The organism is Chitinophaga niastensis (assembly GCF_003014755.1).
In the GTDB taxonomy this organism is placed as follows: domain Bacteria; phylum Bacteroidota; class Bacteroidia; order Chitinophagales; family Chitinophagaceae; genus Chitinophaga; species Chitinophaga niastensis.
On record NZ_PYAW01000002.1, the window covers coordinates 1 to 230,686 of the forward strand.

General features: G+C 43.2%; 177 protein-coding genes, 1 tRNA gene and 2 rRNA genes (1 of these 180 cut by a window edge). 97 read left to right on the forward strand and 83 right to left on the reverse strand.

Annotated elements, in window-relative coordinates; genetic code table 11:
• A 5S ribosomal RNA gene (gene rrf, locus CLV51_RS08550) occupies positions 1-85 on the forward strand; the annotation flags it as partial.
• A gap of 253 nt (positions 86-338) precedes the next feature.
• Positions 339-450: ribosomal RNA gene (gene rrf / locus CLV51_RS08555) — 5S ribosomal RNA — on the forward strand.
• Between the two features lie 167 nt (positions 451-617).
• On the opposite strand, the gene CLV51_RS08560 is transcribed toward rrf (CLV51_RS08555), so the two are convergent.
• The 3 genes from CLV51_RS08560 to CLV51_RS08570 all read right to left on the reverse strand — a co-directional run bounded on the left by CLV51_RS08560 (position 618) and on the right by CLV51_RS08570 (position 5,221).
• Complete coding sequence (locus CLV51_RS08560; protein ID WP_106527637.1) at positions 618-1,430, reverse strand: hypothetical protein; 813 nt, start codon at positions 1,428-1,430, stop codon at positions 618-620.
• 58 nt (positions 1,431-1,488) lie between these two features.
• Complete coding sequence (locus CLV51_RS08565; protein WP_106527638.1) at positions 1,489-2,514, reverse strand: LacI family DNA-binding transcriptional regulator; 1,026 nt, start codon at positions 2,512-2,514, stop codon at positions 1,489-1,491.
• Between the two features lie 145 nt (positions 2,515-2,659).
• On the reverse strand, positions 2,660-5,221 hold the full coding sequence (locus tag CLV51_RS08570; protein ID WP_106527639.1) for a zinc-dependent metalloprotease: 2,562 nt from the start codon (positions 5,219-5,221) through the stop codon (positions 2,660-2,662).
• 744 nt (positions 5,222-5,965) lie between these two features.
• Here CLV51_RS08570 and CLV51_RS08575 point away from each other — a divergent pair.
• The 8 genes from CLV51_RS08575 (at position 5,966) to CLV51_RS08610 (ending at position 17,153) form a co-directional block, all read left to right on the forward strand.
• On the forward strand, positions 5,966-6,817 hold the full coding sequence (locus CLV51_RS08575) for a MotA/TolQ/ExbB proton channel family protein (protein ID WP_106527640.1): 852 nt from the start codon (positions 5,966-5,968) through the stop codon (positions 6,815-6,817).
• A gap of 69 nt (positions 6,818-6,886) precedes the next feature.
• Positions 6,887-7,546, forward strand: coding sequence for an ExbD/TolR family protein (locus CLV51_RS08580; RefSeq protein WP_106527641.1), 660 nt, complete (start codon positions 6,887-6,889; stop codon positions 7,544-7,546).
• A gap of 64 nt (positions 7,547-7,610) precedes the next feature.
• Positions 7,611-8,201, forward strand: coding sequence for an ExbD/TolR family protein (locus CLV51_RS08585; protein ID WP_106527642.1), 591 nt, complete (start codon positions 7,611-7,613; stop codon positions 8,199-8,201).
• 47 nt (positions 8,202-8,248) lie between these two features.
• Positions 8,249-9,085 carry an energy transducer TonB gene (locus tag CLV51_RS08590; RefSeq protein WP_106527643.1) on the forward strand — a complete coding sequence of 279 codons (837 nt, stop codon included), beginning with the start codon at positions 8,249-8,251 and terminating at the stop codon, positions 9,083-9,085.
• Positions 9,086-9,227: 142 nt separating this feature from the next.
• The gene (gene mnmE, locus CLV51_RS08595; RefSeq protein WP_106527644.1) at positions 9,228-10,610 is read left to right on the forward strand and encodes a tRNA uridine-5-carboxymethylaminomethyl(34) synthesis GTPase MnmE; all 1,383 of its coding nucleotides are present in this window, start codon (positions 9,228-9,230) and stop codon (positions 10,608-10,610) included.
• Positions 10,611-11,471: 861 nt separating this feature from the next.
• Positions 11,472-11,729 (forward strand): hypothetical protein, encoded by a 258-nt coding sequence (locus tag CLV51_RS08600; protein ID WP_106527645.1) that lies wholly within the window; start codon positions 11,472-11,474, stop codon positions 11,727-11,729.
• A 100-nt stretch (positions 11,730-11,829) separates the two neighbouring features.
• A complete protein-coding gene (locus CLV51_RS08605) occupies positions 11,830-15,162 on the forward strand; it encodes a SusC/RagA family TonB-linked outer membrane protein (protein ID WP_106527646.1) in 3,333 nt (1,110 codons plus the stop codon).
• Between the two features lie 11 nt (positions 15,163-15,173).
• Complete coding sequence (locus CLV51_RS08610) at positions 15,174-17,153, forward strand: SusD/RagB family nutrient-binding outer membrane lipoprotein (RefSeq protein WP_106527647.1); 1,980 nt, start codon at positions 15,174-15,176, stop codon at positions 17,151-17,153.
• 344 nt (positions 17,154-17,497) lie between these two features.
• Here CLV51_RS08610 and CLV51_RS08615 read toward each other — a convergent pair whose 3' ends face one another.
• Positions 17,498-20,083 (reverse strand): bifunctional YncE family protein/alkaline phosphatase family protein, encoded by a 2,586-nt coding sequence (locus tag CLV51_RS08615; protein ID WP_106527648.1) that lies wholly within the window; start codon positions 20,081-20,083, stop codon positions 17,498-17,500.
• A 266-nt stretch (positions 20,084-20,349) separates the two neighbouring features.
• Here CLV51_RS08615 and CLV51_RS08620 point away from each other — a divergent pair, with 266 nt between their 5' ends.
• The 4 genes from CLV51_RS08620 to CLV51_RS08635 all read left to right on the forward strand — a co-directional run bounded on the left by CLV51_RS08620 (position 20,350) and on the right by CLV51_RS08635 (position 25,699).
• Positions 20,350-21,423 carry a helix-turn-helix domain-containing protein gene (locus tag CLV51_RS08620; protein ID WP_106527649.1) on the forward strand — a complete coding sequence of 358 codons (1,074 nt, stop codon included), beginning with the start codon at positions 20,350-20,352 and terminating at the stop codon, positions 21,421-21,423.
• Between the two features lie 143 nt (positions 21,424-21,566).
• A complete protein-coding gene (locus tag CLV51_RS08625; protein ID WP_106527650.1) occupies positions 21,567-23,957 on the forward strand; it encodes a TonB-dependent receptor in 2,391 nt (796 codons plus the stop codon).
• A gap of 112 nt (positions 23,958-24,069) precedes the next feature.
• Positions 24,070-24,924 carry a tetratricopeptide repeat protein gene (locus CLV51_RS29425; protein ID WP_211301971.1) on the forward strand — a complete coding sequence of 285 codons (855 nt, stop codon included), beginning with the start codon at positions 24,070-24,072 and terminating at the stop codon, positions 24,922-24,924.
• 37 nt (positions 24,925-24,961) lie between these two features.
• The gene (locus CLV51_RS08635) at positions 24,962-25,699 is read left to right on the forward strand and encodes a hypothetical protein (RefSeq protein ID WP_106527651.1); all 738 of its coding nucleotides are present in this window, start codon (positions 24,962-24,964) and stop codon (positions 25,697-25,699) included.
• A gap of 8 nt (positions 25,700-25,707) precedes the next feature.
• Here the strand turns inward: CLV51_RS08635 and CLV51_RS08640 are convergent, their stop codons facing one another.
• From CLV51_RS08640 to CLV51_RS08660, 5 genes are all read right to left on the reverse strand, one after another.
• Entirely contained in the window at positions 25,708-26,442 is a 735-nt protein-coding gene (locus CLV51_RS08640; RefSeq protein WP_106527652.1) for an SDR family oxidoreductase, read from the reverse strand.
• Between the two features lie 89 nt (positions 26,443-26,531).
• Positions 26,532-27,170: a DUF5710 domain-containing protein gene (locus CLV51_RS08645; protein WP_106527653.1), complete on the reverse strand. Its 639-nt coding sequence runs from the start codon at positions 27,168-27,170 to the stop codon at positions 26,532-26,534.
• A 62-nt stretch (positions 27,171-27,232) separates the two neighbouring features.
• Entirely contained in the window at positions 27,233-28,642 is a 1,410-nt protein-coding gene (locus CLV51_RS29900; RefSeq protein WP_425430492.1) for a CHAT domain-containing protein, read from the reverse strand.
• 1,302 nt (positions 28,643-29,944) lie between these two features.
• Positions 29,945-31,939, reverse strand: coding sequence for a PKD domain-containing protein (locus tag CLV51_RS08655; RefSeq protein WP_106527655.1), 1,995 nt, complete (start codon positions 31,937-31,939; stop codon positions 29,945-29,947).
• A gap of 111 nt (positions 31,940-32,050) precedes the next feature.
• Entirely contained in the window at positions 32,051-33,142 is a 1,092-nt protein-coding gene (locus CLV51_RS08660; protein ID WP_106527656.1) for a hypothetical protein, read from the reverse strand.
• A 153-nt stretch (positions 33,143-33,295) separates the two neighbouring features.
• Between CLV51_RS08660 and CLV51_RS08665 the strand changes: the two genes are divergently transcribed.
• Positions 33,296-33,853, forward strand: a complete 558-nt coding sequence (locus tag CLV51_RS08665; RefSeq protein WP_106527657.1) for an RNA polymerase sigma factor — start codon at positions 33,296-33,298, stop codon at positions 33,851-33,853.
• A 3-nt stretch (positions 33,854-33,856) separates the two neighbouring features.
• Positions 33,857-34,591: an anti-sigma factor family protein gene (locus CLV51_RS08670; protein ID WP_106527658.1), complete on the forward strand. Its 735-nt coding sequence runs from the start codon at positions 33,857-33,859 to the stop codon at positions 34,589-34,591.
• Positions 34,592-34,593: 2 nt separating this feature from the next.
• On the opposite strand, the gene CLV51_RS08675 is transcribed toward CLV51_RS08670, so the two are convergent.
• From CLV51_RS08675 to CLV51_RS08685, 3 genes are all read right to left on the reverse strand, one after another.
• On the reverse strand, positions 34,594-35,058 hold the full coding sequence (locus CLV51_RS08675) for a VOC family protein (RefSeq protein ID WP_106527659.1): 465 nt from the start codon (positions 35,056-35,058) through the stop codon (positions 34,594-34,596).
• Positions 35,059-35,350: 292 nt separating this feature from the next.
• Complete coding sequence (locus CLV51_RS08680) at positions 35,351-36,448, reverse strand: hypothetical protein (protein ID WP_146151252.1); 1,098 nt, start codon at positions 36,446-36,448, stop codon at positions 35,351-35,353.
• 197 nt (positions 36,449-36,645) lie between these two features.
• A complete protein-coding gene (locus CLV51_RS08685) occupies positions 36,646-37,170 on the reverse strand; it encodes a hypothetical protein (RefSeq protein WP_106527661.1) in 525 nt (174 codons plus the stop codon).
• A 74-nt stretch (positions 37,171-37,244) separates the two neighbouring features.
• Here CLV51_RS08685 and CLV51_RS08690 point away from each other — a divergent pair, with 74 nt between their 5' ends.
• Positions 37,245-38,876 (forward strand): TPM domain-containing protein, encoded by a 1,632-nt coding sequence (locus CLV51_RS08690; protein WP_106527662.1) that lies wholly within the window; start codon positions 37,245-37,247, stop codon positions 38,874-38,876.
• A 77-nt stretch (positions 38,877-38,953) separates the two neighbouring features.
• Here the strand turns inward: CLV51_RS08690 and CLV51_RS08695 are convergent, their stop codons facing one another.
• From CLV51_RS08695 to CLV51_RS29065, 4 genes are all read right to left on the reverse strand, one after another.
• Positions 38,954-39,934 carry a phosphatidylinositol-specific phospholipase C gene (locus tag CLV51_RS08695; protein ID WP_106527663.1) on the reverse strand — a complete coding sequence of 327 codons (981 nt, stop codon included), beginning with the start codon at positions 39,932-39,934 and terminating at the stop codon, positions 38,954-38,956.
• Positions 39,935-40,063: 129 nt separating this feature from the next.
• Positions 40,064-40,894: a DUF6515 family protein gene (locus tag CLV51_RS08700; protein WP_106527664.1), complete on the reverse strand. Its 831-nt coding sequence runs from the start codon at positions 40,892-40,894 to the stop codon at positions 40,064-40,066.
• A gap of 154 nt (positions 40,895-41,048) precedes the next feature.
• Complete coding sequence (locus CLV51_RS08705) at positions 41,049-42,002, reverse strand: ADP-ribosylglycohydrolase family protein (protein WP_106527665.1); 954 nt, start codon at positions 42,000-42,002, stop codon at positions 41,049-41,051.
• A gap of 1,772 nt (positions 42,003-43,774) precedes the next feature.
• A complete protein-coding gene (locus CLV51_RS29065; RefSeq protein WP_158266959.1) occupies positions 43,775-43,918 on the reverse strand; it encodes a hypothetical protein in 144 nt (47 codons plus the stop codon).
• On the opposite strand from CLV51_RS29065, the gene CLV51_RS08715 reads away from it, so the two are divergent.
• On the forward strand, positions 43,917-44,813 hold the full coding sequence (locus CLV51_RS08715; RefSeq protein ID WP_106527667.1) for an aldo/keto reductase: 897 nt from the start codon (positions 43,917-43,919) through the stop codon (positions 44,811-44,813). The two genes, CLV51_RS29065 and CLV51_RS08715, sit on opposite strands and share 2 nt — an antisense overlap.
• A 51-nt stretch (positions 44,814-44,864) precedes the next feature.
• The gene (locus tag CLV51_RS08720) at positions 44,865-45,569 is read left to right on the forward strand and encodes a DJ-1/PfpI family protein (protein WP_106527668.1); all 705 of its coding nucleotides are present in this window, start codon (positions 44,865-44,867) and stop codon (positions 45,567-45,569) included.
• On the opposite strand, the gene CLV51_RS08725 is transcribed toward CLV51_RS08720, so the two are convergent.
• Both CLV51_RS08725 and CLV51_RS08730 read right to left on the reverse strand, forming a co-directional pair.
• A complete protein-coding gene (locus CLV51_RS08725) occupies positions 45,520-46,545 on the reverse strand; it encodes a fatty acid desaturase family protein (protein ID WP_106527669.1) in 1,026 nt (341 codons plus the stop codon). The genes CLV51_RS08720 and CLV51_RS08725 overlap by 50 nt on opposite strands.
• Positions 46,546-46,579: 34 nt before the next feature.
• Entirely contained in the window at positions 46,580-47,461 is an 882-nt protein-coding gene (locus CLV51_RS08730) for a lysophospholipid acyltransferase family protein (protein ID WP_106527670.1), read from the reverse strand.
• Positions 47,462-47,617: 156 nt separating this feature from the next.
• Here CLV51_RS08730 and CLV51_RS08735 point away from each other — a divergent pair, with 156 nt between their 5' ends.
• From CLV51_RS08735 to CLV51_RS08750, 4 genes are all read left to right on the forward strand, one after another.
• The gene (locus CLV51_RS08735; RefSeq protein ID WP_106527671.1) at positions 47,618-48,451 is read left to right on the forward strand and encodes an N-acetylmuramoyl-L-alanine amidase; all 834 of its coding nucleotides are present in this window, start codon (positions 47,618-47,620) and stop codon (positions 48,449-48,451) included.
• 181 nt (positions 48,452-48,632) lie between these two features.
• A complete protein-coding gene (locus CLV51_RS08740) occupies positions 48,633-49,022 on the forward strand; it encodes a hypothetical protein (protein WP_106527672.1) in 390 nt (129 codons plus the stop codon).
• Positions 49,023-49,407: 385 nt separating this feature from the next.
• A complete protein-coding gene (locus CLV51_RS08745; protein WP_106527673.1) occupies positions 49,408-52,590 on the forward strand; it encodes a SusC/RagA family TonB-linked outer membrane protein in 3,183 nt (1,060 codons plus the stop codon).
• Positions 52,591-52,603: 13 nt separating this feature from the next.
• Positions 52,604-54,034 (forward strand): SusD/RagB family nutrient-binding outer membrane lipoprotein, encoded by a 1,431-nt coding sequence (locus CLV51_RS08750; RefSeq protein WP_106527674.1) that lies wholly within the window; start codon positions 52,604-52,606, stop codon positions 54,032-54,034.
• 209 nt (positions 54,035-54,243) lie between these two features.
• Here CLV51_RS08750 and CLV51_RS08755 read toward each other — a convergent pair whose 3' ends face one another.
• Entirely contained in the window at positions 54,244-55,485 is a 1,242-nt protein-coding gene (locus tag CLV51_RS08755) for a glycoside hydrolase family 88/105 protein (protein WP_106527675.1), read from the reverse strand.
• Between the two features lie 181 nt (positions 55,486-55,666).
• Between CLV51_RS08755 and CLV51_RS08760 the strand changes: the two genes are divergently transcribed.
• From CLV51_RS08760 to CLV51_RS08790, 7 genes are all read left to right on the forward strand, one after another.
• Positions 55,667-56,293, forward strand: coding sequence for a hypothetical protein (locus CLV51_RS08760; protein WP_146151253.1), 627 nt, complete (start codon positions 55,667-55,669; stop codon positions 56,291-56,293).
• 233 nt (positions 56,294-56,526) lie between these two features.
• A complete protein-coding gene (locus CLV51_RS08765; RefSeq protein WP_158266960.1) occupies positions 56,527-57,129 on the forward strand; it encodes an RNA polymerase sigma factor in 603 nt (200 codons plus the stop codon).
• Between the two features lie 70 nt (positions 57,130-57,199).
• Positions 57,200-58,252 (forward strand): FecR family protein, encoded by a 1,053-nt coding sequence (locus CLV51_RS08770; protein ID WP_106527678.1) that lies wholly within the window; start codon positions 57,200-57,202, stop codon positions 58,250-58,252.
• A 144-nt stretch (positions 58,253-58,396) separates the two neighbouring features.
• Positions 58,397-61,972, forward strand: coding sequence for a SusC/RagA family TonB-linked outer membrane protein (locus tag CLV51_RS08775; protein ID WP_106527679.1), 3,576 nt, complete (start codon positions 58,397-58,399; stop codon positions 61,970-61,972).
• Between the two features lie 18 nt (positions 61,973-61,990).
• Entirely contained in the window at positions 61,991-63,442 is a 1,452-nt protein-coding gene (locus tag CLV51_RS08780) for a RagB/SusD family nutrient uptake outer membrane protein (protein ID WP_106527680.1), read from the forward strand.
• A 31-nt stretch (positions 63,443-63,473) separates the two neighbouring features.
• Positions 63,474-64,631 (forward strand): TlpA disulfide reductase family protein, encoded by a 1,158-nt coding sequence (locus tag CLV51_RS08785; RefSeq protein ID WP_106527681.1) that lies wholly within the window; start codon positions 63,474-63,476, stop codon positions 64,629-64,631.
• Between the two features lie 3 nt (positions 64,632-64,634).
• Complete coding sequence (locus tag CLV51_RS08790) at positions 64,635-65,768, forward strand: TlpA disulfide reductase family protein (RefSeq protein ID WP_106527682.1); 1,134 nt, start codon at positions 64,635-64,637, stop codon at positions 65,766-65,768.
• Between the two features lie 69 nt (positions 65,769-65,837).
• Here CLV51_RS08790 and CLV51_RS08795 read toward each other — a convergent pair whose 3' ends face one another.
• Together CLV51_RS08795 and CLV51_RS08800 are read right to left on the reverse strand one after the other, a co-directional pair.
• Positions 65,838-66,623 carry an SDR family oxidoreductase gene (locus CLV51_RS08795; RefSeq protein ID WP_106527683.1) on the reverse strand — a complete coding sequence of 262 codons (786 nt, stop codon included), beginning with the start codon at positions 66,621-66,623 and terminating at the stop codon, positions 65,838-65,840.
• 217 nt (positions 66,624-66,840) lie between these two features.
• Positions 66,841-67,962, reverse strand: a complete 1,122-nt coding sequence (locus CLV51_RS08800; RefSeq protein ID WP_106527684.1) for an acyltransferase family protein — start codon at positions 67,960-67,962, stop codon at positions 66,841-66,843.
• A gap of 189 nt (positions 67,963-68,151) precedes the next feature.
• Between CLV51_RS08800 and CLV51_RS08805 the strand changes: the two genes are divergently transcribed.
• Positions 68,152-69,210: a glycoside hydrolase family 2 TIM barrel-domain containing protein gene (locus CLV51_RS08805; RefSeq protein ID WP_106527685.1), complete on the forward strand. Its 1,059-nt coding sequence runs from the start codon at positions 68,152-68,154 to the stop codon at positions 69,208-69,210.
• Positions 69,211-69,283: 73 nt separating this feature from the next.
• Here CLV51_RS08805 and CLV51_RS08810 read toward each other — a convergent pair whose 3' ends face one another.
• Together CLV51_RS08810 and CLV51_RS08815 are read right to left on the reverse strand one after the other, a co-directional pair.
• Positions 69,284-70,114 (reverse strand): YitT family protein, encoded by an 831-nt coding sequence (locus tag CLV51_RS08810; RefSeq protein ID WP_106527686.1) that lies wholly within the window; start codon positions 70,112-70,114, stop codon positions 69,284-69,286.
• Positions 70,115-70,443: 329 nt separating this feature from the next.
• Complete coding sequence (locus tag CLV51_RS08815) at positions 70,444-70,686, reverse strand: hypothetical protein (protein ID WP_146151254.1); 243 nt, start codon at positions 70,684-70,686, stop codon at positions 70,444-70,446.
• On the opposite strand from CLV51_RS08815, the gene CLV51_RS08820 reads away from it, so the two are divergent.
• The 11 genes from CLV51_RS08820 (at position 70,685) to CLV51_RS08870 (ending at position 87,974) form a co-directional block, all read left to right on the forward strand.
• Positions 70,685-71,614: a hypothetical protein gene (locus tag CLV51_RS08820; protein ID WP_106527688.1), complete on the forward strand. Its 930-nt coding sequence runs from the start codon at positions 70,685-70,687 to the stop codon at positions 71,612-71,614. The genes CLV51_RS08815 and CLV51_RS08820 overlap by 2 nt on opposite strands.
• Before the next feature lie 66 nt (positions 71,615-71,680).
• Positions 71,681-74,956, forward strand: coding sequence for a SusC/RagA family TonB-linked outer membrane protein (locus tag CLV51_RS08825; protein ID WP_106527689.1), 3,276 nt, complete (start codon positions 71,681-71,683; stop codon positions 74,954-74,956).
• A 19-nt stretch (positions 74,957-74,975) separates the two neighbouring features.
• Entirely contained in the window at positions 74,976-76,457 is a 1,482-nt protein-coding gene (locus CLV51_RS08830; protein WP_146151255.1) for a SusD/RagB family nutrient-binding outer membrane lipoprotein, read from the forward strand.
• A gap of 11 nt (positions 76,458-76,468) precedes the next feature.
• Positions 76,469-78,025, forward strand: a complete 1,557-nt coding sequence (locus CLV51_RS08835) for a sulfatase-like hydrolase/transferase (protein WP_106527691.1) — start codon at positions 76,469-76,471, stop codon at positions 78,023-78,025.
• A 163-nt stretch (positions 78,026-78,188) separates the two neighbouring features.
• Positions 78,189-79,079, forward strand: a complete 891-nt coding sequence (locus tag CLV51_RS08840) for a sterol desaturase family protein (protein WP_211301972.1) — start codon at positions 78,189-78,191, stop codon at positions 79,077-79,079.
• A gap of 247 nt (positions 79,080-79,326) precedes the next feature.
• Positions 79,327-80,163 carry an energy transducer TonB gene (locus CLV51_RS08845; protein WP_106527693.1) on the forward strand — a complete coding sequence of 279 codons (837 nt, stop codon included), beginning with the start codon at positions 79,327-79,329 and terminating at the stop codon, positions 80,161-80,163.
• A 239-nt stretch (positions 80,164-80,402) separates the two neighbouring features.
• A complete protein-coding gene (locus CLV51_RS08850) occupies positions 80,403-82,982 on the forward strand; it encodes a phosphoenolpyruvate carboxylase (protein ID WP_106527694.1) in 2,580 nt (859 codons plus the stop codon).
• Between the two features lie 290 nt (positions 82,983-83,272).
• Positions 83,273-84,691 carry an NADP-dependent phosphogluconate dehydrogenase gene (gndA, locus tag CLV51_RS08855; RefSeq protein WP_106527695.1) on the forward strand — a complete coding sequence of 473 codons (1,419 nt, stop codon included), beginning with the start codon at positions 83,273-83,275 and terminating at the stop codon, positions 84,689-84,691.
• Between the two features lie 24 nt (positions 84,692-84,715).
• The gene (gene zwf, locus CLV51_RS08860; protein ID WP_106527696.1) at positions 84,716-86,221 is read left to right on the forward strand and encodes a glucose-6-phosphate dehydrogenase; all 1,506 of its coding nucleotides are present in this window, start codon (positions 84,716-84,718) and stop codon (positions 86,219-86,221) included.
• 99 nt (positions 86,222-86,320) lie between these two features.
• A complete protein-coding gene (pgl, locus tag CLV51_RS08865) occupies positions 86,321-87,046 on the forward strand; it encodes a 6-phosphogluconolactonase (RefSeq protein WP_106527697.1) in 726 nt (241 codons plus the stop codon).
• A 154-nt stretch (positions 87,047-87,200) separates the two neighbouring features.
• Positions 87,201-87,974, forward strand: a complete 774-nt coding sequence (locus CLV51_RS08870; protein WP_106527698.1) for an amidohydrolase family protein — start codon at positions 87,201-87,203, stop codon at positions 87,972-87,974.
• A 315-nt stretch (positions 87,975-88,289) separates the two neighbouring features.
• Here CLV51_RS08870 and CLV51_RS08875 read toward each other — a convergent pair whose 3' ends face one another.
• Positions 88,290-89,873 (reverse strand): FMN-binding glutamate synthase family protein, encoded by a 1,584-nt coding sequence (locus CLV51_RS08875; RefSeq protein WP_106527699.1) that lies wholly within the window; start codon positions 89,871-89,873, stop codon positions 88,290-88,292.
• 433 nt (positions 89,874-90,306) lie between these two features.
• Here CLV51_RS08875 and CLV51_RS08880 point away from each other — a divergent pair, with 433 nt between their 5' ends.
• The 5 genes from CLV51_RS08880 to CLV51_RS08900 all read left to right on the forward strand — a co-directional run bounded on the left by CLV51_RS08880 (position 90,307) and on the right by CLV51_RS08900 (position 98,113).
• Positions 90,307-92,916, forward strand: a complete 2,610-nt coding sequence (locus CLV51_RS08880; RefSeq protein ID WP_106527700.1) for a family 20 glycosylhydrolase — start codon at positions 90,307-90,309, stop codon at positions 92,914-92,916.
• A 172-nt stretch (positions 92,917-93,088) separates the two neighbouring features.
• Complete coding sequence (locus tag CLV51_RS08885; RefSeq protein WP_245898671.1) at positions 93,089-95,266, forward strand: carbohydrate binding family 9 domain-containing protein; 2,178 nt, start codon at positions 93,089-93,091, stop codon at positions 95,264-95,266.
• Between the two features lie 190 nt (positions 95,267-95,456).
• Positions 95,457-96,419: a hypothetical protein gene (locus CLV51_RS08890; protein ID WP_146151256.1), complete on the forward strand. Its 963-nt coding sequence runs from the start codon at positions 95,457-95,459 to the stop codon at positions 96,417-96,419.
• Between the two features lie 262 nt (positions 96,420-96,681).
• Positions 96,682-96,960: an HTH domain-containing protein gene (locus CLV51_RS08895; RefSeq protein ID WP_106527703.1), complete on the forward strand. Its 279-nt coding sequence runs from the start codon at positions 96,682-96,684 to the stop codon at positions 96,958-96,960.
• A 451-nt stretch (positions 96,961-97,411) separates the two neighbouring features.
• Positions 97,412-98,113, forward strand: a complete 702-nt coding sequence (locus CLV51_RS08900; RefSeq protein ID WP_106527704.1) for a LytR/AlgR family response regulator transcription factor — start codon at positions 97,412-97,414, stop codon at positions 98,111-98,113.
• 2 nt (positions 98,114-98,115) lie between these two features.
• Here CLV51_RS08900 and CLV51_RS08905 read toward each other — a convergent pair whose 3' ends face one another.
• The 7 genes from CLV51_RS08905 to CLV51_RS08935 all read right to left on the reverse strand — a co-directional run bounded on the left by CLV51_RS08905 (position 98,116) and on the right by CLV51_RS08935 (position 107,143).
• A complete protein-coding gene (locus tag CLV51_RS08905) occupies positions 98,116-98,826 on the reverse strand; it encodes an AcvB/VirJ family lysyl-phosphatidylglycerol hydrolase (RefSeq protein WP_106527705.1) in 711 nt (236 codons plus the stop codon).
• 57 nt (positions 98,827-98,883) lie between these two features.
• Positions 98,884-101,463: a phosphatidylglycerol lysyltransferase domain-containing protein gene (locus tag CLV51_RS08910; RefSeq protein ID WP_106527706.1), complete on the reverse strand. Its 2,580-nt coding sequence runs from the start codon at positions 101,461-101,463 to the stop codon at positions 98,884-98,886.
• A 147-nt stretch (positions 101,464-101,610) separates the two neighbouring features.
• Positions 101,611-103,182 (reverse strand): T9SS type A sorting domain-containing protein, encoded by a 1,572-nt coding sequence (locus CLV51_RS08915; RefSeq protein ID WP_106527707.1) that lies wholly within the window; start codon positions 103,180-103,182, stop codon positions 101,611-101,613.
• Between the two features lie 71 nt (positions 103,183-103,253).
• On the reverse strand, positions 103,254-104,162 hold the full coding sequence (locus CLV51_RS08920) for a hypothetical protein (protein WP_158266961.1): 909 nt from the start codon (positions 104,160-104,162) through the stop codon (positions 103,254-103,256).
• 45 nt (positions 104,163-104,207) lie between these two features.
• Complete coding sequence (locus CLV51_RS08925) at positions 104,208-105,878, reverse strand: hypothetical protein (RefSeq protein WP_106527709.1); 1,671 nt, start codon at positions 105,876-105,878, stop codon at positions 104,208-104,210.
• A gap of 214 nt (positions 105,879-106,092) precedes the next feature.
• Positions 106,093-106,530, reverse strand: coding sequence for a universal stress protein (locus CLV51_RS08930; RefSeq protein ID WP_106527710.1), 438 nt, complete (start codon positions 106,528-106,530; stop codon positions 106,093-106,095).
• 40 nt (positions 106,531-106,570) lie between these two features.
• Positions 106,571-107,143 (reverse strand): TetR/AcrR family transcriptional regulator, encoded by a 573-nt coding sequence (locus CLV51_RS08935; RefSeq protein ID WP_106527711.1) that lies wholly within the window; start codon positions 107,141-107,143, stop codon positions 106,571-106,573.
• An 844-nt stretch (positions 107,144-107,987) separates the two neighbouring features.
• Between CLV51_RS08935 and CLV51_RS08940 the strand changes: the two genes are divergently transcribed.
• From CLV51_RS08940 to CLV51_RS08960, 5 genes are all read left to right on the forward strand, one after another.
• Positions 107,988-109,778, forward strand: coding sequence for an alpha-L-fucosidase (locus CLV51_RS08940; protein WP_106527712.1), 1,791 nt, complete (start codon positions 107,988-107,990; stop codon positions 109,776-109,778).
• Positions 109,779-109,801: 23 nt separating this feature from the next.
• Positions 109,802-111,961 carry an alpha-galactosidase gene (locus CLV51_RS08945; RefSeq protein ID WP_106528779.1) on the forward strand — a complete coding sequence of 720 codons (2,160 nt, stop codon included), beginning with the start codon at positions 109,802-109,804 and terminating at the stop codon, positions 111,959-111,961.
• Between the two features lie 36 nt (positions 111,962-111,997).
• The gene (locus CLV51_RS08950; RefSeq protein ID WP_106527713.1) at positions 111,998-113,341 is read left to right on the forward strand and encodes an alpha-L-fucosidase; all 1,344 of its coding nucleotides are present in this window, start codon (positions 111,998-112,000) and stop codon (positions 113,339-113,341) included.
• A gap of 136 nt (positions 113,342-113,477) precedes the next feature.
• On the forward strand, positions 113,478-114,938 hold the full coding sequence (locus CLV51_RS08955; RefSeq protein ID WP_106527714.1) for a sulfatase family protein: 1,461 nt from the start codon (positions 113,478-113,480) through the stop codon (positions 114,936-114,938).
• A gap of 339 nt (positions 114,939-115,277) precedes the next feature.
• Positions 115,278-115,880: a response regulator transcription factor gene (locus tag CLV51_RS08960; RefSeq protein ID WP_106527715.1), complete on the forward strand. Its 603-nt coding sequence runs from the start codon at positions 115,278-115,280 to the stop codon at positions 115,878-115,880.
• Positions 115,881-116,023: 143 nt separating this feature from the next.
• Here the strand turns inward: CLV51_RS08960 and CLV51_RS08965 are convergent, their stop codons facing one another.
• On the reverse strand, positions 116,024-116,233 hold the full coding sequence (locus CLV51_RS08965; protein ID WP_106527716.1) for a hypothetical protein: 210 nt from the start codon (positions 116,231-116,233) through the stop codon (positions 116,024-116,026).
• Positions 116,234-116,738: 505 nt separating this feature from the next.
• On the opposite strand from CLV51_RS08965, the gene CLV51_RS08970 reads away from it, so the two are divergent.
• From CLV51_RS08970 to CLV51_RS09005, 10 genes are all read left to right on the forward strand, one after another.
• Positions 116,739-119,804, forward strand: a complete 3,066-nt coding sequence (locus tag CLV51_RS08970) for a SusC/RagA family TonB-linked outer membrane protein (protein ID WP_158266962.1) — start codon at positions 116,739-116,741, stop codon at positions 119,802-119,804.
• A gap of 11 nt (positions 119,805-119,815) precedes the next feature.
• Positions 119,816-121,231 carry a RagB/SusD family nutrient uptake outer membrane protein gene (locus CLV51_RS08975; protein ID WP_106527718.1) on the forward strand — a complete coding sequence of 472 codons (1,416 nt, stop codon included), beginning with the start codon at positions 119,816-119,818 and terminating at the stop codon, positions 121,229-121,231.
• A 14-nt stretch (positions 121,232-121,245) separates the two neighbouring features.
• The gene (locus tag CLV51_RS08980; RefSeq protein ID WP_106527719.1) at positions 121,246-121,944 is read left to right on the forward strand and encodes a hypothetical protein; all 699 of its coding nucleotides are present in this window, start codon (positions 121,246-121,248) and stop codon (positions 121,942-121,944) included.
• Positions 121,945-122,186: 242 nt separating this feature from the next.
• Positions 122,187-122,387, forward strand: coding sequence for a hypothetical protein (locus CLV51_RS08985; protein WP_106527720.1), 201 nt, complete (start codon positions 122,187-122,189; stop codon positions 122,385-122,387).
• Positions 122,384-124,924 (forward strand): glycoside hydrolase family 95 protein, encoded by a 2,541-nt coding sequence (locus tag CLV51_RS08990; RefSeq protein WP_106527721.1) that lies wholly within the window; start codon positions 122,384-122,386, stop codon positions 124,922-124,924. The genes CLV51_RS08985 and CLV51_RS08990 overlap by 4 nt, the downstream gene beginning before the upstream one ends.
• The gene (locus tag CLV51_RS29070; RefSeq protein ID WP_158266963.1) at positions 124,921-125,067 is read left to right on the forward strand and encodes a hypothetical protein; all 147 of its coding nucleotides are present in this window, start codon (positions 124,921-124,923) and stop codon (positions 125,065-125,067) included. Before CLV51_RS08990 ends, CLV51_RS29070 begins: the two co-directional genes overlap by 4 nt.
• Positions 125,051-125,191, forward strand: a complete 141-nt coding sequence (locus CLV51_RS29075) for a hypothetical protein (RefSeq protein WP_158266964.1) — start codon at positions 125,051-125,053, stop codon at positions 125,189-125,191. Before CLV51_RS29070 ends, CLV51_RS29075 begins: the two co-directional genes overlap by 17 nt.
• An 8-nt stretch (positions 125,192-125,199) precedes the next feature.
• On the forward strand, positions 125,200-126,990 hold the full coding sequence (locus CLV51_RS08995) for a glycoside hydrolase family 36 protein (RefSeq protein ID WP_106527722.1): 1,791 nt from the start codon (positions 125,200-125,202) through the stop codon (positions 126,988-126,990).
• Between the two features lie 101 nt (positions 126,991-127,091).
• Positions 127,092-128,249: an alginate lyase family protein gene (locus tag CLV51_RS09000; protein ID WP_106527723.1), complete on the forward strand. Its 1,158-nt coding sequence runs from the start codon at positions 127,092-127,094 to the stop codon at positions 128,247-128,249.
• Positions 128,250-128,368: 119 nt separating this feature from the next.
• A complete protein-coding gene (locus CLV51_RS09005) occupies positions 128,369-128,605 on the forward strand; it encodes a hypothetical protein (RefSeq protein ID WP_106527724.1) in 237 nt (78 codons plus the stop codon).
• Here the strand turns inward: CLV51_RS09005 and CLV51_RS09010 are convergent, their stop codons facing one another.
• Positions 128,606-129,901, reverse strand: coding sequence for a tetratricopeptide repeat protein (locus tag CLV51_RS09010; RefSeq protein WP_170115331.1), 1,296 nt, complete (start codon positions 129,899-129,901; stop codon positions 128,606-128,608). It lies immediately after the preceding gene.
• Between the two features lie 156 nt (positions 129,902-130,057).
• Between CLV51_RS09010 and CLV51_RS09020 the strand changes: the two genes are divergently transcribed.
• On the forward strand, positions 130,058-131,059 hold the full coding sequence (locus tag CLV51_RS09020; protein WP_106527727.1) for a FecR family protein: 1,002 nt from the start codon (positions 130,058-130,060) through the stop codon (positions 131,057-131,059).
• Between the two features lie 357 nt (positions 131,060-131,416).
• Here the strand turns inward: CLV51_RS09020 and CLV51_RS09025 are convergent, their stop codons facing one another.
• The 4 genes from CLV51_RS09025 to CLV51_RS09040 form a co-directional block, all read right to left on the reverse strand.
• Positions 131,417-131,878: a MarR family winged helix-turn-helix transcriptional regulator gene (locus tag CLV51_RS09025; RefSeq protein ID WP_106527728.1), complete on the reverse strand. Its 462-nt coding sequence runs from the start codon at positions 131,876-131,878 to the stop codon at positions 131,417-131,419.
• Positions 131,879-132,188: 310 nt separating this feature from the next.
• On the reverse strand, positions 132,189-133,364 hold the full coding sequence (gene uxuA / locus CLV51_RS09030) for a mannonate dehydratase (protein WP_106527729.1): 1,176 nt from the start codon (positions 133,362-133,364) through the stop codon (positions 132,189-132,191).
• 84 nt (positions 133,365-133,448) lie between these two features.
• Positions 133,449-134,846: a glycerate kinase type-2 family protein gene (locus CLV51_RS09035; protein WP_342748469.1), complete on the reverse strand. Its 1,398-nt coding sequence runs from the start codon at positions 134,844-134,846 to the stop codon at positions 133,449-133,451.
• A gap of 42 nt (positions 134,847-134,888) precedes the next feature.
• Positions 134,889-135,329 carry a hypothetical protein gene (locus tag CLV51_RS09040; RefSeq protein WP_106527731.1) on the reverse strand — a complete coding sequence of 147 codons (441 nt, stop codon included), beginning with the start codon at positions 135,327-135,329 and terminating at the stop codon, positions 134,889-134,891.
• Between the two features lie 348 nt (positions 135,330-135,677).
• Between CLV51_RS09040 and CLV51_RS09045 the strand changes: the two genes are divergently transcribed.
• Complete coding sequence (locus CLV51_RS09045) at positions 135,678-138,725, forward strand: amidohydrolase family protein (protein WP_245898672.1); 3,048 nt, start codon at positions 135,678-135,680, stop codon at positions 138,723-138,725.
• A 10-nt stretch (positions 138,726-138,735) separates the two neighbouring features.
• On the forward strand, positions 138,736-140,031 hold the full coding sequence (locus CLV51_RS09050; protein WP_106527732.1) for an amidohydrolase family protein: 1,296 nt from the start codon (positions 138,736-138,738) through the stop codon (positions 140,029-140,031).
• A 342-nt stretch (positions 140,032-140,373) separates the two neighbouring features.
• Here the strand turns inward: CLV51_RS09050 and tyrS are convergent, their stop codons facing one another.
• Positions 140,374-141,657: a tyrosine--tRNA ligase gene (gene tyrS / locus CLV51_RS09055; protein WP_106527733.1), complete on the reverse strand. Its 1,284-nt coding sequence runs from the start codon at positions 141,655-141,657 to the stop codon at positions 140,374-140,376.
• Positions 141,658-141,839: 182 nt separating this feature from the next.
• Here tyrS and CLV51_RS09060 point away from each other — a divergent pair, with 182 nt between their 5' ends.
• Both CLV51_RS09060 and CLV51_RS09065 read left to right on the forward strand, forming a co-directional pair.
• Positions 141,840-142,538, forward strand: a complete 699-nt coding sequence (locus CLV51_RS09060) for a TapB family protein (RefSeq protein ID WP_106527734.1) — start codon at positions 141,840-141,842, stop codon at positions 142,536-142,538.
• A gap of 352 nt (positions 142,539-142,890) precedes the next feature.
• A complete protein-coding gene (locus CLV51_RS09065) occupies positions 142,891-143,952 on the forward strand; it encodes a hypothetical protein (protein WP_106527735.1) in 1,062 nt (353 codons plus the stop codon).
• Positions 143,953-144,021: 69 nt separating this feature from the next.
• On the opposite strand, the gene rfbD is transcribed toward CLV51_RS09065, so the two are convergent.
• The 6 genes from rfbD to CLV51_RS09095 form a co-directional block, all read right to left on the reverse strand.
• Positions 144,022-144,888: a dTDP-4-dehydrorhamnose reductase gene (gene rfbD / locus CLV51_RS09070; RefSeq protein ID WP_106527736.1), complete on the reverse strand. Its 867-nt coding sequence runs from the start codon at positions 144,886-144,888 to the stop codon at positions 144,022-144,024.
• Positions 144,889-144,897: 9 nt separating this feature from the next.
• Entirely contained in the window at positions 144,898-145,458 is a 561-nt protein-coding gene (gene rfbC, locus CLV51_RS09075; RefSeq protein WP_106527737.1) for a dTDP-4-dehydrorhamnose 3,5-epimerase, read from the reverse strand.
• A 73-nt stretch (positions 145,459-145,531) separates the two neighbouring features.
• Positions 145,532-146,587: a dTDP-glucose 4,6-dehydratase gene (rfbB, locus tag CLV51_RS09080; RefSeq protein WP_106527738.1), complete on the reverse strand. Its 1,056-nt coding sequence runs from the start codon at positions 146,585-146,587 to the stop codon at positions 145,532-145,534.
• 19 nt (positions 146,588-146,606) lie between these two features.
• Positions 146,607-147,551, reverse strand: a complete 945-nt coding sequence (locus CLV51_RS09085; RefSeq protein WP_106527739.1) for a UDP-glucuronic acid decarboxylase family protein — start codon at positions 147,549-147,551, stop codon at positions 146,607-146,609.
• Between the two features lie 14 nt (positions 147,552-147,565).
• A complete protein-coding gene (locus tag CLV51_RS09090) occupies positions 147,566-148,879 on the reverse strand; it encodes a UDP-glucose dehydrogenase family protein (protein WP_106527740.1) in 1,314 nt (437 codons plus the stop codon).
• Positions 148,876-150,015, reverse strand: coding sequence for a DegT/DnrJ/EryC1/StrS family aminotransferase (locus CLV51_RS09095; protein ID WP_106527741.1), 1,140 nt, complete (start codon positions 150,013-150,015; stop codon positions 148,876-148,878). Before CLV51_RS09095 ends, CLV51_RS09090 begins: the two co-directional genes overlap by 4 nt.
• Positions 150,016-150,125: 110 nt before the next feature.
• Here CLV51_RS09095 and CLV51_RS09100 point away from each other — a divergent pair, with 110 nt between their 5' ends.
• The gene (locus CLV51_RS09100; RefSeq protein WP_106527742.1) at positions 150,126-151,385 is read left to right on the forward strand and encodes a 3-deoxy-D-manno-octulosonic acid transferase; all 1,260 of its coding nucleotides are present in this window, start codon (positions 150,126-150,128) and stop codon (positions 151,383-151,385) included.
• Here CLV51_RS09100 and CLV51_RS09105 read toward each other — a convergent pair.
• Positions 151,355-152,287: a hypothetical protein gene (locus CLV51_RS09105; protein ID WP_106527743.1), complete on the reverse strand. Its 933-nt coding sequence runs from the start codon at positions 152,285-152,287 to the stop codon at positions 151,355-151,357. The two genes, CLV51_RS09100 and CLV51_RS09105, sit on opposite strands and share 31 nt — an antisense overlap.
• 89 nt (positions 152,288-152,376) lie before the next feature.
• On the opposite strand from CLV51_RS09105, the gene CLV51_RS09110 reads away from it, so the two are divergent.
• Positions 152,377-152,946 carry a thymidine kinase gene (locus CLV51_RS09110; RefSeq protein ID WP_106527744.1) on the forward strand — a complete coding sequence of 190 codons (570 nt, stop codon included), beginning with the start codon at positions 152,377-152,379 and terminating at the stop codon, positions 152,944-152,946.
• Positions 152,947-153,143: 197 nt separating this feature from the next.
• Here the strand turns inward: CLV51_RS09110 and CLV51_RS09115 are convergent, their stop codons facing one another.
• Both CLV51_RS09115 and accC read right to left on the reverse strand, forming a co-directional pair.
• Complete coding sequence (locus CLV51_RS09115) at positions 153,144-153,692, reverse strand: GtrA family protein (RefSeq protein WP_245898673.1); 549 nt, start codon at positions 153,690-153,692, stop codon at positions 153,144-153,146.
• Between the two features lie 11 nt (positions 153,693-153,703).
• Positions 153,704-155,194: an acetyl-CoA carboxylase biotin carboxylase subunit gene (accC, locus tag CLV51_RS09120; protein ID WP_106527745.1), complete on the reverse strand. Its 1,491-nt coding sequence runs from the start codon at positions 155,192-155,194 to the stop codon at positions 153,704-153,706.
• Between the two features lie 195 nt (positions 155,195-155,389).
• Here accC and CLV51_RS09125 point away from each other — a divergent pair, with 195 nt between their 5' ends.
• The 4 genes from CLV51_RS09125 (at position 155,390) to CLV51_RS09140 (ending at position 158,557) form a co-directional block, all read left to right on the forward strand.
• Positions 155,390-156,058: a heme exporter protein CcmB gene (locus CLV51_RS09125; protein ID WP_106527746.1), complete on the forward strand. Its 669-nt coding sequence runs from the start codon at positions 155,390-155,392 to the stop codon at positions 156,056-156,058.
• Positions 156,059-156,203: 145 nt separating this feature from the next.
• A complete protein-coding gene (gene ccsA / locus CLV51_RS09130; RefSeq protein ID WP_106527747.1) occupies positions 156,204-156,866 on the forward strand; it encodes a cytochrome c biogenesis protein CcsA in 663 nt (220 codons plus the stop codon).
• The gene (locus CLV51_RS09135; RefSeq protein WP_106527748.1) at positions 156,863-157,102 is read left to right on the forward strand and encodes a CcmD family protein; all 240 of its coding nucleotides are present in this window, start codon (positions 156,863-156,865) and stop codon (positions 157,100-157,102) included. The genes ccsA and CLV51_RS09135 overlap by 4 nt, the downstream gene beginning before the upstream one ends.
• Positions 157,103-157,138: 36 nt before the next feature.
• The gene (locus tag CLV51_RS09140) at positions 157,139-158,557 is read left to right on the forward strand and encodes a Glu/Leu/Phe/Val family dehydrogenase (protein ID WP_106527749.1); all 1,419 of its coding nucleotides are present in this window, start codon (positions 157,139-157,141) and stop codon (positions 158,555-158,557) included.
• 420 nt (positions 158,558-158,977) lie between these two features.
• On the opposite strand, the gene CLV51_RS09145 is transcribed toward CLV51_RS09140, so the two are convergent.
• Positions 158,978-159,421 (reverse strand): type I restriction enzyme HsdR N-terminal domain-containing protein, encoded by a 444-nt coding sequence (locus CLV51_RS09145; protein WP_106527750.1) that lies wholly within the window; start codon positions 159,419-159,421, stop codon positions 158,978-158,980.
• 95 nt (positions 159,422-159,516) lie between these two features.
• On the opposite strand from CLV51_RS09145, the gene CLV51_RS09150 reads away from it, so the two are divergent.
• The 4 genes from CLV51_RS09150 (at position 159,517) to CLV51_RS09165 (ending at position 164,119) form a co-directional block, all read left to right on the forward strand.
• Entirely contained in the window at positions 159,517-160,287 is a 771-nt protein-coding gene (locus CLV51_RS09150; protein WP_106527751.1) for an AMP nucleosidase, read from the forward strand.
• Positions 160,288-160,307: 20 nt separating this feature from the next.
• Positions 160,308-162,056 carry an ABC transporter ATP-binding protein gene (locus tag CLV51_RS09155; protein WP_106527752.1) on the forward strand — a complete coding sequence of 583 codons (1,749 nt, stop codon included), beginning with the start codon at positions 160,308-160,310 and terminating at the stop codon, positions 162,054-162,056.
• 99 nt (positions 162,057-162,155) lie between these two features.
• A complete protein-coding gene (queA, locus tag CLV51_RS09160; RefSeq protein ID WP_106527753.1) occupies positions 162,156-163,205 on the forward strand; it encodes a tRNA preQ1(34) S-adenosylmethionine ribosyltransferase-isomerase QueA in 1,050 nt (349 codons plus the stop codon).
• A gap of 230 nt (positions 163,206-163,435) precedes the next feature.
• Positions 163,436-164,119, forward strand: coding sequence for a 2-C-methyl-D-erythritol 4-phosphate cytidylyltransferase (locus CLV51_RS09165; protein WP_106527754.1), 684 nt, complete (start codon positions 163,436-163,438; stop codon positions 164,117-164,119).
• On the opposite strand, the gene CLV51_RS09170 is transcribed toward CLV51_RS09165, so the two are convergent.
• From CLV51_RS09170 to radC, 3 genes are all read right to left on the reverse strand, one after another.
• Positions 164,107-164,445: a hypothetical protein gene (locus CLV51_RS09170; protein WP_106527755.1), complete on the reverse strand. Its 339-nt coding sequence runs from the start codon at positions 164,443-164,445 to the stop codon at positions 164,107-164,109. The two genes, CLV51_RS09165 and CLV51_RS09170, sit on opposite strands and share 13 nt — an antisense overlap.
• A 53-nt stretch (positions 164,446-164,498) precedes the next feature.
• The gene (locus tag CLV51_RS09175; protein WP_106527756.1) at positions 164,499-165,485 is read right to left on the reverse strand and encodes a Gfo/Idh/MocA family protein; all 987 of its coding nucleotides are present in this window, start codon (positions 165,483-165,485) and stop codon (positions 164,499-164,501) included.
• A 137-nt stretch (positions 165,486-165,622) separates the two neighbouring features.
• The gene (gene radC, locus CLV51_RS09180) at positions 165,623-166,330 is read right to left on the reverse strand and encodes a RadC family protein (protein ID WP_106528782.1); all 708 of its coding nucleotides are present in this window, start codon (positions 166,328-166,330) and stop codon (positions 165,623-165,625) included.
• 280 nt (positions 166,331-166,610) lie between these two features.
• Here radC and CLV51_RS09185 point away from each other — a divergent pair, with 280 nt between their 5' ends.
• The 4 genes from CLV51_RS09185 (at position 166,611) to CLV51_RS09200 (ending at position 169,543) form a co-directional block, all read left to right on the forward strand.
• On the forward strand, positions 166,611-167,573 hold the full coding sequence (locus CLV51_RS09185) for a ribose-phosphate pyrophosphokinase (RefSeq protein ID WP_106527757.1): 963 nt from the start codon (positions 166,611-166,613) through the stop codon (positions 167,571-167,573).
• Positions 167,574-167,610: 37 nt separating this feature from the next.
• A complete protein-coding gene (locus tag CLV51_RS09190; RefSeq protein ID WP_106527758.1) occupies positions 167,611-168,201 on the forward strand; it encodes a 50S ribosomal protein L25 in 591 nt (196 codons plus the stop codon).
• 95 nt (positions 168,202-168,296) lie between these two features.
• On the forward strand, positions 168,297-168,878 hold the full coding sequence (gene pth, locus CLV51_RS09195) for an aminoacyl-tRNA hydrolase (protein ID WP_106527759.1): 582 nt from the start codon (positions 168,297-168,299) through the stop codon (positions 168,876-168,878).
• A gap of 53 nt (positions 168,879-168,931) precedes the next feature.
• A complete protein-coding gene (locus CLV51_RS09200) occupies positions 168,932-169,543 on the forward strand; it encodes a fumarylacetoacetate hydrolase family protein (protein WP_106527760.1) in 612 nt (203 codons plus the stop codon).
• Between the two features lie 109 nt (positions 169,544-169,652).
• On the opposite strand, the gene CLV51_RS09205 is transcribed toward CLV51_RS09200, so the two are convergent.
• On the reverse strand, positions 169,653-170,087 hold the full coding sequence (locus CLV51_RS09205; RefSeq protein ID WP_106527761.1) for a MarR family winged helix-turn-helix transcriptional regulator: 435 nt from the start codon (positions 170,085-170,087) through the stop codon (positions 169,653-169,655).
• Between the two features lie 30 nt (positions 170,088-170,117).
• On the opposite strand from CLV51_RS09205, the gene CLV51_RS09210 reads away from it, so the two are divergent.
• The 5 genes from CLV51_RS09210 to CLV51_RS09225 all read left to right on the forward strand — a co-directional run bounded on the left by CLV51_RS09210 (position 170,118) and on the right by CLV51_RS09225 (position 178,431).
• On the forward strand, positions 170,118-172,295 hold the full coding sequence (locus CLV51_RS09210; protein ID WP_106527762.1) for an alpha-ketoacid dehydrogenase subunit alpha/beta: 2,178 nt from the start codon (positions 170,118-170,120) through the stop codon (positions 172,293-172,295).
• 45 nt (positions 172,296-172,340) lie between these two features.
• Positions 172,341-172,496 (forward strand): hypothetical protein, encoded by a 156-nt coding sequence (locus CLV51_RS29080; RefSeq protein WP_158266965.1) that lies wholly within the window; start codon positions 172,341-172,343, stop codon positions 172,494-172,496.
• Positions 172,497-172,682: 186 nt separating this feature from the next.
• Positions 172,683-172,973, forward strand: coding sequence for a P-loop NTPase family protein (locus tag CLV51_RS28885; RefSeq protein WP_146151257.1), 291 nt, complete (start codon positions 172,683-172,685; stop codon positions 172,971-172,973).
• 703 nt (positions 172,974-173,676) lie between these two features.
• Complete coding sequence (locus tag CLV51_RS09220) at positions 173,677-176,832, forward strand: SusC/RagA family TonB-linked outer membrane protein (protein WP_106528783.1); 3,156 nt, start codon at positions 173,677-173,679, stop codon at positions 176,830-176,832.
• 27 nt (positions 176,833-176,859) lie between these two features.
• Positions 176,860-178,431 (forward strand): RagB/SusD family nutrient uptake outer membrane protein, encoded by a 1,572-nt coding sequence (locus tag CLV51_RS09225; RefSeq protein WP_106527764.1) that lies wholly within the window; start codon positions 176,860-176,862, stop codon positions 178,429-178,431.
• Between the two features lie 80 nt (positions 178,432-178,511).
• On the opposite strand, the gene CLV51_RS09230 is transcribed toward CLV51_RS09225, so the two are convergent.
• Entirely contained in the window at positions 178,512-179,087 is a 576-nt protein-coding gene (locus tag CLV51_RS09230; protein ID WP_106527765.1) for an RNA polymerase sigma-70 factor, read from the reverse strand.
• Between the two features lie 257 nt (positions 179,088-179,344).
• On the opposite strand from CLV51_RS09230, the gene CLV51_RS09235 reads away from it, so the two are divergent.
• From CLV51_RS09235 to CLV51_RS09255, 5 genes are all read left to right on the forward strand, one after another.
• The gene (locus CLV51_RS09235; protein WP_106527766.1) at positions 179,345-180,439 is read left to right on the forward strand and encodes a FecR family protein; all 1,095 of its coding nucleotides are present in this window, start codon (positions 179,345-179,347) and stop codon (positions 180,437-180,439) included.
• A 159-nt stretch (positions 180,440-180,598) separates the two neighbouring features.
• Complete coding sequence (locus tag CLV51_RS09240) at positions 180,599-184,033, forward strand: SusC/RagA family TonB-linked outer membrane protein (protein ID WP_211301973.1); 3,435 nt, start codon at positions 180,599-180,601, stop codon at positions 184,031-184,033.
• A gap of 20 nt (positions 184,034-184,053) precedes the next feature.
• On the forward strand, positions 184,054-185,859 hold the full coding sequence (locus CLV51_RS09245) for a RagB/SusD family nutrient uptake outer membrane protein (RefSeq protein ID WP_211301974.1): 1,806 nt from the start codon (positions 184,054-184,056) through the stop codon (positions 185,857-185,859).
• Between the two features lie 108 nt (positions 185,860-185,967).
• Positions 185,968-188,427 (forward strand): outer membrane protein assembly factor BamB family protein, encoded by a 2,460-nt coding sequence (locus CLV51_RS09250; protein WP_106527767.1) that lies wholly within the window; start codon positions 185,968-185,970, stop codon positions 188,425-188,427.
• Positions 188,428-188,516: 89 nt separating this feature from the next.
• On the forward strand, positions 188,517-189,038 hold the full coding sequence (locus tag CLV51_RS09255; RefSeq protein ID WP_158266966.1) for an SMI1/KNR4 family protein: 522 nt from the start codon (positions 188,517-188,519) through the stop codon (positions 189,036-189,038).
• On the opposite strand, the gene yiaA is transcribed toward CLV51_RS09255, so the two are convergent.
• From yiaA to CLV51_RS09290, 7 genes are all read right to left on the reverse strand, one after another.
• Positions 189,027-189,461, reverse strand: coding sequence for an inner membrane protein YiaA (gene yiaA / locus CLV51_RS09260; RefSeq protein WP_106527769.1), 435 nt, complete (start codon positions 189,459-189,461; stop codon positions 189,027-189,029). The genes CLV51_RS09255 and yiaA overlap by 12 nt on opposite strands.
• 69 nt (positions 189,462-189,530) lie before the next feature.
• Positions 189,531-190,001, reverse strand: coding sequence for a group II truncated hemoglobin (locus CLV51_RS09265; protein ID WP_106527770.1), 471 nt, complete (start codon positions 189,999-190,001; stop codon positions 189,531-189,533).
• Positions 190,002-190,110: 109 nt separating this feature from the next.
• A tRNA-Met gene (locus tag CLV51_RS09270) sits at positions 190,111-190,182 on the reverse strand.
• 320 nt (positions 190,183-190,502) lie between these two features.
• The gene (locus CLV51_RS09275; RefSeq protein ID WP_106527771.1) at positions 190,503-192,152 is read right to left on the reverse strand and encodes a family 2A encapsulin nanocompartment cargo protein cysteine desulfurase; all 1,650 of its coding nucleotides are present in this window, start codon (positions 192,150-192,152) and stop codon (positions 190,503-190,505) included.
• Complete coding sequence (locus CLV51_RS09280) at positions 192,139-193,062, reverse strand: family 2A encapsulin nanocompartment shell protein (RefSeq protein ID WP_106527772.1); 924 nt, start codon at positions 193,060-193,062, stop codon at positions 192,139-192,141. Before CLV51_RS09280 ends, CLV51_RS09275 begins: the two co-directional genes overlap by 14 nt.
• 331 nt (positions 193,063-193,393) lie before the next feature.
• Positions 193,394-194,698, reverse strand: a complete 1,305-nt coding sequence (locus CLV51_RS09285; RefSeq protein WP_106527773.1) for a serine hydrolase domain-containing protein — start codon at positions 194,696-194,698, stop codon at positions 193,394-193,396.
• Positions 194,699-194,832: 134 nt separating this feature from the next.
• The gene (locus CLV51_RS09290) at positions 194,833-195,627 is read right to left on the reverse strand and encodes an SDR family NAD(P)-dependent oxidoreductase (protein ID WP_106527774.1); all 795 of its coding nucleotides are present in this window, start codon (positions 195,625-195,627) and stop codon (positions 194,833-194,835) included.
• A 126-nt stretch (positions 195,628-195,753) separates the two neighbouring features.
• On the opposite strand from CLV51_RS09290, the gene CLV51_RS09295 reads away from it, so the two are divergent.
• From CLV51_RS09295 to CLV51_RS09305, 3 genes are all read left to right on the forward strand, one after another.
• A complete protein-coding gene (locus CLV51_RS09295; RefSeq protein ID WP_106527775.1) occupies positions 195,754-196,647 on the forward strand; it encodes a LysR family transcriptional regulator in 894 nt (297 codons plus the stop codon).
• Between the two features lie 533 nt (positions 196,648-197,180).
• A complete protein-coding gene (locus tag CLV51_RS09300; protein WP_106527776.1) occupies positions 197,181-198,296 on the forward strand; it encodes a suppressor of fused domain protein in 1,116 nt (371 codons plus the stop codon).
• Between the two features lie 348 nt (positions 198,297-198,644).
• A complete protein-coding gene (locus CLV51_RS09305) occupies positions 198,645-199,352 on the forward strand; it encodes an FkbM family methyltransferase (RefSeq protein WP_245898674.1) in 708 nt (235 codons plus the stop codon).
• Between the two features lie 15 nt (positions 199,353-199,367).
• Here the strand turns inward: CLV51_RS09305 and CLV51_RS09310 are convergent, their stop codons facing one another.
• Genes CLV51_RS09310 through CLV51_RS09370 form a run of 13 tightly spaced genes read right to left on the reverse strand, consistent with a single transcriptional unit; the run spans position 199,368 to position 214,125 of the window.
• On the reverse strand, positions 199,368-200,609 hold the full coding sequence (locus CLV51_RS09310; protein WP_106527778.1) for a WcaI family glycosyltransferase: 1,242 nt from the start codon (positions 200,607-200,609) through the stop codon (positions 199,368-199,370).
• Between the two features lie 18 nt (positions 200,610-200,627).
• The gene (locus tag CLV51_RS09315; RefSeq protein ID WP_106527779.1) at positions 200,628-202,028 is read right to left on the reverse strand and encodes an undecaprenyl-phosphate glucose phosphotransferase; all 1,401 of its coding nucleotides are present in this window, start codon (positions 202,026-202,028) and stop codon (positions 200,628-200,630) included.
• Positions 202,029-202,057: 29 nt separating this feature from the next.
• Positions 202,058-202,798: an FkbM family methyltransferase gene (locus CLV51_RS09320; RefSeq protein WP_106527780.1), complete on the reverse strand. Its 741-nt coding sequence runs from the start codon at positions 202,796-202,798 to the stop codon at positions 202,058-202,060.
• A complete protein-coding gene (locus CLV51_RS09325; protein ID WP_106527781.1) occupies positions 202,795-203,898 on the reverse strand; it encodes a glycosyltransferase family 4 protein in 1,104 nt (367 codons plus the stop codon). The genes CLV51_RS09320 and CLV51_RS09325 overlap by 4 nt, the downstream gene beginning before the upstream one ends.
• A 14-nt stretch (positions 203,899-203,912) precedes the next feature.
• Complete coding sequence (locus CLV51_RS09330) at positions 203,913-205,334, reverse strand: hypothetical protein (protein ID WP_106527782.1); 1,422 nt, start codon at positions 205,332-205,334, stop codon at positions 203,913-203,915.
• Positions 205,335-205,343: 9 nt separating this feature from the next.
• Positions 205,344-206,132 carry a class I SAM-dependent methyltransferase gene (locus tag CLV51_RS09335; RefSeq protein WP_106527783.1) on the reverse strand — a complete coding sequence of 263 codons (789 nt, stop codon included), beginning with the start codon at positions 206,130-206,132 and terminating at the stop codon, positions 205,344-205,346.
• Positions 206,133-206,143: 11 nt separating this feature from the next.
• The gene (locus tag CLV51_RS09340; RefSeq protein ID WP_211301975.1) at positions 206,144-207,052 is read right to left on the reverse strand and encodes a hypothetical protein; all 909 of its coding nucleotides are present in this window, start codon (positions 207,050-207,052) and stop codon (positions 206,144-206,146) included.
• Positions 207,052-207,705, reverse strand: coding sequence for a class I SAM-dependent methyltransferase (locus tag CLV51_RS09345; RefSeq protein WP_106527784.1), 654 nt, complete (start codon positions 207,703-207,705; stop codon positions 207,052-207,054). The genes CLV51_RS09340 and CLV51_RS09345 overlap by 1 nt, the downstream gene beginning before the upstream one ends.
• Positions 207,686-208,393, reverse strand: coding sequence for an FkbM family methyltransferase (locus CLV51_RS09350; RefSeq protein WP_106527785.1), 708 nt, complete (start codon positions 208,391-208,393; stop codon positions 207,686-207,688). Before CLV51_RS09350 ends, CLV51_RS09345 begins: the two co-directional genes overlap by 20 nt.
• The gene (locus tag CLV51_RS09355) at positions 208,390-209,739 is read right to left on the reverse strand and encodes a flippase (RefSeq protein ID WP_106527786.1); all 1,350 of its coding nucleotides are present in this window, start codon (positions 209,737-209,739) and stop codon (positions 208,390-208,392) included. Before CLV51_RS09355 ends, CLV51_RS09350 begins: the two co-directional genes overlap by 4 nt.
• Entirely contained in the window at positions 209,732-212,113 is a 2,382-nt protein-coding gene (locus tag CLV51_RS09360) for a GumC family protein (protein ID WP_106527787.1), read from the reverse strand. The genes CLV51_RS09355 and CLV51_RS09360 overlap by 8 nt, the downstream gene beginning before the upstream one ends.
• Complete coding sequence (locus CLV51_RS09365) at positions 212,110-212,871, reverse strand: polysaccharide biosynthesis/export family protein (protein ID WP_106527788.1); 762 nt, start codon at positions 212,869-212,871, stop codon at positions 212,110-212,112. The genes CLV51_RS09360 and CLV51_RS09365 overlap by 4 nt, the downstream gene beginning before the upstream one ends.
• 48 nt (positions 212,872-212,919) lie before the next feature.
• Positions 212,920-214,125 (reverse strand): acyltransferase family protein, encoded by a 1,206-nt coding sequence (locus tag CLV51_RS09370; protein ID WP_106527789.1) that lies wholly within the window; start codon positions 214,123-214,125, stop codon positions 212,920-212,922.
• A 266-nt stretch (positions 214,126-214,391) separates the two neighbouring features.
• On the opposite strand from CLV51_RS09370, the gene CLV51_RS09375 reads away from it, so the two are divergent.
• Positions 214,392-215,267: a TraB/GumN family protein gene (locus CLV51_RS09375; RefSeq protein WP_106527790.1), complete on the forward strand. Its 876-nt coding sequence runs from the start codon at positions 214,392-214,394 to the stop codon at positions 215,265-215,267.
• Between the two features lie 74 nt (positions 215,268-215,341).
• On the opposite strand, the gene CLV51_RS09380 is transcribed toward CLV51_RS09375, so the two are convergent.
• From CLV51_RS09380 to CLV51_RS09390, 3 genes are read right to left on the reverse strand one after another with little or no spacing between them, the layout of a single operon-like run.
• Positions 215,342-216,238, reverse strand: coding sequence for a glycerophosphodiester phosphodiesterase family protein (locus CLV51_RS09380; RefSeq protein WP_106527791.1), 897 nt, complete (start codon positions 216,236-216,238; stop codon positions 215,342-215,344).
• Between the two features lie 40 nt (positions 216,239-216,278).
• Positions 216,279-217,856, reverse strand: a complete 1,578-nt coding sequence (locus CLV51_RS09385; protein ID WP_106527792.1) for a SusD/RagB family nutrient-binding outer membrane lipoprotein — start codon at positions 217,854-217,856, stop codon at positions 216,279-216,281.
• 15 nt (positions 217,857-217,871) lie between these two features.
• Positions 217,872-221,252 (reverse strand): SusC/RagA family TonB-linked outer membrane protein, encoded by a 3,381-nt coding sequence (locus CLV51_RS09390; RefSeq protein WP_106528786.1) that lies wholly within the window; start codon positions 221,250-221,252, stop codon positions 217,872-217,874.
• A gap of 475 nt (positions 221,253-221,727) precedes the next feature.
• On the opposite strand from CLV51_RS09390, the gene CLV51_RS09395 reads away from it, so the two are divergent.
• On the forward strand, positions 221,728-224,088 hold the full coding sequence (locus CLV51_RS09395; protein ID WP_106527793.1) for a hypothetical protein: 2,361 nt from the start codon (positions 221,728-221,730) through the stop codon (positions 224,086-224,088).
• 83 nt (positions 224,089-224,171) lie between these two features.
• Here the strand turns inward: CLV51_RS09395 and CLV51_RS09400 are convergent, their stop codons facing one another.
• Positions 224,172-225,470 (reverse strand): erythromycin esterase family protein, encoded by a 1,299-nt coding sequence (locus CLV51_RS09400; protein ID WP_106527794.1) that lies wholly within the window; start codon positions 225,468-225,470, stop codon positions 224,172-224,174.
• 138 nt (positions 225,471-225,608) lie between these two features.
• Here CLV51_RS09400 and CLV51_RS29770 point away from each other — a divergent pair, with 138 nt between their 5' ends.
• Positions 225,609-225,737: a hypothetical protein gene (locus CLV51_RS29770; protein ID WP_281261524.1), complete on the forward strand. Its 129-nt coding sequence runs from the start codon at positions 225,609-225,611 to the stop codon at positions 225,735-225,737.
• A 151-nt stretch (positions 225,738-225,888) separates the two neighbouring features.
• Here the strand turns inward: CLV51_RS29770 and CLV51_RS09405 are convergent, their stop codons facing one another.
• The 6 genes from CLV51_RS09405 to CLV51_RS09430 all read right to left on the reverse strand — a co-directional run.
• A complete protein-coding gene (locus CLV51_RS09405; RefSeq protein WP_106527795.1) occupies positions 225,889-226,677 on the reverse strand; it encodes a DUF475 domain-containing protein in 789 nt (262 codons plus the stop codon).
• Positions 226,678-226,739: 62 nt separating this feature from the next.
• Positions 226,740-227,705: a hypothetical protein gene (locus CLV51_RS09410; RefSeq protein WP_106527796.1), complete on the reverse strand. Its 966-nt coding sequence runs from the start codon at positions 227,703-227,705 to the stop codon at positions 226,740-226,742.
• A gap of 13 nt (positions 227,706-227,718) precedes the next feature.
• On the reverse strand, positions 227,719-228,816 hold the full coding sequence (locus CLV51_RS09415; RefSeq protein ID WP_106527797.1) for a toxic anion resistance protein: 1,098 nt from the start codon (positions 228,814-228,816) through the stop codon (positions 227,719-227,721).
• A 48-nt stretch (positions 228,817-228,864) separates the two neighbouring features.
• A complete protein-coding gene (locus CLV51_RS09420) occupies positions 228,865-229,479 on the reverse strand; it encodes a TerD family protein (RefSeq protein ID WP_106527798.1) in 615 nt (204 codons plus the stop codon).
• Positions 229,480-229,508: 29 nt separating this feature from the next.
• Positions 229,509-230,063 carry a TerD family protein gene (locus CLV51_RS09425; RefSeq protein WP_106527799.1) on the reverse strand — a complete coding sequence of 185 codons (555 nt, stop codon included), beginning with the start codon at positions 230,061-230,063 and terminating at the stop codon, positions 229,509-229,511.
• Positions 230,053-230,686: the 3' portion of a phosphoribosyltransferase family protein gene (locus CLV51_RS09430; RefSeq protein WP_211301976.1), read on the reverse strand. The gene runs 212 nt beyond the window's last position; 634 of the gene's 846 nt are visible here — the last part of the coding sequence; the start codon falls outside the window, past its right edge; it ends in the stop codon at positions 230,053-230,055. The genes CLV51_RS09425 and CLV51_RS09430 overlap by 11 nt, the downstream gene beginning before the upstream one ends.

Below are 230,686 nucleotides of genomic sequence, written 5' to 3' on the forward strand. Positions count from 1 at the left end.
CTCTTCCCATTCCGAACAGAGAAGTTAAGCCCCTCATGGCCGATGGTACTGCAATATCATGCGGGAGAGTAGGTAGCTGCCATACTTATTAAGAAGCCTTAGTGTTTATTCACTAAGGCTTCTTTGTTTTTGTATTTTTCAGGACATTCCTGATCAATAATTCTTCAACCTGCTACTATTTTATAATAGCATGCGGATTGAAAACATCTAAGCAGAAAAGCTGTACAGGATGATTCACTTTAATCCAGTTTAACACGTAGCTGTTTAAAGTTATTTACGATATCAAAAGTTCGCTCGGAACTTTCCCAATATATTATCTTACTAATTAAGAAAGATCTTATGGTGGTTATGCCGAGGGTGTTCACCTCTTCCCATTCCGAACAGAGAAGTTAAGCCCCTCATGGCCGATGGTACTGCAATATCATGCGGGAGAGTAGGTAGCTGCCATACTTATTTAAGAAGCCTTAGTGTTTATACACTAAGGCTTCTTTGTTTTATATACTCTCCCGGAAAATCATCTCTCAAAAAATCTCCCCATAAAATCATCTGTATAAAATAAAAAAAGATCCGGGATGTACCCCGGATCTTCTATCTATCTAAAATATATTTCTTAACAGTTATTTTCTTTTCCTGAAATTATCATACCAGTGTGCAATATCAACAGAAGCCCCCATTCCAAATGCCACCGGCTGAAAATATTCATTGATATTATATCCGCTATAAGTGTTATCATTTAAGGGTACCGAAACCTGCAGCTGCATCTGGAATTTCACGTACTTATAACCTACACGGAAAGTGAATGCAGGTTCATAAAAGGCTATCGGCTTTGCATTGATGTGCATAAAATTGGTCTGACCAGTAGCATCATTTTCAAATGCTTTTATCCCAATGGTACTGTTGTAAAAATTAAGTAAGGAAAAACGACTCGTAAATGCTGCTTCAAAAACAGGATGCACGAAGCCAAACCCCGGTTGTATAAATACTTTGCTGAAATGATTTCTTAGCAGATAGTCGTTAACGTTAGCACTGGGATTATTATTATAATTTCCTGCCAGGGTTTTAAAGCTTCCGCCACCATAACCAGCGTATACATCAAATACCATTCTCTTCTTCACATCGAGCGGTTTGAAAAAGCCGATGGCTCCTTCAATAACGCCACCACGTGTTTGGTGGTCTATAAACAGATCGTTGTTATTTTTAGTATCGGTATAATTGAAACCATATACATACTGCCCGTTGGCCATTATGGCAATATTATCTGTAAGCGCAAATGCTGTTTGCAGATTAGTAGGCGAAATGCTGCCTTTGAATTCATATTTCTCTTTTAGTAACGGGGCATTGACCGTATTTGGTACATAGATATGCTTATTACAGGAAGATATGGCAGCTGTTGTTAATAGCAGCAGGCCTGTGTAAAAATGATGTTTCATAAAGTTGTAGGTTGTGATATTGCTACTGTATGTACGTGTAAATCCGGGTTTTAAGATTTTACAAGGCAGAAGATTCTCTTAGTATTAGTTCTACCGGGAAAATATAGTTTTTAGTCACTTTAACGGTGTCGTCGTGGTTAATGAGCTGAACGATCGTTTCCACTGCTTTTTGTCCCATATTGTAGCCAGATTGCTCAATAGTGGTTAATGAGGGAGAAATGATGCGGGAAGACAGGTCGTTGGAGTATCCTACCACCTTTATTTGTTTGGGAACAGCAATATTCCTGTTCCTTGCTTCTTTGATGAATGCCACAGCTGAACTATCATTGGCTGTAAACATACCATCGGGTATATTGCCTTTGTCAAATAGTTGTTGCGCAGCCAGTGCAGCGGCATCCATAGTAAGGTCATGGATGTATACCAACTCTTCATCAAAAGGAATATTGTATTTTGCCAATGCTTCTTTGTAGCCTGCCAATCTTTGTTGATAAAGATTACAGGTGAGCAAGCCGGAGAAGTGCGCAATACGTTTGCAGCCTTGTTTTATCAGGTGTTCTGTAGCCAGAAATCCACCTTTGAAATCATCCCCGGTGATGGTATAGCCCTGGAAGTCTGTAGGTACACGATCGTAGAATACCAGTGGAATATTATTTTTAATGAATGGACTGAAGTGATCGAAATTAGTAGTAAACATAGAGGCTACCGCCAGGAGGCCGTCTACACGCAAAGAGTAAAAAGTATGTACCAACTCTTTTTCCATGGCCACTGTTTCATCCGACTGGCCGATAACAATACTGAATCCATATTTATGTGCTTCATGCTGAATACCACTGATAGCCGTACTCTGAAAGTACATAGATGTGCGCGGTACAATCAGACCAAGAATATTTGATCGTTTCTTGCGCAGGCTGGAGGCTATCCAGTTAGGGACGTAGCCCAGTTCTGTAGCTGCCAGTTGCACTCTTTCCCGCGTTTCCAGATTGATGAGTGGATTGTTTTGTAATGCGCGTGAAACCGTGGATGCTGACAGGTTTAATTGCTGAGCAATATCGTAAATCGTTATTTTATTGGTCCGATCTTTCACTTTTTGAGGCTTCGTGTGTAAATAATGCAGCTATATTAAGCATTTTCCTCAAGAAAAGAAATAAGAGTTGGTTTCAGCCATAATGAATGATCCCTTCCCGGTATAACCAGGAAGGGATCATTCTATTTTCGTGTATGCGTATACGTTATTTAGGATCCAGGGCACGATTGATACGTGCAATGAGGTCCTGTATATGATTGCGGGTCATAGCATCACCACTTCCGGCAGCGGCGCGTAGTTCTGTTCTGAGTGCAACGAGCTGTGCACGACCAATGCCTGCAGCATCTGATCTGGAGGAATTGGAGGGTGCATAACCACCCATCATCGGATTAGCAGGTGCGGGAGGTGCTACCAGTTCTGTCAGGTTATCCACATAGGCGCGTTGCAGATTTCTGCGGTAAACATCTACCGGCTGATGCGCATATATTTCAGTGAAAATGCTCTTTTTTAACTCGTTCAGCATATCACTGGCCTGGTAAGCCTGGCTACCCAATGCTGCTTCACCATTGATCAGTTTATTGATGGTATTGGTACCCATAAGTCTGTCCAGTATTGGTTCCTGACGGGAGAGAATGAGAGATGGTCCATCACCGCCTATACGGCTCAGCAAATCCTGGTTCAGTAACCATTTAGGTGTAGTGAACAGCTGTTTATTCAGGAACTGTATGGCCTCTTTTTGTATTGCTTTTGGCACAAATTCATAGACAGCTCCATCCTGTTCTACTGTTTTAGGAGTTTCATAAATACCGCCTACGTTTTTAGCTACATGGCCCATATAACGACTAAACTGACCGGCTACTTCTTTGTACAGTTCACCCAGGTTGGAATAGCCTTCGTTTTCTACCTTCGTCCAGGTGAGGAGGTTAGGCATAATACGTTGCAGATTTTTGATACCGTATCCACTTGCTATCATAGCATTGTCTCCCAGATCTTCATTCTGTGATCTTGGATCATCAGGATTAGATTCGGTACCGAACCAATACTTTTTATCCTTCAGTTTTTCTACCGTCCATTTATTCAGGATAGGTTTTTCGGCTTCCGGACTCTTAGCGTCAGGAAGTAGTTTATAGCCCCATTCGATTGCCCATTTATCGTAGAAGTTGATACGTGGGTAGAGGTCAGCACCACTAATGCCATCACCTGGTTGTGCTACGTAGTTAAAGCGTGCGTAATCCATGATAGAGGCTGCATGACCATTCTTCTTTACCCATTCTTTATCGCGTAGTTTTTCAACGGGATAAGTTGAGCTGGAGCCGAAGTTGTGACGCAAACCTAGTGTATGTCCTACTTCATGAGAGGATACAAAGCGGATGAGTTCACCCATGAGTTCATCGCTGAATTGCATATTGCGTGCACGCGGATCATTTGGAGATGCCTGTACAAAGTACCAGTTGCGCAGTAAATGCATCACGTTATGATACCAGTTGATATGGCTTTCGATGATTTCACCGGAGCGGGGATCGTGTACGTGCGGACCGCTTGCATTAGGTACATCAGAAGGTTTGTATACGATAGCAGAAAATCTTGCATCTTCGATAGACCAGGTAGAATCTTCAGCTTTGGTAGGTGCCATTTTAGCGATGATTGCATTCTTGAAACCAGCTTGTTCAAAAGCGCTCTGCCAGTCGTTTACACCCATGATCAGGTATTTACGCCATTTTTCAGGAGTCGCCGGATCGATGTAGAATACGATTTGTTTTTTAGGTTCTACCAGTTCACCGCGCTTGTATTTTTCCATGTCTTCCGGTTTGGGTTCCAGGCGCCAGCGGGTGATCATTTGTAATCTTTTAACACCTTGTGGATCTGCATCAAAGTCTGTTACACCGGTAGTGAAGTAGCCAACACGCGGATCAAAGTAACGTGGCTGCATAGGTACTGCAGGCAGCAATACGATGGAGCTGTTTAGTTCTACAGTAGCGTTGCCGCCTGGAGCGGGCGGCATACCTGGCATTGGCATACCACCGCTTTTGCTGTATGTTTTTACTGTTTTTATTTCGGTGTTCATCGGATAAGATTTTACATCGGAGATGTAAGATTTATCCGGTTGTACGCCACCGAGTTTCAGCGCGTTTTTCACCTGACCGTCGAAGAATAGTATTTCGTTGTCGCCGCTGATGTATTCTGTGAGATCAACGACACTACCATTGTTATTTTTAGAGAATGCTTTGATATCAAAAGCGGCAACGATAGGCTGCAGGTTTGAGTTCATCACAGACGTAAACATGGGTTGTGTAGAGTCTTTTGAAACATCTGCGTAGGAGATATTTTTCAGGAAGATGCGATTGTTGGGTCCTTTTTCGAATCGGATTACATTCTCGCCGATGATATCACCACTGAAGCCCATCATCTGGGAACGTAGTCCTGCGGCGGATTTGGATATACGGTTTACAACCAGTATATCTCTTCCGAGTAAGGAATCCGGGATTTCAAAAAAGAAGTGGTCATCCAGTTTATAGATGTTAAATAAACCTGAATCAGCTTTTGCTTTATCGGTGATTACTTCGCCAAATGGTTTCACGCCTGGTTTAGGGCCAGGTTTGATCATGGGAGGTTTACCGGTAGAATCTTTAGTTGCAGCAGGAGTAGTTGACGCAGGTGTGGTGGAATGTTTTTTCCGCTGTGCATTTGCAGGGCTGTAAGCTGCCGAGCCCAGACAGATAGCGCCTGTGACGGCGATCAGGAGTTTGTTGTGAAGTGGGTTGCTCATTACTGTTTTTAATAATTGGTTTTTGGTTACTTACATGTTTTTTTCAAAACGCTTTGCAAGTACGTATATAAAGTATTAACTTATCAGGAAAATCCATAAGCGCATTAATGGCTATAGGAATGGAAAAAAAACGACAGGAAATGATAGTGTGTGCGGCTAAACAATAGTTGTCGCTGCAACTATTTTATGTAAGCATTTATTATTATAAGAAATAATAAGTTTATATGGGGCAGATGAGTTATGGGAAGATGATGTCCGCAACGGTATTGAATTTGAAGTTAAAGCGTGTGAAAATAATGGATGTTGCATGCTAAAAGCAATTAGCTTCCGCCGAAACTGTTGACTGGCGCGGAAATAAATAAGTTATCAGAATTGTAAGATTTCTGTTGGAACATTTGAATTTTTTCTTAAATTGTGCGTCCAACTTTGAAAAAAATCAAACGATTTCAATTCATAGGGACAGTAACAATCAGTTGAGAGGCTGCAACATTGGTTTTTTCGCTTAAGTAAGTGCTTGCTCTAAAAAAAACGAGAGATAAAAAGCCTTGTGATGGGGCTTTTGCGTGTGAAAGTTAATTTTTGTGGGTTTTTTTGGGCTGCACTTGTTTTTTTGGGTCAACCTTATAACTTTGCGAATCACTGATTAAAACAGTAAATTGGGTACTGAGGGGCATTTCAGTAAAGCGTAATTAGTAACTTCTAACAAACAATAGTTTAATTTTTAACACTAAAATTTCAATCAACATGGCTGAGACTAAAACAACTGTGACTGCAGCTACAGCTAAGGCTTCTCATCAACCTAAAAAGTCATCCAACCTGTTCGCGACGTTGGCTGTGCCTATCTGCTTAGTGATAGGTTTTCTGTTTTACTTTTTTGTATTAGGTAACCCAGCCAACTTCCAGGGTAACAATCCTGAAGGACATCCGGTTGATTCTGGTATCGGCAAATGGTTTGCTACTGTTTACAAAGGTGGTTTGATCGTACCAATCCTCATCTCCGTATTACTGGTTTGTCTGACTTTCGTGATTGAGCGTTTTCTTTACCTGTCAAAAGCAAAAGGTAAATTCAGCGGTTCTGAACTGGTACGTAAAGTACAGTATCACCTGGCTAACCGCAATATAGATGCAGCACTGGCTGAGTGTGACAAGCAACAAGGTTCTGTGGGTAATGTACTGAAAGCTGGTCTGAAAAAGTACAAAGAAATGGTTTCAAATACTGAACTGGATACAGACCAGAAGATTCTGACCATTAAAAACGAAATTGAAGAAACAACTGCATTGGAATTGCCAATGATGGAAAAGAACCTGGTGTTCCTGTCTACTATTGCATCCGTAGCTACCCTGTTAGGTCTGTTCGGTACAGTATTGGGTATGATCCGTGCGTTCGCAGCAATGTCTTCCGGTGGTGCACCAGACTCTGCACAGCTGGCAGGTGGTATCTCTGAAGCATTGATCAACACTGCACTGGGTATCGGTACTTCCGCTGTAGCGATTGTAATGTACAACTACTTTACTACCAATATCGATAGCATCACTTACGCTATTGACGAATCTGGCTTTACTTTGACACAAAGCTTTGCTGCTAATCATAAATAATCTGAGATTATTTTGTGGAAAGTAAGCGGTTTTGAATCTATTTAAAGTAAACCATAAAACAGAGTAAAGATGCCTAAAGTTAAAATGCCAAGGAAAAGCACCGCCATTGACATGACAGCAATGTGTGATGTGGCTTTCCTGCTATTAACCTTCTTTATGCTGGCAACGAAGTTCAAACCGGATGAGCCGGTAACGGTAGTTACTCCATCCTCTATTAACACAACCCTTTTGCCTGATTCTGATGTGTTGTTATTCACAGTAGACAAGGACGGCAGAGTGTTTTTCAGTATGGATGGCCAGCCTAAAAGAAGAAAGCTGATAGAAGATCTGAACACGCAGTACAAACTGGGTCTGGATGAAAAAGAAATCAAAAACTTTGTAACCGGAGCTAGTGTTGGCACCCCTATCAAAGATCTGAAAGCGTATCTTTCTCTGAGTGAGGAAAAGCGTAAAGGATCAGGACTTGATAAAGGTATCCCAACAGATTCTGCTAATAATGAATTAGGCGCCTGGATTGAGTATGGCAACGCAGCGCAAGGTGGTACTAACTTCAGCAGGCTGAAGTATTGCATCAAGGCTGATAACCAAACTCCTTATCCTAAGATCAAGGAAATTCTGGAAACGTTCAAACAGAAACATATCCAGAAGCTGAACCTAGTAACAAACCTGGAAGAAGCACCTAAAGGTACCGCTGCGTGGGAAGAGCAACAACGAGCTTCTAAAAAGTAAACGGCAGTAATTGCTTCCTGATATGGAAGACTGCTGATTTAAGAACTAAATAAAATTGGCTACTATGGCAGAAATGGATACCAGTAGTAGTGGTGGGAAAGGGAAGAAACACGGTGGAACGAAATCCAAAAAACAGTCTACCCGTGTAGATATGACGCCCATGGTGGATTTAGGTTTTCTGTTGATTACCTTCTTCATGCTTACCACTACCATGTCCAAGCCCAAAACAATGGACTTGATCATGCCAAAAGATACCAAGGATGAAAAGGACCAGAACAAAGTAAAAGAAAGTACGGCCCTGACCATCTTGCTTGGAAAAAACGATCGTGTTTATTATTACGAAGGTTTAGCACAAGACCCGAATGCATCTGCTAATCCTGAGTTCTTCAAGGCAACATCTTTTGCCAACAAAGGAGGAATCAGAGAAGAGATCATTAAAAAGCGGGACGAAGTTGCGAAACTGAGAAATGCAAAAGGTGAACCAGAAGATGTAGTTGTGATTATTAAGGCTGATGATGACGCCAATTATAAGAACTTCGTGGATATCCTTGACGAAATGGCGATCAACAGGATACAACGTTATGCTACTGTAGACATCAGCGACCAGGATAAAAACTGGATCAAGTCTACTGAAAAAGCAAATGGCGTTCAATAGTCTTATGGAATTAATAAATTTTTTGCATCCATCATAAAACATTAACAATGGATTCTGCTAAAGTCTTAAAGTCCGATTTTCTTGATATCCTGTTTGACGGCAGGAATAAAGAATATGGGGCGTACGATTTGCGGAGGCAGTATAACAAGCGTGTGCGGAATGCCATTTTGGGAACCGCGTCTTTGTTTTTTATATTCTTCGCAGCGTACCTGATAACACAGTGGGTTAAAGCGGCTGAGGGAAATAATCTCAAGAAGCCGGTGATCCAGGAAATCAAGATGGAGGATGTTAAGTTGCCGGATGATCCGAAAACTCCACCTCCACCTCCACCACCGCCAGCGCCGCCGCCACCAGTAAAACCGTCAGTACAGTTCACTCCTCCGGTGATTAAGAAAGATAATGAAGTACCACCGGATGAAGAACCTCCTAAACACGAGGACATTAAGGACAAAGCCATCAGTACTAAAACTGTGGAAGGTGATCCAAACGGAGTAGATCCGGGATTACTGGAAGATAGTAAAGGTACAGGTGTGGTAGGCCCGCCTCCTGCTCCTGCTAAAGAGGAAATTTTCACTTTCGTAGAGCAACCTCCAACCTTCCCGGGTGGAGAGGAAGCACTGGCTAAGTATCTGAGTAAAAATATTCGTTATCCACGCGTTGCGCAGGAAAACGGTATCTCCGGTACAGTGTTCGTTCAGTTCGTCGTAGATTCTGAAGGTAACATTAAAGATGTAAAAACAGTAGGTGCCGCAAAAGGCGGTGGCCTGGAAGAAGAAGCTGTTCGTGTGGTGAGAACCATGCCAAAATGGAAAGCTGGTAAGCAAAATGGCCGCCAGGTTTCTGTACAGTTCAATCTCCCTATCCGCTTTACGCTGCAAGAGTAGTACTGTATTAAAACATTATAATCAAAAGCCCCGTCTCAACTTTCGTTGAGACGGGGCTTTTGATTTTTGGGATAATTGGTGATCGGTATGATTGTGTGTAAATTTGTGCCCTTTGGGAATATTGATAAATTAATAAACAGGTATGCTGGGTAAACTAACAGGATTTGATGATACCATTGTGGCAGTAGCTACTGCGCCGGGTTTGGGTGCCATTGCGGTGATAAGGCTCAGCGGCAGTAATGCTTATAGTATCTGTAATGGATTATTTCCTGCCAGGGACCTTACCCTCGAGGCCAGTCACACCCTGCATTTTGGCAGCATAGTAGCCGCCGGCCGTGTAATTGATGAAGTAGTAGTGAGCCTGTATAAAGGTCCGCGTTCCTATACCGGAGAAGATGTTATAGAGATTTCCTGTCACGGTTCCCCCTACATACAGCAACAAATCATTGATGCCACTATACAAGCCGGGGCGCGCCTGGCTAAACCGGGTGAATTTACCCAACGTGCCTTCCTGAACGGTAAGCTGGATCTTACCCAGGCAGAATCAGTAGCCGATCTGATAGCCAGTAACTCCGCCGCCTCACACCAAACCGCGATGCAACAAATGCGTGGCGGCTTCTCAAAAGAACTGCATGCCTTACGCGAGCAATTAATTACCTTTTCTGCCCTTATAGAGCTTGAGCTGGACTTCAGCCAGGAAGATGTGGAATTTGCCGATCGTACGGGCTTATATGCCCTTATAACGAATGCTACCAGCGTGCTTCAACACCTGATAGATTCTTTCCGGATGGGTAATGTCATCAAGAATGGTGTTAATACCGCTATTGTAGGTAAACCCAATGCAGGAAAATCTACCCTGCTGAATACCCTCCTCAACGAAAACAGAGCAATCGTTAGCGAAATTGCAGGCACCACCCGCGATACTATTGAAGAGATATTAAATATTGAAGGGATATTGTTCCGTCTTATTGATACTGCCGGCATCCGCGAAAGCATGGATACTATTGAAAGTATCGGCGTGCAAAAGACAATGGAGAAGATCAAAGAAGCAGGCGTAGTAGTTTACCTGTTTGATGTGAATGAACTAACTGCTACGGATATACGTAATCAGGTAGCCGCATTTAAAACAGATAACATTAATCATCTGCTGGTAGGTAATAAAACAGATGTAACCGGCGAAGCAGCCGTTCGTACTAAATTTGCAGACATCCCTGATATTCTTTTTATCTCCGCAAAAAATCATGCACATATCCAGGATCTGAAAGATGCACTGGTACAAAAAGTAATGGGCGGCGATATTAATACAGAAGATACCATCATTACCAATGCTCGTCATTATGCTGCATTACAGGAAGTGCTGAGGTCATTGCAGGATGTGAAACAAGGAATGGATAATGGTTTGCCGGGAGATTTATTGTCGTTGGATATACGCCTTTGTTTGCATTACCTGGGAGAGATAACAGGAGAGGTGACGAATGAAGATAGGTTGGATTATATTTTTAGTAAGTTTTGTATCGGCAAATAGGAGCGTTCCTATACTTTTCCTATTCTTCCCAAACTCAATGCAGTAAACGATTTTAGCCGAATAAATTTTATATATTTCCCACTGTTCTTTTTAGGTTAAAGAAAAAGAAGTTAATCAGGAATTAACTATGAAGAAATTCGGGAATTCCAGATTTTTTTAAGAAAAACTGTTAAAAGCATTTGAGATTATTGTTATCCCAGACGTAAGCCGGTCTGTTGAGACCACCGATATGGATGACAGGTATTAAAATTTGAATGATAAGATGGTCTGAGATCCCATCTTCTCCGACGCTTCAAATATTCTCCTTATTTAAGTACAATCGGGCCCCCGAAACACTATTAAACGTTTCTTTATTTAGGCGGATAGGTTTACTAATGGTTCTAATAGGTTTACTAATGGTTCTATTTTAATAAAGAATAATTCTATCTTAACTTCTTTCTAAAAAAGTTGTTAAAAAATTGCGCGACTTGAAAAACTTTATATAGGTTTGAGAAAGAAGAAAAAGAGCATTAGGAGCAAAGGAAAAAGCGGATCAGTTCTTTTTTACTGATAGCTAAAACGTTTAACTAAAGACTGTTTAGCATATTTCGTCCAGCGCATATCAACCTACAACATTTTATTTCCTAGACTGTAAATTCAAATTTCACTAAATAGCCAGATTTTTTTTATCAATCATTTGTTATTTGTATATGCACGTTAAGATATTTATATCATCAGTAGCGCTGGTGAACGATAAGTGATGTCTTTTAAGCAGGACGCCTTTATTCCGTTTTAATAAGTCAAGTCAGCCAAACATTGGTTTTTGTGTTATGAAATAGCGCAATAGCTACTGCTTTTGCAAAAAAAGTATGAACTAAAAGAATGAGTACTGAACATACAAAATGGTACCCATATAGATCCAACCATTATCAGCAGGGATTGAAACTGCGTGGAAGAGTGGGTAACGGTCTTACAGGTTATAGCGCTGAAACCTTGAACAAAGCTGAGTATCCTTTGTCATTTGGAGGGAGTGGTGCATATAGTACCATATACAACGTGTGTAACATTGTATATGGTGACTTATTACTGTCTTACAACCAACCAATGCTGGCCTTGCCCAGGAATACTGGTTCCGCCTAACGCATCAAAAAAATACTATCTCTGCCAACTCTACATAGAAGATTCCCATTTATAATACTATACCAAAATCAGTTCTATTCAATTTTTAAAATTAAAAACGATGCAGTCAACCAAAAGATGTCTATTGCTTTTTATGCTCTTTTGCATAGGAAGCATGTTTGCCTATGGGCAGGGAAAAATGACGGTTTCAGGCACCATCAAGGACGCAACCGGCAATGTTCTTGAAGGAGCTACCGTGAGCGAAAAAGGCACATCCAATTGGGTGCCGACCGGCAAGGGAGGTAGCTTTACCATCAATGTAAAACCAGATGCCAAACTGGTTATTTCTTATGTTGGGTTTGTAACCCAGGAATTGCAGGCCACATCTTCTATGCAGATAACGCTGGTGGCCAGTATCCGGAGTACTGAAGAGGTAGTTGTTACTGCCTTGGGTATCAAAAAACAATCTAAAGCGTTAGGTTATGCGGTGTCTAAAATCGATAATGACAGGATTATGGCCAGCGGTACACCTACCAATGCTTTACAGGCACTCTACGGGGCTGCACCCGGTGTGCAGGTTGCAGCTACGGCAGCCGGTCCTTCTGCTGGAATGAAAATCAACATTCGTAATGCGGTATCTTTTGATCAAAATTCATCAACGCGTCCACTTATTGTTGTAGATGGTGTTCCCATTCACGACCAGAATACGCAAATGGGGTACGGGGCTACTGATCGTGATAATGGAACCGGTATTAACGACATCAACCCTGATGACATTGCTTCTATGGAAATTTTGAAAGGAGCTAAAGCATCCGTACTATACGGTAGTGAAGGTGCCAATGGTGTTGTGCTGATTACCACTAAAAGCGGCACCAAAGGGAAAGGCCTGGGAGTGGCGGCTTCTTATACAACTTCATGGGATCGCGCAGCGTTCCTTCCTAAATTACAAAATGAATATGGAACAGGCTCCAGTCCCAGTAACTCAAGGAATGACGCTCAGGGATATTATCTTGATGCGAATGGAAAAAGGGCGCTGGCAACTACATTTGGAGATGGTTTTGGAGCGGCTGCATTTGGACCAAAATTCGACCCAAGCGTGAAGCTTATATGGTGGGATGGTGTAGAAAGACCATGGCAGGCACAAACCAAAAATATCTATAATGATCTTTACCAAACCGGGCATCAAAACACAACAAATGTGGCTTTAAGTGGGGGGAACGATCAGGGACAGATCCGTTTTTCATACACTAATTTAAGTATGACGCCGATCAGGCCAGGTTCAGATTATAACAAAAATACTTTTAGTCTTAATACGTCATACAAGTTAAACGATAACATCACCCTTAAATATACTGGTAACTTTTATATTTCCAAAAACCTGAATGCTGCCAACCTGAGTACAATGAACGGGGAAGGTCAGCAGGCAGAGATTGGGGCATTTAGCGCTGATATCAATGTAGGCTTGTTAAAGTCGCATTTGCTGACGCCTGATGGATATAATTACTTTGCCAATCCAAGCCAGAGAAATTTAATCTCCAATGGCAGGAAGGGAGTAGTAGGTTATCTCTGGGATCAGCTCCAGAATCAATCTATTTTTACAAGACTGCACAATATCCAGTCGTTATCTGCTGATATAAAACTCACCAATATATTTAGTGCCACATTAATGGGAGGGATAGATTATAGCACGGAGAGGAATGAATATAAAGGTAAATTGTTAGATCCGCAGTTAATAGGGCCTAATAGTGGTTTCATGTACAGTGATGTAACGAATATCTACAAGAATACCTATGGCCAGGGTATGCTTAACTTCAATACCAAAATAAATAGTGATTTTGATTTGTCTGGTTTTGTGGGTGGAGTAATCAGAAAAAATTACACAGAAGGGAAAGGTGCATCTGTGAATGGTTACGGACAGCTTGTTATTCCTAACTATTTCTCATTTAATAATTTACCATTAGGTGTGCAGCCTCAGTACCAGTTTACCAACGGGCAGGATATGTTATATAGCTTATTGGCGTCAGCACAGTTGGCATGGAGAAACCAGGTGTATATAGAAGCCCAGGCGAGACAAGACTGGTCATCTATTTTGCCTCCAAATCAGAATAGTTATTTCTACCCTGGTATAAGTGCAGCATGGATCTTTAGCGAAAGCCTGAAATTGCCGGCAATGTTTGAATATGCCAAAGTAAGGGCATCATGGGCGGATGTAGGTCGTCCGGGTCCACGCTATTTCAGCAACGTGAACTATGCTACCTCTCAAACTGGTGGTGGCTATGTGTTGACTCCTCCATCCGATCTTCCTCCAATGGATGCCAACGGCAATCCAAATTTAAAACCTGAGCGTAAGCGTGAATTTGAAGTAGGTTTTGAAACTTACCTGTTCCAAAACAGAAGAATTGGTGTGGACTTCTCTTATTACAAATCAAATATCTACGACCAGATCATGGCGGTAGCTGCACCTCCGGGAATGGGTGTTAAAAATGTTCGTATGAATGCTGGTAACGTGATGAACAAAGGATGGGAGTTGGCTATTAAAACAAAACCAATTTTAACGAAAAATTTTGAGTGGGATGTGAACCTGATGTTTGCACACGGTAAAACTTATGTTGAAAAACTGGATGGCAAACTGCAGTCTCTCACATTGTGGAATTCATTCGGCGCAGTGAATACGGTGGCTAATGTAGGTCAGGAATATGGTCAGATTTACCTGACTAAGTCAACCTACACTTACAACAATCCCAATGATTCAAAAGATCCAAACAATGGAAAAAAAGTGGTAAATGCTGCTGGATCGGCCTATGACTATAAGAGCACAGCAAAATTGATCGGCAAAACAATTCCTGATGTAACAGGAGGACTTTTCAATTCTTTTGCCTACAAAAATATACGTCTTATTGCAAATATAGACTACCAGTTTGGCGCTACTTTCCTGTCAGGCTCAGAAACCTATATGATGGCAGCCGGTGCGTTAAACGAAACATTGAAATATAGAGATGCGGCACACGGTGGAGCTGCTTATTATTTAGATGCAAATTCTAAGAAAGTGGCAGGTACAAACCCTAATGGACCAACCTTTCACGACGGTGTGATATTGGATGGTGTTGGCACTGATGGCAAACAGAACACTAAAGTGGTTTCTGCTGATAATTATTATTACGATTCTTATTTTTCAAATGGCTTCTTCCCTGAAGACAGGATCTTTAAAAGCGATTACGTAGCACTGCGTAATGTAGCCATCGATTACACTTTGAGCTCAAAGATTTCTCACAAGATCCGCATGAGCAGCCTGATAGTATCAGTTTTTGCAAACAATGTAGCTTACCTCTACAAAGCTGCACCAAATTCAACACCTGAATCAACTAACGGCACAGGCTGGGGCGTGGGTTCCTATGGAACAACTGCATTACCATCACAGCGTTCAATAGGTATTTCTATCAAAACTAAATTCTAAAAACAACTAAGATGAAATACATACATTTGAAATCATTTTTCTTGCTTACGTTGTTACTATCTTCTGTGGCATGTAAGAAGAAACTGGATGACTTATATCAAAATCCTGATGGTTATTCGAAAGATATGGCTGATAAGTCCGGAGTAAGCGTTATTGCCGGCTTCTTCACTTCTCAACTAACCCAGGGATTCTTCCTGAGTGGTGATTATGGTTCTGTTTACCACCAGGTAAGAAGTGGAGAGAGGACTATGGCAAATGCCATCCAGGTTTATAACACCACTACTGAAGGGGCTCCTTACGCGCTCAAAGATGTTGAGCATGACTGGGGCACAGGCGGTTTTAACGAATCTGTTTTTAACTTTGTTAATACGCAATGGATTACGCCCATACTTTGGGCCCAACGTGAATACAACAACACGCCACAAGCTAAACGGACTAATTTAGATAGTCTGTATATCACCTTACTGCATGTTTTGAAAGGTTATGCCTACCAAAGGGCAACCGACATGTACGATAAGATCCCCTACATAGAAACAGGTTCAGCAGGCGGGCTTGATGGCATTAAGGCAAAATACCTGGGCCAATCGGACATCTATCCGAAAATAATCAGCGATTTTAAAAACGCAGAAGCAGTGCTGACAACGCTGACACTTTCTGCTACCGAGCAGGCATCATTTAACCAACAGGATATCATTTTTGGCGGAAATATTTTAAAATGGCGTAAGTATATTAATTCATTAAGGTTGCGCTGTGCCATGAATGTAAGCGAAGTTTTGCCTGCGCTCACAACACAGGTGCTTACCGACCTGCAAGGCAAGCCCTTGCTGAGCGACTATAACGATGTGGCTGGTGTGGCCGATATAGCCGTTATTGCATTGAATCGTATTTGTAACGAATTAGGTATTACACGTGCTTTCAGGGAAAGGGGGGGTGATTGCCATGCCGGGAAGAAATTCCTGCAGGACGTGATGTATTGTCAGCCAACCATGGGCAGTAAAGTGATAAACGGACAAACGTTATCCTATTTTAGCGGTGATAATTCCGCAACAGGTTTATCGAATGGTACTGTTGACCCACGTGTTGCTTATATCTTCGCTCCGGACTGGAGTGGCAGATACCTGGGGGTTGATACAAAATGGGATGGCAATAAGGATCCAAATAGTTATTTAAATCAAGTTTTGCGTGGCTACTACATCAACGATCCTATTTTGACCGATATTTCAAAAACAACCTTTAATTATGGCGTAAATAAGTCAATCCAATTGGATGCAGCGTCAAAAGCAGATCTGAGTAAACGAGAGTCATTCCTGTTAAATGCACTTCGCAGCGCCGTTGCCAATGGCGATGACAATGATGGGAACGTAGGTACAGCAAACAACCTGGTTGCCGAGTACAATGTTCGCCCGCAATTCAACTTTGCACTAAAATATCCAACCATCCATGCGGTTGAAACAGAGCTTTCACTGGCTGAAGCGGCAGTAAGAGGTTTCGGTCAGCTGAATGGTGCTGCCCGCGATCACTACAAGAATGCGATTATCTTATCCTGCAAATATTGGTATGAATTGAATAACTCAAATCAATATTCTAAGACAACTTTACCGGCCATGCCAACAACCATGGATGATTCGAGAATCAATGCCAAGCCTGCAATGGAATATAATGCAAGTGTTTATGCGGAGAATGCAGCGCAGAAATTTGATGCTATGTCAGCCAATCAAAAAGTTCAGGCAATTTTTAATCAGCTTCAACTGCATTACAATATGTTGAACTTTGAAGTGCCCTATACCGCTGCCCGCAGGTTAATTAAATACCTGGGTACCAATCCGGCTTCCATGTATGAAATATTCAAGTGGAAAGAAAGAATGACTTATCCAAGTAGCGTTCAGGCTTCCGATCCAGAAGGTTGGTCAATTATTAGTCCTTCTAATAATCCGGATCTCCCGGTATGGTTTACAGGCCGTACTACCAAATGGAAGAATGCATTGGAATAAGAATAAGTGGTCTTGAAAACACAAAAAAAGAGAACATCTCAAAAATAAAATGTGTAAAACAAGATCTCCCGGCAGGTGAAACAAACATAGCCGGTGGTTTAATAGCAATGTGAAAGACAACAATAAGGCCGCCATTGTGCGGCTTTATTGTTTTTGTAGTAAAAGCAACCGAAAAAAAAGGCGGGGCTGGAAGCGAAGAAAGCAGGTTGAATAAAAAGTAAACATCAAAAAATTTCAGCAATGTTGGTCTGACTTGAGGCTGGTAGGTTCTTCACTGTTGTTGATGGCGTAGGATCTATGCTGTTCTGAAATATTTTCAGAACAGCATAGATCCTACATTTTCTTTAATCATTATCTTCCCTGGATTTGGCGTCTGCTTTCAGGCCGAGTGCTTTTAAACCTTTTTGATGCGCACCAAAATACGCTTTTGGAAAGGGTTTATCGCCGTGTATGGTGGACCATACGTATTCACTGAATAATAAAGCATCTTTATCGATCAGATCCGGTTTAGAGAAATCCATTTTTTGCGTCATCGGTGCTAACCTGGCGGTGGTTTTACTTTTGATCATGTTCTTGGGGGGATTCAGCTCATTGATGGGGATGGATGGCGTCAGGCAATTATAGGCTGTATAGTCAGGATCTTGTGTAAAGCACGCTGTCATTAATGGAGCTGTTGCCACCAGTTGGTTCATAGGTTGTACCCCGAATATCTGGCAGATGGTATGCAATACGGATGACTGATTGTAAAAATGACTGATGATAGTATCACGTTTTACCTGAGGTCCTGCCACCAGGCAGTAGGAACGGTGTCCATCCACATGATCGGTACCACTTTGAGGATCGTCTTCATTGATGAATATAGCCATATCCTTCCAGAAGGAACTTTTCGACAGCGCTTCCACTACTCTGCCTGTTGCCCAGTCATTGTCTGTTACATAGGCGCGGGGGGTGGGCGTCTCCTCGCTATACCCACTGGTATGATCATTGGGTAAATAAATGATCATAAATTCAGGGAGACTGCCTGCGGCCTCGTATTCCTTCAGCGCTTTGATGAATACGTCTGCTCTGACCTGATCGGTAATATTCATGTTCCAGCCGGGATAACGCAAGTCGCTGTATTTCTCCAGGCTTTTCATCGCGTATGAGCATTGGTACCGGGCAGAATCGTTTTTATTTTTCCAGGCGTTATATACATCGGTCCAGGTCTTTCCTTTGGTTATTTCAGCAAGATCTGTTTCTCCAAAATTTCTGAACGAAATGCCTTTGCGCAGTAAGTGATTCCAAATGAAGCCACAACCTGCATAAGATAGCGGATCTGTTCCAAAATCGTAGGCGCAATGACCATTTGAAAAATCTTTTTCATGGTAGGGAGTAGTAATTCCCTGGATGGCCCATTGGTGCCCATCACTCGAATTGACACCATTACAATAGTAATTGTCCAGCAGCACAAATTGTTTGGCAAGTTCGTGCGTGTTGGGGGTTACCTCTTTTCCAAATTCCACCAGTTTGGGATCGCAGTTGCCTTTTCCAAAATCGCCTAATACCTGGTCAAATTTTTTATTCTCTTTAATAATATATACTACGTGTTTTATAGAAGATGGTTCCCCGAGATGATCAGGGACGGGTTTAGGCTTAGCGCTTAAATTGGTGCCGGCCTGTGCTCTTAGTAATTCTATAAAATGAAATCCTTTGCTGGCTTCAGTTGTATAGGTGTCTAACTCCGCTTGATTACCGGGAAGTGTCACTTTTTGGATCTGTCCTTTCAAGGCCGTCACATTGCCAATAAATAAATTATTTCCGGCAATGCCTATCGTTCCCGGAAAGCCTCCCGCTGCAATAAAGCCATAAGGAGCTTTCTGTGGGAATTTCGGATCTATGAGTGCAATTGAATTATTGCCGGCATTGGCTGCGAGTAACGTTTTCCCGTCGGCGCTGAATGCCAGTGCCGTTGTCAGGCTGCCATAGGGAAGAGAAGGATCTGGTTTGGTGCTGATGGTATGTACGACTTTTAAGGTCCTGATATCTATCACACTAATGCCGTCACCACTATCATCCGTCACATAAAGTAATTTGCCTTCAGGAGATAGTGTCATTGATTCCGGGTGGATGCGGGTGGCAATCTCAGTAATCTTTTTTCTTGACTGAATATCAATTACGGTAACGGAGCCTCGCAGTGCCACAGATCGTTCATCCACTGCGACGTCTGTTCCTGCCGATTTTTCTGTTCTATCTCCTTTCCCAGGATGTGGGCCCCCGAAATTGCTCACGAATGCGAGTTTTTTGTCTTTACTGATGATAACAGCATAAGGACAAACGCCTACCGGGATCGTGTTTAATACCTTGCCCAGGGCTAGGTCAACAACGGCAATTTCATTTGTAATAGCAAGGGCAACGAAGGCGATATTATTTTTGCATAATCCAATTCCCAATGGGTTGGTCTTTTTATTATTAGCGGATAGGTCGATTTTCTTTGTCAACGTAAATGTGCCCGATCTGCTAACATTGCCTACATATAAATTCTTTTGCAGCCCGGTAAAATAAATAGTAGAATCGTTGTCATCCACGGCAAGGCCATTCATAGATCCTGATTCCTTGTCGGGATAGCCAATGTTACTAAGTGTTTTAAAGTCTTTTGCATCAATAAAAGTCAACTGTCCGTTGGTTTTCGTGATGAGTATATGTTGTTGATGCGCGAATTCCAGGTTCAATACCCTGGTTCCTTTTGTTAAGTTAAGGCTTTGCCCTGCGGGATTCAGTATCTGACCATTTGCCAGCAGTTTATCGCCGGCCAAAGAATAGCTCCGGGTAGTATCTACAGGTTTTCTGATATCCTTGTGCGGTGCCGTTACCTGCGCCTGGATGTTCTGCGTGGCCAGTAAAAAGCAAGCAAAAATGATTTTTGGAAAAAAATGCTGTCCCGTCTTCATCATATTTTTGGTAATTATTGAAATGAAATGTTATTAAAGAACGCATCCTGGAATTTGGTTGCGGACTTAAAAATACAGTGGCGGGTTCAACTCTGGATGAACAAGATGGTACAAAGATAATTTTAGGAACGATAAGATATTGGTTAATTTGCAGTTATGCTTTCTGTATCGGGAAGTAGTCTTAAGGCACCTATTCAGGGGCCGGGAAGCTTTTTTTAACATCGCCCCATTCAGCTATAATGCGCCCGAATCATTATCTTTAACGACGTATGAATGAAGGTAAATATATCCTATTCTTTCTGGGCGGTTTGGGGGCCTTCAATGGTCTTGTAATCAGTATTTATTTGCTGTTCCTGTCACGGAAAAAAAATCTGTCCGCCTTTTTTTTGGGATGCTTGTTGCTGATGCTGAGTATCCGGATTGGCAAGTCCGTTTTCGTGTATTTCAATCCGGCATTACCGAAGATCTATTTGCAGATCGGGTTGTCGGCCTGTTTTCTGATTGGTCCTGCCCTGTATTATTTTGTACGATCCACCTTGGAACAGCGCACCAATTTTCCCCGGTCATGGAAATTACAGATCGCTGCACTGGTGGGGATTATCCTGCTGACCGGCATACTGTTTCCCTATGCTATATATCCCAGATACTGGAACCACTATATTGTTTACTTCATTTATGCGGAGTGGCTCCTGTATATGATTGCTACAGCTATCGCGCTCCGTCAGCAATGGGCGAAGCTCTTTGTCAGAACACCCGGAGCCTCCAACCCGGAAAAATGGTTACTGGCTATCTATGCCGGTAATGCGCTGATCTTTTTGTCGTTCCTGTTGTCCTTATTCCTGGCACCGCAATACAATATCTATTTCAGCAGTGCGCTGATTTTTTCCTTCCTGTTATATCTGGTTATTTTCGTGCTATTGTACCGGAAGAAAACAAATGATCTTTTTAATACGGCTCCTCCCCGTTACACCGTCAAAAAGATAAGCGATCATGATGCAGCCACTTTGCTCAATGCGCTTGATCAACTGATGGTGGAAAAAGAATTGTACAAAAATCCGAATCTGACCCTGGGAGAACTGGCAAAGGCTGTCAACCTGTCAAGCCATCAATTATCGCAGGTATTGAATGATAACCTGGGCAAGCCATTCTCCTCCTTCATCAATGAATACCGGATCAATGCCGCCTGCAAAATGATCACGGCCAATCATCCCTTTTCGCTGGAGGCCATCGGATATGAGGTGGGTTTCAATTCCAAATCCACTTTTTATGCCTCTTTTAAAAAGATCAAAGGTACCACGCCTCTGTTGTATAAAGAGAGGCTGGATAAAAGCAAAGCCTCCTAAGTTTCTCATTATTAATTATTTGATCCCGGCCCGGATTTACTACAGGGTACGGAATTATAAATCCGTACTACTACAATCATCAAACAGGACGTCGTCTGTCCGGCAACGGCATAGTTTCACCCTTTTTAAACAAATGTGGTGCTATGCTTCGTTCTTTATTCGTTCTTCATTGTTGCATCCTGGCTATGTTGTCTCTGCAGGCACAGGTAACTATTAAAGGTAAGGTGATAGATAGTGTCAGCAGTACTGGTATAGGCTATATCAGTATATCCCTGCTGGCAGTACCTGATTCCGTGCGGGTCAAAACAATGCTGTCCGATCCGGACGGGCTTATTGAATTGACGGCTGTTCAACCAGGAAAATATACGTTGTTCTTTTCCTCTCTGGGCTATACCTCCAGGTATAAGCCTGTTGAAGTATTGCCACATCATACGATGATTGATCTGGGTGAGATCCGGATGGTCAGCCAATCCAGGGCCTTGCAGTCTGTGACCATCAGCGGTGAAAGGAGCGCTGTTCAATACCGCGCTGACAGGGTAGTATTGCAGGTGGCGGGCAATAGTCTGTATAAAACAGCTACCAATGTATTTGATATAGTACGCAAAGCGCCTGGTATAGCGGAGAATCCAGACGGAACCCTGCTGATGTCAGGCAGGAATACACCCGTTATTTTCATTAATGGGAAACCGGTGCCTATGAGCGTTGAAGAGCAGCAAAACTATTTAAACAGCCTCTCTCCCGACCTGATTGAGTCTATTGACATTATCAGCAATCCGTCTTCCAGGTATGATGCACAATACAAGGGAATCATTGACATCAAACTTAAGCGCGATCAGTCGCTGGGCTGGCAGGGAAATATCAGCTCCAACTACCGGCAAAATGATTACGCTTCTTCCGAAAACAATGGGCAGCTGACCTTCAAAACCAAACAATGGATTTATTCACTCAGGATGGGATACGTGAATGGGACCAACCCCTATCAATACAAAGCTTTGCAACACCAGGCCAATACCAATTATATGGCCACGAATACTATGAACAGTACCCGACTTAATAATTTCAATGCCCAGCTAGGTATTGAATATGCTATTAATAAAACGCAAAGCATCGGGATCTCCGGCAAGAGCTATCAATCCAATCGCGACCTGCACTCTTTCAATACCCTGCATTTTACTGATTCTACACAAAAAAAGACCGTGGGCTATACACAAAGCATTAATCAGGCAGCACCTTCTCAGCAGAATAATGCTATCAACATCAACTACGATGGCAGGTTTGGCAGGCATCGTTTGAATGTATTCGGTTCTTTCACAAAAGTAGAGAACAGACAAAAAGAGGATATTCAAAACCGTGATCAACTGACCAGTAACCTGATAAGCTACTGGAAAACATCTTTACAAAATTATATCGATCTCCGGACCATACAGGCAGACTATTCGGGTCAATTGTCCAAGGGTTTGCTGGAAGCAGGAGCGAAATTTGCCTTCATTACCACACGTAACAATCTGCGCTATGATACATTGAATAATGAGAAATCTTTCGTGCCCGATGCCAGCCGCACCAACCAATTCTTGTATGACGAATACATCAGTGCAGCATATGTTTCCTATGAACACAAAGGTGATAATTATGCGGCGAAACTGAGTGTGCGTGCCGAGCATACTTATACAAAAGCGAACGCCATTACTATGGATGCCATTGAAAAAAGGAATTATCTTACCTGGCTGCCGGGCGCCAGTTTTTCCTATAATATCAATGCGAATCAGCAGATCAATCTTTCCTTTACCCGTCGCATCACTAGGCCCGGTTTTGATCAGCTCAATCCTTTCCGGTTCTATTTAAGTCCGTTAAATTACTGGGTGGGTAATCCTTATCTGCAGCCGGCTGTAACCAACCTGCTGAACCTTTCATATAACAACAGGAATTTTAGTATTTCACTTTCCCTTGGGAGAGAAGAGAATCCTATGTCGCGCTACCCGGAGTACAACAAGATCACGAATGAGTTGCTGTACCTTGGCAGGAATTTACCTTACAGGGATTTTGGCAGTATAGAATCAGGCTATGGTTTCACGATAACAAAATGGTGGAAGACAAATCATACAATGGGCATTTATTATAATAAGGAACAGACACCTTACTTCGGGGTTACCTATGCCATCGGTATATTAGATTATACCATCAATGGCAGCCAGGTCTTTTCATTACCTAAAGGATTCACAGCTGACCTCTCGTATTATTACAAATCGAAAAGTGGGAATGGGCTTTACATCAGTGCTCCTATTACATCGATCAATATGGGCCTTCAAAGAAACTGGCTGAACGGAAAACTAAATACCAAATTGAATTTTTATGATCTTTTCAATACTAACCTGGTAAGATTGACTTTCCGGGAAAAAACAATTATCGACAACCGTTTCTCTCACTGGAACGGTAACCAAAGGTTTGTGGCCACTGTAGCCTACAATTTTGGAAAAGCAAACTACAGGGCCAAACAAACCAGAACGACCGATGAAGAAAAAAGGGTTAGTAATTAATGAACTGTCTGACCCGAAGCGGCAAGTATTTGTAGACAAGAATTCTTCCTGCGCCCAACCAGGAATTGAGAAATGTTCTTTAACTTGAACGCTTTATTGTAATATATGACAGATGGAAATACAAGATAAGAAACTAGCCACCGCAATAGAAGCTATATGGGACGCCGCCGAAGTGCTGTTTGAAAAAAAAGATTTAGCGCGGTATGTGTTGAAGCTTGAAGAAGCATGGGATCTGTTGCCTTTACCAAAAGAATTATATGATGATAGCTATCATATTGCCAGCTTTATTGCAGAAACATATCTTGAATTAAAAGATTTTCCTTACGCGCTGAAATGGGCGAGAACCCTTCAGCATTGCGACCCGGAGCGTGCAGATGATGGTGGGAGAGAATTTATTTTAGGTAAAGTATTGTTTGATAGTAAGGAGATGAGTGAGGCAGAAGTACAACTATCTATTGCTATGCATAAATCTGCCGGCCGTGTATTTGAAGGGGCAGATGAAAAGTACCTGCATGCATTTAAAGGTATCGCATCTGTGGTGGAAGAAGAGTTGCCGGACAGTATTTATGAGCAAATAGAACAATTGTCTGAAGCGGGGAATGATCTGGCAGATGCTGATAATTATGATGGCGCTATCGCTAAGTTCACGGAAGCCTTGGAATTGATCCCTGCTCCTAAAAATAACTGGGAAGCCAGTACCTGGCTATATGCGAGCATAGGTGATATGCAGTTTTTAAAAGATGATTTCAAAGCGGCGGCAGATAACTTTTTTGATGCATTAAACGGTCCGGATGCACAAACCGTAGGATTCATTCATTTGCGTTTGGGCGAGTGCCTGCTGGAATTGAAACAGGAAGATAAATCCCTCGATCATTTATTGCGTGCTTACATGCTGGAAGGAGCGGAAATATTTGCAGCAGAAGATAGTAAGTACTTTGATTTTCTGCGGGAACGTGTTGAGCTGTGATATTATTATAAAAGAACAATCTTTCAAACTATACTGAATGAAATTTATTATACCTGTTTGCTGCTTATTTTTTTTATTTTCCTGTACTGGCCCATCCTCTCAAACAAATAACAGCGCCGTTACAGCTGTGCAAAAAGATAGTGCCGCTGCAATGCCGGATTCTGGTAAGCATGTAACTACTACTTATACAAGCAAACTGAGAAAGGGAGAAACATTGCTGAAAGGAAAAACATACCTGGATACCCTGCAATTTATTGACCTCAACACTTATGGAGATGATTACCTGTTAATAGCCGTAAAAGGAAAAGATACTTTTTCATTTGTTTATAATAATGTAGACAAACCAATTAAACTTGATTGTGGCGACCAGATTAGCATTCAATGGAATATGGATATTTATGAACCTGCAGGCGATCCTGAATATAAATATCCCCGGGAGTTTATAGCAAGTCATACTTTATTGAAGCCTGGTAAACTGGCACTGCTCAGGCAACAGCAAACATTAAAAACCAGCATTGTTTGCGAGGATAATGAAATGACTGATGAAAGCAAGGATCAGATTGACAGAGCCGCATTATATTACCTGGCCAATTCAACGGAAACGGCTATACGTGATATTGTTGGCAGTGGAAAGAAGAACATTATTTGCACGGTAGGTAAAAGGGAAAGTAATGAGCAGGAAGTATTCACTGTTACGTTGGCAACAGCAGATGATCAACAGATCTTTAAACGACTTTTCTTTAATTTTGAAAAGCCTTATACGCTTTACGAATAAGGATTTTCTCAGGCAATACCACCATTTACCCGGATAGTTTGCCCGTTTACCCAGCTGGCTTCCTGACTGGCGAGGAAAGAAACGACATTGGCAATTTCTGATACTTCTCCTAAACGTTCCAGTGGCGATAGTGTAGACATGTGTTGAATCTGTTCTGCTGTTTTTCCTTCAAAAAACATTTCAGATTTTATCAGTCCGGGTGCAATGGTATTGACAGTAATGTTTTTCCCGCGCAGTTCTTTGGCAAATACTTTGGTGAAGGCTTCTACGGCTGCTTTTGCGCCAATGTATACACCTAAATTGGGTGTGGCAGTAGCTACTGCCGTACTGGAAAAATTAATGATGCGCCCACCATTTCGCACATATTTGGCGGCACATTTAAAGGAATGTAATGTGCCGCGGACATTTACATTAAAGAGATAATCAAATAGTTCGTCATCGCTTTCTATCATAGTTTTTACTTTGGAAACGCCGGCATTATTTACCACAATATCGATGCCGCCAAATGTAGCTGCTGTTTCGGCAAACAGTCTTTCCATATCCGGAAAGCTGGCTACATTGGCTTTTATGGCAATAGCCTGACCATTGTTTCCCTTGATTTCCTGTACAACGGATAATGCGTCCTGCTCACTGCTCACATAGTTCACTACTACTGCATAACCTTCCTGACCGAGCTTTAAAGCAATGGCTTTACCAATGCCCCTGGAGGCGCCGGTTACAATGGCTGTTTTCTGAGTTTTCATCTGAATAGATATTTTAGCGAAGGTCTGCACTTTTTTAGTGTGCGGTATGGTGATGATTTAACTATTTGCAGGAAATATCAGGAGATGTGTTAATCTTCACCGCCCTGTGTGGCAAATTCGGTAATGAGTCGCAGATGATCGCCATAAGTGTAGCCGGCGTCTATCAATGGAGCGTATTTCAGCTGGAAGTTTTTTAATATAATACGGGCCGCGGCATCTTTTTCTGTAGGGTTAAATACGCTGCCAGCTTCATCAAACAGGAACCAGTCGCCCTGAATGCTTTTGCAGGATTCGCAGTGGTTGTACCAGTAATAACCATCTGCTGTTTGAGAATAACCTGATTTGTAATCGGGATAATAATCTTTCAGAAAAGCCTGAAGATTAGAGGAGATATCTGATATCTGTTGAAAGAGGGTGAAAAAATTCTGCTCCAGCCATACTGCTTCATCCCGTTCATTCATATCTTTCTCATAAAAATAATTGCTGGCAATGGCAATAACGCGGTTGCTGTGATCACATTTCCAACAAGGCCGGTCTGCATGCGCAATTGTTAATTCGCTGGACAGGATAATGGGCGTATTTTTTTCCGGAATCCACTTATCCACTTCCATCAGGAGATCGTAGCGGTCCTCCGGTAAATACCATGTTTGGGCTGCAGCATCCCACATGGCGCCCTTAGATTTGGCATCCTCTTTTTCCTCGAAGGGAACATTCAGTTGTAAAGACATAGATGCATTTAAGATGAACACTCTTCCCTGAATTTAAGGAAAATCGGGCAATACCGGTGCATTCATATGTTCATAATTCTTAATTTACGACTGCTAAATATGTATGCAAATAATGGTACCAGGAGCAAAACCAACCACCAGTACCAGCTATGCCGGGGCGGCGCTAATACCATGGCCTGTGTATTTCCCTGATAATTTAACGCAGCCCAGTAATAAGGAAGTTTATGCATGTCCGTTACCTGCCCGTCATTCAGCCAGTTGAGCTTGGCCTGTTGTAAAGCCACCGCAGCATTTTTTTGTGTGGATAATAGTTTATAAAACTGCTGCATCAGTTGTGGGGCAGTAGCATCATTTACATTCCAGGAAGCCGCTACCACAGCGGGAGTGCCGGCACCCATAAAAGCATGCGCCAGGCTTTGGATCCCTTCTCCTGTTACGAGCCTGCCGTCGCCGGTGCGGCAAGCGCTCAGCACTACCATGGCCGGGTGTTGTTGCAGCCCGTCCAGCTCAAATAAATAAAATGGTGCATCATACAACACGATATGTGGTGCTGCAATATTATCTTTTTTAATAAAAGCATGTGTGCTGATATGTACAATAGCAGATTGTGTTAATCCCTGCCTGAAACTGGCCGTAGTGGCCTGTTCATTTACATACCAGTTACCACCTGCAATAACCGGTGTCATTAATTCCTTTTCCTTTGTCACTCCCTGTAAATCTGCTAACCCTTGCTGTTGCGATATAAAGAAGCCGCTGAATCCTTTTTTATTAGCATCGGCTAACATTTGCGACTGCCACGTACGGAGGGAATAGGCATAGGAAATGGTGGCCTGTTTTATCAGGAAAGGCCATTTACTGATAGTAGCATGGTAAGTACTATCTGTTACCAGCGCCTCTGCGGGCAAGGTGCTCAGCACACCATCGGGCATCAGGATATAGGTGTTGTTTGTTCGTAAAGGATGCGTGGCAAAAATTTGCATATACAGCCGATATGCGGCGTTATAATATGCTTTAGGTGTATTCGTCATGGCTTGCGCCCCTTCTTCAAAATAATGCTGCTTAAAATCGCGGATAGCCTCAAAATTAATGGCTTGTTTATCTGTATAGCGGATACCCTTGTTGTCCAGTTCCACTGTATATAATGTATTGTTGCCGGCAAAGTAAGTGCGGATCAGCTGACCCGGTGCCAGTAATTTTGTGATACTATCGGTAGATACCTGGTCACCGGCGATGGCAGCAGCAGGACGTATCTTTTTGCGTAACGTGGCCAGATCCCAGGCTACACGTTGTTCCCGCAGTTTCAGTAAACTATCGCTACCACCTGTTTGTAGAGCTTCTTTACGATAATAACGCTGCGCCTGTTCCAGCAACCGGATACGTTTATGAATACTATCAGTTCCCTGGTAGTGTTCCTGTTGCTGCATTTCTTCCCATAGTAACTGGGATTTACTGTTTTCCATAAACTGCAGCATCACTTGCTGGTATTGTGTTGCGTGGGTTGTCTGCCAGCAATTATATGCAGTGGCAATAGCAGTTTCATAACGGAAACGACTATCTGAAATGGCAATTTCTTTGGAGGAAGATGACACGTACTGGTAACGCAATTCTTTTTCTGTGGCAAAGCATAAACGGTATAGGTCCAGTGCAGCAGCAGGTTGCCCTTGTAAATTATACACAGCGGCTCTGGCAAATAGCATATCCAGCAACGTGTATTCACCGTAGATGTCCGATGATTTTAAATAACGTATATCCTTTCCGGGTAGTAGCAGCCGCGCACAGCTATCCAGCCACGGCAGTGCTTTTTGTGGCTGCTTTAAATTGATGTACAGTTTAGCGAGGCGCTGGTACAGTTTAGCCTGTTCACGTTTACGTAATACCCTTTTGCCTTCAGGCATGGCAACTGCCTGCTGATAATATTTTATCGCTGCTAAGGGCGTGGATAAGTAGATGTCGCCAGCCTGTTGATAAGCCATGAATAGCCAGTGTGCAGCTTCCGGATTGCCTGGAGGTTGTTGTTGCAGTATATGAATGCTTTGCAGTATACTTTGTTTGGCAGCTGCAAATTGTTGTAACTGCTGACAGGCATCGGCCTGTTCAGATAACAACAAACCATAGATAGCACGCCGCTTATCGGCTAATTTGGCGCCTTCCCGGCAATATACCAATGATTGTTGCAGCTGCCCCATATTGGCTGCTGTATTGGCAAGGTTGCTGTAAGTGGCGGCCATTGCCTGTTTGTCTTCCAGCTCTCGGGCAAATTCCAGCGCTATTTGATGGATAAATAAAGCTTGTTCATAATCGCCCAGCCGGGTATAGTTGTTGCCCAGTGGTTTGAGAATATATTCCAGTACCAGGCTGGGGTCTGTGACGGCAGTATGTTGTTTACCCCATTCAAAGGCTTGCTGGTAGGCATCTGTAGAGGATACAATATCTCCGCTTTGTAATAACGTATATCCCTGGTTGATGAGCAGATCCAGCCAGGCTTGTATTTCTTCTTTGGTTTGCGGTACCCGCCATATTGTTGCTGCAGCTTGTTTCAGGAGCGTTGCTTTTTCTGCAGGTGTATTGGCCGGGTATTGGATCTGTGCATAGATCCATTCCGTAAGCTGGTTGCTGGTCCTGTATTGCTGTAACTCGTTTTTTAACTTACCGGTATCTGGCAGCTGCCAGGAAACCAGCAGCCAGGCGACTGTCAGTAACAGCCCCCATCTTTTAAGTAAAAGGATATATACGCGTGCTCCAGCCATATTAATCAGAGCTGAAGTTATGATTTATTATAGTCTGTAGATAGCGTATAAAAAGAAACGGTTAGGTGTATCGCCGCTTATTTGCCGCAGATATCGCAAACCGATAGCAGGGCCGGTTTTTACCTTCCCTATCTGCAGGTCGGCAAACGGGGCGGCATTAATACTGGCGAGCCATTGAGGATTACCCTTCAGCGTTTTACTGACAGTGTTAACGATGACAGTGGGTTGCTGACCTTTACTCAGGTATACTTTTGATTCGATGGCAGTTTGTGTGGAAATGTTTACTTCCGCTAAAGTACCAATGCCAATGCCTATCCAATTATTTATGTTATACCGGAAGTGCAGTGGTACCAATTGTAACGAATTACGGGTGATAGTAGTAGCAGTGCTTCTGCCGGTAATGAGATAAAGCTGCCCGTTAACAGTAGTATCCCTTTGGGTTGGTGCAATAGCCGTTTCCGATGATTCTTTTTCCGCCAGACCAGCATAGGCCTCTATCTGGAAGTAGGGCCTGTCGGGTGCAAACGATGCCAGTGAAGCGCCTATCTGTAAGGCCCCCTTTAACGTATAGTCGCGGCTGTTAGGGGAGAAATTGTATCCTGCAATGATGCCGGGAGATATACCTTTCTTGAACCTTGCCGTGGCGCGGTTGGTATATATCGGCTCGTTTTTATCAAATATAATGGCAGCGCTGCTGCTGAAAGGGAGCTTCTTCGGCTTCTTCTTAAATGAAACAGTATAAGTGACAAAGCCTTTGGTAGAATCGGGATCTGTTACACCCTCCTGGCGTAAGCCGGGCAGGTAAATATTCCGGAACACAAAATACACGCTGTCTTTTGTACGTACGTTTTCTATGCAGCTCTGCGACTGGTAGGCGGAGCCGCAGGTCATACAATCGGGACTCACCTGTTTAAGCTGAATGGTTTGTGTATTCAGTTGCCGCGGGACGGCAATGCCGATGGCTACTTTTTTCGCAGGCCCCTGGCCGGTATTTTGAAACTGTATTTTATAGGTCAGCTCTTTTCTCTTTCCAATAAAACGATAGTTGATACGATGTTTTTTCAGCTGTAGCCGGTTAGGGTCGTGTGACGCTACCACAGCCATTTCCAGCTCATACACTTCCGGTTGCAGCAATGCATTGTCCGGCACCATCATGGCCGTCATAGTAACGGTGGCATTGGTATCCCGGATCATTTCCGGTAAAGTGTGCATATTGATAAAAAGAAATTGCTCTGAAGCAGTGCCGGCGTTGCTGTAATGTAATACGGTATGACTGCTGTAAGTGCTTTGCATGGACTGTATCATCGCTTTGGCTGCTGCATTGTTTACTGCTGCAGGTGCATCATTGGGGCCACGCGCATAGGCGATGTCTGCATCATGCTCCGGCGCTTCCAGCTTTGCCAGCAAGGCTTGCAGCGAGCTGCTGTCTTCTCCGTGATAACTTCTTTTTTCTGTTAAATTAAATCCGTCATGACCAAATTCTTTCTCATTAAAAAATAATAATAAAGAACCACTACCGGCATCACCAGCCACATTACGATAGCCTATAAGCGCCATGAAATCCTCTCCTGGTTTGGGATTGCGGTTAATCTTCATTTCTATATTGCCGGCTCCATGGAAAAAGTTCGATGCCCAGGCACTGTTTTTCACTGCCTTCTTTATTTTAATGGGCCTCGGTTTGGTAGGAGGCGCCTTACCATCGTCGTAGTTGTTGGTAGCGTATAGCCGTATGGGATAGGTGCCGGTATCTTTATAATGAAGTACCGGATTTTTGCTGAAGCTGAAAGTACCGTCGCCCAGCTCCCAGAAGTAGGTGTAAAAAGAAGAGGGAGCTCCTGCTATTTGCCGCAGTGGGCGTAGCTTTGCTATCAGTTGTAAACTGTCATCGTCTCCCTGTACAATGATTTCTGCCGGCACGGTATCTTGCGAAAGATCCGGTGGCAAAGGTTTTAGTGGCGCCTGCGCCATAGCAATAGCATGAAAAAAAAGTAACAGTGCGATTATAGGGATATAACGTTGCATACCATATAAATGTAAATGAAATATTATATAAATCAAAGCAATAAGCCAACCCGATGGGATTGACTTATTGCTTTTCCATATTGGAGTAACTGTAAACGGATAATTGGTCGGTTATTTCGAATTCATTCCCGTAATCAGTGTTAAAAGGGTGGCAGCATCCACAGGTTGCAGGTCAAAGCTCACAGTGGTGTAGTTATCACCGGCCGCAGGTGTACCTATCACCACACTCTTTTGTTCCGCATAGAACTGCCCGTTTACTGCACTGATAGCCAGGAAGGTACCTTCCATTCCGACAGGAATAGTAGTTTGATAACTGTGAAAACCTTCTTTACCTGCGGGCGGAGTCATGATCACATTGTAAAATTTCAGCAGGGTATTAACGTTTTTAGGTTTGAAAAAAAGCATGCTTGGTTGTTCGCCGCTGTAGAGGGTACCGGTTTCTGGATTGAAGTGATTGGTGAAATAAGCCATCACAGTAGTTTTGGGATTAGTTGTAGCAACCAGCCCATCGCAGTTCACCCATTTAATTAAGCTATCTAAACGGAAGTCCATTGTACCATTCGCTGCGTTAAACAATGCGTATCTGAACTGTGTCTGATGCCATGACACGCCTTTGGCTACAGTTCTCTGCGAAGTAATGCTCACAGGTTGGTTGATGTAACTATATCCGCTAACGGTGTAAGTATAGGTAGTATCACCACCCCACATTGGTATCTCATTATTTGCTCCGCCGTTAACCTGTTTGGCAGGCACCTGTACGCCTATACCCCGATCATTCTTCGGTTGCAGGCCAAGGTCCTGTTTGTTCTGGACTGCTTTCACGAAAAATTCTCCATAAGACACCAGCATCCGTCCATCGTCTGTCATAGTAGGTTTGTCCAACAAAATCATCGAGCTCACATCCCTTATCTCCCTGATACTGATATCTACTGGTCCTGTCACAGGTGCACCACTGGCCGTAACAAAAATATTCGGGGGGATATTGAATTTTGTTCCCTGAGAAGAGGTAATGGTACCACCGGCAGCGCCGTCTATACTAAAGTGTTCAAATTGTGGTGCTTTGCTGGTAAGCAGTTCAGTCAGCATTTTTGCATCCAGTCCTTTTGCAGGTGCATCTGCCGGACTATCATTTTTTTTGCAGGAAGATATCGCCAGTGCGGCTACTGCTAAACATGCGAGCGTTCTTAAGGATAATGTTTTCATAAAAAAATTATTTTTGTTGAGTAATTTTTTTGCTTGTTTGATAGTAGATCAACCAACCTTTTATTTTGTTACCCCCTTTTTCAGAATAATTTTTCAGAAAGATGTATTTTTAGCCATGGCGTGTTGCTATCACCCAATGCAAATCAATCCCAGATGATGATTCACCCCGACCAGCGATACCTGGATGGCTTACTAAAAAACGATACCCGGCTGGTGCAGGAGATTTATGAGCGTTTTGCAGGAAAGATTAAATACTATATTCTGCAAAATCAGGGTACGGAAGACGATGCGGCAGATATTTTCCAGGAGTCTATTATAGATGTATATAACCAGGCTAAATACAAGGATCTGCAGCTTACCTGTCCCTTTGAACCTTTCTTTTTACTGGTCTGCAAAAGAAAATGGCTGAATGAGATAAAAAAAAGAGGTCGTCAACCGGTAACAAAAAAGCTGGATGATTTATATGATGTAGGGGAAGATGTATTTGCCGCGGCAGAACAGGTAGTGCAGGAGGAGGCGCAAACGGGATTGTTCCTGGCGCAGTTTGAAAGATTGGGGGACAAGTGTAAAGAAATTCTTCGTAGCACTTTAACCGGTGAGGCCCAGGAGAAGATCGCAGAAACATTGGGTGTTACCTACGGCTATCTGCGAAAAAAGAAATCGGAGTGTATGGCTACGTTGTTATCATATATACAGGCTCAGAAAATTTAGTGTATGGCTGCTTATAATAATGAAGATATTGTTCGTTATGTTGATGAAGACATGTTACCCGGAGAGCGGGAGCAGTTTGAAGCAGCATTGCAGGAAGATGCCGCTTTGTCGGCAGCGGTGGCACAATACCGCGCGCTCAGGAGTACGTTGTCGGCGCGTTTGCAGCCCGATGAGCAGGTTAAACTCCTGAAAACTAAACTGGAGGAGTTACGCCCAAAACATTTTGGCAAAGAGCCGGCAAAAGTGGTATCCATGAAAAAATACTTCATTGCTGCCGGTGCTGCAGCCGCTGTGCTGGCGGGTGTGCTGCTATTCCGTTATTCCCATGATACAGACTACATGGGTAGTTATGGGAATATTGAGATGCAGGTATCTGCGGAGCGGGGTAACAATGCAGATTCATTGTTGCAGTCTGCCGCATTATATTTTAACGAGAAAGCCTATACGAAAGTGATCCCTTTACTGGATGCTTACCTGAAAACGGATAGTAGCAGCCAGACTGCCCTTTATTACAGAGGCGTGGCGGCTACACATACAAATGCAGTAGCAGCGGGGTTGGTGGATCTGGAAAAAGTATATGACGGGGAATCAGTATTTAAGTATGATGCCGCATTTTATATAGCCCTTTATTACGCGCAGCAGCAAAAGCATAAAGAAGCTTTCACCTGGCTGGAGAAAATCCCTGCCGATGCTTCCGTTGCTGCTAAAGCTGCTGCACTCGAAAAAGAGTTGAAGTAAGTTTAGTATTTATCGTCGTTAATCTCCAACCAGTATCCATCAGGGTCTTGCAGATAAATCTGCTGTACGCCATCTACTCTTTTGTTAATAGTGTTAGCATGACCCGGCCAATCTTCATAAACGATTTTATGTTGATCCAGCACTTCAATAAAGTCTTTCATGGAAGGAACACTGAAACACAGGTGCGTGTTTTTATCGTGCACCGTCGCTTTTGCTGCACCGGAAATGATATGTACCTGGCAATGGGCGCCTACCTTAAACCAGCTGTGACGGCCATCCTTAAATGGTTCGTCCATCGCTTCCAGCTGAATGATATCGCGGTAAAAATGGGTACTGCGTGTAAGATCCACCACATATAATGCCATGTGATTCAGCGATGGATACTTTTTCGTTTGTCCGTTCATGTTAGTGGAGATACCGGTTAATGCTATCAGCAGAAAACAACCGGATAATAAAAAGTTTTTCATACAACAAGATAATCAGCAGCGGGGAAAAGTGCAACAGGAGCGTAATCTGCAATTGTATATAAATAAATATAATATTTATTTTAAAAACACTTTTGGCATTTCTAATCGTAATCGCTTCAAAATATTTTTATTATTTAAAGAGATGTAATTGTTTTTGTAAGAAAAGATGAAAATATTTTTATTTTCTGAAATGAATGTCTATTTTTAAAAACAACCAAAAACTGAACCACAACGGCCGCCACTACCACATAGAAATATCAGATGGGGGAGTGGCCGGCACGGGTGGTGAAACTTAATTACTTTTAAAAGCGACGGATTGTATAATGATATCCAGCTTTTTAAGTACAGGTAAATCTGAACGGATCATTTTGTCGCCGGTCACCTGGTCATATTGTTTAGGATCGCCGGTGTTATTGGCTTTCAGCACAATCACTACACCTTTTCCTTCCAGCGTGCCGCCTTGCCAGTTGTTGACCATACCACTATTCGTCCATTCAAAAGCATTGATTTTAAAAGGACGGCCATTTACCTTTATTAATTTATCCAATGGATCACCGGCTTTAATACCATAAGGAGATTTCCATTTGGAAGGGTAATGCGAAAAGGTGACAATGTTTCCGTTATCTCCATCAAACTGCACTTCCAGTTCATCATCTGTATCAGGATAGATCACGTATGCTTCTCCGTCTTTATTACCTGCCAGGTTGATCGCATCATGCTGTGTTACATTGTCTTTTCCATACATTTCTACTAACTGTTCCGGTGTGCGTACCTGGAATAACGGACGTACTTCCCAATTGCGTGTATCCGTTGCCGTTGCTGCGGGAGCAGCGGTAGTGGTAGCAGCCGCTCCTTCTTCCGCAGCAGTGGTAGTAGTTTGTGAAGTACCTGCAACAGTGCCTGCGGCCGGTGCATTGTTGGCGGCAACCACCTCAGCAATGGTGGCCGGTGGTTTTTTGCCGGTAACAGGACCGGTATAAGTAGTCAGAAAATCAACTTTATCTTCCTGCAGCGCTTTCGTTTCACCCTTGTATTTGTTGGCAGTATAAGTGGCAATGGGGAATACACTGTTGGTTTCCAGGTTCATGCTGCGCAGATTGGCAATAAACCGCTGCCGGTTGCAATCACTGTACTGAAAGAGATATTTCAGCGCAGCATCCAGTGCCACAGGATCCTTCTTCAGACCAAAAAGGGTGGAATCTACATCCAGGCCGGCAGTACCGCTACGCGTCAGTTGCTCTGCAATATAGCCTGTGATGGAATCATGCGGCAGTTGATAATGAGCGGCCACCCGTGCTGAGAAATCGTCTATAACGGACTGGGCGAGCTTCGTTTGCGCGCTTAACATCACCGGGAAGGTAAGGGCAACCAATATAAAAAACCTTTTCATGTGTGCTGTATTGATAATAGTGAATACTAACAATGGTAACTACTTTGAGAATCACTAATTTATGTAATATTTACCATAGCCGTTACAATTGCTGCCAATTATTGCAGGAATATGTTTAACGTACAGATACCGGAATATAGTATTTTTAGTGCGGGCCCATGATAAAAGTAATGAACACCTAAAACTGTATAGCAGCATTAATGTGACCCGTTTAGGCTGCCTTTAGGTTTGGTAAAGTCCTGGTAGTACTTTTTTATCTGCTCATAAAGGTCATATGTTGTTGCATTTTTCACAAATGCATAACCCGGATTATACTGCTGCATAAAACGTTGCAGACTATCACCTTCCAGTTGGGTAACCTTATTTACCAGCGTTGGCGTATACACATTGCTAACGAACATTTCCTGTTCCTTATTGAGCAGCATCTTTCTGAAATTTGCTTTTTTTCTATTCTTTTTTATCTGTGTAACGTGGTACAACTTATTAATGTCCACACTCATGCCCCTGTATACTTCGTACCATTTAGCGCGCCGGAAATTCATCTCTTTATCATATTCCTCCCTGAATCTGAGCGAATCTTTAAAAAAATTATATTGGATGATGTGTACTGTTTTCAGTTGCACCCGGTTGCCGCTTGAACTATCGGCTGTTTTATTTTGGGCAAAACCGTTGACAGCAAACAGGCATAGCAGTATTATCCATATCCTTGGTAAGGGTCTCATAAAGGGTTAAATTACTTTTTTTCCCGTTTATTAAAAAGTTAAATAAACATACCTTAGCGGACAGAATATATCCCATGAAATATCAACAGCTTTTCCTGAAAAGTGTTTTGTTAGCATTGCTGGCGGCGTTTTCCCTATCATGTAATAACAGTAAGCAACAAAAATTTACAGTGACTGATGTGCCTGATCCCAAACAATCCGGCGGGGGCTATGTCAGTAACCCTGATCACCTGATTTCCGATTCTGCAGTAAATGTATTGAATGCACAACTGGCCGAACTGGATAATGCCGGCAAAGTGCAGATAGCCATTGTAGCGCTGCATAGCATTGGAGCAAACGAGTCGCGCGATTTTGCACACCAGTTATTTAATCATTGGAAGTTAGGCAGGAAAGAAACAAATAATGGTCTGCTGATGCTGATGGTAGAAGATGACCATAAACTGGTATTTGAAACTGGGGTTGGCATAGAAGCTGATATGCCGGATATTATCTGTTTCCGGATTCAGCAGGAGTACATGATTCCCCGCATAAAAGAGCATAACAATGATATCGCTTTTATTGATGGTGCACACGCCGTTTCTTCCCTTTTCTATAATGGTAATTATGCTTTTGATAATCTACCGGATGCACCGGCACAGCAAACAGATGCTTCGTTACTGGCAACGGATACATCTGGAACGCGACTAACAACAGATCAGGGATTGGAATACGTCAAAACAGGGCATTTGCCTGGAGAGGAGCAACCGCCTGCAGCTGCAGCGGGGTTTTCATTGGCATCGCCTGATAACAGGATGGGAGATTTTTCCTTTTGGACGATCATTGCCTGTTTGGTTATTTCTGCTCTTATGATGCGTTTTTTCTTTGGAAAAAAAATCAAAGCGAAGAAAGCAGGTGCTGATGTGGAACCGGTAAGTGTAAGATCATTACCGAATGAGTTTCTGCGTCCACGCTGGTTTGGATTGTTATTGATTCATTTGGCTGCGCTGTCTGTGATGGGGTACCTGGTAGTCAAAAAATATGCAGATGTAGGCGTTATGAAAACCCTGCTGATATACTACATAGTATGGGTGGTGTTTATGCATGTAGCTATATTGATTATTGCATTGCGTGCCGCTATTGCATTAAAAGCGGTTAACAGGCATGAAAAATGGCTGCGGCTGGAGATGTTAAGACGGAGCCTTCATCCTGCCGGATACATTTTCCCGCTTCCTTTCCTGTTGTTCTATCTGCGTTGGCTGAAATCGCATTTGAATCACCTGCGCAATGACCCGTACGATTGTCAGCATTGTTCAAAACCTATGCATAAGCTGGATGAAAAGGCGGATGACCACTACCTGGATAAAGCACAGGTATTGGAAGAACGGTTGGAGTCAGTAGATTATGATGTGTGGAGATGTGATGCCTGTGATACCCAACTGGTATTGAATTACACGAATATGCAGACAACATATACGGATTGCCCTTCCTGCGCACATAAAACGTATCAATGCCAAAAGACAAAGACGCAAAAAAAAGCGACTACCTATACGGCGGGTTGGGGAGTCAGAACATATGTTTGCGCAGCTTGTGCTTATACGCACGACTATACGTTTGAAATTCCTAAAATATCTACATCGTCCTCTTCTTCTTCTAATAGTTCTTTTTCCAGCTCTTCCGACTGGGGCGGCGGATCTTCCGGTGGTGGTGGGGCAAGCAGCAGTTGGTAGAAAAGATAAAGCTATTGAGAAGAAGCTGTTAACAATTGTTTTCATCTTCGCTCAATAGCTTTATGTTTTGTGTGAAACTAGAAGTTTGTATTGATAATCAATGTAGCTCTGTCTGAAGCAGCAAAATCCATTGGTATAATACCAAAACGTCCTTGCGTGTTACTGGTAAAATAACTGTTCAGATTAGGGTTGATGGCATTAGAAACAGTGGTGATGCTGGGAATGCCGAATATCAATGATTTGTAGCCACTGGTAAAGTTGATGTACAATACACTGAGATCCCCGTTTTTTGCTTCGCTGAACAAGCTGGTGATGTTGTTCCATTTGGCATTGTTGTCGGGTACCTGGTACTGGTCCTGTACACGCAGATTAGCTGATCCGTTGTTGATGGAAAAAGTGGTATTGTCTGACCAGTTGGTGGCGTCAATACCTTTAGGTGTGTTGTTCGCGCCAAATCTTCTTAACAAAACAATTTTGCCCCTTACCTGGCCCAGGTTAGGGACAGTGGCTCCGAGGCTCCACTGGCCAGGATTCTGCTGTACATAACTGTCGAAAGTTTGTTCAAAAGTCTGGGTGTTGTTTGTCGCATTATACTCTTCTTTCACACACATCACAATTGTTTCTGTGGGGTGACTGTTTAAAAAGCTGAAGCAGGCATTCAGTACATCATCAAAATTCTGGTTTTGATAAATAGAGCCATGGTGAATAGCAAACTTATCGCCAATGTGGCGGCATCTTACATCCAGAAAACGGATGCCGGCATTCAGCTGATCGGCAATAGTGAGGTTCTGGCACTTTGCAGTACCGGATACCGGTTCAAAGCGTGCACCTGAATCGTGGGTGCCCGGAATGGATAAGCGCGATACAGCAGTGTTGTCGCTTATCTGCCCCATCCAATCGGTAAGAGAAAGGGTAGTAGCGCTGCTCTTTATTTGCGCTGTTTTTAACGGTGTAATAGCCTGATCATCAGCAGGGGTAATCAGATCTTTTTTACAGCCAAACAAGGAGAGGGCTGTGAGGGCAATGGAAACGGGTAAAAGAAGGGTATTTCTTTTCATAGTAATTGAATTTAATTACAGAGAACACCGCAGGTTATAGGGTTAACTATCCCGTTACTGAAAATAATATTTGCATAACATAAAAAGAGCCGGCTTAATAGCCAGCTCTTCCTTGCCAATATAGTATGGTTAATTATCGTTTATCTTACCTACCACTTTATAGCCAGTGGTGCTATCTGCATTCTTTACTGCCTGATAGTACATGCCATCCGGTGATAAGAATAATTGCTGTCCATTGATTTCCACTGAGCGGCAGTTGTCCGGTAACTGGGAAATGATATTGTCATTTCCGCTATTGTTGTTATCCGGTGTATTGTTGAGCATTGTTACTGTCTTGTCACCAATTTTACCATTCTTTCCTACCACTATATAACGTCGGCCGTTGTCGGTCATTGTTTCCTGGTAATAGGTGCCATTCAGTTCGTAATAAGTATTACCATCTACCTGTATTTCGGTTGCTCCATCCGGTAAGTTTGGAACAGCTGCGCCCATTGGGGCATCAACTACTTTATAACCTTTATCAGTACCGGTAGATTCATAATAAGTACCTCCATAGTAATACATTGGGCCAAAGGAGGCGCCCAGTGAATAGTAGCCAAAAGGCAGGGTAGATACATAAAAGCCTAATGGTGGAAAAAATGGATTATACCGGTAGTAGTATGGTCTGCGCCATGGGTGGAAGAATCCTCCACCATGATATATCCGGCCATAAGAACCGCGATAATAGCCCGAACCATGATAATATCCTCTGTTTACGGGTGCTGATACCCGTGGAGAACTACTGATACGTGGGGAAGATGCGCGGGGGGCGGAAATTCGTCCGCCACTAAAGTGACTTCCGCCTCCACCACCAAAATGACCTCCACCTCCGTGTCCGCCTCTCTGGGCGTATGCGTTGTCTACTGTAGCTGTGATTAACAGGCCAATCAGCACTAACAGTATATAGAATCTGTTTTTCATTTGTTTTAGCATTAACTAGTAGTCGTCATGTCAATAGCTTCATTTTTCATCCTGATATTGGACGGTAAATGGGGGCAAAGGTTTAACGGCAGAGGAGAAATCGGGCAGATAAATCTTTTAAGATATAAAAATTTTTCTATTCCTGTATGAGGGCTTATTGGGCGCTTGTTGTATTAATAGCAGCCATAAAGCGGGCAGCTAACTGCGCTATTTCTGCTGATCTGGCCACGTGATTGATCCAGTGTGCCGGTATGGTATCCATACCATAATGCAATCCAGCCGCAGCGCCAGCTACAGCACCGGTTGTATCGGTATCTCCACCCAGGTTTACGGCTGTCAGCGCGCATGTTTTGTAGGAGCTGGTATTGAGCAGACACCAGAAAGCGCTTTCAAGAGTATGTACTACATAACCGGAGCTGTTAATCTGTACTTCCGGAAACGCGGCTATATTATGGCGGAGTACCCGCTCGTAATACTTTACTTCAGCCGGGTTAAAATGATGCGTGTTTAAATATCCGTTTACAGTATGCTGCATTTGCAGGTAAGCCAATTGCAGGTCTTTTGCAGACAGCAGTATGCGTAAGTATTCCACATAAATAAAACAAGCCAGTACGGAGCGGAAATGCTGATGAGTAATGCCGGAAATTTCTTTTATAATGTGATACCGGATGTTGATATCGTTTTCTTTTGCAAGAAAAAAAGCGACCGGCATCATGCGCATTAAAGCACCATTGCCATTTTCAAATTCCTCAAAGCCACCTGTTACTAATGGGGAGGTACCGGTGGCTACTCTCTGCAGTGCTCTCCTGGTAGTATGTCCAATGTCAAATACTTCATTATGAGCGCCCCAGTAACCGTGTTGGAACCATTGTACAAAAGTATGGGCCATGGTATTTATATCGTATCCTGTTATGAGGCTTTCTGCCGTGCAAAAAGTAAGGGAAGAATCGTCTGAGAATGTTCCCGGCGGCTGATTCCAGCAACCATATCCGGTGAGCTGATCAACAGGATTTTCTGAAAGATAGCGCCTGGTCTTGAATTCTACAGGTACGCCGAGCGCATCGCCGATGGCAATACCATAAAAAGCACCTGATATTTGTTGTTGCATACGTGTAGGATGACTAACGTTAAAGATCGTATGAAAAGATATATTGAATATACGAATTGGGATGATTATGACATCATTTTTTTCATCGATACATACAAATTTTTTTCAAATTTTGTATATTCATTTTATTCATTAATACTTTGATCCGTTCATTCTCATTCATTGGCATTACGGCCATAGTAAGCGGGTTTCAGATATTACGGTTTGTTATCTTTGCATTATAACACTAAACTGTCGTTAGCGTTAATGCCAAGCCGCTGTAGCTAATCTGTTGTTCAAGTAGTCATTCTCTTAATTATTATTTGTTAAAACTAATTTTCAGAGAAGATGATTGAATTATCCAACCGTTTTTATGATCTGTCGAAATACTTTACTGTCGCTATTTCCATTTATTTATTGAGCAAGAAACCAACCCAAATGCAAGCTTTTCTTTTTAACAGACAATTTCAAACATGTACGTTTTTAGGGAACTATCATTATCAACTCTTCTTCTTTGTGCTGAATTAGCCATGCAAAGGAATTATTAAAGGCATTGGACCTGCTGTAGCAAGCTGTATCACTATTGCCCGTTATGATTATTACGCATCGGATGGAGATGCTGTAATGTATAGAGAAAAGTATAGAGAGTAACCTGTATTCATTGTTTGTTATTTCACTGGCATGCTGCACGCATAGCCGTATTGTAGAAGCATTACAATCATAAACGTATTCATTATTTGTTATTTCACCGGTATGCTGCACGCATAGCTGTGAAGGAAGAATACTGTAGCGGTGAGCGTATTCATTGTTTGTTATTTCACCGGCATGTTATACACATAGCCGTAGAGAAGAAATATTGTAATCATGTGAACATCCGTTGTTTGTTACCTTATTGTAATTCGTGGCGGTATTGCCTTGGCAGGAAAGTGTGATAACAGAAATGAGAAACTGATATAAGCCAGGATAAGTAACCATTTAAAGCGCATACACAATAGGGTGAAAATACATATAAGGGGCTGTTTTTCCAGGCGGTCCGGTTTTATAAAATAAGATTATTAACATTTAACTCATATCATAAATGGGGTTATTGTACATACATAGATGGACTGTTTTTCCAGGCGGTCCGGGTTTAGAAAAATATTAAACCAATGAATAGTTGCAAGTATGAATGATGGAGTCAATAGGGATTACTTTTCTAAGTAGTCCCTCTACCAAACGATGTGTAAATAAAAATATTAGTATCTGTTTGGAGTGCAACATACACAATGGAAGCTTTATGCAAGGACCGTTTTTCTAAGCGGTCCCAATTGTAAAACACCAATGTGCGTGACTAGTCAGGCATATTGTTTATATATAAAAATTGTAAACGCCATATGTTAAATCGCTCGGTGTAAATACTGGTAAAACAGTTGATACGCTGGTTGATTGAGAATCCAGGGACCGTTTTTCCAGACAGTCCCCTTTATACAGGAAATCAAGACTGAAGTAACAGTCTTCAACATAGAGCAGTTATTTTTTCATAGGTACAATTTGACTTGGGAAAGAAAGGAACCGTTTTTTTAAACGGTTCCGATTTTAAAATCTTTTTCTGTAAGCGGAAGAACTTAGGAAAAGTAGAATGACAAAACAACAGATTAGCGGAGCTGCTTTTCAAGGCGGCTCCTTATTCAAAGAAAATAATGGGCAGGTTTACCTGTGTGACAGAGGTAACCTGCTGCTATATATACGATATGATTTAAGGTGGACGAATAATGTTGATTTAGCGGGGCTGCTTGTCGAAGCGGCCCAATACCTTATGGCCCCATTGTTTCAGGCCATATTATTTTATCTCCGGAGGAGGAGAAATTGAAAGATTTGGAGATACCTTTGTTAGTAGTGCTATCTCCGGAAGCATTCCTCCAGGCAATGTTGCCTTTATCAATAAATCCCTTGATCATGCAATATCACCTACTCGGAAAATCAACACTCTCCATCAGTGAAATAGGCTTTGGCTGCATGTCGCTCCGTAATGACGATGTTGATAATGCCCGGCTCATTCATCATGCGCTTAACAACGGCATCAATTTCTTTGATACGGCAGATTTGTATGAACACGGGCAAAATGAAATAACTGTTGGCCGCGCTTTGCAGGGGAAAAGACAATCCGTGATCATTGCTACCAAAGTAGGTAATCAATGGAAAGAAAATGGTAGCGGATGGGATTGGAACCCCGGTAAAAAGTACATACTTGCGGCAGTAGAGGATAGCCTGAAACGTTTGCAGACAGATTATATAGATCTCTATCAATTACATGGCGGCACTATCCATGATCCGATAGATGATACCATTGCCGCTTTTGAAACCTTGCAGCAGCAAGGGAAAATAAGGTATTATGGTATTTCTTCTATCCGTCCCAATGTTATCCGTGCCTATGTACAGCGTTCAAACATAGTAAGTGTGATGATGCAGTATAGTTTGCTGGACCGCCGGCCGGAAGAGACGTGTTTTTCACTATTGCAGCAAAACAATATCGGTGTACTGGCACGTGGAAGTATAGCCAGAGGATTGCTGGTAAATAAGCCTGCTATTCCCTATCTGAATTACGATGCCGGAGACGTGGCAGCTGCCGCAGCGGCTATAAATAAGTTAGCTGGCCCTGAAAGAGATGCGGCGCAAACAGCCCTCTGCTTTGTATTACAGCAGCCCGCTGTTAGCAGTGCTATAGTTGGTATACGAACCATGGCTCAGCTGGAAGACGCGCTCAAAGCTGTACAGGCTCCTGTATTAAAACGGGTGGAAATACAACAACTGCAACAGGCTTTACCGGTAAACACCTATGAGGAACACCGGTAGCCACAGCGCAGGCATATGTGTTATTATTGTACCGCATTTAAAAGCCCGTTTATGAAGAAATTAAAAATTGGCATGTTGCTGTTCCCGGAGCTGACTATCCTTGATTTTACAGGCCCCTATGATGTGTTTATCCGGGCATCCTGCTTTGAAGTCATCATCCTGGGAGAAAGTACGCTGCCATTCAGGGCGGAAGGTGGACTCATGGTGCAACCCGATATGGCGATAAAAGATTGTCCGCAGCTGGACATTATTTTTGTGCCGGGTGGTCGTGGTATAAATGCCTTGCTTACCAATGAACTCGTTTTGCAATTCCTGCGGAAGCAGGCTATTCATGCAAAATATATTACTTCAGTTTGTACCGGCGCACTGGTATTAGCCGCTGCCGGATTATTACATGGATTTAAGGCTACTACACACTGGCGATCGCTGGAATTGTTAAGAATGTTTGGTGTGGAAACAGTGGAAGAGCGCGTGGTAAGAGATCGTAACCGCATTACCGGCGGTGGTATTACAGCCGGTATTGATTTCGGATTGGTATTAACTGCATTAATTGGTGGTGAAGAGGTGGCCAAAATGATCCAGCTACAGCTGGAATATGACCCTGCGCCTCCTTTCCGGGCCGGCTCCCCACATACGGCAGGTACACCGGTACTGCAAAAAACGAAAGAATTAACCCAGCATATATTGGAAACAAGAAAGAAAATTATCAGGCAATTACTGCAGGATCAGGCTTCACCCTCGCCGGTGCAACCCTGATAGCACGAATTTCCCGTAAGCTGATCATCCTGTTCAGTTCAGGTTCCCATACTTTCAGCCGGAAACAGGCACGTACATCCCGGAAACCCAGGGTAGTTGTTTTGGCGCCCTGTAGTACAGGAATGTGTTCCATCACTTCCGGCAAACGATAAAAAGGAATGCGGGCATTCAGGTGATGGATATGATGGTAGCCGATATTGGCGGTAAACCAGGCCATTACAGGATTCATCACCATATAGCTGGAAGAAAGCAATGCAGCTTTATCATAACACCATTCCTTGTTCACATTAAAAGTAACGCCAGGAAAATTGTGCTGCGCATAAAAGAGATAAGCGCCCAGACCACAGGCAATCGTAAAAGGAATAACAATAAACAGGAGCCAGCTATGCCAGCCCAGGAAATAACATATGGCTGCGCTACCACCTATGTGAATGATTAACGCCAGCAAGGAATCCAGGTGCTTACGCGGGTTGCTCAGGAACGACTGTACACACATGCCAATCATGAACATAGATAAATAGCCGGCCGCTATAGTGGCAGGGTGGCGACTAAAAAGATAGCTGCGTCTTTCAGCAGGTGTGATCGCTTCATACTTCTTACGGGTAATAATAGGGTATGAGCCGATGCTGGCACTGAAAAGTTTTGAATTATGTTTATGGTGGTAATCATGCGAGCGTTTCCAGATGCTGGTAGGCGCCAGTACATAAATACCAAAAACAGTCATGATGATTTCCGCTATAATCGACTTATGTAAAATAGCATGGTGCTGATGGTCATGATAAATGACAAACATCCGTACAATCAGTAATCCTGAAAGAACACTGCAAATTATATTCAATGTATAAGGCAGCAACAGTGTGCCTGCTAATGATAAAATCAACAGGGATAATGTAGACAATGTATACAGCCAGCTTTTCGCTCTCACTTCGCAAGCATATGGCTTGGTAGCCAATATTAGTTCTTTACCTTTCAGCATAGTTGTAGGATCTGATCGAAAAATTGTTTTTTAATTAAATGAGGGCAGTACGTTTATGTTTCCATCTCTTATGTGACCACAGCCAGGTAGCGGGCTGGGCAACAATATCTTCTTCCAGTTTTCGCGTGTGTGCTATGGTGATAGCTCCGTCTTTTTCACCTGACGGTGTAGCGGTCAGCATTTCTGCCACTACAGTATAATACCCTCTTTTTTCACGTTGCACTGTCACATATACTACCGGGTAGTTCATTTTCTGTGCTATTTTTTCAGTTCCCTTAAAAACCGGCGTCTCCTGGTTTAAAAAGGTAAGCCACTGTGCTGTTTTAGGCTGCGGTGCCTGGTCAGCAATAAATGCGGTGGCATTTACTTCGTTCCGGTTTTGTACCATGTCGCGGAATGTGTCCTGCATGGCAATCAGTTTGGTGCCAAAGCGGGTACGCATGCCGTACATCAGACCGTTAAAATGTTTGTTAGCCAACGGATGATAGATCACATATAATTGTTGGCGACATAAAATGCTGAAGGTATTACCCGCCCATTCCCAGTTGCCTTTGTGCCCCATTACCAGTACCGCGCTCTTTTTTTCTTCTTCGAGCTTGTTAAACAAGGCCACTGTTGCTGGCGTAAAACTGCAATGCTTTACCATAGCGCTTTTGCTGATGGTGAGCGTTTTGAAAGTTTCCAGAAAAAGATCACACAGATAATGATAAAAATCCTTGCAGATACGCTGGATTTCTGCTTCACTTTTGTCAGGGAAAGAATTCCGGAGATTTTGAAGCACTACTTTTTTACGGTAGCCCATCACATAATATAAAAGCACATATACTGCATCAGATACTAAATACAACACGCGAAAAGGTAATAACGAGAGCGCGTATATCAGTGGTAACAGTAAATAGTAGGCAATTGCAGACAATGTGGCACAGGTTTTTGATACTTCGAAAAGTATTATTGAAAACGTAAATATATGCCTTAATGAACACTTTTCATAGCATCTATTATGAAAAAAACGAGGGATCGGTTCATTTAGTATCTTTATCTGGTAGTCTTGTGTAAACTTTAACAGCTGTCCATGAAGACCAATCCGCTTTTTATAAGATTTTACTGCCTGCTGGCAATGATTTGCGGCTGCACCTATTGCGCGCGTAATCCCTATGCCAGCACGAATAAGGTGTACCGGCAGGAAGCTAAGTCCTATGCAAAAGTGTTGCGTCAGCAACCCGGTATATTGTCCGGTGCAAATGGCGCAATCCCCGCCGAATGGGTGGGTACGGTTAATTTCAACATGCGTAAACCCAACCTGGTAATTATTCATCATACCGCTCAGAATTCATGTGAACAAACGCTTAAAACGTTTACCATGGAGAAAACCCAGGTAAGCGCGCATTATGTGATATGCCGCAATGGCGCTATTCATCATATGCTCAATGACTATCTCCGTGCCTGGCACGGTGGAGCTGCCAAATGGGGCAGTCTCACAGATATTAATTCTTCTTCCATTGGTATTGAGCTGGACAACAACGGCCATGAACCTTTTGATAGTACACAGATCAATAGCCTCCTTGTTTTACTGGATACCCTGCAGCATCGGTATAATATACCTGCGGCCAATTTCATTGGTCATGGCGACATAGCTCCCGGCAGAAAGGTAGATCCCAGCGCCTTTTTTCCATGGCATCAGCTGGCACAGAAAGGGTTTGGGCTTTGGTATACCGACACCACTGCCACTACTGTTCCCGAATCGTTTAACAAACTGTTGGCGCTCCGTATCATTGGTTATGATATCAAAGACAGCACAGCCGCTATGGAAGCTTTTAAACGCCATTTTATTCCGCAGGATTCCCTCACCGGTATGACAGATGCCGATAAAAAAGTACTGTTCAATTTGCAGCAGCAATATCAATGACCTGTTAGGAAGACACGCAACTTTACTTTTACCCCTACGTGATCACATAGTTTATTTTGTGGTGTGAGATAAATATGTTATTTTAATAATGAGTTAGACAGATAGAAAACCAAAATTTAAGCGATCACTTTTCGGACTTGTTATATACCTATTCTCCAATGTTGCCATAATTTCTCTTACCATGAAGCGTACACACCAATTCCCGTTTCTGCTATCGGCAGCCTGCTGCCTGTTGCTGTTCATTTCCCAACAAACTGTTGCCGCCAACCGCCCCGTTATCTTACCTGTAACTGATTCTACCTGCCTCGTTAAAACAGAAGTCAGCTATGATTTTCCTGATAACATGCATAAAAAGGTCTTTGATGTTATTGAAGATAAACTGGCCGGCGGCATCGAAGAAGGTGGCAAAACCACCTGGGAAAATTCACCCGATGCACCCGAGTATTACCAGGTAGTGCTCAGGAAAGCAAAAGTCACCATTAAGTACAAGGGAACTGTTTGCCAGGACAGACTTATATGGGAAAATATTGAATCCTGCAAAGCAGCGCTGAAAAAATTGCTGGATAAATAATGCGTCGCTAAAAGGCGATCTGCCAAGGGCGTTTTTTTTATTATATCGTTTTCCCCCCGGCCAGCACCAGGGGGAAACGATATACAAGCCCAATGGGCAGTGTAACGTATTTCCTGACATATTTCCTTAATCATCTATCATCTGGCCCGTAGGGCCAATATATCAGTAGCCTATAAATTTTCTGCCCATCCCGTCCTCTCTTTCATTATACCCAACAATTCTATTTAGTCTATAAATTTTGTAGATTAATAATTGTGTATTATTTTTGCCCCCGACGTCACAAATTGTACACCACTACAACCATGCAATGCCAAACCAAAATAAGGTGTAACGGAATAGCGATTCCCGGCATGACCTATATCAACAAATAAACTAACAACGAAACATGAAATACGCAAAAAGGCTCTTATGCCTGCTGCCCGGCTTATTGTGGCTGCAGCAAAGTATTGCCCAGGAAATACGCGTGAATGGGGTGGTGACCTCCCGTACAGATGCACAGCGGGTGCCTGGCGCTATCATACAGGTGAAGGGAACCGGACACGGCACACAATCTGATGCGGATGGAAAATATACGATCAACGCAAATCTGCGCGATACGCTGCAATTCTCTTTTCTTGGCTTCCAGACAGCATTTGTAGTAGTTAGCAATAATCGCATTATCAATGTTTCGCTCGAAAATAGTGATAGCAAACTGCAGGAAGTGGTGGTAACTGCACTGGGCATCTCCCGTGAAAAAAAATCACTTGGATATGCTATGCAGGAATTGAAATCAAAAGATTTTTCTGAAGCAAAAGAAACCAACCTCGTAAATGCATTGTCCGGAAAGATAGCAGGGGTGCAGGTTACCAACAGTCAGGGTAATCTTGGGTCTTCCCGCATCGTTATTCGTGGAGAAACTTCTATTGCCGGTAATAACCAGCCATTATTTGTATTGGATGGTGTACCGGTAGATAACAGTCAACTCGGTATAGGCACCGGCCGCGATTTTGCAAATGCCATCTCTGATATCAATCCTGATGATGTGGCTTCCATCAGTGTACTGAAAGGCCCTAATGCTGCAGCGTTGTACGGTTCCCGTGCTTCTAACGGTGTTATTCTCATCAAAACAAAAACAGGAAAAGATACCAACGGCGGTATAGGCGTTACCGTTACTTCCGGTGCTACTTTCGATAAATTATTGATCCTGCCGGATTTTCAGAATTCATACGGACAAGGAAACGGCGGACAATTCTCCTATAAAGATGGTAAAGGCGGTGGTATTAATGATGGTGTAGATGAAAGCTGGGGTCCGAAACTGGACGGCAGGCTCATTCCACAGTTCTTCTCAAACGGCCAGCTGGCACCATTTGTAGCGCATCCCAATAACGTGAAAGATTTTTACGTGACTGGCTATACGCTGAATAATGGTTTATCTGTAGGCGGTACCAACGAAAAACTCGATTATCGTTTCTCTTATAATAATACCAAACAGGCAGGTATCTTACCTAATACAGGTATTACCCGTAATACATTTACTGCCAGCAATACTTTTCGTATCACACCAAAGCTTACGCTCAGTACCTATGCGGATTACGTGCGCAGTGCGGCAGATAACCTGCCAGGTGTTGATGGCAGACGTGGTAACAGCGTTACCCTGCAGTTCATCTGGTTTGGCCGTCAGGTAGATGTAAGCCAGCTGAAGAATTATAAAAATGCAGACGGAACAGATTATAACTGGAACCATAGCTACTATAGCAACCCTTACTGGATACAGAATGAAAATACCGTAGGCATGCTGCGTAACCGTTTCCTCGGTAATGCAAGACTCTCTTACCAGGTGCTGGACTGGCTTTCCGCCAATCTGCGTATAGGGACGGATTACTACCAGGACAGACGTAAATATAAAGTGGCTTACTACACCAACGGTACTCCTTTTGGTTCTTATACTGAAGATGCTTACACCGTAGGCGAAACAAATGGTGAATTCACCCTCAATGCAAAGAAGAAACTGGGTAGCGATTTTAGCCTGGATGCCTTGATAGGTGGAAATTTACGCACCAATCAGTTTGAACAAAATTATCAGCAGGCGCCTAAACTGGCCGTGAGAGATGTATACACGCTGAATAACTCGCGCGATCCGCTCATCTCTACCAGTTTACTCACCAAACAAAAAGTATATAGCGGATTTGCTTCTGCACAAGTGGGCTTCCGTAATTATGCTTTTGTGAACTTAACTGCACGCAACGATTGGTCGTCTACATTGCCCGCTGGTAGCAACTCTTATTTCTATCCTTCTGTAAATGGAAGTTTGGTGCTGTCAGAAGCATTGCATATTCAAAGCAAAACAATCACCCTGCTGAAAGTACGTGGTGGCTGGGCGCAGGTAGGTAAAGATACTGATCCATATCAGCTCGTAAATACCTATCCGTTTAACCAACCGTTTGGAGCACTGCCACAGCTGACTGTATCAGATAAGTTTTTGAAGAAAGATCTGAAACCGGAAATCACTACTTCTACAGAGGTAGGTGTGGAAGCAGGGTTCTTTGATAACCGCGCCAGACTGGATGTTACCTACTATAACTCCAATAGCCGCAACCAGATCTTACTGGCAGATGTAAGTCCTACTACCGGTTATCTGAAGAAACTGCTGAATGCAGGTGAGATCAATAATCATGGAATAGAAGTAATGCTGGGACTAACGCCTGTGACTACACGCTCAGGATTTCGTTGGGATGTAAATATCAACTATGCACGTAATGTTAGTAAAGTAATAGAGCTGGATAAAGAAGGCTTTTTGAATGATTATGTACTCGGCAGTTCCGGTAATATCCAGGTGCTTGCCAGCAAGGGGAAACAGTATGGTGCTTTATATGGTAAAGCTTATCTGCGTGATGATCAGAACAGAATTGTAGTGAATGCAGACGGTACACCTGGCATCGATCCTAATAAAAAAGTATTGGGTTATTACACACCCAAATGGACAGGCGGTATCAACAACAACTTCTCCTTCAAAGGCTTTAACGTGAGCTTCCTGATAGATACCAAACAAGGTGGTTCCATCTGGTCTGGTACCAATGCAACGGGTATGGGTACCGGCGTATTGGCGGCTACTATGCCTGGTCGTGATGCAGAACACGGTGGCTTACCTTATTACAACGACGGTACTAAAAATGTACAGTTGCCTGATAACAACGCTACTGCACCTAACGGCGCACCCGCAAAACATGACGGGATGATCTTTGACGGCTACACTGCAGACGGTAAAAAGAACACGACTGTTATTTCAGCGCAAAACTATTACAAGGCTGTGTATAGCAGCAACCTGAATGAAAGTGCCGTATACGACGCTTCTTTCGTCAAACTGCGTGAAATAAAACTGGGTTATACATTGCCTAAATCTCTCATCAGTAAATGGAAATTACAAGCCGTGAACATTGCACTGGTAGCCAGAAACCTGGGTTATCTGCATAAGAATACGCCGAATATAGATCCTGAAACTGCGTTCAATACCGGTAACGGCCAGGGACTGGAAACCCTCCAGATACCTACTACGCGCAGCTATGGCTTTAACCTGAATGTTTCATTTTAATTATTGACCGGACATGAAAAAGTTGCTGATACCTTTCTATATATTATTTACCACCGCACTGCTGGCAGGTTGCCAGAAAGACCTGGAGCGCGTAAATAAAAATCCCAATGAACCAACCACGATACAACCGGATTATTTGTTGACCAATGGCATCAAATCCAATGTGGATACATATTGGGGACCGGATGCCAGTATGGAAACTTCTATCCTGTATGTACAGTACTGGGCTAAAATCCAGTATCCTGATCCTGACCGTTACATTCCGGCAGCTACCAACATACAAAATGTATGGAGTAATTTTTATGCACAGGGAGTAGAGGATTTTACAACCCTGGCGCAGCTGGGCGACAGTTTGCATAACCCTAACTATAAAGCAGTAGCGGTTATCATGCGTTCCTGGATTTTCCAGGTGCTCACGGATCTGTATGGTGATGTGCCTTACACACAATCTGCTAATATCGAAAAATACCTCACACCTAAATATGATAGTCAGCGTGTAGTTTATAACGGTATACTGACAGAATTAAAAGGAGCCGTAAAACTGATCAGCGAAACAGATAATGGTATCCAGGGGGATCCTTTGCTGAATGGTAACATGCGCAACTGGAAAAAATTTGCCAATGGCCTGCGCCTGCGCATCGCATTGCGTATAGCAGACCGTGATTACGCTGCAGCCAAAGCTGTATTTGATGACGTGGCTGCTGAAGGGAATGTTTTATTAACCGCCAATGATGGTGATGTAAAACTGCTTTATCAGTCTTCCCCTAATCAGAATCCGGTAGGAAGAAATCGCGAAACGCGTAATGATTACCGTATCAGCAAAACAATTGTAGATAAGCTGAAGGCATTGAACGACCCACGGTTAAGCATATACGCAGCGCAACCAAAAGATACTAATATTATTATCGGCGTTACCAATGGTTTAACCCCGGATTCTGCATCCAGGCTGGGTTTTACCAAAACAGCTGATGCCGGCACTGTTTTCACTGCTACACAGGCGCCTGCTTATTTATTTACCTATGCAGAGCAATTGTTTATCCTGTCTGAAGCAGCGCAGCGTAACCTGATCAGCGGTGATGCGGCTGGTTTATATAAACAGGCTATCACGGCTTCTTTCAAGCAATACGGTGTTGTGGGCCTGGTAGTAGATGCCTACCTTGCGCAGCCTGCTGTTGCATATGATGTTACTAACTACAAAAAATCTATTGGTGAGCAGAAATGGCTGGCCCTCTTTGGTGAAGGATTGGAAGCATTTGCAGAATGGAGAAGACTGGATTATCCACAGTTGAAGCCTGCTTACACTGGTGTGTTAAACGGCAAAATGCCGGTGCGTTTACCTTATCCTTCCAGCGAACAGGCCTTGAACGGAACTAATTATAAAGCAGCTGTAGCCAATCAGGGACCGGATTTGCTGACTACAAAGGTGTGGTTTGATGTGTATTAAATTGTCTTTCTCCCGATTAGGCTGATTATACTGATTACCTGATTTTATTATACTGATTAAGAAAGATTTAAAAAGATTAGCGAAGATCGAAGAGGTTATATCCGCTTTGATCTTCGCTAATCTTTTTAAATCAAAAAAAATAAAATCAGGTAATCAGTATAATCAGCCTAATCGGGAGAAAGACAATTTCGCACTAACGTTGAGTATAATTATTTCTTCGGAAGATTATTTGCATGATACCGCATGATCTCAATTCCTGCTTCTATCACAGGTCCCAGCCCGTGAAAGTCATTCAACGCTGTTGGGCGGTTATAATAAAAAGATAAATCTGCAGAAGTGTTAGTGCCGATACAAACATCTTTCAGTTGTCCGTCGTCCTGAATTTTTTCTTTCACTAATCCTTCCCAGCCGCGTTCTGCGATGGTGATGTAGCGCTTATCCAGCCAGCCTTCATTTACGGCGCGGGCGATGGAATATACAAACATGGCGGTGCAGGATGTTTCTGTGTAAGAATCGGTGCGATCAAGTACCTGGTGAAACAGGCCGCTGGCTGCCTGATATTTGGCAACGCCGAGTATTTGTTGGGTTAGGTCGGCAATTACTTCATTTCTGCCTGGATGATTGGCCGGTAAATTATTCAACAGTTGCACTTTGGCCAGCATGATCCAGCCGTTGGCGCGGCCCCAGTGTGCTACGCCCTGTCTTTTTAAATCTTCATAATAGTAGTGTACGTAGAGGTCTGCTTTTTCGTCCCAGAGGTAATGTGTAAAATGTTTTACCTGTGCTATGGCATCATCAAAATATTTATTGTCGCCAGACAATTTGCCCATGCGGGCCAGGAATGGAACACTCATGTACAGGTCATCGCCCCATAATGTCCATTTGTATGGGCCTGGTCTGCATAAGGTACCATCAGGAAGGCGTTCCTGTATCTTACTGATATGATTGGCCGCCTTATCAATATAGGCTTTGTAATCGGCTCTTTTTAGGGTGTTGTAAACATCGATTACACTGGCCCCCATAGAGCCGCAGTCGTCCAGTACTTTGGTGTTGATTAGCTGATTAAAAGGAAAGCCTTTGTATTTGGTACCATTTTTACTCAGGGCTTCAAAGTAGGGGTAGTTGTCAAAAGCAAAGGCAATGTGCTGTTTGGCAAAGTTGGTGTATTTCCCGTCTTTCAGATAATTCCCCAGATCTACCATGGCTACGTTTAATACGCCATTGGGATAATGCCATTCGCTCAGGTGGTCGGATATTTTAGCCTGCACACCTGCCGGGATCTCTTTGCTGGAGTTAAATGTTTGGTTGTTATCTCCTGTAAATTTAAAAGCAGCATGTGCTACTACATAATCTGCCACTCTTTTTACAACAGCGGCATCTGCTGAGTTGTCCTGTGCAATGCCGAGGCGGACCATGGCTAGTCCCAGGCATAGTAATATTAGCTTTTTCATATCCGTGGATTTATAGAAACAATATAATCTGCTTTTTTCATTTGTGCAAACGATTGCATAAATTTTAATTGACTATTTATATAAATTATTTTAATTATGTATTTAGTTTTGACGGAAAGTTTTAATTTAGTGCCACCCTTGGAAGCCATACGGTATGGGGTGTACGAAGAAGCTACATATCATGCATAGAGTTTTATTCTTGTTAGTAATGGTGGCGCTCACAGCCTGCCATCAAAACAAATCCTTACCTGCAGAACAGGAAAACGTAGCCGTGGCTGCGCCCTCAGAAAAAGTAAAACCATTAACAGAGGAAGACGATTCTCTGCCGGAGCCTCACCATGATATTGCGTGGGACCAGATAGAGGTATTCCATTTTTCACAAGCACTGATCAATAATAAAGTACCGCTGTTTACCAACAGACAACGTTTTGAAACAGCGCTGGGTGTAGCAGATAGCGTAAGGTCAACTGAAAATGAAGATATCTGCGGATCACAGTTTGATGAAGACTTCAGTTATTTTTATAAAGATGGTTCTACTTTCGAATTGTGTAAAGACTCCATTGCCTGTGAAGAATTTATATTAACAGCAGACCACTTTGTTACCTGTGATAAAATTACATTTAACCGCAACACTACCTGGGAAGATATGAAGAAGTTGTTCCCTAAAGCCGTAAGACAGGCGGAAAACGAAGGGAAAACAGATATGCTTACCCTGCGTGATTCCGATAGCCTGGAGAGCGCCAGCAGTGTTCAGCTATACTTTGAAAACGGTAAGCTGGTACGCATCGTTAACTTTATACCCTGCTGATAATAGCAGATAAACACGCAAATATACCACTTCCCCTCTGAGCCGTTCCAGTCTGGCAATACCAGCTTTGGGTTAAATAGCAGCTATGTCCTACAGATTGAACCGGACAATTTTCATATGATGATAATTTGTGCGGCTTACCATTTAACTTCTCCTCAGATATTTTGATGCAGGTGGCCAAATAGTGATTCCTTTCCTTATTTTTGATGCTAATGCTTTCTGAAGGGTTACATATGGAGGATGCGTGGTTAATGCTGCGGGCGGGTGATCAGGCCGCAATGCTGCTATTATATGATGAGCATTACATCGGGCTGTTTAACTATGGGGTAAAACTGACGGGCAGCCGGGAACGGGCTGCCGAATGCATTACACAGGTATTGATTGAGCTATGGGATAAGAGAGGCAGCTTGCCGGAAGTGGAAAATGTACGGGCTTACCTGCTCACTTGTATCCGCCGGAAATTGATGGCCGAAATAAAAGCTGATCGCCGCCGGGAATTACGCCATCATGTATTTGAAGCTTCACGGGAGCAAACAGAAATGGCTTACGAACAATTATTAATCTCTGCACAATCTGATAAGGCATTAAAACAACGACTGGAAAAGGCTTTGACGCAACTCGCCCCCCGGCAGCTGGAACTACTGCGCTTACGTTATTTTGAAGATAAAGGGTATGACGAAATAGCTACTATTTGTAATATAACCAAGCGCACCGCCTATAACAGCATCCATGATGCCATAAAAATTTTACGGACGGAATTACAGGTGGAGGGAGATGAAAACTCCGCTCTGTATAGCATTCCGCTGCTTGTATTATTAATGTTGACCATGCAATGAAAATTTTTTTTGATTTACGGTAGTAAAAGCCAACACCTGCTTTCTCTATAATTGAAAGACCAGCTTTTTTATGCCTGCTTTTCAGGATTACAACATGGAAGATTTTTTACAGGAGTCATCCTTCTGCCGCTATTGTGCCGGTACGGATGCGCGTGCAGTGGCATTTTGGGAAGCCTGGATAAAGGAACATCCTGCAAAGAAGCCGGCAGTGAAAGAAGCAAAGGAATTGTATTATATCCTGAATGGAAATATTACCGCTACCGGCTTTTTGCAGCAGCGGCAAAAATTTGAACAAACTTTTCAACAACATCTGCAGGGAGAGGAAGTTACCGCGATAGGTACACGCCATTTACCAATCCGTCGCTTCCTGGCCCGTGCAGCGCTCATAGCCCTGTTAATCAGCCTGGCTGGATATAGCGTGTATCAATTTACAAAGCGTACACCACATGCTGATTATAGCAGCCTTGCCGGCGAACGAAAATCCTTTCAGCTACCGGATGGCACCAGCGTAATGCTGAATGCCAACAGCCATATCACGGTAGCAAATGATTTTAATAAAGGTACCCGTGAAATAACATTGAGCGGAGAAGCATTTTTTGATGTAGCAGGGGCTGCCACCAAACCATTTATTGTACACACTACCCGTATGGATATACGCGTGTTGGGCACCGCCTTTAATGTGAAGGCCTATCCGCAGGATAAATCAGTAGAAACCGCTTTGATACGGGGTAAGGTAGAGGTAACCATTAAGGGAGCACACAGCAGAAAGATCATGCTGGCCCCTGCACAAAAGTTGGTCCTGCCTGAAATACATGCCAGTAAATCACTTCCGGCGGTAGCCACCATTGGAACATTGACCATAAATCCACGGGACAGCGTTGCTCTGGAAACTTCCTGGACCCGCAACCGCCTGGTGCTGAATGATATACCGCTGGGTGTTGCCGCCATTGAAATGGAAAGATGGTACGGCGTTAAAATTACTGTAGACACCAGCATTGCCAATAAATATAAATACACCGCCATCTTTGAAAAAGAAACAGTAGAACAGGCATTACAAGCGATGCAATTATCAGTGCCCTTTCATTACAGGAAAATTAACAATGAAATATTTATCAGCCAGTAAAAAAATGATCATGTAGAACTTATCAAGACCAACCAACAACCAACAATTAAAAAGGGAACGCCCGTGCGCTCCCAGGTAAAGTAAAGGAGACAGGGCTTTTGCCGGGCGCCTGTTTCCCATTATAGACTTCAACCAACTAAATGTATGAAAAAAAACAGTCCACGGGACGCACATGCTGTGCAGCCCGAGAGGAGCATCATTTGTCGTATTGTGAAGCTGGCCTTTCTCTTTTTGTTTGCATGTAGTATTCATGCTTCTGCTGTAGCGCTTACGCAAAACGCTCGTTTATCGCTTCACCTCAAAACAGTTCCGCTTACCAAAGTATTCAGTGCTATTGAGCAGCAAACCGATGTCCGGTTTGTATATAGCAGCAATATTATTCCATCGGATAAACGTGTAACCGTTGACGTTGATCATGTAACGGTAACGGACATACTGAAACAGGTATTACACGGTACCGGACTGGATTTTAGCAGTACCACAAATAATTTGATTGTAATCGGCCTGAAACAGGCCCCGCAAAAAAAAGACAGGATCATCAAAGGGAAAATTTTTGATGAAGCCCACAATCCTGTACCCGGCGTAAATGTAATGTTGAAAAATTTGCAGGCGGGCTGCAACACCAATGCAAATGGTGAGTTTACCCTGGCAGTTACAGAAGACAATCCTGTATTGCTTATCAGTTGCATGGGGTTCATGTCGAAAACATTTACCGTTGGTGAGCAGACTTATATAGAGATTATATTATCTCCTAATATTTCCTTGCTGCAACAGGTGGTGGTAACCGGTTATCAGACCATCGCCAAAGAAAGGAGTGCCGGATCTTTTACAAAAGTAGATGGTGCACAGATACAGCATAAATCCGGTAGCATGAATGTGGTAGATCGCCTGGAAGGCCTGGTACCAGGCTTTGCGGTGAACAATAGTGCCGGCGCGGATAAATTTCTGATCCGGGGCGTTTCCAGTGTGAATGCCAGCCGGCAGCCACTGTTTGTAGTGGATAATGTACCGATGTCTAACGATTATATTGCCAGCTTTGTTAACCCCAATGATGTTGAAAGTATTACATTTCTGAAAGATGCTACCGCTGCCTCTATTTGGGGCGCCAATGCGGCTAACGGTGTAGTAGTGATTACTACCAAAATGGGCAAAACACAACCCCGTCGTATAAAAGTGAACTATGATGGTTTTGTATCTTTTAAAGGATTACCGGATTACAGCTATCAGCATAAAATGAATTCGCCGCAATTTATTAATGCTGCCAAAGAAGTATTTAATCCTGCCGCATATCCATGGAAAACAGTGACAGCACCAGGACCGATTAATTCTGATCCTAAAGTATATCCGCATGAACAGGTGTTGTATGACTTAAACAATGGTATCATTAATCAGGCTACAGCCAATACCCGCCTGGATTCCCTCGCATCGCTCAATAACCGGGGTCAGATATATCAGTACTTACAGCAACCTGCATTGCTGACCAATCATAGCTTGTCATTTACCGGTGGCAGCCAGTTTCATTCCTATTATGGCTCAATAGCCTATACCAATCAGGAGAATAATAGCAAAGCATCATTGAATCGTTATATGCTGAATCTCCGCCAGGATTTCATCTTCAGCAAAAATGTAAAAGCAGATATTACTGTTAACGTATCTCAACAAAAAAGAGATACTTTCCAGATTCCTTCTCTTCCGGATCTTAATACCTATTTACCTTATGCAATGCTGGCTGATGCAGGTGGAAATCCTTTGTCACAGGCTGACCTGATGATGTATAAACCATACAGACAGGCAGCAGAACAGAAAAGTGGTCTGAATCTCGACTATTATCCTTTAAAGGAAAGTGGCTATACCAGTAAGAATGAAGCTACTACAGGTGCTGTAAGGGTAAATACCGGACTCAATATAAAATTATTAAAAGGACTGACCTACGATGGGCGTTTTCAATATCAGCAAATTAACAATAACGCCTATACGTTTTATGATCAGCAGTCATACCAAACGCGTTATGAACTGGTACATTTTACGCAGGCAGCTATTACTCCCGGCGGTAAACCAACATATTACCTACCGGAAACCGGTGGTCAATATCAGTCTTCCAATTCGCAGAATATCGCCTGGACAGTACGTAACCAGCTGATGTATGATAATGTTTTTAAACAGGATCACCAGCTCACTTTACTGGCAGGTACAGAAGTGCGTGGCGACAGAACCAGGCTATTCCGCTCTTTACGCCGTGGATTTGATTTTCAGACACAAACCTATAATGTATATGATGAAAAAACATTGCAGGTGGCCGGCGTAACAAAACCGGTAATTGGTAATAACAGTGCAACAAAAAGTACGTTATCCAGTTCTCCGGTAATAATAAACGAAATAGAAACGCGGTTTTTTTCTATGTATGCCAATGGTGCCTACACTTATAAACAGCGATATAATCTGAATGGTAGTATCCGCATGGACCAATCAAACCTTTTTGGTACTGAAAAAAGCCAGCAATACAAGCCCATCTGGTCTGTAGGAGCGGGCTGGCTCATTAGCAATGAAGCGTTCTTTGATGTGAAGCCTGTTAACCGCCTGAATCTGCGTCTTACCTATGGTCTTGGTGGAAATTCTCCCCAGCCCGGTTCCGGTAGTACAATGGATATTGTGCTGGCAGAAAGCAGCCCGTTATTCAATGGTATGGGTATAGGTTACCGGCCATTGTTACCTGGCAATAAAATGCTTTCCTGGGAGCGCACCAAAATGGTGAATGCAGGTATTGATTTTGATCTGTTTAAAAGCCGTATCAGTGGTGCTATAGATGTATACCAGAAAAAAACAGTAGACCTGCTTGGTTCCCAGCCACTGGACAGGACCGCCGGCTGGTACTATGGTTATGCCAATCTGGGCGATATGATAAATAAAGGAATAGATATTCAGATCAACAGCCGTAACATAGATCACGGGCGCTTTTCCTGGAATACATTATTTACCCTGGGTTATAATAAGAACAAGGTATTACAATTAAAAAGAACAAGTGCGCTTACATCATCTGATAAAGTCAATGTAGGATTTGTAGAAGGCTATCCCGCATATAGTTTCTTTGCTTACAAATGGGCCGGACTGGATGGTATGGGCGATCCACAGGTTACTACTGCGGATGGAAAGCTGGTGAAAAATACATCTGGTATTGTAGCAGCTGACCTTAATTATGCAGGTATATCCCAGCCTCAATGGTATGGTGGTATTACCAACACTTTCCGGTATAGGAATTTTGATTTGTCTTTCCTCGTTATTTACAACCTGGGTTATCAGATGCGCAGAGATGTGAATACCTTCTATTCCGGCAGGCTCACAGGAAATATCCCGGTTTCATTTGAAGACCGTTGGAAACAGCCGGGAGATGAAACCAAAACCAATATACCATCTTATGTACCGCTGTCTTCAGATAATATATCCCGCCGTTCCACCGACTTATACAAACAGGCAGATATTAACATCGTACGCGCGGATTACATGAAGCTACGCGATCTCACCCTCGCCTATAACCTGCCATCGCGGATTGTAGACCGTGCCTGGATGGAGAGTTGCCGCATTTATACCCAGTTAAATAATGTGATGTTATGGAAGATGAATAAAGATGGTATAGATCCGGAATATTTCAACCTGATGTACGGAACACGTAGTGCAGCGATGAAACCATTTTTTACAGTAGGCGTTAACGTTAGGTTTAAGTAATTTTTAAAACAAATCAGCATGATTAATAAACGACTGATATATATAGCCATCACTGCGGGTTGTATGATGGCAGGTGCCTGTACCAAATTTCTGGATATAGTCCCTAAAGGAAAAGATACACCGCATACCCTGGATCAATATAATGGGTTACTGAATAGTGTAACGTTGATTAATTATAGTGATGTTACGCAATATGCTGATGGAAGCTCCTCTATAAAGGGCGGTACAGATATGAATGTGATGATGGGGGATGATATGATCAGTGATTCGTTGTATTTATCTCAGCTCGGACCCTCTTATATAAACAGCTATACCTGGAAGGATAATATTTACCAGCCGGATGAAGATGCTATTGTGTGGGGTGCTTTTTACGGACAGAATTATACCTATAACCTGGTTGCTAACAATGTGATGCAGGTAACGGATGGTAATATACAGAAGAAGAAACAGCTGCAGGCAGAAGCGAGGGTAGGCCGTGCTTTGATGCACTTTATGCTGCTGAACTATTTTGCAAAACCATATGATCCGGCTACTGCGGCCACCGATCCTGGTGTGCCGTTGGTAACCGAAGCCAATGCATTGGCTTCAGGATTTAAAAGGGCCAGCGTACAGGAGGTATACAGCTATATAGTGAATGAGCTCACTGCAGCTATTCCTGATCTGCCGGAAGTAACGCCTATGCGCCTGCGTATGGGTAAATCTGCAGGATACTATATTCTGGGACAGGTGTATTTAACTATGGGAAAATACGACCTGGCGCTCCCTGTGCTACAGCAATCCAAGGCTGCATTGGCAAATAGTGCAGTGCCTGTACACCTGTATGATTATAACCAGTTGATGCCAACCTGGACATCGCCGTTTATGCCCAGTTTTGGTGCATTTAACATGCCTCTTCAATTTGATAATGAGGAGAATATTTACCTGAAACAAGTGTCTTTGCTGAATTTCATTTTTAGCAATGCAGGTATGGTTAGCCCTGCTACATTGGCGAAGTTCGACCCTGCTGATCTGCGGTTGAATTTCTTTTATGGGGCAGACTATTTTACAGGCGCTACAAAATTGCCTTACCAGTTACATAACTCCCCATTTGGAGTAAACTATGGGCCTAATCTCCCCGGTTTATACCTGATGCTGGCAGAATGTAAAGCCCGTACCGGTGATCTGGCGGGAGCTACCGCCGACCTTATTACTTTGCGCAGCGCACGCATGCCGGTGGCAAAAGCCGGTGTGAGCGCCACTACACAGGATGATCTGATCCGGTTTGTGATAGATGAACGCCTGCGTGAGTTTGCCTGCACCGGCCAGCGCTGGTTTGATATGCGCCGTCTTTCTACAGACCCGTTATTTAAGAATATAACGTATACGCATACACTGGGATCGGCCACTTTTACTATGCCGAAAGCCCGCTTAACGATGAAAATTCCTCCTAAAATTTTGCTTTTAAATCCGGGAATGGTGGATAATCCCTGATCATCTTCTTTCTGAAAAATATTTATAGCATATGAATTATAAAAAAATAATGAGCGCGGTAATGCTCATTGCTGGCGGGTTTTCTGCCACTGCACAAAATAGTTATACTGTAAAAGCTACATTGAAACACGCCGCGGATACAAAATTCCTGATAGCTTATATGGACGGGAAAAATTTTGTACTGGACAGTAATTACACTACTGAAAATGGTGCGATTGTTTTTAAAGGAAAGGTAGATCGCCCGGTATTATGCCATTTTGCGGTCCGCAATCCGGCATTGAGTGTACAAACGAACGGCGGCTTTATTCCCGCGCCAGGCCTGCAATTTTTTCTTACAAATGATAACATTAGTATCACCGGCGATGCAAATGCTATATATAAAGCTGCTGTAATAGGTGGAAAAGAAAATAACGAATGGAGCAGTATTAAAGCAAAAGAAGCAGCTATTACAGGTAAAAACTGGAGAAATACACAGCTGACCAACAAGGATACCGCTACTGCCAATGATCCTGCAGTGCGCGCAAAAACAAGGAAGCTAAGAGAAGAACTGGGAGCACAACAGGATAAATTGCAAATGGGTTTTATAAAATCGTATCCGCAATCTTTGGTGAGTATGTATTTCCTGGCCAATATGATCAACAGTTTGAGCGCAACACAACTGGAAACGGCCTATAAGAAGCTGGACAATAAATATAAAACTTCCGAATACGCTAAACGGATTGAAGATAAGCTGGCCAGTACCAAAGCCACTGCTGTCGGGCAAACGGCAATAGCACTGAATAAAGTAGACCTTAACGGGAATGCGGTAAATCTGCAAACACTGAAAGGAAAATATGTATTGCTCGACTTCTGGGGCAGCTGGTGTGGGCCTTGCCGCAACAGTCATCCGCATCTGAAGGAATTGTACAACATTTACAAAGCTGCCGGTTTTGAAATTGTAGGTATCGCGCAGGAACAAGGCGATGATGCATCATCCACATGGAAGAAAGCTATTACAGAAGATGGGCTCACCTGGATACAGGTACTCAACAATGCCGGCATGGAAAAATTTGATGCCGTGAAAGCCTATGGTGTGACTGCCTTTCCTACTAAAATACTGTTGGACAAAGAAGGTAAAATTATAGCAAGGTATGTAGGCCAGGAAGCAGAAGGATTAACAGAAAAATTAGCAGTCATCTTTAAAAAATAAAACATGAAATATATTATAATTACCAGCGTAGTAGCCTCCATGATGGCTGCTTCGGGCGCCATAGCACAACAGGCGTATATTATCAAAGGAGGTATCAGTGGTCTTCCTAAAGAAACCAAAGTAATGCTGAGCTACCGTGTTGATAAAAAAGAAATAGAAGATTCTGCCACCACTAAGAACGGTGCATTTGAATTAAAAGGAACCATCAGTGAGCCCGTGAATGCTACCCTTAAACTCAAAGCACTGGACGATGACGGTAAATTCACTATTGAAAAAATGCTGTTTGCAGATAAACAGGATTTTTATCTGGAGAAAGGAATATTCACCGTTAACGGTAACGGCAGTATGAAAAAATCGCTGATCAAAGGCGGTACTGTGCAAGCGGATTATTTGCTGCTGCAAAACCAGCTGAAACCTTTAACAGACCAGTTTGAGCCTTTGTCGGAAGAAATGAAAACGCAATACCTGCGCAAGAATAATACCGCAGTAGATTCTATTCAGAAATTAATGTCGCCTTTACGTGATAAGATAGAAGAAGGAGAGCTGGCTTTTATTAAATCCCATCCCGCCTCTTTTGTGAGCTGGGATATGGTAATAGGACGCAGCAGTATTATCAATCCTGATAAGTTTGAGCCGCTGTTTAATGGAATGGATCAGCGTTTCAAAAATTCTGTAAAAGGGAAGGAGCTCGCTGCCAAATTAGATATCGCTAAAAAAACAGCCATCGGACATCCTGCACTGCCGTTTACGCAGGCAGATACCACCGGAGCAACCATTACACTGGCTTCTCTTAAAGGGAAATATGTGCTGGTAGATTTCTGGGCCAGCTGGTGCGGCCCTTGCAGAGCAGAAAATCCTAATGTACGTAAAGCTTATGCACATTACCACGATAAAAACTTTGAAGTCATTGCTATTTCATTGGATGAAAAACGTGCACCGTGGATAAAAGCTATTAATGACGACAAACTCCCATGGCTACACGTAAGTGACCTGAAAGGCTGGAGCAATGAAGTGGCTAAGGCTTACGGTATTACTGCTGTGCCTCAGAACCTGCTACTGAACCCGGATGGTGTGATCATTGCTAAAAATCTGCGTGGCGAAAGGTTGGAGCAGAAGCTGGCGGAAGTATTGAAATAATTTTTTTATAGAGATATTTTGTTTCCGGAGATGGAATTATTCCGGAAACAAAATATCTCTATAAAAAAACTATATCACAGGTGTTTTCCCACCGTCTACCGCCGTACTGGTGCCTGTAATATACCCTGCAGCTGGTGATGCCAGGAAAGCCACCAGGGCTGCTATTTCCCGGGCCTCTCCAAATCTTTGCATAGGTATCTCCTTCAGCCATTCGGTCTCTATTACATCTATGGAAACATTGCGTGCTGTGGCGCTGCTGTTAAATAACCCTTCTAAACGTGCGGTGGAAGTAGATCCCGGTAATACGTTATTCACAGTGATATTATGTGGTGCCAGTTCTGTAGCCAGTGTTTTAGACCAGGCTGCTACAGCCCAACGGGTAGTATTAGATACTCCCAGGTTTTTTAGTGGTGTTTTTACAGAAGTGGAAATAATATTAATGATGCGGCCAAATCCGGCTTTGATCATGCCTGGTACAAATATCTGTGCCAAGGCCTGGTTGCAGAGCAGGTGTTGTGAAAATGCCGCAGTAAAAGCCTGTGCAGTGGCTTCTATAATAGGACCACCAGCGGGTCCACCGGTATTATTAATAACAATATGAACGGTTTCTTTTGCTGCTATTTTTGCCGCTACATCGGCCACCTGTGCCACATCTGAAAAATCAGCAATTGCATAACTATGTTGTTGTCCATCATTAGTACTGAGTGTGGGCAATACCGCTTTTAATCTGTCTTCATTTCTGGCCAATAAAATGCAGGTTGCACCCAGTAATGATAATTCTACTGCTGTTGCCAGTCCTATTCCTTGTGAGCTACCGCAAACAAGCGCTGTTTTTCCTTTCAATGAGAGCTCCATCGTAATTGTTTTGTATACAATTTAAGGATTTTGATTTTCTCCCGATTAGACTGATTATGCTGATTACACTGATTTCTTTGTGAGATTAAAAAAGATTAGCGAAGATCAGAGCGGAAAAATCTTCGCTATAATCTTCGCTAATCTTTTTTAAATCCTGATGATAAAATCAGAGTAATCAGCATAATCAGTCTAATCGGGAGAAAGACAACATCCGCATCTACACGCGTACATATATTTTCTTCCTGTCCAGTATATACCCAACGCACCAGCAGGTGAGCATAAAGGCCAGGGAAAACAGCAACGACCCGAATTTTCCGGGCGACAGTGGCTGGAAAATATGATCATTGATCCATTGATAAAGGGAGACGCCATTTACTACAAGAAAGTAAAACATAATCGCCATCACTTCAGACAGCAGGTAAAGGAATAATGGGTTTTTCCCGAATACAGTAAAAAAGCCGGTGCCAGCCTTTACGCCCAGTATATCTATTACAAAAATCAGCAGTGATAGCAGCATCAGATCTATACTTACAGTCAGCAATACATAAGAGCTGGTCCATAATTTTTTGTTGATAGGGAATACGGTATTCCAGGCATATGCCAGTGCAAAGAGCACCACGCCGGCTAGTACCATGCGCATCAGTCCTGGCTTTGTTCTGCCTTGTTGCTGTACAAACAGTCCGGTGTAATAACCTGCAATAACATTCACTACAGCAGGAATAGTACTGAGTATACCTTCCGGATCAAAAGCAATGCCTTCGCCATGGTACATATGATTATCGCCCATTACCATTTTGTCCAGGAAGATGCCCGCATTACCATTAATGCCATATTGGTCTCCCGGGGTACCACAATACCAGAGGATGGCCCAGTAGCCAAATAAAAACAGTGCACTGATGGCCCATACCCATTTTTTAGAACAGTAATGAATGAGTAAAGATGCGATACAATAACACAATGCAATGCGCTGTAATACGCCAAGAATGCGGGTGTGATCAATCGGCTTAAAGGTAAGTCCGGTATCCGTATGTTTAACAAACGGGAACCAGTACATGAAATAGCCAAGGAGGAAAATAATCAGTGTACGTTTAAAAATCTTTCCGAGCACAGCCGAGTTGCCCAGCTGTTCATATTTTCTCATACTAAAGCTCATAGCGTTGCCTACAGCAAACAGAAAGGATGGAAATACGAGATCTGTGGGTGTCCAGCCATGCCAGGGAGCGTGGTCCAGCGGCCAGTAGGTGCCGCCGGTCCCACCTGTGTTGACTATTATCATGAAACAGACCGTCATGCCGCGGAATACATCCAGCGGTAAAAAGCGTTGTGAGCTTTGTGTCATTTCCCTTGAATTATTGGTTGATAAAGATGGTAAGGAATGAAAATTTGCGTTTGAGCGTCTACAATATATACATCTAAAATTCAAAATCCAAATATCATCTTCAAAAGTAAATCGTAAATCAGGAGATGACAGATACTAACATGCGATAAATTTATTATTTTTAGTTGCCGCCAACCAAACCCCTTTCTCATGAGTAAAAGAATTATTACGCTGCTGTCATTATTCCTGTTGCTCCTGCAAATAGCCTGTACGCACAGAAAAAGCGACGTATGGTCTAAACAAAAGGCAAGAAGCTGGTATGCCCGTCAGGGTTGGCTGCGGGGATGTGATTTTATTCCCAGTACGGCTGTTAATCAACTGGAAATGTGGCAGGCAACTACTTTTGATACGGCAACCATTAATCGTGAACTGGGATATGCCGCTTCTATTGGATTAAATTCTATGCGGGTATATCTGCATCACCTGGCCTGGGAGATAGATCCGGCGGGATTTAAGCAGCGGGTCAATACCTACCTGGATATTGCGGACCAGCATCATATTTCTACCATCTTCGTATTTTTTGACGATTGCTGGAACAGTCAGTACCACGCCGGTGCTCAGCCGGCACCCAGAACAGGTGTGCATAATTCCGGCTGGATACAGGATCCCGGTTCGGCGATCTATACAAATGCAGCTTTAACGGACACCCTGGAGCGCTATGTAAAAGATATCCTCACTACTTTTGGTAAAGATCCCCGCATTATACTGTGGGACCTGTATAACGAACCTGGCAATGGCTATGGTAACACAAGTCTGCCTTTACTGGAAAAAGTCTTCCAATGGAGCCGGCAGGTGAATCCTACGCAGCCTTTGTCGGCAGGAGTATGGGAAGTACGGCTGGAAAAACTGAGCGATTTTCAGCTGGATCATTCAGATGTGATTACTTATCATAACTATATGACGCCGGAAAAACACCGGGAATGGATAGACCGGCTGCGTACCCGCGGGCGGCCGCTTATCTGCACAGAATATATGGCCCGCACACGTGGCAGCCGTTTCGATAATATTATGCCGATGCTTAAAATGGAAAACATTGGTGCTTATAACTGGGGACTGGTAGCGGGTAAAACAAATACTATTTATGCCTGGGATACGCCCATCGCTGATGGGAAAGAGCCTGCACTCTGGTTTCATGACATTTTCAGAGCAGATGGTACACCTTATCGGGAGGAGGAGGTAACGTTGATTAAGCAGCTGACAGGAAAATAATAATTACGAATTGCAAATTACGTATAGGCGCGATCTTCGCTTATAAACGTAATTCGCAATTCGCAATTCGTAATTATTTGGAAAATCCTCTTCCCAATACTTCATGCACTTCATGTATTACTACAAAGGCTTCGGGGTCTGTTTCCTGTACCAATGATTTTAGGCGCATCAGTTCCTGTTTACCGATAACCACATACAACACTTCTTTGGGTGAGCCAGTATAGGCGCCATGCCCGTGCAGTACGGTGGCTCCGCGTTTCATATCGCCGGTAATTTTTTCTGCAATAGCGCTGGTTTGGGTAGAGATAATGGTGATAGCACGTTTGGTATTCAGGCCATCTACAATATAATCCACTGTCCGGGCGCCGATGTAAACGGCAATGAATGTATACATCGTTTTTTCTATCCCGATGATAAAAGATGATGCAGCTATTACCACAATATCAAATATCAACATAGCATTTCCCAGTGTCCATCCAAAATACTTATTGAATAAACGGGCTACAATAGCCGATCCGCCGGTAGTACCGCCGGAAAGGAATACCAGCCCAATGCCAATGCCTACCAGCAGTCCTGCGAAAATGGCTGCCAGCAAAGGATTGCTGGTAATAGGTGTTAACTTGTTTTCTGTCAGATAAAGAAAAAGCGAACAAAAGAAGATGCCCAATATTGTATATATCATGCTCCGTTTGTCCAGTAATTTGTAGCCGGTCACTATCAAAATGGCATTGATAATTAAATTGGTAATACCCGGCGACCAGCCCCAGTAGTAATAAGTAACAATGGTAATACCGATCACACCACCTTCCGATAATTTATTGGGAATGGCCAGGTAGTTAATACCTGCAGCAAAGATCAGCGCACCTACCACGATGAGTAGTATATTTTTAAGATGCTCTTTCATGCCGCAAAATTAGGTGATTTTCCCGCAAAAGGCACTAAGTACCATCTTGTAAAACAGGTTGTAACACACATTTAATAGTGACCGCAGATTATTTTTTAAAAATTATTGCCCCGCTATTTGGAATTAATAAAACTCGATGTATATTTGTCTACCAATTCAGTAGACTAATAAAATTTACCACCACCAGGGAGCATCAGGCAAAAGCTTCCGGCATCCTTTGATCCACCAGCAAGGTGCTGCTGCCATCATTATTGAAAAATTGTGTAAATAAAAAATACACTATGAAAAGGCACACTCCGATTTGTGGAATGCGTTCCCATACGCAATATTCAGTGGTAACCACTACCTGTTCCCGTTACATTCAAACGGCGCACTACTGTTGTAGCTGCTGCTGTTAAATGCAAAGTCTTGCGTTCTGTAAGCTGTAAATAGAATGCCTGGTCAGGCCTGCGGGGACGGTATGCTGCAAATTTATTGGTGGTAAATTTCTCAGCAACATACCTACCCGCACCTTCCCGGCATCTCAACCAGCATCTTTCTATATTGCTTTCCTGCCAAAAAAATCTAATCATGAAAACATCCATCTGCTATATAGCGGTGGCCCTGCTGCTGACCGCATCAGTAACACAGGCACAAACAGTTATTGCTTCAAAAGATACTATAACGGTTACGGGTACACGTTTTACATTCCCGCTCGTACAACAATGGATAACTGCTTTCCAAAAAGAAAATCCCAGCGTTACATTCCGCCTGATATCGCCGCGGGAGGCCGCCGCAGCCAATGCTGACATCCATATTACCGCACAACATATTGCAGCAACAGACAAACAGGCGAGCATCGCCTACATTGAAGTAGCCCGCTATGCCCTCCTCCCGGTAGCCAATACTAAAAGTAGTTATGCCGGTCAGCCATTAAAAGTAAAAACATTACGCACACTGTTTTTTGAAGATGATGGGTTTAAGAAAACAGGAGGCGCTGCTGCAGCACCAACGGTAACTGTCTATAACAGATTGGAGAAATCCTGCGCCCCGGTTACCTTCGCGGCATTCTATGGCTCCTCTTTTGAAGAGATAAAAGGAAAGAGTGTAGTGGGAGATGACCAACATTTGCTCCAGGCCGTGCAGGAAGATCCCAATGCGATCTCTTTTAATAATCCCGGTTTTATTTATGATCTCCATAACCGTAAACCGGTAAATAATATTGCTGTTATTCCGCTCGACTTAAATGACAATGGTAAACTGGATGCAGAGGAAGATTTTTACGGCAACCTGGATGTACTTATTAAACGCCTGGAAACCGCACCGCCGGCAGCTATCCCGGTAGAAGGCGTCACCTTTTCCTATAACCGCCAACTGGAAAAAAATAAGCCCGCTGTAAAAGCCTGGATACAATATATCCTGGAACAAGGACAACAACAACTTCATGCTTTCGGCTTTCTGAAGCAAGACCAGCAAAGTCTCTCACAAAGAACACAAAGAAGCAAAGGCACAAAGGAATAATACTAAACGAAATCTCTGCGCCTTTGCGGTCCTCCGCGTTTTTGCGTGAAAAATACGTCATCAACCATGAACCTATCGATTACACATATACGAAAAGTTATTGTGCTGCTATGCCTTTTACCCTTGCTCCTGGTATGCCATAGCCTGCATGCACAGGTGCTACTGAAAGGGCGGATCATTGATCTGCAAACACATCAGCCACTTATTGGCGCTACGCTCCGCATAAAAAACGGGAGTGGCGGCACTATCACCGATGAAAACGGAAACTATCAACTTCAGTTCAAAGGGGCGTTGCCTCAAACAATTCTGGTGGGTTTTGTTGGCTATCAGCCCCGGGAACTGGAGATCTATGAACCGCCTGAAAATGCTGAAATCACACTGCGGTCCCGGCAACTACTCAGCGAAGTAGTGGTAACGGCAGTAGGTATTAAAAGTAATACCCGCTCTTTAGGTTACAGTGTAACGGAAGTAAAAGGGCACGATCTGACGGATACCCGCGAACCTAATGTGGTGGCGGCACTCAGCGGCAAAGCCCCTGGCGTGCAGATCAGCAACAGTGGAGGCTCTCCCGGTGGTTCTGCGAGTATCCGTATCCGTGGTAACAGTTCTTTATTAGGCAACAATGCGCCGCTGTTTATTTTGGACGGCGTACCCATTGATAATTCTACGCAGGATATCCTTGGTAATATCACCAACGCATCGTCGTTGGCTACGCCATCTAATCGTGCAATAGATATCAACAATGAAGATGTAGCCAGTTTAACAGTACTGAAAGGCCCCGCTGCGGCAGCATTATACGGTATCCGCGCTTCCAATGGCGCAGTGATCATCAACACCAAAAGAGGAAGTCAGTTAACAGAAAGAAAATGGAACGTAAGCTATACCGGCAGTGTTACCATGGATGAAGTTAACAGAAGAACACAACCCCGCCAATCTGCTTTTACCAATGGTTTAAATGGATTGTATGTATTACCCGGACAACCAGGTTCGGATGAAAACTGGGGCGCCAGACTGGATACACTGACCTACAGCAACATTCCAGGCAAATTTGATAAGAACGGAACCATCGTTGGAAAAAGCAATCCCGCTTCCAATGGTATTCCGTTGAACCGATACGATAACGTCGATAACTTCTTTGTGAAAGGCTGGACGCGCGATAACAATATCAGCGCTTACGGCAACACCGGCAATGCCGGATATTATTTATCCTACGGAGATCTCTATCAGACAGGCATCATACCCACCACCGATTTCTATCGGCATACCGTGCGGTTGAATGCGGATTACAATGTGTCTGACCGGTTGAAGATTAACGGCGGCATCAATTACATTCAGTCAGGAGCCAATAACCGCGCACTTATGGGAGGCTTCAACACCAATGTAATGCGTGCACTGATCAACTCACCGGCTAACTTCGACATCACAAACGGCTATAGTGATCCATGGCGGCATGAAGATGCATATAAGTTACCGCCCACTACTGCCAAACCCTGGGGAGATTCCCGCTCTTATGCCAACGGCAGGGGGTGGGACAATCCCTACTGGTCGCTCAACATGAACCCGCAAAAGGACCAGACCAACCGTTTCATTGGCTTCGCGGAAGTAAACTATGAGATACTCGACTGGCTCAAGGCTACATTCCGTAGTGGCATCGACAATTATACCGATGTGCGTAAAGGTGGCTTCAGCAGAGGTACTTCGGGTATAGGTACCGGTATCATTAATGATGTGAATTATGGAAGAAGAGATATTAATACCGACTTCATCTTATCCGGTCAGCGACAGCTGGGAAAAAATATAGGCCTTACCGTTATACTGGGTCATAACTTTTATAATTCCTGGCGTAACCAGGTAAACACCCGGGGCGATGGGTTAACAGTACCCGGAAATTTCAATATTGCCAACGCCGCTACTACACTCACTTTCAACCAAACTATCCGCAAAAAATTAGTAGCAGGATATGGTGATATTAAACTGGATTACAAACAATGGTTGTTCCTGGAACTCACCGGCAGAAACGAATGGACTTCTACATTACCACCAGGAAGCAATGCTTTCTTTTATCATTCCGTGGGTAGCAGTTTTGTTTTTACAGAAGGAATTCCTATCAACTGGGGTATACTCAATTTCGGTAAGGTGCGCGCCACTTTTGCAGAAGTAGGTAACGATGCCGATCCATATTCGCTGCAAACATATTTTAATCCTACCCGCGAATCAGGCTGGATTCAGAGCAGTATCAACTTTCCGTTTAATAACCAACCCGGTCTGAGCTTCGGTAATCAGCTGGGCGATTTGTCCGGTGTATTGGGTAATCCGGCGCTGAAGCCGGAAAGGATCCAAACCTGGGAAGCAGGTACAGAGCTGCATTTCTTCAAAAATAAAACCATACTGGACGTTGTATACTATAACAACACGAGCAGAGATCAGATCATACCGGTATCACTGCCTTCTTCTACCGGTGCATTGTACGACCTGCGCAATGCCGGTGTAATTGTGAATCGCGGTATAGAAGCCAGTTTGCAACAAAATATAGTGCGTCGTAAAAATATTGAGTGGAATGCTTCGCTCATCTTCTCTAAAAATATCAGTAAAGTGAAATCTTTGGGAGAAGGCTTAACCAGTGTGAGTTTAGGCGGTGTATGGATGGAAGCCCGTGGCATGGTTGGTGAGCCGTATGGTGTATTCTACGGACAGGATGTGAAAAGAAATGAACATGGACAGATGATCATCGATGATAATCCAACAGTAGGAGGCAAGCCTAATTCGAACTATGGTTATCCTATTGTCAATACTTCGTTTACCCGTATAGGTGATCCCAACCCTAAATTTAATTTGGGCTGGCGTAATGAGTTGAAGTTTGGTCGTGTACTGCTTTCCTTCCTGTTAGATACCCGTTACGGATTCGATATCTTCAATGCGCCGCGTTTACAAATGGTGTTTAACGGTGTAGATGAGTCTACTGTTAATCGTGGCAGTATTACTGTGTTTGAAGGTGTTACCGCCAGCAAAGGCATACCCAATACTATTCCCACAGTGCTGAGCCAGGACTGGTATCGCCGCACATTTGATATACAGGGATTATATGTAGAAAAAAACCTTTACTGGATTAAGCTGAAAGATATTAATCTCACTTATCAATTGCCGGAACGCTGGCTGAAACCGGCGCGTCTGCAAAAGGCCAGTCTCACACTCACCGGCCGCAACTTCCTGCTGGCAACCAATTACACGGGTAGTGATCCGGATCTGGGTATGCGTAACGGCCTGTCTAATTTCAACGGTATTGACTTCTGGACAACTCCCAACACACGTAGCTATGGTGCTGCTTTAAACGTTGTTTTCTGATTATAACGGCAATGACTATATGAAAATTAATCGATATAACATATTACTGATAACTTTTTTACTGCTAAATGGCTGCCGGCTGGCGGAAACCAATGTCAGCCCGAATGCTTCGTCAGACGCGCCTGTCAGTGCTTTACTGAGTGGGTCGGAAGCAACGCTGTCGTTTAGTTTGGGCGTAGACGCAGGCCTCATCACCAGTACTTACGTTCAGCAAACCAGTGGCGCCAATGGAGACGCCACCTCCAACGGTAACTACACGGCTGGTCCGGTTAGGTTCAATGCCGTATGGACTAACTTTTATGCTAATGCACTCGAAAACCTTTATCTGTTGCAGATAAAAGCCGGGCAGCAAAACCTGCCCTATTATAAGGGCATATCGAGGATACTGCTCACTTTTGGATTTGGCACCTTAACAGATCTGTTTGGTGATATACCTTATACACAGGCATTGAAACAAAGAGGATATACTTCACTGGCATATGATAAGCAGGAAGATATTTACAAATCATTGCAGCTGCAGCTGGACACCGCTATCAGTGAGCTTTCACAGGTAGCCGCTGATAACCAGGGCGCATTGCCTGCTGCTGATGACTTTATCTTTAATGGCGATGTCCGTAAATGGATCGCCACCGCATGGACGCTGAAGGCCCGTTATGCTATCCACCTGAGTCGCCTGGATGGTGCAAAGGCCGCAGCCAATGTGTTGGCTGATCTGTATAATAACGGTACCTGGCGCGGTATTGCCAATGGACGGCAGGATGCACAGTTAAATTTTGGATCAGCTGCTACTAATGCTAATCCTTATTATCAGCAAAACTTAACCCGTCCGGGATGGATAGGACTGGGGGCGCCATTTGTAAATCTGTTGAATGGTAACCAGGTAGTTGATCCTCCTGCGCAAGTAGCTGGCGCTTTTGTAGATCCGCGCCGGGCTTACTTTGCCACCCCGTCGCCAGCAGGTACTAACTCATACAGCGGCAGCGTTGGCGGAGTGCCGGGTGCGTTTTCACTGATCGGTAGCTACTATGGCTCCGCTACCTCGCCGGTAGTACTCATCAGTTTCAGCGAAGCCAAGTTCCTGGAAGCTGAAGCCCGTATCATTATTAATCCTGCTGATCCGCTGGCACAAACAGCCTTGCAGGACGCGATCAAAGCATCTTTCGACAAAGTCATTACCAATACCGATGATCCGTTTGCCACACCGGCTAAACAAGCTGCTTATATCACTGCAAAGGGCAGTCTTACCGGCGCTTTTGCCACTGATTTAAAAACAGTGATCACCCAAAAATATATTGCACTCTTTTTACAACCAGAATCGTGGACAGATTATCGTAGAACAGGTTACCCGGATATTCCGCTGGCGCAGAATGCTACACATGGGTTTAATCCCAATGGTAACATTCCGCGGCGGGTACCATATCCGCAATCAGAGCAGTCGTTGAATAAGAACACGCCTGCCGGCTCCAATTATCAAACACCCCGCCCCTGGTGGGATCAATAAAACAATGCATCATGACTTCATTCATCACATTTAAAACACCGCTGCTGTTGCTTACCATAGTTGTTGGTTTTATAACGGCTTCGGCTACACGTAATTTATCTGATAAAAAACCAGCCCCCAAACGGCGACCTAATGTTATCGTAATACTGGCGGATGATCTTGGCTATAGCGACTTACATGCCTTTGGCAATGAGGTGATTAAAACACCTAATATTGATGCACTGGGAAATGATGGTACCCGTTTTACCTATGCGTTCAGCACCGCTGCTATTTGTTCGCCATCCCGTGCAGGCATCATGACCGGCCGCTATCAACAACGCTTTGGCTTTGAATACCTGGTGCCGCAGGATGCCGGTGTAAAGTTATCACCGGAACAACAGCAATCATTAGCAGCCCGGCTGAAGAGTCGTAATTCTACTATTGAAAAGCTGGATATTACCGACGAAGAGTTTGATAAATTACCTAAAGGGTTACCTGCTACAGAAATATCACTCGCACAATTATTTCATAACAACGGTTATAAAACAGCCATCATCGGCAAATGGCACCTGGGTGAAAAAGAAGGGTTTTATCCACAGCAACGGGGATTTGATTATCACTTCGGCTTTTATAGCGGCTTAACCATGTATGCACCAGAGAAAACACCCGGTGTGGTAGACTGGCACCTGCCATGGGCTATGAGCGAGCTGGCGGCCTGGCATCGCAATGGTTCTAACCGTATTGTAAGAAATAATATAGAAGTGAAAGAGAAACAATACCTCACAGATAAACTGGCGGATGAAGCTATTCAGTACATTACGGAAAACAAAGATCAGCCGTTTTTATTATACCTGCCTTTTAATGCACCACATGATCCTTTCCAGGCAAAGCAGGAAGATTTTGATCTGTACCCTAACGTGAAAGACACTACGAAAAGAGTGTATTACGGTATGATCACAGCACTGGACAGGGCAGTGGGGCGTATCCGTCAACAGCTGAAGCAGCTGAACCTGGACGAAGAAACAATCATTTTCTTTACCAGCGATAACGGTGGTGCTACTTACACCCGTGCTACAGATAATAAACCATTGAAAGGAGGAAAGCTCTCTGATTTTGATGGCGGAATTCGTATACCCTTTTACGTGGTTTATCCCGGTAAAGTACCTGCAGGCAAGCAGTATCAGCAGGCGGTGAGCAACCTGGATATCTATAGTACGGCGGTGGCAGTAGCAGGCATTCCATTGCCTAAAGACCGGGTATATGATGGCGTGAACCTCTTACCTTTTCTGCAATCCAAACAAACAAAAACGCCACATGAGGTGCTGTACTGGCGGAGCGGCTATTCAAAAGCTATTCTTAAAGGCGACTTTAAACTGTATGTGAATGAACGCAATCATAAAGAATTCCTGTACAATGTAAAAGATGACCTGTCTGAGAAGAAAGATATCGCAGCCTTGAATCCGCAAAAGTTACAAGAGTTAAAAGCGGATCTCGCCAAATGGGAAGGGCAGGTGAAAAAACCTGTATGGCCCAGCAGGTACAGTTATTCATTGGAAATAGATGGAGAATATTATCCATTTCCTATCTGATCAATTTAAAACCAATGCATATGACCTGGCAGGATATATGGCTCATCATCAGGAAGTTTTTTGTTAGCGTGGCGCTATACCTGCTGCCACTGCTGTTTGTGTGGGTGATATTGCAGTTATTGAAAGTATGGTATCATTAATCTGTAACTATAAAAGCGTATTTATGGAAACAATCAAACTTATTTTTACGCACCTGAACGGATGGGGACTTACCGTCATCCTTTTGGTAACGGGCATGCTGGAGTTTTCGTTTGGACTTTACCGCAACTGGAAAGCCACTGAAAAAGCAGTAGACCTGGCGTCTATTTTACTGGGGCGTTTAGTCATGCCCGTTATAGTGTCCTGGTTTGCGCTTACTTTATTGCCTAACGTGATACCGCAGTTCCGGAATGTATTCAGTTGGGTGCCATTTGGCTGGGGCGTGTTGCTGCTGGCCATATCAGACGATCTTACGCAATACTGGTATCATCGGTTGCATCATGAAGTGCCGTGGTTATGGAAGTTCCATCGCACGCACCATTCGGCACCATACATGGGTATGGCGATGGCCAGCCGGCAGAATTTCATTTACACGGTGTTGTTTCCACAGATCTATGCTACCATCACATTAACCTATCTGGGCCTTGGTTTCCCGGCATTGGTGGTGAGAGGTATCAAAGGGTTGATCACTACAATGGCGCATTCCAGTATCCGCTGGGACAAGCCCCTGTATGATTACAAGTGGTTGCATCCGGTAGCCTGGATACTGGAACGTACTATCTCGCTGCCTGCTACACATCATGCCCATCATGCAGCGCACGATCGTGATGGGGTGGGCCACTACCAGGGCAATTATGGTAACATGTTTTTCCTCTGGGATGTAATTTTTGGTACCGCAAAAATTACCCGTCAATATCCGGAACAATATGGACTGGAACATTATCAGGAAGAAGAATGGTATGCACAAATGTTCTATCCGGTTTTTAAATCAAAGAAAGAAGGCAGTGAATTAGCTGCTGCCCCTAAACAACAATCATTAACAGAAGATATTAATCCGGAAGTAGTTACGATATAACGTGAACGACTATACATTTTTCGGAAAGCCTAATTATAAGGAAGGAGCCACTTGTTTTCAGGTAAGGTCCCCAGTGCCAGCAAGTCCCGACACGTGTCGGGACTTCTATTTTTACAGCCATGTTATCTTCTTGCGATGTCAATGTCGCCCCATAATGTATCTCCGCGTTCAGCTCTCCCAAAAAAAATATTTTTCAAAACATTATGGAAAACATTTTCCCCGAACATCTAATTAGAAACAAATTATTATGGACTCTACTAAAATCCCGGGAAATGAATTTCTCGACATCCTCTTCGATGGAAGGAATAAAGATTATGGGGCCTATGAATTACGCAGTCGTTACGACAAGCGTGTTCGCAATGCAGTAATAGGCACCGCTTCCATCGTATTAGTAATGATTGGTGGCTATGTGTTAAATAATAAATTAATGGCCGCTGAAAATAATCATCATCCATTGTTTGTAGACAAAACTATGAAATTGGATGAAGTAAAAATACCAGAGCCGGATCCGGTAATTCCGCCACCACCGCCTGTACATACAGCACCACCACCTGCTGCTGCCACTATTGATTTTACTACACCGGTTATTACAAATAAAGAAGTGCCGCCTGATCAAATGCCGCCAAGGCATGAAGAGATGAACAACAAAGTAATTGGTTTTGAAAATAAAGACGGAGAGCTGAGTGGAAATGGCAACGAGCTTGTTGATGTAGCTGGCCCGGGAAACAATGTGGTTGCACCTCCAACTACAGCAGCCAAAGAAACAATTTTTACTGTTGTAGAAATACCTCCTTCCTTCCCCGGTGGAGAGGACGCACTGATGAAGTATTTAGGTAAGAGTATTCGTTATCCTGCTGTGGCACAAGAAAATGGAATTGAAGGAACTATATACATTCAGTTCGTAGTGGACCGCGATGGAAATATTAAAGATGTAAAAACTGTAGGAGCAGCCAAAGGTGGCGGTTTGGAAGAAGAAGCCGCACGTGTAGTGCGTAATATGCCAAAATGGAAACCAGGCAGACAAAATAACCAAAGCGTTGCTGTGTTTTTTAGTCTGCCCATCCGATTTAAGTTAACCCAATAATAACATACCTATTAATCCGGCTTACATCCATTTAACCTGCGCTTTCTAATCCTGATACCAGTCCCGGTTTGCTCACAGCGGCCGGGATTGCTTTTAAAAGGCCCCTTCTTATTAGATAATATTCAAACATTTTATCTATCTGTAAAACAAAAATCAAAAAACTAAGAAATTAGCATAATAATTATTAATTTAACGGCCGCTTAGTTCTCTTCTTCAGCACTATAAACGGATAAATTAGTATGGAAGCGCCGGTAAATAATTCGCTGCAACAGTTTAAAAACCTTGTTGGTACAAAGTTTCAGCTTTACAATAGCCTTTTCACCTCACTGCCTTTCCACCGGGTGGAAAAGACAGGCATTTTTTTGTCCCTATTCCTCCTTCATTGTGAAGAAGGCTACGCCAAAGGCGGCAGCCCACAGGAAATCATGGACTCCTTCTTTGAACAGTATACCACTTATAAAGAGGAAAAGCAGCGCACAGATCTGCTGTTCCGCTTTGTACAATATGCAGAAAGACAGGTAGTTTTATTTGATGCCCTGGAAGATGCCGCATTCCGCAATGTCCGCGACCTGCAGGGAGCCGGTACCCTGCGTCACCTGCAATCTGAAGTATTACAGGAGCAGGCACAGGATAAGCTAAAGAAGAAACTGGAGGATTTTTCCGTAAGACTGGTACTCACAGCGCATCCTACGCAGTTTTATCCCGGCGAGGTGTTGGGCATCATCAATGATTTGTCCAAAGCCCTGATCGATGATAACACGGCGCAGGTGAATATGTACCTGCAGCAACTAGGCAAAACACCTTTTTTCAAAAAAGAAAAACCTACACCATACGATGAGGCTATCAGCCTGGTGTGGTTCCTTGAAAATATATTTTATCAGGCAGCGGGACGGATACTTTCATTTATCCGTGCACAATTTCCGGAAGCGATCAGCAGCGATAATTCCCTGATCCGTATGGGCTTCTGGCCCGGCGGCGACCGTGATGGCAATCCTTTTGTGAAAGAGCCCACCACCCTGGGAGTGGCAGCGGCATTGCGGGCATCGGTGATGAAATGTTATTTCCGCGAAGTCCGTAACCTGCGGCGCAGGCTCACTTTCAAAGGCGTGGAAAATGTAGTGGCAGCACTGGAATCCAAGCTATCGCGTAATCTCTTCATACCCGGCCATAAAGCCGATATCAGCCGCCGGGAGATCCTGGACACGTTGTCGGCTATACGAAAAACAATTGTTGAAGAACATAACAGCCTCTTTGTTCACCTGGTAGATAATCTCGCCAGCAAAGTGGAAATATTCGGACTGTTCTTTGCCTCGCTGGACATCCGCCAGGATAGTTCTGTACATGAGGCTGTGCTGGAAGAAGTAGCGGCAAAAACGAATGTACTGCCAAAGAACTACGCCTCGCTGGATGATACGGCAAAAATTGAAGCACTGCTCCGCATTGATCAGGCAATAGATCCTTTGTTGCTGGAAAGCACCCTGCACCAGGATACACTACAAACTATTGCTGCCATACAGCAAATACAGGATGCCAATGGGGAAGAGGGTTGTAACCGTTACATCATCAGTCACAGTACCAGTGTACTCAACGTAATGGAAGTATACGGTATGTTCCTGTTGAGTGGCTGGAAAAAAGATACCATCACTGTAGATATTGTGCCGCTGTTTGAAACAATTGATGACTTACGTCATGCAGGACAGGTGATGAAGTTACTGTATGAAAATGCAGATTACCGCGAGCACCTGCGTCGCCGTCAGTGTAAACAAACCATTATGCTGGGCTTCTCAGACGGTACCAAAGATGGTGGTTATCTGATGGCCAACTGGAGCATCTATAAGGCAAAAGAGGAGCTGTCAACGATTTCTCAGGAATATGGTATCAGCGTAGTGTTCTTTGACGGCCGTGGTGGCCCTCCGGCACGTGGTGGTGGAAAAACGCATCAATTTTATGCGTCCATGGGTAAAAACATCGCCAATAAAGAAATTCAACAAACAATACAGGGACAAACCATCAGCTCCAACTTTGGTACTGTGGATGCCGCGCAGTTCAATATGGAACAGCTGGTACACGCAGGTATCAGCAATGAATTATTTTCTTCCCGGGAGGTAACGCTTTCCAAAGAAGAGGAAGGCTTGCTGCAATCCCTTGCTGATGCAGGTTATATGTCCTATAATAAATTAAAGAATCATCCTTATTTCCTGGCTTACCTGGATCATGCCAGCCCGCTGCGTTATTATGCGGAAGCCAATATCGGCAGTCGCCCCAGCAAGCGTAATGCCTCTGCCAAACTGAATCTCAACGACCTCAGGGCAGTACCTTATGTAGGTGCCTGGAGTCAGCTGAAACAAAATGTACCTGGTTATTATGGGGTGGGCAGCGCGTTGCAACAACTGGATCAGCAGGGTAAATGGGAGGAAGTGCAACATTTATACAAACATTCCCTGTTTTTTAGGACCCTGCTGGATAACTGTGAGATGGCCATGAAAAAAAGCTATTTCCCGCTCACCGCTTATCTGGCAAAACATCCGCAGTACGGAGAAGTGTGGCAGATGATCTACGATGAGTTTGAGCTCACCAAAAAATACCTGCTGCTGCTGAATGGAGAATCGGAGCTGATGGCTGGCAGTCCTATTGACCAGTTATCGATCCAGATGCGTGAAAGAATTGTGTTGCCTTTATTAACTACGCAGCAATACGCGCTTACCCGTATCCGTGAGCTGGACTCACATCCGGATAATGGCCATGGCAGAGAAACATACGAGAAACTAATTATGCGTTGCTCTTTTGGTATCATCAATGCAGGCAGAAATTCAGCTTAATATGGTATATGGAAGGCCTTGGGCCTTTGTCTTTTCTTTACCATGATTTTGATGATTAATCTTGATTTCCCTGATTTCATTTCTTTCTAATCACTATCCTATACTGATTTTATAAAAGCATATTATAAAACGATATAGATAACTTTTAAAAGAAAATAAAATCAGAAAAATCATTTAAATCAGTCTAATCATGGTAAAGAAAAGACAAAGGCCGAAGGCCTTCCTCTTTGCATTGCTCTGTAATTCGTAATTCTTTTCTACTTTTACACCTCCTTAAGTAATTACACAATATGGCAAACAGCTTATATGACTTTGGAATGATCGGCCTCGGAGTAATGGGTAGGAACCTGTTGCTCAACATGGCGGACCATGGTTTTTCCGTTATCGGCTTTGATAAAGACGCTACCAAGAACAGCGCATTGGAAACAGCCGCTACCCCGGGTACTACAGTGAAAGGTGTTGCAGAACTGGCCACTATGGTGCAGTTGCTGGAGCGCCCTCGCAAACTGATGATGCTGGTACCAGCTGGTCAGCCGGTGGATGACGTAATTGCTTCCCTCTTGCCGCTGCTGGAGCAGGGCGATGTGGTGATTGATGGTGGTAACTCCCACTATACAGATACTTTACGCCGTGTGCAGCAACTCCGTGAAAAAGGTATCCATTTTATGGGTATGGGTGTTTCCGGTGGAGAGCAGGGCGCCAGAACTGGCCCCAGCATTATGCCGGGAGGTGATCTGGATGCATATGCCAAAGTAAAACCTATGCTGGAAGCCATTGCGGCCAAAGTAAAGGATACACCTTGCGTAGCTTATCTGGGTAAAGAAGGAGCGGGTCATTATGTGAAAATGGTACATAACGGTATCGAATATGCCATTATGCAGCTGATCAGCGAAAGTTATGCGCTGCTGCAAAAAGGTGCCGGATTGAATAACGATCAGTTACATGAAGTATTCAAAAGCTGGAACCAGGGCGCTTTACAGTCTTTCCTCGTTGAAATTACCGCAGATATTTTCCTGCAGAATGATGATAAATCAGATAAACGCCTGGTAGATGTGATCTCCGATAAGGCCGGCTCTAAAGGCACAGGCAAATGGACTTCACAGGATGCTATGGAATTGCCGGTGGCAGTACCTGTAATTGATACAGCGGTGGCCATGCGTACAATCTCTGGTTACAAAGACCAGCGCGTACAGGCGGAAGCATTGTATCCTGCTACGGATAGTACCATTCACGCTACATCGGAAATGTGGATCAAACAGGTACATGATGCCCTGTATTTTACTACCATCCTGAGCTATGCACAGGGATTGGCCATGCTGCACGAAGCATCCCGCGACCTGCAAATGGAAATACCTTTACCGGAAGTGGTAAAAGTATGGAGAGGCGGTTGTATCATCCGTTCTACCCTCCTGGAAGTATTTACACAGGCATATCAGCAAAACACTGATCTGGCAAACATCCTGCTGGATAAAGGAGTGGCTTACCTGGTACAGTCAGTGGAAAGTAATACCCGCAGTGTAATAGCACAAGCTGTTGCAGCAGGTATTCCGGTAGCAGGACTGATGTCAGCCTTGTCGTATTTTGATGCTTTCCGTACTGGTCGCATGCCTACCAACCTGATCCAGGCACAACGTGATTATTTTGGTGCACATACTTATCAGCGTGTAGATATTCCTGGCACTTTTCACACAGAGTGGCAGCAACATTAACGTAAGTTCATTTTAATTAAATATATGCAGATCCATAAACGCCCTCCTGCTTCCATCCTTTTTATTTTCGGCGGCAGCGGCGATTTAAACTACCGGAAACTAACGCCTGCGTTATACAATCTTTTTTTAGATGAGTGGATGCCTGAGCAATTTGCAATTGCAGGCTTAGGTCGTAGCCCGTACAGCAACGAAGATTATCATAAACATTTGCTGGAAGGTATCACTAAATTTTCCCGTCGTAAGGGCGAGCAGAATGGGCACTGGAAGGATTTCAGTCAACATGTATCCTACCTGCAGATGGATGCGGAAGATGCCGCTTCCTATAGCAGTATCACTGACCTGGTAAAACAAAAAGAAGAAGAGTGGGGCGTACATCCTAACGTCATCTTTTACCTGGCAGTAGCGCCGCAACTGGTACCAAATATTGCTACCAGGCTGGGTGGACTGAATCTTTGCAGTGATAAACACAGCACCCGCATCGTAATAGAAAAACCATTTGGTCATGACCTGCAAAGTGCACATGAGCTGAATGAGCTGCTGGCACAGAAGTTTACGGAAGAACAGATTTATCGTATAGATCACTACCTCGGTAAAGAAACCGTACAGAACATCCTGGCATTTCGTTTTGCGAACGCCTTGTTTGAACCGGTATGGAACCGCAACTTCATCGATAATATCCAGATCACTGCTGCTGAAAGCGTGGGACTGGAAGGTCGTGGCGGTTACTATGAAAGAGCAGGTGCATTACGTGATATGGTGCAGAACCATATCCTGCAAATCATGTGTATGGTGGCTATGGAAGCGCCGGTATCTTTTGATGCCAACGAAATCCGTAACAAAAAAGTGGATGTGTTAAACGCTATCCGCCGCATCTCTCCGGAGAATGTACATGAATCTGCCGTACGCGGACAATATTCTTCCGGCTGGATGAAAGGAAACCAGGTACCTGGTTATCGTGAAGAGAAAGGCGTAGACCCGAAATCCAATATCGAGACCTATGCTGCTGTGAAGTTCTTTATTGATAACTGGCGCTGGCAGGGTGTTCCGATCTATGTGCGCACCGGTAAATACCTGCACCAGAAGGCTACCAATATTATCCTGACCTTTAAAGAGGCACCACCATATGCGTTTCCAGCGGAAGCTGCACAGTCATGGCGCCCCAACAGGCTTACTATCAGTATACAACCGGAAATGGATATCCGTATCCGCTTCCAGGCTAAACGCCCTGGTCAGACAATGACACTGGACCCGGTAGATATGACCTTTAATTATGACGCCGCCAATGGCGAACATGCACCGGAAGCATACGAAACGTTGCTGCTGGATGTTATGGAAGGTGATGCTACCCTGTTTATGCGTGGCGACCAGGTAGATGCTGCATGGAAAGTGATTATGCCAATCCTGGAAACATGGGAAAACCGTACACCACAGGACTTCCCGAACTATGCACCGGATTCATGGGGCCCCGATGATGCAGATGCACTCATCGCCCGTGATGGTCACAGCTGGATTAATTTACCATCTAAATAAGAATTACGAATTACGAATGGCGAATTACGGTTTATAGCAGATAATCTTCGCATAAAACCGTAATTCGCCATTCGTAATTCGTAATTCCATTCTCTTACTATGGAACTACACATCGCGAAAGATCCTCAACAGCTGAGTGAAAATGTGGCTGCCTGGATCAGTAATTACATATTAGAAGTATTACAACAGCAGGAACGTTTTACTTTCGTACTATCGGGTGGTAATACGCCGAAACAATTGTATACCCTGTTGGCTAAAGCGCCATATAACATGGTGATCCCATGGGAAAAAATACATTTTTTCTGGGGAGATGAAAGAGCGGTACCGTTTGATGATGAGCGTAACAACGCCCGGATGGCTTTTGACGAGCTGCTGGATAAGGTAGGTGTGAATCCTGAAAATATTCACGTAATGCGTACCGACATTGCACCGGAAGCTTCCGCCGCAGAATACGAAAAGGTGTTGAAGTCCTATTTTGAAAAAGATGAAACCACCTTTGACCTGGTACTGTTAGGTATGGGAGATGATGGACATACATTGTCATTATTCCCCGGCACCGAAGTAGTACACGAAAAGAAAGCCTGGGTAAAAGCTTTCTACCTGCCGGTGCAGGATATGTACCGCATTACTTTAACAGCACCCGTTGTTAATAATGCAGCCTGCGTGCTTTTTCTCACCACTGGTGCCAATAAAGCGATCACACTGAAAAATGTAATTGAAGGTACTTTTGATGCAGAAAAATTCCCATCCCAACTCATCAGACCTGAAGATGGTGAACTACATTGGTTTGTAGACGAAGCCGCTGCTTCTGCCATGGAATTATAGGTAAATAATTACGAATTACGAATTGCGAATTACGGAGTTGTGGGTAGATATAAGCGAAAATATTCAACTATATCTACCCACAACTCCGTAATTCGCAATTCGTAATTCGTAATTATTTCTGTAGCTTGTGTATTGTACCAACAACGATGAGATTATGTTTGATAAGCCCGTATTCGACGCACACCTGCACATAATTGATCACCAGTTTCCTTTGCAGCCAAATGAAGGATATTTGCCTTCGGATTTTACAGTGTCTGATTATCAGCAACATGCCGCCAGGCTGAATATCGACGGCGGTGCTATTGTGTCTGGTTCTTTTCAGGGATTTGATCAGCAGTATCTGCTGGCAGCATTAAAACAACTGGGGCCAAATTATGTAGGTGTTACACAGATACCGGCCAGTGCTACTGATGAAGAAATAATAGCTTTACATAACGCTGGTGTACGCGCCGTACGATTTAATGTGCAGCGCGGAGGTTCTGAAAGTGTAAAGTTCCTGGAACGGTTGGGATTGCGTGTACACGAACTCGTTAAATGGCATGTGGAGTTGTATGTAGATTCCCGTCAGTTGCCCGGTTTATCTACTACACTGCATAAACTGCCGGCTGTAGTAATTGATCACCTGGGACTTTCCAAAGCTGGATTTAAATATTTATTACCACTGGTAGAGAAAGGAGCGAGAGTAAAAGCGACTGGTTTCAGCAGATGTGATTTTGATGTGTTAACTGCTATGCGGCAGATTACCGCTATCAATCCCGGTGCGTTATTGTTCGGTACTGATCTGCCCTCTACCCGTGCTCCACGGCCGTTTGCAGTAACAGACCTGCAATTGATCCTAAATAATTTTCCGGATGATATCGCCGCAAAAATATGCAGGGAAAATGCACTTGCTTTGTATCAACCTTTGTCTATCTCCCGATTAGACTGATTATGCTGATTACCCCGATTTTATTATAAGGATTAATAAAAAGATTAGCGAAGATTTCAGCAGATATTGTCTGAACCAGGATTTTTAGGATTGAATGGATTACACTGATGGATGCCGAAGATTTAAGCGGAGATTTTTGTGTAAATATCTTCCGAATAAAACAATATAACATCCATCAGGGTAATCCATTCAATCCTAAAAATCCTGGTTCAGACAATATCTGCTGAAATCTTCGCTAATCTTTTTAAAATCTTTCAAAATAAAAAAAATAAAATCAGGGTAATCAGCATCATCAGTCTAATCGGGAGAAAGACATCATCCCCAATTATCAATCCCTACAGTCTCCATTTCTCTCCGCAGATGCTCCGGCATTTGCCCGTTCAATAAAGCTCCCGGAGGCGTGCTTGGATATATCTCTTCAAAAGTTTTTACCTGGTTCATAAATACACGACGGGAAATATGCCGGCGCGTGATTTGGTGCGGATCTGTTAAACCCGCTGCACCAGTGAGTTCTATGGCGCTTTCAATTGTATCGCGATGATAGTTGAATACACGATGTTTTTTATCGTCTACAACAAGCCCGCCGGCGAGCCATTTATCCTGTGTGGCCACACCTGTCGGACATTTGTTGGTATTACAGATAAGTGCCTGGATACAGCCTAATGCCATCATCATAGCACGTGCACTGTTGCAGGTATCGGCGCCGAGCGCCATGGCCCGTAGTATATGATAGCCTGTAAGTATTTTGCCGGAAGCAATAAGCTTCATATGATGGCGGATATTAAATCCGGTAAGGGTGTCGTGTACAAAGGACAATGCATCCATCAGTGGCATCCCTACTGAGTTGGAGAATTCCGGTGGCGCTGCCCCGGTGCCACCTTCACCACCATCAATGGTAATGAAATCAGGGTAGATGTCGGTATCTATCATGGCTTTACAGAGTGCATAAAATTCGCGCTGCTGACCTATACAAAGCTTAAAGCCAACAGGCTTGCCCTTACTCAGGTCCCGCAGGCGTTTAATGAACAGCATCATCTCCCGCGGACTGCTAAATGCTTTATGATAGGGCGGTGAAAATACGGTGGTATATGGTTTCACATGACGGATCTCTGCTATCTCCGGCGTATTTTTAGCAGCCGGTAATATACCACCATGGCCGGGTTTGGCGCCCTGTGAAATTTTTAGCTCTATCATTTTAATCTGGGGCAGTGCACTTTTTTCTGCAAACAGGCTATCGGAAAAATTGCCATCTTCCTCACGGCAGCCAAAGTAACCGGTACCTATCTGCCATATAATATCACCACCTTGTTTCAAATGAAAATCACTGATACCACCTTCGCCGGTGTTGTGTGCAAAATTCCCGATTTTGGCGCCACCATTTAATGCCTCTACTGCATTGGGACTAAGCGAGCCATAGCTCATAGCGCTTACATTAAGAATACTGCCGGAATAGGGTTGTTTACAATCCTTTCCACCAAACATTACCCGCGGATCTTTTTCCATATTGTCAAAATCCTGTGGCTGTATGGAATGTGCCATCCATTCATACCCTTCTGCATACACGTTGAACTGTGTGCCAAAAGGTTGTGAATCCAGCTCCCGTTTGGCGCGCTGGTAAATAGTAGAACGATCTACACGGTTAATGGGACTACCGTCAATATCACTTTCAACAAAGTATTGATAAATTTTAGGGCGCAATGCTTCCATCCAATAACGCATCCTGCCTACTACCGGGTAATTACGGATGATGGCATGTTTTGTTTGCATCATATCCAGTGACCCCATAATAATAACAGGTAATACAGGAATTAACAACCAAAACACCCAGGGGAAAAATAAACCTAAGCCAATAATGAGGAGTAAACTTACACATGAGAATCCGATAAACGCTTTTACCATAAGACAGCAGTTATTTAATTAAAGTTAAAGAATTATCGGTAGGGAAATGTCTTTCTCCCGATTAGACTGATTATGCTGATTACCCAGATTTATTTTTTTGATTTAAAAAGATTAGCGAAGATTTCAGCGGATTGTCTGAACCAGGATTTTTAGGATTGAATGGATTACCCTGATGGATGCCGAAGATTTCAGCGGAGATTTTTGTGTAAATATCCTCCGAATAAAACAATATAACATCCATCAGGGTAATCCATTCAATCCTAAAAATCCTGGTTCAGACAATCCGCTGAAATCTTCGCTAATCTTTTTAAATCAAAAAAATAAATCTGGGTAATCAGCATAATCAGTCTAATCGTGAGAAAGACGATTTCCTTGATTTTTAAATTATTTTATTATCTTTCAAAATCAGCCAATATTCTAATCTATCCAAAACATGATCAGGCACAATTATCTAGGTAAGTTGGTAGCAACAGGTGTGTTACTATTTAGTACTATAGCGGCTTTACAAGCACAACAATCTGCCCCGTATGATGCGGCCCGTTTAAAATCGAGCTGGGAAGTAGTGGAAAATCACTATAAGGGGAAAGACAATTTCTTATCCGCTTTCACATTTATTAATACAGGTAACAAACCTTTTCCGGCAAAAGAATGGCAACTGTATTTCAATTTTGTGCGGATGGTAACTCCGGGTGAATTACCTGGTAATGTGAGGGTAGAGCATATAAATGGCGACCTGTATCGCTTTACGCCCACTGCAAATTTTGCGGGCATCGCTCCGGGCGATTCCCTGAAACTGGCCATGGTAGGTGACGCATGGGCAGTGAACTTTACAGATGCGCCGGCAGGTTTGTATCTCGTATGGGATCAGCAACCTGAAAAGGGCATCGCTATTAAGGACTATGTTATCCGTCCATCTATTGCTGCCAAACAATTAATGCGCTATCCTGGTGACAGAACAGCGGTAGTAACGCCAACGGATATATTTAAACAGAATGCAGATATCAAAAATATTCCTGCAGCACAATTGCCTTTAATATTTCCAACACCTGCATCCTATACGGCTACTGGCGGCAACCTGCTACTGGATGCTCCTCCGGTTATCAACGCTGATCCGCAGCTGGAAAGCAGCGCCGCTTTTCTGCGGAATGAAATGGTAACGTTGCTGGGTAAACGAAATACCGGTAAAGCTACCATTACACTGAAACAGGATGCTACGCTGGCAGCTAATGCCTATACGCTGGAAGTGACGCCACAAGGCATTGCCATCGGAGCCGGCAGCAACGAAGGCGCTTTTTATGGTATACAGTCCCTGAAATCCCTGATATCACCTGCGGCATGGTCAGGAGTGCAGAAATCAATCGGCATTCCGGCTGTGCAGGTGAAAGACTATCCCCGCTTTGGTTATCGCGCTTTTATGATTGATGTGGCCCGTAACTTCCACAACAAACGCGATATGCTGCGTATCCTTGACCTGATGGCACTGTACAAATTAAACGTATTACATTTCCATTTCAGTGATGATGAAGGCTGGCGTCTGGAAATCCCTTCCCTGCCGGAATTAACGCAGGTAGGTGGCAAACGCGGGCACAGTACCGACTGGAAAAATATACTGCCACCTTCTTATGGATCTGGTCCGGATACTACCAATACCGCAGGTTCCGGTTATTTTACACGCAACGACTTTATAGAAATTCTCCGTTATGCAACGGAAAGGCATATCAGCGTTTTACCTGAAATAGAAAGTCCGGGTCATGCCCGCGCTGCAGTAAAAGCAATGGAATCCCGCTACTACCGCCTGAAGGCGCAGGGCAAAGAAAAGGAAGCAACAGCATTTTTGCTGACTGATCTGCAGGATAAATCTGATTATCATTCTGTGCAATACTGGAATGATAACGTGATGAATGTGGCCCTCCCATCTACCTATCATTTTCTGGATAAAGTAGTGGATGAAATACAGGCGATGTATAAAGAAGCCGGCGCACCGTTGCACGCTGTACATATGGGCGGTGATGAAGTGCCTGGTGGCGTGTTTGAAAAGTCGCCTGCCTGTATTGCACTGATGAAACAGGATAGCTCCGTAAAAAATGTAAACGATCTGTGGTATTATTATTACCGCAAAGTGAATAGCCTGCTCAAAACCCGTGGCCTGGAAGTAGCCGGATGGGAAGAAGCAGGTATGCGCAAAACTACGCTGGACGGGGAATCGCAAAGTATTCCCAATCCTGATTTTGTAAATGATAATTTCCAGCTGAATGTATGGAATAATGTAATTGGTGGTGGTCAGGAAGACTTATCATATCGCCTGGCTAATGCAGGTTACAAAGTGATTCTATCCGGTGTGAGCAATTTTTATTTTGATATGGCTTATATGAAATCTTTTGATGAGCCAGGGTTCTATTGGGGTGGGTTTGTAGATGTAGATAAACCATTTTATTTTATTCCTTTCGACTATTATAAAAATTCCAAAGTAGATGGCAGAGGCAATCCTGTTACACCTGCATTATTTACAGGCAAGGATCGTTTAACGGGTTTTGGTGTTTCCAATATTCGCGGTATACAGGGCTTGTTGTGGAGTGAAACCGTAACCAGCTCAGATCGCATGGAATATATGATGCTGCCAAAACTACTGGGTCTTGCAGAACGCGCATGGGCACAGGATCCGGCATGGGCTACGGAGAAGGATTCCGCTAAAGCAGATGCTCTGTATGCACAGGCATGGAGTGTATTCAGTAATGTATTGGGTAAGCGTGAAATGCCACGGCTGGATCATTATGATGGTGGTTTCAACTGGCGCATTCCTTCAGCCGGCGCTATGGCAGAAGATGGCGTAGTAAGTGCCAATGTGCAAATGCCCGGATTGATCATTCGTTATACAACTAACGGTGACGAGCCTACGATTAAAAGTGAAGTATACACCGGACCAATAAAAGCCGGTGGTAAAATAGCGAAGTTCAGGGTGTTCAATACCCGTGGTCGCAGCAGCAAAACCACTACTATTAAGGTTCCGCAGCCGGCAGCACAATTGAAGAATAAGAAAGGATAAATAATTTTGAATGACGGATTTGTGAGATGATATACGCGGAGAACATCCGGTATGATATAGCTGCAGATCCGTCATTTTTTTATCATTTACCTTTCATCACAAAAAAAACCTTCCGCTCTTTTAATCTTCCTCCTTTTTGTATTTTGTCTGGTGAACTCATAATCACCTTACTGTGCATATTATTCCACGAATCCTCTGTTGCTGTTTGCTTAGCATGCCCGTACTGGCGCAAAAGAAAAATGAAGCGTATAAATTGCAGATCCGCAAGGCTACTTCTCCTATGAAAATTGATGGCATCATTGATGAAGCTGCCTGGCAAAGTGCTGACGTTGCTACCGGTTTTCATATGGTGTTGCCTATGGATACCAGCGCTGCCAGGTTACGCACAGATGTACGCATGACCTATGACGATAAAAATCTTTATCTCGTAGTGGAAAACTATACAATAGGTGATGGCCCTTATATGGTGGAATCGCTCCGCAGGGATTTTGCCTTTTTAAAGAACGATAATTTTCTGCTGTTCATGGACCCCTTCGATGACCAGACCAACGGCTTTACTTTTGGCGCCAATGCTGTCGGGGCACAATGGGACGGGCTCATGTACGATGGCGGAAAAGTAGATCTTAGCTGGGATAATAAATGGACCTCGGTAGTAAAGAACTACGGTGATAAGTGGGTATTTGAGGCGGCCATTCCTTTTAAAACCATCCGGTATAAAAAAGGAATCACCAAATGGGGAATTAACTTCAGTCGCAATGATCTGAAAACAACGGAGAAGTCGGCCTGGGCACCGGTACCGCGACAATTTGCCACAGCTTCACTGGCCTATACCGGTAGCCTGGAATGGGATGCAGCACCACCTGCGGCAGGATCTAATGTATCGTTGATTCCTTATTTACTGGGCGGCATCGCCAAAGATTATGAGAAAGGTACGCCCGAAAAATACCGCCACGATGCAGGGCTGGATGCCAAAGTAGCTATTACTTCTTCCTTAAACCTGGACCTGACCGTAAACCCTGATTTTTCACAGGTAGATGTAGATAAACAGGTGACTAACCTGGATCGTTTTGAATTATTTTTCCCGGAAAAACGACAGTTTTTTCTCGAAAATGGAGATCAGTTTTCCAATTTTGGTTATACTACCATCCGCCCTTTTTTCTCACGTCGTATAGGCCTTGGCGTGCCTATTCATTTTGGCGCGCGGCTGAGCGGTAAACTCAATAAGGACTGGCGTTTGGGCGTAATGAATATGCAAACAGGGAAGCAGGAGGAAACAGGCTTGCCTGCGCAAAACTTTACAGTGGCTGCCTTGCAGCGTCGTGTGTTTTCGCGTTCTAACCTGGGATTCATTTTTATAAATAAAGAGTCTGTTAACTACGATCCAACAAAAGCAGCAGATAATAAGCCGGTGTATTCGAGGTATAACCGCAACATGGGACTGGAGTACAATCTGGCTTCTTCCAATAATTTCTGGACAGGGAAAGCTATGATGCTGAAGTCTTATAGTCCGGGTAAAACAGGCCATGATGTTGCACATGCGGCCAATCTGCAATACGCCGGCAAAACCTGGAATATCAGCTGGCAGCATGAGTACGTAGGTCGTAATTATAATGCAGAAGTAGGTTATGTACCGCGGCAGGGCTACATAAAAATGGCACCGCAAATCACGCACCTGTTCCTTCCTTTGTCCGGCAAGGTATTGAGTCATGGGCCGCAGGTAACTACTACCTGGTTCTTCGATGAAAAGCTTAACCGTACAGATAATGAAACCATGCTCAATTATGGCATCGTATTCAGAAAGCGAAATACGCTGAACATCTGGGCTTCCAATACTTACATTAAGTTGCTGCAACCTTTTGATCCTACCAATACCGGCAAGGATAGCCTGCGGATAGGTACGCAGCACGGCTGGAATACAGCAGGGGCGGACTATGTATCCAAGCCGCAAAGTTTATTCACCTATGCATTGTCTGCCCGTTATGGCGGTTATTACGCAAATGGTACACGGTTGATGACCAATACAGAGCTGGGGTATCGTTTTCAGCCATACGTAAGTATTGCGATCAGTGCCAATTACAATTATATTAATCTGCCAAAACCCTGGGGAGATAACTCTTTCTGGCTGGTAGGTCCGCGGTTGGATGTAACCATGACCAACACGCTGTTTTTCACCGGTTTTATGCAGTACAACGGACAGCAGAAGAACATGAACCTGAATACCCGTTTTCAATGGCGTTACAGGCCGGCCTCTGACCTCTTTATCGTGTATACGGATAATTACCTGCCGGAACCTTTTTACGTAAAAAACAGGGCCCTGGTGGTGAAATTGGTCTATTGGCTGAATATTTAACCGTGTTGTATTAACTATTTGCAAAGCATTAACAATTGGATCATGTAATCCCGGTAACATTGCACCACTAAATCAGGTTTATCAGCGACTATACATGTGATAACTTATATAAAATTTTCATTTACTATCGTTGTGAATACTATCTCCCCGTGGTTTTTACCATGGGGATTTTATCATCAAAATATCTATCATGGCCCCTCATCCCATAAAACAGTTGTTGTGTATATGCTGCGGTCTTTTTTTGTTGACTGATGTATTGTCAGCGCAAACCGCTTCGGTGATCACCGGCAAGGTGGCAGATCATGCATCGCCCGGCGTTTCGCTGACTTATTGGTATGCTCCGGGAATCTCACCTGCTATTACACAGGATACATTATTACAAAAAGATTCTTTTTACTTCCGGTTACCTGCCACAGCTGCCAGGGAAATATTTTTTTATGCAGATGCCGGCAGCGGATATAATTTTTATGGATTGATACGGGCAGGAGATAGTGTGCATATGCATTGCCAGGGCGACAGCATTATATTCAGCGGTACCGGCGGGGTGGTATGCAGGGCACAGTACGCCGCAAAGTTGGCGCAGCAGCGCGTTTCAATGCCATTGCACAATGATGCGCTCACTTTATCTGAATATTACAGGAAGCAACTGGCAGCAGGCAATCGGGTACTTGGCGTGTATGCCGACAGTCTCCCGGCTACGGCTTATGCTATTATCAGGGCCAATGTGCTGGGTGAGACAGCGGGGAGGTTGATAAGTTGCTTATGGCTTTTAGGTTCGGATAGCACGCTGGAAGAAAGACAGGAACATTTTTATCATGAAAAGATTTTGCCATCATTGCCGGTGATATTACCATCAGATACTACGGCGATGGCTATACGTTATTTAGATTATCTCCTTCAAAAATCAGAAGCTGATTATTTTATATTACATCGGTATGAATGTAATAGCCGTACTATTTATGAGTGGATCAAAACACATTATACGGGTGTAATGCGCGATAAATTATTAGCGCATCAACTGTTGCTGGGCTTTGCTGCAGGCAGTGCGCAGGAGGAGATGGAATGGTGTGCACGCGATTATCTTTCACTGGTACAGGATGTAGCATGTAAACAAATTATAGCGGGACGTTATGCTTCATCGAAGCAGCGATAATAATATTTATTTATGAAGCATTATTGCAGTGAATAGTTTTTATTTTAGCACCCAATAAAACCGAATCCCTTACGTTAATATTGGGTACGCAGCTAAACCGCATCAGCGCCATTGTCTTGCAGCACATTTTTGGAAAACCCATTAAATCAGTACACTAATATTTATAATTAAATATATATATGGAGATACTGTTTTAATCAGCGCACTAATCGTATATTCAGTTAATAACCTTAATAACCGTTTAAGACCCCCTCTATGCCACATGCCAAAGCGTTATTTTGATCGACTCCAAACCATTGATTACCTAATCAGGATCAAAGGCACCGGTAAGCCAGCTCAGTTAGCCAAGCGGCTTCGTATTTCCGAAAGAACACTCTATGAATTCCTCAAAATGATGAAGGAGTTAGGTGCTCCCATTGAATACGACCGGTACAAGGAAAGTTACTACTACTCTGAAAAGGGCGGATTTAATATCCGGTTCTCTAAGAACCTGATCGCCGTGAGTACAGTCTTTCTTTTATTCCTGATTAACATCTGGTAACATGGTCCGCGCACTGATTAGTTGACCGGCAACCCTGTTAGCTCATCCTGCGCTTACGCTACCCGCTTCCGGCGGGCTCAGATCTTTTGCAGCAACTGTGTAAACAGCTGCCTCAGGATCTTTTATGTAATCCTCCTTAGAAGGTGGACAGAGACGGTATTACCGCGGCGGTAGTAGCTTCACTGTCCATTTTCTTTTTCAGGAATACTTAACATTGGATTAACAGTTCTCTCGCTAATTAAAGCCAATTTTAATCCTGAAAAATGAATGTCAGCTTTTTGATAAAAGTATTACAGACAATAAATCCTTTTTTCATAACGCGGTTTAGATTAGATTTTAGATTATACGCGGGTTTCTCTTCAGTCACCTGCTTATTAAATTATCTGTGCCAGCGGGCAACTGACTTTAGTGAATTTTCGTACCAGATAGATAAATTACCCAAATCAACCCTATGGTATTGAATTGTATTATACTGGGTGATGACCCGGATGGTTTTGAGGAATTGGAAAAGTTTTTAGCAGCTACCCCTTTGGTATACCTGGTATGCCGCTGTGCTTCCATGCGCGATGCACGTCACTACCTGGAAACAAAAACAATACATATAGTGATACTGGGGAATAATATAAAAGAAATGAATAACCTGCCGCTGCCTCCGGAGTTCCAAAGCGTATTGCCTGTAATGGTGATAACATATCCCGATCACAAAAATATTCCTTATGATTTACACCCGGCCGGCCTGATGCAGCAACCTTTTACGCAAACAGTTTTTAATGAATTGATTAACAAAATATATAATATCATAGACATGGAAGGAATAGCTACCCCGGCTAAAAATGCAGGCGATTATTTTATGATAAGGTCTGAAAACCGCCAGGAGAAAATATTTTATAAAGATCTGCAGTATGTGGAAGTGATGGACGACCATATCCTGTTGCACCTGGGAGATCAGAAAATTGTTACTACGGAAAAGCTGGACTGGATTCTGGCGCAGCTACCAGTAAATGCTTTTATGCGCGTACATCGCTGGTTTGTAATAGGTTTCCGGCATATCACCCACCTGGGTGACGATCATGTTTTGGTAGGCAAAGCCAAAATACCCCTTACTTCCCAGGTCCAAACGGAGGTAGCAAAACGATACCAGTTACCCTGGTAAAGCTATGGCTGCAGCGCTGCCATTATTTTGCCTGTTACGCCATTGGCATCCTCATCATAAGTATGACCTCCCGGAAGAATGAGTTTCCTGTAGTGTTGAACAGTCAGATCTGAGAAATTGAAATCCTTTTCGTCAGCCCCAAAAATGAGCAATAATGGTTTTCCGGTAATTCTATTTATTTCTGCTGGTACACTCATACCCCTGGTGCTGGATTTTCCCAACATATCAGACACATGTACTTCCATATCTGTAAAGCGGGAAGGGGATAATAATACTACCTGCTGTATTTCGTTTTCTACTCCGGGGGCCAACCTGTTGTAAATAAATGGCAATACATCTGCCCCCAGCGAATAACCAATCAACACAACACCGTGATTGTTGTTCCATTGTAACTGATAATACCGGATGAGGTTAACCACATCATTAGCCGCCTGCTGAGGCGTTTTTTTATTCCAGAAATACTTCAGGGCATTCAATGCCACTACCGGATAATTTTTCTGGTGGAAGGCTTCGATAATATTAACGGAGAATTTTTTCATCCCGCCATCACCGGTAATGTACAGGATCAGGGGTGCTGTACTGTTGGCTAATGGCGCTTTTGCCTGTACAGGCAAATTGCTGATCCCGTTTTGAGCCTTTACCTGCATGGCTGTGAGCAAAAATAAACAGCCGAACAGTTTTCCCGCGTTGGATAAATTTCTGATCGATAACATATGTAAATATAACTCCTATCTCAAAACAAAATCCATTCCGCAATTGTTCGTCCGGTTTTATGGTTGCATTACTTTACTCAACGCAGATGGTAATTGGATCAGGTCGAAATCATGTCCGTATACAAGATATTTATTTGTCCACTGTGTGGCATATTTTTCTTTGAACTCACGTAGTCCTTGATAGTGGCGGAAGAAACGTAATTTTTCATAGGCGTATTTCACCATTTTCTCGGCGGTGTTTTCCGGCTGACTGATACCGGACATCGGTACCATACCCAGGTTAAGAAAATGTAATCCTTTTAGTTGTGCATCCTGGATCATGGCAATGATCAGCGCATCCATTACACCACCCGGTGCATCAGCAGTTTTACGGATCATATCATATGTACATTCACCCGGTGCATAATCAGGGATGACGTTCAGAAACGCCACTACTTTGTTTTCCGCATCTCTGACAGCAATCACATCCTGCCCGCGCATGGCATCTGCATCAAATAATCCCTGCGAAAATGTCAGTTCTTTTACTTCATACTGATGCAGCCATTCATCGCTCACTATCTTTAATTCAGCTATCAGGGCAGCTGTTTGCGGTGCAGCATGGAAGGTGGTTACAAAACCTTTATTGGCCAGGCTATTCAGCCCATTGCGCAACGATTTTTTGTCCTTGCCACTCAACGTGAAATCGCGTATATCCATGATCGCTTCCTGGCCTATCAGCATCTTTTTCTTTTTAAGATGACTGAAGTAATAGGTGCTATCTTCATCTACCCTATAAAACGCGGGCCGAAGACCCATCTTCTTACATTGTTTTTCAAATTCTTCCAGTAACAACAGTTTATTATCTTCACTACATACCGGTTCTTCCAGTACAATAGCAAAGCTGCTGGCCACGCGGTAAGCAATAAATCCTTCATACCGGTCAGACATAAACAGCAACTTATCCTGTCCTATTTTAAAGTAGTCCATCGGAGAATCGCCGTACTGGCTCAGGTAGAAGCGCGCCTTTTCCAGGGCGATATTTGTTTGCTGTGTTACATGCAGATAAGGACGGATGATCGTGTAAAAAAGAAACGCCCACGCACCTACGCCCAATACACGGATAGCCGACATGAACTCCCGTCCGAAGCGGGTTATAGGCTGCAGCCCGTCATCTTCCAACAGCATAAAACAGTGGAAAGCATATCGCAGCGATTGTTGCCAGGAAAAGTCAATTCCAAAATGCCGCACATTCAAAAAGTAAAAACCAATGGTGCCGAAAATGAGTACCACAATAAATGTAGCAATAGCCGTAATCGCGCCTATATTCACCAGTTGTGGATTACTTTTCACACGGTATTGTCTCGAGGTAATAAGTAGGATCACACTGGTAATCAGCGCCAGCGAAGCTTCTTCATAATCCAGCGCTTTACTGATGTGTCCCAGTACAGACAACAGGGATACAGATAAAGCCACTATCCATGCACTGCGCAGCCCCCGGAAAAGGAAGGTGGCAGTCACCAGCAATATCAGCCCCAGGAATACTACCAGCAAATTAGTGGCATGAATAGAAGTGCCTGGTATATAAGCCCGCAACACATGCATACGATTAGCCAGCGGAGGGGTGAGTACAGAAAATATATTTACCATGCCCAATAAAAAAATCAGGACAGGCGGAAGCAGTCGTAATACCAGCTCACGGCCTTTTAAGGCAAAAGCAATCATACCGGCTATCAGCGGCAGCCAGAATTCAAATAACCGGAACAACAAGGTGATTTCCAACGCCTGTAAAGGGCTGAAGCCATAATTGCTGAGCAGGTAAGCCAATGATAGCTCAATAGCGCCCAGTCCGCGCAGAAAAGGAGATATAATCAGGAAGATAGTAGCAACAATATATCCCACACAAGCCGCTTCCAGCGAGGGTTGTGCACCAACCGCCAACATGCTTAGATACAGATGGGCCACACCTGCTACTTCTATCAGTACGGAAGCCAGCACCGTATTCATAAAAGCGGGAACAGATAATTGAAAAGTAAAGATTTCATCTATCTGCAGCGCTGCCGCCGGAAAATATTTTATCAGCAACTGATATGCTTTGCCTTTGGATTGAATAGAGCGCACCAGCCATACAACGGTGAGTAGTAATACACAAATAATTACCAATCCCCATATCGCATCTTTCATAGCACCTGAGTGCAGCATGGCATATACCACTACAGGAATGCCTACCAGGAAAACAGACAGGATCCCTACAAAGCCATAAATCCCCGATGCCTGATGAATTTGTTGTTTATGCAGCTGTTCACGACGGAGGCTTTGTGGTAAATAAGCCAGTGAACTGATACCTCCTGCCGGTAGGAATACAGACAATAGGTTGCGTTTCAGAAAAAGCTCTGTGCTTTTCATCGTATTCAGTCTTGCACCTACTGCCCTGAAACTGAATACGTACATCAATGCCTGTAATATAATATAGCCTATAGTTACCAGTACCCCGATCATCACCCAGCTACGGTTTGCTTTTTCAATAGCAGGTATCAGTGAATATAATTCGTGGCGTTCTGAACGAAAAAAGTAGATGGCTAACAGAATAAACAACACTGCTAACAGCTCTTTCAGGTGGAGCTTACGTATGAATGCTGCAGTAAAAAATTTCTTTCCCAAAAGTTTATAGGTTTGGTTTTTATAAAGTTCGCATTAACCAGCAAAGTTAGGCCAACTTTTAGACTGTACCCGTATCCGCATACAGTTTAAGTGGATTTTAATGTAGCTGTAAGCGAATAGCAGTTAGCTTTTGTATAAAGTTAACTGCTATTCTACCAGGAGTACCTTTTCTGTATGGATCAGCTGATCATTTTCGCCTATGAATTGCAGGAAATAAGTGCCTTTTGCCAGGTTAACCGGTATGTTTAACTCGTAGTAGTTGCGGGTTTGCAGCGGCTGCTGGAATTTTTGATATAATATAGTGCGTCCGGGTATATCTACCAGTGAAATGGCTTTTATGTGTATACTGGACCCATAATAAATGTGGATAACATGACCCTGTACCGGGTTAGGCCATACCGTAATCTCGCCTTTTATGTTTTTACCTTTCACTACGCGCACCTGGCTATAAAAGAAAGTACCATCAGTCATGATAACTTTGAGCCGGTAAAAAATGAATCCGTCATTGTTAGGCATATCCACAGCATCATATCCAACCGGATAAAAGCTGATGCCTCCGGGTGATTTGCTGCCCACAAACGCAATGGAGTCAAAGGATGGTCCGTTGGCAAATCTCCGCTCAATGCTAAAACCACTACAGAAATATTCTCTGCCGGTTATCCAGTGAAGGAGAACACTGTCTTCATTGGTATTGCTGCGGAACGCACTGAAGAAGTCCAGCGTAGTTTTATTTGGACTATTAACTGTTTCTGCTACCAGGCTGGTGAAATAATTGGTAGTATTCAGGTGCTGAAATGAGCGTGTTACAAAGGCCGCTTGTTTATCCGGTGGGCCAGTGGTAAAGATACTGGGTGATGTAGGCGCCGCCCGTAATGTAGCCACATCCCAGGAAGTATCAATAAACCTGGCAAGATAGGCTGTATTACGATTGGCTTCATAAACAGGCCCTTCATCAGATAAACCATATACCAGCTGTAAGGTGATGGCAGCATCCGGTTTAGAAATATCTACCTGCCAGGTTTTGTTGACACTGGTTAGCTGTAGATTTCTTCCGGTGGTTAAATATTGATCTGTGCTATCGGATACGCCTACACGAATACTTGCGGTGGCACCCAGGTTGGTTGTTACGGCAGGCGTAAAACTGGATGGTCTTGTACCTACAGGGAAAACTACGGCCTTATCGCTGCCGGAAATATTATTTCTGTAAAGAGATCCGCTACCGAAAGCACCACCTGTTACAATGAAGTTTTGGGGAGAATAATTTCGTATATCCCCCGGGGTATGATGACCCATTACCAGGTTCCACCCATTCAAAAAAACATATCCTTTTTTAAGGTCCAGCACATTCACAATTTTCAGGTCGCTCAGATCATCCAGGAAGATACCAGGTGAGTTTTCCACACTGATATTAGGAAAGCTGGGGCCTGCATCTGTGGCGGCGCTGAAGCCTCCGTGGATATACTGATACAACGCAGGATTTGTTTGCAAAAAACGGAATAAACCACCGCCGGCACTGTAGCCATCGCTGCTTTCATCACGTATCACCGCATTGCTGCTGTTGCGCCAGCGCCGCCCGTAAAAATTCACTACTGATCCGGTAGGCGACAGGATGTTGCCTTCATTCACCATATCTCCGAAAATAGTGATGGTATCAGTACTGAAAATACCGATGTTACTGTTAGGGTGCAGCCACGTGGCAGACTGTGCCTGTATTGCCACGTGAGCAATAATGGAAAGGAAAAAGGTTAATATGTAATGTTTGTGTGCTATAACGTTAACGATTATATGATTTAATAGCCTACCACCGTGACGAATATTCTGGTGGCAGTTGATGTATGTATTTCCATACCTTCTACGGTACCGCCAATCAAAACATTGGTGGTTTTACTTTCCACCAGGATAAGATTAATCTTTGTTAAGCCATAGCTTAGAACGGCCACCAGCGGTGCATTGGTAACGTCTGTGCCGCCTTTGGCAGTTGCTGTTATGCTTAAGATTTTAGTAAATCCCGCGCTCGAAACATCTACCTGGGGCAAGCCGCTGGCAATGTTTGAAATTGAATCTGCCCATATTCTAATATTTTGAGACACCACACCACCTGCATTATAAAACACTGGTACCGATGTTCTCACCACGTTCCCGCTGGCGTCCACTCCTAATGCGCCGGCGCCGGTTGTTAAGGTGGAAGCGCTCGTAAGGTTCTCTAATCGCACTCCTGATTGGTTAGCTCTGCCTGTTTTTACATGCAATAAAGTGGAGGGTGTTGTAGTGCCAATACCCACATTGCCAGTGGAAGAAACAATCACCCTGTTTATACTATTTGTACGGATATTGATGGGGATAGCAGTAGTAGTCCCCAGGAATTTAGTAGCACTGTCTACTGTGGGATTTCCACTTAACAACCACTGGTTACCGGTAACAGCTGAGCTATCAGCCAGTTTTGACCAGGAGCCGTTGCGTCTTACCAGTAAACTACTGGCAGGTGTATAATAGATGACCATACCATCCGGCGATGCTGTTAAAGGTGCCAGGGTAGTATCTGTAATCCTTGGTAACAGCAGTCCCTGGTTAGTGGTATTTAATTCAAGTAACGCAGCTTTGATAGTAGATGTAGTGGGATCTCCCAGCTTCAGCTGCTGTGCATACATAAAGGCAAACAGCAACAGTAGCGGGCATAACAATACGCTGCTTCTAATCATAGTTTTCAGCATCTATAATAATTTTACGGGTAACAATAAATCGGTTTATTTCCTGATCACATACCAGTTAGTACCATCTGTCTGAATTGTTACATACGTGTAATTGTTATAGATGATGTAGGATGTAGCGCCTTCAATGAGTGCACCACCTGACGGTTGCAGCGTTACACTGTTATCTATAGTACCGGCAATTTTTTTGACGGTATAAACACGACCAACAATACTTGTTGCCGTGGGGAGTGTAATGGTGACACTGCCGGCGCCGGCATTTACCAGCAGGGTGTTGTCTGTTGCCGCTAATGCATCGTTGCCGGAAGTTGTTCTTACATTCAGCGACATAGAGCCACTTACCTGTAAGGTAGAATTAGGATTGGTGGTAGCACCCACAATAGCATTTTTCCCAATGGACAGGGTATCCCGTACTGTTTTAAAGCCTGCAAATGTTTGGGTGGAATCATTTACTACACCTCGTGCTGTAGCACTTGCATCAGGGATGTTAATGATGAGTTTATTGGTAATGCTGGTACTGTCAATCGCCACATCCGTACCCGCTTTGCCGGTAGTGATGGAGATATTGGGACCGATTTGCCCGTTGACCTGGCGGATACCTACTGAAAAGGCGGAAGAATCTACTGCCCTGTTTTCTATAACACCTGTTACCGGGTTGCGGAATAATACGCTGGTGGTTTTTGTGCTCACATTAGGTGGAGTAGTAACCAGTGTAACGTTGCCTGTAATATTAGCACCACCTGCGGTAACCTTTACACCATTTCCCACAGTGGCTTGTCCGGTTACGTCCAAACCTGCACCCATGTTCACACTATCACGGAAGGTTTTTATACCGGCAAAGGTTTGATTGGCAACTGATACGCCACCGGGGTTGTTAACATCGGCTGCTACCAGGTGAAGTACGCCTGCCAGACTATCCAGCACTAACCCATTGGCATTAGTGGGGGTTACCTCAAAAGCACCGATGGTAAGTGCCCTTTGTTTGCCGCTAAAGGCCAGCCAGTCTGCATACGTGATCAAACCCGTTTTCTGTGTGGTACTGTTTGTGATAGGGATATTCATAGTAATGGTACTATCCACCGACGTAGTAGTAACACCGTAGGCAGCATTGAGCGTATCCGCCCTGATGGTAAACCCTAGTTTAGCTACGCCGTTGAGTGTATGGATCGCATCTGTAAATGCGGCGGTCGATAGGTTTCGCTGGTTTACAATGCCGGTAACGGGATCAATCACCAATACGCTGACAAGCGATGCGCTGGCGGGTACCTGCTTCAGGGCAACCGTTTGTGTAGTGCTGATGTTGATCGCTTCGGTGCCGTTGGTACGGATAGAGAGTGCTTGCCCATCCGATGTTCCGAGGTAGTTAGCCCCGGTGGTACCGGCATTACCTTTTACCTGCCAGCTGTTACCGGCGGTGGACAAACTATCGGCCAGTTTAGACCAATAGCCGTTACGACGTACCAGCAGGCTCTGCGTGCCGGTGTAATAAATGATCATCCCGTCGGGTGCTGTAGTAAGTGGTGCCAGTGTAGTATCCGGAATACGGGGTAGCAACAGTCCTTGTCGTAAACTTTCCAGTTCCAGGATGGAGGCCTTGTTGATAACAGCCGGGTTATCACCGATCTTCAGCTGTGCAAATGCAGCAGGGGCGGACAATAGCAGCAGACATAACAGCCAGATGCCATTGATAGGGTAGTGCTTTTTCATAAGCGATGTTTTAAAATTATTTGGAGTTTAATACGCAATGAAAATCTTGTACCAGTATCAGGGCTGGAGGAGAGCAAGTTAAAACGCAGATGTACATTAATTATTCATGATAAATATAAGATTTATCAGGCGTTTAAATTTTAATTGGGAATAAAAAAATCCCGGCATTTAGCCGGGATTGCTGTTGTTTTATTGATAGTCGAGTATTAATCGTTTAGTGCGCCGCCTGATTGTAAGGAACAACGAGCACGGGTATACGGGAATGACGGATAATATATTCCGCGTTGCTGCCCACCAGCATGTGATCTATCCCGGTACGGCCGTGTGTGCCAACTACCAGTATAGCTGTATTGCCGGCATGTGCCTGCTCTAGTGTTGCGTTTTTAGGATTGCCGGAAGTAACCAGTATATTAATGTTGGTATCCGGGTAACTGTTTTTGTACGTTTTCAGTATTTCTTCCACTTCGCTGATCCTGGCAGGAATGTCATCTACATATACAGGGCCTCCTTCCGGCAAACCTAAACCTATGCCGAGTTCAATCACGGAAAAAAGGGTTACTGATGCATTCATTTTATTGGCCAGCTCAACGCCGGTTCTGATCAGGCTTTCGGAAAAGCCGCTCAGGTCTACTGCGATCATGATTTCTGACATATGTGTAGTGTATTTATTTGTGAATAATTATTCATTTTACTTACGATTTTAATGCATCCCAGCAAAGGTCAAAAGTGACGTTGATTTTTGTTCTGTTGAGCGTAATACTACCATAGTGTGTTTGTTTCACCAACTCATTCATGGTACCAATCATAAATGTGAGTAATAGCCCGGTGTCTGCATTTTTTATCAGCTGCTCTTTTTTCCCTCTTTCCATCAGCTCATAAAACGGGGCCGACAGCTGTTGCGCCTTTTCACGGGTATCAACAGTAATGAAGGGAGAATGATAACACTGTTCCAGGAAAACAGTTTCTTCGAAATTCTGCAGCTTGTAACGGAGTATGTTCAGCCAGATATTCCTGAATCCGGGTTTGAAGGGTGCCTGTGGGTTATAGCCCTTAAAAGATACCTTCACAGAGTTCTCCCGGCAGGCAGCAAACAAGGCATTAATGAGCTCATCCTTGCTTTTAAAATAAACATATAAAGTGCCGGTTGCAATACCGGCTTCCCTGGAAATATCTCCCATGGTGACACCAGACAATCCTTTTTTCGCTACCAGCTTGAGTGCCGACTGGAAAATCTGTATTACTTTTTTATCGTCTTTCAGTTTCACGATACAAATATAAGCGAATAAATATTCACTTAAAAAAATGAATGCGGATATTGTCTTTCCCAGGATTAGGCTGATTATGCTGATTACCCTGATTTTATTCTTTTGATTTTGAAAGATTTAAAAAAAGATTAGCGAAGATTAAAGCGGATATTTTATTTTTTTTGATTTTAAAAGATTAGCGAAGATCTCAGCGGGTATTGTCTGAACCAGGATTTAACGGATTGAATGGATTACCCTGATGGATGCCGAAGATCATAGCAAAGATATTTGCGTATATCATTTCCATAAAAAACATAACACCCATCAAGGTAATCCATTCAATCCGTTAAATCCTGGTTCAGACAATACCCACTTTAATCTTCGCTAATCTTTTTTAAATCTTTCAAAATCAAAAGAATAAAATCAGGGTAATCAGCATAATCAGTTTAATCCTGGGAAAGACAATATTGACGTTGTAAAAGATTTGATCAGGAGTGCCGGAAAAAAATAAACCCTTGCTGAGACAATGCAGCAAGGGCTCTTAAAACATTCACATGGCATCTGCTACAGTGAAGTGGAAATCTGGCAGATGCTAATTACACATTATAGCCTATTAAAAAACTAAATAAGATGATTGCTATATTTGGAAAGTTATCCCACGGCTTAGTACACTTGATAACTTATCTGTAACTAAATTAGTGATTACCTTTTGGAAAATAAGTTAACCGTTAGTTAACGGAGCTGCAGTGCCTGTTAACAGGTTTTTCTTGTATCATTTTCCCTTTCCTTGGTATCATTTTCCATGCATTTGCACATGCGACAGGATATGTATATTTTTTACCCGCTGCTATTAAAAACAGTGCCTATGCTCCGCAAAATTCCACTATTAATATTATTCGTTTGCCTGTTTACACGTGGCGGGGCACAAGATATGCCCGATATGTGGACCAAAGGTGCCGGTAAAAATACTGCACATCCGGGTTTAAAATGGTTCCAGGAAGCCAAGTTCGGACTTTTTATTCACTGGGGACTCTATTCCAAACTGGCTGGTCGCTGGAACGACAGCAGCTACTACGGCAGCGGCGAATGGATCATGAACCGCGCCAAAGCTCCCGCCGCAGAATACGCCAGGGTTGCCCAAACATTCAACCCCGTTGGATTTGATGCGCAGGAATGGGCCAAAACAGCGAAGGAAGCCGGCATTAAATATATGGTGATCACCGCCAAACACCACGAAGGCTTTAGTATGTTCGATTCCAAAGTAACGGACTTCGATATTATGGACGCCTCTCCCTATAAAAAGGATCCTATGAAAGCCTTATCCGCCGCCTGCCGCGAACAAGGTATCCACTTCGGTTTTTATTACTCACAATTCCTCGACTGGCACGAACCTAATGGCGGTGGCAATAGCTGGGACTTTAAAAATAAAGAAAAGGATTATCAGGAATACTACCGGACCAAGTCCATCCCTCAACTGAAAGAGTTGCTTACCAACTATGGCCCCCTGGGCCTTGTATGGTTTGATATGCCCGGCGGTTTAACTACAGAACAAACCAAACAAATGATAGACAGTCTCCGGCTGTTACAACCCAATTGCTTATTCAGCAGCAGGGTAGGGCATGACCTGGGCGACTACCGCGACTTCGGCGACTCAGAACTGCCTCCTGTGCCCATTGCGGGCGCATGGGAATCTATCTATACACACAATGATTCCTGGGGATATATTCAACATGATCTCAATTTTAAATCTCCTTCGGAAATTATCCGTCTCCTATCCAATGTAGCTTCCAAAGGCGGTAACCTTATGCTCAACGTAGGACCGGATGGTAACGGAAAATGGCCGGTATATTCAGTAGTATATCTCAAAGCTACCGGCAAATGGTTGCAGGTATATGGCGAAAGTATTTATGGTACTACCTACGGCCTTATCCCGGCACAGCCCTGGGGCGTAACCACCAGCAAGCCCGGAAAATTATTCCTCCATGTATGGCAAATGCCCGACAGCAAAAAGTTGCGGGTACCCGGCGTAACTGCAAAGATCAAATCCATAAAAATATTGGGCACCAACAAAATGCTCACCTGGAAACAATTACCGGAAGAAACAATTATACAGCTGCCATTAACGCTGCCGGATACACGTAATACAGTATTGGTAGTGGAGTATAGTGGTCAGCAACCTGATTTGTCACAACTCCGCACGCAAACAGTCAGCAGTGAATACCCACAGGCAGAAGTCCCCGCTGTATGGGCAGTTTTTAATGGCCGCACTAAAAATAAACTGTTTACTTATTCACATTATTTCGGCGACTGGAAACACGATAACTGTGCTACCGGTATGCTGGAAGCAAACGATGCACTGGTATTTCCACTGGATATACAGGATGCCGGCGATTATAAAGTTATATTGGACTACGCCTGTGAGCCCGGCAGCGCTTCGCAGCAGGCCGTGGTAACCGTAGGCGGACAACAACTGCCTTTTCTTACACTGGTCACCGGCACTTACGAGAGTCATAAGCCTATGGCGTTTATTCAACATGCAGTGGGTATTATACACATAGATAAGGCAGGTAAACAAAATCTGGCAGTGAAACCAATGCCGGGCAATAAAAATGAACTATGCTGGTTGCGGAAAATCATCCTTCAACCCGTGAAATAATATTTAATCAGAACAGGAAGCACATGAAAAAAACAAATACACTTTTGCTATTGGCAATCGGCTTTTATTCCACCGTGGCAACGGCACAAACAAAGCCGCCTGGAAAAGACTGGCTGATAGATAACCATGCCTATACAGCTACCATAGCAGAGAAAGGAAAGGAAATCGTCATCAGCAATGGTTTGCTGAGCAGAAGCTTTCGTATAACCCCTAATGTGATATGCACCGATTACCGCAACCTGGTAAGTGGAGAACAGCTGTTACGTGCTGTTAAGTCGGAGGCCAGGTTAACGATTAACGGTCACGGCTATATGATTGGCGGCGCAAAGGGGCAACCACAAAATGCTTACCTGTTACCCGCATGGTTGGATCAGCTTCATACAGGTCCATCAGATTTTATTTACACCGGCTACCAGGTTACTAACATTCAACCTTATCTGAAGTGGCAACCACATGGCTGGTGCGCCAATCCTAAACAAGCCACCGGTAAGGCACTCATTTTTTCCTATCAGGCACAAGCGCCCGAGCTGAAAGGGCTGCAGGTAAAAGTGCATTATGAGATATTCGATGGCATCCCGTTGTTGGCGAAATGGCTGGAAATCACTAACCAAAGTGGTCAGACCATCAAATTAAACCAGGTAGTAAATGAAATACTGGCTACCCCGGAAGAAGAATCCGCTGTGGTAGGCGGTGTGCAGCTGATGCAACGGCCACATGGTATCTATATTGAAAGTAACTACTCTTTCAATAACGCTATGAAAGCTAATCTCAGCGATCAGACAACGCATTGGAAAGCCGACAGCACCTACACTTCACAGGTAAACTATGATTATCAAACACCATGTTTGCTGGAGATATATCCTATAGTGCCGGTAGGTATCGCCATGGCGGCAGGAGAACAGTATCTGTCTATCCGCACTTACGAACTCCTGCTCGATGGCTACGACCGTGAGCGCAATGGGCTGGCTAAACGTCAACTTTACCGCACCATTGCACCATGGACTACAGAAAATCCTATTTTCATGCACCTGGTGAGCACCAAACCGGAAAAAGTAAAAGCCGTGATTGATCAATGCGCTGCCACCGGTTATGAAGGTGTTATCCTCAGCTTTGGCAGTGGATTAAATATGGAAGATACCAGTGCTGCCAATATCGCCAAATTCAAATCCCTGGCAGATTACGCCCATAGCAAAAAGGTGTTGCTGGGTGGTTACTCCCTGTTTTCGAGCAGGCGTATCAGTGATGAAGACGATGTTATCAATCCTGCTACCGGCAAGCCCGGCGGCGCTTTCTTTGGTAATGCACCCTGCCTGGGGAGTAAATGGGGACTCAGCTATCTGCAAAAAATAAAATACTTTATCGCCACTGCCGGCTTCGATATCTTTGAAAATGACGGCCCATATCCAGGTGATGTATGCGCCTCCACTACGCATCCCGGACATACCGGCCTGGAAGATTCCCAATGGAAACAGATGGAATTGCAGAAAGGACTGTATCGGGAGCTGAATGAAAAAGGCGTATATGTAAATGCACCCGACTGGTACTTTATGGATGGTACTAATAAAATCGCATTGGGTTATCGTGAAGTTAATTTCTCTCTCCCCAGGGCAGAACAGCTGATCCTGAACAGACAAAATATTTTTGATGGTACCTGGGAAAAAACACCTGCTATGAGCTGGGGTTTTGTACCACTCAGCGAATACCAGGGTGGTGGCGCTGCCGCTACATTAGAGCCGTTGAAAGATCACCTGGATGCTTACGAGCAACTGATGATGCAATATTATGGGGCTGGTGTGCAGGCATGTTACCGTGGTCCTCGTTTATACGATACCGTTACCACTAAAATAGTAGTACAAAATGTAATCAGCTGGTACAAAAAATACCGCGATATACTGAACACAGATGTTATTCATCTCCGCCGTGCAGATGGCCGTGACTGGGATGGCATTATGCATGTGAGTGCAAAGCTGCCGCAAAAAGCGATGGTGATGTTGTATAATCCAACGCAACAACCCATTACGCGTGAAGTGGCTTTACCAATGTATTACAGCGGGCTTACACAAACTGTCCGTATCCGCGAAAAAGAAGGCGTGGCTAAAACGTATGTACTTGACCGTGCCTACAATGCATATGTGAAAGTAACAATCCCTGCAGCCGGCTACACCTGGCTGGTAGCGGAATAACAAGTAAATCAAACTAAATCACAATAATTAATTGTTATGAAAAAACTGACACTTTGTGCGATCACTTTCCTGCTGTTCCTCTTGCAGGTACAGGCACAGGAGAAGAAGATCTTTAACGAAACCGATGCACAAAAGGAACAAAGACTTGCCTGGTGGACGAATGACCGCTTTGGTATGTTTATTCACTGGGGACTATACTCTATGCCTTCCCGCCATGAGTGGGTGAAGAGCAATGAGCATATAACCGACAGTGCCTATCAGAAATATTTTGATCTCTATAATCCGGACCTGTACAATCCGCGCGAATGGGCGCGTATGGCCAAAGCTGCCGGTATGAAGTATGCAGTGATCACTACCAAACACCACGAAGGTTTTTGTTTATTTGATTCTAAATACACAGATTATAAATCTACCAATACGCCTGTTAAAAAGGACCTGATCAAGGAATGGGTGGAAGCTTTCCGCGCGGAAGGGTTAAAAATTGGTTTCTATTATTCTTTGATCGACTGGCACCATCCTGATTACACCATTGACGAGGTGCATCCGCAGCGGCCCAATAATCCAAAGGATTATGACTCGCTGAACCGAGGCCGTGATATGGCTAAATACCGCACTTATCTGCAAAACCAGGTAAGAGAGCTGATGACTAATTATGGTAAAATTGATATACTGTGGACAGATTTCTCCTTTCCTGGTGAACATGGTAAAGATCATAACGATTGGAATTCCCTGGAGCTGATTAAAATGATCCGGAAGTTACAGCCTGGTATCCTGATTAATAACCGCCTGGATTTAGGTGAATATGCTGATGGTGGCGATTTTGAAACACCTGAGCAATATAAAGTATCTGAGTGGCCTACCCGTAATGGCAAGCGTGTTCCTTGGGAAACTTGTCAAACTTTTTCCGGTTCGTGGGGGTATTACCGTGATGAAACATCCTGGAAAGATAACAAGCAATTGCTGGTGTTGCTGATTGAATCAGTGAGTAAAGGTGGTAATTTGTTATTGAACGTAGGACCCACTTCCCGCGGCCTTTTCGATACCCGTGCACAGGACAGGCTGAAAGGAATGGGCGATTGGATGCAGGTAAACAGTCGTTCTATTTATGGATGTACAGAAGCACCTGCTGAATTTAAACGTCCGGATAATAGCTTGCTTACTTACAATCCTGCTACCAAACGTTTGTATGTGCATTTGCTGGATTATCCATTGCAGCGCTTTGAATTGCCAGGTATGAAAGGTAAAATAAAGTATGCACAGTTACTCAGTGATGGGTCTGAGATTAAAATGCATAATACTGATAAAGGTGATGTAGCATTGGATTTGCCGGTGCGTAAACCTGATGTGGAAATACCGGTGATAGAGTTGATATTGCAATAGCATTTATTTCACACAAAGAAGCAAAGGAGCAAAGACGCAAAAGGTTTTAATAAACTTTGCGTCTTTGCTCCTTTGCTTCTTTGCGTGAAATAGCATATTTTTATGCTTACCATTTTCTTATTGTTAAACGGCCCGGATGAATAAATTATTACGTTTCCTTGCTATACTATTATTGGCGGCTGTGTCATTCAGTTTCGTGAAACCATTGCCAGCAGCGAAGAAGCCCAATATCGTGATCATATTTATGGACGATATGGGTTATGGTGATCTGGAATGTTATGCCGGTACGCCCTGGCACACGCCTCAGTTAAATCGTATGGCCGCGCAGGGTATGCGGTTCACGTATTTTTATGTAGCACAGGCAGTATGTTCTGCTTCGAGGGCAGCATTGCTGACCGGTTGTTATCCAAATCGTATAGGCATTAACGGTGCCTTGTGGCCTACTGCGCCCATTGCCCTGGATACAAGTGAACAAACAATTGCTTCCATATTGAAGCAACAGGGTTACCATACCGGCATGGTAGGTAAATGGCATCTGGGTAGTAAAGCGCCATGGCTGCCTTTGCAGCATGGGTTTGATGAGTACCTGGGGTTGCCCTACTCCAATGATATGTGGCCTGTGCATTATGATGGTAAGCCATACGCAGATACATCTACCAATTCCCGTAAAAATTATCCGCCTTTACCTTTGATCGAAGGGAATAAGCCACTGAGATATATTAAAACACTGGAAGATCAATCGCAGCTCACGACTATTTATACTGATCGTGCCTGTCGTTTTATTAAAGAGAATAAAAAACAACCATTTTTCCTGTACCTGGCGCACAGTATGCCACATGTGCCTATTGCCGTTTCTGATAAACATAAAGGAAAGAGTAAGGATGGATTGTTTGGAGATGTGATAGAAGAGATTGACTGGTCTGTCGGACAGGTACTGAAAACGCTGGAAGACAATGGGCTGGCAGATAATACGCTGGTGATATTTACCAGTGATAATGGTCCCTGGTTATCTTATGGTAATCATGCTGGTAATACCGGTGGGTTACGGGAAGGCAAGGGGACTTCCTGGGAAGGAGGTATTCGTGTCCCATGTATAATGCGGTGGCCGGGCAAGATTCCTGCTGGTGTGGTATGTAACAGGATGGCCGCTACTATTGATCTTTTGCCTACTATTGCTAACTTGTGCGGAGCACAGTTGCCGGTAAGAAAAATTGACGGTGTAAATATGAAGTCGTTATTATTTAACGAGCCGGACGCAAACCCGCGCGACGAATTGGCCGTATATTACGAAGTGAATAGTTTACAGGCCATTCGTAAAGGACCCTGGAAGCTGGTATTACCGCATAAGTCCCGTACTTATAAATTGAATTTACCAGGTTATGATGGTTTCCCGGGAGCACAGCCCAATGTAGATGTTGCGTTAGCGTTGTATGATATGCGTCGTGATCCGGGAGAAACATTAGATGTGCAAAAGCAATTTCCGGATGTAGTAAAAGAGTTGTTGGTGATAGCTGAAAAATACCGGAATGAGTTGGGCGATGACCTGACGGGGGCAAAAGGAAATAGCCGGAGATTTGCCGGAAAGGTGCAATTATGATATATATAGATAAATATAATTTGTGAGAAATGAAAGAAGTGCCAACTTTGAAGTGATTGATTGTTAAGGCTTTGTATTCCCGTTAATCCGCTAAAGGTATAGAGTCAACCATGTTATGATTGTGTTTTATTAGTAATATAAAACAAATTGTATATTAATATTTATTGAAAAACCATATACGTATCCGATTGACTACTGCATGTAATTGTTTCAAATTTGTTACGGGTATGGAAACCGTGTGATCTTTCCGTTTTCAGTTATCAACCATACCAGCTTCCAAAAATTGCAGTTAACAATGGAAGATTTCATAGGAAATATACATAACCCAAAAGGAATATTATGAAAAAAGTGCGGCCTATTAGTCCTGGTCATTTGGGAGAATCGAAAGTTTTAGAAGTTGCGGGATTGCACAGCGAATCAACAGAAGTGTTACAACAATTAGCAAAAGATATCTGCAACCTGGTTATTATGGATATAGAGATACCTGGATTGACTGCGATAGAGGCCGCCAGCATAGTGAAAGCAGCCTACCCTGAAATAAATGTGCTGTTGCTTACATTGAATGATAAAGGACAATCTCTAACGGAGATGCCAACAGTAGCAAAAGGGTTTGAAGTGGATCATATTCCACCGGTTTCTTTGTCTGAATTTATTTCTCAGGTGTATGAAACGGCGCTGCAATCTAATATGGTGGCGGTAAACAGGGTACTGGCGTTTTTTCGCAAGGAGCGGCATGTTTATCAGGACCCTTATGGACTGTCTCCGCGGGAAAAGGAAGTTTTGCGTTGCCTGGTAAATGGCGACACCTATAAGCAAATCGCGGAAGGTTGCCATATCAGTGTGGGTACTGTGCGCTCCCATATCATGAATATCTATCGTAAGCTGGATGTAAACTCCCGTTCCAATGCTATTGTAAAGGCCATGAAGGAGCACCTTGTGTAGCGGTGTCTCTGTTCCGGAAACCCTGTGCCTTTACCTGACCGCCTTGTAGCCTTAATGATTATTTATGCAACCCTGGTTTTGCGCGGCAAAGCGCTGATGTATGCCTTCAGCCGGACCTGCATAACATACTTCATCAACAGCCTTCAGTTGCTATGCCTGGTTGCTGCCCACACGTTACGTGAGGAATGCACCGGTAGTGTAGCATATTGTGAGGATGCCTCCCAATGTGTCCTGCTGTAGTCTTGATAAGTATGCAGACCTGCTGCGGTGATATCCGTGATACTATCATCATCACGAATAATAAATGTAATTATTGCTGTTGCCCCCCGGCTTTTACCAGATATCAAAATCATATGTATAAATGTTAAAATAGCACTTAATTATGTGCAATCGATTGCGTAATTTCGATGTAACAGATACGTAGCAAATCCCTGAGAACCTTTGTAGCATGGATATTTAATAATCAATTTTGATTGCTTTTATAATGCAATCGTTTGCTCTTATCAACCAATATTATTCTGCGAACCAAAAAATACCTTTTCTAAAAATTCCATTATGAAAAAACATATGCACCTAAACTGTTGTAAGGGGTACCTACCCTAATCAGACTATTTTTATTCGTAGTATTCTATCAACCTATCATTTAATACTACACCTAAACTGACACCATACTACGGTATGGTAATGGCCGGTTAATGCCAGCCCGGATTTTGCATTTGCAACATACGGAGCTGTATTAATCCGATCCCTGACATCGTGTATTCCTTCACGTTAGTATTATGAATCTATAGCATCTGTTCATTCTCCTTTATTATCTCACGTTATCAATTGATTTTTATGATTATTTATTTACGAGGTATGCCCATGCTGGTTTTACTGCTATTGCTATGTAGCGGCAATATCAACCCGGTATTTGCACAAACAGGTCCGGTAACCGGGCAGGTGCTTACACCGGACCAACAACCCTTCCCTGGTGTAACGGTTCGTATTAAAGGCTCCTCAGCGGGAGCTACTACCAACCAGGAAGGCCGCTTCTCCTTGCTCAATGTAGCCACCGATGCTGTCCTGGTATTTTCTGCTATCGGGCACCTTCCACTGGAAAAAAATGTAAACGGTGCCAAAACAGTGAACGTACAATTGCAGTCCTCCAACAAACAACTGGATGAAGTGGTGAGCGTAGGTTATGGCAATGCGCGTAAACGGGACCTTACAGGCGCCATTACTTCTATCAATCAGGAGGCTATTGAAAAAAGACAACCGGTAAACCTGATAGACGCGCTGCAAAGCCAGGCAGCCGGCGTACTTGTGATGAACGACGCCGGTGAACCAGGAGCAGAGGGAAGCATCCGCATACGCGGCTTCTCTACCTTTTCCACTGCCGGCAATAACCCGCTGTATGTGATTGATGGTGTACTAAGCGAAAGCGCCGGGAATATCAATCCTTCCGATATTCAATCCATAGAAATACTGAAAGATGCGGCATCAGCAGCTATTTATGGCTCCCGCTCTGCCAACGGCGTCATCATCATCACCACCAAACGTGGCGTAGAAGGCAAACCCACATTTGATGCACGCTATTCCAGCGTATTGGGTAAACTGGCGCATAAACTACGGCAGTCCAATGCAGATGAAGTACGCCTGTTCCGCAAACTGCAAAACCCTGGCGGTACCGGCGTAGACGTGGACTCACTTAATCCCGGTTTTAATGCTGATAACGATTATCAGGACATCATCACGCAAACGGCTGTACGTCAACAGGTAGATCTGAGCATGAGCGGTGCCGCTAAAAATGCCAACTACTACTCCAGCATACAATACCTGGACGATAAAGGTATCGTGGTAAACAGTTGGGCTAAAACAATAAAATCACGCGTCAATACAGAGTTTTCACTATCAGATAAAGTGAAATTCGGTAACCGTTTCCAGTTCGCCTATCAAAAGAAAAATAATATAAATGAAGGCAACACGCTCAACCAAACCTTTCAGCGCCCTACCAACTATTACGTATGGTTGCCGGATGGTACACTGGCAGGTTATCTCGGCGGCCGCCGAAATCCTTTGGCAAATGCGCTTTATGAAACCAACATCACACAGTCGTACGGCGGTAATGCCTTCACCTTTATGGAAGCAAAACTGTCAAAAGACCTGAGCTTTAATACCAACTTTAACGTAGACCTGGCAGCTCCGCATAATATAACTTTCAGTTCCAAGCTGGTGAGTGCTGCCAACCCTACTTCCAGCTCCGGCAGTGAAGGTTTTGACCTGAATATCGGCTGGCAGTACCAGGCATATTTTAATTATCATAAAGTTATCCGGAAAGATCATGACTTCACCGCCATGGCAGGTTTCAGTGCAGAAAAATACAAAGGGAATTCCTTTGATATAGGCGGTACTGATTATGTGAGTGAACTGGTTTATTATGCCAATGCATACGGACAATTACTCAACAGTAAAACAACTACCAAAGGCTTTGTACACAGCATGGCTTCTTTCTTTGGTCGTATAGGATACAGTTACAAAAGCCGGTATATACTGGGCGCTACTTTGCGCCACGATGGTTCTTCCCGCTTTGGTAAATCTAATATATGGGGCGATTTCCCCTCTGTTTCCGGCGCCTGGCGTTTCAGCGATGAAAAATTTATGGGATTTGCACGCCGCTATTTATCTGATGCCAAACTGCGCGTGAGCTACGGAATAAATGGTAATGAACGCATCGGCGATTACGATGCCATGCAACGACTCACGTTCGGGAATAATTTTTATAACGGCATCTCCGGGGCAGTACCTACTTCCGATTTCGGTAATAAGGACCTGAGCTGGGAGAGCACCCGTGATGCAGATATAGGGCTGGATCTGAGCCTTTTCCATGACCATGTAACAGTGGCTACAGACTATTATGTAAAAACAACCAAAAATCTGTTGTACGCTCGTCCATTGCCCGTAGAAACAGGTTATAATAATGCGCGCATTAACCTTGGCAGTATACAGAATAAAGGATTTGAATTTGCCGTAAATGTATTGGCAGTAAAGAAAAGAGATTTTCAATGGAACACGATCTTCAATATTACTTTTGAAAGAGGCACTATAAAACAGTTGTATAACGGAGAACAGTTTATTGCCGGCGATAAATGGCTGGTGCGCGAAGGCGGCAACCTGGGCGACTTCTACGGCTTCCATTATAAAGGCATATACCAGTACGATCAATCCAATGCCTATAACGACAATTGGGAACAGCTGACACCCACCTTTGATGAAAATAAAAAGTTTACAGGTGAATATACCATCGGCGGACAAAAGTACCTGGGTACAGTGCATCGTATGTATGGTAATGGCAACCTGCTGAAAGGCGGAGATGTGATATATGATAATCCTACTAAAGATAGTGTGATTGATGATGCAGACCGTCGTGTTATCGGCAATGCACAACCAAAATTTTATGCCGGCTGGATCAATAATCTGACCTATAAAAATTTCACACTCTCTTTCACTTTTAATGTACAATGGGGTGGTGCTATATATAATAATGCAGCTGCTGCGCTTAATAACTATACTACTTCCAATATTATTCCGCAGCCTTATGTAATTTATCACGCATGGCGCAACCAGGGCGATGTAACAGACGTTCCCCGTGTAGATAAAAGCACAGCCTGGAACCATCGTATCAGTACCCGTTACCTCGAAGACGCTTCGTTTATACGTTTAAGTTATGTGAAGCTGATGTATGCGTTTAATCCAAAAATGCTGCATCGGGTAAAGGTAAAAGGTGCGGGCCTGTATATCTATGGCAGCAACCTGATTACCTGGACTAACTACAGTTGGTATGATCCTGAATTTTCTTCTGCCAATGCATTGCAGCTGGGACAGGATAACGGACGTTATCCACGGAGAAGGGAATTAGGATTGGGTGTTAACATTAACCTTTAATTTTTTGAGAGATGAAGAAAGTATTTTTTTCGATAGGGGCAGTAGCAGCTTTATTATTCAGCGGATGTAATAAATTCCTGGATGAAAAGCCACAGAACCAGCTTACGCCGGATCAGTTCTGGCAAACAGAAGATGATATTATTCATGGTTTGGCTGGTGTGTACGATGGGGTACAGGCGTCCCTGAATACCAATTATGTATACTGGGGCGATGCGCGTACAGATAATTTTAATGTAAGCCAGTATGGTAATAAGCAGTATGCACTGAACGGTTTGAGTGCTACTATTTCCGGCTCCGACTGGGCACCGCTATACGTTACTATTGGTCGCGCCAATATGTTGCTGAAGAAAGCACCCGGTGTAAAAAATGTAACCGCTGTTAACGAGGCGCAATATATGGCACAGGCGTTGGTAATACGGGCCTGGTGTTATTTCACACTGGTACGTTTATGGGGAGATGCACCACTATGGCTGGAGCCTTATGAAGATTTACATAAGAGTCCTTATAAAGCCCGCACCAGTGCGGATAGTATTTTAACTGCGGTGGTGATTCCTGATCTGCAAAAGTCATTCGATATGCTGAGTGCAGATCATTCCACCGTATTTAATATAAATAAAGGCAGTACCGCCGCGATGCTTGCTGATGTATACATGTGGCGGCACGATTATGATAATGCATTAAAATGGATGGACAAGCTGACTGCATTGAAATGGTATACGCTGGAACCTGGTGGTACCTGGAAAAACCTGTTTGTATCGCCGTCCGGTTCCCTGGAAAGTATCTGGAGCCTGTCGTGGGACTACCTTGTAGACGGCGGTGCCGGCATCTCCGGACTCATTGGCTGTAATGATAATAACAGCGATTTCCTGGTGGAAGATACTGTATGGAGCCATTTTCTCCTGGATACCACTGATATCAGGGGGAAACAAACCGTAGATCTGAAGCAGGCTGCAAAAGATAAAGTATTGAAATATTATGCATTGAAACTGGATAAAGACGGGAAGCAGGTGTATCCCAAAAGTTCAGAAACAAATATCCAGTATCCTATGTATCGCTATACCGATATAATTCTGCTGCGTGCAGAAGCCATGAATGCCAAAGGAGATGCGCCTGCAGCGCTTACATTGCTGAACCAGATCCATACCCGTGCAGGCATGAAAGCCTTTGCAGCAGCAAATTTTCCAACCAAGGAAGCGCTGTTGAATGGTATTTTGAGGGAACGGCAGCTGGAATTTTTCTGTGAGTTCAAACGCTGGTTTGACCTGCGCCGCAACGGCAAAGTGAAAGAGGTGATGGATCCGTTGTTGAAGTTCCGCCAGGTGGATAATCCGGGATATAACAATGATGGATTGTTGTTATGGCCCGTTAACCGCGATAATCTCAATGCCAACCCTCTCCTCAAACAAAATCCTCCTTATTCAGAATAATAAAATCTGTTGTTATGAAAATCAGTAAAATGATGATATTATTTTTGTGCAGTGCGCTGGGATCTTGTACCCTGGCCGGATTGGATGCACAGGAATCGTGGGATTTTACGCCACATGTGGCAGATGCACATACGTTTAAAAGCACCTGGCAGTTCATGAATGATCGTAATAAACCCGGACAGGATTCCGTTTTTAATTTTATGCTGCAGGCTATTGCCTATGCTGGTATTGATTCTTCTGAATATACCAAACAGGGGAGGACTTATTTTTTGCTGCACCGCGATGCCGTATTGCGTATCGATAAAAAGAAGGTAACCATAGATTGTTACTGGGGTAAATACCTGGTGCCGGACAGGGATTCTACCGGAAAAATTATCCCCGGAAAATTCCGGGCAGCCAAAAGCTGGGATGAATATCCGAAGCAGTTTGTAAAGAATACATTGCTTTACCTGATGGCCGATGGAGAACATACCTTTGGAAATATAGGGCCGGAGAATGATACTATTTATGCGTTATTGCCTCCCGGTGTAGATTCCCTGAACCCAAAGAGCATGATGACACTGCGGCTGACTAACGACCGTGCTTCCACCATTAAAATTAATGACTTCCTCAATTCTGTAACGGTTACCAATGTACGTACCGCGGGGATTCTGAATACCAACGGGCCGGCACATGTGGTAGACAGGGTAGTGAGCTATGGCGTAAAACCATAAGGACGACCTGGTAAGAGCAGGCCTTCCGCAAAAAAACATTGATAAAAGGCAAAATAATGGTGAAGGTTATGCAAACGGTTGCATAACTTTCATCATTATTCGTTTTTTAAGGTAGTTCCCGGTGAAAAATTGACTAATTTATCTCGTTATGAAATCTTTTTAGCCGCCACGTAATATTAGTAATCCGAAACTTACACAACATATAGATTATTAGAAAATCAGATACTAAAACAGTTCCGAAAATGTTGATAAGAAAAAGAGGTTTTGGGCGTGTACTGTTAATAATATTGGGGTGCACAAAAATAGCAGCTGCACAACAATCTATCCGTATCACCCAATCATGGGAATTCCTGAAAGGTGACCTGGGCGGTATATGGGAGGGGGTGAGGCCCGCCGCTGAAGGTGGAATTGTAAAAATTAACGGTATTAACAACGTACAATGACAAAATATTTTTTAGGATTCGGGCTACTGATCTTCTCCTGGAGCAGCTACGCAGCCACTCCGGCAGACTCCCTGCTGAAGCTATGGTACAAGCAACCCGCCAAACAATGGGTGGAAGCATTGCCCGTAGGTAATGGCCGCATTGGCGCCATGATTTTTGGCGGTGTGCAGCAGGAAGAACTGCAGCTGAATGAAGGCTACCTCTGGTCCGGCGTTCCGCGTGATGGCAACAATCCGTTAGCCAAAGAAACATTGCCGGAAATGCGGAAGTTGTTATTTGAAGAGAAATACATGGAAGCAGACAAGCTGGCTAAAAAGATGATGGGCACCTATAGTGCGCGCTATCTTACCCTGGGCAGTTTACTGATTGAAAATGACATACCACAGGAAGCTACCAACTATAAGCGGGAACTGGATTTAAACAAGGGCGTTGCACGCGTTACCTATACAGCTAACGGTATTGGTTATACGCGGGAAGTGTTTTGCAGTTACCCGCAGCAACTACTGGTGATACGCTATAGTAGCAGCAAAGCCGGTAAACTCAGTTTCAGTACTAAATTTGCCAATCCGATGCCGCATGTAAACAGTGTGGTAAATAATCACTGCCTCATCATGAAAGGCAAATGCCCCGAATATGTAGCCAGCAGGGCATATGAAACCAAACAGATTGTTTATGGCGATAAAGGTATTGACTACGAAGTGCACCTGGATGCACGTGTAACAGGTGGTACCGTAAAAACGGATACCGCGGGTCTGCATATCTCCGGTGCTTCGGAAGCGGTATTGTTGTTATCTATAGGTACCAGTTACAGTGATGCTGACAAACAGCCGCGCGCAAATGGAAAAGACCCGCATGCTGCTGCCATGGCGCCTTTGGCAAGGGCCGCAACAATTACTTATCCGCAAATGCTGCAATCACACATAGCTGATTATACTGCTTTATTTAACCGGGTAGCCTTAAACCTGGGCGAAGATGGATCCGCGCAATTGCCTACAGACGAGCGTTTGAAGGTATACACCGTAAATGGTGGTAACCGCGATCCGCAACTGACAACGTTGTTATATCAATATGGTCGCTACCTGATGATTGCAGGCTCACGGAAAGGTGGCCCGGCTATGACCCTGCAAGGCTTATGGAATAAGGAAATGCAGCCGCCATGGGGTGCTAACTATACTATTAATATCAACACCGAAATGAACTACTGGCCATCTGAAACCGCTAACCTGTCGGATTGCGGCGTGCCGTTGTTCGATTTTATTGGCAGGATAGCACAACGCGGGCGTGTAACCGCTGCCGTTAATTACGGCGCTAAAGGGTGGACAGCGCATCATAATTCCGATATATGGGCAATGACCAATCCTGCAGGCGGCTTTGATTTTGCCGATCCCAGAGGTAATCCTACATGGGCTATCTGGCCTATGGGCGGGGCCTGGCTGAGCAGGCACCTGTGGGAGCATTATCAGTTTACCGGTGATAAAAAAATGTTGCAGCAGGCATATCCGGATCTGAAAGGTGCTGCCGAATTTATGCTGGATTGGTTAGTGAAAAATGAACAGGGACAGTGGGTAACAAATCCATCTACCACACCGGAAAATAATTTTATGATCAATGGTAAGCGCGAAGGCACTGTAAGCATCGCTACTACTATGGATCTGTCTATCATTCATGATTTATTTAATAATACGATCCAGGCCGCGGAAGTACTGCAGCAGGATGCTGCATTGGTAACCCGGATTAAAAATACCATGAAAGAGATGTACCCTTTTCATGTGGGGCAATACGGTCAGTTGCAGGAATGGTATAAGGACTGGGATGATCCTAAAGATACGCACCGCCATGCATCTCACTTGTATGGCCTGTTTCCGGGGAATTTTATTTCTCCGCGCCGGAATACGGAACTGGCGGAAGCAGCTAAACGTAGTTTGTTACTGCGCGGCGATGGCGGTACCGGTTGGTCTAAGTCGTGGAAAATAAACTGGTGGGCACGCCTGGAAGATGGCAACCATGCTTATACTATGTTGAATAAACAATTGTTTTTAGCAGGCGGACAGGAAGTGAGCGTTGCTGATAACAGCGGTGGTTCTTATCCAAACCTGTTTGATGCACATCCTCCTTTCCAGATAGATGGCAATTTTGGTGTAACCTCCGGTATTATGGAAATGCTGCTGCAAAGCCATGATGGCGTGTTGTATCTGTTGCCTGCCCTGCCGGATGCATGGCCTTCCGGAAATGTAAAAGGATTAAAAGCAAGAGGTGGATTTGAGGTAGATATGGAATGGCAAAACGGGCAGTTAACGCATGCAGTGATCAGGTCTGCATTAGGTGGTAACTGTCGTATTCGTACGCGCGTAGCCGTTAAAGTAAACGGGCAGCCTGCGAAGGTAGCAACGGGTATCAATCCCAACTTATTTTACCAGTTACAGCTACCGGTAAAAATGGAAGTAAAAGATAAAAGCAAATTGCCGGAGTTGCAGTTGAAGGAAGTATTTGAGTATGATATTTCAACTGCACCCGGTAAAATTTATGATATTATATGAAGATAAAAACTTCGGTTTTAAGTATAGCCTTTGGCGTTATATCAGCTGTAGCAGTTGCGCAGGTGAAAGGTGATGACGATGGTATCCTGGCACAACAGGCAGATACCCGCGATAAAGTGGCCATTGATGCCGCTGTTACTTAAATGGTTGGAAAAACAAGGAACAGTATCACTGCCGGCAGGTGAATACGAAGTGAGTATTAAAGCGGATCAACTGAACGGTGCAGAACTGATGAGATTATATGAGATAACAATGCAACCAAAATAACATCCACGATGAAAAAGAACTGCTTACTATTACTCGGTTGTTTGCTACTATGCGGTATCATAGCCCGTGCAGGTGAATCAGACCGTTTTATTCAATCCTTGAAAAGCAGCAATGCTACAGCTTTTCAGGCTAATGGTGCAAAGGCTCCTGCCTATATTAAAGTAATCCGGAAGTGGAATGGCGATTTGTGTGAAGTACGAGTAGTTAACACCGGTAGTAGTCCGGTGCGATTAAAAGAAGTAGTGATTGGTGAAGTGGGCAAAGTATTGCCATCGTCTACACCCTTTTATGCAGAAGGTTTTCAGATGCTTTCACAAAACGCTGGTACCCTGGCGAAACCGGAAAGTCTCGGCAACTATACAGATGCCGGACACTACAAAATACCACAACCTGATGGTTACCTGGCAGTTTATAACCTGTTAAGATTGTATCCTGCAGGGGATGCGCAGGTACTCGTGGGCTATACATCCAGTAACCGTTTTGTAGGTAAATTTTATTTATCTGCTGATACTATCAAAGTAGTAATGGACCTGGAAAACCTGGAACTGGCTCCCGGCAAGGAGTTTAAGCTGGAAGAACTGATGTTGCTCAGCGGTAAAGACGGTAACAACCTGCTGGATCGTTTTGCTGATCGTATTCATCATTTTCATCCGCGCCTGGAATTTAAGCAGCCGCCTACCGGCTGGTGTTCCTGGTATTGTTTTGGTCCGCGGGTAACGGCACAAAATATTTATGATAACCTGGATTATATCAAAACAAATATTCCTGCATTAAAATATATCCAGATAGATGATGGCTACCAGCCGCATATGGGCGACTGGCTGGAAATGGGTAATTCTTTTGGGGGGAATATACAGCAGGTACTGCATAGTATCCGTGATAAAGGTTTTGAGCCGGCCATCTGGGTAGCGCCGTTTATTTGCGATAGCAATTCCACCATTTTTAAGGAGCATAAAGACTGGCTCGTGAAAGACGCCACCGGCAAGCCTTTGCGCAGTGATGAAGTAACTTTTGGTGGCTGGCGCTGGAAACCATGGTATGTATTGGATGGCACCAATCCCGCCGTGCAGCAACATTTTCAGCAGTTGTTCCGCACTATGCGCGATGACTGGGGTGTTACTTATTTTAAGCTGGATGCTAATTTCTGGGGCGCCATTCATGGCGGCTATTTTTACGATAAAAATGCTACCCGTGTAGAAGCCTATCGCCGTGGTATGGCAGCTATCCTGAAAGGAACAAAAGATGCTTTTATATTGGGCTGTAACCATCCGCTGTGGCCTTCTTTGGGCCTGATACACGGGAGTCGCAGCTCTATGGATATCAAACGCAACTGGTCTGTATTTGAACGCTCCGGCCGGGAAAATCTGTATCGCTCCTGGCAGAATGGCCGTCTTTGGTGGAATGATCCGGACTGCCTCGTATTAACCGGCGATATGCCAGATAACGAATTCAATTTTCATGCAGCCTTGTTGTATGCTACTGGTGGTATGATGTTGAGTGGAGATGATTTAACAAAGATCTCACCGGAGCGCCTGAATATTTTAAGAAAAGCAGTACCGCCTACTGCACAGGCGGTGGCTTTTGATAATACAAATTTTGAAGTTGGCAAGGTCACTACGGCAGCAGGAAAATATATTGTACTGCTCAACTGGCAATCATCTCCCCAAAAATTACAAGTGAAACCGGATAAGCCATGTGAAGTAATAAACTATTGGACAGGCAAGAGTTTGGGTAAATACACCGGCAGTTTCAGTATAGAAATGAAAGGGCATGATGGAATGGTGCTATTGTTAAAATAATCCACACTTTGGAATTACGAATTACGGATAGAAGCGAAGATCGCTCCGATCCGCAATTCGCAATTCGTAATTCTCAGGAAGAAAACCAAAAATAGAATCACATGCGCTATCTGTTATTAACACTGTTATTAGGTTTTACATTTTCTGCGCAAACGCAATCGCCTTATTTAAAGCAATTGCTGAAAAATACGAAACCCGCTATTGTAGCACGTGCGCAATGGGCTATGCAGCAATCGCCGCAAACTATTACAGCGTTTCGTTGCGACCGTAGCGCCGGTGGTGTGCATGATTTTTATTCCGAAGGAGATTATTGGTGGCCCGATCCAGCTAATCCGGACGGGCCATACATCCAGCGTGACGGGCAATCCAATCCCGATAATTTTGTAGCACACCGTCAGGCAATGATAAGATGTAGCCGCGTGATGGGCGCGCTGGCAGCGGGTTACGTAGCCACTAAGGATAATACATATCTGCAACAGGCGCTGTTGCATGCAAAGGCCTGGTTTGAAGATTCCACCACCCGCATGAATCCCAGTCTTTTATATGCACAAGCCATCAAGGGAAAGGCCACTGGCCGCGGTATTGGCATAATTGATACCATTCATTTCATGGAAGTAGTGCAGGCATTGCGTATCATGGAAAAAGCGGGTGCTATTCCAGCGGCTGATCTGGCGGCTATCAAAGGCTGGTTTACAGCCTATTTACAGTGGCTAACCACACATCCCTATGGTAAAGATGAAATGAATGCGGCTAATAATCACGGGACTTGCTGGGTGATGCAGGTGGCGGCTTTTGCCCGCTTCGTGGATAACCGGGAGCTGATGGATTTCTGCATTAATCGTTATAAAACAGTATTACTGCCTGCGCAAATGGCAGCTGATGGCAGCTTTCCGCAGGAGCTCAGGCGTACTAAACCTTACGGTTACTCGTTGTTTAACCTGGATGCGATGAGTACTATTTGTCAGCTGCTGAGTACTCCCGGAAATGACCTGTGGCAATACAAGGTAGACAAGAACCGGAATATCGCTAAAGGCATCACTTTTATGTACCCGTTTGTAAAGGATAAAACTACCTGGCCTTATACCCATGATGTGATGTATTGGAATAACTGGCCAGTGGCACAACCCTTCCTTATTTTTGGCGCTGCGGCCTTTAAAAATGATGATTATTACCGTTTATGGTTGTTGTTGGAACATGACCCGAAGGTGGAAGAAGTATTGCGCAATTTGCCAGTCAGGAATCCTGTTATCTGGATGTAGGTGATTGATCATAGAAGGCTTGTCTGGTTCACAATAAATTAATGATTTGGATGATTTATTTTGTTAATATAAATGTTTAACTTTAGGGGACTATACCACTATGTTTAAACTTTAGAGATATGAGTTGGATGAACGACTTGTATGTTATTTACCAGAAACTGGATGCCACCGGTTGTGAAGAGGTAAAACATGACATTCTTAAAGCCCAGATTGATGGCTGTAATCGCGGAGAGATTTATTTCCTGGTATTACAACAATTAGTACATATTAAAACAGATAAGGCACCTGTGTACGAATTGATTAAGGGAGAAGTAGAAAATATTATCCACTGCAGTAAAGGACAATACCTGAGTTAATTACTTTAATTCTTCTATCAGTTTCTGTACTTTAGGATAATTGGGGGCATCTGCCGGAATTTTTAATAACCAGTCCAGGCATGACTGCTTTTGCCCTTCTTTCAGATAACTTAATGCCATATAAAACGCTGCATCGTAGCGCAGATCGCTCCTGCTGTCATAAACAGTGAGCAGATCAGTGCGGGCTGCCTGCAGTTGGTCCTGTTCAAGCAGTGCTATACCGCGGTAAAAACGGGCGTACAAATTGCCAGGGTTACCCTGTAATACTTTATTGAGCGAGAAGGAAGCATCGTTGAAATCACCATGGTTAAACTGCAGAATAGCTTCTTCCGGTAGTCGTAAGCTGTCGATATCCGGTATCTGCATTTCAGTAGAGGCAAACTGCCGGTAAATATTTTTTCTCCAGGGACTTATATATAGCAGGATAGCCATTGCCGCTGCTATCATCGCTGTAAGAATTACATAATTACGTATAGGGATAACGCTGTTGTCTTTCAGTGCATACCAGGCATTGCGGTGGGTAAACAGCAAATGCTGGATCTCATCCCGGTCTGTATCGCTGCATATTTTTTGTGCCAGCAGCTGACGGATAATGTCAAAACGTTTCACCTGCTGCGTTAGGGAAACTTCTGCTTGAAGCCGGGCGGTAAAGGCTTTTTTTTCGGCTTCCCCCATTTGTCCGCTGAGGAAGCGATCGCTGTCCAGCAAATCTTTTTCCGACAGGCTGGAAGCCTGAAGTTTGATATCTATATCTTTGAATAAACTCCGGAAGCACGTTGTTCTTTTACCAGGTAATTGGGTTACCGGTATGTTGGTTTCTACAGCTATATCTTCCTGTAAATAGTCGGTGAGCGACCAACGAAGCACCTCTTTACATTCATCGGAGAGTGCCAGAAAATAATGATATGCCAGTCTTCTTTTTTCTCCTTCTTTCAGCACATCTTCCACATCCTGTATATCGTCGCGGCTCATAGTAGATAGTTCTTCGGCTTCCAGACCGGGTATACGCTGTCCGCGTCTTTCCAGCTCCTTCTCCCAGATGCGTTTGCATAATAGCTGTAGAAAAGGTTCAAAAGCACTTACTTTCAGGGGATGACGGCGGGCAAAGAAGTAAATATCCATGAGGGCTTCTTCAAAAATGTGGGCTGCATCTTTTATCTGGCCGCTCTTTTGGAGGATAAAGCGTTTTTCCTTGGAAGCAAAACGCTGGTAAATATTTTCTATTACTACGGGTCTATGGTGAAGCAATCCGTCAATATATTCCTGGTCGTTATTAAATAAAGGTTCAGGTGACATACATATCGTTTTTGCTTTGTTCGTCTTTATTAAAAATATTAAACCTTACCGAGGTGACCTAATAATTTATTCTGTCCACCTGCATTTCACCGGGTTACTGAAGCCGGCTGTCAGTGTCTGGCAGATAAACGGGAGCGCCTATACGGTACAACTTGTATGGAAGTTAAGTATCTTGCCAAACATACCCAGGCTATAGAGACAGGACACGCAAATATGTATCAACCTACACCAGATATCAACGATCTGATACTGCACTATATTCAGTCACCGCATGACCCGCTTTTGCAGGAGCAGATAGCTGTGCTGAAGGCTGCCGGCCTGGAACAGGCCAGCTATGTGGAAAGCAGACTGGAAGCCTGGTTGAAGGAGGGCGCTGTACCCCCGAAAGCAACGCCAGCTCAGGTAAAGGTGGTTGCTGCTGCCTCCCCGCATTCTTTTAAATGGTTATGGATGGCCGCTGTTGCTACTGTTGTACTGCTGATTGGCGGATTCACCTGGTATCAATGGCAGCGGCCCGGCAAGATGACGCTGCATGCCAATCATACTGATCATATCGATTCTTTACTACTGACAAAAGGTAGCAGTGTAGTATTGAATAAAGAGTCCGTGATATCGTATGCCGATAAATTTGACATAACACCCGCCATAAAAGTTTTAGCGGGAGATGCTTATTTTAATATTAAAGAGCCCGCAAATATACTGGTACAACTGGACGAGCATAACACTTTACGTGTATCGCAGGCGGCATTTAATATCCATAAAACCAAAACATCCGTGGCGATATTTGTAGTCAGTGGCAAAGCTACCATTGTACCCAACAAGGGTAAAGCGGTGTTGTTGACCGCTAATATGTCGGGGAACCTGGATCATCATCATCCGTTGCAAAAGAAAATGCTGAAAAGCCAGGCAGCCCTGGCCTGGAAAACCGGCCGGCTCCAGTTTAAGAATATACCACTGGAAGAAGTACTGACAGCAATAAACAGTTACTATGGTCTCGAAATTACGGTGCCCCCATCTGCTAAAAGCCTGTATAAGCAAAAGCTGACGGCTAACTTCGAAAAAAAATCTGACAAAGAAATAATTGAGATGCTGCGAAAAATGTTAGCCGTACACATTGTAAAAGACAGTGCGAACGCGTATTATATAACAATGAAGTAGTCTTTCTCCCGATTAAGCTGATTTCACTGATTACCATGATTATTTTTTTGATTTTAAAAAGATGAGCGGAGATCTCAGCGGGTTTTGTCTGAACCAGGATTTTTAGGATTGAATGGATTACCCTGATGGGTGTTATGTTATTTGATTTAGAAGATATGCGCGAAAATCTTCGCTATGATCTTCGGCATCCATCAGGGTAATCCATTCAATCCTAAAAATCCTGGTTCAGACAAAAACCGCTGAGATCTCCGCTCATCTTTCTGAATCTTTTTAAAATCAAAAAAATAATCATGGTAATCAGTGAAATCAGCCTAATCGGGAGAAAGACAATCCTAATCATGAGAAAGACAATCTCCGCTATCCCATATTCAGTTTATGAAGTATTCTCTTCAATTGTTTTACATCCTCTTCTCCAATGATTTCGGTATAAAATTCCTGTAGTTCATCTACTGATGCGGATGCATTGATCATCAGCTCTTTCCCTTTTTCGGTGAGAAAAATAATACTGGCGCGGTTATCAGTATCATGTTTGCGGGTGCCGATATAACCTTCAGCTTCCAGGTTCTTCACCACCTTACTCATGGCTTGTTTGCTGATACGCGCTTTTTTTGCCAGCTCATTATTGATGGTACCCTGCGCATCTATATTTACCAGTAATACCATATCTCCCAGCTTAAAATGTTGATATCCGCGTTCCTGGATCTTTTCTGTAAGACGCAGGTCCATATCTTTTTTAACCAGGGTTAGTAAACGCGCCAGGCTGTCAGGTCGTTTAGCCAAAGAGGCCTCGTATTGGGCGTCTATTGAAGTGCTCATCATGTTGTAGGTTTGGTATCGTGTGCAGTTATAAAAAACATCGCTCTGTATGCAATGCTACAAAATAAAAACCTTTAGAAGATACTATGATCGTTTGTTTTTATGGAGAAAGGAGATTATCTAAAAAAGAGGGTTGAACCACCGGCTCAACCCTCTTTTTATATCTTATAGCAGTGTTACCTGTACACGTAATCAGCCATTACGGTATATGTTCAAATACACTTTCTGCTTTAGCGTAGCATCTCAGTCCGACGATGGTATTGCTTATCCCCACCTTTACTCGTTGTGCAGACCTGATGCTGGTAGACGTCAGTCAATCAGAGCCTAAAGCCCCGGCAATGCCCATTTCCAGGCCACGCAGCTCAGCCAGACCGCGCAAACGGCCAATGGCGCTGTAACCAGGATTGGTGGTTTTATGCAGATCATCCAGCATCTGATGACCATGATCAGGACGCATTGGAATAGATACATTGCGGCGTTTCATGGTGATGAGGATATTTTTCACTACAGCAAACATATCCACATCGCCTTCCAGGTGGTTGGCTTCATGGAAGTTGCCCAGTGCATCACGTTGCGTGCTGCGCAGATGAATGAAGTGGATATGATCTCCCAGGCGTTCAATCATGCCGGGAAGGTCATTGTCTGCCCGCACGCCATAGGAACCGGTACAAAAGCAAAGTCCATTAGCGGCATAAGGTGCTGCTATCAGCAGTTCTTTTGCATCCTGCTCGGTGCTTACAATACGTGGCAGCCCGAAGATAGGAAAGGGAGGATCATCCGGATGGATGGCCAGTTTCACGCCGGCTTCTTCTGCTACAGGAGCTATCTGTTGTAAAAAATAGAACAGGTGCAGCTTCAGCTGGGTAGCATCAATGTCTTTGTATTTATCCAGTGCCGCCTGGAACAGTTGCAGCGTAAAGCTTTCTTCTGATCCTGGCAATCCGGCAATGATATTTTTCTGCAGCAATGCTTTTTCGGCATCGGTCATGCTGTCGAAATGTTCCTTGGCCCTGGCGATATCATCATCGCTGTAGTCCTTTTCAGCACCGGGTCTTTGTAACATGAACAGATCAAACGCCATGAAGGCTGCTTTTTCAAAACGAAGTGCTTTTGAACCATCAGCTACGGTATAGGCAAGATCAGTACGTGTCCAGTCCAGTACCGGCATAAAGTTATAGGTAACCGTACGGATGCCGCATGCAGCAAGGTTGCGCAGCGTTTGCTGGTAGTTGGTGATATACTCTCTGAAGCGACCACGCTGTGTTTTAATATCTTCATGCACAGGCACACTCTCCACCACTGACCAGGTAAGACCAGCTGCTTCGATGATTGCTTTGCGCTTTAATATTTCCTCTCTCGTCCACACTGATCCATTGGGTACATGGTGCAATGCTGTTACGATACCAGTAGCCCCTGCCTGTTTAATATCAGACAAGCTAACCGGATCATTAGGCCCGTACCATCGCCACGTCTGTTCCATTCTCAGCATAATGCTTATACTTTTAGTAAATCCAGAATTTTCTAATTCCAACCCCAAAAATATAATCTATCCACACATATACAAACTTTGATTTTAAATTTTGGACGTGCCGGCGGTGATCAGCACTATCATGAGGTCCATTACATTGGTTTGTGTAGGCCCTGTAACCAATAGTCCGCCTGCCTTTGAGAAGAAATGCCAGGCATCATTACGTTGTAAAAAACTATTTGCATCCAGCTGTAATTTTATGGCGCCTTTCATCGTGTGTGCATCCACGATAGCCCCGGCAGCATCCGTAGGACCATCTGTTCCATCGGTGCCACCGCTTAAAAAGGTGAGTTGCGGATGATCAGCGAGGGCAATGCCTGCGGCCAGTGCCAGGTGCTGATTGCGGCCACCAAGGCCGTTACCGGTTACCTGAACGGTTGTTTCGCCGCCCATGAGTAAACAGGCCGGCAACGGACCTGCGTAGCTAAGCGCTTGTTGGATGTATGCGGCAGCTACCGTGTGTGCATCACCGGTAGTAGTGGATGATATTAGCTGTGGATGATAACCGAGTGCGCGGGCCTTCTGTGCAGCGGCTTCCAGGGCAATGAGATTGGTGCCGGTAAGATAATTATGCACATGCCGGAAATCGTCGCCGCCAGGTTTGGCTGTGTCGGGTATTTTTCCGGCTATCCCGTTTTTAATATGCTGTAATAAGTTTTGTGATATTTTTTCGGGGAGATGATATTTGCGGAGTATAGCCATCGTATCCGCAAACGTAGTGGGATCAGGAACTGTAGGGCCTGAGCCAATAACGGTGAGATCATCCCCGGGTACATCGCTTAAAATGAGGGTGCATAACGTAGCCGGATATATGCTTTTTGCCAGCTGCCCGCCTTTAATGTAAGAAATGTGTTTACGCACTGTGTTCATCTCCTGGATAGTTGCCCCGCTTTTTAGCAGTGCTTCAAAAAGTTGCTGTACTTCCGGTAAACTGCTGCCTGCCGGAACATCTGCCAGCAGTGCCGAGGCGCCTCCAGACAGCAGGAAGATCACCAGGTCGGCCGGCTGCACCTGCGCAGCAATTTCCAGTAGCTTAACGGAAGCGGCTACACTGTTTTGGTCCGGTACCGGGTGACCCGCTTCTATTAACGTGAGCTGTTGTAACGGTAACGCATGACCGTATTTTGTTACCACCATTCCCTGCAAAGGGAAATGTTTGCCCAGTATATTTTCCAGCTCCTGTGCCATGGCGGCAGCGGCTTTACCGGCGCCAATAACCCAGATACGGCCATCATGCGGGAGTGCATAATCATCTCCCGAAATATTAATAATGCGTGACACCCGTGTTGCATGACCATCTTCCTGAAAATTATTGCTGACACGAACGTGCACATTATGCTGCATCAGCTGCTGCGGATGTACGGCCGCTACAGCGTGGAGGAAAATAGTTTTTATATCAGTAGCCGGATTGATAGCGATCAGTTTTAGGAATAAAAAAAGCAGTGAGGACGCTCACTGCTAATATCTCTCATTTTCAGTTAATTACTATTGTTGAGTGGAATCTTTTGCTTCTTTTTTCTGCCGTTTCTTTTCCATTTTTTCTTCCAGGTGCTCTTTTTTATTCATCTCCCAATCATTCCACCTTTTATACTGAGCAGCTGTAAGCACTGTTTTAAAACGTTGACTGCGTTCTGTATCCAATGCTTTCATCTCTTGCATATGCTTCTTTTTAGGAAGCCCCGTATCTGCTCTCACAGCATCTCTGCGGCGTATAATATCTTCATTGATCTCATATATTTTATCATACTGCACCTTATTAAGATTCAGTCTGTGTGAGATTTTATCAGTTATCTTACCAGCCCTTCCTTCCACGCCCCATCGGCCTTTATTGGCAATGCTGTCGTTAGTCTGAGCATTGGCCTGCATACTCATACCCGCAAAAAGACAGATGGCCAGCAGTATTGTATAGACGGAACATATTTTCATAGTAAGCAAGTATTGTACGAATTTAAACAAACTTAGGTGTAATCTCTTTTCAAATTATCCCTTTTTCGTGTTAATCCAAAATTTTGCGTAGCCGGCAGCAAGCTGCCTTTAAATTGTCTTTCTCCCGATTTTGATGATTAACCATGATTTTTCTGATTATATCTTATTTTAAAAAAAGAACAAAATCAGCATAATCATGATTAATCATCAAAATCCTGGGAAAGATAATCTCAGCAGCTCGCTGCTGTTACCACTCATAAAAAAAATCCCATTTTATTTAGACCGGCCTCAATGATTTGCTACATTTAACGCATCAACTAAATCTGAACCGAAAAATTAAAGATTTACATGAAAAGAGCTTTTGAGAAACCCGGGATAGCCCTGCTATCAAGGGGGATGGCCTATGCTATGAACCGGCACCGCAGTAAGCTGCTGTTGCTGGCCCTGCTGGCAGCAGGCTCCTATGCCAACGCACAGGAAACCTATCCGGTCAATGGTATTGCCGATCCCCGCGAAGGATGCTTCGCTTTTACACATGCTACCATTGTAAAAGATGCACAAACTACCGTTAATAACGCTACACTGGTGATCCGTGATGGCAAAATAGTAGATGCCGGTCCGGCTGCCCTGATCCCTAAAGATGCGATAGTAGTGGATTGCAAAGGAAAGTACATTTACCCCTCCTTTGTGGATATCTACAGCAGTTACGGCTTGTCTGAACCCAAACGTGGTGGCTCGCCCTGGAATGCAGCGCCGCAGTTTTTATCTAACACTAAAGGAGCATACGGCTGGAACCAGGCGATTAAAAGCGAAATTAATGCAGTGGAACTATTTGCTGTAGATGAAGGCAAAGCTACCCCGCTGCGGGAAGCCGGATTTGGTACGGTGCTTACACAGCAGGCAGACGGCATCGCCCGTGGCACAGCTGCACTTGTAACGCTGGCAGGTGGAAAAGAAAATAAAGTGATCATCCGCGAAAAAGCAGCCGCTTCTTACTCTTTCGATAAAGGAAGCTCTACACAAAACTATCCTAACTCCCTGATGGGGTCTGTTGCCTTACTGCGCCAAACTTACCTGGATGCACAATGGTATAAATCGCAACCTGCCAAAGAAGGGGTGAACCTGAGTTTACAAGCCTGGAATGCCAATCAGCAGCTACCGCAGCTGTTTGAAGCCGCTGATAAATGGGATGTACTCAGAGCAGATAAAATAGGCGATGAATTTGGCGTGCAGTACATCATCAAAGGCAGCGGTAACGAATACCAGCGCATGACAGAGATGGCCGCTACCAAAGCCACTTTCATATTACCGGTAAATTTCCCTGGCGCTATAGATATGGAAGATCCCAACGATGCACGTTTTGTATCGCTGGCAGAAATGAAGCATTGGGAAATGGCGCCTGCTGAACCAGGTGCTTTTGAAAAGGCCAATATCCCGTTTTGCTTAACAGCAGCCGATTTGAAAGATATAAAACAATTCCTGGCCAACATACGCAAAGCCATTGAATATGGTCTGACCGAACAAAAAGCACTGGAAGCATTAACTAAAACACCTGCCACCACTTTAAAGGCATATGATAAAGTAGGTAGCCTGGAAGCCGGTAAGCTGGCCAATTTCCTCATTACATCCGGTCCGCTGTTCAGTGATAAAACAATCCTTTATCAAAACTGGATACAGGGCAATCGTTATGTTATTAAAGAAGATGGATGGAATGATATCCGCGGTATTTATACCGTTACAATAACACCTGGCGGCAGTTACAGCGTTGAAGTAAAAGGTACACCCACCGCGCCTGCGTTATCGGTTTTACAAAAAGATACCCTCCCCGGACGTATTGATGTAAACGGCAAACTGATCTCATTGTCGTTACCGCTGGTAAAGAGCAGCAAGAGCAGCGTGCGCCTGAGTGGTATCATAGGCGACAACAGCTGGACAGGCACCGGCGCAGACACCACCGGTACAATGGTAAAATGGAATGCGGTATTTGTAAAAGCAGCACCTGCAAAAGCAGATACCGTAAAGAAAGAAACACCCATTGTCTTAGGTCCGATTTATTATCCGTTCAATGGTTACGGCTGGGATAAACTGCCAACGCAACAGGATATCCTCATTAAAAACACCACCGTTTGGACCAACGAAAAAGAAGGTAAACTCGAAAATACGGATGTACTTATCCGCAACGGCAAAATTGCGCAGGTAGGTAAAAATCTGGCTGCCGGCAATGCCCGGGTAATTGATGGTACCGGCAAACATTTATCTGCCGGCATCATTGACGAACACTCACATATTGCAATCAGCAAAGGCGTCAATGAATCATCACAGGCTGTTACTTCAGAAGTGCGTATTGCAGATGTATTAAACCCTGATGATGTCAACATCTACCGGCAGCTGAGTGGCGGTGTTACCGCCTCCCATTTATTGCACGGCAGTGCCAACCCTATCGGTGGACAATCACAGCTGATCAAATTGCGCTGGGGACAAAATGCAGAAGACCTGAAAGTAGCCAACTGGGACCCTTTCATCAAATTTGCATTGGGTGAAAATGTGAAACAATCCAACTGGGGAGAACGTAATACTGTACGTTTCCCGCAGTCAAGAATGGGAGTAGAACAGATATATGTAGATGCGTTTACCCGTGCGCGTGATTATGAAAAACAAGGTGTCAACAAACGCCGCGATCTGGAGCTGGATGCACTTGTAGAAATCCTTCACCAGAAACGTTTTATTACCTGCCACTCTTATGTACAGAGTGAAATCAATATGCTCATGCATGTGGCAGATAGCTTCCACTTCCACGTAAACACTTTCACACACATCCTGGAAGGTTACAAGGTAGCAGACAAAATGAAAGCACATGGCGCCGGCGCAGGTACCTTCGCCGACTGGTGGGCTTACAAAATGGAAGTGCAGGATGCTATTCCTGCTAATGCCGCCATCATGCAAAGAGTGGGTGTAGTTACTGCCATCAACTCTGATGATGCGGAAATGGCGCGTCGCCTGAACCAGGAAGCAGCCAAGAGCATCAAATATGCTGGTATGGGTGAAGAAGATGCATTAAAAATGGTGACATTGAATCCTGCCAGACTGCTGCATGTAGATAACCGCATGGGAAGTATCAAAGTAGGTAAAGATGCCGATGTGGTATTGTGGAGCGATCATCCGCTGAGCATTTATGCTAAGGCAGATAAAACCATTGTAGATGGTATCGTGGAATTTGACCGCGACAACGATCTGCAACTGCGCAAACGTATTGCAGAAGAGCGTAACCGTCTTACCCAAAAATTACTGGGAGAAAAGAAAAAAGGCACGCCTACCACAAAAGCAGCTTATGCACCAGATGAAATGTACCACTGTGAAGATTTACAGGGCGGTCATCAGCATGATGTAATCAAATAAATAACGCAACATGAAAAAGTACAACTTACTATATCTGATGGCGCTGGCCATGGGCTTACAAACGGCTCATGCGCAGGAAACCATTGCCCCGGCATTGCCGCAGGAAAAGCCGGTATATCTTACCAATGCCACTATCCACGTGGGTAACGGGCAGGTAATAGAAAACGGGACCATCGCTTTCACCAAAGGGAAAATTACTGCAGTAGGTAACAGCGTACCCGCTGCCGGCAGCGACGCTACCGTACTGGATATGAAAGGACAGCATGTATATCCCGGCATCATTGCACCGGAATCCAATCTTGGTCTGATGGAGTTTGAAAGCGTGCGTGCTACCGTTGATGTAAGAGAAGTGGGAGAGATGAACCCATCCATCCGCTCACTCATCTCCTATAACACAGATTCCAAAGTAATCAACACCCTGCGTTCCAACGGTATCCTGCTGGCACAGGTAACGCCCGAAGGTGGTATCATCAGCGGTACTTCTTCTGTAGTACAACTGGATGCCTGGAACTGGGAAGATGCAGCCTATAAGGCAGATAATGCATTACATTTCTATATGCCGCGACTGATCCCTGTGAACAATGACCGTGACCGTAGTCCCGCTACCAACGACCGGATGAAAATTGCGATGGAGCAGATTGAAAAGGTGAGAACATTTTTCCGGCAGGCAAAGGCTTATCAACAGGAAGCTACACACGCTGCTACCAACCTGAAGTTTGAGTCCATGCGTAAACTCTTTACCAAAGAACAAAAGCTCTTCATTCACTGCGACCTCGTAAAGGAAATGTTGATAGCGATTGATTTTGCGAAAGAATTTAATGTAGATGTGACCATCGTAGGTGGCATTGATTCCTGGCTCATCGCTGATCTCCTGAAACAAAACAATATCCCGGTAGTACTGGCACAACCACATAGTTTACCGGTAATGCAGGATGATGATATAGATCAGCCTTACAAAACTGCTGCGCAACTGCAAAAAGCGGGCGTGTTGTTTTGTTTGAGCAACGATGGTTTCTGGCAGCAGCGTAACCTGGGCTTTGAAGCTGGTACTGCCAGTACTTATGGCCTGAGTAAAGAAGAAGCACTGACGGCGGTAACATTGAATGCTGCTAAAATATTAGGTATCGATAAAATAGCCGGGTCCCTGGAAACCGGTAAGGATGCTAACATTGCGGTAAGCACCGGTGATATCCTGGATATGAAATCCAGTGTTATTACACGTGCATTTATTCAGGGCAGGGAAATAAACCTGGATAATAAGCAGAAGCAGTTGTATAAAAAGTATGAGCAGAAATACGGGTTGTGATTTTTGTGATTAGTGCGGATTTTGTCTGAACTGTGATTATTATGATTAATATGATTATCCTGATGAGCGAAGATCTTAGCGGATGTTGTCTGAACCAGGATTTTTAGGATTGAATGGATTACCCTGATGGGTGTTATGTTATCCAATATTGTGAATAAAATAAAAAGAGGAAGTCAGAAATTTTCTGACTTCCTCTTTTTATTTTATGTGATGTGATGAAATGTTTCAAACAACATAACACCCATCAGGGTAATCCATTCAATCCTAAAAATCCTGGTTCAGACAACATCCGCTAAGATCTTCGCTCATCAGGATAATCATATTAATCATAATAATCACAGTTCAGACTGCTTTTACGAGATAATAATTTTTCTTTCCTTTCTGAAAAAGAATATACTTATCGCGCAGCAATGCAGCCGTATTGATAACGGTATCAATACCCTCTATTTTATTTTTATTCATGCTCACGCCGCCGCCTTGCACGGTTTTGCGGGCTTCTCCCTTGCTGGGGAAAATGCCTGTTTCCGCGAGCAGACTTACCACGTCTTTACCTGCTTCCAGGTCGGCTTTGGCTATATCAAACTGTGGTACGCCGGCCATTACATCCAGCAGTTGTTCTTCTGTGAGTGATACCAGTAGTTCAGCAGTATCGTTGCTGAAAAGCAGGGTAGAAGCTTTTACTGCAAATGCATAGTTTTCTTCACCATGAATGTAGGTCGTTACTTCTTTGGCTAAACGTTTTTGCAGTTGGCGTTGTTCTGGTGCGAGGCGGTGTTGCGCAATCAATTCTTCCACTTCCGGTTGTGTGATGAAGGTGAATATTTTGATATAGCTTTCTGCATCCACATCCGTTGTGTTGAGCCAGAACTGGTAGAACATGTAAGGAGAGGTACGCTTGCCATCCAGCCATATGGTGCCTTGTTCGGTTTTACCGAATTTGGTACCATCAGCCTTTTTGATCAGCGGACAGGTAAATGCGAATGCCTCACCACCGGCTTTGCGGCGAACGAGTTCAGTACCGGTAACAATGTTACCCCACTGGTCTGAACCGCCCATCTGCAATTTGCAGTTTTTGGCAGTATACAAATGATAGAAATCGTATCCCTGTATCAGCTGATAAGTAAATTCAGTGAATGACATCCCGCTATCGCCTTCGATTCGTTTTTTAACGGAATCTTTGGCCATCATATAGTTAACGGTGATATGTTTACCGGTATCGCGGATAAAATCGAGGAAGGAAATGTGTTGGAACCAATCGAAGTTATTCACCATTTCCGCCGCGTTTGGTTTTGCTGGATCGAAGTCCAGAAAGCGTTCCAGCTGAGCTTTGATACCGGCTACATATTTTTGCAGGGTATCCAGGTCCAGCATCTTTCTTTCTTCTGCTTTAAATGAGGGGTCGCCTACCATACCGGTAGCACCGCCCACCAGCGCCAGGGGCTTATGTCCTGCCTTTTGCAGGTGCACCAGCAGCAGAATTGGCACCAGGCTACCGATGTGCAATGACGCTGCAGTAGGGTCAAAACCAATATATGCAGTGGTCATCTCCTTTTGCAGTTGCTCTTCAGTACCAGGCATCATATCCTGTAGCATGCCCCGCCAGCGCAGTTCTTCTATCAGATTCATGATTTAATTAATGATTTTTGCAAACCTACACAAAAAATGTCTGAACTGTGGCGTATATGATTATTGTGATTTTCCTGATTCGGGGAGATGATGTAGCTTTAATATATTAAAATTCGTTTCATTCTTTGCTTATCAGCAAAATCATATTAATATTTATTTACCCCCAATAAAGCCCCGATGTCATGAAAAACTTCCTTGTTTTTGTATGTGGCCTGTTCTGTGCAGTATCCGTATCAGCACAGGATTGCAAAGGTTATTATTACCTGTTGAATAATGCGGAAATTGAAATGTCTATTTATGATGCCAAAGGCAGTGTTACCGGCAAATCAATTTATAAGATCACCAATGTGCATAAAGATGGTAGCGGCACTACCTCTGATTTCGCCAACACCTTTTATGATAAAAACAATAAGGAGATAAGTACCGGCACCGGCCATTTTAAATGCAGCGGTAGTGGGGTATCGGTAGATATGAAATTGAGTATGCCCAATATGCCACAGCTCAAAGACATGAAAATGGAAGCCAAAACCTCCCAGGCCTTCCTGGATTATCCTTCCAATATGCATACCGGGCAGGATTTACAGGGTGGTACTTTTGAAATGGCCGGTAATATGAATGGTATGGACTTAGCGCTAAATTACAGCGTCAGCAACCGTAAGGTAACCGGCAACGAAAAGATCACCACTCCTGCCGGCAGCTGGGATTGCTTCAAAATTTCTTATGATATTGATTTTAAAATGACGGTGATGGGCGCAGGTATGCCCGTAAAACTAAGTGCAGAAGAGTGGTTTGCACCCGGATTTGGTGTGGTGAAGACCATTTCCTACAATAAAGGCGGTAAACAGGTGGGTAGTACCGTGATTACGGGTATAAAGAAGTAAATATCAGGGCGTTGCCCTGCCGGGATGTCAGATTGCAGCATTTTTTTGTGTGCCCGCAATCTCTTTTTGCCTGCTTACACCGTTAGAATGTCAGTTTGCAGTATCATTTTGTTTGCCCGCAGTACCTTTTCGCCTCCCTACGCAGCGGGGAAGCCGGGTAGCAGTGTTTGAATGTAAGCCGGCTACTCATTTTTGGTGAGCTACATACCTTACACTATCTCTTCAGGAAGAAAATAACTGATTTTCAGGAAGATATATTTTTTGAGTTATCTGGCTAAATAATTTACATTATATTATTTAATAATATAGTAAATTCAGGTGAATTTATGACCTCATATTTATCCGTCTATCTATGAAAAAATTATTACTCATCATTGTTGTAGCGCTTACTGGTCTGTATGCCTGTAATAAAAAAAGCGATACTACTACAACTCCACCTCCTGCTGTAATTGACCCAAAGGATCCGCAGGCATTGGTAAGCGCCATTAAGGTATACCATGGTACGCTGAATAAAGGAGCCTTACCTGCTACTACCGGTGGTACACTTACATTAAGTGTCGACAGCTACCAGGCGGTAATACCTGCTATCAACGGCAGATATGCCGTTATACCACTGAGCCTTGCCAGTGGTTTGGGTACTGATGTAAAAGGGGCATATCTGAAAGTATCAGGTTCCGATAGTTATTTTAATATTGATTTTTCGAAACCAAGAACTGCCAGGAAAGCTAATAGTAAACGTCCGGCTATTTTTGCAAGAGATTCTGTTTCCTATGTTGATTCCCTGATTATTATCAAGCTGCCGGACAATACTAAATCAGATACGTTCAGGGTTGAGTTTGAGGTATATGGTAATAACCAGGTGAGTAATATTGTAACAGCCATTATCCAGGTAATGAAAGGTGGGGGAGATGGAGATGCGGGTAAAGCATTAGCAGGTACCTGGGAGGTCAGCAGGTTCAAAGATTTGGGCAGCCTGGATACTACATGGCAGCCTCCGTTCCAGCATTATTCAGACACCGCTGTTTTCTGGTGCCATAATAATAAACTTGTTAACATGTTTTTGGATACATTGGATGTACAATTATCACTTCCTGTCTATTCCTACAGGGATACCAAAAATGAAATTACATTCAATGCCTCAGGTATAGGTTCCGGGGAAGACGCTGGTACTGAAACCCGTTTAGATACTGCTCAATCCAACTGCAGCAACCAGGCTTATAAAGATTCCATCATATCGGATAAAGGTACATTTGGCTGGTCTTACAACCCCGCTACCAAACTATTGACGATTGTATATGATCAGGATGCAAATGCTGATTTCAATGATTTTTCTGTGGAGGCAGTTTCTGTGGATGTAATCGGCAATAAATTGTACTTCAATGGAGCCACTATTACTGAATTTCTGAAGAAATAGGAAAGATCAGTCAGGTAAATATCCATGTACTATTCCTGTAAAAAGAAGCAGTACATGGATATTTTCGTTTTACATATTCTTTAAACACTTCGCTAAACTATCTCTCCAGTAAGGAATAGTTATACCGAAAGTGGTTTTTATTTTTTCTTTATTCAGCACACTATATGCCGGACGTGTTGCCGCAGTTTTGTATTTATCTGAAGTTACCGGTTGTATGCTGGTAGTGGCGTTGGTCATCTCTTTAATAGTGGTCGCAAAGTCGTACCAGCTGGTAACACCTTCATTACTGTAGTGGTATACACCGCCAATAGCAGCTTCGGTATTTTCAGATTTGTATTGTAAAATATCGAGGATAGCTTTTGCCAGATCTCCTGCATAAGTAGGCGTACCGGTTTGATCAAATACTACGTTCAATTCCTGTTTTTCCTGCATGAGTTCACGCATGCGTTTCACGAAGTTAACGGCATATTCGGAATACAGCCATGACGTGCGGATCACGATGGTATCCGGATTGTAGCCGGCAGCAGCAGCTTCACCACGCAGTTTGGACGCGCCGTAAATACTTTGCGGATCAGTTTCAATTGCTTCTGTATAAGGCACATTTTGTTTGCCGCTGAATACGTAGTCGGTAGAAATATGTACCAGCTGTGTGTTATGCTGAGCGCATATTTCAGCCAGACTTAACACCGCCTGGAAGTTCAGCAGGAAAGCTTTTTCTTCCTCCTCCTCCGCTTTATCTACTGCAGTATAAGCAGCGCAGTTGATGCATGCATCAATTTGTTGTGCTGCAAAGTAAGCCGTCAGTGCATCCGCGTCGGTGATGTCCAGATCCTGGTAATCGGTGTACAACAGGTTAAACTGTGGGTACGCGGCGGCTACCTTTTGTAAGGCTTGTCCTAATTGTCCGTTTCCTCCGGTAACAAGAATATTTTTCATAGCAAATGATCAGCTGTTAAATACAAAATTATGGGTAATGTCTGCCAGTGTTGGCAGGATCAGATCTTTGTCAGAAACGATAGCATCTTTCAAATCAATGCCCCAGTCGATGTCCAGTGCAGGATCATTGTAGATGATACCGCCTTCGCTGCCTTTATGGTAGAAATTATCGCATTTATACATCACTTCCGCCGTATCGCTGATAACCGCGTAGCCATGTGCAAAACCTTTAGGTACCAGCAGTTGCAGTTTATTTTCTGCGCTCAGCTCAATCGCAAATGATTTGCCGTAAGTAGGTGATCCTTTGCGTATATCCACTACCGCATCAATAATGCGGCCTTCCAGTACCCTGATTAATTTGGTTTGTGCGTATGGTTCCAGTTGATAATGTAATCCGCGCAATACGCCGTAGGTAGAACGGGCCTGGTTGTCCTGTACAAAATTATGGGTAATACCATCTGCGAGGAAGGTATTGGCATTATAGCTTTCAAAAAAATATCCACGATGATCACCAAATACTTTTGGCTCGTAAATTAAAAGATCCGGTATTCCTGTTTGTTGAAAAGGCATGTGTTATAGTGTTTAGCCATTAGCTTTTAGCTATTAGCCATGTTAATAACGGCTAATAGCTAATGGCTAAAAGCTATCTTTTTTGGTATTGATCATTATAATATTTCTGGTAATCTCCGCTGGTTACATTGTGTAACCATGCTTCGTTGGCCAGATACCACTCTACTGTTTTTTCCAGGCCTTCTTCAAACTGGAGTGATGGTTCCCAGCCCAGTTCCTTATTGAGTTTGGTGGCATCTATAGCGTAACGCAGATCATGTCCTGCACGGTCTTTTACAAACGTGATCAGCTGGGCGGATGTACCTTCGGCACGACCCAGTTTTTTATCCATGATGTTGCACAGTAAATAAATGAGGTCGATATTCTTCCACTCATTAAATCCACCGATGTTATAAGTTTCGCCATTTCTGCCATTATGGAAAATGGTGTCAATGGCTCTTGCATGGTCATTTACAAATAGCCAGTCACGCACATTTTCACCTTTGCCATATACCGGTACCGGCTTGTTGTTTTTGATATTGTGTATCGCCAGCGGTATCAGCTTTTCAGGAAAGTGGTGAGAGCCGTAATTGTTGGAACAATTGGAAATGATGGCAGGTAAATGATAGGTGTGGTGATATGCCATCACAAAATGGTCCGAACTGGCTTTGGAAGCAGAGTACGGAGAACGTGGATCATAGGCAGTTGTTTCCAGGAAGAAACCTTCTTCACCCAGTGATCCATATACTTCGTCGGTAGATACGTGGTAAAAGAGTTTACCATCCATATCATCTTTCCAAAGCTTACGTGCACTATTCAGCAATACGGCGGTACCCAGTACATTGGTTCTGATAAATGCCAAAGGGTCCATGATAGAGCGGTCTACATGGCTTTCAGCAGCCAGGTGTATTACACCATCAAATTGATATTTTGCAAAAAGCTGATCGATGAAGGTTTCATCAGTAATATCACCTTTCTCAAAAATATAATTTGGTTTATCTTTTATATCTACCAGGTTTTCCAGGTTACCGGCATAGGTAAGTGCATCCAGGTTCACAATCTGGTAGTCAGGGTATTTATTCACAAATAACCGTACCACATGAGAACCAATAAAACCAGCCCCGCCAGTAATCAAAAGTTTCCGCTTCATGCCAGAAAAAATTAAATATTTAATGTAATAATGCTTCTTTAAAATATTCGTACGTGATTTTCAAACCTTCCTGCCTGTTCACTTTTGGTTCCCATCCCAGTATGGCGCGGGCTTTGGTGATATCAGGCTGGCGTTGTTTGGGATCGTCTTTTGGTAATGGATGATAAACGATTTTTTGTTTGGACCCTGTCAGCGCAATGATTTCTTCTGCAAACTGATTGAGGGTAATTTCCTGTGGATTACCAATGTTTACAGGTAAGTGGTAATCGCTCAGTAATAAACGATAAATACCTTCCACGAGATCATCTACATAACAAAAAGAGCGTGTCTGGCTACCATCGCCAAATACAGTCAGGTCCTGACCATTCAGCGCCTGGCTCATAAATGCCGGCAATGCGCGGCCATCATTGAGTCGCATACGCGGACCGTAAGTATTGAAGATACGAATGATGCGGGTTTCTACGCCATGGAAATTATGGTATGCCATAGTGATAGATTCCAGGAATCTTTTGGCTTCGTCATATACACCTCTTGGTCCTACCGGGTTTACGTTGCCCCAGTATTCTTCCGGTTGTGGGTGTACATTAGGATCTCCATATACTTCAGATGTAGAAGCCACGAGGATGCGCGCCTTTTTTTCTTTCGCTAATCCCAGCAGATTATGGGTACCTAATGAGCCTACTTTCAGTGTTTGAATAGGCATCTTCAGGTAATCAATAGGGCTGGCAGGAGACGCGAAGTTAAGGATGTAGTCCAGCTTTCCCGGAACATGCACAAACTTGGTTACATCGTGATGATAATATTCAAATTCCGGTAAGGGAAAAAGATGTTCAATGTTTTTGATATTGCCAGTGAGCAGGTTATCCATGGCAATAACATGAAAACCTTCTTTTATAAAACGATCGCAGAGATGTGATCCGAGAAACCCGGCAGCACCAGCAATGAGCACTCTTTTCTTTTCCATATGTCAAGTAGGGTTTAAGATATAGCAGGAATACGTCCAACACTTTCGTAATGATATCCCAATTCTTTCATCCGTTGTACTTCAAACAGATTTCTACCATCAAAAATCGCCTGGTTCTTTAAAGTGGCTGAAATTTTATGGAAATCGGGGGTTCTGAATACACTCCATTCAGTAGCAATAATGAGGGCATCAGCATTATCCAGGCAAGTATATTGATGTTCTGCGTAAATGATTTTATCACCTACAATCTGTTTTACATTTCCCATCGCTTCCGGATCAAAAACGCTTACAGTGGCGCCTTCTGCCAGCAGTGCATCAATAATATATAAAGCCGGGGCTTCCCTGATATCATCTGTATTAGGTTTAAAAGCCAGGCCCCACAGTGCAAAATGTTTGCCTTTGAGGTTGTTTTTAAAATAGGCTTTTATTTTAGGGAGAAGAAAAAGTTTTTGCTTTTCATTCACATCCATTACGGCATTCAGTATTTTAAAGTCGTATTGTGCATCTTCAGATGATTTTACCAGTGCCTGCACATCTTTAGGAAAGCAACTGCCGCCATAACCTATACCGGGAAACAGGAAACGCTTACCAATACGGTCATCACTGCCAATACCTCTGCGTACCATGTCTACATCAGCACCGAGTCTTTCACACAGGATGGCGATTTCATTCATGAAAGAGATCTTGGTAGCCAGGAATGAATTAGCGGCATATTTGGTGAGCTCAGCGGATTTTTCATCCATAAACAACACCGGGTTTCCTTGTCTTACGAATGGTGCATACAGCTCGCCCATTACTTTACGCGCTCTTTCAGACGTTGTACCTATTACTACCCGGTCAGGTTTCATGAAGTCGTCAACAGCCACACCTTCGCGTAAAAATTCAGGATTGGATACTACATCAAAAGGCGTTTTACAGTTTTTTGCAATCGCTGCAATCACCTTTTCAGCCGTACCAACAGGTACTGTACTTTTGTCTACAATCACCTTATAATCAGTGAGCAGCTTGCCTAACTGGTCTGCTACATAGAGTACAAAAGAAAGATCGGCAGCACCATCTTCACCGGGAGGTGTAGGCAATGCCAGGAAAATTACTTCCGCATCTTTAATACCTTCTTCCAGGCTGGTAGTAAAAGATAAACGCTCTTCCTTCAGGTTGCGTTCAAATAATTTCTCCAGTCCGGGCTCGTAGATGGTAATCTGACCGGCGGAGAGCTTTTTTACTTTGTTGGCGTCAATGTCTACACAGGTTACTTCGTTACCTGTTTCGGCAAAACAGGTGCCGGTTACCAGACCAACGTAACCGGTGCCTACTACTGTAATCTTCATGCGGGGTGATTGTTTAAGAATGATTTAACTGATTGAATAATATGATCTAACTGATCGGCGTCCATTTCAGTGTGTATTGGCAAGGAAATTACCCTGGTAGTAAGGGTATCGGTTACAGGGAGGTTAAAATCTGCTCCGCCGAAGTGTTCAAACATTTTTTGGCGGTGGGCAGGTACGGGGTAATAAATCATAGCGGGCACCTGTTTTTCTGCAAGGAACTTTTGCAGCTCATTTCTGTCTGCTCCGTTCAATTGCAGGGTATATTGATGAAACACATGATAGCTGTAGGGTGCACGGTAAGGAGTAGTGATTTGTGGTACATCAGCAAAAGCGGCATCGTAAGCATCCGCTACTGCACGACGGGCATTGATATATTCGTCGAGTAAAGGCAGTTTAATACGCAATACGGCTGCCTGCACGGTATCCAAACGGGAGTTGCAGCCTACTACATCGTGATAGTAGCGGGCAGATTGTCCGTGGTTGGCTACCATTCTGATTTTAGCGGCCAGTGCGTCATCATTGGTAAATAAAGCACCGCCATCGCCATAACAACCAAGGTTTTTAGACGGGAAAAAAGAGGTACAGCCAATATGACCAATAGCGCCCGCCTTTTTAGTAGTACCATCTTTAAAAGTGTAAGTGCCGCCAATCGCCTGCGCATTGTCTTCAATCACATACAGATTATGTTTGGCTGCTACTGCCATCAGTGGCTCCATATCCGTAACATGGCCATACAGATGTACAGGAACAATAGCTTTTGTTTTAGGCGTAATCGCTTTTTCTATTTGCGCTACATCGAGGCAATAAGTTTGCGGATCTACATCCACAAAAACAGGCTTCAGTTGCAGCAGCGCTATTACTTCTGCAGTAGCAATAAAGGTGAAAGAAGGTGTGATCACTTCGTCGCCGGGTTCCAGTCCGAGTGCCATCATAGCAATTTGTAGGGCATCGGTGCCATTGGCGCAGGGGATCACATGCTTGATATCCAGGTACTGTTGTAACTCTTCGGTAAATTTCTGCACAGCACCACCATTAATAAAAGCGGAGCTTTCCAATACTTCCTGGATGGCAACATCTACCTGGGATTTAATCTTCGTATACTGGCGTTTCAAGTCCACCATCTGAATAGGAACCATATGAAATGTATATTTTTATTTTGTTTAAAGTGTGCAAATTTACAAATTTTGGGATTGGCTGGGGATTATCTTTGTAACTCCTAAAAAATTAAGTAAAAGTACGTAGGCAGATGTTAGCAACAGGAATTTATAATGCAGGGCTTCAATTATACAAGGCAGGCGTAAAACTCGCGGCCCTTACTGGCAAGGCTAAGGCGGAGCGTTGGCTCAAAGGCAGGCAGGACTGGCAATTGCGCATGCAACAGGCGGGTGTAGGTACGCTGCCGGTGGTATGGGTACATGCTGCCTCCCTGGGCGAATTTGAGCAGGGAAGGCCGGTATTGGAAGCCATCCGGGCAAAATACCCGGCGTATAAAATTTTGTTAACATTTTTTTCCCCCTCCGGTTACGAGGTGAGAAAGGACTACAAAGGGGCTGATTACGTTTATTACCTGCCGCTGGATACCAAACGTAATGCCCGCGATTTTATGGATATAGTGAAGCCGGCGCTGGCGATCTTCATAAAATATGAATTCTGGTATCATTACCTCACGGCCCTGCATACACGTAATGTACCCACGTTACTGGTATCCGGCATTTTCCGTAAAGACCAGATCTTCTTTAAAGGCTATGGTGGCATGTTCCGGGGCCTGTTACGGCAGCTGACACATATTTTTGTGCAGAATGAAGTGTCCCTGGAATTATTACAAAACATAGGCCTGCAAAATGCCAGTGTTAGCGGGGATACCCGGTTCGATCGTGTATCTGCCCTGTTATCTGAAAAGGCATTGCTGCCGGAAATAGAAAAGTTTGCTGCCGGGCAAAAGTTAATTGTAGCCGGGAGTACCTGGCCTGAGGACGAAAAAGTATTAAGTGAGTGGTGGAAAGAAAAGGAAGAAAAAGATATAAAGCTGGTAATAGCGCCACATGAAATACATGAAAGCCATATCCAGGCGATAACAACCATCTTTCCGGACGCCATAAAATATTCAGCGTTGAAACAAGGTGCTCTCCCGACAGATGTCCTGATAATTGATAATATTGGTATGCTGACCGCCTTATACCGTTATGCTACTATTGCCTATGTGGGTGGGGGGTTTGGGAAAGATGGCATCCATAATATACTGGAACCGGCTGTTTATAGCAAACCCGTAATTATTGGTCCGGAGTTTAAAAAATATTTTGAAGCCGTGGAACTGGTAGCCCTTGGGGGGGCGCTGGTGGTACACAATTACCGTAATCTGCATACTTACATGGAAATGATGTTGAGAGGCGACAACGATTACGCTGAAACAGCCGCCGCTGCCGGCAGTTATGTAGCGGCCAATACGGGTGCAACCAGTAAAGTATTAAATTATATTCAGGAGAAACGCTTTTTAAGCAACGAATAGAAGTGTTGTACCAGGTGGTGATCATCTTCCCAGCCCTGTATTATTTTTATTTCGCGTTGTATCCAGTAGTCGGCTTCCTGCAGGTTGCCGCATTCATTAATAGTTTTGATAGAACGCTCGTAAAGGTCCGTGTCGCCCCTGAAAAGCTCCTGGATAAACTGATACTTGTCGTTGATACCAATGGCATGACGCAGATCATTAACAGGCATTTCCCCCAACTTTTGCGCTATCTCCACCTGTTGATGACGCAGGCGGTCGTTAAGGGAGGTGTTATTATTATTACCTGCCAGTTCGTTTAAGTCTTTCCGGAGGCCATCAGCAGTTGTATGGTTGCCGTTCCTCACAGGTTCTTCCACGGTGTCAAAGAGGGTAGCGGCTACGGCGGGCTTTTGTTTTTCCTGCACTGGTGGCTGGGTAACTGCTGGTGTAGGAATAGGTTGTTGAGTAACTACCGGTTGCGGCTTAGGAGGAATCAGATCCGCAGCAGGTACAGCTGCAGCTGTTTCATTCATCCTGGCGGCCCGGGTATTGATATCTTCTACTATTATTGTTGTATGTGGAACAGCGGTTGGCGCATCATTCATCCTGGCAGCCCGGGTATTCACGTCTTCTTCAACGGGCTTTTCCGGAACAGGCGTGGGTGCTTCCACCGGTTTATTTGATGGTAATGTTGTAGTTTGCGCCGCAGTTGATGCTGGTTTTGTTTCAACAACAGGCTGTTGGGAAGGCATAATAACCGCAATATGGTTTTGCCTGGATTGTGTTTCCTGCTGATGTTGTTTACTACGGGCATGCAACACTTCCGCTTGTAGCAATTGTACGTAATACGAAATCGCCTGCAGATCTGCCCCGGAATTTTTTAATTCCTGTAGTTTCTCAATTAATGCACTAATTTTCTCCATGCCTTAATTGTTAACGGTTTGTGAGAGAAATTATTTTATTTTCATAAAATTAGAATATTTTAATTAATTAATAATCAAATTAGTATAATATGTTTATTGAACCTTCTCTTGCAGGAGGACGGAGGGGCTGGATCGAAGTAATTTGCGGCTCTATGTTCTCGGGAAAAACCGAAGAACTGATCCGCCGGCTGAAACGTGTACGCATCGCCAATTTAAAGGTGGAAACCTTTAAACCCGCACTTGATACGCGTTATGATGAAGGCAGCATCGTATCTCACGATGAAAATAAAATCATTTCCACACCGATAGAAAATTCCCAGCAAATACTGTTGCTGGCCCAGGAAGTAGACGTAGTGGGCATTGACGAAGCACAATTCTTTGACGATGAGTTGCCTAACGTATGTGATCAGCTGGCACTCCGTGGTATCCGCGTAATCATTGCCGGTCTGGATATGGATTATACCGGCAAACCATTCGGACAGATGCCTTTTCTGCTGGCAAAGGCAGATTATATCACCAAACTGCACGCCATCTGCGTGAAATGTGGCCATATTGCTAATTACTCTTACCGTAAATCTGCTTCAAAGGAAACTTTGTTGCTGGGAGAGAAGGATATTTATGAGCCAAGGTGTCGGCATTGTTACTACGAAAATGTCTGAGCGGATTTTGTCTTTCCCAGGATTAGGCTGATTATACTGATTACCCCGATTTTATTTTTTTGATTATAAAAAAGATTGGCGAAGATTAAAGCGAATATATCCGCTTCGATCCTCGCCAATCTTTTAAAATCTTTCAAAATCAAAAAAATAAAATCGGGGTAATCAGTATAATCAGCCTAATCCTGGGAAAGACAAAATCACCGCGTCTGTTTTACCTTAAACGTAAATTTCTTTTGTGTGAGATAGCTGAAAATAACCACCAGCGCGGTAGTACAGATCTTACCAACAGTAGGATAAAGATGCAGCTGGTCTACAAACAGCTTCATAAATACATAGTTCAGCATAATGCAGATAGCTACCAGCACGAAGTAACGGAACAATTGTATGCGTCCGCGCAAATTGGATTCCGAAAAAACCACGTATTTACTCAGTAAAAAGCCGGTAGGGAAAGTAACTGCCATAGACATGAACAGGGCTGCAATGTGCGCACTCATGCTAAAAAGGGGCAGATGTACCATTTGCTGATGCAGCACAAAATTATAACATACGAAATACAGAAATATATCCAGCATCGTATTGCCCCCGCCACAGGCAAGGTAGCGGAAGGTTTGCAAAGGCATCAACTTTGCAAAAGGCTGATAGAAGAAGTCAATAATCTGTAAAATGATGTTACGTATCATAAAAAAAATTGGCGCAAAGTTAGTCGTTTTCCGCTTTTTGGAAAACACTTTAACTAAAGTTAACATCTTATAGGGCTTTATCTTAACATATTTCTTTTTTTCCAGGCAGAGGATTGGTTAATAGCACTACCTGCCGCTTCCTGTAAAACTATGTTATGTTGCTGCCATATCTGCGCAGCCAGGATGGCCGCCAGTTTATTCACTTCTTCGGGCTGCTCCTGCAGCGATTGAGGGGTAAAATATTTACCTATAAAATTTGTGTCAAACTTTCCTTCTATAAATGCGGGCTGCTGTAAAGCCCAGTGCCCAAAGGGGAGGGTGGTCCGGATGCCTTTTACCTGGTATTCCTCAATAGCACGCAGCAAACGATGCCTGGCTTCTTCCCGGTCGCTGCCCCAGGCTATGAGTTTGGCAATCATAGGATCATAGTAGATAGGGATATCCATGCCCTGTTCGTAGCCATCGTCTACCCGCACCCCATACCCTTGTGGCCGGATGTATGTTTCCAGCTTACCGGTATCCGGCAAAAAGTTATTAGCAGGATCTTCTGCACAGATGCGCAGTTCTATAGCATGGCCGTTTATTTTCAGACTATCCTGTGTGAAAGCTAATTTTTCGCCACGGGCTATCCTGATCTGTTCCTTTACAAGGTCCAGCCCCGTGATCAGCTCTGTTACAGGATGTTCTACCTGCAAACGGGTATTCATCTCCAGGAAATAAAAATTCAGGTGTTCATCTACCAGGAACTCCACCGTGCCGGCACCATAATAGTTACAGGCTTTGGCTACATCTACCGCACATTGGCCCATAGCAGCCCTGACAGCAGGCGTAAGACAGGAAGAGGGGGCTTCTTCTATCAGCTTCTGGTGGCGACGCTGAATAGAACACTCTCTTTCAAATAAGTATACACAGTTACCGTGACGATCGCCCAGTATCTGTATCTCTATATGGCGGGGAGATCCCACATATTTCTCTATAAAAACAGCATCATCACCAAAGGCGCTCAGGGCTTCGCTTTTAGCCATCCTGATCTGTTCATCCAGTTCTTCGGGAGCATTTACTACCCGCATTCCTTTACCACCTCCACCTGCTGAGGCTTTGATGAGAATAGGAAACCCGGTCTTTTTTACTACTTCATGGGCTTCTTCCACACTACGCAGCGGTGTTTCTGTGCCCGGCACCATAGGTACACCAAATTTCTGTGCCGCCTGTTTGGCAGCCAGCTTGCTTCCCATTACTTCAATGGAGGCGGCAGACGGACCTATGAAAATAATACCTGCATCCGTTACCTGTTGAGCAAAACGGGCGTTTTCACTTAAAAAACCATATCCCGGATGGATGCCATCCGCCCCTTTTTCTTTTGCTACGGCAATGATTTTATCGCCCAGTAAATAGGATTTATTGGAAGGAGCCGGACCAATACATACTGCTTCATCTGCATATTGTACAAAAGGCATTGTACGATCCGCCTCGGAATATACTGCTACAGTTTTTATTCCCATCTCACGTGCAGAACGCATAATGCGTAATGCTATTTCCCCACGATTAGCAACCAGGATTTTATTCATATCGCTTTTAGCTTTTAGCAAGTAGCTTTTAGCCCGGAAGCCAGAAGCATTTTTTAAACAGGGGGCTAATATACAGCTTTTAGCTTTTAGCCATTAGTTGTTAGTTTTGACAGATTTTAAACAGAGATATATTCGTTATTGGCTAATGGCTAATGGCTAAAAGCTAACCGCTAATAGCTATCTTTGCGCCTTACCATGAAAAAAAGCAATCCGATACATCAAACATTAACCCTTGTAAAAAAGGATCTTACACTGGAATTACGCCAGCAGTATGCATTTTACGGGGTGCTGCTCTATATTGTATCTACCGTTTTTGTCATTAATCTGATGATGGGCCGCCCGGATGATAAAGTATGGAACGCCCTGTTTTGGGTGATACAGCTGTTTGTGGCGGTAAATGCCATTGCTAAAAGTTTCATGCAGGAGAGCCGTGGCCGCTTGTTATACTTCTATTCCCTGGTACATCCCCGTTGCTTTATAGCGGCCAAACTGATCTATAATGTGATATTAATGACGTTGATGAGCCTGATAGCACTGATTTGCAGCATTGCTTTTCTGGGTAATCCCATTGTTAATGCACTATATTTTATTGGTATGGTATTGCTGGGCGGGATCAGCTTATCGCTGTTATTCACTATGCTGGCTGCCATTGCAGCCCAGGCCAATCATAACGCTGCGCTCATGGCGGTGATGGGTTTCCCCCTGATCATGCCCGTATTAATGCTGCTGGCAAACATCTCTTTGTCGGCTTTTGTAATGGTATATCAGCCAGGATTGCCCAAAATGTTCCTCCTGCTGGGGGGCATGGACATCCTCGTTATTGCGCTGACTATGATACTTTTCCCGTTCCTGTGGAAAGACTAAAATTAGAAATATCAAACGAAAAGCTCACTTCTATAAAGGATATTTAACAGGGATTTGCTGCTGTTGGATAAACTTAAAATCCCCGAAAATCTTTGTGATTAGCTTTAAAACGTGTAGGTTTGCCCCCGAATATAGCTGTTAAAAAATGGCCAGACATTGGTGGAAAGCATTAGCGATACTGCTTCTTTTATATGTAATTATCGCCGGGTTCACTGTTAAAATACCTATAATAGGAACCAACGGACAATCATCCCGAGGATTGTTCTTTCACGTACCGATGTGGATATGTATGTATACCATGTTTACCGTGTCAATTATTTACTCCCTGCTTTTTTTGTCGAAATATGATTTAAAGAAAGATGTGATCGCCTCCAGCGCTGCCGGAGTAGGTACTTTCTTTGGTGTATTGGGATTTGCAACGGGTACGCTCTGGGCAACCTATACCTGGGGTGGTACACTCACCGATGATCCCAAGCAGATGTGCACGGCCATCGCTATCCTGATCTACATGGCATACCTGGTATTGCGCATGTCTATTCATGATATCGACAAACGGGCACGCATATCCGCAGTTTTCAACATTTTTGCTTTTGCCTTACTGATTCCGCTTACTTATATCATTCCCCGCATGGTAGATTCGCTGCATCCGGGAAGTGCTACTACCCCCGGTTTTGCATCAAAAGATACAGACGGTGGAATGAAAATGGTGCTGTACCCTGCCTTTATTGGCTGGACGTTGCTCAGTGTGTGGATATTTTCATTGGTGGTACGTTACAAGAAATTACAGCTTAAAAATATTTTTAAATGATCAACAAAGCGTTTTCATTTTGCCTGACCCTGGCCTTGTTATTCATCTCCGTACTGGCAAATGCACAACAACAGAATACAGAATCGGGCCCGGTCAATGAATTTTTCCGTAGCAACGATAAAATTTACGTGATTGTAGGTGTTTTAGTGATCATCTTCCTGGGAATTGTGCTATTCCTTATTAACCTGGACCGAAAGATTGGCAAACTGGAGAAAAGAGACAAGAATAATCCATAGAAAAATAATCTAATCGTTATACCAAAACAATAAATTATGTCGCAAGATCAGCATTATAGCTTCTTCCAGAGTGTGGAAAAAAGCTTCGATAAAGCCGCTGCATTTACTAAATGGGACAAAGGTATCCTTGAGCAGATCAAAGCCTGTAATGCAGTGTACCAGATCAAATTTCCGGTACGGATAGGTGATTCTGTACAGGTAATTGAAGCTTATCGTGTGCAACACTCTCATCACAAACTGCCATGTAAAGGTGGTATCCGCTTCAGCGAAGAAGTGAACCAGGATGAAGTGATGGCATTGGCTTCCCTCATGACCTATAAATGCGCGATCGTGAACGTGCCTTTTGGTGGTGCTAAAGGTGGTTTGAAAATCAATCCCCGCAACTATACGCCCTTCCAGCTGGAAGCTATTACCCGCCGTTATACCGCGGAACTGGTAAAGAAAAACTTTATCGGACCAGGTACAGACGTTCCTGCGCCTGATTACGGAACCGGCGAAAGAGAAATGAGCTGGATCCTGGATACTTACATGAGCTTACGTCCGGGTGAAATTGATGGTTATGGTTGCGTTACCGGTAAACCTGTTTCTCAGGGCGGTGTACGCGGTCGTACAGAAGCTACCGGCTTAGGTGTATTCTACGGTTTGCGCGAACTGTGCAACATCAAGGAAGACATGGATCGCTTAGGATTGACTACCGGTATCGAAGGTAAGCGGGTAATTGTACAGGGTATGGGTAACGTAGGTTACCATGCTGCCAAATATTTCCACGAAGCAGGTGCTAAAGTTATCTGCCTCATCGAGTGGGATGGCGCTATCTTCAATGAACATGGCCTCAATCCTGAAGAAGTGCAGGCACACAAAAAAGCAACGGGTTCTATCATCAACTTCCCCGGCGCTACTAACCTCAGCAAAAATACAGACGGCCTGGAACTGGATTGCGAAATCCTGATCCCTGCTGCACTGGAACATGTAATTGATAAACACAACGCTCCTAACATAAAGGCTAAGATCATTGGTGAAGCAGCTAACGGTCCGTTAACGCCTGAAGCAGATGAGATCCTGAATAAGAAAGGGGTGATCGTTGTTCCGGATATGTTCCTGAATGCCGGCGGTGTTACCGTTTCTTATTTTGAGTGGTTGAAGAACCTGAGCCATGTGCGTTATGGTCGTTTGGGCAAACGCTTTGATGAAAATATGAACATTCATATCCTGCAAACCATCGAAGACCTGACCGGTAAAAAAGTATCTGATAAAGAAAGAAAATTCATTGGTCACGGTGCGGATGAAGTAGACCTGGTTTACTCTGGTTTAGAAGAAACCATGCACGCTGCCCTGCATGAAGTACGTGATGTAATGATGGCTAACCCGCAAATCCATGATATGCGTACAGCTGCTTATGTATGTGCTATCAACAAGGTGGGTGCTGCTTACGAGCAACTGGGTATCTTCCCTTGATGCATACAAAGAGTTATTGATTGTCATAAAGCTAGTGAAGCCTCCGCCTTTGGCGGAGGTTTTGTCTTTCCCAGGATTTTGTCTTTCTCCCGATTAGGCTGATTATACTGATTACTCTGATTATTTTTTCTGAGTTTTGAAGGATTTAAAAAGATTAACGAAGATCTCAGCGGATATTGTCTGAACCAGGATTTAACAGATTGAATGGATTACCCTGATGGGTGTTATGTTGTAGGATTGAGAAGATACCAGCGAATATTTACGCTAAGATCTTCGGCATCCATCAGGGTAATCCATTCAATCTGTTAAATCCTGGTTCAGACAATATCCGCTGAGATCTTCGCTAATCTTTTTTAAATCAAAAAAAAATAATCAGGGTAATCAGCATAATCAGTCTAATCCTGGGAAAGACAATCTCACTCAGGCAAACGGCGGCATATTGTTCAAAAACCGCCACTGCCTTTCGTTTGCCAGGTAGTTCCCGCAAAAGGTATTGACGCCGTTGGTAATCACCAGGTAAGTAGCCGGTATCACCATATTGTATCGTATCACCTGTTGCATGGTTTGCTCAGTAAGGGGCACATTCATTTCTTTGCATTCTACCAGCATCCAGGGCTGCATCTCCCGGTTATAAATAACGATATCAAATCGTTTCTTCATCTCTCCTAAAAAAATCTCTTTTTCGATACCTATCAGGGATGCCGGGTATTGCAACGTTTTTACCAGGTAATTCAGGAAATTTTGTCTTACCCATTCTTCCGGTGTAAGTGTAACATACTTTTTGCGAAAGCGGTCAAAGATCAATTCCTTATTGCCTTCGCTGGTAATTTTAAAATCGGGAGCCGGGAAGTTGATGACGATCAAGGTGCAACTTATTTTTAATGATATTGCGAAGATAGCCACAATAGGATAATATTGAGGTTAGCGAACAAAACCTTATATTTGCTTGTCAAAAGGCTATGAAGACAAAAGAAGAAATTGTAGCTAATTGGCTGCCCCGCTACACAGGTGAGAAACTGGACGAATTTGGTTCCCACATCCTCCTCACCAACTTCAGTAATTATGTAAATATGTTTGCCGAATGGAACGATGTTCCTGTTGTTGGTCAGGGTAAACCTATGCAATGTGCCACTGCAGGTGATATCACTATTATTAACTTTGGTATGGGTAGTCCCGGTGCGGCTACTGTAATGGACCTGCTCTCTGCGATCTCTCCCAAAGCAGTATTATTCCTCGGTAAATGCGGAGGACTTAAAAAGAAGAACAATATCGGCGACCTGATACTACCGATTGCGGCTATACGCGGCGAAGGTACCAGCAATGATTATTTCCCGCCGGAAGTGCCCGCACTGCCCGCATTTGCGCTGCAAAAGGCCATCTCTACCACCATCCGCGATTCCGGTCATGATTACTGGACAGGCACCTGTTATACTACCAACCGTCGTGTATGGGAACATGATGCCGCGTTTAAAGAGTACCTGGAAAGGATCAGGGCAATGGCAGTAGATATGGAAACGGCCACCATCTTTTCTGTAGGCTTCTTTAATAAAATTCCTACCGGTGCTTTATTACTCGTATCAGATCAGCCGATGGTACCTGAAGGTGTAAAAACAGAAGAAAGCGATAAGAAAGTGACCAACAAATTTGTAGAGCGTCATCTGAAAATCGGGATAGATTCCCTGCAGAAGCTGATTGAAAGCCATCAGACAGTAAGGCACCTGCGTTTTTAGAATTGTTGTATCTTCCGGGTATGCTTTCCACGCGGGTAGAGATACAAGATCTGGAAGTAACCTTCCAGGCCAATAACACAACAATTACAGCTGTAAATCATATTTCCCTTTCCATTGGAAAAGGAGAAATTGTAGGCGTAGTGGGAGAATCCGGTTCGGGTAAGTCTGTTACCGCTCTCTCGCTGATGCGCCTGATACAGTTGCCCGGGAAAATAACCAGCGGAGAAATCCTTTACCAGTCTGCCGATGCTGCTGCCGTTAACCTCCTGCAGCTACCGGATGCTGCCATGCGGGCCTATCGTGGTAACGAAATAGCCATGATTTTCCAGGAACCCATGACTTCCCTTAATCCCCTGCATACTTGCGGAGCGCAGGTAGCAGAGGCTATCCGGCTGCATAATAAAATTGGCCATAAAGCCGCACGGGAACAGGTGATTGCTTTATTCCAAAAAGTAAAACTGCCGGATTCTGCCGGTATCATGGATCGTTATCCACATGAATTATCCGGTGGTCAGAAGCAACGTGTGATGATTGCGATGGCTATATCCTGTCATCCACGCCTGCTCATTGCCGACGAACCCACTACTGCACTGGATGTAACTGTTCAGAAAGCCATCCTGGAATTACTGCGGGAGTTACAGCAGCAAATGGATATGAGCGTGATCTTTATTACACATGATCTGGGTGTGGTGGCAGAAATTGCCGAAAGAGTAATAGTCATGTATAAAGGAGATATTGTAGAAGAAGGTACCGTGAAAGAGGTATTCCTGCATCCAAAACATCCTTACACCAAAGGGTTGCTGGCTTGCCGGCCGCCATTGGATAAGCGTTTAACAAGACTTCCCGTTACACGTGATTTTATGGAAACAGACTCACGTGGACAGATACACGAAAAAGCCGGTGCCATACAGGAGCTGGTTAACTCACTTGTTGTAAGCGATGCCGCTTTACAGGCACGGGAGCGGGTACTGGCCGCAGCGCCTCCTTTGCTGGAAGTGCATCATCTGCAAACCTGGTTTCCGCTTAAGCGAAGTATTACAGGCAAGGTGCTGCAATGGGCTAAAGCGGTAGATGATGTGAGTTTTTCTGTGGTCACGGGTGAAACACTGGGCCTGGTGGGGGAATCGGGCTGTGGTAAAACCACGCTGGGAAGATCTTTACTAAGATTGATAGAACCAACCGGCGGGAGTATTGTTTATAAAGGACGGGATTTGCGGAGTTTATCCAACAGTGGTATGCGGGATTTGCGCAAGGATATGCAGCTTATTTTCCAGGACCCGTACGCCTCACTGAATCCCCGGCAAACCATAGGATCTGCCATCCTGGAACCTATGCAGGTACATGGCTTATATGGCAATGAACGTGCACAAAGAGAAAAGGTATTTGAATTACTGGAGAAGGTAAATCTGCATCCCGATCATTTTAATCGTTATCCGCATGAGTTTTCAGGCGGCCAACGGCAGCGTATTGTGATAGCCAGGGCGCTGGCGGTAGATCCGTCTTTCATCATCTGTGATGAATCGGTAGCTGCGCTGGACGTAAGTATCCAGGCCCAGGTGCTGAATTTACTGATTCGTTTGCGGGAGGAGCTGGGGTTTACCTGCATATTTATCTCCCATGATTTATCCGTGGTGCGTTTTATCAGCGACCGGATGATGGTGATGCAAAAGGGTAAAATAGTAGAAACCGGGGCTGCTGATGCGGTATACAATCATCCGCAAAATGTATACACACAACAGTTAATTGCAGCCATTCCGAAAGGATTGTAATATATAATTAGCTGATATTTATCCTTTGTTGATCATTTTTTGACAAAATAGATAATTATCGGTAGCTTTGCACCCTCTAAAATTTATTCATACCGTAATATGAAACTATCACAGTTCAAATTCGATCTTCCTTTAAATCTGATCGCACAGCACCCTACCAAGACAAGAGATGAATCACGTTTAATGGTGGTACATCGTAATACTGGCAAGATTGAGCACAAAGTATTCAAAGACATCCTCGGTTATTTCAACGATAAGGATGTGATGATTGTGAACAATACCAAGGTATTTCCGGCAAGGTTGTATGGTCGCAAAGAGAAAACGGGAGCGAAAATCGAGGTATTCCTGTTGCGTGAGCTGAACAAGCAAAACCGTTTGTGGGATGTAATTGTTGACCCGGCACGTAAGATCCGTGTAGGTAACAAGTTGTATTTTGGCGATGATGAGTCGCTGGTGGCAGAGGTAATTGATAACACCACTTCAAGAGGTCGTACTATTCGTTTCTTATTTGAAGGTAATGACGATGAATTCAAACAGATATTAGACCTGCTGGGAGAAACACCGTTGCCTAAGTATATCAAACGTAAACCGGAAGATGAAGATAAAGAGCGTTATCAAACAGTGTATGCTAAGTACGAAGGCGCTGTAGCTGCACCTACTGCAGGTTTGCACTTCAGCCGTGAGTTGATCAAACGCCTGGAAATCAAAGGTGTTAAGTTTGCAGAAGTAACGCTGCACACTGGTTTAGGTACTTTCCGCCCTATTGAGGTGGAAGATCTGAGCAAGCACAAAATGGATGCGGAGTATTTTCATATTGAAGACCACGCCGTAAAAACTGTGAATAAAGCGAAAGAAGAAAACCGCAGGATCTGCGCTATTGGTACTACTTCCGTACGTGCTGTAGAATCTTCTGTAACTGCACAGAACCTTTTGAAAGCTGCAGAAGGATGGACCAACACGTTCATTCATCCGCCTTACGAGTTTGCTATTCCAAATGCATTGGTAACGAACTTCCACTTGCCTAAGACCAGCTTACTGATCATGACCTGCGCTTTTGCAGGATACGATCTGATCATGGAAGCATATCAGCAGGCCATTAAAGAGAAATACCGTTTCTTCAGCTATGGTGATGCCATGCTGATCGTTTGATGATAACTGAAATTAACAAGAGTCCTCTGCCTTTGGCAGAGGATTTTTTGTTTTGTCTTTCTCAGGATTAGATTGATTATGCTGATTACCCTGATTTTTTTATAAAAAGATCCGGATCTTTTTCAGTAGACTTATAAAAATCAAAATGGGTCATGAATAAGCAATAATAAGATCAGGGTAATCATCAAAATCAGTTTAATCCTGAGTAAGACAATTTAACTATTACTTACATGGAACCTCGGAAAAAAATTGCCATCATTGTAGCTGGCGGCACCGGCACCCGGATGCAGAGCGCCGTACCCAAACAGTTCCTGGAACTGGCCGGGAAACCCGTGTTATATCACACTATAGCGGCTTTTGCCAACGCTTACCAGGATATGAAAATAATACTGGTACTACCGGAGGCGCATTTCACTTATGCCAACAGTTTATTACAGGCCTTTGATCATATCCCCGATATCACGATAGTAAAAGGTGGCAGCACCCGTTTTCATTCTGTGAAAAATGGGTTGCAGCAGGTAAATGATGATGCCGTTGTGTTTGTACATGACGGTGTGAGGCCATTGATATCTGCTACGTTGATCCGTAGTTGTTATGAAGCGGCATTAAGCCATGGTAGCGCCATTCCTGTGATTGATATGAAAGATAGTATCCGGGAGATAAAAGCAGATAAGAATGTGGCTGTTGACCGTGATCATTTCAAAATTATCCAGACGCCGCAAACTTTTCTTTCTGATCTGATCTTACCTGCTTTTGAATTACCCTATGATCCGTTGTTTACAGATGAAGCTACCGTAGTAGAGCGTTTGGGGCATCAGGTGTACCTGGTAGCAGGCGAGGAGTCCAATATCAAAATTACCAAACCACTGGATCTTACGATTGCGGAGGCGCTGCTGGCTGATCAGAAATTATAAAATCCTACTGATCTGGCTTTGGCAGTATCTGCAAAAAATACCTGGAATGTTACCAGGCGGCCGGTTAGGGTATCGCAATTAGCGTTGGGAATGGTAACCCCGTCAAATACTTTTCCATAGAGATTTAAGTGAGTACCATTTATTTTCCGGGCAGCTAAAAAAGCTGCAATGGTATCAATAGTGGTGGTTTGTGCCTTGCCCCAGGGATTATTACAGAAGGTTTCCTGGTACCTCATTTCTTTTGAGGTAATTGGCTCAGTTGGCGGATCGGTAATACAGGACGATAAACATAAAGCCGCTGCGAGCCCGGGATAAATAAGTTTCATTTTGGTTGATTTGTTATTTAAACGGGCATTCAGCGGCTTTAGTTACAGGCATATTATTTGGCTGCTGCTGTTTCAGACAGGCCTTTATTTATTTTTTGTAGTATTTGGTGTGCTACATCCATTGCCTGCAGGCCATCTATAGCATTTACAACTACTGGCTTGTTTTGCAGGATGCTGTCGCGGAACATCTCCAGTTCCATGCGGATAGCATTGGATTGTTTGATTTCCGGATTATCTATTGCGATGGTTTTTTTGCCGCTGTTGGTTTCTATATCCAGGGTAAATAGTCCTTCGTCTTCCGGTGTTTTTAATTTAATGATCTCTGTTTTCTTATCCAGGAAGTCGATACCGATGTAGGCATCTTTCTGGAACAGGCGCATTTTCCGCATTTTCTTCAGGGAGATGCGGCTGGAAGTGAGGTTGGCTACACAACCGTTATGGAATTCTATACGTACGTTGGCAATATCGGGAGTGTCGCTCATAACGGCTACACCGCTGGCGGATATGCGGCTTACGGTAGATTTCACGATACTCAGCACGATGTCAATGTCGTGGATCATAAGATCCAGGATTACGCTTACATCGGTGCCGCGGGGGTTGAATTCTGCCAGGCGATGCACTTCAATGAACATGGGTTTCAGGTCATATCCTTTTAGTGCCAGGAAGGCAGGGTTGAAGCGTTCCACATGTCCTACCTGGAATTTGATATTGGCTTCATCCACTAGTTTTACCAGTGTTTTAGCTTCCTCCATGGTGTTGGTCATGGGTTTTTCCACAAATATGTGTTTGCCGTTGCGAATGGCCAGTTCACACAATTTATAGTGCAGGGTAGTAGGAGCAACAATATCAATAGCATCTACTACCTGTATGAGCTCTTCCGCTATGGTAAAACGGGGGATATTATATTGCTCTGAAATGCTGGCAGCATTTGTGTTGCTGGGATCATAGAAGCCTACTACTTCTACATCTTTCATGGTGGCCAGCTGAGAGAGGTGTATCTTACCTAAATGTCCTACTCCGAAGAGTCCTATTTTGAGCATATGGGAACTGAATAAATATGTGCGAAAGTAATCAGATTTTGGGATTTGGTTATTTTGATATTTGTTTATTTGATTTCAACAGAAAATGTGCTGGCAGAATCAACCGCCAGAAAATAAAGTAAACGCTTTTTGTGGTATTATATGATACCTTCTTCTACGAGGCTATAGTAGCCGGTTTCAGATACAATGATATGATCAAGTACGTCAATGTCAAAGAGTTGCCCAAGGTCTTTTATTTTATGTGTAATGCGGATATCTGCCTGGCTGGGGCGCAGGCTTCCGGAGGGATGGTTGTGGCAAAGCAGTAGTTTGGTAGCATGTGCTTCCAGTGCTTCACGGAAAATAATTTTGGGATCCACTATGGTGCTGGTCATACCGCCGCTGCTGATGCACCGGTAATGGAGTACTTTATTGGCGTTGCTGAGAAACATCACATAAAATGTTTCGTGGTACTGATCTGCCAGCATGGGTTTGAAGAACAGGGCTGCATCTGAACCGTTATTGATCACTGTTTTTTTGTCGATGCTACCGGCCTGTCTTCTGCGGGCCAATTCCATGGCTGCCATAACAGTAACCGCTTTGGCATATCCCATACCGCGTAGCTTCTGTAGCTGTTTTACATTTATTTTTCCCAATTCAGACAGGTTGTTATTGGCCAGGCGCAGGATTTCTTTCGCCAGTTCCAGTGCTGACTTACTTTTATGGCCGGTATGCAGCAGGATGGCCAGCAATTCTGCATCGCTGAGGGCGGTAGCGCCAATATTAACAAGCTTTTCTCTTGGTTTTTCGTTCTCGGGCCATTTATGTATGGCCTGGTGGGGAACCGGGTTAACATTAACAAACATGACTTTATTCCGTTTAACCAAATATACGAATCCGTCTGCGGAATTATTCATCTCCCGCTAACATTTTTATTCATTATCGGATGCTTGTCCTTATAAAATTGTTATATTTAGCATAGATCGTTATGGAAATTTTTCATTGCACTTTATGTTCCGGAATGTATTGATATATTGATGCTTATAGTTGTTATAAAACAATTATAAGAGTTGTGCATGAAAAAAAATTCAGGCTGGTACTCCCAAAAATCATAGTTTTGCAACCTCTTTTCCACTAGTATCTAGTATGCAACCTTCAGTAAAAATTTTCACAGGCAACAGTAATCCAGCATTAGCCGAGAAAATTGCCAAGAAATATGGCAAGGGTCTTAACGGCGGTCTTGGCAAAGTAAAAATCCAGAAATTCAGTGACGGCGAAATTCAACCCGTTTTCCTGGAGAGTATACGTGGTGATTATGTTTTCCTTATTCAGGGCACCAGTGCACCTTCAGATAACCTGTTGGAGCTGTTGCTGATGATTGACGCGGCAAAACGTGCTTCTGCCGGCTATATCACTGCAGTAATCCCGTATTTCGGGTATGCACGGCAGGACAGGAAGGATAAGCCGCGTGTGGCCATTGGATCCAAACTGGTAGCCAATCTGCTTACTTCAGCAGGAGCTAACAGGGTGATAACAATGGACTTACACGCACCACAGATTCAGGGGTTCTTTGATATCCCGGTAGATCACCTGGATAGTTCTGCGATTTTTATTCCTTATATAGAGAATTTAAAGTTAGAAAATCTTACCTTTGCGTCCCCTGACGTAGGTAGCACCAATAGGGTGCGTGAAGTGGCGTCCTACTTTAATGCAGAAATGGTGATTTGCGACAAACATCGTAAACGTGCCAATGAAATTGCATCCATGGTAGTGATCGGTGATGTAACGGACAGGAACATAGTGCTCATTGACGATATTTGTGATACTGCAGGCACGCTGTCTAAAGCAGCCAACCTGTTGAAGGAAAAAGGCGCCAGAAGCGTTCGTGCATTTTGTACCCACCCTGTATTCAGTGGTAAGGCGTATGAAAATATCGAAAACTCGGTGCTGGAAGAGATAGTGGTATGTGATACTATTCCTATCAAATCTGAAAGTTCCAAGATCAAGGTGATTTCTGTAGCAGAACTTTTTGCTGTAGCTATCCGCAATATGCACGAAAACAAATCTATTACCAGCCTGTTCATTCACAGTCAGCGCCGGGGAGATTAACAACGTATTTTAATAATCAACATAAATTGTTTAAGCAATGAAAACAATAACCATCGAAGGACAACTCAGGAGCGAATTCGGCAAAAAAGCCACCCGCCAGATCCGTTCTGAGGAACAAGTGCCTTGCGTTATTTACGGGGGTGCAGAAACTGTTAGTTTTTCAGCTCCTGCAAAAGCATTCAAAACACTGATTTACACACCTGCTTTCCAGAAGGCAGAAATTAAATTAGGTGCTAAAACTTACATCTGTGTATTGAAAGATATGCAGTTTGATGTAGTTACTGATGCATTGGCTCACGTGGATTTCATGGAGCTGGTAGAAGACAAAACGGTAGCAGTTACCATTCCTATCAAACTGGTAGGTTCTTCTGCAGGTGTTAAAGCCGGCGGTAAACTGGTTAGCAAACTGAAAGCACTGAAAGTAAAAGCATTACCTAAATTCCTGGTTGAGAATATCGAAGTTAACATCGATAACCTGGAACTGAATGAAAACATCCGTGTAGAAGACGTGAAAATTGAAGGTATTGAAATTACCAACTCTCCACGTATTCCTATCGCGTCTGTGGTAATGACTCGTCAGCTGCGTCAGGAAGAAGCAACTGCTGAAAAAGATGCTAAAAAGAAATAATCTTTTAGAAATATTTTTCAAAAAAGCCTCTCTAAATTTAGAGGGGCTTTTTAATTTTGGAATAATCCGCCTTTCTTCCAAATACTACCAGTAAAATGAAATACTTAATAGCAGGATTAGGCAATATTGGAGACGAATACAAAAATACCCGTCATAACATTGGGTTTGATGTGGCAGACGCTTTTGCTGCCAAACACAATGCTACTTTCAAAAACGACCGGTTAGCAGATGTAGCGGAATGTAAATGGAAAGGAAAGACGTTTATTGTTATTAAGCCTACCACTTACATGAACCTGAGTGGGAGAGCCCTCAAATATTGGTTGGACAAGGAAAAGATTCCACTGGAAAACCTGTTGGTAATTGTGGATGATCTGGCCCTGCCCCTGGATGTAATACGTTTACGCCCTGGCGGTAGTGATGCCGGGCATAATGGGTTAAAAAGTATCCAGGAATCATTGGCTACCAATCAATATCCACGTTTGCGCTTCGGAGTAGGTAATAATTATCCTAAGGGCCGGCAGGTAGAATTTGTGCTGAGTAAATGGAAAAATACGGAAGTTGCTGTTGTGCAGGAGAAAATTGATAAAAGCACAGAGATTATTGAGAGCTTTGCCAGCATCGGCCTTGCCCGTACCATGAACGATTGTAATAAATTAACATTTCCTTCTATAAAGTAAATTTGTAAATCTGACAGCTATCTGCTTTATTTATCTTTTAAAATAAACGCATTATGAAAATTATTTGCGTAGGTAGAAACTATGCCGACCACGCCAAAGAGTTAAAAAACGAAGTGCCGTCGGAACCGGTGTTGTTCATGAAACCTAAGAATGCACTGCTTCAGAATAGTCACCCGTTCTACTACCCGGAGTTTACTAAAAACCTTCATTACGAATGTGAACTGGTACTGCGCGTGAGTAAGAATGGCAAACATGTCCAGGAAAAATTTGCAGATAAATACTACGACCAGATTTCTGTGGGTATAGATTTTACTGCCCGCGACCTGCAGGACCAGCAGAAAGCCAAAGGCTTGCCATGGGAAATAGCCAAGGCATTTGATAACTCTGCTGTAGTTGGGAATTTCATACCCATTACACCAGAAATGGATAAGAAAGATATCAACTTTTGCCTGTATAAAAATAAGGTAATGGCGCAGTCGGGTAATACCAAAGACCTGCTGTTCTCTTTCGATTACCTGGTAGCTTATATCTCCCGGTTCTTTACGCTGAATATTGGTGACCTGATTTTTACAGGAACACCTGCTGGCGTTGGTCCTACAGAGATAGGAGATGCCTTTGAAGCTTTTATTGAGAATGATAGTTTGCTGGAGTTCTCTGTTAAATAGCTTTTAGCGCTTAGCATTTAGCTTTTAGTAAAAATGCAGCGGAAATGAAAGTATAGCACTTTATCTCCGCTGCATTTTTACTAAAAGCTAAATACTAAGCGCTAAAAGCTTACGGGATATTCGCATAAATAGTATCCAATATCCGTGTTAACTCTATATAATCCACTTCGGACAGTGTTTTCCAGCCAATCTTACGCATATCATGTACCAGTGGCTTCACATCTTTATACTTTTCTACCCCTTCCGGAGTCAGCTGTAAATACACTTTGCGGCGGTCATATACATCAGCCTCTCTTTTAACCAACCCCTTCTTTACCAGTAATTCTATAATACGGGAGATCGTAGTAATATCCTTGGAAGTATTGCGGGCCAGCTCGTTATGAGTGGTCTTTTTATGTTTATAGAGATTTTCCACCAGCAGCCATTGGTCTACTGTAATGTCCTTTTGTTGGGCATCAAACGTTTTTTGCCAATAGTTGCGCAATTTTTTGAGCGTAGCATCCAGTTTAAAAAAAGATGGATTACTGACGAAAGTATCAGGCATATTATTTAATTTGCATTAGCAACTGTTGCTATGGCAACTATTGTTTTTAAATCACCATCACCACCAAAACAGTCTTACGTGTTTAAAGATAGTACAAGCGTTTCAACTTTAAAAGCGCAGGGCTCCAATGAGGAGGCAAACAGGAGCGAGCAAGCTGAATTATTAACAGCCTGGCGTCTTATGTGTGAAGCCGGCAATATGGCTGCCACCTACGAGGCCAACAGGGCCATCTGCAAATATGTACATTCTACTTCCCGGGGGCATGAAGCCATACAAATAGCCACTGGCTTGCAATTGCGGCCATGCGATTTTGTTAGTCCCTACTACCGGGATGAAAGTATGTTGCTGGCAATGGGCTTTACACCCTATGAATTAATGCTGCAGCTACTGGCCAAAGCAGACGATCCTTTTTCTGCCGGAAGATCTTATTACAGTCATCCTAACAGCCGGCAGGCCGATAAACCGAAGATACCCCATCAGAGCAGCGCTACAGGCATGCAGGTGATTCCCACCACGGGCATAGCACAGGGTGTGCAATACCTGGAACAAATACAATCTACCTTACTCAAAACCGGTCCTGATGGTGAATTGCCGGTAGTGGTATGTTCGCTGGGTGATGGCAGTGTAACAGAGGGTGAGGTGAGTGAAGCGCTGCAATTTGCAGTATTAAAACAATTACCAATTATTTACCTCGTACAGGACAATGATTGGGGTATTTCTGCTACTGCGGCAGAAGTACGCGCCATGGATGCCTATGAATATGCTGCCGGTTTTAAAGGACTGGAACGTATGCGCGTTGACGGTAGTGATTTTACTGCCAGCTACGCTGCTATGGAAACTGCTATCAATTATGTACGGCAGGAGCGCAAACCTATACTGGTACAGGCAAATGTGCCTTTACTCGGGCATCATACTTCCGGTGTACGTAAGGAATGGTATCGTACAGCAGCAGACCTGGAAAAACATGCTGCCGATGATCCGTTGCCTAAGCTGCGTGAATTATTACTGAAACATGGTGTTCCTGAAAGTATATTAATTGAAATAGCCACTACGGCCATTGCTGATATAAAGACAGCTTTTGATAAAGCAGTACAGGCGCCTGAGCCTTTGCCTGAAACGGTGCAGGATCATGTGTTTGCGCCCGCAGCCGTTACAATGGAAAGCGGTACCCGCACACCGGCCACCAATAATAAAGTGGTGATGGTAGATGCAGCATTGCATGCGGTAGAAGAGATCATGCAGCAATACCCGGAAGCTATCTTTTTTGGACAGGATGTAGGCCGCCGGCTGGGCGGCGTTTTCCGCGAAGCAGCTACGCTGGGAGATAAGTTTGGTGAGCATAGGGTATATAATACTGCCATACAGGAAGCTTATATTATTGGCGCTACTGCCGGTCTTTCGGCGGTGGGAGTAAAACCTATTGTAGAAGTGCAGTTTGCAGATTATATCTATCCGGGTTTTAATCAGCTGGTATCAGAGATCTCCAAATCCTGTTATTTAAGTAATGGTAAATATCCTGTGCAAACGCTGATCCGGGTACCGGTGGGTGCTTACGGAGGAGGTGGTCCTTATCACTCCGGCAGTGTGGAATCTACGTTGCTGAGCATTAAAGGCATCAAGGTAGTATATCCATCCAATGTAGCAGATATGAAAGGGCTGATGAAGGCTGCTTTTCTGGATCCCAATCCTGTGGTGATGCTGGAGCACAAAGGGCTTTACTGGAGCAAAGTACCTGGTACACTGGAAGCGATGATGGTAGAACCCGCAGCAGATTATGTGTTGCCATTGGGTAAAGGAAATGTAGTGTTGCACGCGCATCCAAAGGATGTGCAGCAGGGGAACTCTATGTGCATTATTACCTATGGCATGGGCGTATACTGGGCCAAAGCTGCTGCCAAAGCATTTCCCGGCAACGTGGAAATAGTGGATCTGCGCACTTTATTTCCGCTGGATGAAGCACTGGTTTACGATACTGTGAAGAAGCATGGTAAATGCCTTATTCTTACGGAAGAACAGCTGAATAATTCTTTTGCACAGGCACTCGCCGGGCGTATTCAAAAAGAATGTTTTAAACAACTGGACGCACCGGTATATACATTGGGCGCCATGGATTTACCGGCGGTACCTTTGAATATGGGATTGGAAGCAGCGATGTTACCTAATCATGCTAAAGTGGAAGCGGTGATTTCCGAGTTATTATCTTACTAAAAAAATATCAATTTCTCCTTTAAGGTGATGACCTGCATAATAAAAATGCGGCATAAACTGCTGCAACTGCCGGATAACAAACCGGCAGTATACGAACGGCCGGCGATCATAAAAGCGCTGATTGATAACGGTTACGCGCATACGAACCTGGCTTATTCCCGTCATGATTTTGAAGAGGTATATCACTTTTTACGCAGCTAAATAATCAAACGATTTATTATGATCCCAATCATGCCATAGCAGCTGCAAAGCTGCTATGGCGGCGGCGCTACAGGCATGCCATCCGGGGCAGCTGATACAGCTGGTGCTTTTACCGGATTTGCTTAATCGCAGGTTGGATGTGAAGGAAACGGAAGTACACCGGAAAACATTTTTTATTTATGAAGCATGGTTATCACTGGTGAAGGGCGTGGTGAAATATGGGATGATGCGCTGGATATCTCCCGGGAAACGATCAGGGGGCTATCTGGCTTCGATGGAAGCTTTTTTGTGATCTCCACTCACCTGTACCAGCTAAAGCCCTTTGCAGGAGATGTGAGTGCGTATTATATTGATTGTGTGTTGAAGGATAGAGTACTACAATTGCTTTATACGCTGCAACCGGGCTGGTCTGAACTTAAAATGGGGCGGATTATTTTTGAACAGGAGGGCTTACCAAAGTTGCTGGAGAAAAAATGACTGCGTTCATACTTAAATCTTTTAATCAGGGGTAATATATCATTAGCTTCAAAAAAAAATGCAAAATCGTTTTAGTTATCTGGAAATATTTATATTTTTATGGCCTGAGCTGTAATAGAAAGAGCCAAAAGTATCCGTAGTGCGTATCCGCTCATGAACCTGAATTTGAATTATTCATTTGTTAAAATAGTATTGACATTCGCTTGGTATCTAAATCTAAATTATTCATTAGTTAAAGCAGCATAGAAGTACTAAAGAAAAACAAACACGCCGGCCAGAATGCTAAATCGATTGAGCCTAAGCGTATTTTCACGTTTGAAGTAAGCCAAATTTTTAAACCATCTAAATCTTTTACTGTTAGCGCATCAGTATCCTGTACGCAAACCGTTACCAGCAAAAAGCCTTTTAACATTAGTGTGACTACGTTATGAACTGAGTAAGTAAACACTCTCAGGATGGTATTGCGGTGTTAATTGTGCCATATTCTATTATTTATTTAAACGGCGTGGTATAACCACGCGTACACGTTATTAACGCGGTTGCATATACGAAAATCTATGTAACATAATTGCCGGTTGCCACACCGGCACATTCCTTAATATTTATTATCTGAATCTTTCCAATAAGCAAAAGGAGGGATACTGTCTTTCTTATGCAAAATCGTTTTAGCATTGAACCTTTATTAACCAAACAAACCAAACGTATGAAAAGAAAATTGACTTTTCTAATGCGAACAGGCTTACAAAGTACATTATTGCTGCTAATGACTTTGATGGCCTTTTCTCAGGGTAAAAAGATCACCGGTAAGGTGTTCGATGCCCGGGATAATTCGCCGCTACCAGGCGTGTCTGTACAAGTAAAAGGCACTACTGTGGGTACACAAAGTAGTGCAGACGGATCTTATTCCATTTCAGTTCCGGGAAATAACAGCACACTGATATTTTCATTTATAGGCTATACACCACAGGAAAAAATAGTGGGTGCCAGCACTATCCTGAATGCTGCATTGAGCACGGATGTTAAATCCCTGCAGGATGTAGTGGTAGTAGGTTATGGCGTACAAAAAAGATCTGATCTGACAGGCTCGGTTGCTTCCATTAAGGCAGCCACCTTGCAGGAACGTCCGGCGCCTTCTGTTAACCAGGCATTGAGCGGTCGTATCCCGGGTGTACAGGTAAACACTAACTCCGGTCGTCCGGGTGGTCAAACCAACATCCGTATCCGTGGTTTCAGCTCCATCAATAGTACCAATAACCCACTGTATGTAATTGACGGAGTGGTATTACCAGTGGGAACACAAACGCAGAACAGCAACGCTATTGATTTCATTAACCCTAACGACATTGAGTCTATTGAGGTATTGAAAGATGCATCTGCTACTGCTATTTATGGCGCCAGAGGTGCTAACGGTGTTATTCTTGTTACTACCAAACACGGTACTGCTACCGGCGGCAAGGTTACTTACGATACCTATATCGGAAAAAATACGATCGGACCACATCGTGTACACATGCTGAATGCAAAAGAGTACATGGCAGTAGAGGATCTGGCCTGGAAAAATGCGCAAACATATGATCCGGACGGATGGGCAAAAGGAGATTATATTTCTAAAAACCCTGCGCTGAAAAGAACTGATCCCCGTTTGTTTGATAAAGATGGTAATCCACTTTACGATACCGACTGGTTAAAAGAATCTGTTCAGAATAAACTATCGCAAAGCCATCAGCTTGGTTTTACAGGCGGTAATCCAGATACGCAGTATGGTTTGTTCCTGGGCTACCTGGATGATAATGGCTTGTTATTAAATTCTTACCTGAAACGTTATTCTGCCCGTTTCAGTCTTGATACAAAAGTGAAAGAATGGCTGAAAGTAGGTGGATCATTGAGTTATAATAACCAGGAAGAAAACCTGGTGGATATTGGTACAGGTGGTTTGAACTCTGTACGTATGATTACAGAAGGGTTACCATTTCTGCCAATAAAATTTGCAGACGGCAGCTGGTCTAATAATAAAGTGTATCCTGGTGCTGAAGGCGGTTCCAACCCTGTTCAGATCCTGACAGACCGTAAGTACATTTTGAATACACAAAACGTACTGGGTAATGCTTACGCGAATATCAGCCTGGCTCCGGGTCTTGAACTGCGCAGTGTTTTAGGAACCAATATTGTTACCCGTGGCCGCAATGAATACATGGGCAGATCACTGCTTGATATTTCTGCTTCCCAGGGAGGTATTGCTATTCTTGATAATGGCCGCGAAAGCTACTGGTCATTTGAAAACTATCTGACCTATAACAAGAAAGTTAAAAATCATTCCTTCACTGGTTTGTTAGGTTTGTCCTGGCAGGAAACTAACATGTTTGGTTTTAATGCCCGCGCAGAAAGTTTTTCTACGGATTATTTCCAGGAAAACAAACTGGGGGCAGGTTCCAATATCCCTGCCAGTGGCGTTGATTCACGTCGCAGCCGCTTTGCGTTCAATTCTTATTTCGGCAGGGTAAACTATGGTTATAAGGATCGTTACCTGTTAACATTAACAGGTCGTATGGACGGATCTTCCCGTTTTGGTGAAAATCATAAATATGCTTTCTTCCCTTCTGCTGCATTAGCATGGAGAGTATCTGAAGAAGACTTCCTGAAAGGTAATGCTGTAATATCTAACCTGAAACTGCGCAGCAGCTTTGGTGTTACCGGTAACTCTGAAATTGATCCGTATAAATCATTGGCTACACTGGCTGCCAACGGCGACTACGCAGCCGTTATTGGTGGTGCTAAAGTGCAGGGTGTTGGTACAAACAGACTGGCTAACCCTGATTTAAGATGGGAGAAAACAGCACAATATGATTTTGGTGCAGAATTAGGAATAATAAAAAACCGTATTAACCTGGAGGCAGATCTTTACTATCGTAAAACTACCGACATGCTGCTGGATGCACCGGTACCAACCACCAGCGGTTATGGCACTATTACGAAGAACGTCGGCTCCATGGAAAATAAAGGACTTGAGCTGGGGTTAAATGCATTAATTATTGATAAGAAAGATTTCTCCTGGAGTTCTACATTTAATATCTCTTTCAACAAGAACAAAGTATTGTCACTGGCTACACCAGCTGATATCTTTGGTATTGGTGGTCCTAACTTTACCAATCAGACTAACATTATTCGTGTAGGCGAACCCGTTGGATCTTTCTGGGGCCTGGTACGTTTAGGCACCTGGAGCACCGCAGAAGCAGCAGAAGCAGCTAAGTTTAAAGATTACCGTGGCGGTAAACCAATTTTACCCGGTGATATCAAATACCTGGATGTAAATGGCGACCACGCCATCACAGATGCTGACCGTATGATTATTGGTAATGGTAGTCCAAAGGGTTGGGGTGGTTTTATTAACACCTTTAAATACAAAAACCTGGATCTGACTGTTGAACTGCAATTCACTTACGGTAATGATGTGCTGAATATGACGCACCATTCCGGAGAAGACCGTACCGGCCTGGCTAACAGCTTCGCTTCTGTATTAGACTACTGGACTCCTGATCACCAGAATACCATGATTGCTGCACCGCGTAATCCTTCTGCAGGTTATGTAACCAATGTGGATACCCGCTGGATAGAAAATGGTTCCTTTATCCGTGGTAAAAACCTATTGCTGGGTTATACTTTCAACAGTTCAATGGTAGAGCGCTTACATCTGAGCCGTCTCAGAATTTATGGCTCTGTTCAGAACTTCTTCCTGAAAACTAAATTCAGCGGTAATGATCCGGAAGTATCTACTTATGGAAATTCATTTGCACAGGGACAAACATTCTTCGATTATCCCAAACCAACTACTTACGTACTGGGATTAAATGTGGCGTTTTAATTTGTTCAGTCATCAAAAAGATTAATTATGAAAAAAAATATCATCAATAAAATAGGATTGCTTGTACTGGGTGGCGCTATGGTGATGGGTATGGGTAGCGGGTGCAAGAAGTTCCTGAGTGAACAGGATCCTTCCAACCTGAGCCCGGATAGTTACTTTACACTTCCTGAACACGCAGATGCCGCTATTTATGCTGCTTATGCGCGTACAAGGCTGGTAGGATACGGTGCCGGTATATTTTCCAATAACTTCCAGTTGCTGGATGCACCTACAGGTACTATGATTACCGGTACTGCTCAAAACTCTGATCTTAATAACCTGTTAGGCCTGGTATATAATGGTGAGAACCTGCATATAGGGCAGTGGTGGAAAGAATTATACCGCGAAATTGCACAGGATAACCTGGTACTGGATAATGTACCTGGTATCAATCCGATGGATGCTGCACAAAAGAAAAGGGTATTGGGTGAAGCGCATTTCCTGCGTGCCTGGGCCTATTTTTATGCAGTAAGATTATGGGGAGATGTGCCTTTGATCCTGAAATCGCAAACGCCTCTTTCTACTGATTTTCTCCCTACACGTGCTAAAACAGCCGATGTGTATGCGACTATTGTACAGGATTTACAGAATGCAGAAGCAGCCGGTTTATCCTGGACAGATGCAAGTGGCAGAATAGGACTGGCAGCTGTGAAAGCAGAACTGGCGAAGGTATATCTCACTATGGCAGGTTTTCCGCTGAATAAAGGTGCAGCATACTACAAGCTGGCTGCTGACAAGGCCAAAGAAGTGATCGATTATGCAAATGCACATCCGGGTGAAATTGGTTTATTTGCGAACTACACCGATTTGCATAAAACAGCTATGAATAACAGGCTGGAACACTTGTTTGAAGTACAATACCTTACTGGTGTAGAGGAAAATCCGCTGCAGTCAATTATGTTGCCTAACAACTCGCTTTCCAAAAATATCTCTGCTACCGGCAGTGGTGTAGGTAGTTCTATGCCAACCCAGTCTTTTTATGATTCTTATAAAAAGTTTGAACCAACTGATAAGCGTACAGATGAGCAGCAGTTTTTCTATACTTCTTATTTTGTAGATGGTAGCGGAGCTGCCTTCCCATTAGGCGCTCCTTATATCTTCAAACATTTTGATGTGGAAGATCATGGTGCTCCCGGCACACCAGGAACCAAACATAGTAACCTCAATGTACCGCAGATCCGTTATGCAGAAGTATTACTGATATATGCTGAAGCGCAAAACCGTGCAGACGGAGCTGCTAACATCACTGCATATACTGCATTAAATGCTATCCGTGCCAGGGCTAACCTGCTGCCGGTAGTGGCTTTAGGTCAGGCTGCATTTGAACAGGCGGTATGGCGTGAACGTGTACACGAATTTTGTTTTGAAGGCATTATCTGGTTTGATATGGTTCGCCTGAAGAAAGTGTACAATGAGGATACTAATGGCTTTGATGACTTTGTTGGTCACGTGAATAAAAACTCAGGTCAGCCACTGCAGGAGAAGCACCTGTTGTTCCCGCTGCCAACATTTGAAATGAAGAATAATGCAAACCTGAAACCGCAGAATCCCGGGTATTAATAAGTAAGGAATGCTAACAATAATAAAAATGGGCTGTCTCAGATTTTGAGACAGCCCATTTTTATTATTATCGTTGTGAATTATTTTACTGTTTTTTTTGTTGTTTCCAAAGTAAAATTAACGGCAGTTGTTAACCGCTTCATAGCTATCGCCAGCTGGTTTTCTACTGTTTTTACCGAGAGGTTCATGAGGGAAGCTACTTCCTTGTATTTCATGCCATGCTGCTTTATCATCATAAACACCATTTTGCATTTGGGCGGAAGTTGTTGAATGGTGTATTCCATTTTCCGGATCATTTCTGCGGAAATCATAAGCTGTTCCGGATCGCTGTTAAAAGCGATCTCCAGTTTATCTTCTTCTGCAAAAATTATATGCCGGGAGGCGGCCTGTTTCCGCATATGATCAATAGCACGGTTCTTTGCAACCACAAAAAGGTATACCTGCGGATTTTTTATATGCGCGAGTGATTGCCTTTTTTGCCAGCAATGCATAAAAACGTCATTCGTAATTTCTTCTGCCACCTCTTTGGAACGGGTGAGTGAGAAGGAAAAACGGAGCATCTTCACAAAAAAATGATTGTAGAAAGCCTCAAAGGCAGCCTGATCATTGTTCACTGTGATGTTGCTAAAAAGCTCATTTATTGTACACTGATCCATCCCTGTTGGCCGCTGATAATGGTTGCAAATTATATAACGTAGATTAAGCTAAAGTTAACAAAATAATTTATCGGGCAAAGCTTTTTTGCCAATGATGGTATTTTATTACAAGATGGTAGTGATCTCTCCTTATTAACGAAGGGGTAACATGCATGCGCCTTAATGGGCATTGCCCACTCCTGAAAATTATTTTAAACCTCTTTGGGGGTTTTTGAATTTCATTTCGTCCTTCTACTGTAACACGGATAAAAAAGTAAATGACCGAGCGTAACCGGATAAATGTATTAATGGCCAGGAAGGTTGCCGGAGAGGCCACCATGGATGAATTGCAGGAACTTGACCGCTTGTTGACGCAATTTCATGAACTGCAATATGCTTTTACTATTGTGGAAGACATAAAATCTTTGGATGGAGAGAGCGGTTTTTCTGAAGCAGAAGAGCAACAATTGCTGGAAGATGGGTTTGCGCGTATCAGTTTATTGATGCAGCAACCGGAAGAACCGGTGGTGAAACGTATTTTCCCGTGGAAAACGGTGATGGGAGTAGCAGCCTGTATTGCCGTACTGGTAAGTGTTTACAGGATATGGAAAATGCCGCAGGAAACAATTTACCGGAATGAGGTAGTCACCAAAACAGGTTCCAAAACATCAGTGGTATTACCGGACGGTACCAGTGTGGTACTCAACGCATGCAGCCGCCTGCAGTATGATGCCAGCCGTTTCCTGAAAGGAGACAGGGAGGTGGTACTCACCGGAGAAGCCTATTTTGATGTGAAACATGACCCTGCACACCCTTTTACTATCCAGACAGGTCGTGTAAATATCAGGGTGCTGGGCACTGTTTTTAATGTGAAAGCTTATACAGAAGATGCTACCGTTGAAACAACGTTGTTGAGTGGTAAAGTAGAAGTGAGTTTTCCTGAAAAGGCTGCTACAAAAGGAAATAAGGTTATCATATTACAGCCGGAACAAAAACTGATCATCGACAAAAATGATATAAATACTGTAATACCATCTGCAAATAAAAATACCAACCACACTTTCGCCATTGTACCCGTGAAAGTAAATACAGCCGACACCAATATAAACGACGCAAAACCGGCAACCATGCAGCAAACAGCCTGGATGAACGACCGCTTTGAATTTGACAAACTCACATTTGAACAACTGTCGCACGACCTGGAACGTTGGTACAACGTAACCGTGCAATTTAAAAATGATAAATATAAGAACGAGGTATTTACCGGCGCTTTCCGCAAACAGCGCATAACGGAAGTATTAGATGCGCTACAAATAATGTCAGGCTTTCATTATGAAGTGAACAATAAAGAAAATATTATTTACATATGGTAAATCAATAAGCTTATAAATCAATAACTTTTTTATTGCTGACGGCAAATAAAAAAGGGAAATGCGCGAACATTCCCCTTTTCAAAATGCTGGCTAAAACAATGTAAACCGATCCACACAATCTGGTAATGGCCTAATTATTTAACCTAACGAAACAAATTTATGAAAAAAAGTCATTGGTGGCCTTCTAATATTCCACAACGGGATATGAGGAAACTATTACTGCGTATGAAACTTACATCAGTATTGCTTTGTGCTGGTTTTTTACAGCTAAGCGCACATGGATTTTCGCAGGAAAGAATCAGTGTTGATTATAACAATATCAACATAGGTAAACTCCTGAATGTAATCGGGAAAAAAAGCGATTATACTTTTATGTATAAGAGCAGTGTGATCCCTGATAAAAAAATATCCATCAAAATGGATAATGCGGCCGTGAAGGACGTGTTGGACAAGGCGCTGGCAGGGACTTCATTGGACTATAAGATAATGCCTAACAACCTGGTGGTGATTGTGAATGCTGGTGAAGCGGTGCAAACGGTGAAGGTAAAAGGAGAGGTGAGAGATGAACAGGGCATGCCGCTCATTGGTGTTACTGTATTGGTGAAAGGCACTGCACAGGGCGCAAAAACCGATATCAAAGGACATTACGAAATAGAAGTGCCGGAAAATGCCATACTGGAGTTTTCCTACGTAGGATATGAAGCAGTACAGCTGCCGCTTAAAGGCGCCAAGGGTTATGATATTGTGCTGAAAGCCAATGCCAGCGGCCTGAATGAAGTAGTCGTAGTAGGTTACGGTAAACAGAAAAGGGTGAACCTCAGCGGTGCTGTGGATAACATTTCCGGTAAAGCATTGCAAAGCAGACCCATCACCAACGTAGGCACAGGTTTACAGGGTTTAATTCCTAACCTGAACATTACAGTAGCCAGCGGTCGTGCTGCTGATGCACCCGGCTTTAACCTGCGCGGTGTTACTTCTATTAACGGAGGAGATCCGTTTATACTGGTAGATAATATTCCTTTCTCTGCAGCAGAGGTGAGTCGCCTCAATCCTGCCGATGTAGAAAGTGTAACGGTACTTAAAGATGCTGCATCTGCTGCTATCTACGGTGCGCGTGCTGCTTTCGGCGTAGTGCTGATTACTACCAAATCTGCCAGGGACGGACGTTTATCTGTATCTGCCAATGCTAACTATGCAGTGCGCACTTTAGGAGCTGTACCAAAAGTAGTTACTGATCCACTCACCGTGATGCAGTATAAACATGATGCTGCTACTCCGTTGTATGATCTGTACCCGGATGCGGTAAGGGCCTATGCTGCACAACGTTCTAAAGATCCTTCCCTGCCGGCAGTAATTGTAGATCCTACCAATAAAAATGCATGGGCATATTATGGCACTACCGACTGGCTGCATGAAGTATATAATAAAAATGCACCGGCTTATACTGCTAATTTCAGTATATCTAAAGGAGATGAAAAACTGAATTATTATTTATCAGGAGAATATTATAAACAGGATGGTATCCTGCGTTATAACCCTGATATCTACTCCAGGTACAATCTTCGTGCAAAGGCCACCTATCATTTCAACGACCGGATCAGCGTAGGTACTAATACCATGTACACCAACCAGCTGTATGATCAGCCTTCTAATGCAAATGGTTACCTGTTTTTCCACAACGCTAACCGTACTCCTTCTTTGTCAGTGCCCACTAATCCTGATGGTACCTGGACTTCGGACGGTGCTGCATTGCTGGGTAAGCTACAGAGTGGTGGTCGTACTACCACTAATATGAATGACTTCCTGACCACCTTCAATACAGATATTAGTTTAATAAAGAAGGTGTGGAGCCTGAAGGCAGATGTTACTTTCCGCCGCAGTAATAATGTAGGTAATTCATATGTTATACCTGTTGCATATCGCTCAGGACCTGCACAGCCGCTGGGATATACGGATGGTAACCAGTCCTCCGCCAGTAATAACGCTTCTCAGTCGAGGTACAATGTATACAACATATACACTGACTTCAGCAAGAAATTTAATAAACATGAAATAAGTGCTTTAGCAGGTTTTAATCAGGAATACTTCTATAACAATTACTTCAGTGTAAATGCAAAGGGGCTGATCAGTTCAGCGTACCCTACTACAGCACTCACTACGGGTGTAGTAACACAAGGTCAGACAATTGATGACTGGGCAGTAAGAGGACTCTTCTATCGCCTGGGCTATACCTACGATGATAAATATATTGTTGAATTGAATGGTCGTGATGATGGTTCTTCCCGTTTTCCTTCCAATCACCGCTGGGGCTTCTTCCCATCTGCTTCTGCAGCATGGGTGGTATCAAAGGAGAAATTCTTTAAGCCTGTAGCGGATTTATTGAAAATAGATATGTTGAAATTCCGCGGTTCTTATGGCTCCCTGGGAGATCAGCAGTTTAATTCTTACGGATATCTGTCTACCATGGGCTCTGGTAATATCGGTACTATCCTGGATGGAAAAACACCTGTAGGTGTGTATCTCCCTAATCCCGTTACACCTACTTATACCTGGCAAAAAGTAAGAACAATCAATGGTGGTGTGGACCTCTCTTTGCTGAAAGAACGACTGAGCGTTAGTTACGACCGTTACACCCGTTTTACAGAAGGTATGTTTGCGAAAAGCAAAACTTTACCGGCAGTATACGGTGCGCCGGAACCGGTTACCAATGCGGCTAACCTTAAAACACGCGGACAGGAACTCAGTGTGCTTTGGCGTGATCAGTTTAACATTGGTAAAGAACCATTTTATTATAGTGTGAAATTCACGATGGCAGACAGCCGGACTTTCATCACCAAATATGATAATCCAACAGGATCACTGGATACTTATCGTGCAGGACAGGAGTGGGGTGAGATCTGGGGATTGGAAACAGAAGGTTTTTTCCAGAATGACGCAGAACTGAAAAATCATGCAGATCAGACCAAGGTGGGTGAAGATGATCAGAACTATAAATTTTATGTAGGCGATCTCAAGTTCAAAGATCTCAACAAAGATGGTGAAATCAGCTATGGTAAAAATACATTGTCTGATCCGGGTGACAGAAGAATCATTGGTAACAGCAGCATACGTTTCCCGTATAGTATAGACCTGAATGCCGGTTACAAAGGATTTGATATCCGTGTATTTGCACAGGGTGTAGGTAAAAGAGATTGGTATCCAGGTGCCGGTAACCACTATTTCTGGGGTATTTATGCACAGCCATGGACTAATATACAGGTGCAAAACCTGGACCACTGGACGCCTGACAATCCCAATGCTTATTTCCCCCGCGTAAAAGCATATATAGCGGAAGATGGAAATGAACTGAGCGCACCACAAACCAAGTACCTGCAAAATGCAGCCTACCTGCGCGTGAAGAACGTAACACTGGGCTATACGCTACCTAAGACGTTGACCGACAAAATAAAAATCGCACGCTTGCGTGTATACGTGAGTGCAGAGAACATTTTCACGGTTGCTCATCTGAAAGCTAACATCGATCCGGAAGGATTGGACGGTACTATTTATCCGTTTCAGAAAACGTATTCATGCGGTTTGAACCTGAACTTTTAATGTATTCTAAAATGTGCACCATGAAAAATTTGAGGCTATTTATATCATTGATTATACTGGGATGTGCAGCGGCATCGTGTAATAAAGATTATTTGCAACGGTTACCGCAAACCAAGATCACACCAGACGCTTTTTTTAATTCACCACAGGATCTGGAAACGTACACCAACGGATTGTACAGCCAGTTCGTGATTAAGTCGGACGATATCAATTCAGATAACATTTCCAGCTTCAGCGGTGGCGGTGAAATGGATCTGATGGTAGAAAACGGTCTTTCTTCCACTACGGTAGGTAATACCGGCTGGGACAACTGGAATCAGTTACGCAGCGCTAATTTTATGCTGGATAACGTTTATAAGGCAAAGGGAGACCAGGTGGCTATTAACCATTTTATTGGTATCGCACGTTTTTTCCGTGCGCAGTTTTATGCAGATAAGGTAGCGCGTTTTTCTGATGTACCCTGGTATTCAAGTGCCATGTCAAATATTGATTCTACACTGTATAAGGGACGTGATCCACGTGCAATGGTAGTAGATTCTATTATGGCTGACCTTCAGTTTGCTGTAGATAATATCAAAGCGGATGAAGGCACCAGAACACGTGTTACCCAATGGAGCGCGCTCGCCCTGATGGCACGTTTTACCCTGTTTGAAGGTACCTTCCGTAAATACCATGATGAACTGAACCTGCAGGCTTCTGCCGGTACTTTCTTTCAAAAAACAGCCTGGGCTTGTGAGCAGCTGATGGCAAGTGGTAAGTTCAAGATTTTTACTACAGGTAAAGGTGCACAAGACTACCGTTTCTTATTTTCCAGTCCTACTTTATCCGGAAATGCGGAAATGATCCAGTGGGCAGATTACCAGCAGAGCCTGGGTATTGCAAACAATACACACGTTGTATTGGGTTGGGAGTGGTCACTTAGCCAAAGCCTGGTATATAGTTACCTGATGACAGATGGTACACCGTTTACGTCATTACCTAATTATAAAAACCTGGATTATACACATACTTTCAATAACCGTGATCCGCGCTTAGCTGAAACGGTAGCCTATCCCGGCTTCTCTACAACGCAGGATAAGAGCCTGTACATCGCAAAGCCTAACCTGGGTGCTTATGATCAGCTGAAATATTATCCGCGCGATCCTGCACAGCGTCAGGGCTGGTATGCCGACTATTCCGCGCTGCCGATATTTCGTTATGCAGAAGTGTTGCTGAATTATGCTGAAGCTAAAGCTGAACTGGGTACCCTCGCACAATCTGATATTGATAATACCATTAATTTGCTCCGCGACCGTGTGGGAATGCCACACCTGAACCAGGGTACTGCCAATGCAATGCCTGATCCGGTATTAGCGGCAGCGTATCCTAATGTAACCGGTGCTAACAAAGGTGCATTGCTGGAAATACGCAGAGAGAGAAGAGTGGAGCTGGCCTGTGAAGGACTTCGTTTTAATGATGTGAACAGATGGAAAGCTGGTATGCGTTTCCAGGATTCGCAGCAAGGCATGTATGTAGCTGCATTGGGCCCTATAGATATGACTGGTGATAATGTTCCGGATATTGCTATCCTGGCTTCACCGTCTGATACTGCTGTGCTGGCAGGTTTAACACCGGATATGAGAGCAAATATCTCCAGGTTTTATCTGAAAGATAAGGATGGTAAAGACAATAATTTCTATCTCGAAAATGGAACAAACGGACATATTATGTTTACACGTGATCGCGACAGCAAACGGGTATTTATAGAACCGCAATATTATTATCGTCCGATTCCACTGGCACAAACCGTACTGAATCCGCAATTGAAGCAGATTTTCGGATGGTAGCAGCAAAATAATTGCGAATTACGAATTTCAAATTACAGATCTCAGCGGGAGCCTTCGCTGAGATCCGTAATTTGAAATTCGTAATTTGAAATTTTAAAATTGGAACTGATGAATAAAAGAATACTCCTAACGTGCACGGCTACTCTCTTTTTGCACGTTGTGTTAGCCCAGGGATTTTCCGGAAAAGTATTTATTGACAAAAATGCGAATGGCACCCGTGATGCAGGTGAGGCAGGGGTTTCAGGGATACGTGTATCTAACGGGGTACAGGTAACGGAAACAGATAATGCCGGTAATTATCATTTACCCGGTGATGCAAAAAACAAATTTGTATTTATTACCACACCGGCGGGATATAAATTTTCCAAAGCATTTTATATCAGAACAGATAGCAGCATCGCTACCTATGATTTTGGCCTGATGCCGGTGAAGCAGGCGCAATCCGGCATGGCAAAGTTTATACGACTCACAGATACAGAAACATATCTTTATAACAACTGGATCACAGAAACCAAAGATTACGCCCGCTTTGAAGGGGCTGATTTTATTGTACATACCGGAGATATCTGTTATGAAAAGGGATTGCAGTTTCATGCACAACAGATCAACAGTAATACCATGGGATTGCCGGTATATTACTGTATTGGTAACCACGACCTGGTGAAGGGCCCTTACGGTGAAGCGTTGTATGAGTCGCTGTTTGGACCGGTATTTTATTCTTTTGAAGCCGGTCCTGCACATTTTATTGTAACGCCCATGAGATACGGTGATTATCAGCCTTCTTACACAGTGGATGACGTAGTACAGTGGATGAAAAATGACCTGGCGCATACAGATCCCTCCAAGCCGGTTATTGTTTTTAATCATGATCTGCTTACCTACGATACTTTATTTACCATCCGGTCCGGCAAGGATAGTATTAACCTGAATGAACATAATCTGAAAGCCTGGGTCTATGGCCACTGGCATATTAATTTTGCCCGCACCCATGGAAACACCGGCATCCGCTCACTCTGCTCTGCGCCGGCACCTGATGGGGGTATAGATAACTCTGCTTCTAATTTTGATATAATAGGAGTAGATAAAAAAGGTATTTCGTATGTGCAAAGACGTTATACCTATGTAAGCAACCAGGTAACGCAGGTATCTCCTGCTGCCAATGGTGTGGCATTTGAAGGTAATAAACTGCTGGTCAGCGTGAATGCTTATCAAACATCTTCTTATGTGCACCAGGTGCTATTCAGTTTATATAATAAAAAAGGACAACTGCTGAAACAGCTGTCTTTACAACAGCGTACAGACTGGAACTGGGCTACCACTATGGAAGTACCTGCTGCCAGGATGAATAACGTATATACGTCTACGATAGAAGCTACATTAAATACCGGTAATATCTTATTCCGTCGTGATACCTTTTCAATGAAAAGAACCAGCATACCGGCCCTTACCGGACAGGTATGGCCTGAAGTGCTGCAGAATGCACAACGTACAGGCGTGGTGAATACCGCTGGTACACATGGATTGCAGCTGGCATGGTCTGCCAATATTGGTGGCAATGTATGGAAGTCGTCGCCCATTTATGCAGCAGGAAAAATATTTGTAGGTACGATTGATGATGAGGAAAATAAACATTGTGGTATCACCGCACTGGATGCAAAGACCGGCAAAAAGTTATGGCAGTTCCATACAAAAAACTCTATCAAACACAGCATCAGCTATAGTAACGATGTATTACTGGCTACTGATGCAGAGGGCGTTACCTATGCGCTGGAAGCTGCTACCGGCAAAGTACGCTGGCAGCATACCGGCGATCTGAAAAACTTACCGGCTTATAACTCCGGTGGCGTGGTGCAGGAAGGTATTTATTACACAGGCGCTGGTAATTATATGCAGGCGCTGGAAGTGACTACCGGTCAGGTAAAATGGACTAACCACGACTGGAGCGGAGGAGAAGGTACGCCGGCAGCCATGGCGTTGCAAAACGGGGTACTGGTTACTTCTTCCAACTGGAATCATTTGTACGCGCATAATGCCGCTACCGGTAAAGTGCTCTGGAAAAGAAGTGATGAAGGAATTCGCTTCCGCAGCGGTACACCTGCATTCTATGGCGATCGCCTGTACGTGCATGGTTTGAATAAACTACATATTATTGATCCGGCAGATGGTAAAACGGTAGACAGTATTCCTACGGAGGATGCGTTGAAAACCATGACAGCCCCACTGGTAACGGATCAATACATTATTATTTGCACCGCCGCCAATGGAATGGTAGCTTATAATAAACATACAAAACAACAGGTATGGTGTTTTGTACCTGGTGAAGCGCTCTTTTATACAGCACCATATAGCTCGCCTTCTTCTGCTACTATTGAATCTACACCGTTATGTGCAGGTAATAATATTTATGTGGGAGCATCAGATGGATATGTGTATATAATAAATATTCACTCCGGGAAAGCAGTATCACGTTTTCGTGTAGGCGCTCCCGTATTTGCAGAAATGGTGGTGTGCAACGGAATGTTGTATGTGGCTGATTTTTCTGGTAATGTGAATGCGTTTAGTTTATAGATTTTACATTAAAATAAATAGCCTTCAGCAAATACTGCTGAAGGCTATTTATTTTGATGTACTTAGTTTGGTATTGTAAAATAGCAAATATGTTGATGCAGGAGATGATGAATATTATCAGCAGCAGGAAAGAAGAATTGGGTATAACCCTATACCCGCCTGCATATCCCTATCTTATTGAAGTGTTTGAAATCCGGATGGGGGTGAAGTTACCGGAGGAGGTACGGGCATTATATTTATACTGTAATGGATTCGAATCGGAAGAGGACCAGTTCAGGATTATTCCGCTGGAAGAAATTATGGAAAGGCGTAAAGAGTTTGTTAAAGGGCAATTTTATTTTGCTGAATACATGCTTTACTGTGACATGTGGGATATACAGGTAGATGCAAATGATCCTGACAGTTACGGTATCTATAATTCTTCTTATAATATATTACTGACTAACTCACTGGTTACTTTTTTGGAGCATTTTGTGAAGGGAGGTGTATTTGAAGTGGGTGGGCTGATAGACTGGCAAGAGAAGTTGGAGAAAACAACAACAAGGGTGATAATATATAAAAGCAGGGTAGCTAAACTAGCCGCCCTGCTTTTAAAAAAATTAAAGTTCTGAATTAATACCGTCTCTGTTTGTAGCAGTAGGTGATTTTGCAGCCTGTGTATCGCGTGTATTTTTTTGTACGGTGATAGCACCAAATACACTCAATAAAAATGCAAAAGCATAAAATCCTTTTTCGCTAGGAGCTAAAGTAGCATTCCATAATCCTATTGTCAACAGGAGGATGGTCAGCAGCATAGATACCCAGGCGAGGCCATAGTAGATATCAGTTACGGGAACCCCTTCGAGTCTGTCTCTCACACATTTTTGCACGGATACCGCAGCAAATAAACCATACATTAAGATAGTGAAGTAGTACCCTTTTTCATTTAGTTGCATAGTGGAGGCATTCCAGAGTCCGATGATGAAGCCTAAGATACCTGCAAGTACTGCTACCCAGGAGGCGGCAATAAATGCCATTGAAGGTTTTTGTTTCATTGATTGATTGAGATTTTATTAAGGGATTGGGTGTTGGTTAAACAAATTTATCTGCTGTAATAATACTATTTATTTTTGATAGGGTCCACCGGTTTCTCCCCAGCCCCATTTGGGCATAGGTTCACTTTCGCCGATCGGATTTTCAGTTGTTTGGGAATTAAGGATGGCTAACCGGCTGCCCCATTCCAGGTAACCTACCAATGCAGAGCGAAACTCAGGATCATCTACCAGCCCAATTTCATCGGCGCTGTCCAGTAAAAGTTTGATCCATTGCTTACGCTGAACTTCTGTAAGTGATTTGCCAACATGATGTGCTACCATATTGGAATGACTCCCATGATCCTGATCTGTATAGAGTTTGGGGCCGCCAAAAACTTCTGCAATAAAATGTGCTACATGTTTGGTGTGTTCCGGACTCATGTTCCTGAATACAGGTTCCAGCAATTCATCTTTCAGCACTTTATCATAAAATACTTCTGTTAGCTTTTCAAGGGAAGCTTGTCCTCCGGCCCAGTTATAAAGGGATGGTACTTCTTTCATGAAGACTGGTTTATTGATAAGAGATTTTTTTTGCTGTATTAAAAATAAATCTTTTGTAGATAGGGCACAAAAAAAGTCCTGAACAGCTGTTCAGGACTTTTACTTTTTGTAGCGAGGAGTGGATTCGAACCGCTGACCTTCGGGTTATGAGCCCGACGAGCTACCTCTGCTCTACCTCGCATTGTGGAGTGCAAATGTAGACAATTAATTCAAACTACAAAATTTAATAGATTTATTTTTTGCGCAACGAGGTATATGCTGCTGCATTTATTATTTTTCTGTGCATTTTTTTTAGTAAGGATGTTACTCTGTAATCCTTGTGGGTATTATGTTTCAGGGCATATTTGTAAAAGCCTGTTTATGAACATGCGAAAGCATAAAATTTATTTTTATTTTTTCAGACGATGAGATTAAAAACCATTTTGGCTCAAAAATCTCATCATCTAAAAAAAATAATCCTTTGGAAATATTGCTGGAAGCGGTGTTACGGAGATATAAAAATTATATCCTGCTCCTGCGTAATCGCAATAATGCATTTACCAGGGTATCAACATCATCACAACTATTATAAAATGCCAGCGACGGACGTACGGTACTCTCTACACCAAACCTGCGCAGGATGGGCTGTGCGCAATGATGACCGGATCGTACAGCGATACCTTCCTGGTTGAGTGCAGCACCCACCTGTTCAGTAGTGAAGTCTTTAAAAACAAAAGATAGCACGCTGGTTTTGTCTGGTGCTGTACCTATCAAACGTAAGCCTGGTACATCTTTCATCAATTGTGTAGCATATCCCAGCAGGTAATGCTCATATTGATAAATGGCATCAATACCAATATGATTTACATAATCAATGGCGGCACCTAAGCCAACGGCATCGGCTATATTTCCGGTGCCTGCTTCAAACCGGCCAGGGGCGGCCTGATACTGGGTATGTTCAAAGGTAACATCTTTGATCATGCTGCCTCCACCTTGCCAGGGTTGCGTTTCATTGAGCAGGGCTTCTTTGCCATAGAGTACACCAATACCTGTAGGGGCAAAAATTTTATGACCGGAAAATGCGTACCAGTCGCAGTTTAGCAGCTGTACATCTGTCCGTATATGTGATACTGCCTGAGCACCATCTACCAATACTTTAGCACCTGCCTGGTGCGCCAGTTCCACCATTCTTTGTGCGGGTGTAACGGTTCCCAGTGCATTAGATACCTGGGCAAATGATACGAGCTTTGTTTTAGGACCGAGTAATTTTGTATACTCGTCCATTAAGATCTGTCCGTCATCGTCTACCGGAATTACTTTGATGAGCAATCCTTTTTTGTTGGCCAGTTGCTGCCAGGGCACAATATTGGCGTGATGTTCCAGGTGGCTGAGTATTATTTCATCGCCTGATTGCAGGAACTGTTCGCCCCAGCTTTTTGCTACCAGGTTGATGGCTTCTGTGGCGCCGCGTACAAATACAATTTCATTGACGGATGCAGCATTCAGGAAAGAGCGCACTTTTTCGCGTGCGCCTTCATATGCATCAGTAGCGCGTGCTGCCAGTTCATGTGCTGCGCGGTGAATGTTGGAATTTTCGTGCTCGTAAAAATAACTGACACGATCAATCACCTGTTGTGGCTTTTGTGTGGTAGCGGCATTGTCCAGCCATATGAGGCGGCGTCCGTTCACATGTTCCTGCAGGATGGGAAAGTCGGCCCTGATCAGGTTTACATCCAGTGGCGGCTGACTGATACCAGTGATACCAGTTGCTTTTTGCGGTAAAAAGTAATAAGATGTTTCCTGCATGGGCAGCTGTGATCCCCAGGATTGGGTATGAATATTTTTTAGTGCGCGCTGTAGTTCCTGCTCAAATGAAGGATCATATGTTGCAGGTTTTTGTGTCATGGCGCTGGGTGATATTCCGCTACCGGCTACTGAAGAGGGGATGCCACCGTTATCGGAAAAATGCGGGTCCGGTAAACTGGTGGGTGCCTGTGTAACATCGGTTACGCTACCTTGTTGCAGCAGCGGGTCCTGGATGGGGTCAGCTGACGCATATTGCTGTGGCAATGCGTCATTACCGGACTGCGAAGACTTGAAAAGCTGGTTGGCCAGTCTTTCCAGGGCAGCAATATCTGGTAATCCATCTGTAGTAAAATTATTTGTATTCATGGTACTTGCCTATTTCTACATCATCGAGAACAGCAATGGCATCATCTACCAATACCGCCAATGAACAGTAAAGAGAAACCAGATAAGAAGCAATGGCATGATGGTTAATGCCCATGAAGCGCACAGACAGGCCGGGCGATTGTTCGCCGGGTAAGTTAGGTTGGTAAAGCCCTACAACGCCTTGTCTGCTTTCTCCGGTACGCAGTAATATGATTTTTGTTTTACCTTTTTCAACAGGTACTTTATCGGAAGGTACCAACGGAATGCCGCGCCAGGTAAGGAATTGAGAGCCAAATAGCGATACAGTAGGAGGTGGTACACCTCTACGGGTACATTCGCGGCCAAAGGCGGAAATGGCAAGTGGATGCAGTAAAAAGAAGCCCGGCTCTTTCCATACTTTGGTGATCAGGTCGTCCAGGTCATCCGGAGTAGGGGCGCCGGTGCGTGTTTTAATACGTTGTGATGCGGCCACACTGTGCAGCAATCCATATTCTTTGTTGTTGATCAGCTCACTTTCCTGACGCTCCTTAATGGTTTCAATGATCAGGCGTAACTGCTCACTGATCTGATTGTAAGGTTTGCTGTAGAGGTCGGACACACGGGTGTGTACATCCAGTACGGTATTCACTGCACTGAGATTATACTCGCGTGGATTTTCAATATAATCCACATACGTTTCGGGTAGTTCGCGTTCATCTCTTTCGGAACAATCTACCGTTACATTGCTTTCATCTTTTACTTTGTTGAGCCGATAAACTCCTGACTCCACTGGTATCCAGCTCATTAATTTGGTCAGCCAGCGGGGAGTAATGGACATCATTTGCGGCACCGTACGGGTAGCAATAGCTAGTTGTCTGGCGGCCACATCGCCTAGCGCAGTCTGAGTCTTGGTTTTACTTACATCTGCCATGATGGGATCAGTTTTTGAAGTTTGCGAAAATGAAGCGTTGAACCATGAAGAAAAATGTGTAGTGGGTCATTTTTCTGCCGATCGGTAGGTATTAATTATAGTATAAATTAAGCCTTTTTGATTAAAACAAAAAAAGCGGGGGGTGTCTTTCACAGGATTAGGCTGATTATACTGATTACCCTGATTTTATTTTTTTGATTTAAAAAAGATTAGCGAAGATCAAAGCGGATATTTCCGTTTCGATCTTCGCTAATCTTTTTTAAATCTATCTTAATCAAAAAAACAAAATCGGTGTAATCAGTATAATCAGCCTAATCCTGGGAAAGACAATTTAATCGTTGATGGCCTGATACGTCAGTACTTTAAATTCTTCACCAATGCGCCAGTAAGGGGATAAGTATTCCTGTGTAAAGAACAGCCCGATGAGATTTTCTTTGGGATCTACCCAGCCATGTGTATTAAAAGCGCCTTCCCATCTGAAAGCGCCGATACTTAAAGGCGACAGGTAATCATTTTTTGCTGTTTCCAGTGAAAAGCCGCTCAGCCCAAATTGTATGTCGTCTGGTTGTGCAGGGAAGGGAGATGATTTGGTGCCTTCCGGCAAATTATTGGTGAGCATATATTCAATGGTCTTGCGGCTGATTAAACGTTTGTTTTTATATATGCCTTTGTTGAGATAGAAGGTCAGGAATTTTGCATAGTCCTCAATGGTAGAGCTGAGGCCGGCTCCGCCGGATAAGTAAGTACCATGCAGTTTCGGAAAGTCCGGATCTACTCCTTCATAAATCGGATGTGTTACGGGTAAGAGCGTATTCCCTATATTTTCATATAAAGTAACCAGTCGGTTTTGTTTTTCTTTTGGCAGATGAAAATAAGTATCCTTCATTTCCAGCGGTTCAAAAATTCTTTTTTGGAGAAACACATCGAGTGGTTGTCCGCTCCATATTTCAACCAGGTAACCGAGGATGTCTGTGTTGAGGCCATAAGTAAAGGCCGCTCCGGGATCGTGTTGCAGCGGCAGTTTGGCGAGGATAGCTATTTTTTCCTGCAAGGTAGATGCGCTGGTACCAATACCGCTGGGAACACCCGCTTTTTGATACATAGCCCACATATTGGGATCGCTGAAAACAGCAGGATAGGCGATACCGGAAGTATGACGCAGCAAGTCCCTGATCGTAATTTCCCTGTTGGCTGGCCTGGTGGTATAGGTGGTGTCTTTGGCATTAAAGGCAACCACTACCTGCGGATTTTTGAATGCAGGAATATATTTTGATAACGGATCATCGAGTAAAAATTTATTTTCTTCCCACAGCATCATCGCAGCCAGACTGGTGATCGCTTTTGATTGAGAAGCAATTCTGAATATATTGTTTAGCTGCATTGTTTTCTTAGTAGCTACATCAGCATTGCCAAATGCTTTGTTGTAAACGATTTCACCGTTCCTGATGATGAGTGCGGTGGCGCCGGGAATATGCTGCACTTTTATTTCGCGGTTAATAAAGCTGTCGATGCGGGAGAGGCGTTGCTGATCGAAGCCGGTAGTTGTTTTTTGCTGTGCTTGCGTAGCGGTGGCGATCAGGCTGATGGATACTGCGGAAAGTATAGATAAGATGCTCTTTTTAATATCGGATTTCATTGTAGTATTATTAATTTTTGTTTGGAGATGATTACATACACTCCCTGTTTCCTGCTACCACAGGCAAAAGAAGGAGGAAGGGGCGCGTATGTAATCAGGAATTTTTTTTGGGAGAGATGAGGATAAAAAAGTTGTTAGAAAATAGTTTTTACCAAACCACCATCTGCCCGTAGCGCCGCGCCGTTGGTAGCGGCGGAGAGCGGGCTGGCCACGTAGGTAACCAGGTTAGCTATTTCTGCTACATCTGCAAAGCGCTGAATAAGTGAAGTAGGACGCATGGTTTTAAAGAAATCATCTTCAGCTTCCTGCGGGGTGATGTTGCCGGCGGTAGCTAATTTCTTTATAAATTCTTCTACACCTTCTGATTTGGTAGGGCCAGGCATTACTGTGTTTACAGTTACGTTAGTACCTTTGGTAAGCTCGGCTAAACCACGACTAATAGACAGCTGCGCGGTTTTTGTGGTGCCGTAATGAATCATTTCTTCCGGAATCTGTATGGCTGATTCGCTGGAAATAAAAATGATGCGGCCCCAGTTTTTTGCCAGCATTTTCGGGAAAAAGTAGCGGGATAACCGAACACCGCTTAATACATTAATTTCAAAAAAGCGCAACCATTCTTCATCTGTAACATCTGCAAATGGTTTTGGTTCAAATATGCCTGCATTGTTGATCAGTATATCTACTTCGTTAATTTGTGTCAGCAGTTGCTGTACTTCGGCAGCCTTAGCGAAATCCGCTGCTACACCTGATATGTTTGCGCCTGGTACCAGTTGTTTTAATTTTTCTACAGCTTCGGTTACTCTTGCAGTTGTTCTGCCATTGATGATTACTTCGGCGCCTTCCTGTAATAATTGTTGGGCAATAGCAAATCCAATTCCCTGTGTAGAGCCGCTCACAAATGCTTTCTTCCCTTTTAATTGTAAGTCCATTTGTTTATCTTTTAATGTTATTAAATTCGTTTTATTAATTTGACAGATCAAAGGTACATCACCCTATAGTATAAATATAATAATGTGATTTATGGTTATGTATAAATTAATTTATACATTTGCGATATGGTAAACTTCGAATGGTACAGGACCTTTAAGGCCATCTATCAGTCCGGCACCTTAACGGGCGCGGCGCAGGAACTGTTGATCTCACAGCCCAATGTGAGTCAGCATTTATCTGCGCTGGAGAATTACATAGGGCATCCCTTATTTGAGCGGAAGCCCCGGCAGATGGTACCTACCAGCTACGGCAAGCTGTTTTATACCCAGATCATAGAAGCAGTGGATAAACTGGAAAAGGTAGAGGGCGATTTTAGCCGTACCTGTGTAAAGAGATGTATGACGGTCATTAATATGGGTGCACCGAAAGAATTTTATGATGCCATATTAGCACCGCGCATTGGTAAAACTGATGATGCTAATATAGTAATGGAGTTTGGACTGACAAAAGATCTTGTTCAGAAGCTGTTAAAGGGAGATCTCAATTTTGTAGTATCTACCGGCATACTAGAAGAAAAGAATATAGTTTGTGAGCCGGTACTCTTCGAAAAATTTGTGCTGGTGGGCAGCCCTGCTATTGACACCACTGCATTTAAGAAATATATCCGGAACGGAGATTTAGAGAACATTGAAAACTGGATGCTGGAACAAAACTGGTTTGCCTACAGCAGTGACCTGATTGCTATCCGGCGATTCTGGCTGCACAATTTTAAAAAGCGGCCAGGACTGAGGCCCCGCTTCATTGTACCGGATTTTAATTCTATCTTAAAATCTCTCAGTTATGTGGATGGGGTAACAATTGCATCTGATTACCTGGTGAAAGACCTGCTGCAAAGGAAGGAGCTTAAAGAGATCTGGTGCGGTAATGAACCCACTACCAATACTATTTACCTGGCCTATGATAAAACGAAAGCCACTGCTACTAATATTAAGATGGTAAGAGGATTGTTTAAAGATTGATTGTCTTTCTCGCGATTAGACTGATTATGCTGATTACCCTGATTTTGTTTTTTTATTTAGATAGATTTAAAAAGATTAGCGAAGATTGTCTTGCTCAGGATTAGGCTGATTATACAGATTTTATTTTTTTTATTTAGATAGATTTAAAAAGATTAACGAAGATCTCAGTGGATATTGTCTGAACCAGGATTTAACGGATTGAATGGATTACCATGATGGATGTTATATTGTTTTATCTGGAAGATATATTCGAATATCTCCGCTATGATCTTCGGCATCCATCATGGTAATCCATTCAATCCGTTAAATCCTGGTTCAGACAATATCCACTGAGATCTTCGCTAATCTTTTAAATCAAAAAAAAATAAAATACCCGCTTTAATCTTCGCGGCAGACCTGCTAAGAGTAACGTGGAATTTTTCATAATAGCATTTTATTAACAGACAAAATACTTCAAAAATATCAGGTTTAATAGTCCTCTATGAATGCATTATTTTTGAGCCATCTAAGTGCGTATATTAAAAAATGTAATTATGTCAGAACCGGAAATATTAATAGAACAGCCTAATAACCGTGGTACTTTATATGCTATAGTAGAACAGGACGACAGGGCCGCATACTTTTACCTGTACCCATCTGAACTGCTGACGACCAAGTATTCTCCCCGCCCATGCTGGTTGCGCAACCTGCAGCCCGCGCCTGAGAAGAAAGATGTAGCTGCCATGAAAGAAGGGATGGCTCCTATGCTGGAGGCATCTTATTGCAATCATCCGGAAGGCAAAGAGCCATTGGAAAAGGAACGTATCACCTTTGTGTGGATGGAAGAAGGGGATGGCGCTGCTGTACTGTATGATGGAGAAATATTAGGCGTGATACCTGGCTGGAGTTTGTATAAAGATGAACATGCGGTAGCCTATGCGGCGGATTGTATTGGTGCTGGTGACGACGATCGCCTGATGCCGTTGGGCAAGCGGGGTGTTAATGTGTTGTACGGGCGCGTAGATCAGGCAATTGCTTTCTGGAACGAATGGACAGAAGCGTCCAGTCAGACCTGGGGCATTTTACAGGATAAATACATACATGCTTACGAAGCAGCCTTTGGTACCATTCAGCAATATTATGCCATTGATGGCGGACAATGGCCGCCCATGGCCCTGGGTAAGTTTGAGAAAGAAGGGATCATATATCTTGTTACGATGGGCGTTGGTATTCGTCCGATGCCCTGGGTAGAGCTTTTGTACAGTGAAAGAGCTCCAGGATTCCGCAGGATGGAACTGGCGATGGCCTGCAGCAAAAAAGATTTTACAGATAAAGAAGTGATGACGATGGCAGGTATTATGTCTGGTTTGGCAGACAGGCCATGGAAGCAGATTACCTGGCTGGGAGAGGGTCACACCATCAGTAGCGACGAGCTGCCGGCACCTTTTGAGAGCCTGGTTGTATCCGCTGCATTGTATGACGGGCCATCCATTGAATTACCGGAGCTGTACGGCGATAAGGTAAATTTATATTGGCTATCACCTATAACACAGTTAGAACGGGAGTTTGCGCATCATAAACCCAATGCAGGGTATGATTTACTGGAAAAGATGATCAATAATAATATTAACCATGTGGTTACTAAAAGGGCGGAGTTGAGCTTTAGTTAAGACTATCGGCGATTTAAAATTTCTCTTTTAAAAGACAGGCTGCAACAGTTTCCGGCATAATATAACTATGCCGGCCTGTTGTAGCCTTTTTTCTTTATGCTAAAAGATATTGCCTTGATCTGCAGCGCATCAGAATGAATGAAGTGAACAGACACTTGTGCGTAAAATATCACTAAATTTATTATGCTGTGAGATTGGGTGTATAGTGGAATTCAGATCATTGTATAAATAATACCCCAGACAATGCATCCGCTGGCTAAATCTGTTAAAAGAGTGTATGTTTTTTTATTTGCAAGAAAAGCTTTTTACTCATTTAATCTTTTCTTTTATAAGTTAAGTATGTGTGGAATGGGTATCCGGAATTATGAAAATGAAAGGGTGTCCGGAGAAAAGGCGTTTATTAAATTCCTTATTACCGGCAAAAAATTGCTGTCGGGCGTGATATTGGATGTAGGTGCTAATGTTGGTAACTACGCTATTATGCTGCGAAGGAATGAGATTACACTTCCTATTTTTTCTTTTGAACCACATCCTGTTGCTTTTAAAAAACTGATAGCAGCCTCCAGATCTTATCAGTTTACAGCAGTGCCGGCAGGAGCCGGTGAAAGATCCACTATAGCTGCTATGTACGACTATGCCGGCGGTGGAGGCTCTGAGCACGCAAGTATGTATAAGGGTGTTATAGAAGATCTTCGTAGCAGCCACGCGGAAGAAGTAGCCATTTTACTTACAACTATTGATCAGTTTGTGGAAGAGAATAATATATCAAAGATTGCCCTATTAAAAATTGACACAGAAGGTAATGAACTCAATGTGCTGAAAGGTGCTGGTAAAACCATACAAAAAGGCCTGATAGAGATAATACAATTTGAGTTCAATGAAATGAATGTTATTTCCAGAACTTTTTTCAAAGACATTGTGGATATATTACCAGGCTATGATTTTTATAGATTACTACCAGATGGATTAAAAGCTTTGGGACAGTATAATACGACCGGCTTTGAAATATTTTCATTTCAGAACATTGCAGCATTGAAAAAGCGCGCGACGGCATAAGTACCGCTATCTTCGTTATCCATTGGCTACTACTTTTGTGAAGCGTGACATTATTTGCCCTACTGAAAGATTTGTTTCGGCATATGCCCTGGCATTTCTGGCTATATCTTTCCCATTTTCAGTAATAGCCCTGTTAACTCCTTCCTTCAACGCCTGTAGATTATCTGCATTTACCAGTATACCCATTTTATACCGCTGTATCAGCTCATACATACTGCTGCCGCTATTGGTGGTGATGAGCGCCAGTCCGCCTACGGCCATAATCGTAGTGAGTTTGGAAGGCATAACAAGATCGCTGGCACTTGACTTTTGAATAACCAGGTGTATATCTGCCATGTTTAGAAATCGGTTAAAGTATTCATAAGGCTGCAGCGGAAGGAATATAACATTGCTTAACTGTAATGTGGTTGCCTGTAAGTATAATTGTTCTTTGTAAGGCCCTGACCCGCATATCAGAAATTTCAGATCATCCTGATCCTGTAGCGCTTTTGCCGTATATAAAATGGATTCCAGCCCTTGTTTTTCCCCGATAGCACCGGAATAGAGGAGTATTTTATCGGTGGCTTTGAAACCATATTCCATTTTCAGTGCAGTACGATTTTCTATTGGATAGAACTGTGACACATCCACCCAATTAGGAAACAGAATAATATCTTTATTAGCTTTTTCCTGTATTTTTCTAATCATACCCTCAGAAATGCTGCTTATTATATCGGCCTGGCTCAGAATATATTTTTCTACGCTGAGCATGATGTTAATAAGCCAGGAGGAGCGTATCATATTAAAGTCCCTGGCAGCTTCTATTTGCAGGTCCTGGATATGATACAGGAATTTTGCACCACGCAGCTGTTTATATAATATTGCGAGCAGTCCCAAATGAAAAGACGGTACAACAGCCATCACGAAGTCAAATTTTTTTGCAGGTAGTAATTGAAGCAGCTTCCAGGTGGCTGATAATACAAAAGAAAAATCCAGTATCATTCGTTTTTTTCCGGATGGTTTTGCCGGTACATATTGAGGACACCTGTATACAGTGATCTTTAGACCGTTATCCTGTAATATTTCTTTTGAATATCTGTACTTTTTTTGGGTGTAGGGGGCCTGTACTTTCCATTCAGGATAATAAGGGTAGGTAGTGATCACCGTACATTCATATCCGTTAGCCGACAACCATTTTATCATTTCGCCGTTATATTTTCCAATGCCGTTCAGCTCTGGTGAAAAGTTTCCTGCAATTAATAAGAAACGTTTAGACATAAATGCTTGTTAAGTTTTTTAATAGGCATTTTTATCTCCTTTGATCATATTCATAAGTGTTTGGAAAAGAATCTGGCAATCCAGCCAGAAGCTATAGTTTTCTATGTACCAAATGTCCAGGTTCACCCGCTGCTGCATCTGCCCTGAGTGCCGGGTTTCTCCCCGGCAGCCATTTACCTGCGCCCAGCCGGTGATACCTGGTTTTACGAGCTGTCGCAGCATATAATGCTGTATGATATCCTTTGATTCAAAGTGTAGTGGGGTAGCGTGTGGGCGTGGACCAACAAAAGACATATTCCCCAATAATACATTGATACATTGCGGTAATTCATCCAGATTGGTTTTGCGCAAAAAACGACCAACGAATGTTACACGGGCATCATTGCGTGTAGCCTGAATGAAGTGCCCTTCACTGTCTACTTCGCTTTTCTGCACTACCATTGAACGGAACTTATAGCAGATGATCTTCTTGTTTTTATGCCCCCATCTCTCCTGTTTGAATAGGATGGGCCCTTTGGATGAAAGCTTGATCAGTATCCCAATGATGACGAAAAGCCAACTGAAAACAGTAAATAATATCAGCGTAAAACAAATATCAAATAATCGTTTGAACCATTGCCTGGCGGGATCATCTAGCGGTGAAGAACGAATGGAAACAAGAGGGAACGTGCCCAAAAGGTTCATACTGACAGTAGATGTACAATAACGATGGCAATCAACAATGATCCTGACCCGTTTAGCCGCTCTTTCGCTGGTCATGATGATCCTTTCTGTATCTTCCTTTGCTGTTTCAGGTAGTGCCACCACTACATCATCTATTTCACTGTCTTCCAGTATGCTTCTTAATTCAGATATTTTACCCAGGTATTGATGATCGTTCATTTCAATACTACGATGGTCATTTACAAATCCTACACATTTATAACCTAAATGATTATTGGATGTAATGGTATTATAAAAATTTAAAGCGGTTTCGCCAGCACCCACAATCAGGACATTCTTGATGTTATGGTCTTTGTGCCGAAGGCGGAGCAATATTTTTTTTACTATGTATTTTATCGTGGTAGTGCCGGCAAAGATATAAAATGTATAGAGCAATGTGAATGTGCGTGGGTATGGGTAAAATTTAAAGAAATAGAAGAAGAGAAAGGTGAAAATACTGATATGCAACAATACTGTTTTTAATATAGCTACAAATTCGAAAGAAAACCTGGATTTGTAATCTTCATACAAGTGCATGGCTGTTCCGGTTACCGTCCATACAAACCAGCTGATAAACAACAATAGCCAGTTGAGTGGGGAAAAGAATACATCACCTTTTGCAGCGATGTATTCCCGGGTGAGTATAAAAGCAATGACCAATACTCCATAATCGATGACCAGTCTTAAAAACTGACTTGCGTGAACGTCCTGTTTCATAATGGATATGGTTTTACAATTGAGCTGATTTAATTTGTTTTTCTTTTATACAAAAGGTCCATTTGTAATATTTGCAGTTTTTTGGATTGCAGAAAACCTACCGGGGCAATAAATTCAAACCCCAGTTCTTTGACGAAATGGTGCATCTCATCAAATAAAGGTTCCCCATCATACATTGATACAAAAGAAGTTTCGAAAAGCAGGTAATCAATTTTTTGAAGGCTTTTCACTGCACCCAGCAGCACTTCCTTTTCAAATCCCTGCACATCCATTTTCAATAATACGGGTGCAATAAAGATGATATCATCAAGTAAGGCATCCATCTGCTTTACAGGCACATTGATCTGTTGTATAGCCGATGTTTTAGGAAGTAAACTTTGTTGTAAAATGGAAACGCGAAGTGCGGAGCTTGCATGGGAGTAAGCATTACTATAAAATTGAAGGGTACCTGTTTTACTACCCAGCGCAAAATTATAGGTGCTGATATCGATTATTTTCCTCGTATTGGATTGTAAGATTTTATAGGTGGATGGAACAGGCTCAAAAGAATGGATGCTGGCTTTAGGGTAGAAATTTACCGCTGCCAGTGCAAACTGTCCCTTGTTTGCGCCCACATCTATAATGGTATTTAACCGGGGTATGTAATGTCTGCAATTGTGCAGCACCTGGGTGGAAGCTATAGAAGCTCCTTTTTTCATTAACGAAGTAACCCTGGTTCCTGACCGCAGTATTACTTTTGCAGCATCCACCATTTTGAAGATAAGATTCATTTCAAAAATTTATTATTCCAACATTTTTGATAAAACCCGATTGTTTCCTGTATGCTTTTCTCCCAGGTAAATAGTTTTGCCTGTTGAATCCCTTTCATGATTAGCAGTTGTTTGCAGGAGTCATTTTCGAGCAAAGAAATTTTCTCCAGAAAAGAAGCTGCATCTGCCTGGTTTGCCAGCAATCCTGCTTTGCCTACTATCTCCGGCATGGCTGTTAAATTGGTGGCAACAACCGGGCAACCTGCCTTCATTGCTTCTCCGGGTGGAAAACCAAATCCTTCATAAGCAGATGTGTATAAAAGACAGAAAGCATAATTGTATAACACATTTAGATCAGCAGCGCCAACTATCGGGAAAATGTGATAGCGGCCAGGTATGTTGTTGTTCAGGTTATTTATTTCTTTTTCACTCCAGGGTTCGCCGCCAGCCGCTACTAACGTGTATTTGGCAGGTAATTGTTTCATCACTTCCAGCGCTACAGAAAAATTTTTATACTTCTTTCGGGCGCCTACATATAAAATATATTTCTCTTCAAGATGCAGTGGTAATGAGCAATGAGGCAATTTGTCTTTATCTAACGGATAAAAATCATTGGAAATTCCATGATGAATGACTTGTAGTTTCGCCGGATCTGTGGCCGGATAAAATTGCAGTAATTCTTTCCTGGTGCTTTCTGAAATACAGATAATACCATCTGCACGCCTGATACCATATGCTTTCTGAATAGTATTCACCAGGCTCCTGGGAAAGGCAGTAACTAATTTCCGTTCATGTGCGAAATCATGCACAGTGAGAATGTTCAGAATATTTTTTTGAGGAGAAATGCGCAGATACCCACCATGGAAAACAGCTGCAAATGGTAGCTTGTATCTTAATGGGAGATAACGTAAATATCTTTTAGGGATACGGCTTTCGCATATGCATTGAAATTTACTGTAGTCGATCTTCTGCTCGAAAATATTTTCGGAACCCGGCTGTGCATTCAAAATACTAATTGACCAATTGTTGTTACATATACGGCTTAACAACTCATACCAATAAGCAGACACACCGCCTGCTTTTTGGATTGTAAATACAATATTGTCTAAGAATATCTGCACGGTCTATAATGTAATTATATTGATATGTAATCCGAAGGCTGATTTTCCGCATCATAGGCGCTTAGCAGTGCTACGATCACTAAAAGCAAATCTATCTGACTGAAAAAAAAGCAAATCCATATAAAAGCAAAATAGTTATTTTGAAAAGGAGGAATGTTGTATTTGGATTGTGTTAAAATCAGGAAAAAGCCCAGCAATGCAAAGCCTCCAAATTCAGCCAGTATAAAAAACCAACGCATATTCAGGTTGTTACCTCCAATACCAGCCAGCCGGTTCTCGTAATTGAGCTGACCGAAGAAGTATTGGGGCGGAATAAATGTGCTATTCCCCCCGCCGTACCCGGACAGTAACAAGTAGGGTTCATCTTTTAAAAAATCAACCACGGGTAATTCCAGCTCTCTTTGGAGCGGCATCCCTAAGAGTATATTATTTTTTCCCCACAAATCAGTATCATACCGGTAAGCAGATCTTTTGAATATCAGCTGATAAAATGTATTCTGCTGATTAGCTGCATACTCCTTTATGAAATATTCCTTTGAACCGGCAACAGCGAGGAAAAGACAAACGATGGAAAGCAGCGATCCTATGATTTTCAGCCTGACAGATTGCATCCGTGGAAAAATCAAGAATACCAGTGATCCTGCTACCAGATTAATCCAGAATGTTTGGGATACGGTGAGTATGCCGGCTAGGAAAGCAATACCGGCCATCCTGAAGTTCCTGTCTTTCAAAAAGACAGGAATGGACAAGGATAAAAATGCACTGAAAATTTTAGGTTCTGAGAATAACGCCTGTATGCGGAGACTAAACACGTCATTGGATTGTTCCTGTAAATACCGGCGCTGTAATCCCAGTATTTCATCCAATGCAAGGTTATTAAAACTGAATTCAGCAAAAATCTGCAGCGCTGCTATGATGCAGGAAAATTTTGCAATTGTTTTTATAGTAGTTAAAAAATCATCGAAATTAAATTGATCTTTTTCCTGTACTATTTTGGCTCCGATTGCAAATAATGGTAAGTACGTTTTAAGATAAAAATATAATGGCCTGGTATAAAAAACATACAATTTACCGCCCGGATAATAAAAAGGATCTTTGTAAAACTGTACAATCAAAAATACTGCGATGCTGGACAACAGCGGTAATATTAGTAAGAGCAGGTAGGCTCTTTTGATATATAATTTTCCTGACAGCAGTTGATGGACCTGGTCAATTAAGAATACTATACTAATAAAAAAAGTTGCTGTAAAGGTGGGACCTATTACAATCATTGTATACGCTTCAGTTGCAAATGCGTAAAGCAATGCGTCTATAGCATGGATCTGCTTTTTATAATACAGGTATAATAGTATGCCGGAAATCAACAGGGGCATTGTTTCCCTGAAACATTCCACATAAATATTATCACTGAATAAAAAACTATATCCGCTGTCCATATTACTTTTTTAATGATCAACAGATGGGTGAAGCTTTAATGTATGCATGTCACTCATTACTTTTGATTTCATGAATGGTGTTATTATTTTGTATAAACCATATCTCCCTGCGCCAATCAGAAATTTAAACAGCCATTTATTTATTTTTTTCTCTGTCAGCAAATGATAACCTTTTAAAGAATAGATATGTAGCATATATTTTTCTGCAATGAACTTTAAGGTGTTGCCGGTATAAAAAGCAATGTGTTGTCCATGTTCGGCGCCATAATACCACCATTCGCCGAAAGATGGAGCAGGGTTGGAGATCAGCTGTGTGGAGAAAAATATGTTTTTTGAAATGGCCAGTATCTTTTCTATTTCAGCTATAGGATCCTCAAAATGTTCAAAACTTTCAAAGGTGGTTACCAGTTCAATACGATCATTGGGATTATAATCGAACCCCTTTGCCAGTAGATTTGCAGTGTAAGGATCGTGGCTGTAAAAATCAAATCCATAATTTCTCATCAGCCTGGTAAATAAACCATAGCCTCCCGCATAGTCCAGAAATTTTCCTTTTCTGTTGAACAGAAAAAAAAGAAGCGTTACCACAGATTTGGCCCCGAGGATGTTTCTCCGTACAAGACCTGTATCAGTAAGATTAATAGATTGTTCATAGGCTTCTTTCAGCCAGAATGGTTTTTCCGTTTGAACAAATCCACATAGATCACAGGCGTAATACCTGACCTTGTGCTTGTCCAGCAGCGTTCCTCTGAAAAGAAAAGTGCTGGAGTGACCACATATCCTGCATATGTCATCCATAGCTTTCCGGTTTATATTGAGATACGTTTGTATAATTTGTATAACACCGCATTTTTTTTAATTATATTTTTTATTTTAGCCGACAGGCTATCTACATCAAGCATCATATCACCAGTAAATTTATCTGCTGTTTTGTCTATCCTGTTTTCTGTTGGATGAATAATAACGGGGATAGCACCATAGTTCATTTTTTTAAACCAGAGTGGCATGCGTTTAGTGTGAGTGGCACTTTTGCCATAACCAATATTTCTGATAAGGCTGGTATTAGGTGTGATTCCCCATCCATTATTAAACCATACTACAATAGACCATTGTATATCCCAGGTATCCGGGTGACTGTTATAGATAGCCTGTAAATACAAAGGCAATCTTTGATTGTTATCATTTTCCAGGAAGTGCTGATAGGACACGAGTGAAAAATCATATTTTTTCCAGGCCCTGCGCCAGGTGGCCCATCCCCATACATGCACATGATGCGAAAAATAATAAGAAGCCTTACCACGTTGGTTGCCCAGCTGAAAATTGCTTCCACCTATATGCATGATGCTTTCATTCCACCTGTAGCGGCTTAATAATTCTGAACAGAAAGAAAAGAAGGTAGGATCAGACAAACAATCATCTTCTAATATGATACCTTCTTCTACATGTTCAAAGAACCAGTCAATAGCTGTACTAACAGCTTTGCCGCAACCCAGGTTGTTTTGCCGGAATTGTGTTTTTACGTCACATGGCCAGTCTATACCATCCATTATAAGTTGTCTTGTTTCATCGCATAGTCGTTTTTCCTCCGGTTTATTTAACCTTGGTCCATCTGCAGCAATAAATAATTGTGCAGGTTGCTGCTGCCTGATTTGTTCAAAAACAAGTAATGTTTCTGCCGGACGGTTAAATACAAGAAATAGAACAGGCGTGTGTAACATTATTTAGTTGCCTCCAATGCAACTGCATTTTTAAATCTTATTTCTTCTTCTACAAGATTGAACATATCATCCGGGCAATCGTTAAACTGGCATCTTCTTACATTCCTGAATCCTGCCTGTTGCAGTATATGCGTGAGGGAGAATTGATCCCACATATATAAATGATCGCTGTTGCCAAATGAAGACTGTACCAGCTGTTTAAATCCACGGACCCTTTGTTGTTTCCCCAGCATTGTTTCTTCGAGGAATTTAATATTTGCTTCCTGGTCGTTATTGGCAAGATTGTCAAGATATCTTCTGGCAGCGCATTCCAGATCAGGTACCACACACCTGAAATAGCCACCCGGCTTAAGAATATGAAAAGTATTACTGATAGCAAGCAGGCAATCTTCATAGGATAAATGTTCCAGCACATGACAACAATAAATGCCATCGCATGAATTTTCCTTTATACGCGGTAATCCTTTCAGGATGTCGCCCAATAAAACATCCGGATGAAAAGCAACATGCATTCTTGGTTTGATAAGCCTGCCTATTACAGGTAGTTGCTGCAACCTCAGTGTAGGCGATGAATCAAAGTTTTCCCAGCGGGAAGGTGCTGAAAACGGTCCACAGCCATACTGTACATATAATTTAGTCGCCGGCGTATTCACTTTTTATATTTTTAAAAAAATAAGTGTAATATGTTTTTGCAAAAATTGTATATCCAACCCGCTGCATAAACAGGAACAGCTCACTGTTATTCATATGAGCCAGTTCGAAAGGCTGTGCCTCCACCAGTACATAGGCAGGGCGGTATTTCTTCCAATTATTAGATTGTAGCACTTCAATATCCAGGCCCTCCGCATCTATTGTCAGAAAATCTATCGCAGTATTATCAGTCAGGTATTGGTCCAGTATATCTGCCAGCGGCCACGTCTCAATTTTTTTTTCTTCAATAACATGATATTGTGGTACCTGTGTGTATTCTTTTACCTTTTCTTTTGAAAAGGTGCTTAGTGCCGGATCATTGAACACGCTATAAGTGAGATATTGTCTGGCAGCTGATACACCAATCTCCAGGTTAGTATCCAAAGGCCTGTATTTATTAAATAGTGCTTTGGAACCCGGCATCGGATCTATATTTATTCCCGTCCATTTCATTTTATAGAACAGGTAGGTGTTGGAAAACCTGAATGGATGATGTGCTCCTACATCTACATATATCCCTTTTGCTTTATGATGAAAAATCCTTTTTAGAATTAAGTCCTCTCCTTCAGAACTGTATGCCCGCATACCATATCGTAGCTGAGGAAATAATTTTGATACTATTTGTGCTGCTATGTTTTTTATCCTGTTCATTCGGTAAGGGATTTCTTTGGTGATACAGATAAAAAATTACCCATAAACAACTTAAAGGAGTTATGTGCCTGCCTCATATCTGTGAAGGCAAGTAAAGGGTTCAGCATTCTTCTGGTGAGGATCCATCCCTGCCTGCTTTTATCAAACAATACCAAAGCGCCATACACTGCTGTATATGCAATAACAGTAGCAATGGCTGCTCCTACACCACCATAGGGGCGAATAAGAAGCAGGTTGAGTCCTACGTTAATGATCAACCCGATGATGTTTCCATAGAGGCTTATTTTATACCTGCCTTCAATGATGAGGTATTGCACAAAAACGGAACATAGAAAGACAGGAATGCTTGCCCATATATGTATCATCAGGATGAGGGAGGCAGAGGCATATTTTGAACCATATAAAAATGGAATAATAATGTTTGCCATCAACATCACTGTTATAGAAATGGAAAGGCTTATCCAAAAAGACAAGCGGAGACATTTCTCCACACTGCCCAGGTAGGCATCCTTGTTGGCATTTTTTTTATGGATCAATCCCGGTAATACTGCCGTGGATATTACAACAGGAATAGCATACCAGAGTTCTGAAATCCTTGCAGCTACCACATATTCGCCAACCTGTGCGGCGGAGCCGAGGACATCCAGTAACAAAAGATCAATTTTCACAAATAGTACCACCACCAGGTTGGAAAATAGTAATGGCCATCCCTGGATTAATAATGCTTTTCCCAATGTAAAGTCCAGATTTGAAATAAACGTAGACATATAATGATGCCTGTAACCTGCCAGTATAATAAGGTAAGTGACCAGCAGCTCAATAAGTGATAACCACAAAAAAACAATCAGTGCCCCATTGAGTAAAACAAAAACCAGTTTAATGATGCAAAAGGCAATAAAGACGGCCACTTTAGGGATAATTACTTTTTTTACATTGTTGTCTGCCTGATAGAAATAATCAAATACATCAAATGATTGCAGGATGATATTCAATGCGGAAAAAATTGTACAGTATAAATAGGCGGGCTGCTGTTTTTTGGTGAATACTATGATGGATACACTGATTATCATACTAATAATCCCTGCCGCTATCCTCATAAAGATCAGGGTGGCTACAATGGATGGTTGTTTTCCTTCATTATTCAGTAATTCCTTCACCGCAATTTTATCCATTCCCAGCAAGGCAAAACTACCAATGATGGTAGTGAGTGCAATGGCATAACTCCATACCCCGAACGCTGCAGGCCCCAGATGCCTGGCAATAAGCGCCATGATGATGATGCCCGGAAAAAGTTTGCTTAGTTTGTCAACCAGCAACCACCCGCTATTTTCAAATATTTTATGCAATTCTTCTCTTTATTCTTTTATATAATAATGACCATGATGTTTTGTTGTGCCCGTTCGCTGAATATCCATAATGATCATAGTAGTCATAAGGATGAAAGGCCCCTTGCTCAATACCATTAAAGACAATCCCTTTCTTTTTAAGAAAGAGTTCCTTTATATTATCAGTTACAGCCATTAGCCTGGATTTGAGCGTAAAGTTATACCGGATCACAAACAGGGTACAGTCTACATATGGTGAAATGCTCTTTGCATCCGATACAATACCAATAGGGGAGATATCGATAACTATGAAATCAAAGCGTTCCTTTAGAATGTTCAGCAATGTGGCCATCCGTTTTCCTTCAATCAGCTCAATGGGATTAGGTGGAATGGGGCCTGAGGAAACAAGGTATAGTTCTTCTGTGCCCGGAACTTTTTTAATAATATCGTCCACCGTTTTAGTTCCTACGATATAATTTGTAAGACCAACGGTATTATCCAATCCAAATGAACGGGACAGTTTAGGCTTTCTCAGATCCAGTTCTACGAGTACCACTTTTTTATTGCCTACAGTCAAAGCATTTGCCAGGTGGGCTGAAAGGAATGTTTTTCCTTCACCGGATATACTGGAAGTGATCATGATAGTAGTAGGCCCGGTTTGTTCTGCCAGCAAAAACTTTAAATTGGTTCGCAGACTAAAAATCTGTTCCTGTAGTATAGATCTGTTTTGAAGAGACAGATCCTGGATGGTTTCCTGCTGCTGAAAAATTTCTGCCATCACCGGTAAATCAAATACCTGCTCTATTTCCTTTTTATTGAGTACCCTGGGGTTTAAAAAATATTTAAAATACACATAAGCTATGCTGATCAGGAGGCTTCCGGCCAGGAAGCCTACAAATACAAGCGATTTCTTTGGTGTTATGGGTTTAAGAGGAATGAATGCCGGCGCAATGATTTTGTTGTCAACTACATTGCTGGCATACGACACGGCTGCTTCTTCTTTCTTTTTTAATAAGTACAGGTATAAGTTTTCTTTTACACCCTGTTGTCTTTTAATATTAATGTACTCTCTTTCATAGGCTGGTATATTGGCAATTTTGCCCATGATCTGGTTTGCTTTGTTTTGTGTATTTTTCTGGACAATACCGGCATTTCGTTTGTAGCCGGAGATATACGTTTTGATAGTATTACGGGAATCCAATATCTGGGCATCCACGTTTTGCAGGATGATACTATTGGGTTGCAGGGATAATGACAAGCGCCTTTTTTCTTTTAATCCTTCTTCATACCTGTTGATCATGGAAGTTAATGTTTGATCAATACTTCCTGTAACCGGCGCAAATGGATAATCGCTCGAAGGATTGTTGATATAGCTTTCTACCTGATTAACTACGGAAAGCTGCATATTAGCTTCACTGAGGCGGGTATCTGCTTCTTTCACCTGTTCCAGTGCCAGTTTGGAGCTGGCTTCAATATCAGTGATACCCCGTTGTACCTTAAAATTTTCCTCTTCTTTTTCCAGCAACCCCAGCTCTTCTTTGAGGGAATCAATCCTTACAGAAAGAAAACGGATAGTTTTAAGTGCCACTTTATTTTTGTCATCCAGCGTATACTGATTATAGGTATCCAGCAGGGCATTGAGGAAGTTTGCTGCTCTTTCGGCCACCGGATCTTCATAGCTAACCAATACTACTGTTGCATCTTTATTAACGAGACTGGTACCAATATGCTCGATCTTTTTATACGCGAGATCCATTATCGAATCCACTGTAATGCGGAAAGTAGTGTTTTCGCCATCAGAAGGGAGGCGGTTATAGGTAATACTGAACTTGTCTTTTTCTACTGTAAAAGGCTGACCTGCCTTAACATTAAACAGGGTACTGCTGTTATTGTCATCATCAATATATTTTATTCTCAGCGAGTCGTTTCCAGGGGTAACATCAAAAATGTAATTTCCAACATTTGAACTGTCGCTCAGAAAGCTGATGGCTAAAGGGTTTTTGTCGTACAGCTCCTCATTTCTTACGGTTCCTTTTTTATAATAACGAACATTAAAATGGTTATTCTGTATCGCTTTCTCCAGCAGGATAGGCGATTTGAGCACTTCCATCTCATTCTCTATATTCTTATTGTTGCTGAACAGGGACAATGATTTGAGCGCATCCATTTCCTCTCCGCCACCACCTTTCTTCTCATCTTTCAAGTAAAGTTTAGTGCTGGAAAGATATAATGGCTTCTTATATTTTAAATACAGTAAAGCACCTGCAACAGCTATCACTGATACAATAATGAGTAATGGCCAGTGAAAAATGATTTTCCGGAAAAAATCATTCAGGTCTATCACCGTATTTTTATTGATTGTTGATTTATGCTGCGTCATATTGATGAGTGTCATTTGCGAAGAATGATAATCGTTGTAAGCAATGATATAACGCCTATGATTGCAGGCAATAACTGTACTGTTTTAGAAGTGGCAAACAAGCGGCTGGGTCCGGGTTTTACATAGATTACATCGTTGTTACTGAGATAATAATATGGAGATGATAATGTTTTACTGTTATTAAGGTCAAGAGAGGTGTAGTTTTTTATTCCGTTTATTTCCCGTATTACCATCACGTCGTTTCTTTTAGCACTTGTGTTAAGGTCTCCTGCCATGCTTAAAGCATCCAATATGGAGGCTCTTTCGGAAGCAATTTTATAAGATCCCGGACGGGCTACATCTCCCAGCACCGACACCCTGAAATTAATGAGGCGGGTAGATACGTATGCGTTGCGAATAGTTTTATCCAGCTCTTTCGCTACCTCATCATTGATGGCCGGGGTTGTTTTGTCTTTTACATATATCTTACCGATAACCGGCAATCCTATGTATCCACTGCTGTCCACAAGATATCCCTGTTCTATATTGTTGTTGGCAAGAGAGGCACTTCCCATCATTGCGGGATTGAATATCAGGGATACATCTTTATCAATGGTTGTAATAGTGATTTGTAATATGTCTCCGGGCTGTACTTTCAATTGCATTGCCCGGTTAAGGCTGTCTGCTCCGTTGGCTGCGGCGATGTCGTTGAAGTACGTTATTTTCCTGGTACTCTGGCATCCAATGAGAATAGCCAGCACTATTATTATTGGGAAGTAAATTTTTATGATCATATTGAACGGATTAATAAATCGGTACCGGTATTAAATTGTGGTCTGGAATTATGTTATTGCATTTGCGCCAGGTATAATGACAGGCTCCCTTTTTTTAAGTATTTTCTTCCTGAGCATTTGTTGCAGTGGAAGTTCGAAATAATAGTAGGTGGCAAGACTTAAAGGCAGCAGGATTATAAAAAAGAGCAGCAATGCATATGGCGTACGAAGCATCTCCAGCCTCAGGCCAAATGTATGTGCCACTATAACTGCCAGGAGTTGCAAAGGGAAATGCAACAGGTAGCAGGCATAGCTATAATTACCCAGGAACGCCCATTTCTCTTTAAGGAAGCCTGTGGAGGTTTCCCATAGAACGATACTCAAAATGCTGATGGGTGATACTATGGTGCGAAAAAAAACATTTCTGCAAAGAGAAAAAGAGCTGTCTGCAAATGTTGGGCTGCTGTGCGGCAAGTGCTGATGCACCAGTTTTTTCCATGTAAGCAGTAGATATGAATATTTATATTCGGTCAGTATCATCACCCAAAGCAAAATGGTTATAACCGTAATGATGTTTAGCAGCTTTTGTCCGTTGTGTTGTTTAAGTATCCATTTATATAAATAATAGGTGAGTGCACCGAGAAAAAATGAATAAAGTCCTTGCCCTATAGGCGTATAAAAATGTTGGATGAGTGCACCAATTGCTACTAATGCAAAGAGTATCCATTTCTTGTGAAGCCGCATGCGGCAAATAAGAAAGAATACAATGTAAAGCAATACCTCCACTGATACTGTCCACACGGGACCATTGAAAGAAGGGCCTTTTTCTAACCCCCAACTGTTTATACAAAAAAGGTTTAGTATAAAATGATATGGATCATTATACTGATAAACAAAGTAATGTCCTGTAAGATTTATCATGTCCCATTGTAGAAACGCCACTATTAATAAGGTAACAATAACCAACGGATATAACCGGGTAAATCTGTAGCAGAAAAAGACACGTAATGATGTTTTTCTGTTGATAATACGATCCGCGTATAACCAAAAGAAAATAAATCCGGATAACAGGAAAAACATATCTACCGCCAGGGCTCCATCATCATATAAGATAGCAAACCAGGTATAGAGTGGTAGTTGTGTTTTATCAAATGCACCGGGAAGTGTTTTATCCCCTATTAAAAAAAAATGTCGCCAGTGGTATAAGACAATTATAATGGCTGAAAATCCTCTTATTGCGTCCAGGCTATAAAAATGTTGCGTTTTTGTTCTCATTGGGACGAAACTGGGTTTTTCATAGAAAAACAATATGGCAATGATTCATTGTAGAATCATATTGATAACAGTACTTTAGAGAAAATGGTTGACTGGCGTGGAGGCATGTGTTGGAAAGGATAAAATGAATAATAATAAGAAGAATGAACAAAATGAACGAAGAATGTTTAGCCATTTTTTTTCAAATATTATTGCTGATGCATAATAGATTTCCTAATTCAGCGGAGTCTGCCATTATATACTAATCTAATAAGTATATTACACATATGATAAATCAACTACGCCGGAGCGCCGCGGCAATAATTCTGATGCTTACTGTTTTATTTATCAATAGTGCCCGGGGGCAAAACAAACCATTGGAAAATTCGCTGCTATGGGAAATCAGTGGAAACGGCCTGGAAAAGCCTTCTTATATATATGGTACCATCCACATGATTTGTGCAACAGATTTTTATATGCCGGAGAAAGTGAGCAGGGCTTTTGATAAAACCAGTCAGTTAATAATAGAAGCTAATATTTTTGATACCAGTGCCATCGCTAACATACAAAAGGAAATGTTGTCTGATGTACCCCTCAGTAAAAAATTAGCACCACAGGATTATGCCACTGTAGATTCCATACTGCAGCTGAAGTGTGGCATGTCGCTGAAATCCCTGGATAATTTTAAACTGACGATGGTTGTATCTCTGCTGACTTACAAAGCATTTTCCTGTACTCCTGTTAAATCTTATGAAACTGAATTTATGAAAATGGCAAAAGATAAAAACATACGGGTGGATGCGCTGGAAACGGTATTGGAACAATTAAAACTGTTGAACGAAGCATATACAGATGAGATGGTCATCTCTGAAGTAAAATCATTTGACAGCTCCAAAATTGCTATGAAAGAAATGGTGGCTTTTTATAAGTCAGAAGATCTCAACGGTCTGTATAAAAATATAACCAAAGCAGAGCTGATGGATAGTAATATGATGCACTGGTTACTGGAAGTGAGGAATAACAACTGGGTGATGAAAATACCGGGGATGATGAAAAAAGAGAGTAGCTTCTTTGCTGTGGGGGCCGCCCATTTAGTTGGCGCCGGGGGCATATTACAACTCCTCAAAGCCAAAGGATACAAGGTGAAACCTGTCATGAATTAAGTGCTGTATTTCAATATAAAAATAAAAGTCATCTGCAGGAGGCAGATGACTTTTATTTTTATCCTTTTTAGTAACTACTCCTGGTAGCTTCCAACTATTTTAATTAACCTGTCCGGAGCATTGGTAATGATACCATCTACACCATACGATAATAACCTTTTCAGATCTGCTTCTTCATCAACAGTCCATGGCAGTACTTCCACATGTTTTGCATGTGCTTCCTTTACCAGGTTGGCTGTAACCAGTTCGTAGTTAGGGCTGTAGATAGTAGGTGTAAACCCCAGTTTTTCAATATTAGCAGCAAAACTATCTCTGTTGCCTATGAGCAGGGCTGTTTTTTGTTTGGGAGATGACTGATGGAGCACCTGTAATGTCCTGATATCAAATGATTGAATGATTACTCTGTCGGCAATCTTTTTTTCTTTCACTACCGCCATCAATAAATTTACAAATTCCGCTGGTTGGGGATTGTAAGTACCATCGCCATCCGGTGAACTTTTAGTTTCCATATTGTAATACACCGGCTTCAGGTGATGCAGCTTTACATAAGCTTCCACACTGTCTATCAGCGCGGCCAGTAATGGTTTATGTACCATCATTTTTTGCTGCTGTGGAAAGCGGGGATGTGGTTTGGTACCTGCATCATATTTTTGGATGCTGTCGTAAGTCATTTTGTATAACGCCAGGCTTTTTTCTTCTGCCTTTGTAATATCTGTGCCATCGGGCTTGCGCATAAATTCAGCAGACATATACGTATCATGCGATACCGCTACTTTATTATCGGAAGTGATAATACAGTCCAGTTCGAGGGTGCGGGCCCCCAGCTTCACGGCATTGAGCATAGCAGGAATGGTATTTTCCGGCATGAGGGCCATACCGCCACGATGCGCCTGTACATCCGGTTTTTGTTGAGCGGTAGCACCGGTTGCCAGCAAGCTTCCACCAAGTAATAAAACAACAATACGGTTCATATAAGACTTAATTTTTTTTGATGAGCTATTCATACGTAAGTTATTTCAATAACCACATTTTTCCATTGATATCATCTACATTATTATACTGTGCAATAGCAGCGTTATAATTAGCTGTATTGGCAGACTGGTCATCTGCGGAGTATTTATACCGCAGGGCAATTTTTCCGTTATTACCGGTACCCACACCAGTGGTAAATACGGGTACGCCTGTACGACGCCAGTTGTAATAAGGCTCTAAGCCACTGTTAAGAAAGAACGCCAGGTATTTCTGCTGCAGGATCTGTGTTAACCCGTTAGCATTATTACCTGCATATTGCACCGCAGGTTGACTGTAATAGGTATTATAATCAACATTTACAGGTGTAGTAACATAAGGCCCTGTAACCGGAATACCCGGAGGCAGGGAATAGGCGGTAATAGTGCCTTTCAGCGGAATGGCATAGAACGCCATAGATGATTTTATACCCAGGTTGTAATACGCTGCTGCATCGCCCGCAGGGCCGGCACTGATCCACCCCCTGTTAATTGCTTCTGCAATGTTGAAGCACATTTCCGTGTACCCGATAATGGGTGTAGGCTCGCCGGTATAACCAGAAAAATAGCGCCAGCGGTTAATATAGCTTAGTTTGCCACCGCCGTTCTGGCTGGCCAATATACCCATATCCAAACCGGGATCGCCACCCTGAAATGCTGCAAAGTCACCGGCAGTAACGCTGCCGGATACCAGCCCCGGTGCAGGATCTGTGGTAACAAATACCCTTGGATCCTTTAATTGTGTGAGCAGGCCCACATAAGTAGCTGAGCTGTTGTTGAGCGCACCATTTGCAAATGTTTCCTTATTCAAAGGGTATTTGTTGGTAGGATTCAGCCAGATATATTGCAGGTTATCAGCAGTACTTTCCATCACCGGGTATGCAGCCGGGTTGTTCACAATGGTATTGAACTGTGAAGCCAGGTTCAGATCAGCATCGCTGCCGGCCTTTTTACTCAGATGGATCAATAATCTCAGGCGAAAAGTATTCACTGCTTTTTGCCATTTTTTCAGATTATTGGAGAAATACATATCGCCGGCCAATGTGAGGTCGTTATTGGCAATCAGTTGCGTGAGTTCTGTATTGGCGCTGTCCAGCCATAAAAAAGATTGCTGAAAAACGGCTTTCTGTACATCATATTTCGGGGTAAGCATCGCAGCGCCCTGGAGTGCCTGCGACATGGGGATGTCGCCCATTTGAAGGCTCATTCTTGAAAACAGGTAAGCCCTGAAAAACTTCCCCAGGGTATGGTAAGGGTTCAGTGGTCTTGCACCAAAAGCAAGGGCCTGCCCCTCCATATTGATTACATTGGTGAGCGTAGCATATAAATTATCGCCGGAGCCAAAGAGATATTGATTATTACCGAAATAAGAATTGTTCTGCAACTGAAACTGGTTGGTTCTGTCCAGCTGCCCACCGGGAGCATCTACCATGCCACTGAGGATACCATTAAATAACAGTGACGGCTGCACGGAGAGCGGTTTGTTTTTATTGACATACAGGTCATCAAAGCTTTTTTTACAGCTGGTGATTACCAATGCCAGACAGGCGAGGGTCAATATATTTTTGAAAGATGATTTCATAAAATGAAGCATAATTTAGAATAATACATTTACGTTAAAGCCATATCTGCGTGTCGTAGGCGTTTGCAGTGCAGACGCGGCACTGGCAGTGTTATACTGTTCCACATCAATGCCTTTGTATTTATTTCCTTTATAGAAATACAACAGGTTTCTACCTACCAGCGACAGTGTTAAACGACTGATCAAAGTTTTGTTTAACCAGCGCTGTGGCAGATTGTAGCCAATCACTACTTCTCTTAATTTTGCATAGGTTTTGCTGGTGAGCATCCCTTCCTGTATCTGCCCGTAATATTGTGTGGCCCAGCTTTGTACCGTGCTGGTAGATTTGTTGGGTGCAAATTGCAGATCCTTATAGTTGGTAATATTTCCATAGTTGTCGTAAGTAATGGCAGTGCCATTTGATACCTGTACCCCATCTCCTACATAAGCACCTTTGTAGCTGCTTACACCTGCATTGGCATCATCATCTAATCTCGATTTTCCGATAGCACCTTCCACAGTGGCAATATTGGCGCCGCCCTGCATGGTTAAGGAATACAGGCGATTACTGATTACGCCGCCCACACTGCCATCAAACTGAAAACTAACATTGAAATTTTTGTACCGGAAATTGTTGCTTATTGACCACATGTAATCCGCATTCATATAACCCAGGAATTGAGGGTATGGATTTTTTAATGGTTTACCACCGGCATCATATACAATCTGCCCATCCTGTGTTTTTACAAAACCTGTTGCATATAATTTATCTGTTCTGTCGCCTTTTCTGAAATAGGTTTTATAATTGGTTTGTCCCGGAGGCAACTCATCGTATACTTCTTTAAATGTAGACCAGTTGGCCATTACATCCCAGCTAAAACTTTGCGTTTTTATAGCGGTTCCTGTGAGAGATAGCTCGTATCCAGTTTTCCTTGTTTTCAGTGCATTGATGTAATACGTTGTATAGCCGGTAGCAGGTGTTATAGCATTGGGTAGTATCTGCGGGCCATCAATGTATTGAAAAGCGGTAGCACTCAGTCCCAGTCGGTTTCGCAAAACTTTTACATCTATCCCTTCTTCAAAATTCACCCGGTTAAAGGTTTTGATGTTAGGATCAAAAATGCTGGGAGCGGAGGTAGCCGCGGTTACATTATTATATGGCTTATTGGTAGAATAAAAAGACTGCAACGAGTAATCAGGACCGCCATACGGGCTGATATAGTTATTGCCATACTGCGAGAAATTGGTATTCAAAGAATTGGCAGTAGACCCATTTAACTGGGTGTAGGTATTGTATGGTGTAGCACCAATACCAGTGGCAGTAGCATCACCGTGCACGGAAGCATAGGAGCCACGGATCTTCAGGAATGAAATCACCGATGGCAGCTTTATGTAATCGGAGAGCACCGAGGCAGCAGATACACTGGGATAAAAATAGATCCTGCCACTGCTGGGTACTGCTGATGACTTATCAATTCTTCCGGTACCGGAAAGCGTAGCGTACCGGCCAATAGAGACATCCATAGCGGCGTATCCACTGAGTACCCTCATGGCTGAACTGAAATTATTGGTCATTAAAGCATTGAGCGAATTATTGAAATTGTATACAGTAGGTACTACGAGATAATCTGTAGAAGTAAAATTAGAATTGTAGGTAAATGCTCTTAAACTTCCGCCAGCAAGGCCTGATACACTGATTAAATGATTGATCCTGTAATTATAGTTCAGTTGTATATCAGAATTGCTTTCAAACATGTTGCGCCTGTCTTCCCGGTAGTCGCCCTGTCCCAGTGTTCTGGCGTATGTGTAGGCGCCCCATGGCATCTGTTCTGTACGAAGCAGGCTATACGTACTTATCTGTGTACGACCTGTTACATCCAGGTGATCATTGAGTTTGTAGTTTAATGACAGATAACCATTGATATCTGTTTTGTAATGTCCTCTCAGCCAATCTTCCACCATCATCCAGGGATTATTGTAGTGAACATGCTCCGGAAATACGATTTTTACATCTTTTTGACCCGGCTGCCATTTGCCCCTGATGTCCGGTGCAGCTACATTCCATTCATCACCCGTCCATACAGACAGGTTGTAGATTAAACTGTTAGGACCATACGTTACATCCGGGATGTTAGGCGTATAGGTTCTGCTGAAGTTAACATCCGAATTGAATGTTAACCGGGGTGTAATTTTATAGGTAGCGGTTGTATTAAAGTTAACCACATCTACGCCGGTATTAGGTACAATGCCGGTTTGGTGAGATTGTGATACGGAGAAACGCATCGCATATTTTTCACCAGTTGCAGATAACGACAGGTTGTTGGTAGACTGAAAGCCCGACCGGAGAAATCTTTCCAGGTTGCTTTTACCATTTACATATCCGCGGTTGTTATAGGGAGCAGGTTTGATGTGTCCTTTATAATTCAGGTCGCCGAAAGTGGTAGTGTAGGTTTGGGTAGGATCGTACTCCCCATCGTATTGTGGCAGTAACTGTCCGCGGAATTTAGGCCCCCATAGCTGGTACTGTGCATCCTGCAGGCCACCGCCAAAACCATCAGCGTAGGCATACTGGCCGTACATGCCGCCACCATATTCATGCTGTGTGTGAGGCATGGCAATGAAGCCTTTATCAACAGAATTGGTAGAATTGAATTCTACCGACAATCCCTTTTTATTACCTGCTTTTTTTGTAGTAATCAGTATGGCACCATATTGTGCGCGGCTACCATACAGTGCAGCAGCAGCGGGCCCTTTCAGTACACTATAGCTTTCTATATCATCCGGACTGATGTTCCATGTATCGGAGCTGATTGGTACACCATCTACTACAAATAATGTGATCTGATTGCCTCTCATTACCAGGGAGGGTGTACCCAGCATTTCTGTACTGGCAGCCACAGAAAGGCCGGCTACTTTACCGGTAAGACCTGTAATAGGATTGGCATCCCTTGCTTTTACCAGATCAGCACCTTTTACTTCCTGTACGGAGTACCCAATCTTTTTTAATTCTTTTTTTACACCTAATGCAGTTACTACCACTTCACTCAGCGCTTTGGTATCTTCCTGTAATTTTATCTGCAGGGTGTTATTAGTACTTTGTGCATTTACTTCAAATCCTTTGTACGTGCCAGGGAGATATCCCATGAAAGTAAAAGTGAAATCATACTTGTTTCCTGTAATTAATTTTTTAAATGAAAAAACGCCTGCGGCATCTGTTACGGCTGAATAATGCTGATGCGTGTTTTGACTGATCGCCTGTACACTTACACCAGGTAGTGTTTCACCTTTGTCGCTAAGAACAGTACCGGTTAATTCAGACAGGTTTTCCTGCGAGAAAGCAGCTTGTCCAAGGAGCAGTACAAACAGGCATGTTAGCAGTCCGATTTTTTTTCGGAGTTGTTTGTTTTTTGGTTTCATAATGTTTTTGATGATATTAATGAGTGTGCATAGAATGCCCTTTGCAGGTTTTACCACCTGCATTACTTTTATGATAAGGTTGTTGTTTATTAACTTTACTTATGCGCTTGCATCTACACAATAGTTATCCGGCGTTGTAATCCGACGGTAAAATTTCTCTCCGGGATTATGCAAAGGGAATTATAAATGAGTAATCAACAAGGTTATATTAATGTTAAGGGAGTGGGCGGATTGGTATGGATTTCTGTGTTGGTAAATTCTTTTAAAACCGGGTTAAACATTCTTTCTTAATAATTCTCATTTAAAAAATGAAGGAGTTATGAATACTCCCAAAAATCTTTCTCTTTCGTTATAGCCATATACACATCGCATTAAAAATAAACCAGGCGCCTGGAGGTGAGGATTGGGAATATTTATGTGTAGGATATATTTTAAAAGCAATGTAAATTTATAGCTTACTCAGCGAAAACGAACAATGAAAAAACTGATCAGCTATAGCTTTCAATTGCTACTGCTTCTTTCGGCGATCCCGGTTAATGCGCAATCAAAATTACTAAGTGATGCCAACTGGAAAGCAGCTATCAACACAAATGGTCACCTGACATCCCTGCTTGTTAAAAACAATACCGGATGGGACAGTATCCCTGTGCTGGCAGATACTTTGCCCGGCATCTCCTGGTATTATGTGCAAAACAAACAGGCCATACCCGTAACATTACAGGAAAATGGACCCTTTACTTATAGCGGACAAACCGGCGCTATTCGTTTTAAGCTACAGTATGCGGTGGAAAATCAGCATTTTATTGTAAAAGCTACGGTGTCTAATAATGGGAGTACCAGTTTTCAACCGGAGAAATTGGGCCTGCAGATGGGTATCAGTAATTATATGGCTGGTTATCCACAGTGGGAAAAGGTATATTTTCCTACCATGCTGCGATGTGAGAAAACACATTTTACCGGCTACCTTACAACACCTACAGGCAAAATATTATTGGTGGCATCGCCGGATGCTGTGGCATCCTGGAGCCTTTCGTATAATTTTGGTTATGGCGATAAAGCTATTTTTTTCTGGGGACACCGGATCTATTCCTTCAATATGGATCTCCTGAATACATTGCCTTTACCCGAAAGACATCCGCAGGAACTTACTGCATTAAAGCCCGGTGAAACCAGAACCTGGACTATTTACTTCAAATCAATCGGACAGCTTGCTGCAGTAGAAAAGGAATTATCCCTGCTTATAAATGCGCCATCATTCGATATTCCACAAACAACCCTGGAAGAGGGAAGTGCTTTTAACTTTACGATAAACGGAAGCAACCTGCAATCGCTTACCGTTAAAACGCCTTCCGGCAAACAGCAACAGCTGCCGTTACATAAGAACAATATTTATCTTCCGCAGGAAGGCGCCGGTGTATATATTATCACTGCCATCAATGCAGCGGGTAAGTCTACCGAAGCTATGATCAGTATACATAAGCCCTGGAGCTGGTATCTGCAACAGGCGCGACTCGCCGCATTAAAGTATACCCAAAAGGCAAGCTGGAATTGTGAAAACTGGTATGGCTTTTATTCTGCCTATCTCGCGCAGCAGTATTTCCCGGATAAACAATTGCGGGAAAAAACAGATGAAAGATTTAACCAGGTAATGGGATTAATGTACAGCCCGCAATGGCTGCCTACAGAAAATAAAAGCCGTATCCAGAATCATAGCACCACCATCGGAATATTAGTGGATAAGTATAAGTCGTCCGGTAATATAGCTGACCTGGAAGCTGCTGCTACATTGGCCGACTGGATCATTCAGCATTCTCAGAGTGCGGACGGTGCATATCGCAATGGGCATACACACTACACAAGTGTTATTTATGTTGCTAAAAGCATCATGGAATTAATGGTGGAAGAAAAAAAACGAGCCGCATGGAAAGAACGTTACAGCAGGCATTATGCGTCTGTTAAACGCGCTATTGATCAGCTGATGGGAGGGATGAGCGTAATTGACACCGAGGGAGAATTAACACTGGAGGATGGGATGATTTCCTGCACAGCCTTGCAGATAGGCGCATTTGCATTACTGCAGGATAATGAAACAGAGAAAAAGAGGTATACAGCTATGATGCTGCGTTTTCTGGATACGCATAATTGTCTTACCCAGCTTGTTAAGCCCGACAGCCGGCAACGGGGCGGTACGCTTCGTTTCTGGGAAGCACAGTATGATGTGATGCTGGCCAATAACATGTTTAGTTCTCCTCATGGATGGACTGCCTGGAGAATATACGCCACCTATTACGCTTATCTGCTTACAGGTGAAGAAAAATGGCTGGTACAGACAATGAATGCATTAGGAAGTAGTGCGCAGCTTATCGATTTTAAGACAGGTGACCTTCGCTGGGCATTTGTAGGAGATCCATATATTAACACATTGCAAAGCAGTGCTAATTTTCCTAATACCAGCGCTGATAAGTACAACAATAATCAATTCAAAACAGAAGAGGGAACTTTCAGGCCAATAGTGATAGGAGAACAATATGTTCCTATGGTAGCTGATTGGTTTCATGCTAATTCATCCGACAATGATGTGCATGAAATTTTCAAATGCCTGGAGGAAGTGGCGCTTGCAGCGGCTTATGTACTGCAGCGAAAAGATGGTTCTCTGCTTACTTATAACTGTCATGCGCAACTACTGCAGGGTGTATTGTCAGTAACACCCGCTGAAGCAACAGTCAAAAAGGTGAACATAAATCTGAACCGCTCCTGCAAGGTGACTATCAACTGGAATGCTGGAAAAGCTACCACGCTGCAAGTAACAGGAAGACGCTGGATCAATCAGGAATAGTTATTCGGAATTGATCATCTATCTAAATGAAAAAAGCCGCCAATGCTTATCTGATAAGTATTGGCGGCTTTTTAGTTATTTTTTTATCTATCTACCGGAAATGATTTATTAATAAAAAATAATCCATCAAACATATCCGGCCATACGGTTTTAGTATCTATGTAATCAAGCGGTGTTCCCTGTTGTGGTAACATTAACCAGCGGGGTGCAGGTCTGTAGTTAATAAAGGCATAATTAAAGCCGGTACTGGATAGCAGGCCTTCTACACTTATATCTGATCTGGGAAGTACAGGAAGGATTTTACTGTTTGTATAATCCATATAATTGCCGGTTGCCCCTGAAAAGCCAATAGCATAGGCCGCTTTGCCGAAATGCTGACTAATAGTGGCGCCCATTGGTACTAAAGTAGAAAAGAAATACATGGGATCATTGGTAACAGTTCTCAGGTTGCTGGTGTTTTTGGCGATATGTATATTATGTGCCCAAACAATTATTTTTTTACCCGGGTATGCTTTCTCCGCCAGCCATATCAGGTTCTGCGCCATTTGCAGGTCCCGCACACTTACCTCATTGCCACTAACCATTTCCCAGTACCTTTTTGTTTGCGATTCAATACTGCATACTACCTGGTACCAGAATCCCGGCGAATTGGTTAATTGTTTATCGGCTATCTTATCATTTGATGTGAGTACTTTTTTGAGGGTATCCAGCTTATTGAAAAAGATTTTCTTTTCGTCCCCACCGGGCCGGTATGTACGGGAAGCAAAGGAAGCGAGAGATAATTTCTTAAAGAGTTCCCAGTTTTGATCAAGTATAGCCGGGTTTCTTTCTCTGAAAAATTTTTCGAAATCAGGAAACATATCATTGATAGCTTTAACGCCGGAGTGTTGGCTTTCGAAACCTGCTACTATCAAAGGATCTGGCTGATTTACTTTCGATTGGATGTAGTCAAACAAAGGATACATCTGTTTGCTGGTAGCATACATGTAAAATAAACTGCCAATTACTTCTTTGGAAAACTCCCCACCGTTCTTTGTATTTTCCCATATACGGGCGCAGTCATACAACCCGCTTTCAAAGGCGAGTACTTCAAAGCCCATTTCCTGGTGTAGAAATTTTATCAATCTTGTTTTAGCCTGAAAGGTGGAGCCTTCGCCATGTGTCTGTTCTCCCAACAAAACAATGCGGGCATTGCCGATGGCGTTTTTGATGGCTTTCAGGTCTGTAAATGTAGTATCAGCCGTATCAATCGATCCTATTTGTGAAATGTCTTCTTTTAGAAAAGCCTGGCTATAGCACTGTGTCGCTGTGAATATGATCCCTGAGAGTAGTATGATTTTCCCAATCAGGAGATACCTTCGGGTGATAGTAACTGGTGACATAGGATGATATTTAGGTTTTCATTATAATAAGTAGACTGTAAACGTAAGATATTAGCCATATATTTTTATACTTTGTAAGTTTTTTTACAAACTGGACAACGACATCATTTTATTTGTCCCATTAAACCATTCATTATCATGAATTTACGATTGTTGTCGATTATTGGCATTATTGCTATTCTTATCATGCCTTGTGATGGTGTGAAGAAAACGCCGGCAGCTGGTATAGCGCTCACAGGCACGTGGCGCTTAGTGGTTACAGCATGATACATTGATTCAACGTGGAATAGAAAAAATTGATAGCTTAAATTTCAATCATGAAATTGTAGAGGCATATATTAAAGTACGCTGAGAATATCCAGCAAATAAAAAAGGTTGCCAACTTCAGTTAGCAACCTTTTTTATTTGCAGCAACATTTTAATTACTTTCTGCAGATGTATTATTTTTTTTAGGATAATTTAAAAGTATAGAGGTAAGGATGGGAATAAAGAATATAGAAACCGTTAATATTGACATAGTGATATCTGCTGTATGACTGCCAAGGAACAGGCTTAGCGGCGTTCCCGGGAAAAAGTGTTCATACAACGACAACAGCAACTTAATACCTAAAATGCCAATTACTATAAAGGCGGCAGTTTCCAGGAAACTATATTTCTCCATCAGTTTCACAAACCATTGCGCAATAAAACGCATCGCCAGGATACCAATGAATACACCTGTGCAAACCAATATGATGTTAGGTGTAAACGCCACTGCTGCAAATACGTTATCGATGGAAAATGCCATATCCATTAATTCCACCAGTGCTACTGTAGCCCAAAAAGTACCTATATAACCCACAGTTGTGCGATAGAGCCAGTTGTTGTTTTTATCAACTGTTTCCTCTTCTTCTTCACCTGCAGCTGCCTTTTTACTTTTCCACCAGTCCCATACCAGGTATATAAGATATAGGCCACCAATAGGTTTTAGCCACCAGATTTTAATTAAGAAAGCAGCAAATATCATAGCAAGCCCCCTGAAAATATAGGCGCCAAAGATACCATAGCGCAGTGCTTTTTTCCTTAGCCTGGGCTCCAGGTCCATTACCATAGTGGCCAGCACGGCTGCATTGTCTACCGAAAGTAAACTTTCAATAATAATAAGATTACCGACTATCGCGAGTGATGGTATAGGGTGGTCGATAATTTGTTTTAGAAGATCATACATCGTAAAATAGTTTTTGATGGAGCTTTTGTCTCATCAATAAATAAGCTATCAAATCAAATGAGTTAGAAAGTATCTGTGTTGAGCATCGTTTTTAAGATATTGGCCTGTACATCAAAACTGCTGATGTTGTGAAGGAAATTTACATCAGACAATTTTTCATAGTATTCGACCAACAATTTTTTCACTGTGTCGGGCATAGCTGTTTTAGTGGCACCAATACTGCCTTCAAGCAGATCATTTTTATGTTGCAGTTCTTGTGTGAGCTTTGCTTTTTTTGAAAGTGTATTGGTCCAGTCAATGTTCGTGATGGCAGACAGATCGCAGAATAGAAATAAATTCCGGGATGGGTAAAACAGGAAATACTTATCACTATCTATCAACTTATACACTTCAAGAACCACACTCCCGGCTTTCAGTCCACAGAAAAATTCACTTCTGAAATCGGTCTTACACAATAAACCTAACAACTTCCGTTGAATAATTGCATTGGTATTTTTATATACATCACCAGGGTTGTATTGTATAAGATCGTTTAGTAATTCAGGAGAAATATCATAAAAAAAATCCTGCGAAAAATGGGTACTAAACGCATTGATGTTTTTAGAAAAAGGATATTCATCTGAATCATCCGAGAGTGTCTGATATAGTTTTCTTAGCGATAAATTAATTTTAAGTGCTTGTCGCTGTTTATCTAAATTGAAATTTTTCTCAGAAAAAATGGAGTCATTTATCTTCTCAATTAAATCATTGTTCAGTTGTATTTCATCAAATAAAAGACTCACATTTTTCTCATTGCTGCTTTTTATCTTTTTTAGAAGTTCAATGGCAGTAGCAGTGAATTGAAGGTGGAATAACTCCAGTTTATTAATATCTAACTCCGGATTGGTTTCAAATAATTTATGAATTACCTGGCTACGTAAATATATCTTGTATATAATCTCCTCTTCAAAAAAAGCAGACAGCAACTGTAATTTGCTGATTGTTTTATTTGAATCACTTAATATGCTGCTCGCCAGATGATCATCCATTATTCAAATTCAATTAAACGTTAGTTACGTTTTTCCTTAATTCAGTTTCCAGGTTTTGTAACTCACCATCCAGTACTTTTCTGTTTTCTGCTCCCTGGTCGTGAATTTTCTTCACTTCCGTCAATGTTTCTATCAGCGATTGGGTAGTTCTTTTCAGTGTGTCGATAGATACAACTGTTTTTTCGTTTTCTTTTGCTACATCAATGCTGTTTTGTTTTAGCATGTCTGCATTTTTCTGCAAAATAGTATTGGTTGTATCGGATATCTTTTTCTGTACTTCCACGTTGGCCTTCTGCCGCTGTAATGCAACAGCAATGGTCAGCTGGTTTTTCCAGACAGGAATGGTAGTGGAAATAATAGACTGTGCTTTTTCTGCAATGGAGGTGTTGTTGTTTTGTACCAGTCTTATCTGTGCTAAAGATTGCATCATGATGAAACGTACAATCTTCATGTCTGCCAGGCGCTTATCCAGTCTGCTTACGAAATCTCTCAGATCAGCAATTTCATAATCATTGTAGTTGGCAGCATTTGCTTCCATTTCTGCCAGCTGCTGTGTGAGCTCGTTATATTTTATTTTGCCGGAGATAATGAGTTCTTCCATTTGTTTGATATAGTTCACATTGCTATCAAACATGGTTTGTAAAGAGCTGTTATCCTTGATGGAGTTTATTCTTCCGGCTTTGATCTTATTGGTTATTTTATCGATGTTACCAACCACGGTATCGTACTTCTGGAAAAGCTTTTGTGTATCTACTACGATCTTTTTCAGGAAAGGTACTTTCGATAAAAATGATTTAAAGCCGCTCTGGTTAAGTTCATCTACATCAATGTAGTTCAGCTCAGAGAGCAGATCATTGATCAAACCACCTACTTCGCCGGAATTAAATGTACGTACAGAAGTGAGGAACTCATTACTGTACTTTTCCATTGAATTCTGAACGTCGGAGCCATAATTTAGAATGGAGTTAACATCGCTCTGCACGAGGCTTTTACTTATTTCTCCATATTTTTTGGTCTCTTCAGGCGTTACTAATGCTAAATCAACATTTCCTTCTTTGTCTAACTTCACTGGGGAAGCATTGGGATCAGTAATATTGGTATTTACTTCCATAAGGTATTTAATTTAAAAAGGATGATTACTTCATTATGATTTAAAATACTATAGATAGTGCTGTGTTACGGTGTTTACGGTATCCTGCAGTTTTTTATCTTTCGTAGGCTCGCCAATAGCATTAAATTTCCACTCACCGTTTTTCTTATAAAAAACACCCATTACCATAGATACATGTCCTGCAAAGCCCGCTCCGCTGGCGATATCATAAGTAGCAAATATTTCATTTACGCGTGAAGGGGTACCTTCATAAATGCGGATGGATGCAAAAGGAATAGTACCAAAATCGTGTCCTCTGAAACTGTTGAGAACGAATGCTACATGTGAAGTAGCAGGATTCAGCCTGGAAAGATCAAGTGTAATCACTTCATTGTCCAGTCCGTCATCACCGCCCATATCACCGGTGAGGTCATCGCCGCTATGCTTTACTGCATTATCTTTGGAAGAGAGGTTGCCGAAATAAACAACTTCCAATACCTGTTTTTGTTCGTTATACAAAGCGCAGCTGGCATCCAGATCTACTGCTTCTTTTGTTTTGGACAAACCAAACAGTCCTTTCTTCTCAATTGCGCCCCAGTTGATACCTACACAAATATTTTGAAGCTTGCTGCCGTTACTTTTTTCAAGATTGATACGTTGACCTTTTTGAAGATTGATAGCCATAGTAATAGTAAATATTTTAGGAATTAATTTTAGTTGTATTTGTTTAAATAGTCCTGTAAGCCGCCTTTCATACCTACGCCTACTGCTTCAAATTTCCATTCATCATTGCGTTTGTATATTCTTCCAAACTCAACGGCTGTTTCAATGGAAAAATCTTCTTCCAGCTCATATTTAAGGATTACTTCATTGTTAGCGGAATCAAAGATCCGCACATATGAATTTCTTACCTGGCCAAAATTTTGTCTCCGGCTCTCTGCTTCGTGGATAGTAACTACTACACATAATTCTGTAGCATTGGCATCTATTTTGGAAAGATCTATTTTAATCTGCTCATCATCACCTGCACCATCACCGGTAAGGTTGTCGCCGGTATGTTCTACGCCACCACCTGGTGATACGAGGTTATTGTAAAAAACAAAATGCTGGTCAGATAATACTTTTTTATTTTCTCCTAAAATAAAGATCGAAGCATCCAGGTCGAAACTAGTACCTGTTGAAGAAGCATTAGCGTCCCAACCCAAACCAATTGTGAATTTAGGAGCATTAATCGCCTGCCGCTGCCCCTTTTGCAAATTAATCGCCATGTTGTATGCTTTTATGTTTTTTGTTAAATAAGTAATTATTGATAAAATTCAGGCTGGGCTGATAGGCTTCAATGGTATGATAGCCGTTGCCCAGTGCCATGTTGTATAAAAGATGAATAAAGTTACTCGTTTGATTTTGCAGAAAGATACAAAAGGTGTCAAAGTCGTAGCTAAGTATATATTTTACGATACGGGTATTGATGAAGAATTGTTCGTCCCGGATAATTTCCTCCAGGTGAAAAATGGACTTTACGTAATGATAATTTAAGTGATTTTCGATATTAGGATGGATATTTTTATTAATCAGTTCGGCAAAGTAGAGCATATAAATATCATTGGAGAGGTTGTAAGTCTCTACCATTTTCATGATCATCCGCTCATGACTGCCGGTTATTTTGATATCATCTAAAAAGAGGATCTTTTTTCCGTGCAGAAATTCTTTATCAATATGGAAGGTATCGTTACCGATCAGGTTCATTCTTGCTGCTGCGTCCAGTTCTCCGTAATCTTCCTTGTAGGTAATGGTACGATGTACTTTTGTTTCCTGTACCACCGGAAAACCATTTTCTGCCAGCCATCTGTTGAGGCGGAATACAAAATAGTTTTTCATGGCAAAAGTTGCC

Bases quoted from the DNA above. Each gene is read 5' to 3' on its own strand.
- CLV51_RS08560 (WP_106527637.1), bottom strand. From the start codon at position 1,430: ATGAAACATCATTTTTACACAGGCCTGCTGCTATTAACAACAGCTGCC.
- CLV51_RS08570 (WP_106527639.1), bottom strand. From the start codon at position 5,221: ATGAGCAACCCACTTCACAACAAACTCCTGATCGCCGTCACAGGCGCT.
- CLV51_RS08575 (WP_106527640.1), top strand. From the start codon at position 5,966: ATGGCTGAGACTAAAACAACTGTGACTGCAGCTACAGCTAAGGCTTCT.
- CLV51_RS08580 (WP_106527641.1), top strand. From the start codon at position 6,887: ATGCCTAAAGTTAAAATGCCAAGGAAAAGCACCGCCATTGACATGACA.
- CLV51_RS08585 (WP_106527642.1), top strand. From the start codon at position 7,611: ATGGCAGAAATGGATACCAGTAGTAGTGGTGGGAAAGGGAAGAAACAC.
- CLV51_RS08590 (WP_106527643.1), top strand. From the start codon at position 8,249: ATGGATTCTGCTAAAGTCTTAAAGTCCGATTTTCTTGATATCCTGTTT.
- mnmE (WP_106527644.1), top strand. From the start codon at position 9,228: ATGCTGGGTAAACTAACAGGATTTGATGATACCATTGTGGCAGTAGCT.
- CLV51_RS08600 (WP_106527645.1), top strand. From the start codon at position 11,472: ATGAGTACTGAACATACAAAATGGTACCCATATAGATCCAACCATTAT.
- CLV51_RS08605 (WP_106527646.1), top strand. From the start codon at position 11,830: ATGCAGTCAACCAAAAGATGTCTATTGCTTTTTATGCTCTTTTGCATA.
- CLV51_RS08610 (WP_106527647.1), top strand. From the start codon at position 15,174: ATGAAATACATACATTTGAAATCATTTTTCTTGCTTACGTTGTTACTA.
- CLV51_RS08615 (WP_106527648.1), bottom strand. From the start codon at position 20,083: ATGATGAAGACGGGACAGCATTTTTTTCCAAAAATCATTTTTGCTTGC.
- CLV51_RS08620 (WP_106527649.1), top strand. From the start codon at position 20,350: ATGAATGAAGGTAAATATATCCTATTCTTTCTGGGCGGTTTGGGGGCC.
- CLV51_RS08625 (WP_106527650.1), top strand. From the start codon at position 21,567: ATGCTTCGTTCTTTATTCGTTCTTCATTGTTGCATCCTGGCTATGTTG.
- CLV51_RS29425 (WP_211301971.1), top strand. From the start codon at position 24,070: ATGGAAATACAAGATAAGAAACTAGCCACCGCAATAGAAGCTATATGG.
- CLV51_RS08635 (WP_106527651.1), top strand. From the start codon at position 24,962: ATGAAATTTATTATACCTGTTTGCTGCTTATTTTTTTTATTTTCCTGT.
- CLV51_RS08640 (WP_106527652.1), bottom strand. From the start codon at position 26,442: ATGAAAACTCAGAAAACAGCCATTGTAACCGGCGCCTCCAGGGGCATT.
- CLV51_RS08645 (WP_106527653.1), bottom strand. From the start codon at position 27,170: ATGTCTTTACAACTGAATGTTCCCTTCGAGGAAAAAGAGGATGCCAAA.
- CLV51_RS29900 (WP_425430492.1), bottom strand. From the start codon at position 28,642: ATGCTGCAGTTTATGGAAAACAGTAAATCCCAGTTACTATGGGAAGAA.
- CLV51_RS08655 (WP_106527655.1), bottom strand. From the start codon at position 31,939: ATGCAACGTTATATCCCTATAATCGCACTGTTACTTTTTTTTCATGCT.
- CLV51_RS08660 (WP_106527656.1), bottom strand. From the start codon at position 33,142: ATGAAAACATTATCCTTAAGAACGCTCGCATGTTTAGCAGTAGCCGCA.
- CLV51_RS08665 (WP_106527657.1), top strand. From the start codon at position 33,296: ATGATGATTCACCCCGACCAGCGATACCTGGATGGCTTACTAAAAAAC.
- CLV51_RS08670 (WP_106527658.1), top strand. From the start codon at position 33,857: ATGGCTGCTTATAATAATGAAGATATTGTTCGTTATGTTGATGAAGAC.
- CLV51_RS08675 (WP_106527659.1), bottom strand. From the start codon at position 35,058: ATGAAAAACTTTTTATTATCCGGTTGTTTTCTGCTGATAGCATTAACC.
- CLV51_RS08680 (WP_146151252.1), bottom strand. From the start codon at position 36,448: ATGAAAAGGTTTTTTATATTGGTTGCCCTTACCTTCCCGGTGATGTTA.
- CLV51_RS08685 (WP_106527661.1), bottom strand. From the start codon at position 37,170: ATGAGACCCTTACCAAGGATATGGATAATACTGCTATGCCTGTTTGCT.
- CLV51_RS08690 (WP_106527662.1), top strand. From the start codon at position 37,245: ATGAAATATCAACAGCTTTTCCTGAAAAGTGTTTTGTTAGCATTGCTG.
- CLV51_RS08695 (WP_106527663.1), bottom strand. From the start codon at position 39,934: ATGAAAAGAAATACCCTTCTTTTACCCGTTTCCATTGCCCTCACAGCC.
- CLV51_RS08700 (WP_106527664.1), bottom strand. From the start codon at position 40,894: ATGAAAAACAGATTCTATATACTGTTAGTGCTGATTGGCCTGTTAATC.
- CLV51_RS08705 (WP_106527665.1), bottom strand. From the start codon at position 42,002: ATGCAACAACAAATATCAGGTGCTTTTTATGGTATTGCCATCGGCGAT.
- CLV51_RS08715 (WP_106527667.1), top strand. From the start codon at position 43,917: ATGCAATATCACCTACTCGGAAAATCAACACTCTCCATCAGTGAAATA.
- CLV51_RS29065 (WP_158266959.1), bottom strand. From the start codon at position 43,918: ATGATCAAGGGATTTATTGATAAAGGCAACATTGCCTGGAGGAATGCT.
- CLV51_RS08720 (WP_106527668.1), top strand. From the start codon at position 44,865: ATGAAGAAATTAAAAATTGGCATGTTGCTGTTCCCGGAGCTGACTATC.
- CLV51_RS08725 (WP_106527669.1), bottom strand. From the start codon at position 46,545: ATGCTGAAAGGTAAAGAACTAATATTGGCTACCAAGCCATATGCTTGC.
- CLV51_RS08735 (WP_106527671.1), top strand. From the start codon at position 47,618: ATGAAGACCAATCCGCTTTTTATAAGATTTTACTGCCTGCTGGCAATG.
- CLV51_RS08740 (WP_106527672.1), top strand. From the start codon at position 48,633: ATGAAGCGTACACACCAATTCCCGTTTCTGCTATCGGCAGCCTGCTGC.
- CLV51_RS08745 (WP_106527673.1), top strand. From the start codon at position 49,408: ATGAAATACGCAAAAAGGCTCTTATGCCTGCTGCCCGGCTTATTGTGG.
- CLV51_RS08750 (WP_106527674.1), top strand. From the start codon at position 52,604: ATGAAAAAGTTGCTGATACCTTTCTATATATTATTTACCACCGCACTG.
- CLV51_RS08755 (WP_106527675.1), bottom strand. From the start codon at position 55,485: ATGAAAAAGCTAATATTACTATGCCTGGGACTAGCCATGGTCCGCCTC.
- CLV51_RS08760 (WP_146151253.1), top strand. From the start codon at position 55,667: ATGCATAGAGTTTTATTCTTGTTAGTAATGGTGGCGCTCACAGCCTGC.
- CLV51_RS08765 (WP_158266960.1), top strand. From the start codon at position 56,527: ATGGAGGATGCGTGGTTAATGCTGCGGGCGGGTGATCAGGCCGCAATG.
- CLV51_RS08770 (WP_106527678.1), top strand. From the start codon at position 57,200: ATGCCTGCTTTTCAGGATTACAACATGGAAGATTTTTTACAGGAGTCA.
- CLV51_RS08775 (WP_106527679.1), top strand. From the start codon at position 58,397: ATGAAAAAAAACAGTCCACGGGACGCACATGCTGTGCAGCCCGAGAGG.
- CLV51_RS08780 (WP_106527680.1), top strand. From the start codon at position 61,991: ATGATTAATAAACGACTGATATATATAGCCATCACTGCGGGTTGTATG.
- CLV51_RS08785 (WP_106527681.1), top strand. From the start codon at position 63,474: ATGAATTATAAAAAAATAATGAGCGCGGTAATGCTCATTGCTGGCGGG.
- CLV51_RS08790 (WP_106527682.1), top strand. From the start codon at position 64,635: ATGAAATATATTATAATTACCAGCGTAGTAGCCTCCATGATGGCTGCT.
- CLV51_RS08795 (WP_106527683.1), bottom strand. From the start codon at position 66,623: ATGGAGCTCTCATTGAAAGGAAAAACAGCGCTTGTTTGCGGTAGCTCA.
- CLV51_RS08800 (WP_106527684.1), bottom strand. From the start codon at position 67,962: ATGACACAAAGCTCACAACGCTTTTTACCGCTGGATGTATTCCGCGGC.
- CLV51_RS08805 (WP_106527685.1), top strand. From the start codon at position 68,152: ATGAGTAAAAGAATTATTACGCTGCTGTCATTATTCCTGTTGCTCCTG.
- CLV51_RS08810 (WP_106527686.1), bottom strand. From the start codon at position 70,114: ATGAAAGAGCATCTTAAAAATATACTACTCATCGTGGTAGGTGCGCTG.
- CLV51_RS08820 (WP_106527688.1), top strand. From the start codon at position 70,685: ATGAAAACATCCATCTGCTATATAGCGGTGGCCCTGCTGCTGACCGCA.
- CLV51_RS08815 (WP_146151254.1), bottom strand. From the start codon at position 70,686: ATGATTAGATTTTTTTGGCAGGAAAGCAATATAGAAAGATGCTGGTTG.
- CLV51_RS08825 (WP_106527689.1), top strand. From the start codon at position 71,681: ATGAACCTATCGATTACACATATACGAAAAGTTATTGTGCTGCTATGC.
- CLV51_RS08830 (WP_146151255.1), top strand. From the start codon at position 74,976: ATGAAAATTAATCGATATAACATATTACTGATAACTTTTTTACTGCTA.
- CLV51_RS08835 (WP_106527691.1), top strand. From the start codon at position 76,469: ATGACTTCATTCATCACATTTAAAACACCGCTGCTGTTGCTTACCATA.
- CLV51_RS08840 (WP_211301972.1), top strand. From the start codon at position 78,189: ATGGAAACAATCAAACTTATTTTTACGCACCTGAACGGATGGGGACTT.
- CLV51_RS08845 (WP_106527693.1), top strand. From the start codon at position 79,327: ATGGACTCTACTAAAATCCCGGGAAATGAATTTCTCGACATCCTCTTC.
- CLV51_RS08850 (WP_106527694.1), top strand. From the start codon at position 80,403: ATGGAAGCGCCGGTAAATAATTCGCTGCAACAGTTTAAAAACCTTGTT.
- gndA (WP_106527695.1), top strand. From the start codon at position 83,273: ATGGCAAACAGCTTATATGACTTTGGAATGATCGGCCTCGGAGTAATG.
- zwf (WP_106527696.1), top strand. From the start codon at position 84,716: ATGCAGATCCATAAACGCCCTCCTGCTTCCATCCTTTTTATTTTCGGC.
- pgl (WP_106527697.1), top strand. From the start codon at position 86,321: ATGGAACTACACATCGCGAAAGATCCTCAACAGCTGAGTGAAAATGTG.
- CLV51_RS08870 (WP_106527698.1), top strand. From the start codon at position 87,201: ATGTTTGATAAGCCCGTATTCGACGCACACCTGCACATAATTGATCAC.
- CLV51_RS08875 (WP_106527699.1), bottom strand. From the start codon at position 89,873: ATGGTAAAAGCGTTTATCGGATTCTCATGTGTAAGTTTACTCCTCATT.
- CLV51_RS08880 (WP_106527700.1), top strand. From the start codon at position 90,307: ATGATCAGGCACAATTATCTAGGTAAGTTGGTAGCAACAGGTGTGTTA.
- CLV51_RS08890 (WP_146151256.1), top strand. From the start codon at position 95,457: ATGGCCCCTCATCCCATAAAACAGTTGTTGTGTATATGCTGCGGTCTT.
- CLV51_RS08895 (WP_106527703.1), top strand. From the start codon at position 96,682: ATGCCAAAGCGTTATTTTGATCGACTCCAAACCATTGATTACCTAATC.
- CLV51_RS08900 (WP_106527704.1), top strand. From the start codon at position 97,412: ATGGTATTGAATTGTATTATACTGGGTGATGACCCGGATGGTTTTGAG.
- CLV51_RS08905 (WP_106527705.1), bottom strand. From the start codon at position 98,826: ATGTTATCGATCAGAAATTTATCCAACGCGGGAAAACTGTTCGGCTGT.
- CLV51_RS08920 (WP_158266961.1), bottom strand. From the start codon at position 104,162: ATGATTAGAAGCAGCGTATTGTTATGCCCGCTACTGTTGCTGTTTGCC.
- CLV51_RS08925 (WP_106527709.1), bottom strand. From the start codon at position 105,878: ATGAAAAAGCACTACCCTATCAATGGCATCTGGCTGTTATGTCTGCTG.
- CLV51_RS08930 (WP_106527710.1), bottom strand. From the start codon at position 106,530: ATGTCAGAAATCATGATCGCAGTAGACCTGAGCGGCTTTTCCGAAAGC.
- CLV51_RS08940 (WP_106527712.1), top strand. From the start codon at position 107,988: ATGCTCCGCAAAATTCCACTATTAATATTATTCGTTTGCCTGTTTACA.
- CLV51_RS08945 (WP_106528779.1), top strand. From the start codon at position 109,802: ATGAAAAAAACAAATACACTTTTGCTATTGGCAATCGGCTTTTATTCC.
- CLV51_RS08950 (WP_106527713.1), top strand. From the start codon at position 111,998: ATGAAAAAACTGACACTTTGTGCGATCACTTTCCTGCTGTTCCTCTTG.
- CLV51_RS08955 (WP_106527714.1), top strand. From the start codon at position 113,478: ATGAATAAATTATTACGTTTCCTTGCTATACTATTATTGGCGGCTGTG.
- CLV51_RS08960 (WP_106527715.1), top strand. From the start codon at position 115,278: ATGAAAAAAGTGCGGCCTATTAGTCCTGGTCATTTGGGAGAATCGAAA.
- CLV51_RS08965 (WP_106527716.1), bottom strand. From the start codon at position 116,233: ATGATTTTGATATCTGGTAAAAGCCGGGGGGCAACAGCAATAATTACA.
- CLV51_RS08970 (WP_158266962.1), top strand. From the start codon at position 116,739: ATGCCCATGCTGGTTTTACTGCTATTGCTATGTAGCGGCAATATCAAC.
- CLV51_RS08975 (WP_106527718.1), top strand. From the start codon at position 119,816: ATGAAGAAAGTATTTTTTTCGATAGGGGCAGTAGCAGCTTTATTATTC.
- CLV51_RS08980 (WP_106527719.1), top strand. From the start codon at position 121,246: ATGAAAATCAGTAAAATGATGATATTATTTTTGTGCAGTGCGCTGGGA.
- CLV51_RS08985 (WP_106527720.1), top strand. From the start codon at position 122,187: ATGTTGATAAGAAAAAGAGGTTTTGGGCGTGTACTGTTAATAATATTG.
- CLV51_RS08990 (WP_106527721.1), top strand. From the start codon at position 122,384: ATGACAAAATATTTTTTAGGATTCGGGCTACTGATCTTCTCCTGGAGC.
- CLV51_RS29070 (WP_158266963.1), top strand. From the start codon at position 124,921: ATGAAGATAAAAACTTCGGTTTTAAGTATAGCCTTTGGCGTTATATCA.
- CLV51_RS29075 (WP_158266964.1), top strand. From the start codon at position 125,051: ATGCCGCTGTTACTTAAATGGTTGGAAAAACAAGGAACAGTATCACTG.
- CLV51_RS08995 (WP_106527722.1), top strand. From the start codon at position 125,200: ATGAAAAAGAACTGCTTACTATTACTCGGTTGTTTGCTACTATGCGGT.
- CLV51_RS09000 (WP_106527723.1), top strand. From the start codon at position 127,092: ATGCGCTATCTGTTATTAACACTGTTATTAGGTTTTACATTTTCTGCG.
- CLV51_RS09005 (WP_106527724.1), top strand. From the start codon at position 128,369: ATGAGTTGGATGAACGACTTGTATGTTATTTACCAGAAACTGGATGCC.
- CLV51_RS09010 (WP_170115331.1), bottom strand. From the start codon at position 129,901: ATGTCACCTGAACCTTTATTTAATAACGACCAGGAATATATTGACGGA.
- CLV51_RS09020 (WP_106527727.1), top strand. From the start codon at position 130,058: ATGGAAGTTAAGTATCTTGCCAAACATACCCAGGCTATAGAGACAGGA.
- CLV51_RS09025 (WP_106527728.1), bottom strand. From the start codon at position 131,878: ATGATGAGCACTTCAATAGACGCCCAATACGAGGCCTCTTTGGCTAAA.
- uxuA (WP_106527729.1), bottom strand. From the start codon at position 133,364: ATGCTGAGAATGGAACAGACGTGGCGATGGTACGGGCCTAATGATCCG.
- CLV51_RS09040 (WP_106527731.1), bottom strand. From the start codon at position 135,329: ATGAAAATATGTTCCGTCTATACAATACTGCTGGCCATCTGTCTTTTT.
- CLV51_RS09045 (WP_245898672.1), top strand. From the start codon at position 135,678: ATGAAAAGAGCTTTTGAGAAACCCGGGATAGCCCTGCTATCAAGGGGG.
- CLV51_RS09050 (WP_106527732.1), top strand. From the start codon at position 138,736: ATGAAAAAGTACAACTTACTATATCTGATGGCGCTGGCCATGGGCTTA.
- tyrS (WP_106527733.1), bottom strand. From the start codon at position 141,657: ATGAATCTGATAGAAGAACTGCGCTGGCGGGGCATGCTACAGGATATG.
- CLV51_RS09060 (WP_106527734.1), top strand. From the start codon at position 141,840: ATGAAAAACTTCCTTGTTTTTGTATGTGGCCTGTTCTGTGCAGTATCC.
- CLV51_RS09065 (WP_106527735.1), top strand. From the start codon at position 142,891: ATGAAAAAATTATTACTCATCATTGTTGTAGCGCTTACTGGTCTGTAT.
- rfbD (WP_106527736.1), bottom strand. From the start codon at position 144,888: ATGAAAAATATTCTTGTTACCGGAGGAAACGGACAATTAGGACAAGCC.
- rfbC (WP_106527737.1), bottom strand. From the start codon at position 145,458: ATGCCTTTTCAACAAACAGGAATACCGGATCTTTTAATTTACGAGCCA.
- rfbB (WP_106527738.1), bottom strand. From the start codon at position 146,587: ATGAAGCGGAAACTTTTGATTACTGGCGGGGCTGGTTTTATTGGTTCT.
- CLV51_RS09085 (WP_106527739.1), bottom strand. From the start codon at position 147,551: ATGGAAAAGAAAAGAGTGCTCATTGCTGGTGCTGCCGGGTTTCTCGGA.
- CLV51_RS09090 (WP_106527740.1), bottom strand. From the start codon at position 148,879: ATGAAGATTACAGTAGTAGGCACCGGTTACGTTGGTCTGGTAACCGGC.
- CLV51_RS09095 (WP_106527741.1), bottom strand. From the start codon at position 150,015: ATGGTTCCTATTCAGATGGTGGACTTGAAACGCCAGTATACGAAGATT.
- CLV51_RS09100 (WP_106527742.1), top strand. From the start codon at position 150,126: ATGTTAGCAACAGGAATTTATAATGCAGGGCTTCAATTATACAAGGCA.
- CLV51_RS09105 (WP_106527743.1), bottom strand. From the start codon at position 152,287: ATGGAGAAAATTAGTGCATTAATTGAGAAACTACAGGAATTAAAAAAT.
- CLV51_RS09110 (WP_106527744.1), top strand. From the start codon at position 152,377: ATGTTTATTGAACCTTCTCTTGCAGGAGGACGGAGGGGCTGGATCGAA.
- CLV51_RS09115 (WP_245898673.1), bottom strand. From the start codon at position 153,692: ATGTTAACTTTAGTTAAAGTGTTTTCCAAAAAGCGGAAAACGACTAAC.
- accC (WP_106527745.1), bottom strand. From the start codon at position 155,194: ATGAATAAAATCCTGGTTGCTAATCGTGGGGAAATAGCATTACGCATT.
- CLV51_RS09125 (WP_106527746.1), top strand. From the start codon at position 155,390: ATGAAAAAAAGCAATCCGATACATCAAACATTAACCCTTGTAAAAAAG.
- ccsA (WP_106527747.1), top strand. From the start codon at position 156,204: ATGGCCAGACATTGGTGGAAAGCATTAGCGATACTGCTTCTTTTATAT.
- CLV51_RS09135 (WP_106527748.1), top strand. From the start codon at position 156,863: ATGATCAACAAAGCGTTTTCATTTTGCCTGACCCTGGCCTTGTTATTC.
- CLV51_RS09140 (WP_106527749.1), top strand. From the start codon at position 157,139: ATGTCGCAAGATCAGCATTATAGCTTCTTCCAGAGTGTGGAAAAAAGC.
- CLV51_RS09150 (WP_106527751.1), top strand. From the start codon at position 159,517: ATGAAGACAAAAGAAGAAATTGTAGCTAATTGGCTGCCCCGCTACACA.
- CLV51_RS09155 (WP_106527752.1), top strand. From the start codon at position 160,308: ATGCTTTCCACGCGGGTAGAGATACAAGATCTGGAAGTAACCTTCCAG.
- queA (WP_106527753.1), top strand. From the start codon at position 162,156: ATGAAACTATCACAGTTCAAATTCGATCTTCCTTTAAATCTGATCGCA.
- CLV51_RS09165 (WP_106527754.1), top strand. From the start codon at position 163,436: ATGGAACCTCGGAAAAAAATTGCCATCATTGTAGCTGGCGGCACCGGC.
- CLV51_RS09170 (WP_106527755.1), bottom strand. From the start codon at position 164,445: ATGAAACTTATTTATCCCGGGCTCGCAGCGGCTTTATGTTTATCGTCC.
- CLV51_RS09175 (WP_106527756.1), bottom strand. From the start codon at position 165,485: ATGCTCAAAATAGGACTCTTCGGAGTAGGACATTTAGGTAAGATACAC.
- radC (WP_106528782.1), bottom strand. From the start codon at position 166,330: ATGTTTGTTAATGTTAACCCGGTTCCCCACCAGGCCATACATAAATGG.
- CLV51_RS09185 (WP_106527757.1), top strand. From the start codon at position 166,611: ATGCAACCTTCAGTAAAAATTTTCACAGGCAACAGTAATCCAGCATTA.
- CLV51_RS09190 (WP_106527758.1), top strand. From the start codon at position 167,611: ATGAAAACAATAACCATCGAAGGACAACTCAGGAGCGAATTCGGCAAA.
- pth (WP_106527759.1), top strand. From the start codon at position 168,297: ATGAAATACTTAATAGCAGGATTAGGCAATATTGGAGACGAATACAAA.
- CLV51_RS09200 (WP_106527760.1), top strand. From the start codon at position 168,932: ATGAAAATTATTTGCGTAGGTAGAAACTATGCCGACCACGCCAAAGAG.
- CLV51_RS09205 (WP_106527761.1), bottom strand. From the start codon at position 170,087: ATGCCTGATACTTTCGTCAGTAATCCATCTTTTTTTAAACTGGATGCT.
- CLV51_RS09210 (WP_106527762.1), top strand. From the start codon at position 170,118: ATGGCAACTATTGTTTTTAAATCACCATCACCACCAAAACAGTCTTAC.
- CLV51_RS29080 (WP_158266965.1), top strand. From the start codon at position 172,341: ATGCGGCATAAACTGCTGCAACTGCCGGATAACAAACCGGCAGTATAC.
- CLV51_RS28885 (WP_146151257.1), top strand. From the start codon at position 172,683: ATGGTTATCACTGGTGAAGGGCGTGGTGAAATATGGGATGATGCGCTG.
- CLV51_RS09220 (WP_106528783.1), top strand. From the start codon at position 173,677: ATGAAAAGAAAATTGACTTTTCTAATGCGAACAGGCTTACAAAGTACA.
- CLV51_RS09225 (WP_106527764.1), top strand. From the start codon at position 176,860: ATGAAAAAAAATATCATCAATAAAATAGGATTGCTTGTACTGGGTGGC.
- CLV51_RS09230 (WP_106527765.1), bottom strand. From the start codon at position 179,087: ATGGATCAGTGTACAATAAATGAGCTTTTTAGCAACATCACAGTGAAC.
- CLV51_RS09235 (WP_106527766.1), top strand. From the start codon at position 179,345: ATGACCGAGCGTAACCGGATAAATGTATTAATGGCCAGGAAGGTTGCC.
- CLV51_RS09240 (WP_211301973.1), top strand. From the start codon at position 180,599: ATGAAAAAAAGTCATTGGTGGCCTTCTAATATTCCACAACGGGATATG.
- CLV51_RS09245 (WP_211301974.1), top strand. From the start codon at position 184,054: ATGAAAAATTTGAGGCTATTTATATCATTGATTATACTGGGATGTGCA.
- CLV51_RS09250 (WP_106527767.1), top strand. From the start codon at position 185,968: ATGAATAAAAGAATACTCCTAACGTGCACGGCTACTCTCTTTTTGCAC.
- CLV51_RS09255 (WP_158266966.1), top strand. From the start codon at position 188,517: ATGTTGATGCAGGAGATGATGAATATTATCAGCAGCAGGAAAGAAGAA.
- yiaA (WP_106527769.1), bottom strand. From the start codon at position 189,461: ATGAAACAAAAACCTTCAATGGCATTTATTGCCGCCTCCTGGGTAGCA.
- CLV51_RS09265 (WP_106527770.1), bottom strand. From the start codon at position 190,001: ATGAAAGAAGTACCATCCCTTTATAACTGGGCCGGAGGACAAGCTTCC.
- CLV51_RS09275 (WP_106527771.1), bottom strand. From the start codon at position 192,152: ATGAATACAAATAATTTTACTACAGATGGATTACCAGATATTGCTGCC.
- CLV51_RS09280 (WP_106527772.1), bottom strand. From the start codon at position 193,062: ATGGCAGATGTAAGTAAAACCAAGACTCAGACTGCGCTAGGCGATGTG.
- CLV51_RS09285 (WP_106527773.1), bottom strand. From the start codon at position 194,698: ATGAAATCCGATATTAAAAAGAGCATCTTATCTATACTTTCCGCAGTA.
- CLV51_RS09290 (WP_106527774.1), bottom strand. From the start codon at position 195,627: ATGGACTTACAATTAAAAGGGAAGAAAGCATTTGTGAGCGGCTCTACA.
- CLV51_RS09295 (WP_106527775.1), top strand. From the start codon at position 195,754: ATGGTAAACTTCGAATGGTACAGGACCTTTAAGGCCATCTATCAGTCC.
- CLV51_RS09300 (WP_106527776.1), top strand. From the start codon at position 197,181: ATGTCAGAACCGGAAATATTAATAGAACAGCCTAATAACCGTGGTACT.
- CLV51_RS09305 (WP_245898674.1), top strand. From the start codon at position 198,645: ATGGGTATCCGGAATTATGAAAATGAAAGGGTGTCCGGAGAAAAGGCG.
- CLV51_RS09310 (WP_106527778.1), bottom strand. From the start codon at position 200,609: ATGTCTAAACGTTTCTTATTAATTGCAGGAAACTTTTCACCAGAGCTG.
- CLV51_RS09315 (WP_106527779.1), bottom strand. From the start codon at position 202,028: ATGAAACAGGACGTTCACGCAAGTCAGTTTTTAAGACTGGTCATCGAT.
- CLV51_RS09320 (WP_106527780.1), bottom strand. From the start codon at position 202,798: ATGAATCTTATCTTCAAAATGGTGGATGCTGCAAAAGTAATACTGCGG.
- CLV51_RS09330 (WP_106527782.1), bottom strand. From the start codon at position 205,334: ATGGACAGCGGATATAGTTTTTTATTCAGTGATAATATTTATGTGGAA.
- CLV51_RS09335 (WP_106527783.1), bottom strand. From the start codon at position 206,132: ATGGATGACATATGCAGGATATGTGGTCACTCCAGCACTTTTCTTTTC.
- CLV51_RS09340 (WP_211301975.1), bottom strand. From the start codon at position 207,052: ATGTTACACACGCCTGTTCTATTTCTTGTATTTAACCGTCCGGCAGAA.
- CLV51_RS09350 (WP_106527785.1), bottom strand. From the start codon at position 208,393: ATGAACAGGATAAAAAACATAGCAGCACAAATAGTATCAAAATTATTT.
- CLV51_RS09360 (WP_106527787.1), bottom strand. From the start codon at position 212,113: ATGACACTCATCAATATGACGCAGCATAAATCAACAATCAATAAAAAT.
- CLV51_RS09365 (WP_106527788.1), bottom strand. From the start codon at position 212,871: ATGATCATAAAAATTTACTTCCCAATAATAATAGTGCTGGCTATTCTC.
- CLV51_RS09370 (WP_106527789.1), bottom strand. From the start codon at position 214,125: ATGAGAACAAAAACGCAACATTTTTATAGCCTGGACGCAATAAGAGGA.
- CLV51_RS09375 (WP_106527790.1), top strand. From the start codon at position 214,392: ATGATAAATCAACTACGCCGGAGCGCCGCGGCAATAATTCTGATGCTT.
- CLV51_RS09380 (WP_106527791.1), bottom strand. From the start codon at position 216,238: ATGAACCGTATTGTTGTTTTATTACTTGGTGGAAGCTTGCTGGCAACC.
- CLV51_RS09385 (WP_106527792.1), bottom strand. From the start codon at position 217,856: ATGAAATCATCTTTCAAAAATATATTGACCCTCGCCTGTCTGGCATTG.
- CLV51_RS09390 (WP_106528786.1), bottom strand. From the start codon at position 221,252: ATGAAACCAAAAAACAAACAACTCCGAAAAAAAATCGGACTGCTAACA.
- CLV51_RS09395 (WP_106527793.1), top strand. From the start codon at position 221,728: ATGAAAAAACTGATCAGCTATAGCTTTCAATTGCTACTGCTTCTTTCG.
- CLV51_RS09400 (WP_106527794.1), bottom strand. From the start codon at position 225,470: ATGTCACCAGTTACTATCACCCGAAGGTATCTCCTGATTGGGAAAATC.
- CLV51_RS29770 (WP_281261524.1), top strand. From the start codon at position 225,609: ATGAATTTACGATTGTTGTCGATTATTGGCATTATTGCTATTCTTATC.
- CLV51_RS09405 (WP_106527795.1), bottom strand. From the start codon at position 226,677: ATGTATGATCTTCTAAAACAAATTATCGACCACCCTATACCATCACTC.
- CLV51_RS09410 (WP_106527796.1), bottom strand. From the start codon at position 227,705: ATGGATGATCATCTGGCGAGCAGCATATTAAGTGATTCAAATAAAACA.
- CLV51_RS09415 (WP_106527797.1), bottom strand. From the start codon at position 228,816: ATGGAAGTAAATACCAATATTACTGATCCCAATGCTTCCCCAGTGAAG.
- CLV51_RS09420 (WP_106527798.1), bottom strand. From the start codon at position 229,479: ATGGCTATCAATCTTCAAAAAGGTCAACGTATCAATCTTGAAAAAAGT.
- CLV51_RS09425 (WP_106527799.1), bottom strand. From the start codon at position 230,063: ATGGCGATTAATTTGCAAAAGGGGCAGCGGCAGGCGATTAATGCTCCT.